205 protein-coding genes, 1 other RNA gene and 1 pseudogene (1 of these 207 running past the window's edge) are annotated in these 230,686 nt (G+C 55.3%); 118 read left to right on the top strand and 89 right to left on the bottom strand.

The window, feature by feature from the left end; translation table 11 throughout:
- Positions 1-95 precede the first annotated feature (95 nt).
- Complete coding sequence (locus F3J26_RS13180; RefSeq protein WP_166994290.1) at positions 96-1,589, bottom strand: EAL domain-containing protein; 1,494 nt, start codon at positions 1,587-1,589, stop codon at positions 96-98.
- A 693-nt stretch (positions 1,590-2,282) separates the two neighbouring features.
- Between F3J26_RS13180 and fimA the strand changes: the two genes are divergently transcribed.
- From fimA to F3J26_RS13220, 8 genes are all read left to right on the top strand, one after another.
- Complete coding sequence (fimA, locus tag F3J26_RS13185) at positions 2,283-2,822, top strand: type 1 fimbrial major subunit FimA (RefSeq protein WP_008454320.1); 540 nt, start codon at positions 2,283-2,285, stop codon at positions 2,820-2,822.
- Positions 2,823-2,897: 75 nt separating this feature from the next.
- The gene (gene fimI / locus F3J26_RS13190; RefSeq protein ID WP_166994572.1) at positions 2,898-3,437 is read left to right on the top strand and encodes a type 1 fimbrial minor subunit FimI; all 540 of its coding nucleotides are present in this window, start codon (positions 2,898-2,900) and stop codon (positions 3,435-3,437) included.
- A 55-nt stretch (positions 3,438-3,492) separates the two neighbouring features.
- On the top strand, positions 3,493-4,197 hold the full coding sequence (locus F3J26_RS13195; RefSeq protein WP_442892313.1) for a fimbria/pilus periplasmic chaperone: 705 nt from the start codon (positions 3,493-3,495) through the stop codon (positions 4,195-4,197).
- Between the two features lie 72 nt (positions 4,198-4,269).
- Positions 4,270-6,903 carry a fimbrial biogenesis usher protein gene (locus F3J26_RS13200; RefSeq protein ID WP_166994292.1) on the top strand — a complete coding sequence of 878 codons (2,634 nt, stop codon included), beginning with the start codon at positions 4,270-4,272 and terminating at the stop codon, positions 6,901-6,903.
- Between the two features lie 9 nt (positions 6,904-6,912).
- Positions 6,913-7,440, top strand: coding sequence for a type 1 fimbrial adaptor subunit FimF (gene fimF, locus F3J26_RS13205; protein WP_166866583.1), 528 nt, complete (start codon positions 6,913-6,915; stop codon positions 7,438-7,440).
- Positions 7,441-7,452: 12 nt separating this feature from the next.
- The gene (fimG, locus tag F3J26_RS13210) at positions 7,453-7,956 is read left to right on the top strand and encodes a type 1 fimbrial minor subunit FimG (protein ID WP_166994294.1); all 504 of its coding nucleotides are present in this window, start codon (positions 7,453-7,455) and stop codon (positions 7,954-7,956) included.
- A 16-nt stretch (positions 7,957-7,972) separates the two neighbouring features.
- Positions 7,973-8,878: a fimbrial protein gene (locus F3J26_RS13215; protein WP_008454332.1), complete on the top strand. Its 906-nt coding sequence runs from the start codon at positions 7,973-7,975 to the stop codon at positions 8,876-8,878.
- Complete coding sequence (locus tag F3J26_RS13220; protein WP_286180275.1) at positions 8,865-10,340, top strand: EAL domain-containing protein; 1,476 nt, start codon at positions 8,865-8,867, stop codon at positions 10,338-10,340. Before F3J26_RS13215 ends, F3J26_RS13220 begins: the two co-directional genes overlap by 14 nt.
- Before the next feature lie 147 nt (positions 10,341-10,487).
- Here the strand turns inward: F3J26_RS13220 and F3J26_RS13225 are convergent, their stop codons facing one another.
- The 4 genes from F3J26_RS13225 to F3J26_RS13240 all read right to left on the bottom strand — a co-directional run bounded on the left by F3J26_RS13225 (position 10,488) and on the right by F3J26_RS13240 (position 14,538).
- Positions 10,488-10,706 (bottom strand): acyl carrier protein, encoded by a 219-nt coding sequence (locus F3J26_RS13225; RefSeq protein WP_008454337.1) that lies wholly within the window; start codon positions 10,704-10,706, stop codon positions 10,488-10,490.
- Positions 10,707-10,723: 17 nt separating this feature from the next.
- Complete coding sequence (locus tag F3J26_RS13230; protein WP_166994295.1) at positions 10,724-12,157, bottom strand: AMP-binding protein; 1,434 nt, start codon at positions 12,155-12,157, stop codon at positions 10,724-10,726.
- Positions 12,154-13,272 (bottom strand): membrane-bound O-acyltransferase family protein, encoded by a 1,119-nt coding sequence (locus F3J26_RS13235; RefSeq protein WP_166876646.1) that lies wholly within the window; start codon positions 13,270-13,272, stop codon positions 12,154-12,156. Before F3J26_RS13235 ends, F3J26_RS13230 begins: the two co-directional genes overlap by 4 nt.
- A gap of 126 nt (positions 13,273-13,398) precedes the next feature.
- Positions 13,399-14,538, bottom strand: coding sequence for a D-alanyl-lipoteichoic acid biosynthesis protein DltD (locus F3J26_RS13240; RefSeq protein ID WP_166876330.1), 1,140 nt, complete (start codon positions 14,536-14,538; stop codon positions 13,399-13,401).
- A 501-nt stretch (positions 14,539-15,039) separates the two neighbouring features.
- On the opposite strand from F3J26_RS13240, the gene F3J26_RS13245 reads away from it, so the two are divergent.
- Entirely contained in the window at positions 15,040-15,726 is a 687-nt protein-coding gene (locus tag F3J26_RS13245) for a glycosyltransferase family 25 protein (RefSeq protein WP_286180276.1), read from the top strand.
- 66 nt (positions 15,727-15,792) lie between these two features.
- Here F3J26_RS13245 and F3J26_RS13250 read toward each other — a convergent pair whose 3' ends face one another.
- From F3J26_RS13250 to tssF, 7 genes are read right to left on the bottom strand one after another with little or no spacing between them, the layout of a single operon-like run.
- Positions 15,793-16,284 (bottom strand): DcrB-related protein, encoded by a 492-nt coding sequence (locus F3J26_RS13250; RefSeq protein ID WP_008454347.1) that lies wholly within the window; start codon positions 16,282-16,284, stop codon positions 15,793-15,795.
- Between the two features lie 11 nt (positions 16,285-16,295).
- The gene (locus F3J26_RS13255) at positions 16,296-18,122 is read right to left on the bottom strand and encodes an OmpA family protein (RefSeq protein WP_166994297.1); all 1,827 of its coding nucleotides are present in this window, start codon (positions 18,120-18,122) and stop codon (positions 16,296-16,298) included.
- Positions 18,116-19,462 (bottom strand): GlcNAc-transferase family protein, encoded by a 1,347-nt coding sequence (locus tag F3J26_RS13260; protein ID WP_166994299.1) that lies wholly within the window; start codon positions 19,460-19,462, stop codon positions 18,116-18,118. The genes F3J26_RS13255 and F3J26_RS13260 overlap by 7 nt, the downstream gene beginning before the upstream one ends.
- 18 nt (positions 19,463-19,480) lie before the next feature.
- Positions 19,481-20,476, bottom strand: a complete 996-nt coding sequence (locus F3J26_RS13265; protein ID WP_166994301.1) for a fimbrial protein — start codon at positions 20,474-20,476, stop codon at positions 19,481-19,483.
- A gap of 3 nt (positions 20,477-20,479) precedes the next feature.
- Positions 20,480-21,562, bottom strand: a complete 1,083-nt coding sequence (locus F3J26_RS13270; protein ID WP_166994303.1) for a type VI secretion system protein TssA — start codon at positions 21,560-21,562, stop codon at positions 20,480-20,482.
- A gap of 46 nt (positions 21,563-21,608) precedes the next feature.
- Positions 21,609-22,637 carry a type VI secretion system baseplate subunit TssG gene (gene tssG, locus F3J26_RS13275; RefSeq protein WP_008454357.1) on the bottom strand — a complete coding sequence of 343 codons (1,029 nt, stop codon included), beginning with the start codon at positions 22,635-22,637 and terminating at the stop codon, positions 21,609-21,611.
- On the bottom strand, positions 22,634-24,514 hold the full coding sequence (gene tssF / locus F3J26_RS13280; RefSeq protein WP_008454358.1) for a type VI secretion system baseplate subunit TssF: 1,881 nt from the start codon (positions 24,512-24,514) through the stop codon (positions 22,634-22,636). Before tssF ends, tssG begins: the two co-directional genes overlap by 4 nt.
- 368 nt (positions 24,515-24,882) lie before the next feature.
- Here tssF and tssH point away from each other — a divergent pair, with 368 nt between their 5' ends.
- The 26 genes from tssH to F3J26_RS13410 all read left to right on the top strand — a co-directional run bounded on the left by tssH (position 24,883) and on the right by F3J26_RS13410 (position 59,071).
- On the top strand, positions 24,883-27,579 hold the full coding sequence (gene tssH, locus F3J26_RS13285) for a type VI secretion system ATPase TssH (RefSeq protein ID WP_166994305.1): 2,697 nt from the start codon (positions 24,883-24,885) through the stop codon (positions 27,577-27,579).
- A gap of 77 nt (positions 27,580-27,656) precedes the next feature.
- Positions 27,657-28,190, top strand: coding sequence for a fimbrial protein (locus F3J26_RS13290; RefSeq protein WP_008454360.1), 534 nt, complete (start codon positions 27,657-27,659; stop codon positions 28,188-28,190).
- Positions 28,191-28,305: 115 nt separating this feature from the next.
- Positions 28,306-29,061 carry a fimbria/pilus periplasmic chaperone gene (locus tag F3J26_RS13295; RefSeq protein WP_498881407.1) on the top strand — a complete coding sequence of 252 codons (756 nt, stop codon included), beginning with the start codon at positions 28,306-28,308 and terminating at the stop codon, positions 29,059-29,061.
- 83 nt (positions 29,062-29,144) lie between these two features.
- A complete protein-coding gene (locus F3J26_RS13300) occupies positions 29,145-31,781 on the top strand; it encodes a fimbria/pilus outer membrane usher protein (RefSeq protein ID WP_166994307.1) in 2,637 nt (878 codons plus the stop codon).
- Positions 31,772-32,359, top strand: a complete 588-nt coding sequence (locus tag F3J26_RS13305; protein WP_008454366.1) for a fimbrial protein — start codon at positions 31,772-31,774, stop codon at positions 32,357-32,359. Before F3J26_RS13300 ends, F3J26_RS13305 begins: the two co-directional genes overlap by 10 nt.
- An 86-nt stretch (positions 32,360-32,445) precedes the next feature.
- Entirely contained in the window at positions 32,446-32,970 is a 525-nt protein-coding gene (tssB, locus tag F3J26_RS13310; RefSeq protein WP_008454368.1) for a type VI secretion system contractile sheath small subunit, read from the top strand.
- Positions 32,971-32,985: 15 nt separating this feature from the next.
- On the top strand, positions 32,986-34,485 hold the full coding sequence (gene tssC, locus F3J26_RS13315) for a type VI secretion system contractile sheath large subunit (RefSeq protein WP_008454369.1): 1,500 nt from the start codon (positions 32,986-32,988) through the stop codon (positions 34,483-34,485).
- A gap of 209 nt (positions 34,486-34,694) precedes the next feature.
- Positions 34,695-35,180, top strand: coding sequence for an Hcp family type VI secretion system effector (locus F3J26_RS13320; RefSeq protein WP_008454370.1), 486 nt, complete (start codon positions 34,695-34,697; stop codon positions 35,178-35,180).
- A 140-nt stretch (positions 35,181-35,320) separates the two neighbouring features.
- Positions 35,321-35,857 (top strand): type VI secretion system lipoprotein TssJ, encoded by a 537-nt coding sequence (gene tssJ, locus F3J26_RS13325; RefSeq protein WP_166994309.1) that lies wholly within the window; start codon positions 35,321-35,323, stop codon positions 35,855-35,857.
- A 3-nt stretch (positions 35,858-35,860) separates the two neighbouring features.
- Positions 35,861-37,207, top strand: a complete 1,347-nt coding sequence (gene tssK / locus F3J26_RS13330; RefSeq protein WP_166866556.1) for a type VI secretion system baseplate subunit TssK — start codon at positions 35,861-35,863, stop codon at positions 37,205-37,207.
- Complete coding sequence (tssL, locus tag F3J26_RS13335; protein ID WP_166994311.1) at positions 37,207-38,574, top strand: type VI secretion system protein TssL, long form; 1,368 nt, start codon at positions 37,207-37,209, stop codon at positions 38,572-38,574. Before tssK ends, tssL begins: the two co-directional genes overlap by 1 nt.
- An 11-nt stretch (positions 38,575-38,585) precedes the next feature.
- The gene (gene tssM, locus F3J26_RS13340) at positions 38,586-42,419 is read left to right on the top strand and encodes a type VI secretion system membrane subunit TssM (RefSeq protein WP_166994313.1); all 3,834 of its coding nucleotides are present in this window, start codon (positions 38,586-38,588) and stop codon (positions 42,417-42,419) included.
- Positions 42,420-42,447: 28 nt separating this feature from the next.
- A complete protein-coding gene (locus F3J26_RS13345) occupies positions 42,448-43,140 on the top strand; it encodes a hypothetical protein (RefSeq protein WP_008454376.1) in 693 nt (230 codons plus the stop codon).
- A 27-nt stretch (positions 43,141-43,167) separates the two neighbouring features.
- The gene (locus F3J26_RS13350; RefSeq protein ID WP_205246503.1) at positions 43,168-45,816 is read left to right on the top strand and encodes a type VI secretion system tip protein TssI/VgrG; all 2,649 of its coding nucleotides are present in this window, start codon (positions 43,168-43,170) and stop codon (positions 45,814-45,816) included.
- Between the two features lie 67 nt (positions 45,817-45,883).
- Complete coding sequence (locus F3J26_RS13355; protein ID WP_008454379.1) at positions 45,884-46,147, top strand: PAAR domain-containing protein; 264 nt, start codon at positions 45,884-45,886, stop codon at positions 46,145-46,147.
- 3 nt (positions 46,148-46,150) lie between these two features.
- Positions 46,151-46,993, top strand: a complete 843-nt coding sequence (locus tag F3J26_RS13360; protein WP_008454380.1) for a TagK domain-containing protein — start codon at positions 46,151-46,153, stop codon at positions 46,991-46,993.
- A 14-nt stretch (positions 46,994-47,007) separates the two neighbouring features.
- A complete protein-coding gene (locus F3J26_RS13365; RefSeq protein WP_166994315.1) occupies positions 47,008-47,808 on the top strand; it encodes a type VI secretion system accessory protein TagJ in 801 nt (266 codons plus the stop codon).
- A complete protein-coding gene (locus tag F3J26_RS13370) occupies positions 47,795-48,298 on the top strand; it encodes a type VI secretion system baseplate subunit TssE (protein WP_166994317.1) in 504 nt (167 codons plus the stop codon). Before F3J26_RS13365 ends, F3J26_RS13370 begins: the two co-directional genes overlap by 14 nt.
- 626 nt (positions 48,299-48,924) lie before the next feature.
- Positions 48,925-49,533: a helix-turn-helix transcriptional regulator gene (locus tag F3J26_RS13375; RefSeq protein ID WP_008454387.1), complete on the top strand. Its 609-nt coding sequence runs from the start codon at positions 48,925-48,927 to the stop codon at positions 49,531-49,533.
- A 29-nt stretch (positions 49,534-49,562) separates the two neighbouring features.
- A complete protein-coding gene (locus tag F3J26_RS13380) occupies positions 49,563-52,478 on the top strand; it encodes an autotransporter outer membrane beta-barrel domain-containing protein (RefSeq protein ID WP_166994319.1) in 2,916 nt (971 codons plus the stop codon).
- Positions 52,479-52,543: 65 nt separating this feature from the next.
- Entirely contained in the window at positions 52,544-53,104 is a 561-nt protein-coding gene (locus F3J26_RS13385) for a helix-turn-helix domain-containing protein (protein WP_008454391.1), read from the top strand.
- A gap of 50 nt (positions 53,105-53,154) precedes the next feature.
- Positions 53,155-53,661 carry a GNAT family N-acetyltransferase gene (locus F3J26_RS13390; RefSeq protein ID WP_286180278.1) on the top strand — a complete coding sequence of 169 codons (507 nt, stop codon included), beginning with the start codon at positions 53,155-53,157 and terminating at the stop codon, positions 53,659-53,661.
- Positions 53,662-54,616: 955 nt separating this feature from the next.
- The gene (locus tag F3J26_RS13395; RefSeq protein WP_166994323.1) at positions 54,617-54,874 is read left to right on the top strand and encodes a hypothetical protein; all 258 of its coding nucleotides are present in this window, start codon (positions 54,617-54,619) and stop codon (positions 54,872-54,874) included.
- Positions 54,875-54,958: 84 nt separating this feature from the next.
- Positions 54,959-55,633, top strand: coding sequence for a CPBP family intramembrane glutamic endopeptidase (locus F3J26_RS13400; protein WP_166994325.1), 675 nt, complete (start codon positions 54,959-54,961; stop codon positions 55,631-55,633).
- A gap of 97 nt (positions 55,634-55,730) precedes the next feature.
- Positions 55,731-56,888: an HlyD family secretion protein gene (locus tag F3J26_RS13405; protein WP_502706585.1), complete on the top strand. Its 1,158-nt coding sequence runs from the start codon at positions 55,731-55,733 to the stop codon at positions 56,886-56,888.
- On the top strand, positions 56,888-59,071 hold the full coding sequence (locus F3J26_RS13410; RefSeq protein ID WP_166994329.1) for a peptidase domain-containing ABC transporter: 2,184 nt from the start codon (positions 56,888-56,890) through the stop codon (positions 59,069-59,071). Before F3J26_RS13405 ends, F3J26_RS13410 begins: the two co-directional genes overlap by 1 nt.
- A gap of 1 nt (position 59,072) precedes the next feature.
- Here F3J26_RS13410 and F3J26_RS22700 read toward each other — a convergent pair.
- Positions 59,073-59,365, bottom strand: a pseudogene (locus F3J26_RS22700) (GNAT family N-acetyltransferase); the annotation flags it as partial.
- 44 nt (positions 59,366-59,409) lie between these two features.
- Entirely contained in the window at positions 59,410-61,071 is a 1,662-nt protein-coding gene (locus F3J26_RS13415; RefSeq protein ID WP_166994331.1) for an SgrR family transcriptional regulator, read from the bottom strand.
- Between the two features lie 108 nt (positions 61,072-61,179).
- Here F3J26_RS13415 and F3J26_RS13420 point away from each other — a divergent pair, with 108 nt between their 5' ends.
- Complete coding sequence (locus F3J26_RS13420; protein ID WP_166994333.1) at positions 61,180-62,373, top strand: MFS transporter; 1,194 nt, start codon at positions 61,180-61,182, stop codon at positions 62,371-62,373.
- Positions 62,374-62,435: 62 nt separating this feature from the next.
- Positions 62,436-63,080, top strand: a complete 645-nt coding sequence (zinT, locus tag F3J26_RS13425; RefSeq protein ID WP_166994334.1) for a metal-binding protein ZinT — start codon at positions 62,436-62,438, stop codon at positions 63,078-63,080.
- A 35-nt stretch (positions 63,081-63,115) separates the two neighbouring features.
- Here zinT and F3J26_RS13430 read toward each other — a convergent pair whose 3' ends face one another.
- The 6 genes from F3J26_RS13430 to F3J26_RS13455 form a co-directional block, all read right to left on the bottom strand.
- Entirely contained in the window at positions 63,116-63,799 is a 684-nt protein-coding gene (locus F3J26_RS13430) for an outer membrane protein (protein ID WP_166994336.1), read from the bottom strand.
- A gap of 18 nt (positions 63,800-63,817) precedes the next feature.
- A complete protein-coding gene (locus F3J26_RS13435) occupies positions 63,818-64,315 on the bottom strand; it encodes a GlcG/HbpS family heme-binding protein (RefSeq protein WP_008454402.1) in 498 nt (165 codons plus the stop codon).
- Between the two features lie 92 nt (positions 64,316-64,407).
- The gene (locus F3J26_RS13440; RefSeq protein WP_166994338.1) at positions 64,408-65,025 is read right to left on the bottom strand and encodes a response regulator transcription factor; all 618 of its coding nucleotides are present in this window, start codon (positions 65,023-65,025) and stop codon (positions 64,408-64,410) included.
- Entirely contained in the window at positions 65,025-66,332 is a 1,308-nt protein-coding gene (locus F3J26_RS13445) for a sensor histidine kinase (protein WP_008454406.1), read from the bottom strand. The genes F3J26_RS13440 and F3J26_RS13445 overlap by 1 nt, the downstream gene beginning before the upstream one ends.
- A 111-nt stretch (positions 66,333-66,443) precedes the next feature.
- On the bottom strand, positions 66,444-68,093 hold the full coding sequence (gene fumA, locus F3J26_RS13450; RefSeq protein ID WP_008454408.1) for a class I fumarate hydratase FumA: 1,650 nt from the start codon (positions 68,091-68,093) through the stop codon (positions 66,444-66,446).
- A gap of 55 nt (positions 68,094-68,148) precedes the next feature.
- Positions 68,149-69,660, bottom strand: a complete 1,512-nt coding sequence (locus F3J26_RS13455) for an anion permease (protein ID WP_008454410.1) — start codon at positions 69,658-69,660, stop codon at positions 68,149-68,151.
- Positions 69,661-70,279: 619 nt separating this feature from the next.
- On the opposite strand from F3J26_RS13455, the gene F3J26_RS13460 reads away from it, so the two are divergent.
- Both F3J26_RS13460 and F3J26_RS13465 read left to right on the top strand, forming a co-directional pair.
- Positions 70,280-73,060, top strand: a complete 2,781-nt coding sequence (locus F3J26_RS13460; RefSeq protein ID WP_166994340.1) for a flavocytochrome c — start codon at positions 70,280-70,282, stop codon at positions 73,058-73,060.
- Between the two features lie 58 nt (positions 73,061-73,118).
- The gene (locus F3J26_RS13465) at positions 73,119-74,087 is read left to right on the top strand and encodes an FAD:protein FMN transferase (protein ID WP_166994342.1); all 969 of its coding nucleotides are present in this window, start codon (positions 73,119-73,121) and stop codon (positions 74,085-74,087) included.
- Here the strand turns inward: F3J26_RS13465 and dcuR are convergent.
- From dcuR to F3J26_RS13480, 3 genes are all read right to left on the bottom strand, one after another.
- Positions 74,068-74,787 (bottom strand): two-component system response regulator DcuR, encoded by a 720-nt coding sequence (gene dcuR, locus F3J26_RS13470; RefSeq protein ID WP_008454417.1) that lies wholly within the window; start codon positions 74,785-74,787, stop codon positions 74,068-74,070. The two genes, F3J26_RS13465 and dcuR, sit on opposite strands and share 20 nt — an antisense overlap.
- Positions 74,784-76,406 (bottom strand): sensor histidine kinase, encoded by a 1,623-nt coding sequence (locus F3J26_RS13475; protein WP_008454419.1) that lies wholly within the window; start codon positions 76,404-76,406, stop codon positions 74,784-74,786. Before F3J26_RS13475 ends, dcuR begins: the two co-directional genes overlap by 4 nt.
- Before the next feature lie 64 nt (positions 76,407-76,470).
- Positions 76,471-77,235 (bottom strand): AraC family transcriptional regulator, encoded by a 765-nt coding sequence (locus tag F3J26_RS13480; RefSeq protein ID WP_166876253.1) that lies wholly within the window; start codon positions 77,233-77,235, stop codon positions 76,471-76,473.
- Between the two features lie 180 nt (positions 77,236-77,415).
- Between F3J26_RS13480 and F3J26_RS13485 the strand changes: the two genes are divergently transcribed.
- Genes F3J26_RS13485 through F3J26_RS13500 form a run of 4 tightly spaced genes read left to right on the top strand, consistent with a single transcriptional unit; the run spans position 77,416 to position 84,056 of the window.
- Positions 77,416-79,548, top strand: a complete 2,133-nt coding sequence (locus F3J26_RS13485; RefSeq protein ID WP_166994344.1) for a TonB-dependent siderophore receptor — start codon at positions 77,416-77,418, stop codon at positions 79,546-79,548.
- Positions 79,549-79,552: 4 nt separating this feature from the next.
- Positions 79,553-80,413, top strand: coding sequence for an iron-siderophore ABC transporter substrate-binding protein (locus F3J26_RS13490; protein WP_166994346.1), 861 nt, complete (start codon positions 79,553-79,555; stop codon positions 80,411-80,413).
- A complete protein-coding gene (gene fhuB / locus F3J26_RS13495; RefSeq protein WP_166994348.1) occupies positions 80,406-82,403 on the top strand; it encodes a Fe(3+)-hydroxamate ABC transporter permease FhuB in 1,998 nt (665 codons plus the stop codon). The genes F3J26_RS13490 and fhuB overlap by 8 nt, the downstream gene beginning before the upstream one ends.
- A gap of 33 nt (positions 82,404-82,436) precedes the next feature.
- Entirely contained in the window at positions 82,437-84,056 is a 1,620-nt protein-coding gene (locus F3J26_RS13500; protein ID WP_166994350.1) for a cyclic peptide export ABC transporter, read from the top strand.
- Between the two features lie 9 nt (positions 84,057-84,065).
- Here F3J26_RS13500 and F3J26_RS13505 read toward each other — a convergent pair whose 3' ends face one another.
- The 6 genes from F3J26_RS13505 to F3J26_RS13530 all read right to left on the bottom strand — a co-directional run bounded on the left by F3J26_RS13505 (position 84,066) and on the right by F3J26_RS13530 (position 90,195).
- A complete protein-coding gene (locus F3J26_RS13505) occupies positions 84,066-85,031 on the bottom strand; it encodes an ABC transporter ATP-binding protein (RefSeq protein ID WP_166994352.1) in 966 nt (321 codons plus the stop codon).
- Positions 85,028-86,008, bottom strand: a complete 981-nt coding sequence (locus F3J26_RS13510; protein ID WP_166994354.1) for an ABC transporter ATP-binding protein — start codon at positions 86,006-86,008, stop codon at positions 85,028-85,030. The genes F3J26_RS13505 and F3J26_RS13510 overlap by 4 nt, the downstream gene beginning before the upstream one ends.
- On the bottom strand, positions 86,005-86,952 hold the full coding sequence (opp4C, locus tag F3J26_RS13515) for an oligopeptide ABC transporter permease (protein WP_008454432.1): 948 nt from the start codon (positions 86,950-86,952) through the stop codon (positions 86,005-86,007). Before opp4C ends, F3J26_RS13510 begins: the two co-directional genes overlap by 4 nt.
- Positions 86,952-87,911 carry an ABC transporter permease gene (locus F3J26_RS13520; protein WP_166994356.1) on the bottom strand — a complete coding sequence of 320 codons (960 nt, stop codon included), beginning with the start codon at positions 87,909-87,911 and terminating at the stop codon, positions 86,952-86,954. The genes opp4C and F3J26_RS13520 overlap by 1 nt, the downstream gene beginning before the upstream one ends.
- A gap of 53 nt (positions 87,912-87,964) precedes the next feature.
- The gene (locus F3J26_RS13525) at positions 87,965-89,674 is read right to left on the bottom strand and encodes an ABC transporter substrate-binding protein (RefSeq protein ID WP_442892310.1); all 1,710 of its coding nucleotides are present in this window, start codon (positions 89,672-89,674) and stop codon (positions 87,965-87,967) included.
- A gap of 125 nt (positions 89,675-89,799) precedes the next feature.
- Positions 89,800-90,195: a VOC family protein gene (locus F3J26_RS13530; RefSeq protein WP_008454438.1), complete on the bottom strand. Its 396-nt coding sequence runs from the start codon at positions 90,193-90,195 to the stop codon at positions 89,800-89,802.
- Positions 90,196-90,336: 141 nt separating this feature from the next.
- On the opposite strand from F3J26_RS13530, the gene pheP reads away from it, so the two are divergent.
- From pheP to F3J26_RS13565, 7 genes are all read left to right on the top strand, one after another.
- On the top strand, positions 90,337-91,731 hold the full coding sequence (gene pheP, locus F3J26_RS13535; protein ID WP_166876228.1) for a phenylalanine transporter: 1,395 nt from the start codon (positions 90,337-90,339) through the stop codon (positions 91,729-91,731).
- Positions 91,732-91,962: 231 nt separating this feature from the next.
- Positions 91,963-92,688, top strand: coding sequence for a hypothetical protein (locus F3J26_RS13540; protein WP_205246504.1), 726 nt, complete (start codon positions 91,963-91,965; stop codon positions 92,686-92,688).
- Complete coding sequence (locus F3J26_RS13545; protein ID WP_166994360.1) at positions 92,681-93,103, top strand: hypothetical protein; 423 nt, start codon at positions 92,681-92,683, stop codon at positions 93,101-93,103. The genes F3J26_RS13540 and F3J26_RS13545 overlap by 8 nt, the downstream gene beginning before the upstream one ends.
- A gap of 176 nt (positions 93,104-93,279) precedes the next feature.
- Positions 93,280-93,705, top strand: coding sequence for a hypothetical protein (locus tag F3J26_RS13550; protein ID WP_166994362.1), 426 nt, complete (start codon positions 93,280-93,282; stop codon positions 93,703-93,705).
- Between the two features lie 173 nt (positions 93,706-93,878).
- Positions 93,879-94,304 (top strand): hypothetical protein, encoded by a 426-nt coding sequence (locus F3J26_RS13555; RefSeq protein ID WP_166994363.1) that lies wholly within the window; start codon positions 93,879-93,881, stop codon positions 94,302-94,304.
- A gap of 111 nt (positions 94,305-94,415) precedes the next feature.
- Positions 94,416-95,318, top strand: a complete 903-nt coding sequence (locus F3J26_RS13560) for an EamA family transporter (protein WP_166994365.1) — start codon at positions 94,416-94,418, stop codon at positions 95,316-95,318.
- 133 nt (positions 95,319-95,451) lie between these two features.
- Positions 95,452-96,474: a diguanylate cyclase domain-containing protein gene (locus F3J26_RS13565; RefSeq protein WP_166994582.1), complete on the top strand. Its 1,023-nt coding sequence runs from the start codon at positions 95,452-95,454 to the stop codon at positions 96,472-96,474.
- A gap of 16 nt (positions 96,475-96,490) precedes the next feature.
- Here F3J26_RS13565 and ampH read toward each other — a convergent pair whose 3' ends face one another.
- Complete coding sequence (ampH, locus tag F3J26_RS13570; RefSeq protein WP_166994367.1) at positions 96,491-97,648, bottom strand: D-alanyl-D-alanine-carboxypeptidase/endopeptidase AmpH; 1,158 nt, start codon at positions 97,646-97,648, stop codon at positions 96,491-96,493.
- Between the two features lie 412 nt (positions 97,649-98,060).
- Here ampH and lpxP point away from each other — a divergent pair, with 412 nt between their 5' ends.
- Both lpxP and sbmA read left to right on the top strand, forming a co-directional pair.
- Positions 98,061-98,987 carry a kdo(2)-lipid IV(A) palmitoleoyltransferase gene (gene lpxP, locus F3J26_RS13575; protein ID WP_166994369.1) on the top strand — a complete coding sequence of 309 codons (927 nt, stop codon included), beginning with the start codon at positions 98,061-98,063 and terminating at the stop codon, positions 98,985-98,987.
- Positions 98,988-99,234: 247 nt separating this feature from the next.
- Positions 99,235-100,452 carry a peptide antibiotic transporter SbmA gene (gene sbmA / locus F3J26_RS13580; protein WP_008454456.1) on the top strand — a complete coding sequence of 406 codons (1,218 nt, stop codon included), beginning with the start codon at positions 99,235-99,237 and terminating at the stop codon, positions 100,450-100,452.
- Positions 100,453-100,671: 219 nt separating this feature from the next.
- Here sbmA and F3J26_RS13585 read toward each other — a convergent pair whose 3' ends face one another.
- The 3 genes from F3J26_RS13585 to F3J26_RS13595 are packed head-to-tail and all read right to left on the bottom strand — an operon-like array spanning position 100,672 to position 103,877.
- Positions 100,672-102,207, bottom strand: a complete 1,536-nt coding sequence (locus F3J26_RS13585) for a DHA2 family efflux MFS transporter permease subunit (RefSeq protein ID WP_008454459.1) — start codon at positions 102,205-102,207, stop codon at positions 100,672-100,674.
- Positions 102,208-102,217: 10 nt separating this feature from the next.
- Positions 102,218-103,396: an HlyD family secretion protein gene (locus tag F3J26_RS13590; protein WP_008454462.1), complete on the bottom strand. Its 1,179-nt coding sequence runs from the start codon at positions 103,394-103,396 to the stop codon at positions 102,218-102,220.
- Positions 103,397-103,421: 25 nt separating this feature from the next.
- Positions 103,422-103,877 (bottom strand): transcriptional regulator, SarA/Rot family, encoded by a 456-nt coding sequence (locus tag F3J26_RS13595; protein ID WP_008454465.1) that lies wholly within the window; start codon positions 103,875-103,877, stop codon positions 103,422-103,424.
- A 136-nt stretch (positions 103,878-104,013) separates the two neighbouring features.
- Between F3J26_RS13595 and F3J26_RS13600 the strand changes: the two genes are divergently transcribed.
- On the top strand, positions 104,014-105,126 hold the full coding sequence (locus tag F3J26_RS13600; protein ID WP_166994371.1) for a DUF1615 family protein: 1,113 nt from the start codon (positions 104,014-104,016) through the stop codon (positions 105,124-105,126).
- A gap of 39 nt (positions 105,127-105,165) precedes the next feature.
- On the opposite strand, the gene F3J26_RS13605 is transcribed toward F3J26_RS13600, so the two are convergent.
- A complete protein-coding gene (locus F3J26_RS13605; RefSeq protein ID WP_039296508.1) occupies positions 105,166-105,504 on the bottom strand; it encodes a DUF2755 family protein in 339 nt (112 codons plus the stop codon).
- A gap of 272 nt (positions 105,505-105,776) precedes the next feature.
- On the opposite strand from F3J26_RS13605, the gene F3J26_RS13610 reads away from it, so the two are divergent.
- Complete coding sequence (locus F3J26_RS13610) at positions 105,777-105,989, top strand: DUF2754 family protein (RefSeq protein ID WP_034807641.1); 213 nt, start codon at positions 105,777-105,779, stop codon at positions 105,987-105,989.
- A 3-nt stretch (positions 105,990-105,992) separates the two neighbouring features.
- Here the strand turns inward: F3J26_RS13610 and ddlA are convergent, their stop codons facing one another.
- Complete coding sequence (gene ddlA, locus F3J26_RS13615) at positions 105,993-107,093, bottom strand: D-alanine--D-alanine ligase (RefSeq protein WP_008454473.1); 1,101 nt, start codon at positions 107,091-107,093, stop codon at positions 105,993-105,995.
- Positions 107,094-107,325: 232 nt separating this feature from the next.
- Between ddlA and F3J26_RS13620 the strand changes: the two genes are divergently transcribed.
- From F3J26_RS13620 to F3J26_RS13635, 4 genes are all read left to right on the top strand, one after another.
- Complete coding sequence (locus F3J26_RS13620) at positions 107,326-108,543, top strand: MFS transporter (protein ID WP_166994373.1); 1,218 nt, start codon at positions 107,326-107,328, stop codon at positions 108,541-108,543.
- Positions 108,544-108,816: 273 nt separating this feature from the next.
- Entirely contained in the window at positions 108,817-109,077 is a 261-nt protein-coding gene (gene iraP / locus F3J26_RS13625; protein WP_038475168.1) for an anti-adapter protein IraP, read from the top strand.
- A gap of 93 nt (positions 109,078-109,170) precedes the next feature.
- Positions 109,171-110,589 carry an alkaline phosphatase gene (gene phoA / locus F3J26_RS13630; protein ID WP_166994375.1) on the top strand — a complete coding sequence of 473 codons (1,419 nt, stop codon included), beginning with the start codon at positions 109,171-109,173 and terminating at the stop codon, positions 110,587-110,589.
- A gap of 102 nt (positions 110,590-110,691) precedes the next feature.
- The gene (locus F3J26_RS13635; RefSeq protein WP_008454479.1) at positions 110,692-111,003 is read left to right on the top strand and encodes a PsiF family protein; all 312 of its coding nucleotides are present in this window, start codon (positions 110,692-110,694) and stop codon (positions 111,001-111,003) included.
- 192 nt (positions 111,004-111,195) lie between these two features.
- Here F3J26_RS13635 and proC read toward each other — a convergent pair whose 3' ends face one another.
- The gene (gene proC / locus F3J26_RS13640) at positions 111,196-112,005 is read right to left on the bottom strand and encodes a pyrroline-5-carboxylate reductase (RefSeq protein WP_008454480.1); all 810 of its coding nucleotides are present in this window, start codon (positions 112,003-112,005) and stop codon (positions 111,196-111,198) included.
- 324 nt (positions 112,006-112,329) lie between these two features.
- On the opposite strand from proC, the gene F3J26_RS13645 reads away from it, so the two are divergent.
- A complete protein-coding gene (locus F3J26_RS13645; RefSeq protein WP_008454481.1) occupies positions 112,330-112,791 on the top strand; it encodes a YaiI/YqxD family protein in 462 nt (153 codons plus the stop codon).
- On the opposite strand, the gene F3J26_RS13650 is transcribed toward F3J26_RS13645, so the two are convergent.
- The gene (locus F3J26_RS13650) at positions 112,788-113,540 is read right to left on the bottom strand and encodes a DUF2076 family protein (RefSeq protein WP_166994377.1); all 753 of its coding nucleotides are present in this window, start codon (positions 113,538-113,540) and stop codon (positions 112,788-112,790) included. The genes F3J26_RS13645 and F3J26_RS13650 overlap by 4 nt on opposite strands.
- Before the next feature lie 351 nt (positions 113,541-113,891).
- Here F3J26_RS13650 and aroL point away from each other — a divergent pair, with 351 nt between their 5' ends.
- The 3 genes from aroL (at position 113,892) to ppnP (ending at position 115,799) form a co-directional block, all read left to right on the top strand.
- Positions 113,892-114,416, top strand: coding sequence for a shikimate kinase AroL (gene aroL, locus F3J26_RS13655; protein ID WP_008454483.1), 525 nt, complete (start codon positions 113,892-113,894; stop codon positions 114,414-114,416).
- Between the two features lie 329 nt (positions 114,417-114,745).
- Complete coding sequence (locus F3J26_RS13660; protein ID WP_008454484.1) at positions 114,746-115,423, top strand: AroM family protein; 678 nt, start codon at positions 114,746-114,748, stop codon at positions 115,421-115,423.
- A gap of 82 nt (positions 115,424-115,505) precedes the next feature.
- A complete protein-coding gene (ppnP, locus tag F3J26_RS13665; protein ID WP_008454495.1) occupies positions 115,506-115,799 on the top strand; it encodes a pyrimidine/purine nucleoside phosphorylase in 294 nt (97 codons plus the stop codon).
- A gap of 60 nt (positions 115,800-115,859) precedes the next feature.
- On the opposite strand, the gene rdgC is transcribed toward ppnP, so the two are convergent.
- Positions 115,860-116,771, bottom strand: coding sequence for a recombination-associated protein RdgC (gene rdgC / locus F3J26_RS13670; RefSeq protein ID WP_008454497.1), 912 nt, complete (start codon positions 116,769-116,771; stop codon positions 115,860-115,862).
- A 125-nt stretch (positions 116,772-116,896) separates the two neighbouring features.
- On the opposite strand from rdgC, the gene mak reads away from it, so the two are divergent.
- Positions 116,897-117,808 carry a fructokinase gene (gene mak / locus F3J26_RS13675; protein ID WP_166994379.1) on the top strand — a complete coding sequence of 304 codons (912 nt, stop codon included), beginning with the start codon at positions 116,897-116,899 and terminating at the stop codon, positions 117,806-117,808.
- Positions 117,809-118,289: 481 nt separating this feature from the next.
- On the opposite strand, the gene sbcC is transcribed toward mak, so the two are convergent.
- Both sbcC and sbcD read right to left on the bottom strand, forming a co-directional pair.
- Positions 118,290-121,445, bottom strand: a complete 3,156-nt coding sequence (gene sbcC, locus F3J26_RS13680; protein ID WP_166994381.1) for an exonuclease subunit SbcC — start codon at positions 121,443-121,445, stop codon at positions 118,290-118,292.
- On the bottom strand, positions 121,442-122,659 hold the full coding sequence (gene sbcD, locus F3J26_RS13685) for an exonuclease subunit SbcD (RefSeq protein ID WP_166994383.1): 1,218 nt from the start codon (positions 122,657-122,659) through the stop codon (positions 121,442-121,444). The genes sbcC and sbcD overlap by 4 nt, the downstream gene beginning before the upstream one ends.
- Before the next feature lie 199 nt (positions 122,660-122,858).
- Between sbcD and phoB the strand changes: the two genes are divergently transcribed.
- The 5 genes from phoB (at position 122,859) to malZ (ending at position 130,138) form a co-directional block, all read left to right on the top strand.
- Positions 122,859-123,548 carry a phosphate response regulator transcription factor PhoB gene (gene phoB, locus F3J26_RS13690; RefSeq protein WP_008454506.1) on the top strand — a complete coding sequence of 230 codons (690 nt, stop codon included), beginning with the start codon at positions 122,859-122,861 and terminating at the stop codon, positions 123,546-123,548.
- A gap of 22 nt (positions 123,549-123,570) precedes the next feature.
- Entirely contained in the window at positions 123,571-124,878 is a 1,308-nt protein-coding gene (phoR, locus tag F3J26_RS13695; RefSeq protein ID WP_008454508.1) for a phosphate regulon sensor histidine kinase PhoR, read from the top strand.
- Positions 124,879-125,303: 425 nt separating this feature from the next.
- Positions 125,304-126,623 (top strand): branched-chain amino acid transporter carrier protein BrnQ, encoded by a 1,320-nt coding sequence (gene brnQ, locus F3J26_RS13700; RefSeq protein ID WP_008454510.1) that lies wholly within the window; start codon positions 125,304-125,306, stop codon positions 126,621-126,623.
- Between the two features lie 72 nt (positions 126,624-126,695).
- On the top strand, positions 126,696-128,066 hold the full coding sequence (gene proY, locus F3J26_RS13705; protein WP_166994385.1) for a proline-specific permease ProY: 1,371 nt from the start codon (positions 126,696-126,698) through the stop codon (positions 128,064-128,066).
- Between the two features lie 254 nt (positions 128,067-128,320).
- Positions 128,321-130,138 carry a maltodextrin glucosidase gene (malZ, locus tag F3J26_RS13710; RefSeq protein ID WP_166994387.1) on the top strand — a complete coding sequence of 606 codons (1,818 nt, stop codon included), beginning with the start codon at positions 128,321-128,323 and terminating at the stop codon, positions 130,136-130,138.
- Between the two features lie 24 nt (positions 130,139-130,162).
- On the opposite strand, the gene F3J26_RS13715 is transcribed toward malZ, so the two are convergent.
- Positions 130,163-131,080 carry a LysR family transcriptional regulator gene (locus F3J26_RS13715; RefSeq protein WP_166994389.1) on the bottom strand — a complete coding sequence of 306 codons (918 nt, stop codon included), beginning with the start codon at positions 131,078-131,080 and terminating at the stop codon, positions 130,163-130,165.
- Positions 131,081-131,243: 163 nt separating this feature from the next.
- On the opposite strand from F3J26_RS13715, the gene F3J26_RS13720 reads away from it, so the two are divergent.
- From F3J26_RS13720 to F3J26_RS13730, 3 genes are all read left to right on the top strand, one after another.
- On the top strand, positions 131,244-131,885 hold the full coding sequence (locus F3J26_RS13720; RefSeq protein WP_008454522.1) for a hydrolase: 642 nt from the start codon (positions 131,244-131,246) through the stop codon (positions 131,883-131,885).
- A gap of 66 nt (positions 131,886-131,951) precedes the next feature.
- Positions 131,952-132,497, top strand: a complete 546-nt coding sequence (locus tag F3J26_RS13725; RefSeq protein WP_008454525.1) for an antibiotic biosynthesis monooxygenase — start codon at positions 131,952-131,954, stop codon at positions 132,495-132,497.
- Positions 132,498-132,517: 20 nt separating this feature from the next.
- Complete coding sequence (locus tag F3J26_RS13730; protein ID WP_166994391.1) at positions 132,518-134,386, top strand: amidohydrolase; 1,869 nt, start codon at positions 132,518-132,520, stop codon at positions 134,384-134,386.
- 52 nt (positions 134,387-134,438) lie between these two features.
- Here the strand turns inward: F3J26_RS13730 and F3J26_RS13735 are convergent, their stop codons facing one another.
- Both F3J26_RS13735 and acpH read right to left on the bottom strand, forming a co-directional pair.
- Entirely contained in the window at positions 134,439-135,041 is a 603-nt protein-coding gene (locus F3J26_RS13735) for a peroxiredoxin C (RefSeq protein WP_008454530.1), read from the bottom strand.
- 200 nt (positions 135,042-135,241) lie between these two features.
- Positions 135,242-135,823, bottom strand: a complete 582-nt coding sequence (gene acpH / locus F3J26_RS13740; protein ID WP_166994392.1) for an ACP phosphodiesterase — start codon at positions 135,821-135,823, stop codon at positions 135,242-135,244.
- A gap of 114 nt (positions 135,824-135,937) precedes the next feature.
- Here acpH and queA point away from each other — a divergent pair, with 114 nt between their 5' ends.
- From queA to F3J26_RS13775, 7 genes are all read left to right on the top strand, one after another.
- Positions 135,938-137,008, top strand: coding sequence for a tRNA preQ1(34) S-adenosylmethionine ribosyltransferase-isomerase QueA (gene queA / locus F3J26_RS13745; RefSeq protein ID WP_008454534.1), 1,071 nt, complete (start codon positions 135,938-135,940; stop codon positions 137,006-137,008).
- Positions 137,009-137,227: 219 nt separating this feature from the next.
- Positions 137,228-138,355: a tRNA guanosine(34) transglycosylase Tgt gene (gene tgt / locus F3J26_RS13750; protein ID WP_039290735.1), complete on the top strand. Its 1,128-nt coding sequence runs from the start codon at positions 137,228-137,230 to the stop codon at positions 138,353-138,355.
- A gap of 21 nt (positions 138,356-138,376) precedes the next feature.
- Positions 138,377-138,709 carry a preprotein translocase subunit YajC gene (yajC, locus tag F3J26_RS13755; RefSeq protein WP_166866388.1) on the top strand — a complete coding sequence of 111 codons (333 nt, stop codon included), beginning with the start codon at positions 138,377-138,379 and terminating at the stop codon, positions 138,707-138,709.
- Positions 138,710-138,736: 27 nt separating this feature from the next.
- Entirely contained in the window at positions 138,737-140,584 is a 1,848-nt protein-coding gene (gene secD / locus F3J26_RS13760) for a protein translocase subunit SecD (RefSeq protein ID WP_071842707.1), read from the top strand.
- 10 nt (positions 140,585-140,594) lie between these two features.
- A complete protein-coding gene (gene secF / locus F3J26_RS13765; RefSeq protein ID WP_166994393.1) occupies positions 140,595-141,566 on the top strand; it encodes a protein translocase subunit SecF in 972 nt (323 codons plus the stop codon).
- A 132-nt stretch (positions 141,567-141,698) separates the two neighbouring features.
- Positions 141,699-142,064 carry a VOC family protein gene (locus F3J26_RS13770; protein ID WP_166994395.1) on the top strand — a complete coding sequence of 122 codons (366 nt, stop codon included), beginning with the start codon at positions 141,699-141,701 and terminating at the stop codon, positions 142,062-142,064.
- 60 nt (positions 142,065-142,124) lie between these two features.
- Complete coding sequence (locus F3J26_RS13775; protein ID WP_034807592.1) at positions 142,125-142,826, top strand: helix-turn-helix transcriptional regulator; 702 nt, start codon at positions 142,125-142,127, stop codon at positions 142,824-142,826.
- Between the two features lie 40 nt (positions 142,827-142,866).
- Here F3J26_RS13775 and F3J26_RS13780 read toward each other — a convergent pair whose 3' ends face one another.
- A complete protein-coding gene (locus tag F3J26_RS13780) occupies positions 142,867-143,721 on the bottom strand; it encodes a nucleoside-specific channel-forming protein Tsx (RefSeq protein ID WP_166994396.1) in 855 nt (284 codons plus the stop codon).
- Between the two features lie 547 nt (positions 143,722-144,268).
- Complete coding sequence (locus tag F3J26_RS13785) at positions 144,269-144,829, bottom strand: SadB/YajI family lipoprotein (protein WP_166994398.1); 561 nt, start codon at positions 144,827-144,829, stop codon at positions 144,269-144,271.
- Positions 144,830-144,982: 153 nt separating this feature from the next.
- Here F3J26_RS13785 and nrdR point away from each other — a divergent pair, with 153 nt between their 5' ends.
- The 5 genes from nrdR (at position 144,983) to thiL (ending at position 148,580) form a co-directional block, all read left to right on the top strand.
- A complete protein-coding gene (nrdR, locus tag F3J26_RS13790; RefSeq protein ID WP_008454553.1) occupies positions 144,983-145,432 on the top strand; it encodes a transcriptional regulator NrdR in 450 nt (149 codons plus the stop codon).
- Between the two features lie 5 nt (positions 145,433-145,437).
- Positions 145,438-146,556, top strand: coding sequence for a bifunctional diaminohydroxyphosphoribosylaminopyrimidine deaminase/5-amino-6-(5-phosphoribosylamino)uracil reductase RibD (gene ribD, locus F3J26_RS13795; protein ID WP_166994400.1), 1,119 nt, complete (start codon positions 145,438-145,440; stop codon positions 146,554-146,556).
- Between the two features lie 76 nt (positions 146,557-146,632).
- Positions 146,633-147,103, top strand: coding sequence for a 6,7-dimethyl-8-ribityllumazine synthase (ribH, locus tag F3J26_RS13800; RefSeq protein WP_008454557.1), 471 nt, complete (start codon positions 146,633-146,635; stop codon positions 147,101-147,103).
- Between the two features lie 19 nt (positions 147,104-147,122).
- On the top strand, positions 147,123-147,542 hold the full coding sequence (gene nusB / locus F3J26_RS13805) for a transcription antitermination factor NusB (protein ID WP_008454563.1): 420 nt from the start codon (positions 147,123-147,125) through the stop codon (positions 147,540-147,542).
- 63 nt (positions 147,543-147,605) lie between these two features.
- Entirely contained in the window at positions 147,606-148,580 is a 975-nt protein-coding gene (gene thiL, locus F3J26_RS13810) for a thiamine-phosphate kinase (RefSeq protein ID WP_166994402.1), read from the top strand.
- Between the two features lie 85 nt (positions 148,581-148,665).
- Here thiL and F3J26_RS13815 read toward each other — a convergent pair whose 3' ends face one another.
- From F3J26_RS13815 to xseB, 4 genes are all read right to left on the bottom strand, one after another.
- A complete protein-coding gene (locus F3J26_RS13815) occupies positions 148,666-149,640 on the bottom strand; it encodes an aldo/keto reductase (protein WP_166994404.1) in 975 nt (324 codons plus the stop codon).
- Between the two features lie 179 nt (positions 149,641-149,819).
- Positions 149,820-151,682, bottom strand: a complete 1,863-nt coding sequence (dxs, locus tag F3J26_RS13820) for a 1-deoxy-D-xylulose-5-phosphate synthase (RefSeq protein WP_166994406.1) — start codon at positions 151,680-151,682, stop codon at positions 149,820-149,822.
- Positions 151,683-151,711: 29 nt separating this feature from the next.
- Complete coding sequence (gene ispA / locus F3J26_RS13825) at positions 151,712-152,611, bottom strand: (2E,6E)-farnesyl diphosphate synthase (RefSeq protein ID WP_166994408.1); 900 nt, start codon at positions 152,609-152,611, stop codon at positions 151,712-151,714.
- Between the two features lies 1 nt (position 152,612).
- Positions 152,613-152,855 (bottom strand): exodeoxyribonuclease VII small subunit, encoded by a 243-nt coding sequence (gene xseB, locus F3J26_RS13830; RefSeq protein ID WP_039290760.1) that lies wholly within the window; start codon positions 152,853-152,855, stop codon positions 152,613-152,615.
- Between the two features lie 221 nt (positions 152,856-153,076).
- Between xseB and thiI the strand changes: the two genes are divergently transcribed.
- Entirely contained in the window at positions 153,077-154,525 is a 1,449-nt protein-coding gene (gene thiI, locus F3J26_RS13835; RefSeq protein ID WP_166994410.1) for a tRNA uracil 4-sulfurtransferase ThiI, read from the top strand.
- Between the two features lie 211 nt (positions 154,526-154,736).
- Here thiI and yajL read toward each other — a convergent pair whose 3' ends face one another.
- On the bottom strand, positions 154,737-155,333 hold the full coding sequence (yajL, locus tag F3J26_RS13840) for a protein deglycase YajL (RefSeq protein WP_008454578.1): 597 nt from the start codon (positions 155,331-155,333) through the stop codon (positions 154,737-154,739).
- Positions 155,293-156,210 (bottom strand): 2-dehydropantoate 2-reductase, encoded by a 918-nt coding sequence (panE, locus tag F3J26_RS13845; RefSeq protein ID WP_166994412.1) that lies wholly within the window; start codon positions 156,208-156,210, stop codon positions 155,293-155,295. The genes yajL and panE overlap by 41 nt, the downstream gene beginning before the upstream one ends.
- 141 nt (positions 156,211-156,351) lie before the next feature.
- On the opposite strand from panE, the gene F3J26_RS13850 reads away from it, so the two are divergent.
- Positions 156,352-156,843 (top strand): YajQ family cyclic di-GMP-binding protein, encoded by a 492-nt coding sequence (locus F3J26_RS13850; protein ID WP_166994414.1) that lies wholly within the window; start codon positions 156,352-156,354, stop codon positions 156,841-156,843.
- 69 nt (positions 156,844-156,912) lie between these two features.
- Here the strand turns inward: F3J26_RS13850 and F3J26_RS13855 are convergent, their stop codons facing one another.
- The 6 genes from F3J26_RS13855 to cyoA all read right to left on the bottom strand — a co-directional run bounded on the left by F3J26_RS13855 (position 156,913) and on the right by cyoA (position 163,221).
- Positions 156,913-158,274, bottom strand: coding sequence for an MFS transporter (locus F3J26_RS13855; RefSeq protein ID WP_166876106.1), 1,362 nt, complete (start codon positions 158,272-158,274; stop codon positions 156,913-156,915).
- Between the two features lie 147 nt (positions 158,275-158,421).
- Positions 158,422-159,309, bottom strand: a complete 888-nt coding sequence (gene cyoE, locus F3J26_RS13860) for a heme o synthase (RefSeq protein ID WP_008454592.1) — start codon at positions 159,307-159,309, stop codon at positions 158,422-158,424.
- Between the two features lie 11 nt (positions 159,310-159,320).
- Positions 159,321-159,650 carry a cytochrome o ubiquinol oxidase subunit IV gene (locus tag F3J26_RS13865; protein ID WP_008454594.1) on the bottom strand — a complete coding sequence of 110 codons (330 nt, stop codon included), beginning with the start codon at positions 159,648-159,650 and terminating at the stop codon, positions 159,321-159,323.
- Positions 159,650-160,258, bottom strand: coding sequence for a cytochrome o ubiquinol oxidase subunit III (locus F3J26_RS13870; RefSeq protein WP_008454595.1), 609 nt, complete (start codon positions 160,256-160,258; stop codon positions 159,650-159,652). The genes F3J26_RS13865 and F3J26_RS13870 overlap by 1 nt, the downstream gene beginning before the upstream one ends.
- Positions 160,248-162,239, bottom strand: a complete 1,992-nt coding sequence (gene cyoB, locus F3J26_RS13875) for a cytochrome o ubiquinol oxidase subunit I (protein WP_166994416.1) — start codon at positions 162,237-162,239, stop codon at positions 160,248-160,250. The genes F3J26_RS13870 and cyoB overlap by 11 nt, the downstream gene beginning before the upstream one ends.
- Positions 162,240-162,258: 19 nt before the next feature.
- The gene (gene cyoA / locus F3J26_RS13880; protein WP_008454597.1) at positions 162,259-163,221 is read right to left on the bottom strand and encodes a cytochrome o ubiquinol oxidase subunit II; all 963 of its coding nucleotides are present in this window, start codon (positions 163,219-163,221) and stop codon (positions 162,259-162,261) included.
- A 540-nt stretch (positions 163,222-163,761) separates the two neighbouring features.
- On the opposite strand from cyoA, the gene F3J26_RS13885 reads away from it, so the two are divergent.
- A complete protein-coding gene (locus tag F3J26_RS13885; protein WP_166994418.1) occupies positions 163,762-165,462 on the top strand; it encodes a molecular chaperone HscC in 1,701 nt (566 codons plus the stop codon).
- A gap of 2 nt (positions 165,463-165,464) precedes the next feature.
- On the top strand, positions 165,465-166,784 hold the full coding sequence (locus F3J26_RS13890) for a J domain-containing protein (protein ID WP_166994420.1): 1,320 nt from the start codon (positions 165,465-165,467) through the stop codon (positions 166,782-166,784).
- A gap of 47 nt (positions 166,785-166,831) precedes the next feature.
- On the opposite strand, the gene F3J26_RS13895 is transcribed toward F3J26_RS13890, so the two are convergent.
- A complete protein-coding gene (locus tag F3J26_RS13895) occupies positions 166,832-168,343 on the bottom strand; it encodes an anion permease (RefSeq protein ID WP_166876093.1) in 1,512 nt (503 codons plus the stop codon).
- Between the two features lie 646 nt (positions 168,344-168,989).
- Between F3J26_RS13895 and F3J26_RS13900 the strand changes: the two genes are divergently transcribed.
- Positions 168,990-171,767, top strand: coding sequence for a flavocytochrome c (locus F3J26_RS13900; protein WP_166994422.1), 2,778 nt, complete (start codon positions 168,990-168,992; stop codon positions 171,765-171,767).
- A 78-nt stretch (positions 171,768-171,845) separates the two neighbouring features.
- On the opposite strand, the gene ampG is transcribed toward F3J26_RS13900, so the two are convergent.
- Both ampG and F3J26_RS13910 read right to left on the bottom strand, forming a co-directional pair.
- Positions 171,846-173,321 carry a muropeptide MFS transporter AmpG gene (gene ampG / locus F3J26_RS13905; RefSeq protein WP_008454603.1) on the bottom strand — a complete coding sequence of 492 codons (1,476 nt, stop codon included), beginning with the start codon at positions 173,319-173,321 and terminating at the stop codon, positions 171,846-171,848.
- 57 nt (positions 173,322-173,378) lie between these two features.
- Positions 173,379-173,957, bottom strand: a complete 579-nt coding sequence (locus F3J26_RS13910) for a lipoprotein (protein WP_008454604.1) — start codon at positions 173,955-173,957, stop codon at positions 173,379-173,381.
- A gap of 305 nt (positions 173,958-174,262) precedes the next feature.
- On the opposite strand from F3J26_RS13910, the gene bolA reads away from it, so the two are divergent.
- From bolA to F3J26_RS13955, 9 genes are all read left to right on the top strand, one after another.
- A complete protein-coding gene (bolA, locus tag F3J26_RS13915; protein ID WP_008454607.1) occupies positions 174,263-174,580 on the top strand; it encodes a transcriptional regulator BolA in 318 nt (105 codons plus the stop codon).
- Positions 174,581-174,928: 348 nt separating this feature from the next.
- Complete coding sequence (gene tig, locus F3J26_RS13920; protein WP_166994424.1) at positions 174,929-176,227, top strand: trigger factor; 1,299 nt, start codon at positions 174,929-174,931, stop codon at positions 176,225-176,227.
- A gap of 294 nt (positions 176,228-176,521) precedes the next feature.
- Positions 176,522-177,145: an ATP-dependent Clp endopeptidase proteolytic subunit ClpP gene (gene clpP / locus F3J26_RS13925; protein WP_008454616.1), complete on the top strand. Its 624-nt coding sequence runs from the start codon at positions 176,522-176,524 to the stop codon at positions 177,143-177,145.
- A 132-nt stretch (positions 177,146-177,277) separates the two neighbouring features.
- Positions 177,278-178,552: an ATP-dependent protease ATP-binding subunit ClpX gene (clpX, locus tag F3J26_RS13930; RefSeq protein WP_166994426.1), complete on the top strand. Its 1,275-nt coding sequence runs from the start codon at positions 177,278-177,280 to the stop codon at positions 178,550-178,552.
- 176 nt (positions 178,553-178,728) lie between these two features.
- Positions 178,729-181,083 (top strand): endopeptidase La, encoded by a 2,355-nt coding sequence (gene lon / locus F3J26_RS13935; protein ID WP_008454618.1) that lies wholly within the window; start codon positions 178,729-178,731, stop codon positions 181,081-181,083.
- A 209-nt stretch (positions 181,084-181,292) separates the two neighbouring features.
- Positions 181,293-181,565 carry a nucleoid-associated protein HU-beta gene (gene hupB, locus F3J26_RS13940; protein WP_008454620.1) on the top strand — a complete coding sequence of 91 codons (273 nt, stop codon included), beginning with the start codon at positions 181,293-181,295 and terminating at the stop codon, positions 181,563-181,565.
- 236 nt (positions 181,566-181,801) lie between these two features.
- The gene (ppiD, locus tag F3J26_RS13945) at positions 181,802-183,676 is read left to right on the top strand and encodes a peptidylprolyl isomerase (protein ID WP_166994428.1); all 1,875 of its coding nucleotides are present in this window, start codon (positions 181,802-181,804) and stop codon (positions 183,674-183,676) included.
- Positions 183,677-183,815: 139 nt separating this feature from the next.
- On the top strand, positions 183,816-184,172 hold the full coding sequence (locus F3J26_RS13950; RefSeq protein ID WP_008454624.1) for a ComEA family DNA-binding protein: 357 nt from the start codon (positions 183,816-183,818) through the stop codon (positions 184,170-184,172).
- 131 nt (positions 184,173-184,303) lie between these two features.
- Entirely contained in the window at positions 184,304-184,705 is a 402-nt protein-coding gene (locus F3J26_RS13955; RefSeq protein WP_008454627.1) for a YbgC/FadM family acyl-CoA thioesterase, read from the top strand.
- A gap of 142 nt (positions 184,706-184,847) precedes the next feature.
- Here the strand turns inward: F3J26_RS13955 and queC are convergent, their stop codons facing one another.
- Both queC and F3J26_RS13965 read right to left on the bottom strand, forming a co-directional pair.
- Complete coding sequence (gene queC / locus F3J26_RS13960) at positions 184,848-185,543, bottom strand: 7-cyano-7-deazaguanine synthase QueC (RefSeq protein WP_166994430.1); 696 nt, start codon at positions 185,541-185,543, stop codon at positions 184,848-184,850.
- A 74-nt stretch (positions 185,544-185,617) separates the two neighbouring features.
- A complete protein-coding gene (locus F3J26_RS13965; protein WP_166994432.1) occupies positions 185,618-187,321 on the bottom strand; it encodes an SgrR family transcriptional regulator in 1,704 nt (567 codons plus the stop codon).
- A gap of 94 nt (positions 187,322-187,415) precedes the next feature.
- Between F3J26_RS13965 and cof the strand changes: the two genes are divergently transcribed.
- Entirely contained in the window at positions 187,416-188,240 is an 825-nt protein-coding gene (gene cof, locus F3J26_RS13970) for an HMP-PP phosphatase (protein WP_166994434.1), read from the top strand.
- A gap of 34 nt (positions 188,241-188,274) precedes the next feature.
- Here cof and F3J26_RS13975 read toward each other — a convergent pair whose 3' ends face one another.
- Complete coding sequence (locus F3J26_RS13975) at positions 188,275-189,321, bottom strand: pyridoxal-phosphate dependent enzyme (RefSeq protein ID WP_166994436.1); 1,047 nt, start codon at positions 189,319-189,321, stop codon at positions 188,275-188,277.
- 115 nt (positions 189,322-189,436) lie between these two features.
- On the opposite strand from F3J26_RS13975, the gene F3J26_RS13980 reads away from it, so the two are divergent.
- The 5 genes from F3J26_RS13980 to amtB all read left to right on the top strand — a co-directional run bounded on the left by F3J26_RS13980 (position 189,437) and on the right by amtB (position 195,442).
- Positions 189,437-189,898 carry an Lrp/AsnC family transcriptional regulator gene (locus F3J26_RS13980; RefSeq protein ID WP_039290800.1) on the top strand — a complete coding sequence of 154 codons (462 nt, stop codon included), beginning with the start codon at positions 189,437-189,439 and terminating at the stop codon, positions 189,896-189,898.
- A 74-nt stretch (positions 189,899-189,972) separates the two neighbouring features.
- Positions 189,973-191,754, top strand: coding sequence for a SmdA family multidrug ABC transporter permease/ATP-binding protein (locus tag F3J26_RS13985; protein WP_166994438.1), 1,782 nt, complete (start codon positions 189,973-189,975; stop codon positions 191,752-191,754).
- Positions 191,744-193,519 (top strand): SmdB family multidrug efflux ABC transporter permease/ATP-binding protein, encoded by a 1,776-nt coding sequence (locus F3J26_RS13990; RefSeq protein WP_166994440.1) that lies wholly within the window; start codon positions 191,744-191,746, stop codon positions 193,517-193,519. The genes F3J26_RS13985 and F3J26_RS13990 overlap by 11 nt, the downstream gene beginning before the upstream one ends.
- Positions 193,520-193,779: 260 nt before the next feature.
- The gene (glnK, locus tag F3J26_RS13995) at positions 193,780-194,118 is read left to right on the top strand and encodes a P-II family nitrogen regulator (protein ID WP_002891893.1); all 339 of its coding nucleotides are present in this window, start codon (positions 193,780-193,782) and stop codon (positions 194,116-194,118) included.
- 31 nt (positions 194,119-194,149) lie between these two features.
- Entirely contained in the window at positions 194,150-195,442 is a 1,293-nt protein-coding gene (gene amtB / locus F3J26_RS14000; RefSeq protein WP_166994442.1) for an ammonium transporter AmtB, read from the top strand.
- 90 nt (positions 195,443-195,532) lie between these two features.
- Here the strand turns inward: amtB and tesB are convergent, their stop codons facing one another.
- The gene (gene tesB / locus F3J26_RS14005; RefSeq protein ID WP_166994444.1) at positions 195,533-196,393 is read right to left on the bottom strand and encodes an acyl-CoA thioesterase II; all 861 of its coding nucleotides are present in this window, start codon (positions 196,391-196,393) and stop codon (positions 195,533-195,535) included.
- A gap of 200 nt (positions 196,394-196,593) precedes the next feature.
- Here tesB and F3J26_RS14010 point away from each other — a divergent pair, with 200 nt between their 5' ends.
- On the top strand, positions 196,594-197,166 hold the full coding sequence (locus F3J26_RS14010; RefSeq protein ID WP_034807615.1) for a YbaY family lipoprotein: 573 nt from the start codon (positions 196,594-196,596) through the stop codon (positions 197,164-197,166).
- Positions 197,167-197,194: 28 nt separating this feature from the next.
- On the opposite strand, the gene F3J26_RS14015 is transcribed toward F3J26_RS14010, so the two are convergent.
- Positions 197,195-197,506, bottom strand: coding sequence for an MGMT family protein (locus F3J26_RS14015; protein WP_008454656.1), 312 nt, complete (start codon positions 197,504-197,506; stop codon positions 197,195-197,197).
- A 171-nt stretch (positions 197,507-197,677) separates the two neighbouring features.
- Here F3J26_RS14015 and ffs point away from each other — a divergent pair.
- Positions 197,678-197,774, top strand: an RNA gene (gene ffs / locus F3J26_RS14020) — signal recognition particle sRNA small type.
- A 17-nt stretch (positions 197,775-197,791) separates the two neighbouring features.
- Here ffs and F3J26_RS14025 read toward each other — a convergent pair.
- Positions 197,792-198,685 carry an EamA family transporter gene (locus tag F3J26_RS14025; RefSeq protein ID WP_166994447.1) on the bottom strand — a complete coding sequence of 298 codons (894 nt, stop codon included), beginning with the start codon at positions 198,683-198,685 and terminating at the stop codon, positions 197,792-197,794.
- Positions 198,686-198,790: 105 nt separating this feature from the next.
- Between F3J26_RS14025 and F3J26_RS14030 the strand changes: the two genes are divergently transcribed.
- The 3 genes from F3J26_RS14030 to F3J26_RS14040 all read left to right on the top strand — a co-directional run bounded on the left by F3J26_RS14030 (position 198,791) and on the right by F3J26_RS14040 (position 199,844).
- Positions 198,791-199,237 (top strand): Lrp/AsnC family transcriptional regulator, encoded by a 447-nt coding sequence (locus F3J26_RS14030; RefSeq protein ID WP_008454658.1) that lies wholly within the window; start codon positions 198,791-198,793, stop codon positions 199,235-199,237.
- 131 nt (positions 199,238-199,368) lie between these two features.
- Positions 199,369-199,623, top strand: coding sequence for a hypothetical protein (locus F3J26_RS14035; protein WP_008454659.1), 255 nt, complete (start codon positions 199,369-199,371; stop codon positions 199,621-199,623).
- Positions 199,620-199,844, top strand: a complete 225-nt coding sequence (locus F3J26_RS14040) for a hypothetical protein (RefSeq protein WP_008454666.1) — start codon at positions 199,620-199,622, stop codon at positions 199,842-199,844. Before F3J26_RS14035 ends, F3J26_RS14040 begins: the two co-directional genes overlap by 4 nt.
- A 76-nt stretch (positions 199,845-199,920) precedes the next feature.
- Here the strand turns inward: F3J26_RS14040 and yczR are convergent, their stop codons facing one another.
- Complete coding sequence (gene yczR / locus F3J26_RS14045) at positions 199,921-201,348, bottom strand: MocR-like transcription factor YczR (RefSeq protein WP_166994449.1); 1,428 nt, start codon at positions 201,346-201,348, stop codon at positions 199,921-199,923.
- Between the two features lie 91 nt (positions 201,349-201,439).
- Here yczR and yczE point away from each other — a divergent pair, with 91 nt between their 5' ends.
- Together yczE and F3J26_RS14055 are read left to right on the top strand one after the other, a co-directional pair.
- On the top strand, positions 201,440-202,054 hold the full coding sequence (yczE, locus tag F3J26_RS14050) for a membrane protein YczE (RefSeq protein ID WP_166994584.1): 615 nt from the start codon (positions 201,440-201,442) through the stop codon (positions 202,052-202,054).
- 62 nt (positions 202,055-202,116) lie between these two features.
- Complete coding sequence (locus tag F3J26_RS14055) at positions 202,117-202,935, top strand: GNAT family N-acetyltransferase (protein WP_166994451.1); 819 nt, start codon at positions 202,117-202,119, stop codon at positions 202,933-202,935.
- A gap of 37 nt (positions 202,936-202,972) precedes the next feature.
- Here the strand turns inward: F3J26_RS14055 and gdhA are convergent, their stop codons facing one another.
- The gene (gene gdhA, locus F3J26_RS14060) at positions 202,973-204,316 is read right to left on the bottom strand and encodes an NADP-specific glutamate dehydrogenase (protein WP_166994453.1); all 1,344 of its coding nucleotides are present in this window, start codon (positions 204,314-204,316) and stop codon (positions 202,973-202,975) included.
- Positions 204,317-204,568: 252 nt separating this feature from the next.
- Positions 204,569-206,797, bottom strand: coding sequence for a TonB-dependent siderophore receptor (locus F3J26_RS14065; RefSeq protein ID WP_166994455.1), 2,229 nt, complete (start codon positions 206,795-206,797; stop codon positions 204,569-204,571).
- Positions 206,798-207,188: 391 nt separating this feature from the next.
- On the opposite strand from F3J26_RS14065, the gene cstA reads away from it, so the two are divergent.
- From cstA to F3J26_RS14100, 7 genes are all read left to right on the top strand, one after another.
- Positions 207,189-209,294, top strand: coding sequence for a pyruvate/proton symporter CstA (cstA, locus tag F3J26_RS14070; RefSeq protein ID WP_008454692.1), 2,106 nt, complete (start codon positions 207,189-207,191; stop codon positions 209,292-209,294).
- Between the two features lie 139 nt (positions 209,295-209,433).
- On the top strand, positions 209,434-209,631 hold the full coding sequence (locus F3J26_RS14075; protein WP_166866308.1) for a YbdD/YjiX family protein: 198 nt from the start codon (positions 209,434-209,436) through the stop codon (positions 209,629-209,631).
- 125 nt (positions 209,632-209,756) lie between these two features.
- Positions 209,757-209,855, top strand: a complete 99-nt coding sequence (gene ivbL / locus F3J26_RS14080) for an ilvB operon leader peptide IvbL (RefSeq protein WP_071842708.1) — start codon at positions 209,757-209,759, stop codon at positions 209,853-209,855.
- Positions 209,856-209,963: 108 nt separating this feature from the next.
- Positions 209,964-211,652 carry an acetolactate synthase large subunit gene (gene ilvB, locus F3J26_RS14085; protein WP_008454696.1) on the top strand — a complete coding sequence of 563 codons (1,689 nt, stop codon included), beginning with the start codon at positions 209,964-209,966 and terminating at the stop codon, positions 211,650-211,652.
- 3 nt (positions 211,653-211,655) lie between these two features.
- Positions 211,656-211,952 carry an acetolactate synthase small subunit gene (gene ilvN, locus F3J26_RS14090; RefSeq protein ID WP_008454697.1) on the top strand — a complete coding sequence of 99 codons (297 nt, stop codon included), beginning with the start codon at positions 211,656-211,658 and terminating at the stop codon, positions 211,950-211,952.
- A gap of 208 nt (positions 211,953-212,160) precedes the next feature.
- Positions 212,161-212,490, top strand: a complete 330-nt coding sequence (locus tag F3J26_RS14095) for a type II toxin-antitoxin system RelE/ParE family toxin (RefSeq protein ID WP_008454698.1) — start codon at positions 212,161-212,163, stop codon at positions 212,488-212,490.
- The gene (locus tag F3J26_RS14100) at positions 212,480-212,782 is read left to right on the top strand and encodes an addiction module antidote protein (RefSeq protein WP_008454699.1); all 303 of its coding nucleotides are present in this window, start codon (positions 212,480-212,482) and stop codon (positions 212,780-212,782) included. Before F3J26_RS14095 ends, F3J26_RS14100 begins: the two co-directional genes overlap by 11 nt.
- A gap of 7 nt (positions 212,783-212,789) precedes the next feature.
- Here F3J26_RS14100 and lldD read toward each other — a convergent pair whose 3' ends face one another.
- The 4 genes from lldD to F3J26_RS14120 form a co-directional block, all read right to left on the bottom strand.
- On the bottom strand, positions 212,790-213,932 hold the full coding sequence (gene lldD / locus F3J26_RS14105; protein WP_008454700.1) for an FMN-dependent L-lactate dehydrogenase LldD: 1,143 nt from the start codon (positions 213,930-213,932) through the stop codon (positions 212,790-212,792).
- Positions 213,929-214,717, bottom strand: a complete 789-nt coding sequence (gene lldR, locus F3J26_RS14110) for a transcriptional regulator LldR (RefSeq protein ID WP_166866296.1) — start codon at positions 214,715-214,717, stop codon at positions 213,929-213,931. The genes lldD and lldR overlap by 4 nt, the downstream gene beginning before the upstream one ends.
- Entirely contained in the window at positions 214,714-216,369 is a 1,656-nt protein-coding gene (gene lldP / locus F3J26_RS14115) for an L-lactate permease (protein ID WP_166994457.1), read from the bottom strand. The genes lldR and lldP overlap by 4 nt, the downstream gene beginning before the upstream one ends.
- 257 nt (positions 216,370-216,626) lie before the next feature.
- On the bottom strand, positions 216,627-217,022 hold the full coding sequence (locus F3J26_RS14120) for a (R)-mandelonitrile lyase (RefSeq protein WP_166994459.1): 396 nt from the start codon (positions 217,020-217,022) through the stop codon (positions 216,627-216,629).
- Positions 217,023-217,179: 157 nt separating this feature from the next.
- On the opposite strand from F3J26_RS14120, the gene F3J26_RS14125 reads away from it, so the two are divergent.
- Complete coding sequence (locus F3J26_RS14125) at positions 217,180-218,073, top strand: LysR family transcriptional regulator (RefSeq protein ID WP_008454704.1); 894 nt, start codon at positions 217,180-217,182, stop codon at positions 218,071-218,073.
- Positions 218,074-218,324: 251 nt separating this feature from the next.
- On the opposite strand, the gene F3J26_RS14130 is transcribed toward F3J26_RS14125, so the two are convergent.
- The 16 genes from F3J26_RS14130 to F3J26_RS14205 form a co-directional block, all read right to left on the bottom strand.
- Positions 218,325-218,795 (bottom strand): DoxX family protein, encoded by a 471-nt coding sequence (locus F3J26_RS14130; protein WP_286180285.1) that lies wholly within the window; start codon positions 218,793-218,795, stop codon positions 218,325-218,327.
- Between the two features lie 19 nt (positions 218,796-218,814).
- A complete protein-coding gene (locus F3J26_RS14135) occupies positions 218,815-219,561 on the bottom strand; it encodes an HvfC/BufC family peptide modification chaperone (RefSeq protein ID WP_166994461.1) in 747 nt (248 codons plus the stop codon).
- On the bottom strand, positions 219,558-220,394 hold the full coding sequence (gene bufB, locus F3J26_RS14140) for an MNIO family bufferin maturase (protein WP_205246505.1): 837 nt from the start codon (positions 220,392-220,394) through the stop codon (positions 219,558-219,560). The genes F3J26_RS14135 and bufB overlap by 4 nt, the downstream gene beginning before the upstream one ends.
- A gap of 16 nt (positions 220,395-220,410) precedes the next feature.
- Positions 220,411-220,677: a BufA1 family periplasmic bufferin-type metallophore gene (locus tag F3J26_RS14145; protein ID WP_008460533.1), complete on the bottom strand. Its 267-nt coding sequence runs from the start codon at positions 220,675-220,677 to the stop codon at positions 220,411-220,413.
- A 91-nt stretch (positions 220,678-220,768) separates the two neighbouring features.
- Positions 220,769-221,536, bottom strand: coding sequence for an alpha/beta fold hydrolase (locus tag F3J26_RS14150; RefSeq protein ID WP_008460535.1), 768 nt, complete (start codon positions 221,534-221,536; stop codon positions 220,769-220,771).
- A gap of 32 nt (positions 221,537-221,568) precedes the next feature.
- Positions 221,569-221,832, bottom strand: a complete 264-nt coding sequence (locus F3J26_RS14155; protein WP_157141438.1) for a YdgH/BhsA/McbA family protein — start codon at positions 221,830-221,832, stop codon at positions 221,569-221,571.
- Between the two features lie 210 nt (positions 221,833-222,042).
- Complete coding sequence (fdnI, locus tag F3J26_RS14160; RefSeq protein ID WP_034809921.1) at positions 222,043-222,708, bottom strand: formate dehydrogenase-N subunit gamma; 666 nt, start codon at positions 222,706-222,708, stop codon at positions 222,043-222,045.
- Positions 222,686-223,570: a formate dehydrogenase subunit beta gene (gene fdxH / locus F3J26_RS14165; RefSeq protein WP_008460538.1), complete on the bottom strand. Its 885-nt coding sequence runs from the start codon at positions 223,568-223,570 to the stop codon at positions 222,686-222,688. Before fdxH ends, fdnI begins: the two co-directional genes overlap by 23 nt.
- Positions 223,571-223,581: 11 nt before the next feature.
- On the bottom strand, positions 223,582-226,629 hold the full coding sequence (fdnG, locus tag F3J26_RS14170; RefSeq protein WP_166994463.1) for a formate dehydrogenase-N subunit alpha: 3,048 nt from the start codon (positions 226,627-226,629) through the stop codon (positions 223,582-223,584).
- A 234-nt stretch (positions 226,630-226,863) separates the two neighbouring features.
- Positions 226,864-227,115: a DUF1158 family protein gene (locus tag F3J26_RS14175; protein ID WP_008460543.1), complete on the bottom strand. Its 252-nt coding sequence runs from the start codon at positions 227,113-227,115 to the stop codon at positions 226,864-226,866.
- Between the two features lie 109 nt (positions 227,116-227,224).
- The gene (locus F3J26_RS14180) at positions 227,225-227,947 is read right to left on the bottom strand and encodes a dienelactone hydrolase family protein (RefSeq protein ID WP_166994465.1); all 723 of its coding nucleotides are present in this window, start codon (positions 227,945-227,947) and stop codon (positions 227,225-227,227) included.
- A 217-nt stretch (positions 227,948-228,164) separates the two neighbouring features.
- Positions 228,165-228,608 carry a DUF1330 domain-containing protein gene (locus tag F3J26_RS14185; protein ID WP_166994467.1) on the bottom strand — a complete coding sequence of 148 codons (444 nt, stop codon included), beginning with the start codon at positions 228,606-228,608 and terminating at the stop codon, positions 228,165-228,167.
- Positions 228,609-228,619: 11 nt separating this feature from the next.
- Positions 228,620-229,501: an alpha/beta fold hydrolase gene (locus F3J26_RS14190; RefSeq protein WP_166994469.1), complete on the bottom strand. Its 882-nt coding sequence runs from the start codon at positions 229,499-229,501 to the stop codon at positions 228,620-228,622.
- Positions 229,485-229,826 (bottom strand): GIY-YIG nuclease family protein, encoded by a 342-nt coding sequence (locus tag F3J26_RS14195; protein WP_166994471.1) that lies wholly within the window; start codon positions 229,824-229,826, stop codon positions 229,485-229,487. The genes F3J26_RS14190 and F3J26_RS14195 overlap by 17 nt, the downstream gene beginning before the upstream one ends.
- The gene (locus F3J26_RS14200; protein ID WP_166994473.1) at positions 229,823-230,404 is read right to left on the bottom strand and encodes a DUF2239 family protein; all 582 of its coding nucleotides are present in this window, start codon (positions 230,402-230,404) and stop codon (positions 229,823-229,825) included. The genes F3J26_RS14195 and F3J26_RS14200 overlap by 4 nt, the downstream gene beginning before the upstream one ends.
- 89 nt (positions 230,405-230,493) lie before the next feature.
- On the bottom strand, positions 230,494-230,686 hold the end of the coding sequence (locus F3J26_RS14205; RefSeq protein ID WP_166994474.1) for a LysR substrate-binding domain-containing protein. It continues 737 nt past the right edge of the window; 193 of the gene's 930 nt are visible here — the last part of the coding sequence; the start codon falls outside the window, past its right edge; its stop codon occupies positions 230,494-230,496.

Raw genomic sequence — 230,686 nt, forward strand, 5'->3', positions numbered from 1 at the left:
AAGTAACTAAGTCAGAGGAACTTATTTCTGTCCGCCAAAAAATGCGAATTATGGATGTGTTTTTACAAGCTGAATGACATTGTTAAATATAGCGGTTATTGAATGCCGCGGAAAACTAACGCATCTAACTCCTCGCGGAGCACCGGCTTCGAAATATAATACCCTTGAAATAAACTGACGCCCATTTGCTTTAGCATAATGAATTTTTGCAGGTTATCGACACCTTCCGCCACGCACTGGCTGCCTGTCACGCTCGCATAATAGATTAAGCCATCAATGAGATGTTTATCATCGAGATTACTCGTAAAGTTTTCTACGATATAGCGGTCCAGCTTATAGCTATTAAATTTTAGCTGCCTGACTGGAAACGTGACGCTATTTTTAGCGAAGCAATCATCCAGCGCAAGCTTTATGCCCAGCCCGGCAAGCTGATTTAATACCGTGACCGTTTTAGACTCGTAGCTTAAATCCACATTTTCGTTAATATCCAGCACCAGGCGGCTTATCCAGGTCGGATCAAGCAGCTGAGCTTTGGCCGTCTCAACTATTTTAAACAGGGCAGCACTCTCGGTGAGAATCCGTGGAATATTGACCGAAAATTCCAATTTCCCCGCATAGTTATTTATATTCACCACGGCTTCTCTGATGATGTAGGCCGTGAGCATGATCCACGTTTCTCGCGTCCTGATCTCATGGAAAAAGTCTTTCGGCAACAATACGTTGCCGTTAGTGTACCAGCGGCAAAATATCTCAAAACCCGCTATCTGCATCTCGCCGTCTACAATGGGCTGGAAAACGGGGAAGATCAGGCCATGCTGCAGGGCATGGGTAATTTTCCTCTCCTCGCTGCTGAGCATTCTGGTCGTTAATCCCCTGGGCTTCGACTGGCGCTGTGCTTTGCGATGCCGGCCCGGCAGCAGTCTGGACATCATCGGGTGAATGGCCGCCAGCTTTTTTAACCCACTTGAACGCAGGTTATAGAGCGTTTTAGTACTGAAGCTTTTTATTGCCGCGGTATCTTCATGGCCGGACGGGCTAAAAAGCTCCAGCAGCGTATTGACCTCATGGATAGTGAGGCCTTCATGGCGCAAACCGCCGTTGCGTTCTTCCTGTCTGGCAAGCGAGACAAGCGTGGGAATGTTTTTAAGGTCTTTATGCAGCGTATTTCTGAGTTTAACCACGCTGGTAAAAATGCTGACTACTCTGATGGTACTGAGATTCGATTTTCGCGGCATCACATTTTTAAAATAGCTAAACAGCCAGGACGACGATAGCCCACTTATGATCAGGATATTTATCTTATGGTTATGCATTTGTAATAGCGATATCAGGCTCTTCAGCGTCATCAGCATCTGAAAGGGATCTTCAGGAATAAAAACTATCAGATGGTTAAATTCATCGCTTTCATTATTTTTAGAAATAAGTCGGCTGCTTTTCTCGGGGCTAATCAGTTTTGTATTCATTCCCTTTTCATGAAGCAACTCAGAAAGACCCGTTGCGGAAAAATGACAGGCAGAAAGTATATGATAAACAAACTCAACGTGGGAATGTTGAGGTGGCACAGGCAATAACGGTGAGGTTATATTCATATCAATTGTCCATTAGTCATTATTTTCTATACCCGATGCAATAGGTTTTATTGCGTGGTATATCCTCGCCAGAGGTTTTTTTGATATGTGAAAGCCCGGCCGACGCAGCATGAAAGATGTTTGCGTCAGGTATTACTTTTTAAATGTGCAAACTAAGATTTGCGGCTGATGCCAGATTAACGCTGCATATTAAGTTCCTTTTAATAAATTCTGGATGATTATTCGTCTGTAATATTAATGATAAATTCAATGCAATGAATGTTTTATAATTATTTTAAGCGAAATTATCCCTGTTGTTTTTTATGTGTAGTCTTTTTTTTGAATTTTTAGTCAACATTCCTGTTTCTTCTCTAGTTTCTTTACAACGTGTGGAATGTCAATAGAAATTAATTTCAAAAGCGCTATTGAGAATAAATTTAGGGAAAAATCCTAATAGGATTAAATATAAAAAACATTTAAAATCAATGCAATGTGATGATATTGATGTTTTGTTAAATATAATTTCAAAGACGATTCAGGATACTTTATTAATATTTCACCCCGGCTCCCACCAATATTGAGAGGGTAGCTCTCTTAGGGGCGAGCTTATGTGAATAGGCGATCGTTTCGTGAAGCTGAAACATAGGTCTTATGGAAGGCATAGCGACTGCCGGTTCTGATTCGTTTTAGTGAAATTGTTTAAAGGAATAAATTATGAAAATCAAAAATCTGGCTCTCGTTGCACTGTCAGCCCTCTCTTTGAGCTCGGGCGCGGCTTATGCCGTGACGGTTAACGGTGGCACCGTTCATTTCAAAGGTGAAATTGTTAACGCAGCCTGTGCCGTTGATGCGGGATCGGTGGACCAGACTGTTCAGCTGGGCCAGGTTCGTTCTGCCCGACTGGCTGCGGCAGGTAGCACCAGTTCTGCAGTAGGTTTCAACATCCAACTGAACGATTGCGATACCACTGTTTCCACCAAAGCCTCCGTTGCGTTCTCTGGCGTTGCCGTCACCGGCAAGACCGACACGCTGGCAATTCAGGGCCCTGCGGCGGGCAGTGCGACTAATGTGGGGATTCAAATTCTCGACAACACCAGCACACCGCTGGCACTGGATGGGGCAACCTTCAGCGCCAAAACCACGCTGAACGATGGCACCAATATTATTCCTCTGCAGGCCCGTTACATCGCGCTGGGTGCGGCTACGGCCGGTACCGCTAACGCGGACGCGACCTTTAAAGTTCAGTACGAGTAATCAGTCAGTCATACAGGGAAATCACTCGGGGCCAGGGACGGCCCGTCATCTACTACGGATTTGAAGGTGATAATGATGAGAGGAATCAAGCTGATTCTATTGAGCGTTCTCCTGCCATCCCTGGCGCTGGCCGGTAACCGAACGCATGTGATGCTGCCGGGCGGCAATATGCGCTTCCAGGGCACGATCGTTGCCGAATCCTGCCGCGTGGAAGCGGGCGACCGCCAAATGACGGTCGAAATGGGCAGGATCAGCAGCAATCGCTTCCACGCGCCAGGCGAAGACAGCGACCCGGTGCCTTTCGCGCTCCACCTTCAGGACTGTAATACCAATGTTAGCCGGCACGTTGGCGTGGCGTTTATGGGCGTGGCCGACGGTAAAAATCCGGCGGTACTTTCGGTGGGCGAGGGACCGGGCATAGCTGAAGGCGTGGGCGTTGCCCTTTTTGATGCCGAGGAGCGCCAAATCCCATTGAATGCCCCTGCAAAGGCCCGGACCCGGATATACGCCGGGCCAAACACTCTCCATTTTATCGCCAAATATCGCGCCACCGGGCATCAGGTTACCGGCGGGCTGGCTAATGCCCAGGCCTGGTTTTCTTTGACCTACCTGTAGCCTGAATGCGGGCGTAGTGGACACAAACAACAACGACAAGGACAAAGGTGCGAGCGTGACAAAAAGCTTACTAAGAGGTCGCGGTTTACTGGCGGCGATGATGATAGCTGCGGCAATCGGCTTTATGGCTCCTGCAGAGGCGGGGGTTGCGTTAGGCGCGACTCGCGTTATTTATCCTGAAGGGCAAAAGCAGGTTCAGCTGGCGGTAACCAGCAACGATGAAAAAAGTACTTACCTTATTCAGTCGTGGGTAGAAAACGCTAATGGCGATAAAGACAGCCGGTTCGTGATTACCCCGCCGCTGTTTGCCATCAAAGGGAAAAAAGAAACCACGTTACGCATTTTAGATGCGACCAATAACCAGCTGCCGAAGGATCGGGAGAGCCTGTTCTGGCTGAACGTGAAAGCCATTCCATCCATGGAAAAATCAAAGCTGAATGAGAACACGCTCCAGCTGGCGATCATCAGCCGAATTAAACTTTATTACCGCCCGGATAACCTGGCGCTGGCCCCGGAGAAAGCGGCAGAAAAGCTGACCTTTAGCCGCAGCAACGGCCAGCTGACAGTAAACAATCCCACCCCGTATTACCTGACGGTGACGGATATAAATGCCGGCACCCGCGTGCTGGACAATGCGCTTGTCCCACCGATGGGAAAAACCTCCGTGAAGCTACCGGCCGATGCCGGGACCAACATCACTTACCAGACCATTAACGACTACGGGGCGCTAACGCCACGGATGCAGGGCGTTATGCAGTAATTCAGGACAGGCCGTCCTGCGTTAAATAACAACGAAGAACTGACTGCCGGGCGAATGCTGACCGGAGGGACAATGTCACATCTAAAATATGGATTAGCGCGTTTCGGCTTCCGTCGTCCGCGGCGCAAATTAGCTTCTTTTTTTACTCTGGTACAAACGCCGCTGGCGCTTTTCATTGCTATGCAAGCCTGTTCCGCCCATGCGGATCTCTATTTTAACCCGCGCTTTTTAGCCGACGATCCCTCCGCGGTGGCTGATTTGTCCAGCTTCGAAAGTGGGCAGGAAGCGCCGCCGGGGACCTATCGCGTCGATATTTATCTCAACGAGGGATTTGTCGCCACGCGGGACGTTAAATTTGATGCGGCAAAGAGCAGCAGCGGCCTGGCTCCCTGCCTGACGCGTGAGCAATGGGCCGGAATGGGCGTCGATGTGGCGGCCATTGCCGGCATGAACGCCCTGGCGTCGGACGCCTGCGTCCCGATGACTGAACTTATTCCTGAGGCGACCGCCGGGTTTGATGTTGGTCTCCAAAGGCTCAACCTGACGGTGCCGCAGGCGTTTATGGGCAACCGGGCCAGAGGCTATATCCCGCCTGAACGCTGGGATAACGGCATTAACGCCGGCCTGCTGAATTACAACTTTACCGGCAATAGCGTGCAAAACGATCGCGGTGGTAACAGCAATTATGCCTGGCTGAATCTTCAGAGCGGGATCAATCTCGGGGCATGGCGACTGCGCGACAACACCACCTGGAGCTACAACAGCGGCGGCGGAAGTTCAGCGAACGAAAACAAATGGCAGCACGTCAACACCTGGCTTGAGCGCGATATTATTTCCCTGCGCTCCCGGTTAACGCTGGGCGACAGCTATACCGACAGCGATATTTTTGACGGGATCAATTTCCGGGGGGCTCAATTAGCCTCCGACGATAATATGCTGCCCGACAGCATGAAAGGCTTTGCGCCGGTGATTCGCGGTATTGCCCGGGGCACGGCGCACGTCATCGTCAAACAAAATGGCTATGAAATCTATCAGGGCACCGTTCCGCCAGGCCCGTTCACGATTAACGATCTCTACGCTGCCACTAGCGGCGGCGATCTGCAGGTCACTATCAAAGAAACCGACGGCAGCAGCCAGATCTTCAGCGTGCCGTGGTCATCCGTGCCTGTTTTACAGCGCGAAGGGCGCACGCGTTTTTCACTGACGGCCGGGGAATATCGCAGCGGCAACCGCCAGCAGGAAGAGCCTAAGTTCTTCCAGGGCACGGTGCTGCATGGTTTGCCCGATGGCTGGACGCTTTATGGCGGCAGCCAGCTGGCTGACCGTTACCGCAGCTTCAACCTGGGCGTAGGGAAAAACATGGGGGCGCTGGGGGCGCTGTCGATGGACGTCACTCAGGCCAACGCCAGGCTCGCCGATGACAGCGAACACCAGGGGCAATCGCTGCGCTTCCTCTATAACAAATCGCTGAATGAACTGGGCACCAACATCCAACTGGTGGGCTACCGGTATTCAACCAGCGGCTATTTTACCCTCGCCGACAGTGCCTACAGCCGGATGAGCGGTTACCGCGTGGAAACGCAGGACGGCGTCATTCAGGTTAAACCTAAGTTTACCGACTACTACAACCTCGCCTACAACAAGCGCGGCAGGGTGCAGCTGAGCCTGACCCAACAGTTGGGCAGAACAACAACGCTTTATCTCAGCGGCAGCCACCAGACTTACTGGAACAGCAGCAGCGCCGACGAACAGATGCAGGTGGGGTTAAACACCGCCGTGGATGACATCAACTGGACGGTCAGCTACAGCCTGACGAAAAACGCCTGGCAGGAAGGGCGTGACCAGATGCTGGCGGTAAACGTCAATATCCCGTTCAGCCACTGGCTGCGTTCCGACAGCAAATCCGTCTGGCGTAATGCCAACGCCAGCTACAGCGCCTCACACGATCTTAATGGCCGGATGACCAACCTGGCCGGGCTGTACGGCACGCTGCTGGAGGACAATAACCTGAGCTATAGCGTGCAGACCGGCTATGCGGGCGGCGGGCACGGGAATAGCAGCAGTACAGGTTATGCCGCACTGAACTACCGCGGCGGATACGGCAACGCCAACGTGGGCTACAGCCGCAGCGACGGCATGAAACAGGTTTACTACGGCGCGAGCGGTGGCGTACTGGCGCATGCGGATGGTGTGACCTTCAGCCAGCCGCTGAACAGCACGGTCGTGCTGGTGAAAGCCCCCGGAGCCGGGGACGTCAAAGTCGAAAACCAAACCGGGGTTCGTACTGACTGGCGCGGTTATGCCGTGCTCCCGTATGCCAGCGATTACCGCGAAAACAGGATCGCGCTGGACACCAACACGCTGGCTGACAACGTAGACCTTCAGGATGCGGTCGCCAACGTGGTGCCCACCCACGGCGCCGTGGTGCGCGCGGAATTCAAGCCACAGGTTGGGGTGAAAATGCTCATGACGCTGACCCACAACGGCAAGCCTGTGCCTTTCGGAGCGGTTGTGACCGCCGAAGGCCTGCAGGTGAGCAGTATTGTGGCCGACAGCGGGCAGGTGTACCTGAGCGGAATGCCGCTGGTGGGCAAGGTGCTGGCCAAATGGGGAGACGGGCCGGGTGCCAGCTGCGTGGCGGACTACCGTCTGGGTGAAGAGAGCCAGAAGCAGATGCTGAGCTCGCTTTCGGCGCTGTGTCGCTAAGGAATAAGCATGACTAAATCTCTTTATATCGTCGGCATCGCCCTGTCACTGTTCGCCGCCGCTGCGGATGCGGCAGACAGCACCATTACGATTAGTGGCAATGTTCGGGACAACGCCTGCGCGGTTGCGGCGGAGTCGAAAGATTTCACCGTCGACCTGATGAATAACCCGGCCAAACAGTTTTCTGCGGTGGGAGCCACCACCGCGCTGGTGCCTTTTCGCATCGTGCTTTCCCCGTGTGGCGGCCTGGCTACCGCGGTGAAAGTGGGCTTTACCGGCGTGGCGGATAGCGTCAACACCAGTTTATTAAAGCTGGATAGCGGCGCGGCGGCAGCTGCAGGCATGGGGATACAAATCCTGAACAGCGCCCGGACGCCGATGCCGATCAACGCGGGATCGTCGGCAATTCAATGGACCACGCTGGTGCCCGGCCAGACCAACGTGTTGGGTTTTTATGCGCGCCTGATGGCAACGCAGCTGCCGGTCACCGCCGGGCACGTAAATGCGACCGCAATATTCACACTTGAATTTCAGTAACCGGAGGCGGACATGAAATGGATTCTACCCGGGAGGGTGCTTGCCGGAGTGCTGCTGGTGCTCTCTGCCACGGCAAAGGCGGATGACGTCACCATTACCGTGAACGGCAGAGTAGTGGCGAAGCCCTGCACGATCTCGACCCCAACGGCCACGGTCGATCTGGGCGATCTCTATACCTTTAGCCTGGTGCAGGCCGGTGCTTCATCCGCCTGGCATGATGTTGTCCTGAGCTTGACCAACTGCCCGGTCGGGACCTCTAAAGTGACCGCAACGTTCAGCGGCACGGCGGATGCGACGGGGTATTACGCCAACCAGGGCACGGCGCGTAACCTCCAGCTCCAGCTGCGGGACAACGGCGGGGCAACGCTGAATAACGGTGCCAATAAAACCGTGCCGGTGGATGCCGGCAGTCAGGCGACGAGTTTTCCTCTGCAGGTCAGAGCGATAACGGTCAACGGCGGGACTACCCAGGGAACCATTCAGGCGGTGATCAATGTCACTTACACCTGGTCCTGATCGCAAGGAGGATGGAATGAAAAAAATCATCGCGTTATTGGCCACTCTGGCCGGGCTGGGATGGTCAACCGCAGGCCAGGCCTTTACCTGCCAGTCGCTGGGGACATCCATCAGCGGCTCCGGCACCGTGAACGTCAATGTTAATCTTGTGCCGTCCATTTCGGCAGGGCAAAACTTAGTGGTCGATCTTTCCCAGTCGATTCAGTGCAAAAACGATGCCCCAAGCCAATATACCGATCCGGTAAGGATCCGGTCCGGCTCGGCGTATCAGGGCGTGCTCTCTGCTTTCAGAGGATCATTAGGTTACTTCGGGGTGCAATATCCTTTCCCGACCACAACGGAAACCGCCTGGGTGAACCACACCTGGGGGGATTATCGTGGCTGGCAGGCGGTGCTGTATTTAACGCCTATCAGCACCGCCAGCGGCGTAGTGGTTAAAGCCAACACCATGATTGCCCAGCTTATTCTGGAAAAAGAGGATTCCATTAACGGGAATCGCCAGATCATCAACTGGAATATCTACGCCAACAACGATGTTGTGGTGCCCACCGGTGGCTGTGACGTGTCCGCCCGTAACGTGACGGTGAATCTGCCTGATTACCCGGGAACGGCGCCTGCGCCCGTCACCGTGCGCTGCGCGCAGAATCAGAGAATCGGTTACTTTTTGTCTGGCAACACGCTGGGCAGCGATAACTCCATTTTCACCAATACGTCTTCCAGCTCGCCTGCTCAGGGAATTGGCGTTCAGCTTTTGCGAAATGGTGCCGCTTTGGGGGCCGGCAGCGCTAACACCGTTTCGCTGGGAACGGTAGGGACGACCCCCGTAAGTCTGGGGCTGACTGCGACCTACGCGAGAACGACCGGGCAGGTTACGGCGGGTAATGTGCAGTCGATCGTTGGGGTGACGTTTGTTTACCAGTAGCGGCACACCTGGAAAAGTAAGCGAGCGTGTGACCTACATTCTCTCGCCCTGCAACATGATGGCGTGTGGGCTTGAGAATCTGTTAGCCGCAGGTCAAACCCGGGCGGTATTTTTCCCTGGCTCAGGGGAAGAAAGATTGCAGGAAGAGAGCGGGGCGCGGTTTGTGGTCTATCTGCCCGATCAACCTTACTGGCTGCTTGTCGTCTTGCGGCAGGTAGCGCAGCTGCTCGATCGCCATGATGGCCAGCTCCCCATGCTCATTTTGAGCCGAAGCTCAGCCTCATGGATCTGGCGTTCGCTGCAGAAATTAGTGAAAAAAGACGGTTATCTTGGCGGCGTGCGGGTGGTGCCGTCCGATCTGCCCTGCGCCAGCCTGGCCGCGCTGCTGCACGGGGACTGGGATAACAGCGTCAGCCTCAAAAAACACGCCCTTGAAGAGGAGCTGGTGAGCCAGATCCGGCCCGAAGGTTTGACCCGAAAAGAGCTGGATGTGCTGGTGGACTCTCTCGCCGGGCAGACGATTCAGGAGCAGGCGAAACAGCGCGGCGTCAGCCATAAGACGCTGTATGTGCAGCGAATATCCGGGTTAAAAAAAATGGTTCATCCGCTGCTGCATGAGAAGGCGCCGATGGCGAGTAATCAGCAGAAAAAAGGAGACTCAGCGGGTATGCTGGCTGCCCTTTCACCGTTTGAAAGGGAGCTGGTTTATGCCATTCACAACCGCCAGATTTACCCGGTATTCCAGCCTATTGTGAACGGTGGGCTGCAGCTCAAAGGGCTGGAAATCCTGGCCCGCTGGCATCGAAATGGGCAAACCCTACAGCCCGCAGAGTTTCTGCCGCAGATCCGCTCCAGCTATACGTGGCGCCTGTTAACGGCCTTTATGCTGCAAGAGGCGGTGGGCGGCATTAATCAGTACCAGGGGGAGTATTATTTCGCGGTGAATATTCCGGCCGCGGTTTCAAACAGTGAAAGTCTGTTCGGCATTATTAAACAGCTGAGTACCCGACTGATAAATCCATTCTGGACGGACAGGCTGGTGCTGGAAATATCAGAAGATCTGAATTTGAATCAGCATCAGGAGAGTCGATTCTTTATTACCCAGCTTCAGCACCAGGGATACCGGGTGATGCTTGATGACTGCTTTTCGCAGAGCAGCGTTTATTTCCCGGTGCGGGCGGTGCGGTTCAACGATTACAAACTGGATCGCAAAGTCGTGGCCGACGCGCAGTATGAACCTCACGCGCTGGCGCTGATCAAAAGCCTGGCGTACTACTGTGAATTAACGGGAAGTTACTGCGTTGCCGAGGGGATTGATAGCCGCGAGAAATTAAGGCTGCTGCTGGCATCCGGGGTGCATCTCTTTCAGGGGTTCAGTATCTCTCAGCCCGTTTTTAAGTTTGAACTGCGGCAAATGATCGCGGCTTTGAAAAAAAGAGAGACGGTGCAGCCTATAGCCTGAATCAGCGCTATTACCCTCTCCCTGGAAGGGAGAGGAGATAAATCACGTTCCCTGCTTGGCCTTTTCCCCTCTCCCCTTGGGGGAGAGGGCCGGGGCGAGGGGTTGAACTGTTCCCGTATGTTTGAGTGAGACCGCTAATAACCGTGACTAGCGATTCTCTTCAATATAACGCGCCAGATCCGCCGGGGTTTTCAGCACGGTGGCGACTTCCGTCGGCGGGATCATGCAGCCGTACACATCCTGCACTTCCAGCACCAAATCAACGGCCAGAATAGAGTCGAGAATGTCGGACTCGATCAGTTCATCGTTAAAACCGACCTTACGGGATAACACTTTTTCAAACAGGGCGAGAATTTCTTGTTCCATCTTATTTTCCTGGGTCATTAATTCGTGCGAGCCTGGGTATCCAGCAGCTTGCGGTCGATTTTGCCGTTAGGGTTCAGCGGCAAAGCGTCTTTAATAATGATTTGTGAAGGCACCATATAAGGCGGGATCACCTTCGCGAGCGAAGTCTTGATCGCCTCCGGGGCAAGGCCAGTGACGCAGAACGCTGCAATGCGCAGCACGCCGCCGCCGGACTTCATCAGCGGCAGTACCACGGCTTCGCTAATACCGGACATCGCCAGCAGGCGGTTTTCAATTTCGTTGATTTCAATGCGGTAGCCGTTCAGCTTGATCTGGCTGTCGTTACGGCCCTGGCAATACAGCAGCCCGTCTTCGTAGCCGAGATCGCCTGTGCGGTAGCCGCGGTATTGCTCGCTTTCGCGGTGCAGCAACTTAGCGGCGTTTTCCTGCGGCAGGCCGAGATAACCGCGCATGACGTTTTTCCCCCAGATAATCAGCTCACCTTCGGAGGTAATCTCCATGTGGGATTCCGGCATCATGGTGCCCACCGGCAGCACGTCGTTTTCGCTGTGCAGGATCTCGTCGGTGATTTCAATCACCGTGGTGGCGATGGTGGCTTCCGTTGGGCCATAGGAGTTCAGGATTTTGGCCTGCGGGAAACGGCGGCGCAGTTGCCTGACCAGCGCTTTGTTCAGCACTTCACCAATAAACACAAACACGCTCAGCGCGGGCAAATACTCGGCGCTGAACTGCGGGGAAAGCAGCTTCTGGTAGGCAAAAGAGGGCGTGGAAACCCAGGCCGAAACTTCGTTGGTTTTCAGGCGATCGAGCCAGTTTTCAGCGGCAATATCTTCCTTGGCGTTCAGCACGATGTGCCCGCCGGTGGCGAGATTCGCCAGCAAAGGAATAAGAGACAGGTCGAAGCTGAACACCGCGTGGTTCATTAATACCGGCACGTCCGGCAGCGCAAAGTCATTGCGCACCCACTTCATGAAGTGCCATAGGCTCTCGCGGCCAATCTGCACGCCTTTCGGTTTCCCGGTGCTGCCTGAGGTAAACATGATGTAAGCCAGATCGGGCTCGGCCAGCACGCTGCCGGTTTCGCCGGTCGCCACAAACTGCTTCGCCACGACGTCGTAGTAATAAGGGGCGCTGGCTAGCTGGCAGATCTCTTTCAGCCGCTCCTGCGGGTAGATGCAGTCCACCGGAATATATGGGATGTTGTGCAGCAGGCAGCTGTAAATTGCCACGGCAAATTCGGCCTGCTGATGCCCGTATAAAACCACCGGCGTGCCGGCGGGTTGTTCGCACTGCGCGTAGCGCTGCGCCCAGTCGGTTGCGGCGACGGAAAGCTGTTGCCAGGTCAGGGCGGTATCGCTGCCGCTGATGGCTAACTGGCTGGGGCGCGCGGGGTCGAGTAATGCCGCACGCAGAAAATCCTGCAGTTCCTGAAGCTCTGGATGAAGGTTCATAGAGGTGACATTCCACTAAAGATGTAGAGGGAGACCGCGGCGCTAGCCAGCGTCAGAATTCGTCCAAAAAACGCGATAACCGGATGGCGTAAGCCGTTACTCAAGGCCGGGCTGCGTTTGGCTGACCAAAGCAGCATGTTATGGGCAACGGAAATGGCGCCGAACAGCGCGCCGCTGATGACGTAGTGTCGTTCAAGCCCGTTCCAGGCCCCCATGCAAAAGAGCGTGCAGAAGATGCCCACGTTCTGTGCCAGGGTTTTGTTTTGACGGAAGAAATCGAGCTTCATCAGATTCATGTAAATCGGCATAAAGACCACGTCGCGCAGCCACTCAGACAGGCTGATGTGGAACCGGCGCCAGAAGTCCTGCGGGTTTTTGGCCAGAATCGGCATATTGAAGTTGGCCGGAATATTCAGGCCAAACAGCCGCCCGGCGCCGATAGCCATGTTGCTATAACCCGCAAAATCAAAGTAGAGATAGGCGCTGTAGGCGACCGACATCACCACGCCGACGGTGAGCGTGAACGGCCGGTGGCTCCAGGACTCAATCACCAGATTGTCGATAAGCATCGCAAACAAAAATTTCTGCACGACGCCGGTGACGATTTGCTCCACGGCCAGTAAAAACTGTTCGCGGGTCAGCCTGAATACCGGCTTATTAATATCGCCGACCCAGGTTCTCCAGCGGTACATCGGGCCGGCGAGAATAATAAACGGCATAAACAGATAGCAGAAATAATGCAAAAAGTTCTGGCCATCTTTTTTGCTGCGGTAAAGCAGCACGTCAATGGCGCGGAAGGTCATAAACGACAGGCCAATCATGCCCCAGTGATTATTCAGGTGTAGCTTCACCAGCAATAGCGGGAGCAGCGTGAGGGTGACTGCTTGCCAGGTTTTTAACCAGCCTTTCTCTTTCAGGGTGACAAGAAGATAAAACGCAAAGAATACCGCCACCGGAACCAGGTAATCGCCCTGGAAAATATATCCCCATGCCAGCGCCGCCAGCACGGAGAATGCTGCTAAATAGGTCAGCCGGTAATGCAGTACGCGGTTAACCAGCGCAAATAGCAGCGCCGATGAAAACAGAAAGAAAAAAAATGCCCCGGAGCTATACATCATTCATCCTTCAGAATTTTTGATATTCAAAATGCACTTTGATACTCATGCTGTCGTCCACGGAAGACCATGCGATCACCGTGATGGCCAGCAAGAGGTAAAGCACAAACAGGCGAACGGCAGTTTTCATCGTGTAAAGCTCTCGGCAATAAAGCGGTCCATAGCAACCCACGCCAGCTCGGTGGGATGCAGGCGATCCCAGTTCCAGCCGTTTTGATAAGGCTGGGCGTACATATCGAAATAGCGCACCTGGTTTTGCTCGAGATACGCCCTGACCTGGCGGTCAACGGGCTGGAATTTTTGCGTGTTTTTCAGCGCCCACGGGTTAAGCGGATCGACGATCACCACGAACTGGGCATGGCGAGATTTGAGCAGATCGATGGTGGCCTTGAAGGCTTCCATCTGGCGGTTTACCACCGGCGTTTCATACCACTCTTCCGCCGTTTTTCCGTCTTCATAAACGCTTTTGTCCATCCACAACGTGGCGGCACTTTGCTGGCGAACTTGATTCAATACGCGGGCATGGGCCAGCTGTTCGTTCCAGTCTGGCGCGGCGTACTTATCAGCGGGAGCGGGCCACGGGCGGTGAGGTTCAGGCGCAATGCGCAGCCACGCCAGCCAATGGTTTTTTACCAGGGTGCAGAAGTTAGCAAACTCATAATTAATAGACTGCCAAATTACTTTTGGCCGCCAGCCGTATATTTTCATTTCGCCCAGGGTTAAATGGCTGATGTCCTCTTCATCAATATGGTGTAAGTAATTGACCAGGAAAGGACGAGCTTTTTCATCCGCCATCAGTGGGTTAAAAATAGCGGCCGGGAAATGATCGGCAAAAATAGCCGGAGGAATAGTGTCAAAATAAAAACTGTCCGGGGCAAACAGCAGAACAATTTTACTGTTGGCATTTATATCGTTTTTAAAACGTGAGAGCAGCAGGAATTGTGTGATGTTATCGACATAACTATCCCCGTAAGCCACCACCGGCTGATGTAATTGCTTATTAAAGTAATTATATACAGCGTAATGTTCATCTTCCGATGTCGACACCTCAGAAGCGCCGAGGAAAAATAATGCATTACCTTGTAATGCATGGGAAATTGTCGCTATTTTCTCTGATTGCTCTTTCGCTGTACCGTCCATGCTTTTAATCAGCGGCTGGAATGTTAGCGGCGTGAACAAGCCCGTCACCAGGGCCGGAACGCATAAGACCAGAACGGCAAGCAGCGCCATCAGGATATGTAGGCAGAGAGTATTCTTGATTTTCATTATTAATATGAGGTTACATGACTACCATTTGTTTAAAATTTGTTATTTTTTATCAACACAACAAATCATCCCTGTGCATCGCTGCACTATATACCAGCCTTTCCCCGATGATGAGCGTTGCTGTGTAACGGTATGTACAACGAAGTACGTATTGTAATAATTCCCGCTACGCTTTGATGACGGGGGAAGTTGTATGGCCAGGCCGCGAAGGCTTATGGACTTACGTCAGGTATTTTTCTGTCAACATCCCGCCACGTTTGTGAATTTCCTCTGCGTTTCGTTAAAAGTAGCGGATGACTCAGTACGCTCTTGATGAAAATAATCTCGCGCTCCTGAGTGAGCGCAGAATTTGAACTGAATATAAAAACTTCCCCCGGCAGGGCTATCGGCAAGAAAGATTCAATGACAGTATTTTGAAAGAAAAATAAAGCCATAATCCTAAAATAGACCTGTTGCCCGTAAGGGCATGGAGTTTGCGATAAAATACAAGCTGACAATTATTTGGAATGGCTGAATATGTGCGTAATTAACTGGGGTTTTATTGATAAAATTGTCTATATCAATCTGGCGAAACGTCAGGATAGAAAGGCTGAAATTATCGCGGAGTTAAAGAAGGTTCAGGCTCCGGAAGAAAAAATTATCCATTTTCAGGCCATTGAGGAAGAAGAGGGCGCGCTGGGCTGCGCAAAGTCCCACCTGAATGTCCTGATCATGGCGCAAATAAATGGCTGGAACAACGTCCTGATTCTTGAAGATGATATGGTGTTCGATGAGGATCCCCAATCTATTGAAAGAGCTAATATTTTTCTGGGTGAGTTAGCACGCACTGACTGGGATGTGGGGTTTCTTTCGGCCAGCTATTACATCATTAAAAAGGTGAGTTCCGCTTTTTATAAAGTCGAGTTCGCTTTTCTGGCAAACAGTTATCTGGTGAACAGGCCTTATTATCGAACGCTGATGCACAATTATTCTCGGGCCATTTATCGAATGGAGCAGGGCGAAGCGCGCAATAAAGCTGGACTGGATACCAACTGGTTAAAACTGATGGCTCAGGGAAACTGGTACGGTGTATATCCCTGCATCGGGCATCAGCGGCCCGGGCTCAGTGATATAGAAAATACGGTCATGGACAGACGAGAGTATTTTAAACGGCCAATTGAAGACATTAAACGCTACGGCTCATTTTAATCCTGGCGAAGAATGAAGGGGCTGAAGCATCAGCCCCCGAAAAGAAGGGATGCTTCAGCGGGAGGGTTATTCGCTTTCGCCGAGGGGCGCTTCCAGAGGAACAAAGCTGTTAATAATCCGGACATAATGTTTACGCTGTGCTTCGGTGAAATCATTATTTACGGCCAGGGTAAACACCAGCAGCTTACGTTTATTCGGGTTCAGCACCGGGTGCCCCGGAAGCGTAATGATAGACGAGACCTGGCGGATCCAGGTGCCGTCCTCGAGAAACTTATTCGCGGTTTGCAGGACCGGCAGTTTGGCAGGCCCGATCTCATGCCTGAGGTTCTTCCCTTCGACCTCGAATCCCGGGACGAAGCGTTTCATTTTATCCCACTGTTTTTCACAGAACTGATCAACGGTCTGCTCTTCTTCAAGAGTGGTGCGGTTGATCAAGATGTTATAGGGATTGTGATCCTCATCCATGTAGCGAAGGATATTGATCGACTGATCCTCCTGCGGATTCAACGTCACGAAACTGCCCTCATTGAGGGGGTAGGTCACAGGTTTGTTACTCATAAGCGACTCTCTCAATCCTTGTAGTCTTGCATAGATAACGGAATGATTTCGACACGGCGGTTTTGCGCGCGTCCTTCCTGGGTAGCGTTACTGGCTATCGGGCGAGAGTTGCCCGCGCCTTCAACGATAAACTGGCTGGCGGCCAGGCCCGAGTGTTCCACCAGCCAGTCGCGGATAACGCGAGCGCGCTCTGTGGACAGGGCCATGTTGACAGTGGCAGAGCCGGTGTTGTCAGAATGGCCGATGATCAGATACATCTGCAGCGGATTGCGCGCCATCTCAGGCACCAGCTGCGTCAGAATGTGCTGGCTTTCCGGCATCAGGTTACTGCTGCCGTTCTCAAATAAAGGCGCGTTGTTCACGAGCTGCAGGAATGCCGATGCATCGGGTTTGTCATTTATTCCCAGTAGCCTTTGGATCGGCTTTATCTGGCTAATCTGGCCGCGAATTTCCACCGCATCCTGCTGTATGGCGTAGCCAATGCCGCCCGCGAGGCACAGCAGCAGCAGGGCGGCGAGTGCTTTAGGCCAGCGTCGGCGGCGTGGGATCTCCACCGGCACTGGAATCGGCGCAGGAGAGGGGGTAGGAGGCGGCTCTTCAACCGGCGGCAGGGGAATCTCCGGCAGCGGAGGCAGGGCGATAGAAGCCGACAGGCCTGGCAAAATACCGTATCGCTCTGAAAGCCACAGGGACCAGGCCCCATGCCGGGTGAATCCCTGGCCGTGATCGGCGAGAGTGATGCCAGCAAAGTCGAGCTGGGTGCTGTCAAACAGGGTTTGTAACACGTTCATGATACGGCTTTCAGCCAGCCAGGAAAGCAGCGTGCTGGCTACCGCGTGGCGCTGAATGGCGTAGAGATCTTTCCCGTCGTCATTAGCTTCCAGCTCGGCCAGCAGGCTCGCCCACTGATGCTCAAGCTTGAGGTGGCCGTAAGGCGGCTCGGCAAGCCCGCCGGTCCAGATTGCCCGATCCGGATCGTGGGCGGAGCGCTGCTGGCTGAGCCGGGTGTAGAGCCCCAGCATGCAGGGTAAAGGCTCAGAAAGGCGGATGGATGAAAAGGCGTATTGCCAGGCGGTAATTTGCTCGATCATGATGCTACTGCTTTCAAAGCCGTCGGCAAGCAGCGGGAAATAAGCCATCGTAGCAAGGGCGATGTTATTTTTCTTTAAATACGCCATCCGTTTGGCCAGGCCGTTGGCGTTCTCCTCAATCACCCACAGGATCCCATGCTCGCTGCCGGATGACAGGTTTGACTGGCTGAACCATTTTCCAGCAAAGGGCCCGATGACGAAGATCATCAAGCGCGGGGATCCTGCCGCCCCGGCCCGCGGGCTCACCCAGGATGCCGTTGCGTGTTCCGAAGGAGGCGTCTCTGCCCGGGCGCGTGAAAAATAGCGGGCGCGTTTAGCCGCCCGCAGCGAGACCAGGGCATCGGTACTGCCTTCAATTTGCATCACCAGCGTCAGCAACTTCCAGGCGTAGCGAAAAATGATCTCGCTGTCGGCGTTGAGCAGGGCATCCAGCCGGGCGGAAAGGGGGAGCGCTTCCTCGCTGTCAACAAAGCCATAGAAATACTGCACCAGCGAGTAGCGTTGCCAGGACAGAGAGTTGTTTTGGGCATTGCTGCTCAAGCGCTTATCAAAATAATCACACAGCGCCCGGCACAGCGCCTCGCTTTCTTCAGGCGCCTGGTTTTCCACCAGCAGCGCCTTGTTGAACTGCTCAATCAGCGAGATCAGCCTGAGCTGAAAGTCCGGCGCAGAGGGAATAATGCCGTCAAAAGAAAACAGGGTATCCACGCTGACTAATCGACAAAAAAGGGCTTCACTTTTCACCATGTCTTCTCCGTGACGGTGCCCCAGCCCAGGCTGTCTGACCAAGTGCACAGCCTGATCGAGCCTGGTTTACTTAGGCTGGTGGTTTTAAATTCCACCGGAAGCGAGATCTCTTCCGAGGACGTTTTTTGGCGTAGTTCATGCAGTTCGCTGCGGGTGAGCGTTTGCCTGTGGAACAACTCGTTCTGTTGGGTATAGACGCTGATATGCAGTGCGCTTACGTCGCCGTTGTCTGCCTCATAATCAGTCTTGCTCAGCGTAAGGGTCTTCTTATGCCAGGCATATTGCCGACGTAGCCATTCGGCATGGTCGGCGGGCGGGTCGGAGAAGAAATTCACTTTATCCACGGCCATGACTTCCGGTAAAACTGTGCCGTTTTTCAGGCAAATACCTGCCTGATATTCAAACTGTTCCAGCGTTCTGATCTTTCCCAGCCCATAGGGGGCCAGGCCGCCTTCGGGCTCGCTCTCCAGACCCAGCACGGTTCTGACTCGCTTTTTCGACGCGGCATCGCGCTCCCACCAGGCCTTCTCAACGGAGCCCTGTTCTTTGGCCTGATTCGTGTGGTCGCCCCAGACTTTGCTGTGCTCTTTGCGCTGATAGTAGTGCCACAGCAGAGGCTTATGGGGATGGTAGATATCGTAGCCGTGGCTAAACGCGCGCACGGCCATGGCTATTTCCTCACCGGCGAAGAAAATCTGTGGGTCGTTGGGGATCTCTTTTACGAAGTCCCCGCGGGTAAAAATAAATCCTCCGGCCAGGTAGCTGCCCCTGACGGGCTCGGGAGATTCAAAAGGCGTGGAGCTGAACATCGGGAGCCCCTGCGGGTTGAACTCCCGGAAGATTAAGCGGCTCACATAACGTTTTTTACTGGCTTCTTCGTCTTCTCCGGGAACAAACGCAGGCGGGTAGGAGGAGAGCACTGGCCGGGGAGATGTCGCCGCTAGCTGGCGCAGCGTGGTTATCATTTCGTTATCCCAGCCGGGGATAAACCGGCAGTGGGAATCAATTTGCAGAAAATAGTCTGCTGCCTCAAATAGCGATTCCGCGAGGCTCCGCGCCCAGCAGGCCCCCTGGCTGGCATAGTAGTGCACGCTGATGAGTTCGATTCGGGCCTGCTGGAAACTGAAAATAAACGCCTCGTGTCCGGCAACATGCCGGCTGCCCATGGGGACGAAGCCGTGTCGCGTAAAGAGGCTGAGATCCTCATCGTCCTGCCAGCACACGGCAATGTGCAGCCTTTCAGGCTGGCTGGCGTGGCGCAGCATATCCTGAAGCGTCGGGATCAGCTGCGGATCCCGATAGCTGGCAATGCTGATAAAAATTGTTGCGGGGTTGCCCATATTTCCTTATTCCCTGGCTTACTGAATACTAAAAATAATTTCTGCTTTTGCCGTGAACAGGCCACCGGCAGGTGCCGTACCGTTGCCCTGGAGCAGCGTCGCTTTCCAGGCAAATTCAGCCGGACCCTGGCTGGTGATAACCCGTGAGGATTCAGAGGTGGATCCATCGACTTTCATGGTTTTGTTGTCGCCGTCGGTGATGCGGATTTTCAAGCGATCCATATTGCCGTCAGAGTCTTTGATACGAATAAAACCGCCGTCTGCCGTAGGGGTATCGGTAATCATCGACGCGGAGGCCGAGTAGGATCCATAGTCACTCTTACAGACGATGGCGAAGTCCAGGCTGCGGGTAACCCCGGCTTTTAGCAGCGTGGGCGTCACGTCGTTAAAGTCGATAGTTTTAGCGTTATCCGCAGTGCAGGCCGGGGTACTGATAATTTTCATTTCCCCGATAGAGAGGCTATGGGTGAACGACGCGGGGTTATCTGACAGGATATAGTTGTAGCCAATTTGTCCGGCGGGCAGGATGGTATCCCCCGTCGCGGCATTGGCCAGGCGCAGGTTATTGCTGAGTTTATAAAACTCAATTCGATAAAAAGACTGCGGTGGAATATCGAGTGAACCAACCGAGCTGCCATTTGAGAAAGTCAGATAACTGGTCGACGGGAAATTACCAAACGCCGAGCCGTTGCTCGCCAGCATTTTGATGCCAATGCCCGGAATGTTGGTCGCATAAATTTTTGTGGATGTATCCTGCCCGGACAGCGACACGGCGCGTTTGCCGTACTCTGTTCCCTTAATACAGTCGTCATAACCTACGCCAGCGCCGCCCACCGTCGGGCTGTCATATTGGGCTATTGGCGTAGAAGTACTCACCGGCGCATCAGCGGAAATAATGATTGTCTTAGCGTCAATGGTGAGCGGCGTGGGGGTCCCGCGCGCCAGCGTACAAACGGCCCATGCGCCAGGCGACATCAGCAGCCCGGAAATCAGAAGGGTGAGCATCCTTAACATTGTTTATTCCTTTTCCTGGTTCAGCATTGCGATAACTTCTGGGGGATACATTTTTTGCAGCTCGGCGAAGCTCTTGCCTATGCTTTCCTCCGCGTATTTCAGCACCGGCACCAGCGGGCTGCTTGGCTCTGCCACGGCAAACCAACTGCGGATTTCCTGCAGGCGCTGGAGCGCTTGCGCGCGCGTATTAACCCCTTTTTGCGGTTCATGCCGCGCAGGACGAGGCACCGGGACAGGAGGCTGCCAGGCCGCTTCGTCAGCCGGGACGGCTACCTGACCAGGGGGCTGCGTGGGCACAGGCTCCGGCACGCTTTCGGGGGCTTTTTCCAAAGGGAGATCTCTGGCGGGCATTTCGCTGCCAAACTCGCGGCTAAACATGCCAAGAATGCCGGACAACAGCGGCAGCTCAGGTGCCTCGTGTCCCAGCGTCTCCGCCAGGATCTGTTTTATCTGCTGCACAAAGTAATGGGCCTGCGTTAGCGGGCGAATCTCTTCTCGTGCGCTGGTGTGCCATTCGCGAATGATGGCGGCTACGGCCTCGTCCGACAGCGCACCTTCTTCTCTCGGCAGCTGATGGGCTTTTTCAAATTCTTTAACGGTAATTTGCAGCCCGGAAGCTTTGGGCAGCGGTTGGTTGCGCAGATCCGTCAGCAGACCACCAATATCCTCCAGCTCGGCGAAGGCGTTTGCCCGCAGCATTGGCTCGAACTCCCCTTCGTCAAGCAGCTGTGGATGAAGGTCATCCGGCCAGCTTTGCAGCAGGGCAAGCAGCGCCTCCGCGCCTTCGGCCAGCGCAGACAGCCCGCGCTTACGCAGGCGGCAGCGCATCAAAATAACCACCAGGCGAACATCTTTGCTTTTTTGCAGCAGGGCCTGGCAGTCGCGTTCGGTTTCCGTCCAGTTCACCGGCTCAGCGGCTTCAACGAAGTCGCCGTATTCGGCCCCAAGCTTTGGCTGCAGGCGCGACTGCAGCATGATAAAAGCAGGATCGTAATCGAGCGCTTCTCCGCAGGGCGAGTCGCCCGGAAAGGGCTGCATCAATGACTGGTAATAGTCCGAGCAGGTCAGGCTTTCGTATTGATTCATGTGCGTGTCTTTTCATCCATGGTTACGTTCTCTTCCAGGCGAAGGGCTACCGGCGGTACATCTCGGGCTCAAAGCTCATCCCGAAAACGGGGGTTTCGCTGGCCTCTCTTTCCAGCCAGCTCGCATAACCTAGCTGGTGGCTGCCGTCTAACGTGGCCCGGGGCACCTGATCGGCGGCAAGCACCAGCTGCACATCCCAGGCATACTCAAAGCCGATAAAACTTCGAACCAGCTCTCGCAGCACCGCCATATCGCTGCCCCAGGGGCTGAACAGCATGTACTGAGCCAGCGTGAGCGGGCCCATCATCAGCTTGAATTTATGCTGCCGGTCGAGGACGGTATTCCCGAGGATGGCCCCGTCGCCCAGCAGCGCGGCGTAGCGGTCGTCGCCCAAAGCGGTTTGATCTTTTCCCTCAAGGAAAATCCACTGCAGCTCAAACTCTTCCATCTGCACCGGAACCTGGAAGTAGTACTCCATGGCGCCTAGCAGGCCATCAGGGTTACGTGCTTCTCGAATCAGGTGTGCGGATGACGCCAGGCGGGCGTGAATCGGCAGCGGGGCGGGATCGAGCTCGGAGGGATCCAGCCCCACCAGGCTGCCCACGTAAAATGAAAAACGCTCGTCTTCTTTACGATCGAGCGAGGCGGTGTCCTGCGATAAGAACCAGGCCCGATAAAACTGGCTCAGCGCCCGGTGGTGGAAGATATCCACGAAATCAATCAGCGTCGGGTCGTGCTGTTCGTAGCGGGAATAAGCCAGCTCAGAGAGGTGCAGCGGCATTGCCCCCTGAGCGCCCCAGATCCCCAGCCCAAAAAGCTGCAGTTTGATTTTGTCGTCCTGCTGATGGATGGCCGCTATCTCTCGAGGGGAGAAGGCCATGCTGGAGATCTGGCCGAGCCTGAATCGCTCCTGAGAGGGGAGAGCGGCCTTACCCGGCGGCGGCAGGGACGGCGTGCGGGCGGCAATAGCCCGCATAATGCTGATAAATCCCGCATCCCAGGGGGCGCTGGGATCGAACCAGTTTTCCAGCCCTGGCGGTAATGACGAGGCCTGTGGCAACTTTGGGAGGGTCATAGCGCGCCTCGCCTGCCCGGGCGCGCTTTCCAGCGTGCGACAAGGCCTCGCTGCATCGAGTGCAGCTCAGTTTCGGTAAAAATATTGATGGCGGCATGCCGCGACAAATAGTTCTCCATAATCAGCCCAAACAGATAAGGGCTGACCCCGGAGAACCCTTCTTCGTCAACCGTCAGGCTACAGTTCACGCCGCGCCCGTAAACCAGCAAGCCCTCATCCGAGAGGCGGCGAACCACCGGGCGGGTCTGGCAGCCCACGAGACTGTTAATTTGCGCCATGGACTCCAGATCGGAGGCGGTAGTGAACAGCCGCAGCATATTACGCAGCGCCTCGCCCCCTTGAGCATGGTCCATATCCGACAGCGGCAGATAGTTGAAGCTCAGCTGACGAATCAGGCGCCAGGCCGTTTCACCGAGAGCAAACGGTGAGCGGGGCGCGCTGGGCGAACTGACAAAGCGCGCGCCGTGAATGGGAACCGAGTCCGACATTGTCAGATCGAGGCTGCCGCTGCTGGTCAGCAGGCGGGGCAAATCACGATTGGTGACCATCGCATCGACCAGCAGATAGCGAATATGCTCGCCGTAAGGTGCTTCTTGCTGATCAACCAGCGAGATAAAGATTTCAGTCCCGCTGTAGGGCGTGCGGGTATCGTATTTTCGGCTGCTGGACTCTTTGGTTCTCACCGTGCGGTTGACGGAAAAATAGCGGCCAAAGTTGCCGGTATCGCTATGGCGGGTCTGATAGAGCGGGTTAAAGGTCAGCTCTTCGCTGGTTTCGGCCTGCAGACCAAACACTTTATTGACCGAGAACACCTCATAGTCGAGAGGACGGCTGCGGTCCGGCACGATATGAAAGTTATTGAGCGCCCGGTTGACCTCAATCCTGTCCACACGTTTAGGGAAAAGGTTAATGACGGGCGTGCAGAACAGCAGAAAGCGCGATGCGTCCAGGTGGGCGACTAAATCCTGCGGTAACTTATTTAACAGGATAATTATCTCTACTTCATTGGTGTTATTATCCGCGAAGGATTCAGCCAGCTGCGTGAGTGAGAAAAAATAAAATCTTTCACGGCAGGAAATATATTCCTGAATCAGCGTATGGCCATGAAACATATTCCACTGTAGCGGCAATAAGCTCTGATCTGGCGCCATGCCTTCAAATTTCAGCGGCTGTTCATTGATGACATGATAACGGTTTTTTTCCCGTTCTCCGCTGCGTACCACCATCGCAACGTGACTGCCGTGAAGCAGTTCGAACGTATGAGAGACGATACGCTCATCGCCCTGGATATATATCGGCAGTTCATTCAGCCCCTTCAGTTCAGAAAAGACCAGCTCTCCTTGCAGCTTTAGTTTAATTCGCAAAGCACCTTTTAATTGATGATGCTTAATGCGGTAATGTTCAAGGTTAGGGATATCCGGGGGGATTGAGGTCAGGCGTACCTCGGCAATTTCCAGCGGCCAAAGCGTCACATCCTGGTTATTTCTGAACTCGCAGCGGGTCATCTCACCGGGCAAAATGCGGCTATAAAAGGCGCTTTGTTTTGGGATCCTGTAGCCCTGGGTGAGATCGCCTTCGCTGAGGTTAGGCTCCAGCTGCACCACCCCCATCGAGGGGGTTGGGGAGTTATAGTTCGGATAGACAATGTCCAGCAGGCGCTGGGTAAATTTGGGAAACTCAGCGTCCAGCTTTATCTGCGTTCTGGCGGATAAGAAGCAAAACGCCTCGATTAAACGCTCAACGTAAGGATCGGCAATCTCAATGCCGTTCATCCCCAGGCGCCCGGCAATCTTGGGATGACGTTCGGCGAACTCTTGCGCCATTTCTCTGACGAAAGTTAGCTCCCGGTTGTAGTAATCCAGAAAGTTGTGTTCCACTTGTCACCCTGTCAATTATTACAGCAAATATGTTTTTGCCATGCTGGAGATAAATATTTGAAGACAGAAAAAATCTTTTTTGTCGGAGGCGTTCTTCTGTTTATGAACCCGATTCTAAAAGTAAACGTTAAATTTTCGTATGCCTGCATCATGCGTTTTAGAGAATTTAAGAATGACTTCCGGGCGTAATTCTTAAAACCCGTGATGTTGGCCAGCAAGGGTTTTTATTTCAATTTTTGTTAATTACTATGCCCTCCAGGTAACGTTCCGTGATGCGCTTAATGCGTTGTTTCGGCTCTCTGATCCACGTGGATAAGTGGATGAATAAAACAATCGAATAATCGAATTAAAACAGGGCGAGTTTTATCGTGGCGATAACCAGAAAAAACCTATTCGGTAAGCTAAATACCATCTTGTTTAAAGGCGTAGAGAGCGCCACAACGCTGTGTAAATTACGCGGTAACCCTTATGTTGAACTGGTGCACTGGTTAAATCAGATATATCAGCAGCAGGATAGCGATATTCGGCACATCATTCGGCACTTCGAGCTTGATGCGGAAATGCTGGAGCGTGATTTTTCTCAGGCGCTGACTCGCCTGCCTGCCGGGGCCAGCGCTATCTCTGATTTCTCCTATCACATTGAGCTGGCCATTGAGCGCTCGTGGGTATTTGCCAGCCTGGAATGCCATAACACTTGCATCCGCAGCGGCCATTTGCTGATTGCCCTGCTGACGACGATGGAGCTGCGCCGCGCGCTGTTCGCTATCTCTCCGGCGTTTGAAAAAATCCCTCTCGAACATTTAAGTAAGGATCTCGGGTACATCACCCGTGAGTCGGCGGAACAAAATGATTTAGCCGGTGGCGCAGCGGTGTCCGACGGGGCCGGGGTGCCTGGCGAAGCCAGCCACGCAATGGCCAGCGCTCAGGGCGGTGGGCTGGCGCAGTATTCTACCGATCTGACGGCGCTGGCGCGGGAAGGAAAAATTGATCCTGTGCTGGGGCGCGATAAAGAGATCAACACCATGGTCGATATCCTGCTGCGCCGTCGCCAGAATAACCCGCTGCTCACCGGTGAGGCCGGGGTAGGTAAAACGGCGGTTGTGGAGGGGCTTGCTCTGGCGATTGCGGCCGGGGATGTGCCGCCTTCCCTGCAAAAAGTTCGCCTGCTTACGCTGGATGTGGTTGCCCTTTCCGCAGGCGCCAGCATGAAAGGTGAGTTTGAAGCTCGCCTGAAAGCGGTGCTGGAAGAAGCGGTCAATTCGGCTGAGCCCGTCATCCTGTTTATTGACGAAGTTCATACGCTGGTGGGGGCTGGCGGTAACGCCGGAACCGGCGACGCCGCGAACCTGATGAAGCCGATGCTGGCCCGTGGTCAGCTGCGCACTATTGGCGCGACGACCTGGAGCGAATTCAAGCGTCATATTGAGAAAGATCCTGCGCTGACGCGCCGCTTCCAGGTTCTGCAGGTTGAAGAACCGTCAGAAGCGCTGGCGATTGCGATGGTGCGAGGCCTGCTGCCGGTGCTGGAGAAGCATCACGGCGTGTGGATCATGGATGAAGCTATTCGCGCCGCCGTCAGGCTCTCACATCGGTATATTCCGGCCCGCCAGCTGCCAGATAAAGCGATTAGCCTGCTGGATACCGCCTGTGCCAGGGTTGCCGTGGCACAGCACGCGCCGCCGGCCGAGCTGCAGATGCTGAAGTTCCACAGCGAGTCGGCCCAGGCCGAGCTGTCGCTGCTGGAAAAAGCCATCGGCTTTGGCAAAGAGGACGATAAGCGCAGAGAGCCTATCCAGAACGCGATTTCTGAACATGCCGAAAACGCTAAGGTTCTGGACAGCCGCTGGAGCCAGGAATGCGAGTTAGTCTCCAGCATTATCGACACGCGTCAGCAGCTTCTTGCGGCCACGGTTGAAGATACCGAAGTATCAGAAACGGAAAAGGTGGCCTATCTGCAGCAGCGTTTAGGAGAGCTTGAAACCACACTGAGCGAAATTCGCGGCGAGCAGCCACTGGTGCAGGCCGAAGTGAATGCCGACGTGGTGGCTTCGATTGTGGCGAACTGGACGGGGATCCCGGTCGGGCAGGTGCTTAAAGATGACGTCAGCGCGGTGATGGAGCTGCCGCAGCGTTTGGCCGAGCGCGTTATCGGGCAGCAGTACGCGCTGGACTGCCTGAGCCAGAGCATTCAGACCGCTCGCGCAGGACTGGCGGATCCGAAAAAACCGTTTGGCGTCTTTATGCTGGTGGGGCCTTCCGGGGTGGGGAAAACCGAAACGGCTTTGGCCATTGCCAGCCAGCTGTATGGCGGTGAGCAAAACCTTATCACCATTAACATGAGCGAATACCAGGAAGCCCACACCGTCTCTTCCCTGAAGGGCTCACCTCCGGGCTACGTGGGCTACGGCGAGGGGGGCGTATTAACCGAGGCCGTCAGGCGTAAACCCTACAGCGTCATTCTGCTGGATGAAGTGGAAAAGGCGCACTCAGACGTGCACGAATTGTTTTTCCAGGTCTTTGATAAAGGATCGATGGAAGACGGTGAAGGGCGGCAAATCGACTTCCGTAATACCATTATATTGCTAACAAGTAATACGGGGAGCGACATTATTAGCAGCGCTTGTGCGGATCCTGAAACCCTGCCGGGCGAAGAAAGTTTGCTGAAGGTTATTCAGCCTGCTTTGCTGAAAGTCTTCCCGGCAGCATTTTTAGGTCGAGTTACCGTAATACCTTATTTACCGCTGGCAACGTCTTCACTCCAGCGCATTGTTAATATTCATCTTAATCGTATTGCCGAACGTGCTAAGGCGAATTATGACCTTGAATTAAGCTTCAGCGAAGAACTGGTGCAGCACGTTGTGGAGCAGTGCCCGGTGGCGGAAACCGGGGCAAGGATGCTAATCCGCTTTATTGAGAAAAACATTTTGCCGAAAGTTGGCGTAGCTATCTTAAATTCGACTGGCGCAGCTGCTACACAAAATAAAAATGTGGCCATGCGTGTGGCTTATTCACATGAGAAAGGCATTGAACTTATCCATCAAACGGAGGAATTGCCGACGACGTAATTTAAGAAAGTTACACCAGGAATTATGTATCTACTGTTTATAAAGTTTTTACTTACTGAAATATAGGGAATTATATCATGCGCAATTTTAAAATGACGCTGTGCGCCATGGCTTTGGCTGCGGTATCAACTTCTGCCCTGGCGGCGGATGAAACGCAGGGCACCGTCACCTTCAACGGTCAACTGATTGCCGAAACTTGCACCATCGCCAGCGATTCTGTCGATCGCCAGGTTCAGCTGCCAAAGGTGTCTATCCAGACCCTGAATGCCTCCGGCACAACCGCGGGTTCTAAAGGTTTTGATCTGAACGTTGAAAACTGCCCTACCGGCATCACTCAGGTGGCTGCGCACTTCGAAGCCGTCGGCAGCAGCGGCGTAAACAGCCAGACCGGTAACCTGACCAACAGCGCGACCACCGGTGCCGCAACCAAAGTTGAAGTTCGTCTGTACAACTCCGACGAGCAGCAGCTGAAACTGGGCGAAACCGGTGCTCCGGCCCCTGTAACTGGCGGTAAAGCGACTATGCGTTACTACGGTGGTTACTATGCGACCGATGCCACTACCGCAGGTTTGGTTCAGGCGAAAGCTAGCTACACCCTGGCATACCCATAACAGGTTTGCTTCTAAATGAAGTGCGGGGCGAGCAATCGCCCCATTCTTAAAACCTGCTTTCATTATCAGGTAGATGTTATACGCGCAGGGCCGTGCTATGAAATATCAATATGCAATATTCTCAAAACTGACAGCTTTATTTATTCTCCTGCTGGCCGTCTCCCAGTCGGCGTTTTCTGGGATGACGATATCCGGTACCCGGATTATATTTCCCGGCGGTGAAAGAGAGCAGACGGTGCGTACGACAAATAAAGGCCCGTCGCCTTTGCTGGTACAGGTTTGGGTCGATGATGGTGGTAAAAATGACGACATTAATAAGATAAAAGTTCCTTTTACCACTACGCCGCCCGTGTATCGTGTTGATCCGGGCAAAGGGCAAAGTATCCGTCTGATATACAATGGCATGAATCTGCCTCAGGATCGAGAATCTGTATTTTGGTTCAATATGTTAGAGATCCCACCAATGAAAGAGGGGGCCAAAGAAACGGACCATCTGGAGCTGGCCTTCCGCACCCGAATTAAAATATTTTACCGTCCGTCGGTCTTGAAGAGCAGCAGCTCTCAGGAGATTGGTAAATTGACCTGGGAAAATCTGGGGGCAGGAAAAGGCATAAAAGTGAACAATCCTACGCCTTACCATTTCTCTTTTGATAGCGCATCGCTGATGTCCGGGACGGTAAAGCAGCCATTGGCAGTGGATATGATCGCGCCCTTTAGCAGCAAAGTGTTTTTACCAGAAAATAAAGGTTCTGTATCGGGTGCTATTAGCGGTGCAGTCGTTCGTGTCATTAATGATTATGGCAGCGTAATTGAATATCGCTTAATTCCCGCCTCGGGAAATACCTTAACAATAGAAAGAAAGTTGCAATAAATTTCATCGGTTTTTCAACTGAGCCAGAAATGCTTTTTATTTAAGGCCGGATAGCCACGCTTTGTGGTCAGGGAGTCAGGGACGTGAGACTAAAAGAAAGCAAGAAATATGCACGACGAGTCACGCGCGAATCGAAAGTCGCGTTTGCTGTTCGCCATATCCTTATGGCTTCTTTAGGAGCTAGCTTTTCCGTACTGGCTCAGGGAAATACCGCCAGCCTGCCGACCAGAAATGAACAGAGTTCTCGCCCGGAAAGCGTGAAATTTAACAGCGCCTTTATCCATGGGCAGAGTGTTGATGTCTCTCGGTATTTTGAAGGAAACCCTGCTCCAGCCGGAGAATACAGCGTACAGGTTGCGGTCAATGGGGAAGGGCGGGGCCAGTACAAGGTTCTGTTCAAGGACGTGAAAGGCAGCGTCGGGGCTGTGCCCTGTTTTAGCCAGGAGCAGCTGGGTCGAATGGGCATTAAAGTGTCACATAACCCGCTCGACGGCGCGGCGCATACCGCCGGAGATGACGGAGACAAACAGTGCGCCACGCTTGACCGCTGGGTTGACGGAGCCAGCGCCAGCTATCAGCCCGGCGACTTCTATCTCGATTTGACGGTTCCTCAGGCCTCCACGGTTCAGTACCCAAGGGGCTATACCGACCCCAATACGTGGGATTCTGGCGTACCCATTGGATTGTTGGATTACAACTCCAACGTCTATGTGCAGCAGACTAACAATCGGTTTGACAGCAAAGACGGGCATTCCGTAAGCGGTAATCTTGGCATGCTGGCGGGACTTAACTTTTTCGACTGGCGGCTGCGTAAACGGTTCAATACCAGCTGGAGCAACGATCAATCGTCCCACAGCCAGTCCCTGTTTACGTATCTTCAGCGCGATATCCCGGTGTTAAAAAGCCAGCTCACGCTGGGCGACAGCACAACCAGCGGCGATCTGTTTGACAGCATGACGGTGAGAGGCGTTCAGCTCCAGTCCGACGATCGTATGCTGCCGGATGGGCTTCGCTATTACACCCCGCTGGTGCGTGGCTTTGCGGAGACCAACGCCAAAGTTCAGGTCAGGCAACGAGGGCAGGTCCTGTATGAAACGACCGTGCCACCTGGCGCGTTTGAACTGAGCGATATCGGGGCTATGGGCTATGGCGGCGATCTGCAGGTTACCGTGACCGAGGCTGACGGGCGCCAGAGAACCCAGCTCGTACCGTTTTCCTCACCGCCGATGCTGCTTCACGATGGCGTATCACGCTTCGACGTCACCGTGGGCAAATTGAAGGATGACTCGCTGAAAGAAGAGCCGGGGCTGGCGCAGGGATTTTACCAGTACGGCATCGGCAACATGTACACGTTATACGGCGGCGGGCAGCTGGCCGATAACTACAGCGCGCTGGGGATTGGTCATGCCTTCAACACGCCGCTGGGCGGGGTTTCAATGGATATTACCCGCGCACGCAGTGAGCTTGGTAATGGCAGAGTCTCCACCGGGAATAGCTATAACGTTGGCTTCAGTAAATATCTGGATACGACGTCTACCGACGTTACGCTTGCGGCTTACCGCTACTCTTCGAAAGGGTTCTATAGCCTGAGGGACGCGGCGTTAGATCGCTATGGGGCCAAAAGCGATAATTTTATCGTCGATTACCGGACCAAAGAGCGCTTTACCGTGAACGTCGGGCAGCCGCTGTGGAATGGCGCCAGGCTGAATTTGTCCGGCAACTTCTATAGCTACTGGGACGACAGGTCTTCCACCAGCCAATACATGCTGTCGTACAACAAATCCGAGCGCTATTTCTCCTGGGCGGTGTCTGCGTCCCGGGCCTATAACAGCGACGGGGAGAATATCGATAGCGTGATGCTGTCCGTCAGCGTGCCGCTGGGCCGAGCGAGCATGACCAGCAAACCGCTGTTTAACTCACTTTATTCCTCGGTCAGCCACGATAACCAGGGCGGCAGTGCGGTACAGATGAACGCCATTGGCAGCCAGGGCGAGCAAAACGAACTGAGCTACGGCGTCGGGACTTCAGTTAACAAAGCGAGAAACGCGGGGACGCGCAGCGCGTTCAACGGCAACGTGAACTACAACTCGCCGTTTGGCCAGTTCGGATCAACGGCCTCCGTCGGGAATAAATCGAACCAGCTCTCGTTCTCGGCCAACGGTAGCCTGGTGGCGCACCAGGGCGGGATCACTGCCGGACCTCGCCTGGGCGACTATCCGTTTGCCCTCGTTGAGGCGGAAGGCGCCAAAGGCGCGAGAATGCTGAATGGCTATGGGTCGCAAATTGATGGCAATGGGTTCGCCATTGTGCCTTCGCTGACGCCTTACCGGGAAAATATTGTGGCGGTGAATACCCGCGGCCTGCCGGACACGGTAGACGTCCTGGAAAGCGAGAGCACGGTCATCCCGCGCATGGGTGCAGCGGTAAAAGTGAATGTGAAAACGCTCGTCGGTGAGCCGGTTGTATTGATTGTGAAAGATAGCAAGGGTGAGCCGCTGCCAATCGGGATGGATGTTTACGATGAGCGTGACGCCAGCCTCGGTATTATTGGTCAGGGAGGCATGGCCTTTATTCGTGGCTGGCAGGCTGAGAAAAATAATCTGTATTTAAAAAGTGCTTCCGGTCAGCGACTTTGCACTATTTATTCCGATAGCAATATTGCAAATAAAATGAAGGGCGCGCGTGGCTCTATTACTCAGGTAGAGGTCTTATGTCATTGATGAATACTCTTGCCGGCGGGCGAGGCACTTTCCGTGGCCTGTGCTATGCGGCCCTGGTGGGCGCTCAGTTTTTCGCCGCGGCGAACGCCTGCTCAACGAATTGTTCGATAGATGTTTTCTTTACCGGTAATTACACCGATGAAACCTGCAGTGTGGCGATCAATAACGCCAGCAGCAATGAAATTGTGACGCTCCCACGTGTCGCCGTGGCCTCGCTTAGCCGCGACGGCAATGAGGCCGGCAGCGTTCCGTTCGATATTACGCTCAAGGATTGCCCGGCCAGCAGAACGATAACGGTATTTTTTAATAGCACCATTTCTGCAGCTGATACCGAAACGGGAAACTTAGTGAATAGCAGCGGAACGGACTTAAGCCGCGGCGTTCAAATTAGATTGCGTAAAGAAAATAGTTCGCAGGTCATTATTGATAGTGCTGATTCAGGGCAGGATTACGTTATTTCCGCCACGGCCGAACCATTGAGCCACAGATTTACAGCGAGCTATTACGCAAAAGGGAACTCGACCGTCACCGCGGGCCAGGTTCACGCCGTGGCGGGGGTCGAGCTTGTTTATAAATAACAGGGAGGCTTGCTGATTATTTGAACGTTGACCATCCGACAAGCGACGGTTTATCCATAAACGGTTATTAAAGAGTATTGACTACTATGAGCAAAAGCAACTCGCAAAAATTCATCGCACGAAACCGTGCTCCGCGCGTACAGATTGAGTACGACGTGGAAATTTATGGCAGTGAAAAGAAGATTGAACTGCCGTTTGTTATGGGCGTTCTGGCGGACTTGTCCGGCAAGCCACTTGAGCCGCTTCCCCCGGTCGCCGACAGAAAGTTCCTCAGCATCGACATCGATAACTTTGACGAGCGTATGAAGGCTATGCGCCCTCGCGTGGCGTTTGCAGTCCCGAATACCCTGACGGGCGAAGGGCAGCTGATGGTTGATATGACCTTTGACAGCATGGACGATTTTGCCCCCGACGCCATTGCACGCAAAGTCGATTCGTTATCCCAGCTGCTTGAAGCCAGAACCCAGCTTGCCAACCTGCAAACCTATATGGACGGTAAAGCCGGGGCGGAAAGCCTGGTCATGAAAGTGTTGAACGATAAGTCGCTGCTGAACACGCTGGCTTCGTCGCCAAAGCCAAAACAGGCTGATGAAGCCGCGTCCCAAAAGTGATGAAGAGAGATAATAATGGCTACTCAAGCAGAAACAAATAAACAGGCAGCCCCGCAGGCCGCCACCCAAAGCGACTTTAACGCTTTGCTGACCCGTGAATTTAAGCCAAAGTCCGATCAGGCGAAAACCGCGGTCGAAATTGCCGTAAAAACCCTGGCAGAGCAGGCGCTAAGCACCTCGATCACCATGGCCGATGACGCCTATAAAAACATTGCCGCGATCATCGCCGAGATCGACATGAAACTCTCCGAGCAGATCAACCTGATCCTGCATCACGAAGAGTTTCAGCGCCTCGAAAGCGCATGGCGCGGTTTGCATTATCTCGTCTACAACACGGAGACGGATGAAAAGCTGAAGCTGCGCTTTATGGACATCTCTAAAAACGATCTGCGCCGCAACATGAAGCGTTACAAAGGGATTGCCTGGGATCAGAGCCCGCTGTTCAAGCAAATTTACGAAGAAGAGTATGGCCAGCTTGGCGGCGAGCCCTACGGCTGCCTGGTGGCGGATTACCATTTCGACCACAGCGCGCCGGACGTAGATCTGCTCTCGTCCATCGGTAAAGTGGCGGCTTCCGCCCATATGCCATTTATTACCGGCGCGGCGCCGTCCGTTATGCAGATGGATTCCTGGCAGGAACTGGCTAACCCGCGCGATCTGACGAAAATCTTCACCCAAAACCTGGAATATGCGGCCTGGAACTCGCTGCGCCAGTCGGAAGATTCTCGTTACATTGGCCTGGCGATGCCGCGCTTCCTGGCGCGTTTGCCTTACGGCATCAATACCAATCCGGTGGATGATTTTAACTTCGAAGAAACCACCGACGGGGCCGATCACGGCAAATATGTGTGGTCTAACGCCGCTTATGCGATGGCGGTGAACATCAACCGTTCATTCAAACATTACGGCTGGTGCACCATGATCCGCGGCGTAGAAAGCGGCGGCGTGGTGGAGGATCTTCCGTGCCACACCTTCCCGACCGATGATGGCGGCGTGGACATGAAGTGCCCAACCGAAATTGCTATCTCTGACCGCCGTGAGGCCGAGCTGGCCAAAAACGGTTTTATTCCGCTGGTGCATCGTAAAAATACTGACTATGCGGCCTTTATTGGCGCCCAGTCGCTGCAGAAACCTTCCGAATATTACGATCCGGACGCAACGGCGAACGCCAATTTGTCCGCACGTCTGCCTTACCTGTTCGCCTGCTCGCGTTTTGCGCATTACCTGAAGTGTATCGTGCGCGACAAGATCGGCTCCTTCAAAGAGCGTGAAGATATGCAGCGCTGGTTGAACAACTGGGTAATGAACTATGTGGACGGTGACCCGGCAAACTCTTCTCAGGAAACGAAAGCTCGCCGCCCTCTGGCCGCGGCCGAAGTGGTGGTTGAGGATGTTGAAGGCAACCCGGGTTATTACCAGGCGAAGTTCTTCCTCCGTCCACACTTCCAGCTGGAAGGTTTGACGGTGTCACTGCGTATGGTAGCCAAATTACCTTCGCTGAAAGACGTTGCCTGATAAGGCAATTTAAAAATGGTTGTCTGATTCAGGCAATTTAAATAAAGAATAATCACTTCATTATTCTTTAAAGGTGCGGCCGCGCCGGGGATTCTTGCGCGCCGAAAATGTTGTAGAGAATTTTCATCATAATGAAATTGCTTCTACGACTTAATTTTAACGTTGCACACTGTGTGACACTCTTAAATGAGAGCTGAAAAGGAAATATTATGGCTCAGGATATGTTTATTAAAATTGATGGCATCGAAGGCGAGTCTCTGGATGCTACCCATAAAAATGAAATTGAAGTGCTCGCATGGCGTTGGGCCAGCTCACAGCACTCAAATATGCACAGCGGCTCCGGCGGCGGTTCCGGTAAAGCTACGGTGGACGATTTCTGCTTCGAGCACTATGTCGACAAGGCCAGCACCAACCTGCTGAGCTACTGCCTGTCCGGTAAGCACATCAAAGACATTCAGTTTGTTATTCGTAAAGCGGGTGGCGATCCGCTGGAATACCTGACGCTGAAATTCACCGATGTGATTATTACTCACGTTGAAACTGCGGGCTCCAGCGAAGACGAAACGCGTCCACGTGAGAAGGTGACCTTCGCCTTCACCAAACTCACTCAGGACTACGTGATGCAGAATGCAGAAGGCGCTAAATCCGGCGTTATTTCTACCAGCTACGACGTTAAAGCTAACCTGCGCAGCTAATACTGCCGGGTTATCAAGGGTTTTGCCGCTTCGGCGGCAAAACTTTCTCCAGGCGGGGGAGCGGGATATGTCGCTCCCTGCGCGGGTCGCGCGTTAATTCGATACACATCGTTCAGGAAATAAAGTGCGTGGATAGGGATATGTTTTGCAAAACAGAAAGAAAGAATTGCCGGGTAGCGCTTGTGAAGTGTCTGCTGATTATTGGGCTGGGGACTTTGTTATTTTCCTGCAGCAGCAGTAATGATAAGCAGCCTGCTGGCAGTGAAATAAAAATTAATCTGATTGCAGACAAAGATATTAATCCTAACGATGGCGGCCATCCGGCACCGCTCAACATATTTATTTATAACGTTAAAGAGCGGGATGTTTTCACCAATGCCGATTTTTTTGAAATTGTAGAAGGAAATAATAAAACCCTGCAAACCGCTATATCAAAAGAGTACGAGGCCATCCTTCAGCCGGGTGAGTCGCGTAGCGTCACAATTAAGCCTGATGGTGACGGCAGAACCCTGGGGTTTATTGGTGCTTATCGTGACCTAAATAATGCTATCTGGCTGGCGACATGGACGCGACCGGAAAAGGAAACATCGTGGTGGCGGAACATGTTCAGCGACGACTCGCTGACCCTGCAGGCACATTTCCAAAAAACAGCAATTACAATTAAAAAAATGGATTAAACCATGAGAACAAATAAAGTCGTCTGGAGTGAAGGGCTGTTTTTGCGCCCGCAGCTTTTTCAACAGCAAGAACGCTACTTTGAATATTTTGCCCACAAAAGAGCGTCGACGCTCAGCCCTTTCTTTTGGGGGTTTTCGCAGTACGAAATCGATCGTGAGGCTTTGTCATACGGCAAACTGGTGCTGCGCGCCGCGCGCGGCGTCCTGCCCGACGGCACGCCGTTCGATGTCCCCGATCATGCCGATTTGCCTGAGCCGCTGACGATCCTGCCTGAACATCTGGGCAAAATGATCTATCTGGCGGTGCCGCTGCGTCTGGATAACAGCGATGAAACGATCTTCAGCCAGCATGACGCCAGCTCGCTGGCGCGTTTCCGCGCTCAGGAAGCCGAACTCTGCGATACCAACGCCATTCGCCAGGGGCCAAAACCCGTACAGATTGCCCAACTGAGGCTCAAGCTGGTCTCTGAAACTGAAATGACCGAATCCTGGATTGGTCTTCCGCTGACGCGGGTGAAAGCGATTCAGCCAGACGGGAGCGTGCTGCTTCACACGGATGACTACATCCCGCCGGTGACCGGCTATGCGGCGAATCCTTTGCTGGGTGAATGGCTGACGCACCTTAATGGTCTGGTAAAAATGCGTGCCGGCATGCTGGCTAATCGCCTCTCCTCCTCTGACGGCAAAGCCAGCGCCAGCGCCGAAATTGTTGATTACCTGCTGCTGCAGATCTTCAACAAGTACGAGCCGATTCTCGACCATTTACGCCACATACCCGAGCTACCGCCCATTGTGCTTTACGAAGAGCTGGCCAAGCTGGCAGGGGAGCTTTCGACCTTTGTTCGAACCAAAACGCGTCGGCCAAAACCTGCGCCGGGATACGATCATGCGCGGCTTTATCCTTCGATCCGTCCTCTGGTCGATGATGTACACGATTTGCTGAACCAGATTCTGGTTCGTGCGGGCCAGCTCATTGACCTGCAGGCGAAAGGCAACGGCGTGTGGGCGGCTTCCGTGCTGCCGAACGAGCTGCGTTCCTTCTCTAACCTGGTGCTGGCCGTTCACGCGCAGCTGCCGATGGATGTGCTGCATCAGCAGTTCCAGGCCCAGGCCAAAATCAGCGCGCCACAGCAGCTGCACGAGCTGGTGCGCTCCCACCTGCCGGGGCTGGTTCTGCAGGGGCTGCCGGTACCGCCGCGGCAGATTCCCTACAGCACCGGGTACGTGTATTTCGAGTTGCTTAAAAACGGACCTTTCTGGGAAAAAATCTCGGCAACCGGCGCGCTGGCGCTGCACGTTGCCGGTGAGTTCCCTGGCCTGAAAATGGAACTTTGGGGAATCCGGACCTGATGAAAGACGAGATTAATCAGCACGCTACGCCAACGCCGGGGGGCATGCAGGATGACGATACCTCTCCTCAGGCGCTGGGCCGTTTTCTTCTTGATGAGCAGGGGGACTGGATCCAGGAGCCGGAAGCCACGCCGACGGCTCAGGGCCGCGCCGGGGAAAATAGCGAGACCAGGACAGGCGATGACCGGGCGTTAAGAAGCGAAAGCGTTCAGCAGCGCATGATCAAGGTCAGCGCCGCTGAGAATCCGCTGCTTGAAGCCGCTCAGCCGCTGCTGCGTGCGCTGAGCGATATGCCGGAGCAGATTGGCGATTTAACGCACGTTGAGATCCTGAAAAATACGCTTAAGAGCCAGATTAATCTCTTCGGCATCGTCTGCGATGAAGTGAACATCCCGTGGAAAAAAATGGCGATAGTTCGCTATTGCCTGTGCACCGCGCTGGATGAAGCGGCACACACCGCGCCGTGGGGGCTCGAGGCGGGCTGGTCTCAGAGCAACCTGCTCAACCACTTTGAAGGGGATAACGATGGCGGGAACAAGTTCTTCCTGCTCATCGGTCGCCTGTCGATGAACCCGACCGAGTTTGCTGACGTCCTTGAGGTCCTGCTGCGCATCCTTGGCCTCGGCTTCGAGGGCCGATACAGCATCATTGAGGACGGGGATCGCCAGCTCACCAAGATCCGCCAGCGCCTGTTGACCCTGGTACAAAGCACGCGCAACACCACGCCGCCTGCATTGTCACCGCACGGACTTCAGCCTCATGGCCCGGCCCGGCGGGAAAGGCTGATTGTACCTGTCCGGCTGACCGCGCTTTGCGCGGGCATTCTGGTGGCCTCGGCCTTTATCTGGTGTAAGTACTCGTTGCTGGTGAATAGCACGAGAATCATCAGCGATATCAATGCGATGAAGAATATTAAGGTCAGCGCGCCGCCGGTGAAAATGCGGCTCAGGCTGAGCGTTTTACTCCGCAATGAAATTCAACGGCAGCTGCTTAGCGTCGATGAAACGCAAAAGCAAAGCAAAGTCGTGTTGAAGGGCGATTCCCTGTTCTTATCCGGCTCAACCAAAGTCCAGCCTGAGATGATCAACGTGATTGAACGCGTGGCCCGTGAAGTCCGTCGCGTTAACGGCGATCTGGTGATTGTCGGCCACACCGACGCCACGCCGATCAGCCGGCCGGGCTTACCCAACAACGTAGTACTTTCAGAAAAACGAGCCGCCGAAGTGGCCCGCTACTTTATTGAGGCGGGCGTGCCGGAGAGCAAAGTGAAAGTCGAAGGGGTGGGCAGCAGCCAGCCGGTGGCCTCTGATGCTACCGCTCAGGGACGGGCGAAGAATCGCCGCGTAGAGTTTTTTGTCACGTATTAACGAGAGCGACAATGTCTTATTTGAATAGAGTCTTCGCGGCGCGGTTTTTGAAGACGCTGCTGATTATGTGCTGTATCGGGCTATTGGTTGCCGCTATCTGGTTCCTGGGGCCGTTCTTTGGGTTTGGCGAGTCGCGCCCGCTGCTTAGCGTTGAGTCACGCATTATTTTTATCCTGCTGGCGGCATTTTGCCTCGCCGGGATCTGGCTACGCTGGCCGGTCTTCATCATGGTGATTGCGGCACTTTGCGTGGTGGTCTGGGTGCTGGGGCCGTTCCTCCTGGTGGGCGAAAAACATCCGCTGGAGCCGGTGAGCATCAGGCTGATGGTCATTGCAGTTATGCTGTTTTTGGCGCTGCTTTACGGCCTGTGGTTGCTGCTGCTGGCGCTGAAAGACAACCCAAAACTGCTGGATAAACTCACCCGCGGCAAGACGTCTACGGTTGAAAATGATACGTCAGAAGCGGCTGCCGCCATTGGCAACGCCGTCGACTATGTGAACAAAAATCGCAGTACGCTCTCTTTTTTCCAGCGTGTGATTTTAGCGCGTAAGCCGCTCGATCTGCTGCCGTGGTACATGGTGCTCGGCACTGATGATGCCGGGAAAACTTCGGCGATTCTGGCTTCCGGACAGAACTTCCCGGTGCCGGAGCAGCTTAATCAAGTGGGCAAATCCGCCGTGCAGACGCGTAACTGCAAATGCTGGTTCGCCAATGACGCCATCTATGTGGATACCGCAGGCAAGTACGTCAGTGACCCTGAGCAAAGCCTTAGTGAGTGGCGGGCCATACTCAAAGCGTTAAAAAAACACAGGCCGGTCAAAGCGCTGAATGGCGCCGTCGTCACTTTTTCCGCCGCCGATCTCCTGGGGCGAAGCACCGCCGAACTTTTTGAGCTGGCGGCGAGCCTGCGTGCCCGAATTGAGGATCTGCGCCAGACGCTGGGCGTGCGTTTCCCGGTTTATGTCCTCGTCACCAAACTCGATCAGCTTCCCGGTTTTGCCGAGTATTTCAGGATCCTGACCGAGCAGGAGCGTGAGCAGGTCTGGGGCGTGACTTTCCCTTACGGCGAGGCGCGCACCGAGCCTGTATCCGAGCTGAGCGGGCAAATCAGAGACGAACTGGCCCTGCTGGAAGAGAGGATCGAGCGTGACATGATCGTTCGTCAGCAGGAAGAGTACGACAACCGCGATCGCAAAAAAATGTATGCCCTGCCGCAGGACTTCCATCTGCTCTCCGGCCTGGTGGCGGATGTGGTGCATAACATCTTCTTTGCCTCCCGCTATAACGAGTCGCAGAGCTATACCCTGCTGCGCGGGATCTATTTCTGTAGCAGCCATCAGCCGGTCGACTTTAGCCTGGTGAATAACCAAAGCATCATGCGCAAGTGGTTCAACTACGTGGAGCATAAAACGCCGCCGGTGATGGCCACCCTGATTGCGCAGCCAAAAGACAGGGACTTCCTGATAAGCGACGTTTCATACGGGCGTCAGTACTTCCTTAAGCAGTTGTTCAGTGACGTGATCGTCAAAGACAAAGACCTGGCGCGCCATAACCTGGCGAATGAATCGAAGTTCCGTTTACAGCGTTTGCTGGGCCACACGCTTAGCGTTGTTATCGCCTTTATTCTGCTGAATGGCTTCTACAACAGCTACGGGAACAACAGCGAATATCTCGCCGAGGTGAAGACCCGGGTTGCCGTTTTGGGCGGCGAGGTCAATCGATTCGTCAGTTCGGCAAACGATAATTTGCTGCCGCGTACCTTAATGCTGGCGCAGTCTTTGCCGGAGTATGGCTCTCTCGACGTCTTTAACCCGACCCTCGACTGGCGCTATGGCTTGTACACCGGCACGGATGTGGTTGAGGCCTCGGGTTCGCTGTACCAGTATTTCCTGCAGCGTCTGCTGCTGCCGCAGATTGAACAGCAGGCCACGCTGGCGTTACAGGAAGCGGTTGATGGCGGAAAACCTGAACGTATCTATGACCAGCTGAAGCTGTATCTGCAGGTTTTTGGACAGGGCAAATTCGATCGTCAGTCTCTGACGGAGAGCATCACTAACCTGTGGGAGGCTCGCGGCAAGCTTCAGCCTTACGAGGAGCGCCAGATCTTTGTTTCCCATCTGAGAAATCTGCTTTCTTCTCCAGAGTGGCGCCGCTATGGCCAGCCCGCTGACGACGGGCTGGTGAAATATGCGCGCGCCATACTGCAGCGTCAGGACCTGGCCAGTCGGCTGTATGAGCGTCTCAAAGACGCCGCCGCTCAGGATGCGCCTGCTGATTTAACGCTCAGTGACATGGCGAAGTCACGCAGCGGTGAGCTTTTCTCCGTGATTGATGAACACGCTGAAATCGCCATTCCCGGTCTATTTACCCGTTCGGGTTACTACGACGTGTTTAAAAAAAAAATGGATCCAGGCCTGATGTGGCTGGAGCGTGAGGATGCCTGGGTGTCCGGGAATGGGGAAGATCAGGGCAGCCAGGAGGCAAAGCCGCAGGTAAAAATGGCCGGCAACGGCGTGCTGGTTAATCCCATACAGCAGCAGGTTCTGGCGCTCTATCTCGATGAGTACACGCGGCACTGGCAGGATTTTCTCAGCAATATTCGTATCAAAACGGACGTACTGCCGCTGGGCTACGGCAGCGCGGGAGTGGCGGCAGATATTTATATGCTGCGGGCGCTGAGCGCCTCTGATTCTCCGCTGGCAAGCCTGGTGACCCGGGCGGTGCGGGAAACGACGCTGGTCGGGAAAGAGGATAAATCGCTGCTCGATAACGTCCCGAATAAAGGACGGATCCTGAATGCCGCCGCTAAGGTCAGCCTGGCCTATGCCGCGATGGAAAAAAAGCTGCTGCGGGAGCGGGTGGATGACCACTTTTCTCCACTACGCGAGTTTGTGACCGGCAGCCGTGAACCGGCTGAAGGAGAGCGTAACGCGGGGCCGGGGGCGGAGTTGAGCAAGCTGCTTGGCGCGTTAAGCGAGCAGTACACGCTGTTCGTTATTTACGATGATGCGCTGAAGAACGGTAATGCCGTGGCGTTATCCGGCACGGCCAGAAAAATTGGCGCAGAGTCGCAAACCTGGCCCGATCCGTTACCGAATGTGATTGCCCCTCTGCTGGATGGGGCATGGACGCGGGCCAACCAGGAAGCCATCGCCAAAAGCAGCGAAGGGATAGATGAAAACCTGGGGCGCGTTTGCCGCGCAACTTTGCAGGGGCGTTACCCGTTTGCCTGGAGCCAGCGTGACGTAAAACCGTCTGATTTCGAACGCTTCTTTGCCGCGGGTGGCCTGGTGGATGAGTACTTCAAAAAGAACCTGGCGGACAAGGTGGATACCTCTTCGCATCCGTGGCGCTTTAAGGGTGACGTCGAGGGCAACGAAGACACTCTGGAGGTGTTTGAGCAGGCCGCTGAGATTCGCGACGCGTTCTTCCAGTCTGAAGGCGGGCGAAAACTTTCCCTCACCTTCGACATTGCTGTGCCTTATTTGGATCCGGCCATTACGCAGCTGAACATGAATTTTGACGGCAAACAGGTGAGCTATGCCCACTGGCCGGTTGCCCCTGTTTCTCTCGTCTGGCCTGCCTCGCGCATGACGTCAAGGGTCAGCATCAATGCGACTCCGCGCGTGACGGCGGGCACCTCGTCCCTGAGCTTCAGCGGGCCGTGGGCATTGTTCCGCTGGATGGACAGCGCCGACGATATGGTGGCCAGCGAAGGTGATGACACGGTGCTGGTTTATAAGCTGGATTCGCGACGGGCAAATATTCAGGTTTCAGGCCTGACCTATAAAGACATCCCCGTCCGGGATCTCTTAAAAGCGTTTCGCTGCCCCGGAGACGCATAGCCGTCTCCACCATTCGCCAGAGGAAAATATGTTGCTACGCCTGTATTTACTTGTTGATGAGTCGCGGGCTGGCCTGTTTCGCAGAAGAGGGAAAAAGCAGCGAGAGGTGCGCTCCATTATTACCCAACAGATTCTGCCGGGCATTGGCTCCTCATTACCGGACGACTATTTACCTGAGCACTATCCGTGGTCGTTTGTTATTTCGTCACCTTCGTCGCGAGGGCACGACGCTTATTGCGGTGCTTTTATGCTGCGGCCTGGAAAAGGAGGCGTTCCCTCGCTGGTCATTATTTATGGCGAAGCGCCCTGGCCGTGGCTGAAGAAAAATTTGCAGGATGAATGTCCACTGCCCTTTTGGGCATCAAGGATTTTAAACAATGTGCCCGATAGCGACGTGGCCGGGCAAAACTGGCGCCCGCTGTGGCAGTGGGTTAAAGCGCTGAGGCGAGCGTATTCGCCGCTCTGGGAGAAGCTGGTGCTGACGCCAGCCTGGCAGTTCAAAAATCATTCTCAGGTGTTACTCAGGGAGGGGTCACAGGAAGATTATCGCATTCATAACCGTGATGGTGTTGAGGCTATGCCGTGGAAGAACTGGCCCGACTGTATTGAGCAGGAGGCGGGTATCTGGATTTGGCGGCAAAGCCGGCACAGAAAAATAGTGGATTCTCAGAGGATCCCTTTACGACGCGCTGAGGCTAAACCGCCCGACGCATCCTTCTAAGTTATTGACAACGCATCGGGTGATTACATGTCACGCACTATTAGATTAAGCAGCCCGGCGATGCCTGTGCTGCTTGGGGAACCCGCGCTGGTTATCTCGAAGCTGGAAGGGGAAGAGTCACTTTCCTCCCTCTACAGCTACGCGATTACCGCTAAAACGCCAGCCAATCCCCAAATACCCTGGCAGTCAGCTTCTAATGTCGACCTGAAGTCGCTGATTGGTAAAGAGATGACGGTTCATATTGAACTCGACGGGAATGGGTTGGGAGACGTTCACGGTGTCGGTCAGGAGATTCGTGAAATTTCCGGCATGGTTCAGCGTGCCCGCTATGTTGGCCGCGACGGCTATCAGGCGTTGTATGAAGTTATTATTCGCCCCTGGCTGCACCTCGCTGAGCTGACGGCTGACTTTAAAATTTTCCAGCAAAAATCGGTGGTGACCATTATCGATGAGGTGCTGGGCGACTATAACTTCCCGTTTGAGAAGCGCCTTGCAGGGAATTATCCGCTTCTCGATTTCCAGGTTCAGTATGGCGAAACGGATTTCAATTTTATTGAACGCCTGATGGAAGAGTGGGGGATCTATTGGTTCTTCGAGCATAGCGAGGGCAGTCATAAGCTGATCCTCGTGGATAACGTGGGCGCGCATAAGCGATTCTCCAGCGAGGCTTATCACGTTATTCAGTACGCTTCAGACCGTCCAAAAATGGATCAGGAATACGTCAGCCAGTTCCATTTCCAGGAGACCATTACTTCCGGGAAATGGGTAACGAATGACTACGACTTCACCAAATCACGCGCCGATATCATGGCGCTGGACAGCAAACCTCGGAAGACCAGCTTCAACCAGATGGAGATCTTCCACTGGCCGGGAGATTACGAACAGCCGAGCATCGGGGAGCAGCTTGCGCGCGTCCGCATGGAAGAGCGTGGCGCCTTAGGCTCCCGCTGTGAAGGTTCCGGTGAACTTCGTGGGATTGTCTGCGGCTGCGACTTTGAGCTTGTTAACTATCCCGTTGAAAAGGCCAACCGTGAGTACATGGTGCTGCGTAGCCATTTGCTGGTTGAGGAAATCGATCAGCTCTCGTCGCACGATGAATTCCTTTATAGCTGTAACTTTACCGTTCAGCCGACGACCAAGATTTATCGTCACCCGATGACGGTGGCGAGGCCAAAAACCAGCGGTCCACAAACGGCTATCGTCGTCGGCCCTCCGGGGGAAGAGATCTGGACCGATGAATATGGCCGGGTAAAAGTCCGTTTTCTTTGGGATCGCTACGGCAAAAACCGTGAATCGGACTCCTGCTGGCTGCGAGTGAGCCAGGCCTGGGCCGGCAACAATTTCGGTGGGATTTACATTCCCCGCATTGGTCACGAAGTGATTGTTGATTTTATCAATGGCGATCCTGACAGGCCGCTTATCACCGGCAGCCTCTACAACAACGTCACCATGCCGCCCTGGGATCTCCCGGTTAACGCCACTCAGAGCGGGCTGGTTAGCCGGACCGTAGGCGGCGGTCGCAGCAACTTTAACGGGATCCGTTTTGAGGATAAGCCGGGGCTGGAGCAGTACTGGGAGCAGGCTGAACGCAACATGAGTCGCCTGACGAAACAGAACGAAGACCAGACCATAGGCATGAACTCTAACGTGAATGTTGGCCTGTCGCGCAACCTCTTTGTCGGGGCCAACTACATGTCTGACGTTATCGGGAACAGCAGCGCCATTATCGGTGCGGCGCTGGCAATCCAGGTAGGCGGCAGCCAAAGCGACAATGTTTTAGGGGCAAAAGGCATCAACGTCGGCGGCGCATTTATGACTGCCGTTGGGGGCTACCATTCGCTTTCCGTTGGGGGCGCACATCAGGTCAACGTAGGCGGTTACCATTCCCTGGCCGTTGGGGGCGCGAGCACCATGGTGGCCGGCGGGGCGATGACGCTTTCCGCGGGGGGCGAGCTGGTTATTTCCGCGAAGAAAATCAAAATCGTCGGCTCAGACCAGGTGATTATCCAGGGCGGCGAAGTGGATATTAACCCTGGCGACTGCGGTGACAACTGCGGAGGCGGCGGTGGCGGTGGCGGCGGTGGCGGTATGATTGGTTTGCCGGGGCTGCCGGCTATTACGGCTCTGTTTGGTGTGGTTATTCCTTTACCACCGCTGCCAACGCCAGAGCCTCCGCCGCCAACGATAACGCCAACTCAACCGCCGACGGAAACACCGACGGAAACGCCAACGGAAACGCCGACGGAAACCCCAACGGAAACACCGACGGAAACACCGACGGAAACACCGACGGAAACGCCAACGGAGACGCCGACGGAAACCCCAACGGAAACACCGACGGAAACACCGACGGAAACACCGACGGAGACACCGACGGAGACACCGACGGAAACGCCGACGGAAACGCCGACGGAAACGCCGACGGAAACGCCGACGGAAACGCCAACGGAGACGCCGACGGAGACACCGACGGAAACGCCGACGGAGACACCGACGGAAACGCCGACGGAAACGCCGACGGAAACGCCAACGGAGACACCGACGGAGACACCGACGGAAACGCCAACGGAAACGCCAACGGAAACACCGACGGAAACGCCGACGGAGACACCGACGGAAACGCCGACGGAGACACCAACGGAGACGCCGACCGGAAGTGAAACAATAGAGCCTTAACATTCAAATGATTACGGCGGTGGTTCGTTTGCCTCCGCCCTGACTGTTTTATTAAGGAGTGCGAACGATGCAAAACGCAGGACGAGTAGGAGATGCGACCGCGCATGGCGGAGCATTATGCAGTGGATCGGGTGATGTTTATATCAACGGATTGCCGGCGGCAATGGCTGGTATGAGCGTCGCGCCTTGTGCTTTGGGGCACGGGGCAGCCCCCGTAGCGACAGGCTCCGGGTCGGTCTTTATCAACGGTTTACCGGCAGCGCGCCTGGGGGACGTGACCGGCTGCGGCGCGGTTGTCGCCACCGGTTCCGGCGATGTCTACATAGGCTAAGCCGTGAATATTCACTTTGAATGGCCTGCTTCACGCCCGCCTGTCGCGCTGCCCAGAAACCTGACGGCCGAGACGGCTGCCGTGTTTGATGTAGCCAGTGGCTGTTTCGGCATCCATAACGCCCATTCCGGGCAGGATGCCGTCATCTTCTACTGGCATCTGGCAAGACCGGTGATGTTAAGCCTTTGCTTGCACCATGTGTGCCTGCTTGATGGCTGCGAAGTGGCCTATGGGTGCAGCCAGCCGCTGAACGATAAAAGCCAGCTGCAGCTAGGCCACTTCAAACTGGGCTTTGTCAGCCAGGACAGCACTGACGTCGATGAGCAAACTTTCTATCGGCTGATTTATCCCGGCGGTGCATGGCAGTCTGCGGATAAGGTGCCTGAGGTTGAAGATATCCTGCCCAACGGCGGGCATTACATCAACGACTTACGCTATTTCAATGACGTTATCCTCGCGCAGGCCAGGGGCAATGATGTGCTGAAAACGCTTGAGGTTGAATACAAGCGTTTTCTCATCTGGCGCGAGCAGGATGGCGGCTATTCAGGTGGAATGGCTCAGCATGCCGATTACATCATCAAAACGGATCTGCGGTTTGATGATGTCAACGCGCAAATCAAAGGCAAGACGCTGACCGAATGTATTGTTGCTAAAGATTTTCTCATGGAGAAGGTGTGGCCAGAGCTGGAACGTGGCGAAGCGGCGGATGACATTTTTAGCGAGGAGGAAAAAACCGACTTGCTGCTTGCCCTGTCGCCCGAGCACATTGCGGCCAAAGGAAAAAATACGGTGCCTGAGCTGGTATTTCAGGACTTCAATAAAGTGGGTCTGGACTCTTATTACTAATTAAAGGAATTGTCATGATGCAGGATTTTACTTCACTTACCCAGGCGCTTAAAAACGCGTCATTGAATGCGCTGCTAGAGCAGGTGCTGGCGCAGGTTAAAACGAATCCACAGGATCTTAAAGCTCGTGAAGTGCTGTTTAAGCTCTACTGCGTCGAGGGGAGCTGGGACAAGGCGCTGTTGCAGCTGCAAACGCTGGCGCTGCTGGACGATGCCCTGCACAAGCAGACAGAGCTGTATAAAAATCTGGTCTTCAGCGAAATGCAGCGTTTGCAGGTTTTAACCGGTGAGCGGCAGGCTGCGACGCTGCAGGGAGAAATGCCGTTATGGATGGAAAAGCTCCATCAGGCGAACGTCGAGCATTATCAGGGGCAGACCCGACTGGCGGCGCTTTCTCGCGATAAGGCTTTTGAGCTTGCGCCTGAAAGCGCAGGGCAAAGCGACACGCTGGCGGCATTCAAGTGGATAGCCGACAGCGATGGCCGCCTGGGGCCGGTCTGCGAATTTATTTGTGCAGGAGGCTATCGTTGGCTGCCGTTTGCCTCAATACAAACGCTAAGCGTTTCCACCCCTGGCGATTTGCTTGATCTGATTTGGCTGCCTGCAACCATCAAGGTTGCCGATGAGGTATACCACGGGTATATCCCTGCCCGTTACCCAGTAGAACCTCAGGACGATCAGCAAAAAAAACTGGGACTGAAAACAGAGTGGATAACGCTGTCTGAAGATCTTTCGGCGGGTACCGGGCGTAAAGTGCTGGTGACCGATATTAGCGATCGTTCAATAATGGAAGTTGGCGACATTGTTTTCGAATAATCCCTCAGAACGAAAGCAGCAATATCTTCCCACGCTGCTACAGCGCCTGCAGGACGATGAACCCAAAAGTCCTCACGATCGCGCGAGATTAATTGACATAAAGGGGATGCGGAGTCTGGTTCAAAAGGAGATTATTGATCTTATTAATCATACCAATATAGAAGATAGACTAAATGAGCAGCAACATAAGCTAATTATGGCTTCTGTTCTCAATTATGGGGTGCCGGCCTTGATAGGCACCCAGGAAAATCACAAGAATTGGAGTGTTATAGAAAAAACGATTCGTAACACTATTTTACGCTTTGAGCCAAGAATTATTCCTGAGACGCTTATCGTCCGCTCACTGCAGGATAAGGAGGGTGTAGCCCGGCATGCCGTTATACCGTTCGAGATCCGCGGGCTCATATACTGGCAGCCCAGGCCGGTTGATTTATGCATGAGCGGGCGTTATGACTTTGAGTCTGAAAAAGTCGATTTGAAGTTGCTATAAGTGCATCACAGATTTACTCTTTGGGGTATGCCCATTTCTGGGTGTTCTTATCTTTAAGAAATGTGGTCGGGCTTTTTTCCTGGCTACTTATCTCAAAATATCCTCATTAGCTAAATCCCCATGCTTCCTGTGTAATAAATTGCTGCGCATTATATTAATGTGCGCGGCTGTTTTTATTGTTTGCAGTTTAAAATACTATATTTTAGCCTATTATCTAGACGATAATTTTGAAAAAACGCATGTTAATGATATATTTGATCGTTTTATGGGTTGAGGGTAAACTTAAGTCCGACTTCCAACAAAGTCTTAATCTAAGAATAGGAGGGGCGTTTATCCTCCTGCACCAATTTTTGTGTCTCATTAAAATTAGTCTCTATCTCTGGTTGGTTTAATCACATAGGCTGTTTTTCTATCTTTAACAGTATGTTAGCTTAATCTTTCTCATCTTCGTATGGAGGAAAATATTTAAGGAAGGCATTACGTCAGGGGCCGGATAGGTTATGTCTGAATGGCTTAACTTACCATAAGTTGTTTCTATTCGCTCACTTTGTCTTTTCTGACAAGCATTTCGTATGCCCTGGAGTAGCTGCAACTTGGATGGGAATCGCAACACATGGGTGTGAAGTATGTTGAACATATTATTATTGGATTCTAACTATTACCAGACATCGGGACTGAGCCTCTTAATTACTAACCAACTTGCTGATGAAAGCCTCGGTGAGGTCTGTTTTTTATTACCGTCCGAAGAAATGAGTTATGACATCGCTAACATTATCTTTCAGGATGACAGAGTAACGATTCAAATTAATAACCAACGGAATAATGAAGTTTCGTTTGATGGCGGATACAAGGAGAATGAAAAAATAATTGTCCATGTTCCATTTTTAACCAGAAACCAAACGCTTAACGACATATCCATGAAGATCGGCAAGATACTTGCGATTGCGCGTTCGGATTATAACCTGCTCATCAACAAGGAAGAGGCCTACTGGAGCCTGGGGCTAAAGAAATATGCACAGCTCTCTGATACTGAAAATAATGTAATGATTCTGATTGGTCGGGGGTACAACAGCACCGATATTTCAAGGATCCTTAATCGCTCAAGAAAAACCATTAGCACGCATTATCGTAACGCCAGCCGAAAAATGGGGGCGGCAAATAGAGCCGAATTTTATCGGTTCGCATCATTTATTGCCCGCTGCGGACGCGATGAAAGAAACACCCTTTGCCTGTGAGGCAATGATCAACTTAAAAGGAATTGAAAATGAAGTATAAAATATACATCAAATGGAGATTAAACCCCTTACTGCCCCAACGGCTGTGTATTTTAAGCGTACTTGCGGCTGGCTGTTCGCCCGCGTGGGCGGCCAATAATGACACGATTATTATCAACGGCGGTAATAGCACCCTAAGCAACACGACGTTGAATAATGAGGTTACAGGCAATTTTATTGTCCAGGCGCGAAATAATGCGACCGTCTCCGCCTCTCAATTGGTTCTTAATAGTTCCGGAAAGAATGGGGGAGGCGCATGGATAGATAATAGCGAATTCAACGTGCAGGATTTGCAGGTCAACGTGACCGGCAAGGGCGGCAGCGGGGTTTACTTTGCCAATGACAGCCTTGGAACATTAGATAAATTTAACATTACCGGGCAGGACAACGCGCTGGGTCTGGTACTGGACGGTTACTGGACGGCAAACCAGGGAACGTCGGTGGTGCAGGCATCCAATGGGGCGATCGCCACACAGGGCGGCGATGCTATCAGGGTGATGGCCGGGGAGCTGACGCTGAATAACGTCTCTGCCAGTACTGAGGGCGATCACAGCTATGCGGTTAACGCCAATTTAGCCGCAAAAATTGCGATTGAAGGCGGCACTTTCACTACCGAAGGCGCATACAGCGATGCCGTCTGGGTGGCATCCAGGGACTCCTCCGTCGTAGTGAACAACGCGAAAATCACCACAAAAGGGGATAACGCTATTGCCGTTAATGCCCAGCGGGGTGAAGCCCGGATGACCCGCAGTACCATTGAAACGTTGGGGGATAATGCCCACGGTTTGTACAGCGAATACCTGATTACCGGCGATAACCTGTCTGTCACCACTTCGGGCAAAGGCAGCGTGGGCATGTTTACCGCACGCGGTGGGCAAGGCCGCTTAACAAATAGCCATATCTCGACGTCGGGCGAGCTTGCCCCGGGCCTGCTGGCCTACCCCAATGCGCAAATCAAAGCGGACCATGTGCAGATCGAAACCACGGGAAAAACAAGTTTTGGCCTCTGGAGCCAGGGGGGAGAGCTTGACGTCAGGCACAGCACGATTTCTACCACAGGAGAGGACGCGAGCGGCCTCTATGTGAATGGCAGCTCATCGTCAACGGCAATCAGTAACACCGTGACGCTGGAAAATGTGGGGCTGAATGCTGCCCAGGCTCGGGCCATTGACGTTACGGCGACCGAACTGCTGCTGAACGTCAAGGATTCCGACATCAGCGGTGGCAACGGCCAACTGATGTCGGTGCAGCACTATGATGACGGGGCCAGCGGCGTCAACAACGTCTACAGCAAGGTGATATTTAATGCCGCCAGCAGCGCGCTGAAAGGTGACATTGTGGTGGACGATCCGGCCAATAGCGTGGCGGTAAATCTGACATCCGGCTCCGTGCTGACGGGAGCCGTGACCCATGCATCCTCGCTGATGCTCGACGAGAGCAGCCGCTGGAATATTAATAACCGCTCTGTCGTTGGGCAACTGACCAATAATGGCACGCTCGTTTTTACCGACGAGAACAATTTTGACTCGCTTACCGTAGCAGGCGATTACGCCGGTAATGGCGGGCAGATGGTGATGAACAGCGTGCTTGGCGACGATAATTCTCCGGCGAATAAGCTGATAGTTCAGGGCGACGTCTTGCCCGGCATAACGCACGTTAGCGTGAATAATTTGGGGGGACACGGGGCCAGTACCGTGGAAGGCATCGAACTGGTTGATGTGCAGGGAACGTCCCAAGGCAGCTTCGTTAAGGCGGGCCGTATTGTTGCGGGAGCCTACGACTACGATCTGGTTCGGAAAAACGACAGCTGGTATCTCACCAGCCAGCTTACCCCGGTGGATCCCGAACCTACACCCGAGCCAGATCCTGAACCTACACCCGGGCCAGATCCTGCACCTACACCCGAACCGAAAGTCGATCCTATCGTTCGACCTGAGGGCGGGAGCTATACGGCTAACCTCGCGGCAGCGAATAACCTGTTTATCATGACCCTGCATGACCGACTCGGAGAGACGCAATTTATTGATGCGTTAACCGGCCAGCGGGAGGTGACCAGTCTTTGGCTACGCCAGGTTGGCGGCCACAATGTCTGGCGCGATGGCAGCGGGCAGCTAAAAACACAAAGTAACCGTTACCTGACGCAGATGGGCGGCGACGTGGCTCGCTGGAGCACGGACGGCACCGACCGCTGGCATGTTGGGGTTATGGCGGGTTACGGGAAAAACAGCAGCACGACGGAGAATAGATCCAGCGGCTATCGTTCGAAAGGCACGGTGGACGGCTACAGTATTGGCGGCTACGGCACCTGGTACGCTAACGAAGAGGATCGCACCGGCGCATGGCTGGACAGCTGGCTTCAGTACGGCTGGTTTAATAACGAAGTGAAGGGCGATAGCCTTGCGACGGAAGCCTATAAGTCGCATGGGATAACCGCCTCGCTGGAAGCAGGTTACGCCTGGAAACTGGGCCAGTTTTGGGGCAGCCAGGGTACCGTCAACGAATGGTTTGTGCAGCCACACGCCCAGGCGGTCTGGATGGGCGTTCGCGCAGACAAGCATCAGGAAGAGAACGGCACCCGCGTCCGTCAGGAGGGAGACGGCAATGTGCTGACCCGCTTAGGGGTTAAAACCTGGCTCAAAAGCCACCACGCACGCGATGGCCATAAGCAGCGTGAGTTCCAGCCCTTTGTTGAGCTGAACTGGCTGCACAACACGCGCAGTTTTGCAACAACCCTCGATGAGGTTCGCATCGGCCAGAATGGCGCGACCAATATTGCAGAAGCCAAAGTTGGGCTCGAGGGGCAGATCAGCGCCCGGGTGAATCTGTGGGGTAATGTCGGCGTGCAGATAGGGGATGCGGGCTACAGCGACGCTGCGGCGATGTTTGGTATGAAATACAATTTCTAAGCCCTTAAATTCGGGCAGGTTAGCGCCTGCCCGAATGCTTTTTATGGGTTGAGGTGATGACGGATATGAGAATCGTTGCAAAGGAATGTTTTTATCTGGACGGATTGTTAACGCTGTTAGAAAGAATGCATCTCGACTACACCGAATGGGGTATCTGGATCACCGGACAGCGTTTTATCCCGTTTTTTATTTTTACAGAAAATAACGCCTACGCGCTTTATAACAGCGCGTTTCGACACCGAATACCTTCGCCGTCGATCATATTTTGTTCCGACCGGGCGAAGACTTTCCTTCAGGATATTTGGTACAGGGAAGAAATCTATTTTATTTCGTTGAGCGATGATTGTTATACGATCGGCGGAAAAATCAACTCAGCCATTGCGAAAATACTGTACCCTAAAAGGCAGCGTATCGTGCCTTCCTGCCCGTACTGCCGTTTAGACTGCGATGAAATAAATGTTATTCGCTTTTTGTTAAAAGGCTATAGGCCCGCCATGATTGCAGACTCTCTCAACATAACGATTCGGCAGATCAGCCTCCATAAGCGTTCAGCAATGAGTAAGCTCCAGGTGAAAAGCTTCGCTGAGCTCTACTTTAAGGTTAAGTTATTAGACGCTATCGCTTAAATTCAAATTTTGATGGCAAAAATCTTCTTTGTTGGGGGAAAGGCATGAGTATGAAAATACGTAAAGCAAGGCTGGAAGATGTGCCGCTCTTAGCTGCGTTGGGGAGCGAAAGTTATCGCCATCACTTTGAGCGACACTGGGTTTCTGCTGAGGAGCTTCAGGCTTTTATTGAAGAGGAATACGCTCCGCAGACGCTGGCCGAGAGCCTGGCCTGCCCTGGGGTCAGCTGGTTTATTGCTGAGGTAGAAAAGCCGGTGGGATTTGCCAAAATCAGCTGGAACCTGCCGGTGCCTGAGCATTCGTTTTCCGGCGCCCTGCTTAATAAGCTCTACCTTGCCCCAGGTGAGACGGGGAAAAACTACGGCAAGCTGATTTTCGAAGAAATGCTTCGGCTGGCGCAGCGGCGAGAACAGCATTATCTGTGGCTACAGGTTCTGGAAGGGAACGAAGGCGCCCGGCGCTTTTATGAGGCCCAGGGCATGCGCCACTTAACAAATGAAACGTTTTCCAGCGCCACGCAGACCAGCACTTTATACATTCTCGGCAGAAGTATTTAGCCTGGTGGAATCAGGTTGTAAATCTATAGCCCAACGTCTGGATGATAGAGGCTGAGTTTCTAACCTGCTGTCTTCTATTTTTGCCCTTCATTCCTATAAGCCTGTACGTGAGCCTGTATAAAGTTCGGGGGATCGTTATTTTTATCTCTGCCCCACGCGTATCACATCAGGACACACTCAGTTCATTATTTTTAATCCAGATGCGGGCGATGGCTGGCGGTGCTCACCTGTACCGCTAACGCGGGGCATTAAAGTTAAATCTCCTCCTGCGCGGCTCCCTCTCCGGGCATAAAGACCCGCGCCCACTGCAGTTCAGTCTTTATGTCGTCATCATCATCTGGAATCTGTATCTGATGGCGGGCCGGTCACGGTAAGGATATGTGGGCAACGGAGGGGTATTGTGCCCGGTTGTTCACATACTGATACGTTTTCTTTTTTTCTAAAGATATAAAAATCAATCGCCTGTAAAGTTAATTACATTTGTTTACATAAATTCATTTTTATAACCGTATTCGCCATGACATAAAAAAACAGCACGTATCGTTAAAACGTAAGCACGTGTCGTTAAACCGTAATTAAGAGGGATTTTATGTCTGATATCAGAGAATTAAACATCAGTGAGCTGGCTCTCATTGGGGGCGGAAACGCCAACGGCAACTACGAACGCGGCGATTCCAGAAGTCGGGGTGGCAGTACAAACTACGGTGGCTAGGCGAATGGTTTTCAGCCAAATCTGGCGGCAGGGGCGGCCGGAGCCAATATGTACAATGATTTGAGCAGTAATTGTGGCCTTGCAATGGTTGGTGGAGCTGCGGGTCTGGCTAGTGCCGTTGCGTCGAGAAGTCCAGGTTCTGCAGTTGCAGCAGTGACTGGTATGATAGCTGGTTGCCGCAATGATTCTCAGTCGTCTTCAAAAAATGGCCCTCCGTTCCACTAAATATTTCGGGATGGCTATATGAATTTAGTAAACGTTACCGTTGCATTGTGTTCTGTGGTTTTATCCATCTGTGTTACCTACATTGCAGTACAGATGTTAAACACGATAAATGCATCAAATACTGCAGAGATGATAGTAAAATCTTTTACCATTTTCAGTGTTATATATACGAGTTCAAAAATATTCCCTTTGGCTATCCAAAAAATATTATCATGGAGTAGAGGAATTGCTTCTGCTTTAGAAAGAAGCAAAGCAGGGCAAAAACCCTTCAACTAGTTAACTAAGAGCCTGTCGATGTTTACAGGCTCTTTCTAACAATTATTAAATAAGATATTTTTACTGAGAAAAAGGACAGCATTCATGTCTGGGACTGATAATATACCTGTGTACTCAAAGGGATTAAATATTTTCACGCATAGCCATGTTACGGCGTTTTATTTATTTATTACGTTTTCACTGTCAATAGTTTTCACATCAATTCCTGTCCTTATCATTAACCACACAGATACAGGTTTGGATAGCGCATTATTTATCATGTGCATGGCAGAGTTTCTTTTGGCCTTGATTTCTTATCTTGTATATCTGCATCGCTTATCAGAGTTTCGCCTTTCAAGCTTTTCTGCACGACAGTTCATTTGTCTTGTCACTCTTATTATTGCGCTGCAAATATCAGTGGTTTTATTATCAACTTCAGGGTTTCACAAAAAAACAACGGTACTCTTCGATGTAATCCCTTTCATTACCCTGACGTTTGTTATACCCGTATACGAGGAGATTTTTTACAGGGGATGCCTGTTCGGATTTATTTGTTCACTTTATAAAAAAGGCATTATTTTACCCTCCGTTTTGTGCTCAGTTGTATTCTCTTTAATGCACACGCAGTACATGTCTTTTATCGAATATGCTCTTATGTTTTCGGTCGGCTTAATCCTGACCCACGCAAGAGTTATCTCAAGAGGTCTGCTGCTCCCGATAGTATTGCATTCAACAATGAATGCCTTTGTTCTTATCTTCAACTCCTTCCTCTCAAAATAGAATGACCTTATTTAGAAAGGAAGCGGTAGAGCACCAGAATGACACTGCGCTGGGTGAAATTATTATCCCCACGTCTGCCGGATTCACCCTCAGTGCCATGCTGACGCTCGGTTTACTGGCGCTGATTTTTATTTTCCTCAGCAGCAGCCAGTACACCCGTAAAGCCCATCTGTCTGGCATAGTCATGCCGTCTTCAGGTTTGATTAAGGTGATCCCGCAGTATGCCGGATATGTCACTGCGCTAAAAATTGCTGAGGGGCAGCATGTGACTGCCGGTAGCCCGCTCTATCACATCAGCGGGGAACATTATGACGGCCAGGGCGGCGGCACAATGGCTGCCATGCGTCTCTCGCTGAATACGCAGTACCAGATGCTCGAGTCCCAACAGCGTCTCGAGTCCCGCGATAACAGTCAGCAGCAGCAGGGAATACGTCAACGTCTGCTCTCTCTTGAACCCCAGCTTCAGAGCGCCCAGCAGCGGCTGACACAGGCTGAGCAGCAGGCGCAGCTTGCCGTCTCCGTGATGAGCCGTTATCGCGACCTGCTCTCCCGCCATTACGTTTCCGAAATCGAATATCAGCAGCGGCAGATGGCGGTGTCCGCCGCGAATGAAAATGTGGAGGAGCAGCGTTTGGTCCTGCTGCAGCTCAGGGCGGCGAAAGAAACGGCTGAGGATGAGCTGGTTCACCTTATCACCCTCGGGGAAAGTCGAAGTCAGGAGCTCGACCGGCAGCTTCAGGGCATCAAACAGCAACAGCTTGAACTGGCAGGCCAGGAGAGTTTCGTGCTGACGGCTCCGGTCTCCGGCACTGTGGCAGCCATTCTGGTGAAAGAAGGCCAGCCCGTACGGGCCACTGAGCCGGTGATGACCCTGATGCCGGACAATGCTCGTCTGCAGGTCGAACTTTACGCGACCAGTCAGAATGCCGGATTTATCCAGCCTGGGCAGCGGGTGGCGCTGCGCTTCAGCGCCTTTCCTTACCAGAAATTTGGTGTGCAGTACGGCACTATTCGCGATATCAGCCGCACCACGCTTACCCCCTCCGATCTGCTCTCCGTCTCTCCGGTGACCTGGAAAGAAAATGAGGGACATTACCGGGTGATTGTCGAGCCGGAGAAAACATTTATTCAGGCCTATGGCAGACCGGAGCCGCTGCGCCCGGGCATGACCCTGGAAGGGGACGTCAGTCTCGATACCCGCTATCTGTGGGAGTGGCTGACCGAGCCACTCTGGAGTGTGAAAGGAAAACTGTGATGGGATCACTGAACTGGAGTGGCAGGAAAAGCCTGCCCGTGATACGGCAGGCGGAGTCTGCCGAATGCGGACTCGCCTGCCTGGCGATGATCGCCTGCTGGCACGGGCTCAACACCGATTTACCGACCCTGCGGGAGCGATTCCCTGTCAGCACCCAGGGGATGACCCTGCAGAAACTGACGCAGTGTGCCGCCGATCTGCGCCTGTCCTCCCGGGCCGTCCGGCTCGAACTGGAAGATCTGAGGGCGCTGGCCCTGCCGTGCATTCTTCACTGGAACATGAATCATTTTGTCGTGCTGCATAAAATTCGCGGCAACCGGGTCACCTTGCACGATCCGGACCGTGGAAAGGTTATCCTGTCTCTGTCGGAAGCCGGGAAACATTTTACCGGCATCGCGCTGGAGCTGACGCCCACTGCCGGTTTCGCGCCTCGGGATGAACGACAAAAAATAAAGCTGCGCCAGCTGACCGGCAAAACGTCCGGGCTGTTGCCGGCGATGGTACGCATTCTGATTTTCGCTCTGGCGCTGGAGATTCTGGCGCTGGGGACACCGCTGCTTAACCAGCTGGTCATTGATGAGGTACTGGTTGCCGCCGACAGAAATCTCCTGACGCTGGTAATTGCCGCGCTGTTGCTACTTTCCCTTACGCAGATGCTGCTCTCCCTGGCCAGGCAGTGGGCAACCATCACCCTGTCGGTAAACTTCAATATGCAGTGGACGGCCCGGGTTTTTCATCACCTGGTACGGCTTCCCTTGAACTGGTTTGACGCCCGCAGCCGCGGCAGTATCAGCGCCCGTTTCAGCGCAGTGGACAGTATCCAGCACGCGCTGACCACGCAGGTCCTTGAGGGTATTCTGGATGTACTGCTGGTTGTTACCTCACTGACAATGATGCTGCTGTACAGCCCGGGCATGACGCTGATTGCGGTACTGGCCGCCGTTATCTACGGGCTCCTGAGGGCGCTCTGGTACCCGTCCCTGAAACAGGCTGCAGAAGATGCCTGGGATGCCGAAGCGCGTGAGTCCGGGCATTTTCTCGAAACGCTGGGCGGGATCCTGAGCCTGAGGATCAACGGCGTCATGCCTTACCGGGAGGCCGCCTGGCTCAACCTCAACGTGATCCGCAGAAATACGCAGCTGCGTCAGAGTCGCCTGATGATGGGGTACGACATTGCCCACACTCTGACGGGCAGCGTGGTCACCGCCGTGATCCTCTGGAAAGGGGCTGGAGAGGTACTGGACGGGACCTTTACCGTGGGCATGCTGGTCGCCTATCTCGCCTACCAGGGGCGGTTCTCAGGCAGCATCAGTAGCCTGACGGATAAGTTTTTTTCCTGGCGGATGTTGGATGTCTATAACACCTGCCTCGCCGATATTGTGCTGAGTCCGACGGAAGCGCAGCTGCGTCGGCCCGCGGCGGCGGAGGACGTACACCGTGACGATACCCAGGTAACCCCGGATCTTCCATCGGACGAGGCCGGTGCCCCGCTGAGACTTGTCGGGGTGTCATTCCGTCATAAAGGTGCAGCAGAGCCAGTCCTCAGCGATATCTCTCTGACGGTAAACCCCGGGGAAGTGGTGGCCATTACCGGGAAATCAGGCTGCGGGAAATCCACCCTGGTGAAGCTGATACTGGGGATCCACACGCCTGAAACCGGAGATATTCGCACTTTTGGGGTACCGCATACGCACCCCCACTATGTTCAGGTCCGTCAGCGGATCGGGACTGTCCTGCAGGACGATCAGCTCTTTCGTGGTTCGATTTCCGACAATATTATTTTCTTTAGCGAGGAGCGGGATCAGACCCGCATGGCCTGGTGCGCGAGGATGGCGCTGATTGATGCGGACATCATGGCAATGCCAATGGGGTATCAGACCCTGGTCGGTGAAACGGGAGGGACGCTTTCCGGAGGGCAGAAGCAACGGATCCTGCTGGCGCGAGCATTGTACAAACGACCCGGTTTTTTACTGCTCGATGAGGCAACGAGTCATTTGGATATGGAGAGTGAAATTATCATCAGCCAGACGCTCAAGGATTCAGGTCTTGCCGTTCTGTTGATAGCTCACCGTCAGGAGACGCTGGCCTCGGCCGATCGTGTCCTGTACATAGACAGAGGCGTCATCACCCATCAGTCTACAGAGACCGTCGATAAGCAGATGCCTATACCAGCGGTTTCATAATCAACGCGCGAACCATGATCGCACGAACGCCAATGCTCTCTGTGACCCGATAACAGCGCAGCACGTCATCGTGCAGTAAATCAGCGCCAGGCCCTTGTCCAGTGAATATGATGTCGACGACCAGACGCGCAACTATGATGGTGGGGATCGGATCAGGCATATTGCGTCGAAGGTCCCCGTGGATTCCACATTGCCAACGCTGCCGCTGGTCAGAGAGTAAAAACTAACAACTCGCTTCGTCTCTGCTTTACAGGCAGCGCCCGTGCGGGCAGCCCCGAAGGCCTGATTTTTCAAGACGTTCCCGCTGTCGTCCTGAGTAGCCTCCCCGCGCCGCTGTCTCAGGACACACTCAGTTCATTATTTTTAATCCAGATGCGGGCGAGGTCGACCCAGCCATAGCCTGCCAGCCCGGTGCCGTGCAGGCGATGGTTTGCCGTGTAGCCCACTCGCTCATGGGACAAAGGCAGCAAGATGCCTTCGGTAATCAGCCAGTCCGCCAGCGCTTTGCACTTTTCCTGCCTGGATTGCTCGTGGGGATCGGTTCTTATCTGCGCGAGCCTGTCATGCAGGCGTTCGTGCTCCGTCTTAGTCATGCCCGCACTCAATAGTTTTGAGCTGTGGAGCCACTCGTAAATGTCGTAGGCACTGCGGTGGTAGAGGATTTCACTCCCCATGATCAGGTCGGCCTCGCTGAGCCACTCTTCCGGGCGAAGAAAAGCCTCGCTTCCAAGGATGATATGTTCAGCTCTTATGCCTGCGGCGGTAAGAACCTGCTGCAGGCGGGCAAACAGCATAGTGAAGCACGGCAGATCGTAAGAGTAGATTTTTAGCGTGCCGGTGATGTCTGGCGGCGAATTTTGCCTCAAAGAACGTGGGCTTTTCCAGCCGGGGATAATGCTGAGGGCTGGCGTTCGTTCCGCGTTGTTTGCCGGTGGAAGCGCGTTGCTCAGTAACCCCAGTATCGCCTGGCGTTCTCCCACTGGGATGAGCTGACTGCGGGTGCTCACTATCAGATAGGTGCACCCGTTCTGAACATCGGTTTGCTGAGTTGCAGCCCCCGGATCAAAGGTAATGTCTGTTACGGGATCGGGGGATTCCGGCAGGGACCAAAGCTCAACTTTTTCAATTAAAGCGCGTGTGCCGTAGTAGCGATCGAAGGCCCGCAGCACAATGCGCTGCTTGCTCTGTTGCTCCATTTGGAATGGACCGCTGCCGATGGGCCGTCCGTGCCGGGACGAAGGAAGTGTGATAGAGGCGGTCGCCGTCGCCAGTTTGTGGGGCCACAGCCAGTCGGTGTGCGTGAGATGGCAAGTCAGTACCTCGCTGCTCAGAACTTCAACACGATCTAACGACTGAAAAAGGCCGGCATAGTGTCCCGGCGGCTCTTTCAGCCGCAGCAGGCTTTGCGCGACGATACTTGCGTCCAGGCGTTCTCCGGTGTGAAACGTGACGCCGGGCCTCAGCCAAAATGTCCAGGCCGTGGCCTGAGCATTTGTTTCGAAGTGGTGGGCAAGGGCGCCGGTGATTCGCTGGTTTATTTCATCGTAATCCACGAGCCTGTCGTAAATTTGCCGGACCAGATATGACTCAATCCTGTTTTTGATGCGCCGGGGATCCAGGGTAGCTGGCAGGGTTGGAATGGCGATTCTGACCTCTTTGCCCACCACGCCAAGATGGCTGCTCAGATCGGCAAGTAGCCGGTTTCTCTGCGGCGACGTCAGGTGCGCGAAGGCGGCTTCCAGCTGCCCTTTGGCGACCAGATCCCTGAGCCGTAACCATTCAATTTGCTCCGGGCTGGTCACCAGCCGTAGCGTCGAGCGTTTTCCTCGCCCGATACCGGGCTGCCAGTCAATCCAGCCCAGCTCACGCATTTTAGTCAGCTGGATACGGGCATAGCGTTCGCTGCAATGCAGTAAGTCTGCCAGTTGCTCTAATCCCGGCTGGGCCGGTGCATCCCCGAAGCGTCGGTATAACACGTTGAATTTATCGATCAGCACCATGACTTTTCTCTAAAAAGAGGAATAAATTTCACCTTTATTCATCCATTTTTGTGTTCCTCTTTTTTATCTATAGTGAATTCCTCCTTAGCCGTCAACGGAATTAAAAAAATGTCAGGTCGGGTTTTAACCGTTTATTTTCTTCTGGCGTCCTCATTTTTATCCTCTATTTCCCGGGCGATGATTGCCCCTGTTTTAGTCCTTACGCTCGGTAAGAATTTACATATTTCATTCGAGTCTGCGGGACTTCTGCTCGGCGGCGCGCTGCTGGTTTCTTCCGGGCTGGGCGTGTATGGCGGATACTGGCTGGACAGGCTGTCACGCTCGCTTATTTTAAGGCTTTGTGGTTTGGTGATGGCCGTTGGCTGGCTGCTGCTTGGCTGGATGGAAAGTCTGGCTGGCGTGCTGTTCGTATTGACCCTGAGCGAGGTCGCGAATACGTTTTATGCCATTGGCGTAAAGGCTTCCCTGAGCGATTTGGTTCCTCAGGGCGAAAGAACCAAAGTATTTTCTCTTCGCTATACCTTAATTAATGTCGCCTGGGCGACAGGCCCGTTATTGACCACGTTTGTATTATCCCCGAATGTTGAAAGTGTCTATTTGGCCGCGGGAGTCTGCTCGTTGCTGGGGGTGTTATTCCAGCCTCGTTTTAAGAATGCATTCACAGGCAACCGGCCTGAATCATTTTTAAAGACGCTGTCCGTGCTGGCAAGAGATCGTGTCTTAATCTGGTTTACCCTGAGTACCGTATTTGCGTGGGTGGTGATGGGGCGTTTTTCTGACTACCTGCCGCTCTGGTTCTTAACCAGCATGGGCAAGCCCGAAGCAATGCGCTTTGTTTCGGTACTCATTAGCTGTAATTCTCTGACGGTGATACTGCTTCAATATCCTGTCAGCCTCTGGCTGCTGCATCGCAGGCCGTTAATTAAACTGATTGTGGTGGGCTTTGCCCTGCTGGCGGCCGCTATAACTGCGATGGGCGGGCTGGATACGCTGCCGGGGCTGTGTGCGGCGATGTTTGTTTTCAGCCTGGGCGAAATCATTCTGATCCCCAGTGAATATATCTACATTGACGACATCGCGCCTGAGGCGCTGAAGGCCAGCTATTATGGGGCGCAAAATCTTTCCTCACTGGGCAGTAGCCTGGGGCCAATGGTGTTCTCTTTAGGGCTGATGGCCGGGCTGGACAGAGGGATATTTTTGCTGATGGGCGCGCTTTGCCTGGCCGGTATGCTGTTGGCGCTTTACAGCGAAAGAGTGCGTCTTCGGCAGGCGCCGGGCACGCTCACCGCAGGCTGGAGTTGATTTCGTGATTTGTTATGTTATAACGTTTTCCTTTTCGTGTAAGGAATACACAGGGGAACAGTATGATCATGAAAAAATCGGCGTTTATTCTGGGCATGGGCGTGTTACTGGCGAGCCATCAGGCGCTGGCGCACGGCCACCATCACGGCAAACCGCTCACGGAAGTGGAACAAAAGGCGAGCGAAGGGATCTTTGACGACGTTAACGTGAAAGATCGCGCGCTGTCCGACTGGGACGGGATCTGGCAGTCGGTCAATCCCCTGCTGCTCAGCGGCGACCTCGATCCGGTGCTGGAGAAAAAAGCCAAAAAGAGCGGCAAAAGCGTGGCGGAGTATCGGGCGTATTATCAAAAGGGCTATGCGACTGACGTGGAGATGATAGGGATTGAAAATAATGTCATCGAGTTTCACGTCGGCAAAGCGGTGCAAAGCTGTCATTACGACTACGCCGGGCATAAAATCCTGACCTATGCCTCGGGAAAGAAGGGCGTTCGCTACCTGTTTGAGTGCAAAGATGCGCAGTCCAAAGCGCCAAAGTTCGTGCAGTTTAGCGACCACATCATCGCCCCGCGCCAGTCGCAGCATTTCCATATCTTTATGGGGAGCGAATCACAAGATGCTTTGCTGAAAGAGATGGACAACTGGCCGACGTATTACCCGTACAACATGACCAAAGCGCAGGTTGTGGACGAGATGCTGCATCACTAACAATGTAAAAGGGCGGCCCGGTGGCCGCCTTATTGTTAGAACAGGTAGCGAGCACCCAGAGTGAACTCGCTGGAGGCCAGGCGAGCTTTCATCTGCTCATCCTTCAGGCCACGCACGTTCCCGAAGGTGTTATAGCCGCTTTCCACTTTCCCCATATCCACGTAGCGATAGCCCACGTCGAAACTCAGGCGAGCGATCGGTGAGTAGCTGATGCCCGCGCCCAACGAATAAGCGAGATTGTTTTGCGTGCTGTCGGCGTATTCACGGGCGGCGTTGCTCTGCCAGCCGCCGGCCTTCACTTTCGCAATACCTAAGCCAGCGGTGCCAAACAGCGACACGCCATAGCCAATGTCGTAATCGCGATAGACGTTCAGCATCAGCCGCTCGGTGTTCAGCTTCAGGTGGTTCAGGCTGGTCGGGAAGGCGGTTGAGCCGCTGGTAAATTCAGTTTTCTGGCGGAAAGTGTATTCTCCTTCGGTGCGCCAGCCGTTGCCGTACTGGTAGCCAGCCGCCAGTGACGCGCCGCCGAGCCTGTCTTTCTCTTTACCGCCAACAAACTGGCCGACGCCGGGACGGCTGCTGGTGTCCTGGTCACTGGCGCGCTGCTCGCTGTGTACATATTTCGCCGAAGCGTAGTAGCCTTCATCGCTGGTGGCTGCGGCGGCATGGCCTGCGCTCAGCAGAAGCGCCAGCGTTAGTAAGCTTTTCTTGTCATGCATGTCCTGCTCCTTGTGGTGTTATCCCGCGTTCAGTTCTTTCTCAATATTGTTTAAGCCTGCCAGGGCACAGGCCTGATCCAGATGGCCGCCCGGTGCGCCGCCGACGCCGACCGCGCCAATAACCTGTTCACCCGACTTCACCGGCACGCCGCCCGCCAGCAGCAGGAAGCCTGGAATATCACGCAGGTTGGCCGCGCCCGCATTGGACTGGGAACCCTTCATCACGTTGTCGGTTGGGTTTTTGGTGGTCAGCGAGGTGAAGGCCTTCATGCGGCTGGCTTCCACGGTATGCGGCCCGGCGTTGTCCATGCGCTTCATCACCAGCGGCGTGCCTGAACGATCGACCACGGTGACCGCCACGTTGTAGTTGTCTTTGGCACAGGCCTGAAGGACGTTTTGCGCCAGCTTATCGGCGAGGTCGAGGGAGATGTTTTTCTGGCTCAGTACGCCGGTGGCGGCGCTGGCCGTGGAGACAAGACCGCCCAGCAGCAGGGCGCTTAACAGAAGACGTTTCATGATGTTGCTCCAGAGTTGTTGGCTATGGGGCAATACTATGCAACGCGGAGATAGCGGGAAATTGGCGCGAACACCTAACTTTCCAGGTAGTTTTACTTAGCCTCTCTGGCGATGTCGCCGTAGGTTTTCAGCAGTTTGGGCAGAGAGTTGACTTCCAGTTTGGAGAAAATATTGGCGCGGTGCGCTTCCACGGTGCGCGGCGACAGCGAACACAGCTGCGCGATCTCCTTACTGGAATAGCCCTGAATAAGCTGCTTCAGCATCTCTTTTTCCCGCGCGGTAAGCGTGGCCAGCTTTTCCTGTAGCGGCTGCCATTGCTGCCGGGCTTCAACTTTCGCTTTCTGTTGTTCCATTGCGGTACCCACGACCTCGAACAGCAGATCGGCATCAACCGGCTTGGTCAGGAACTCAAAGGCACCGTTCTTAAAGGCGCGCCGGCATAAATCGATGTTGCCGTGTCCGGTCATGATAATCACCGGCAGCGCCAGGCCCTGCTGCGTCCACTCCTCCAGCAGCGTCAGCCCGGTTTTCCCTGGCATGCGGATATCGAGCAGCATACAGCCGTCGAGCTGGCTTAAGTCACCGGCGTTTTGCTGAAACGCCTGGGCGCTGTCAAAAGCCTGGGTTTGCCAACCGACGGTGGCAAGCAGCAGACTCAGCGAGTCACGAATGGCGGCGTCATCGTCAATCAGCCAGATACATGGTGCCATTATTTCTCCTCATCCTTAAGCGGGAACCACAGGCGGAAGCAGGCTCCGCCCGCTGATGTGTTGCCGGCCTCAATGGTGCCGTTCAGGCGCTGTACCAGCGTGTCGGCGAGCGCCATCCCCAGCCCGACGCCCTGCGCTCGGGTGGTGAAGAACGGAATAAAGACCTGTTCCAGCGCCTCAGGAGAAAGCCCCGGCCCGCCGTCGGTTACCGTCAGCGCGATGCCGTTATTATCCGAGCTTGCCTCCAGGTGTACCCAGCCTGCGCCGTTGGTTTGTGCCTGAATCGCGTTGCTGGCGATGTTATGCAGGATTTGCTCAACCCACAGCGGCGGGGCGATGAGCGGCGGCAGGTCGTCGGCAAAATGGCTGGTGACGCGGATTTTGCTGTGGCTCAGTTCGTTATCCAACAGTTTGCACACGCGCTGCCAGAGCGACGGGAGATCGACCCGCTGGTGCTCGGCGCGTTCGCTGGTGAGCTTCTGGCGAAATTGGCTAAGCAGGCCGTCGATGCGCTTTATCTGCAGCACGGCGGCGTCCAGCAGTTCTGGTACCTGAGCCGGATTATCCTGTTTAATCAGCCGTACTGCTGCCTGGTTATAGCTCATGATGGCGCTCAGCGGCTGGTTCAGCTCGTGCACCATGCCGGCCGCCAATTCTCCCATGGTATTGAGGCGCGTCAGTTCGGCGTAGCGGGCGCGCAGGTCGGCAATGTCCCGGCGGCGTTTGTTGGCCTGATATTGCGTCAGCAAGTAGATCGCCAGCGCCCAAAACAGCGCCGGGGATGCTATCAGCCACCAGGGCAGTTTCGCCCATGCCGGGCTGTCGCTGGCCGAAACTAAAAACGGCTGCGTCGGGCTGGCGACGGTTTTATCCCACTGCCAGTAACCCTTGTTGGCGGTGCCCTGTTCGCAAAGAAGAGTGTTATTCCAGCTGATGCTGAGGTGTTGAAACGTCTTTTTCTCGCCCAGCGTGTCGAGCAGAGTCGGGAGATCGATCAGCAGCGAGAGGTTAGGGCGGTTCAGCCAGTAGCGGCCATTGGCTTCTGGCACAATCGCCAGGCGAGGCTCCGGGTTGTCATGCCGTCGCCACTCGACGATCTGCGGCAGAATGTGCTGCACCTCAACGGCGTTTTGGCTGACGGGCAGCAGAGGAATGATGGCATCGTGCTGGGACAGCTTAACCGTGATTTCGCGGTAAAGAATGCGGAAGTCGGCGGATTTATCTTCGTACTGCTGCTGTAAAAACCAGGCGCCAAGTCCCGCACAGCTAAGCAGCGTGAGCAGTAGCCAGCTGATTATCCTTAACATGTGAAGTCCTTGCGTTGGCGTTGGCTGAAATGTGGCCTCAGTATGGGGTAACTTTGGGGCAAAAAAAAGCGGGCACCGTAGCGCCCGCCTTATTATCCGTATTCACTGAAATCAGTGCTTGTTACAGCCTGCGCACTGTTTGTTCTGGATCTGCTGGAAGAAGTCGTTGCCTTTGTCATCCACCAGGATAAACGCCGGGAAGTCTTCCACTTCGATTTTCCAGATAGCTTCCATACCCAGCTCAGGGTATTCCACCAGTTCAAGGCTCTTGATGCTGTTTTGCGCCAGCACCGCCGCCGGGCCACCGATGCTGCCCAGGTAGAAGCCGCCGTGTTTGTGACAGGCGTCGGTCACTGGCTTGCTGCGGTTGCCTTTGGCAAGCATGATCATGCTGCCGCCGTTGGCCTGCAGCTGGTCCACGTAGGAGTCCATGCGGCCTGCCGTAGTTGGGCCCAGGGAACCGGAAGCGTAACCTTCCGGCGTTTTAGCCGGGCCAGCGTAGTAGATCGGGTGATCTTTCACGTACTGCGGCAACGCTTCGCCGTTATCGAGGCGTTCTTTCAGCTTCGCGTGGGCGATGTCGCGTGCCACGATGATGGTGCCGCTAAGCGACAGGCGAGTGGACACCGGGAAGTCGGACAGCTGCGCGAGGATCTCTTTCATCGGGCGGTTCAGGTTCACTTTCACCGCTTCGCCTTCTCCGGCCTGGCGCAGCTCTTCCGGGATGTATTTGCCCGGATTGCTTTCCAGCTTCTCAATCCAGATGCCGTCTTTGTTGATTTTCGCCTTGATGTTGCGGTCGGCGGAGCAGGAGACGCCCATGCCGATTGGGCAGGATGCGCCGTGGCGTGGCAGACGAACGACGCGGATATCGTGGGCGAAGTATTTGCCGCCGAACTGCGCGCCCAGGCCAAGCTCCTGCGCTTCTTTCAGCAGCTCTTGCTCAAGCTGCACGTCGCGGAACGCCTGGCCGTGCTCGTTACCTTCGGTTGGCAGGCCGTCGTAGTAGTGGGTCGACGCCAGCTTCACGGTTTTCAGCGTGGATTCTGCGGAGGTGCCGCCAATCACAAACGCGACGTGATACGGCGGACAGGCTGCGGTGCCCAGCGTGCGCATTTTCTCCACCAGGTAATTTTTCAGCTTCGCCGGGGTGATCAGTGCTTTAGTTTCCTGATACAGATAGGTTTTGTTGGCGGAACCGCCGCCTTTGGCGACGCACAGGAATTTGTATTCATCGCCGTCCACGCTGTAGAGGTCAATTTGTGCAGGCAGGTTGGTGCCGGTGTTCACCTCTTTGTACATATCCAGCGCGGCGTTCTGGGAGTAGCGCAGGTTATCTTCGATGTAGGTGTTGTACACGCCCTGAGACAGCGCCGCTTCATCGCCACCGCCGGTCCAGACGCGCTGGCCTTTTTTGCCCATGATGATGGCGGTGCCGGTATCCTGGCAGGTCGGCAGAATGCCCTTGGCCGAGATGTCTGAGTTACGCAGGAACTGCAGCGCGACGTACTTATCGTTTTCGCTGGCTTCCGGGTCGCTCAGGATATCCGCCACCTGCTGCTGGTGTGCCGGACGCAGCATAAACGCCGCATCGTGAAACGCCTGCTGAGCGAGCAGGGTCAGCGCCTGTGGCTCAACTTTAAGAATGGACTGGCCTTCAAATTCGCTGACGGAAACGTGGTCGCGGGTTAACAGGTAATATTCGGTGTCGTCATGCGCCAGCGGGAAGGGATTTTGATAAACAAAAGGTTTGTTCGACATAGCTCGTTACTCCATAAAAATAAACCGCCGGAGGTTGCCCTCCAGCGGCTTTAAATCAGAACATCAGGGACATCCACGGATAACCAATCACCAGCAGCGCGGCCAGGAACAGGCCACCAAAGATGGTGCCCAGGCGCCAGTAATCTTTAGTTGGCAGGTAGCCGCTACCGTAGTAGATAGGGCTTGGGCCGGTGCCGTATGGAGTGATGATGCCCATGATACCCAGCGAGGTCACCATCAGCAGACAGAACACTTCCATATTCATGCCCGGAATGGTGGAGGCGATGGTCAGCATCGCTGGCAGCAGCGCGGTGGTGTGCGCGGTGGTGCTCGCAAACAGGTAGTGCAGCAGGTAGAACGCCAGCAGCAGGACAATGGTCGCGGTGCCTGGGGCGATACCGGTCATCAGCGCGCCGCCTTCTTTACCCAGCCAGGAGATGAAGCCGGTAGAAGACAGGCCATCGGCCAGGGCAACCAGGGTGGCGAACCAGACGAAGGTGTTCCACGCCGCTTTGTTATTGGTGATGTCGTTCCAGTTCAGAACGCCGGTCCACAGCATCAGCACGATAACCAGCAGGGCCGCAAGCGCAGGTTCAATCCAGCTTGCCGCGAAGATCCACATCACCAGCGCGGAGCAGACGAACACCAGCAGCAGGATTTCGTTGCGGGACAGTTTGCCCAGTTTTTCCAGTTCACGGCTCGCCCATTTTGGCACTTCGTCGTTCACTTTCACTTCAGGCGGGTAGAGCCAGTAAGCCAGCAGCGGCATGGTCAGCAGTAACAGCAGGCCCAGCGGCAGGAAGGCGAGGAACCACATGCCCCAGGAGATGTTGATGCCAACGATGCTTTTCACCAAAGCCAGTGCCAGCAGGTTAGGGGCCAGCGCAGAGAGGAACATTGAGCTGGTGATACAGGCTGCGGTGATAGCCACCCACATCAGGTAAGAACCGATTTTACGCGCGCTTGGGTCGTTAGGTTTTGAGCCATACAGCGGCGGCAGGTTAGCGATAATCGGGTAGATGGTCCCGCCGCTGCGTGCGGTGTTGGACGGGGTAAACGGTGCCAGCAGCAGGTCGGCGAAAGCAATGGCGTAGCCCAGCGTCAGGCTGCGGCGGCCAAGGTATTTCACCAGAATCAGCGCCAGTCGGCGGCCAAACTGGGTCTTATCGTAACCGGCAGCAAACATAAATGCGCCGAAGATAAGCCAGACGGTGGAGTTCCCGAAGCCGCTGACCGCCCATTTAAAGGAGGCTCCCGCCAGCTTGAATTTCGGGTCGGCCATTTGCTCCGGGCTGAACAGCAGCCACTGACTGCCGAGCGAAATGACGACGATCCCGGTCAGGCCGATAACGGCGCCCGGCAGCGGTTCGAAGATAAGCCCGACGATAACGCCGACGAAGACAGCGAAGAAGTGCCAGGCGTACGGCGGCAGGCCGTCCGGGACCGGAACCAGCATCAGCAACAGCGCCACAATGATGGGCAGGGCCATCATCAGCCAACGTTTGTTGTTGCCTGCTTTTTTATTGCTCTCTTTGAGCGGCGGTAGATTGGTGGTTATTACACTCATAATGACACCGTTATAAGGAGTTAAGGATTCGTTTTATATTTCCGCTTACTTTAGTTTTTAAACTTACTTTATTAATTAAACGCTCTTGGTTAGCGGTTGCGGAAATAGGTATTCATCGCTTTTTATCGGCGGTGAATTAAATTTTATGGATAGTTATATATTGCGCTTTCGGGGTATATGACAATTGATCGAGATCAAAAAAACAGATTCTGGTTATTCTTTTCGTAAAAAATAATAGTTCGTGTTTTAGCAGGGTTATTTACGGCGAAAAGTTATCAGTTTGATCATTAAAAAAGCGGCGTTCAGGTCATTTTTGATGTTTTTTGCTGACTCGATTCCGCTTGCCGCATGGTCTGGCGCGTGTTCACGGCGTGCATCTGGTAGGTAACTAAAATGTTATATTAATTTAATAAGCTGTTATCTTTTATATTTTAATTAATAACACGTTGTGGGTAATTGTGTTATCACGGTTCTTCAATAGTTTTTAAACTAACGTAAATATTTTGGTAACTAAAAATAGTCTTATATTGTTGACATGCGAAATGGCCAATAACCAGAACGAAAATAGTGCCAGCAACCGAATTCTCAGTTTTAAATTTTAAAGTTTGGAGTCGACATTATGAGCACCGACAAAAACATGTTAAGCCCATTTACTTTACCTAACGGTACGGCGTTAAAAAATCGTCTGCTAATGGCACCGATGACTACCTGTACCGGGTATTTTGATGGCACCGTGACCGAAGAGCTGGTGGAGTACTACCGCGTCCGCGCCGGGAGCATCGGTACCATCGTGGTGGAATGCTGCTTTATTGACGATTTAGGCCTGGCCTTCCCTGGCGCTATCGGGATAGACACCGACGAAAAAATTGCTGGCCTGGCGAAAATCGCCGCCGCGATTAAAGCTGAAGGCTCCAGAGCCCTGCTGCAGATTTACCACGGCGGCCGCATGGTCGACCCTAAACTCATCGGTGGCCGCACGCCGGTTGGCCCAAGCGCGCTGGCCGCACCACGCGACGGTGCTGCAACACCGCGTGCCCTGACCACAGAAGAAGTGGCGGGCATGGTGACTAAATTTGGTGAGGCCGTTCGCCGCGCCATTCAGGCTGGTTTCGACGGTGTGGAAATCCACGGCGCGAACACCTATCTGATTCAACAGTTCTACTCCCCGAACTCAAACCAGCGTGATGACGAATGGGGCGGCAGCCGCGACAACCGCGCTAAGTTCCCGCTTGCCGTGCTGGATATCACCCATCAGATGGTGCGTCAGTTTGCTGACGATGCATTCATCATCGGCTACCGTTTCTCCCCGGAAGAGCTTGAAGTGCCTGGGATTCGTTTCGACGACACCATGTACCTGCTGGAAAAACTGGCCGAGCGAGGCCTGGACTACCTGCACTTCTCTCTGGGTTACTCGCTGCGTCCGTCCATTAACGACACCGCCGACCCGACGCCGCTGATCAACAAATACTGTGCAATGCGCTCCGACGCGCTGGCGCAGATCCCGGTGATGGGCGTGGGCGGCATCGTGAATGCTTCCGACGTGGAAACCGCGCTGGAGCACGGGTATGACCTGGTGGCCGTAGGCCGCGCCTGCATTGCCTACCCGGACTGGACTGCCCGCATCGCCAACGGCGAAGTGCTGGATCTGTTTATCGACAGCACCAAACGCGAAGAATTGACCATCCCTGAGCCGCTGTGGCGCTTCTCGCTGGTCGAGGCGATGATCCGTGACATGAGCATGGGCGGAGCCTCTAAATTTAAACCGGGGATCTTCGAAGAAACCGTCAGCGATGACGTCAACCAACTGGTGATTAACGTCAGCCTCGACAGCGATCGCATCGCCGATATCGCGCTGGCCGCTGGCCCGCAGGACGACGTGGAGTTCACCACTAACTTCGAAGAAATTCGTACCCGTATCCTGACCGCCAACTCGCCGTTTGTGGATGCCATTTCCGGCGCGACTTCCCAGAGCGAAGCGGTGAAAAAAGCCGTTTCTAAAGCGATGGTGAAATCCAGCAAGCAGCAGGCGTTTGAAGAAAGCGGCGGCGTTAGCGCCCCGCAGAGCTACGACGTGGTTGTGGTCGGCAGCGGCGGTGCCGGTCTGGCGGCGGCGATTCAGGCCCACGACGAAGGTGCCAGCGTGCTGATCGTTGAGAAAATGCCGTCCATCGGCGGGAACACCGTTAAGGCATCTGCCGGGATGAACGCGGCGGAAACCCGCTTCCAGCGCGTCAAAGGTATCTTCGACAGCAAAGAGCTGTTCTATGCCGAAACCCTGAAAGGCGGCTACAACAAAAATAACCCAGAGCTGCTGCACCGCTTTGTGGAAAACGCCCCGCAGGCCATTGAGTGGCTGGCGGATCGCGGCATCATGCTGAACGACATCACCACCACCGGCGGGATGAGCATTGACCGCACCCACCGCCCACGTGACGGATCGGCGGTCGGCGGCTACCTGATCAGCGGCCTGCTGCGTAACATCAACAAACGCAGCATCGACGTGCTGATGGAAACGGCGGTAACGGAAATCCTGTTTGACCAGGGCGCAGTCAGCGGCGTGGCGCTGCTGACGGACGAAAACGAAGCGCTGACCATCCACGCGAAAAGCGTGATCGTGGCGACCGGCGGCTTCAGCGCCAACAGCTCGATGGTGGTGAAATATCGCCCGGATCTGGAAGGCTTTGTCACCACTAACCACAAAGGCGCCACGGGCGGCGGTATCGCGCTGCTGGAAAAACTGGGCGCAGGCACCGTGGATATGGGCGAAATACAGATTCACCCAACCGTGGAGCAAACCACCTCGTACCTGATTTCCGAGTCCATTCGCGGCGGCGGTGCCATCCTTGTGAACCAAAAAGGCAGCCGCTTCTTCAACGAAATGGAAACCCGCGATAAAGTGTCGGCGCAGATTATCGCGCTGCCGGAGAAATACGCTTACATCGTGTTCGACGAGAACGTTCGCACTAAAAACAAAGCGGCAGATGAGTACATCGCCAAAGGCTTTGTGGTCAGCGCCGAAGGGCCTCGCGAACTGGCGGAGAAACTGGGAATGGATTACCACACCTTCCTCGCCACGCTTGAGCGTTACAACGGCTTCGTGGAAAATCAGTACGACGAAGATTTTGGCCGTCAAACCGCGCTGCGCAACCCGATTAAAGATGGCCCGTTCCACGCCATCCGCATCGCCCCTGGGGTGCACCACACCATGGGCGGCGTGACCATCAACGCCGAAACCGAAGTGCTGGATAAACTGCATCAGGTTATCCCTGGCGCGTTCGCGGCGGGTGAAGTGGCCGGTGGTATTCACGGCGGCAACCGCATCGGCGGTAACGCGGTGGCAGATATTATTGTCTTTGGTACCCTGGCGGGCCATCAGGCGGCAAGCTGGGCAAAACGCTAAGCCCAACTGCGCTCCGGCCCTCGCCGGGGCGCAACCTTTTCAGCAAAAGGAGCCCGCTATGTCGCAACCCGAAGGTGTTTATGGCTACTCCGCCGTTTTAATGGGCTCGCCCATTCTCCTCAAGCTGTTCGAACCCAACGAAACTCTCGCCTCTCAGGTGTTCCGCCTGATTAAACAATACGAAGATCTGCTCACCGTGAACCGGGCCGAATCCCAGGTGATGAGCATTAATCACGCGGCGGGCAAACATCCGGTTGCCGTCAGCCGTCCGGTGTTCGAGCTTATCAAATGCGCCAAAGCCGCCAGCCTGTTCCCCGACAGTATTTTTAATCTCGCCATTGGCCCGCTGGTGAAGCGGTGGAAGATTGGTTTCAAGGGCGATAGCGTTCCGCCGGCAGAAGACATCGCCGCGCTGCTGCCGCGCACGCAGCCGCATCAGGTGGTGCTGGACGAAGCCGAAGGCAGCGTTTATCTGGCACATAGCGGGATGGAAATAGACCTGGGCGCGATAGCCAAGGGCTACATTGCCGACCGGGTACGCGACTTCCTGCAGCGGCAGGGCGTGGCGCAGGGGCTGATTAACCTCGGCGGCAACGTGCAGACGCTGGGCTCGCCGGAAGGCGGCTGGACCATCGGGCTGAAAAAGCCGTTTAGCGGCCCGGAAGAGATGCTGGGCGTGATTGAGGTGGCGAACAAATCGGTGGTGACATCCGGCGTTTACGAGCGCTATTTCGAGCTGGACGGCAAACGCTATCACCATATTCTCGACCCGCGCACGGGCTACCCGCTGGATAACGACCTGGATAGCGTGACGATCGTCTCGACTGACTCGCTGGATGGGGACATCTGGACGACGTTGATTTACGGCATGGGATTAGAAAAGGGCGGCGCAGTGCTGGCGAATCGCCCCGATATCGAGGCGATTTTTGTCACCAAACAGCGAGAGATTATTCTCTCTTCCGCCAGCCAGTTCCGCTTTACGTTACTGGATGACAGCTACCGGCTGATTACTGGCAGTACTGCTTGAGCAGGCCAAGCTGTTCGGCCTGCAGGCGATAGCGGTACACCGGGCGGCCGGTCATGCCGTAATGAATGCTGGTGAACAGGATATTGATCTGCGCTAGCCAGATCAGATACTTACGGCATGACACGCGAGAGATATTTACCGCCGCTGCCAGTTCGTCGGTGGAGAACTCTTCCGTCGGATGGGTGTCGATCCACTGGCAAATGGTGCGCAGCGTTTGCGGCGTCAGCCCTTTCGGCAGGCGCTTGGCGTCCGCCACCACCGGGGAGCCACCGTGCAGCAGTCGGTCAACGTCCGCCTGCTCGTAATATTTGTGGGTGCCCATCAGGTTTTTCTTTTCGCGCCAGTTGGTTAACGCTTCTTCAAAGCGCGGGAACTGGAACGGTTTGATCAGGTAATCCACCACGCCGTAGTGCATCGACTTCTGGATAGTCGCCGCGTCCGCCGCCGAGGAGATAACGATCACATCGATGGTTTTTCCCGCTTCACGCAGCGTCGGCAGCAGATCCAGGCCGTTATCCTGCTGCATATACACATCCAGCAGGATCAGATCTATTTTTAGCTCCGGGTTGCTGACCATCTCCCGCGCCTGTTTCAGCGTGGAGGCGGAACCGCAGCAGCTAAAGCCCGGGATTTGGCTGACGTAGGCGCGGTTAAGCTCCGCAACCATCGCATCATCATCAACAATTAAGACATTAATCACGCATTGTTCCTTTCACTATCCCAGGGTAACTGCACAAAGAATTGGGTGAAGACGCCGGGTTCTGACTCCACCTGAATACTGCCGCCAAGGCGCTCAAGCTGCTGCCTGGCAAGGAACAGCCCCACGCCACGCTGCTCGCCTTTGGTGGAGTAGCCTTTGTCAAAAATAGACTGAATATGGTCCGGCTCTATACCCGGTCCGTCGTCGCTGACTTCCACGCTTAGCACGCCGTTCTGGTAGTGCAGCAGCACGCCTACTTCGCCATCAGGCTGGTCGCCCATCGCGTCCAGCGCGTTTTCAATCAGGTTGCCCAGCGCGGTAATCAGCGCCATCACCTGAAGTTCGTTCGGGTTGTCCGGCAGCTGGCATTCGTCGGCAAGCGCCAGATGGTGGCCCGCTTCCCGCGCGCGGTTAATCTTGCCAATCAGGAACCCGGCAATCACCGGCGACTTAATTTTGCTCTGCAGCGTGCCAATTTCCGTCTGGTAATTGCTGGCGGTTTGCAGAATGTACTCTTCAAGCTTGTCGTAATGCTTAAGCTGCAGCAGGCCAAGAATGACGTGCAGCTTATTCATAAATTCGTGCGAGCGCTCGCGCAGCGCGTCGACATAATTCACCATGCCGTCTACACGCTGGGTCAACAAATTGATTTCAGTCTTATCGCGGAAGGTACTGATGGCGCCGATCACCTGATTATTTATACGAATTGGCACCGCATTACACAAGACCAGGCGGCCATAGCTGATGATTTGCCGATCCTGAATCGGCGTGCCGGTGTGCAGCACTTCGCACAGCGTGGCCACCAGCGGCCCCGGCGGCACGGTTTTACCGAGGCGGAAATCGTCCGGGGAGAGCAGCATTTTGCGCGCCGCGTGGTTGATAAGCGTCACGCGGCCTTCGCGGTCAACGGCGATAATGCCCTCTTTAACGGACTGCAGCATAGCCTGGCGCTGCTCGAACAGCGCGGAGATTTCATACGGCTCAAAGCCGAACAGAATGCGTTTCAGCACACGCACCAGCACCCAGGTGCCGAGCGAGCCGAACAGGGCGCTGAACAACACCGTCCAGAGCACGCTCCAGCGGCTCTTGCTGATCTGCTCGTCCACTTTGCTCAGCGAGATGCCGATGGCGACCACGCCTATCTGCTTATGCTGTTCGTTATAGACCGGCGTAAAGACGCGCAGGGCTTCCGCCAGCACGCCGTGGTTGATCGACACATTCTCTTTGCCTTCCAGCGCCGGGAAAATGTCGTCGCCAATAAAATGCGAGCCAATATTGCCGGGTTGGGGATGTGAATAGCGAATGCCGTTCATGTCGGTCACCACCACGAACAGCAGGTCGTTACGCTCCTGCACGCGGGTGGCTACCGGCGGAATAATGTCTTTGCTGTGGGGCTGCGTCAGGCCGTATTTGATCGTCGGATCGTCGGCCAGGGTTCTCGCCACCGCCAGCGCGGTGTCTTTCAGGCCGCTGCGGGTGGCGTTGCTGATCTGGATAAAGTACAGGGCGTAAACCACAAGCAGCACCGAGCCGATAACGGCGCAAAGCATCAGCGTCACCGAGGTGCTGAGTTTCATCGGGCGCTTGGCCGTCGTTTGCGGGGGCTTCGTGTCGCTCATGGTTGTTCCGGTCCGGGGCGCAAACGGTGATTATCGCCGATGGAACCGGATTGTAAAAGCCGTGTCAGAGATAGCGGCCAATATACCTCTGCGGGGAAACGCCCAGCTTTTTCCTGAACATAGCGATAAACGCGCTGCTGCTGGCGTAGCCGAGCGTGCTGGAAAGATTGCTGATGGTGGTACCGCGCGCAAGGTGGCAGACGGCTTCCACCAGGTGCATTTGCTGCCGCCATTCGGTAAAGCTGAGCTGCGTCTCTTCCCGGAAAAGCCTCGCCAGGGTTCTTTCGCTTGCGCCGACCCGTTTTCCCCACCAGGCCAGGGTTTCCCGCTGGGAAAGGTCGCTGCACAGCGCATCGCAAAGCTGGCGAATACGCCTGTCGTGGGGGAGGGTGATATGGCACAGGGCAATATCCTGCAGGCGCAGCAGCTCGTTGTGCAGCAGGTCGTGCAATAGCTGGCTTCGCTGCGGGTCGGCGGGTTTTTCCAGGCCAGCGACGGTCAGGGACTGAAACAGCGGCGTGACGGCCAGGCTGCGGCTGTGGCGGCTGAACGCGGCAGAAGCCGCTGGCGTCATGTAGAGATTGTGGGTGACCACGTTGCCGATGGCTTCCAGGCCGTGAGGCAGTCGCCCCGGCAGCCAAAGCGCGTGGCCAGGGGCGACGACCCAGACGTTTTGCTCGCTGCGGATTTTTGCCACGCCGCTGACCGGGTAAATCAGCTGGCCCTGCTCGTGGGCGTGAAACGGCTCCTGGCTTCCTGCGCTATAATGGAGTTCTCGTACTTCCAGAAACGCTTCCTGCGGACTCTGCTGTGTGAATTGCTTTATCATTTGTTGCCTGCCGTTCGTCCGATTCTCGCCATTTCATGATGCAGTAGCGCGTTAAGACAATCTCTGTCCGCTTTGCGATATCCCGTCAACCGATCGCGCTATTCTGCCACGGGTGCTCTTCTCTTTTAAAGGTGAATAATTATCATTTCGATCCTCTTCTTATAACATGATACGGTCGATATGAAACAGGGCGGATGGGTAAACGGGAACATGCCTTTAAAGGCGTTAAGTTGTGCGGTCTTTGCGGCGTGCGCGGGCTTTGCCCATGCAGCAGACAAACCGGCGGCACAGGACAGCACGATGGTTGTTACGGCCACGGCACCTTCTTCTTCCGGGCAGGAAGATGAAACCAATGTGGTGGCACATGAGGCGGTGGCTGGCACCAAATCCAGCTCGCTGATTAGCCGCACGCCGCAGAGTATTTCGGTGGTGACACAGGCGCAAATCGCGGCCATGGCGGCAAAAAACATTCCCCAGACGCTGCGCTACGTCGCGGGCGTCTCCTCGGAAGATGCCGGCCCGGATACCCGCTTTGACACCATCATGGTGCGTGGCTTTGAAGCCGACGAATATCTGGACGGCCTGCGCCTGCCGCGCGAAGCCTGGTGGAGCCGCCCGGCGTGGGATCCGTTCCTGCTCTCCCGCATTGAAGTGGTCAAAGGTCCGGCTTCGGTGCTCTACGGCCAGGCTAACCCCGGCGGCGTAGTGAATCTTGTCAGCAAAACGCCGCAGGCCCAGCCGGGCGGCCAGGTTTACGTCAGCGCCGGGAATAACAGCCAGTTTGGCACCGGCTTTGACGTCACCGGCCCGCTAACCGACAGCAAAGAGTGGCTTGGCCGCGTGGCGGGCACCTTCTTCGACAGCAAAACGCAGGTCGATCATACCCGCTACCAGCACTACGACATTGCGCCGTCCGTGACCTGGCAGCCAAACGATCGCACCAGCCTGACGCTGCTGGCCCAGCTGCGCCAGGATCCTGACACCGGTTTCTACAACATGCTGCCGGTCAAAGGCACGCTGGTGAACAACCCGAACGGTAATATTGGCACCCACTTCTACGGCGGCCAGCCGGGCTTTGATACCTACACCCGCAGGCAGGGCAGCATCGGCTATCAGTTCCGTACCGAATTGAACGATAACATTACGCTGCGCCAGAACGTGCGTTACATCAGCAGCAGCGCCGATTACCGCATGGTGTACCCGTTCGGGACGTACCCAACCCAGCCGCTGGTTGACCGCTACTCCATGAACCTTACCGAAACGATGAGTAACTTTGCGGCGGATAACCAGGGCGAGTTCCGCTTTGATACCGGGCCAGTGTCGCACACCGCGCTGCTCGGCGTGGATGTGATGCACTCCTCGGTGCGCAGCCAGGCGGGCTACGGCGACGCTGTGCCGCTGAATTACCTCAACCCGGACTACAGCACGCCGGTCGAGATCCCGGCGTTTACCAGCAACAGCCATTCGACGATGGATCAAACGGGGCTTTACCTGCAGGATCAGCTGACGCTGGACAACTGGGTGATGAGCCTCGCCGGGCGGTATGACAGCGCGCAAACCAAAGCGACCAACCTGCTGGACGGTTCTCACCAGACGCGCAATGACTACGCCACCACCGGCCGCGCGGGGCTGTTGTACCACTTTGATAACGGCATTGCGCCGTACATCAGCTATTCCACCTCGTTTGTGCCAAGCGCGGGTACCGGGTTTAACGGCAATGCGTTTAAGCCAACCAAAGGCAAGCAGACCGAAGTTGGGCTGAAGTACGATCCGGTCGGAATGGACGCGCTGTTTACTCTGGCGCTGTTCGATCTGCGTCAAACCAACGTCGCCACGCCGGATCCCGATCATGTGAATTACAGCGTGCAGACCGGAGAGATCCGCTCCCGTGGGATCGAACTGGAAGGTAAAGTGAACGTCACGCCAGCCTGGCAGATCCTCGCATCCTACTCGCTGACCGACCCGGAAGTGCTGCAGGCGAACGACGGCAGCGAAGGCAAACACCCGATGGGCATTTCCCGCAACCTGGCCAAGCTCTGGAGCCAGTACGCGTTCAGCGGCCCGCTGGATGGTTTCTCCCTCGGCGGCGGCGTGCGCTATGTCGGCCCAAGCTATGCGACAACGGATAACTCGCTGCAGGTGCCGGGCGCCACGGTGTATGACGCCCGCATCGGCTGGCAGTACCGCCAGTGGCAGGTTGCCCTTAACGCCGCTAACCTGACGAACAAAACCTACCTTGCAGCCTGCCAAAACAACGGCTGTGAGTACGCGGTTAAGCGTCAGTACGTGGCAACGTTAAGCTACCAGTGGTAAGCGAATGCTCTCCCGCAGACGTTTACTGACCTTTGCGCTGGCCGCCCCGTTTATCGGGGCGGCTGGTGCCGTTTCCGGGCCTCCGCAGCGCCTGGCGGTGCTGGACTGGGGGCTGACTGAGCTGATTCTGGCGCTTGGCGTGACGCCGCAGTCGGTATCGGCCCCCGACTGGTATCGCAAGCTGATAGGCACGCCGGAACTGCCCGCCAGCGTGGTGGATATCGGCCTGCTGTTTCAGCCAAACCTCGAAACCCTGTATGCGTTGAAGCCCGGTCTGATCGTTATCACGCCGGGTCACGCGCTTCTTAAGCCTCAGCTGGATCGTATTGCGCCCACGCTGACGCTGCCAACCGGCAGTCTCGCCGAATGGCAAATTTCCCTCGATAAGCTGGCTGTTGTACTCCAGCGCCAGGCGCAGGCTCGTGCGGTCACGGCGGCTTTTGAGCAGGCTGCGATTCGTGCCAGAGAATCCGCTTCTGCTTATCAACGTCCGCTGTTTATCGCCACGCCGGTAGACGCGCTGCATATGCGGCTTTACGGCACGGGCAGCCTCGCCGGAGATGTGCTGTCGTGCTGCGGTTTCAGCAATGCCTGGCGCGGCGGCGTTAACGCGCAGGGCGAGGCTATGGTCGAGCTGACGCGCATTGGGGCAGATAATGCCGGGCTGATTCTTTTGCCGGAGGACGGGCAATGGCCGCAGATCCAACGCTGGCAGCGTTCACTGCTCTGGCAGCGCCTGCCGCTCACCTCTCAGACTCAGCTGGCGTTCCCGGCGCAAAAATTCAATTCCGGTGGTGCGCTTGTGACGGCCACGCGCATTGCTGAAGCATTGGGGCAAATCGTGGCGGGGTGGCAGCATGGCTGAGACGGGAAAAACGACGGCTTCCTGGCTGCTGATCGCCGGGCTTTGGCTGGCAAGCATCGTCATGGCGCTGCAAAACGTCGCGCAGTACGACGGGCTTCTTCACGGCCTGAAAGTGCTGTTTAGCTCGAAAATGGCCGACGCGCAGGCGGTGATCCTGCACTCCATGTGGTTCCCACGCCAGGTGATGGCTTTACTCGGCGGCGCCGTACTGGCCCTTTGCGGCTGGCTGATGCAGCGGGCGCTGCGCAATCCGCTGGCGGAACCGATTACGCTCGGCATGACTTCCGGCGCAACGCTGGCTTTGGGTGTGGCGTCGATGTGGTTCCCGGCGACGCTGCTCTCTGCACGAACCGGCATAGTGATTACCGGGGAAGTTGTCGCTTTGCTGCTGGTGTTGCTGCTTTCCTGGCGGCAGCGTCTGTCGCCGCTGGTGATGATTCAGGCGGGGATGTTGGTCAACCTGTGGTGCGGCTCGCTGACGATGATCATGGCGGTGATCAACGACCGTTTTCTGCTGTCGGTGCTGATGTGGGGCGGCGGTTCGCTGGCGCAGCAGGACTGGAGCGTCGTGACGGCGATTCTGCCCTGGCTCGGGCTGTGCGGCCTGGCTTTGCTGTTGTTGCTGCGCCCGCTGGCGCTGCTCAGGCTGCCGGAGGCGATGGTGAGCAGCCTGGGGGCTTCTCCGCTGCTGATCCGTTCGGTAGCGATGGCGCTGGCGCTGGTGATGAGCGCCTTAATCATTAACAGCGTCGGGGTGATTGGTTTTATCGGCCTGGCCGCCCCGCACCTGGCGCGCTTAGGTGGGGCGCGTACCACCCGGCAAATGCTCAGCCACTCGCTGCTTATTGGGGCCGGTTTGCTGTGGTTCACCGACCTGTGCGTCAGCCGTATCACGCTGCTGGACGGGCAACTGCTGCCGGTGGGGATGTTAACTGCCCTGACCGGCGGCCCGCTGCTGATCCTGCTGGCGGGCAAGGCCCGGCACCAGGTACTGGATACCACGCCTTCAGCTTACGAAGGCGAAGCGGGCGGCGTGCGCTTCCCGGCGGGCATGGCTTCTGCGCTGCTGCTGGTGGCTGTTGTGCTGTCGCTGTTTGTCGGCCAGGGGCTGCACGGCTGGCACTGGACGACCCTTGCGGAGCAACCCGCTTTGCTGCCGATGCGCCTGCCGCGCCTGCTGGCGGCATTGAGCGCCGGGGCTTTGCTGGCGGCGGCGGGCGTGTTGATGCAGCGCGTCAGCGGTAACCCGCTGGCAAGCCCGGAGATCCTCGGCATTGGCGGCGGGGCGGCGATGGGCGTGACGGCATTTCTGCTGCTGTTCCCCACGGGCGGAACGGGGCTGATGATTCTCAGCAGCGCCGCCGGGGCGCTGATCAGCCTGCTGGTAACGCTGTGGAGCAGCCGCCAGAGCGCCTTTAACCCGCAGCGGGTGCTGCTGAACGGTCTGGCGCTGAACGCGCTGTTCCAGGCCATCGCCAGCATTGTGATGCTGAATAACCGCCAGGCCAGTTCGATGCTGCTGCAACTGATGACCGGCAGCACCTACTACGTCAATAACGGCATCGCCATCGGCGTGTTCTTCGCCATGTTGCTGCTGTTGGCGGTTTCTCCGCTGTGCAAACGCTGGCTACTGCTGCTGCCGCTCGGGCAGGTGAGCGGTTCGCTGGGCGTGAATGTCGCCAGGGCGAGGATTAGCGTGCTGGCGCTGGCCGCATTGATGACCGGGCTGGCCACGCTGATCGTCGGGCCGGTGTCGTTTGTCGGGCTGCTGGGGCCGCATCTGGCGAGAAAAGCCGGTGCGAAACGCCCGATGGCGCAGCTGTTCACCGCCGCGCTGCTGTCCGCGCTGATTATGGTGCTGGCGGACTGGATGGGCCGCAATTTTCTCTATCCGCGTCAGCTGCCCGTGGGGCTGGTGGCGTCGCTGGTCGGCGTACCGCTGCTGGTATGGCCGCTGATCCGTAGCCGGGCGCATACACATCAACAATAGCGCCGGCAGAGTAATGTCGAAAAGGAAGTAACAATGTCTCTGTTAATGATGCTGTTCCGCCTGGTGGGCGGCTGGCTGGTGCTGGCGGCGTTTGCCAGCGTGGTCAGCGGGTTAAGCAACGCCTCGCTGCTGGCGGTGATCAACCATAGCCTGACGCTGCCGCCCGGCGGGCTGGCCGACGTGGCGCTGCAGTTTGTGTTGCTGGCCGCGTTAATGCTGGGCACCCGCGTGCTGGCCGAAACGCTGTTTATGTGGCTCGGGCAAAAAGTGAAGGCCACGCTGCGCAAAGACGTGGTGGATCACGTCAGCGAAACCGCCTGGGCGCAGCTGGAGAAAACCGGCATGGCAAAAGCGGTGTCCATTCTGACTCAGGATCTCGACACCCTGGTGGTCTTTTTCGTCAGCCTGCCGGGGCTGCTTATCTATGGGGCGGCGATTATCGGCTGCCTGATTTACCTCGGCACGCTGTCGTGGCAGGTCCTGCTGCTGGCGCTGCTGGTGCTTGGCCTGGGGGCGATGGGCTACCGCGCCGCCCACGGTAAAGCGTTGGGGCTGTTGCGTAGCTCGCGGCAGCGGGAAGATACGCTGATTGCCCAGTGTAAAAAACTGTTCGATGGCGGGCGCGAGTTTCGCCTGAACCCGTCGCGCAGGCGGCATTTTGTCGACGGACCACTGAGCGAAAATATCGAGGCGGTGCGCATCGAACGCACTCGTGGGTATGTGTTTTACGGCCTGGCGAAGAGCTGGGGTAGCGTGCTGTTCTTCGCGTTTATCGGCGTGGTGCTTTACTGGCTGCGGGAGTCGCTGGCGCTGAGTTCGGCGGTGATGACCGGCTACACGATGATTTTTCTGTACATGATTGTGCCGGTGGAAGGCGTTTTGTCGGCGCTGCCGACGGTGACCAGCGCCCGCATCGCGCTCCAGCGAATCGCCCAGCTTAAAACCGATCTGCCGCAGGAAAAGCTGCTGCCGCTGAAAAGCCCGCCGCGTTTTGACGGCCTTGAGCTGGCCGATATTCGCTACGAATATCAGGGCGAAGAGGGGGAACGTTTTACTCTCGGGCCGCTTAATCTTCGTTTCACTCAGGGCGAGCTGGTCTTTCTGGTGGGCGGCAACGGCAGCGGGAAAACCACGCTGGCCAATCTGCTGGTGGGCCTTTACCCGCCGGACAGCGGCGACCTCCGACTAAACGGCAGGCTGATAACGCCCGAGCAGCGTGAGATCTACCGCCAGCATTTTGCCGTGGTATTCAATGATTTCTTCCTGTTCGATGACGTGGATAACGTCCACGAGCGCACGGCGGACCAGGTGAATAAGCTGCTGCACCTGCTGAAGCTCGAACACAAAGTGGCCTTCCGGGGCGGGCGTTTCTCGACCACCGCGCTTTCTCAGGGGCAGCGTAAACGTCTCGCGCTGCTGCAGGCATGGCTGGAGAACCGGCCTTTTTATCTGTTTGACGAATGGGCGGCAGATCAGGATCCCGGTTTTAAAGAGGTGTTCTACAAAGTGCTGCTGCCGATGCTGAAAGCGGAAGGCAAAACGGTGCTCGCCATTACCCACGACGACCGCTATTTCCCGCTGGCGGACAGGCTGATCAAGCTTGAGTCAGGGCAGGTGGTGGCAGACAGCGTACTCAGGCCGCTGTCTGCCTGAATCACAGAGTTACACCAAATGACACGCGACGCGATGAGCATCGCCCACTTCCCGCAGCGCCGGGACCTCCTGGCGGCAGCGGTCGGTGACCAGCGGGCAGCGCGAGGAGAAGCGGCAGCCGGCAGGCGGGCGAGAAGGATCGGGGATTTCGCCCTGAATGGCGGCCACCGGCTCGCTGTCCGGGTCCAGCGTCGGAACCGCGGCTAACAGCGCCTGCGTATACGGGTGCAGTGGTCGGCTGAACAGCGTGTCGCGGCTGGCAGTTTCCACCAGTTGGCCGAGATACATCACCGCGACGTCGTCGCAGAGGTGCTCCACCACGCCGAGATCGTGCGAGATAAACAGAAACGTCACGCCGCGTTCGTCGCGCAGATCGGAAAACAGGTTGATGATCTGCGCCTGAATGGAGACGTCGAGCGCCGAGATCGGTTCGTCCGCAATAATAAAATCGGGGTTAAGGATCAGCGCGCGGGCAATACCGATGCGCTGGCGCTGGCCGCCGGAAAATTCATGCGGGAAACGGGTGTAATGCTGCGGTGCCAGCCCGCAAATCTTCATCACTTCCAGCACCTTGTCCCGCAGTTCGGCGCGGGTGCACAGCTTGTGCTCCAGCATCGCTTCCCCGATGGCATCGCCCACGCGGATGCGCGGGTTTAAAGAGCTGTAAGGATCCTGAAATACCAGCTGGATTTTGGGGCGCAGCGCCCGCGATTCTTTGGCGCTCAACTCACTCAATTCTTTGCCGCGATACTTCACGCTACCGGCGGTTTTGTCATACAGGCCAAGCAGGGTGCGGCCAACGGTGGTTTTTCCGCTGCCGGACTCGCCGACGAGGCCGAAAATCGTGCCCCGGCGAATGTTGAAGCTGACGCCGTCGACCGCGCGCAGCTCGCCAGTTTGTTGGCCAAAAAGCCCGTCGCGCAGCGGGAAGTGTTTTTTGAGCCCTTCGACTTCAATCACGTACTGAGTGTTCACGATGCGGACTCCGCTAACTCACTGTAAAAACAGGCGGCCTGGCGCTGCTGGCCGAGCAGCGACGGAATGCCCTGGCGGCAGCGATCGGTGGCGCGTTCACAGCGATCGGTAAAGGCGCAGTAGGGCGGCAGGGCGGCTAAATCAGGCACCTGGCCGGGGATCGAATAGAGCCTGCGGCGGCGTTCGCCGGGAACAGGCCGGGAAGAAATCAGCCCTTTGGTATAAGGGTGCAGCGGATTGCGGAGCACCTCCGCCGTTGGCCCCTGCTCAACGATGCGCCCGGCATACATCACCACGACGTGTTCGGCCATCTGGGCGATAACGCCGAGATCGTGGGTGATCAGCATCAGCGCCATACGGTGCTGGCGAGCCTGATCCCGCAGCAGACGCAGGATCTGCGCCTGAACGGTGACGTCCAGCGCCGTCGTCGGCTCATCGGCGATCAGCAGCTTTGGCCTGCAGCTCAGCGCCATGGCGATCATCACGCGCTGTAACATCCCGCCGGAAAGCTGGTGCGGGTAGCTGGCCATCAGGCTTTCCGCTCGCGCCAGCCCGACGTCGGTCAGCATTTGTGTCGCCAGCTGCCAGGCGGCCTTGGGCGTTTCGCCCCGGTGGCGGATCAGCGGCTCGCAAAGCTGGTCGCCGATAGTCAGCACCGGGTTCAGGGCGGTCATCGGCTCCTGGAAAATCATCGCCAGTTCGTTGCCGCGCAAATCTGCCATCTGCGCGGGCTTCAGGCCCAGCAGATTTTTCCCCTGAAACAGGATTTCGCCGCCGTCGATACGCGCCGCCTGCGGAGGCAGCAGCCCCATTAGCGACATGGCGGTCACGCTTTTGCCGCAGCCTGACTCGCCGACGACGCCGACGGTTTGCCCGGCGCGAACGGTAAACGACACGTCCTGCACGGCACGCACGCGCCCCTGCTCTCCGGCGAAGGAGAGGGAAAGGTTATTAAACTCAATCAGCGCTTCGTTCATTTCGCGCCTCGCTTCATTTTCGGATCCAGCGCATCGCGCAGGCCGTCGCCCAGCACGTTAATGGCGATCACGGTGATAAAAATGGCGATACCCGGCGGCATCCACAGCCACGGGCGGCGCTGGAAGTCGATCAGGCTGTTGGCGCTGTCCATCATGTTGCCCCACGAAGGCGTGGGCGGCACGACGCCGAGGCCGAGGTAGCTCAGCGCGGACTCCATCAGAATGGCGTTGGCCACCGCCATCGTCGCCATCACCACCAGAATTGGAATGGTGTTCGGCAGCAAGTGCCCGAACAGGCGGCGGCGGGCGGAAAGGCCTAATACGCGGGTCGCCAGCATAAAGTCGCGTTCGCGCAGGGAGAGGATTTGCCCGCGGACCAGGCGCGCCAGCTTCGGCCACTCCAGCAGGCTCAGCATGATAACCACCATGTAAATGCGCGAGTCCGGCGAGAAGTCGAGCTCTGACAGCATCGCGCCCGCGACGATCAGCAGCGGCAGGCTGGGAATGGTCATCACCAGATCCGCCAGGCGCATAATCAGTTTGTCGGTCCAGCCGCCGAGATAGCCGGAAATCGCGCCGAGCAGGTAGCCGAGGGTAACCGAGAGCAGCATGGTCAGCAGGCCGATAATTAATGAGATGCGCCCGGCCAGCAGCAGGCGGGTGTAGACATCGCGCCCGAGGAAGTCGGTGCCCAGCCAGTGGATTTCGCCCGGCGGCTTGTTGATCATCAGGGCGTCGGTGGCGTCGTCCTTCCACGGCGACCAGAGCGGCCCCAGGGCGCACCAGATTGCCATCACTATCAGCAGAATCAGGCAGAACATCGCCAGGCGGTTGCGCCTCAGTGCCTGCCAGGCCTGATGCCACGGGGAAGGCGTCACCTGTGCCAGCGCCGGAATTTCGGCTTTGCGCAGGCGGCGATTAGTAGAAAACAGAGAACTGAGCATCACGACCTCACCCGAATGCGCGGGTCGGCCCACGCGTAAAGCACGTCGGCAATCAGGTTGCCGAGGATGGTCAGCACCGCCAGAAACAGCGTGAAGCCCATCAGAACCGGGTAGTCACGGGCGGCGAGGGAATCAATATGAATGTGGCCGGCGCCCGGCCAGTTAAAGACCTTTTCGGTAATGATTGCCCCGGAGAACAGCCCCGGCAGCTCAAAGCCCAGCAGGGTGATGATCGGCAGCAGCGCATTGCGCAGGGCGTGTTTAAGAATAACGTTACGCTCGCGCAGCCCCTTGGCGCGGGCGGTGCGGATAAAGTCCATTTTCACCACGTCGAGCATACTGGCGCGGAAGTAGCGCGTCAGGCTGCCCGCCTGCAGCATCACCAGCGCGAGTACGGGCAGCACAAGGTGGGCGGCAACCTGCACGACCCAGGCCCAGCCGGTGGCGTCGCTGCCGGTGTTGGTCATGCCGCCGACTGGCAGCCAGTGCAGATCTACCGCGAACCACTTGATCAGCAGCAGGCAGAGGAAAAAGGTCGGGAAAGACATGGCGGCGAACACCAGCACGCTGACCAGATGATCAAACAGCGAATTGGGTCTCATGGCCGAAACAATCCCCACCGCCAGACCAATCCCCCAGTAAAACACCAGCGCAATGGCGGCCAGCAGGAAAGAGTTCCAGATGTACTGGTTCAGCAATTGGCTAACGGGGATTTGATATTGCAGAGAGAAGCCCAGGTCTCCCGTCAGCAGTTGCCCAAGCCAGTGAAGGTAGCGGGTGAACAGCGGCTGGTCGAGGCCGTAAATTGCTTTGAGCTCGGCAGCGCGGGCGGCGGTCAGCGTAATATTGCCGTCGATAAAATCCCCGGGCGTTTTTGCAAACAGCATAAAGATAATAAACGAGGCGAGCAGCAGCATCGGCAGGGTTTGCAGCAGGCGGCGCAGAATAAAATTTTTCATCACGTTCTCACTGCCGCCGCCCCGGTGAAAGGGTGGCGGCAAGGGTTACTGCGTTACTTAACGATTTTCACATCCGGCAGGCTGCCGGTCAGGCCGTTGTAGATGTCTGGCTTAAAGCCGGTGACGCGGGCGCTGCTGGCGGACAGGATTTTGCGGTTGCCGAGCAGAATTGCCGGGGGATCTGCCGCCAGTACTTTATACAGCTCGTGGTAGATCGCCTTGCGCTTTTCTTCGTCGAGGGTGGCGTTGCCTTCGTTAATCAGCTTGTCCACCTGCGGATTGTTATAGCCGGACTCTTTGGCTTCGGTACTGTAGTAATCCCACACGCCGTCGTGCGGATCGTTCAGCGTGCTGGTGCTAAAGGAGGCCAGATCGTAGTTGCCCGCTTTACGCTGCGCCATCAGGGCATTGAAGTCGACGACCTGCGGCTTCAGCAGCACGCCGATCTGCTGCCAGTTCTCTTTGGCGATAGGGATCAGCGCGTCGTTCAGCACTTTTTTGCTGACCAGCAGCGTCAGCTCCAGGCGCTTGCCGTCCTTCACGCGGATGCCGTCCGGGCCAGGCTTCCAGCCTGCTTCATCCAGCAGTTTTTTCGCCTGCGCCTGATCGAATTTATACGGGTTCACGCCCTCCGGGTTATAAGCCCAGGAGATCGGCGAGATCGGCTCGTTGGCGACCGTGCCGTAGCCCTGGTAGACCACGTCGATCAGTTTCTGGCGATCCAGACCGTAGATCAGCGCCTGGCGAACTTTTACGTCCTGCAGCGCCGGGCGGCGAACGTTGAATTCGACCTTGCTGTAGTCGCTGGAGCCGTAAAGGTTGATATTGGCGAAGCCCAGCAGTTTTAGCTGCTCAATATCGTCCGGGCGGGAAGTAAAGGCGTCGTAATCCGTCTCGCCGGTCTGGAACAGCTGGAAGTTGGTGGACGGGTTAGTCACGCGGTAAATAAAGCGCGGCGTTGGCGGGGTGCCGCGATAGAAATGGGTGTTGGCGTGGAAGCGAATTTCCTGCCCTGGGATGTATTTCTCATACACATACGGGCCGTTGCCCAGCGGTTTGCCGTGCAGGGTACGCAGGTAATCCAGGTTGCCGCGCTGGTAGCCTTTGCCGTAGTACGCCTTCGATAGCACGGGGCCGCCGATTTTGCCTGGCGTGGTTGCACCCGGCTGGGTGGTGGTGACCTGCAGCGTGAGCGGGTCAATCACCTTCAGGCCGCTGACGCTGTCGGCTTTCCCGGCTTTGTATTCGGCACCGCCCGCGATGTTGGCGAGCGTGATGTCGGTATCGCCATCATATTTCGGGTCATACAGCACGGTGAGCGTGAACGCGACGTCTTCGGCGGTCAGTGGGGAACCGTCGCTAAAGGTCAGGCCAGGGCGCAGTTTGATGGTATAGACTTTGCCATCCGGGCTGACCGTCCAGCTTTCGGCGAGGCCAGGGACCAGATTGCCATGGCTGTCCCAGTCGATCAGGCGTGAGAAAATGACGTTGGTGACGTTTTCATCCCAGCCGTTAACGAAGAAGTAAGGGTTGAAGATCCCCTGAGGTTCGGAAATCCCGGCGACCACGGTGTCTTTGCGCAGCTTGGCCGTGGCCGGGATTTGACTGGCGTCGGTGGCGGGCGTGATGCCCTCTTTTAAGAGGTCATCGGCCGCCGCCGCGCCGGAGAAAGCCACCACGCTGCTAATCAGGGCTGCCTGTAAGGCCAGGCGAAAGCGCGTGGGTTTTGTTTGTAATGCATCAAGTAACCTGGCCAATAGCATTCCCTCAAGATTTTTTGCTGTAAAATTTACAAATCATGACGAAAGATAAAAGCCCGGATCTTGCCTGTCTAACAACGAAACGCTATGCCTTATAGCGATTTGTTCCTTTGCCCCCACAAAGCGTATTAGTTGTGCTGGAGCAAGTCCCAGCGGTTGCCGTAGAGATCCTCAAAGACCGCAACCGTGCCGTATTCTTCCTCTCGTGGAACTTCACAGAAATGCACGCCGTTGGCCGTCATCATGGCGTGATCGCGCCAAAAATCATCGGTGTGAAGGAAAAGGAAAACCCTGCCGCCGCACTGATCGCCAATAGAAGCCTGCTGGCGTTCGTTGGTGGCTTTGGCTAACAGCAGGTGGCAATCACTTTCCGGGTTTGGCGTGACCACAACCCAGCGTTTTCCCTCTTGAGGCGTGTCCTCCACAAGCGTGAAGCCCAGTTTTTGGGTGTAGTATTCAATCGCCTTGTCGTAATCATCCACGACGATAGCCACGCAGCCCAGCGCCCGTTTTTGCGTTTTCAATGCCTGCTCCTTTCCTCCGGTGATAAACGGGCGTGAGCATAACATTCACCAAGGATTATTTCCGAAGTGTAACCATTCCTTGCCACTCTTAGCTTCAGGTGTTAAAAGGTGCCCCTTTGACAAATCACAAAGGAGCAGGGCGTGAAAAACACGTCAGTCGCCTCTGAGCCACAGGGCCAGGGTGCGGGGCCGGAGGATGGCCATCAATTACAGCGCGGCTTGCAGAATCGCCATATTCAGCTGATTGCGCTGGGCGGCGCGATCGGCACCGGACTCTTTCTCGGCATTGGCCCGGCGATCCAAATGGCGGGGCCTGCGGTCCTGCTGGGCTACGGCGTGGCGGGGATCATTGCATTTCTGATCATGCGCCAGCTCGGTGAGATGGTGGTTGAAGAGCCGGTTTCTGGTTCATTTTCGCATTTTGCCTATAAATATTGGGGGCCGTTTGCTGGCTTCCTGTCCGGCTGGAACTACTGGGTGATGTTCGTGCTGGTCGGCATGGCAGAGCTGACCGCCGGCGGCATTTATATGCAGTACTGGTTCCCGGACGTGCCGACCTGGACCTGGGTGGCGCTGTTCTTCGTGGTGATTAACGCCGCGAACCTCGTGAACGTGCGCCTTTATGGCGAGATGGAGTTCTGGTTTGCGCTGATTAAGGTGCTGGCGATTGTCGGTATGATTGGCTTCGGCATCTGGCTGCTGGCTTCCGGCCACGGCGGCGAGCGCGCGGGCGTGAGCAACCTCTGGCAGCACGGCGGCTTCCTCGCCACGGGCTGGCACGGGCTGATTTTGTCCCTCGCGGTGATTATGTTCTCGTTCGGCGGGCTGGAGCTTATCGGTATTACGGCGGCCGAGGCGCGTTCGCCACAAACCACCATCCCGAAAGCGGTGAACCAGGTGGTGTATCGCATTCTGCTGTTTTATATCGGCTCGCTGGTGGTGCTGCTTTCGCTCTACCCGTGGCTGGAGATCAAGTCCAACAGCAGTCCGTTTGTGATGATTTTCCACGAGCTGAACAGCAATGTGGTTGCCTCGGCGCTCAACTTCGTGATTCTGGTGGCTTCGCTGTCGGTTTATAACAGCGGCGTGTATTCCAACAGCCGCATGCTGTTCGGCCTCTCCGTGCAGCGCAATGCGCCAAAATTCCTGGCGAAAGTCAGCCGCGGTGGCGTGCCGGTGAATTCACTGCTGCTGTCTGGCGCGATCACTTCGCTGGTTGTCGTCCTCAACTATGTGCTGCCGCATGACGCCTTTGGCCTGCTGATGGCGCTGGTGGTGGCAACGCTGCTGCTGAACTGGATCATGATTTCGCTGGCGCACATCAAGTTCCGTCGCGCGATGCGCCGTCAGGGGCATGAAACCCGCTTCAAGGCGCTGCTTTACCCGTTCGGTAACTACCTGTGCATCGCCTTTATGATGATGGTGCTGGGGCTGATGTGTACCATTGACGGGATGCGCGTGTCTGCCATGCTGCTGCCGGCCTGGATAGTGTTCCTCTTTATTGCCTTTAAGCTGCTGCGCCGTAAAACCCACTAAAGTCCCCCCAAATAACGCCAGCTGCTTTTAATCGGGTTGGCGTTATTTATAATTAAATATTAATTAAGTTTTTATTTTATATTCTCCAGTGGCAATTTATCTCCTGGTTTGAGAGATTATATATAATCGAGAGGGGTTTGTTTTATGAGTTATTATATTTAATGATGTGATGTCTGGGTAATATAATTATGATGAATGAAACAGGTGACTGCATAAATTAAATCTCATCTATTGAACAAGGAGTGTAAAGCGAAGAGCAAGCGGAGTGATATAATTGGTGGAGAGGTTGCTGTTGATATCTCCCATGGTCTTATTTATACAGAAGTACTGGGATGGGTCGATTTGGGCCACGCTCAGGGGACCGATATACGAAATTTGTTGCGGGACATTGACTCGGGGGAAAGGCAGGAAAAGGAGTATTACGATGTAGCTTATTCACAGGCTATGACCAGCCCGGGCCGACTGATTAAAATGGGCAAATTTATTAAATGGCGGATTAAACGTGGCCGCACCCCACTTGAGCGCAGAAGTATTGCGCTGGCAATGATGATGTCGTTGGCGCGCAAGTTCGAAGGGCTGCAGGCGTCATTCCCCGTTAGCCTGGTGACGGACAGCGGATTTAGCGGCGAGGATCTGGTGTCAAATTTGCTGGGGTTCTATCGGGTTGTTTCTATCCCAAAGCCATTTGGCATGTTACGTGTAGTCAGCCGAGAAAAAGCGCTTAAACGCTGGGATCATTACGGCAAAATTGGCGGCTGGAAAAACGAATCGTTCCGGCCTCTGTTGTTTCCCGACCCCGATATCTTCCCCAACGCCAGACCTTACAAGGGCAACTTGCCTAACTTTATGCAAACCGTCAGGCCGTGGAGCGACTTCCGCTCAGGTATTGTCAGGGTCGTCAGCGCCGATGGCTCATATATCGATAATGGAAGAAACGGGGTACTACCTTATGCGTAACTCTTTAAAAATTTTTACCGCGGTCGTTGTGGTGATTGCCGCCGGGCTGGTGTGGGCGTGGCCTTATATAACAATGGAGTTCGCGGGTAGCGCCCATTACACCGAGCAGGACAAACGGGAATATAAATTTTATACCCCCGATATTCTGCGAGAAATGCCGCGGATTTCCCCCCGGTACGACTTTGACTATGTGAACGTTACCGGGCCTGGGGCATTTATTCATGCGATCCGATTCTATGATGTTGCTGACTCCAGCAGAATAGATACCTATCTGGATGTAAAAGGGTATGTAAAACAAAATGATTGCTTTATAGAAGCTGCTTGCTGGCAGGGGAGCGATCCCGAGGAGACGATCACAGTAAGCCATTTGGCAGAAAAAAATATTATCCAGATCGCCGTCATTTATGACTACTGATTGCCGCTACTTTTGCTGTACCGGAAGTTGCCGATAGCAACGTCCGTCTCCTTCCCGGATTTAGGATAACTTTATGCAAACCGTCAGGCCGTGGAGCGATTTCCGCTCAGGTATTGTCAGGATTGCCAGCGCCGATGGCTCATATATCGATAAAGCAAAGGGAGGGACGTTGCCTTATGCGTAACGCTTTAAAAGTGCTTATCGCGGTCGCTGCGGTGATTACCGCCGGGCTGGTCTGGGCTTGGCCATATATAGAGATGAGCTTTGAGGGTAGCGCCCATTACACCGAACAGGACCAGCGGGAATATAAATTTTACACCCCCGATATCCTGCGAGAAATGCCGCGGATTTCCCCCCGCTACGACTTTAATTATGTGAACATTACCGGGCCTGCCGCATTTATCCACGCAATCAGTTTCTATGATATTGATGACTCCGGTCGGGTTGATGCCTATCTGGAAGGAAAGGGATATATAAAACAAAAGGAGTGCCATATTAAAGCGATATGTTGGCGGGGGAGCGATCCCGAGGAGACGATTACGGTAAGCAATCTGAAAGAAGAAAACATTATTCAGGTCACCGTTATTTATAATCTACGATAGCCGCTGATTATGCTGTGCCGGACGTTGCCGATAGCAACGTCCGGCACCTTTCCGTATTTAGGATAACTTTATGCAAACCGTCAGGCCGTGGAGCGATTTCCGCTCAGGCATTGTCAGGATTGCCAGCGCCGATGGCTCATATATCGATAAAGCAAAGGGAGGGACGTTACCTTATGCGTAACGCTTTAAAAGTGCTTATCGCGGTCGCTGCGGTTATTGCCGCCGGGCTGGTGTGGGCGTGGCCTTATATAACAATGGAGTTCGCGGGTAGCGCCCATTACACCGAGCAGGACAAGCGGGAATATAAATTTTATACCCCCGATATCCTGCGAGAAATGCCGCGTATTTCCCCCCGGTACGACTTTGACTATGCGAATATTACTGGTCCTGCTGCACTTATTCATGCGATCCGATTCTATGATGTTGCTGACTCCAGCAGAATTGATACCTATCTGAATGCGAAAGGGTATATAAAACAAAATGATTGTTTTTTCGAAGCTGTTTGCTGGCAGGGGAACGACCCAGAGGAGACGATTACAGTAAGCCATTTGGCAGAAAAAAACATTATTCAGGTCACCGTTATTTATAATTTCCGATAGCCGCTGCTTTTGCTGTGCCGGACGTTGCCGGTAGCAACGTTCGGCAACTAATCCTCCCTGATTTACGCTATCATGCTGCGCTAAAGAAACGGGTGTTAAAAGGGCAGGGGAATGAGCGTTAGTCGGAAAGGGATGCTGTATGTGTTGTTTGCGGCGGTGCTGTGGGGAAGCTCCGGGGTTTGTGCGCAGTACATCATGGAGCAAAGCCATATTTCCTCGGCGTCACTGACCATGCTCCGACTGCTGTTCTCCGGCCTGATTCTGCTGATGCTGTCGTTTATGCACGGGGACAAAATCTTCGCCGTGTTTAAGCAGCGAAACGACCTGATTTCCCTGCTGATTTTTACCCTCTGCGGCGCGTTGACGGTGCAGCTGACCTTCCTTTTGACCATCGAACAGTCCAACGCCGCGACAGCGACGGTGCTGCAATTCCTTTCGCCGACCATTATCGTGGCCTGGTTTGCCTTTGTGCGGAAAAAGCGTTCCGGCAAACTGGTTTATGCCGCGATTGGCACCTCGTTAATCGGGACGTTTGTGCTGGTGACTCACGGCAATCCAGCGTCGATTACCATTTCCGGCAGCGCGTTGTTCTGGGGTATCGCCTCCGCGTTTGCCGCAGCGTTTTACACGACCTATCCCTCGAAGCTGATTGCTCGCTACGGCACACTGCCCGTTGTGGGCTGGAGTATGCTGCTGGGCGGCGCGGCGCTGCTGCCGTTTTACGCCAGCCAGATCGGCAGTTTCACCGCCACCGGCGGCACGCTGCTGGCCTTCTTCTACCTGGTGATAGTCGGCACGGCGATCACTTTCAGCCTCTACCTGACAGGGGCGCAAATGATTGGCGGGCCAAAGGCCAGCATTCTTAGCTGCGCGGAGCCGCTGAGCAGCGCATTGCTCTCGGTGCTGCTGCTGGGCATTAGCTTTACGCTGCCGGACTGGATGGGGTCGCTGCTGATTATCTCTTCGGTGGTGCTTATCTCTCTGGATTCCCGGGGCAAGCTGCATTCACACTAAGTCGCTACATTTTGCAAGGTTTAATTACCGGCAGAAATATCATATTTTGAGGGGTAGAAGTTGCCGTTGTGATACGGTAAAAAGTGCGCTTCCCGGCGCAAGTCTGCACCTCCGATAAAGGTATTTCAGTGTGATGATTGATAATCTGATTGAGCGAATCTCTTCCGCTTTAGACGCCGAATACACCCTGGAAGGTTTGGTCAGACAGCTGCTGGAAATGCTGGAGCTGGTGACTAACATGGAATCCACCTACCTGACCCGCATTGATGCGGAGGGTAGCCAGCAGCAAATTGTTTTCTCCCGCAATACCAAGGCGATGAATATTCCCGAAGGGCTTTCCGTGCCCTGGGAAGACACGCTATGTAAACGCGCTTTAGACGAAGGCCGCCGCTATACCTGCGATGTCGCAAGCGTATGGGGTGACTCTGAAGCGGCAAAGGCGCTGGGGATTGTGACCTACGTCAGCACGCCCGTGACCCTTGCCGATGGTTCGCTCTACGGCACGCTCTGCGCCGCCAGTTCTGAACAGCGCGAGCTGACCGATCATAGCGAACAGGTCTTGCAGCTGTTTTCTCAGCTGATTGCACAGCAGATTCAGAATGAGCAGCTATTGAAAAAGCTTCAGCAGGCCAACGTCGCGCTGACGACCGCCAGCTACACCGATGAATTAACCGGGTTGCCTAACCGCCGCGCGGTCTTCGATCAGCTGCCTCGTTTGTTCTCGCGCGCCAAAGATGACGCCCGCTACGTGCTGGTGGCCTTTGCCGATCTGGATGGATTTAAACAGATAAACGATTTGCACGGGCATGAAACCGGGGACGATTTCCTTTGCGCCATCGGCCAGCGGCTGAAAGAGGGCGTGAGGGGGGACGAAATATTAGGTCGCCTGGGCGGCGATGAGTTTATCGTTGCCGGTGCGGGGCCTACGGAATACAGCGAAGCTCTGCGAGCGACCATGGCTTTTCGTGCCAGACTGGCAGAGCTGCTGAGCGGCGAGTACCAGCTAAAATCCTGCGTGATTGATTATGCGGGGCCCAGCATCGGGGCTATCGCCGTGAATCCGGCTACTATCACGCCGGACGATGCGATACGCGAGGCGGACACGCTTATGTATGTGGATAAGAAGCGCCGTAAAAATGGCGCGGCGGTAAGCTAAACGCCGCGCGCAATCCTCAGGATGCCGGTGTTACTACAGCCTTATTACCGCTAAGTTCAGTCACCAGATCGTTCACGCCGTCGCTCATGTTAACGAAGCGAGTCAGCGGCGAGCGTGTGACCACCACAAAAACGCCCACGTTATTCTGCGGCACCATCGCCATATAGGTAATGAAGCCGCCGCCGCCGCCGGTTTTTTGAATAATGCCCGGGCGGCCCTCTTTCGGTGACATCCAGACCCAGCCCATGCCCAGCGCGTCGGCTTTTCCCGGCACATCCATGCCAATGACCTTATGCAGCTGGCTGCGCTGATAAATCAGGGTTTGCATTCTGTCTGCCTGGCTGCCGCGATGATGGAAGTCGGAAGAGAGGAATTGCTGCATCCAGCGCATCATATCGCCGGGGGTAGAATAGACGCCGCCGCTGCCCACCGCCGCCAGCGTGTTATCGCAAGGGCTGGCGCCTTTCTCGGCAATCATCAGGCGCTTGCACTGGTCTGGTGACGGGGTAAAGGTGGTGTCTTTCATCCCCAGCGGGCGAGCGATTTGCTCATCGAACAGGTCGGCATATGGCCTGCCGGTTGCGCGGGACAGGGCATCAGCCAGCAGGTCAAACGCCAGGTTTGAATAGGCGGCCACGGTGCCCGGGGCGGCTTTCAGCGTGGCCTGCGAGAGCCAGTTCCAGCGCTGATCCCGCGTCGGCCAGGTGAACACCGTGCGGTGCGCTGCGCCGCCGGGCTGTTCGCGCGGCAGGGAACTGGTATGAGTGGCCAGGTTAATCAGCGTAATCGGCTGGCCGTTAAAGGTCGGCACCCGGGCGCCGGGAGGCGCATATTTGCTGAGCGGATCGTTGAGCTGAACCTTCCCCTGATCGAGCATTTTTACCAGCATTTCGCTGGTCATCAGCTTTGTCAGTGAGGCGATGCGGATCACCGAATCCAGCTGCGGGCGAACGTTATTGCCTGGCCGGGTATCGCCGAAGCTGCGAAACACCCGCTGGTTACCGTCAATCACCACGATAGCCATGCCGGTGGCTCCGCTGCCGTAATAAATATGGTTGGCATAGCGATCGACAACGTCGGCGGCAAATTCAGGTGCCGGAGACGGTTGCGCAAAACTGAGCGCTGGCAGCAGCGCAGCGGCCAGCAAAAGAAGACGAGGAAGACGAGTTTTCAACGCAAAAATCCAGTTTAAAAAATAAGGCGGTATAGCAGGTATTTATACTACTCCGCGCCCTTATGCAAAGCGTCAATTCAGCCTTTACGGCCTGAAAAGCGTAACCGTGCGTTACATCACCAGATGACGCACAAAAGTTTGTCAGTTGCGGTTTAATAAAGCATTTTTTGCCTGTTTTTACACTCAGGCTGGCGCTGTTGCCCGGCGACCATAAAGAAAGATCTTAAATAAGATTAAAGACCGATGATTTCGCTACGCTGCTTTAGCAAAAAGTGCGTATTATCCTGCTCGTTATTAACGGTCTGAGTGCAACTATTTCTGAACCCCGGAATCTTAGTAACGGCTTAAGGCGTACCGCGATTGATTCAATTCTTTATGCGATACATTATCCCCTCGCATTAAAGAAGTGAATATGTCTACTAAACCGCTGTTTTATAAGTGCCTCCTGCATCCTCGCTATTGGCTGACCTGGTTTGGGCTGGGTGTGCTTTGGCTGTGGGTTCAGCTTCCGTACCCGGCATTGATGAAAATGGGCGACCTGATTGGCCGTTTCTCGATGCATTTTCTCAAGCGCCGGGTCACCATTGCCCGCCAGAATCTTCACCTTTGCTTCCCGCACTACAGCGAAGCGCAGGTTGAGGCCACCGTGCTGCAAAACTTTGCCTCCCTCGGCATGGGACTGATTGAAACCGGTATGGCCTGGTTCTGGCCGGATGAGAGAGTGCAAAAATGGTTTGATGTTCGTGGCCTGGAGCACATCAATGCCGCCTGCGACAAAGGCAAAGGCGTGATGGTGATCGGCGTGCATTTTATGTCGCTGGAACTGGGCGGGCGCGTCATGGGGTTGTGTCGCCCGATGATGGCGATGTACCGGCCGCACAACAACAAAGTCATGGAATATGTGCAAACCCGTGGGCGCTCGCGCTCCAACAAAGCGATGCTCGACAGGCGTAACCTGAAGGGAATGGTGAAAGCGCTGAAATCCGGCGAGGCGGTGTGGTTCGCCCCGGATCAGGACTATGGTCCGAAAGGCAGTTCTTTTGCGCCTTTCTTCGCGGTTCAACAGGCCGCGACAACCAACGGTACCTTTACTATTGCCCGTCTGGCAAAACCCGCCATTCTGACCACGGTTTTGATCCGCAAGCCCTGTGGGACGGGCTACCAACTGGTCATCGAGCCGGAGTTCTGTGATTATCCCGGCGAAGATGAGCAGGCCGCCGCAGCCTATGTGAACCGTAAAATTGAGCACGAAATTATGCGCGCGCCGGAGCAGTATCTGTGGCTGCATCGCCGTTTTAAAACCCGGCCTTTTGGCCACGCCAGGCTTTACACGATTTAATTTTCAGGCAGGCGTGCCACGTTTTTGAAGTGCGTTGGCAGGCCTGAACCCGGCCTTGTGGTGGCGGAGAAGGGGCACAATGGTCTCCTGTCCCCCGCATAAGAACGGCCGAGGCCATTCTCAAAGGCTGGCGCTAGCTTATGTAAGCCTCTCTCACTCCTTGATACAACATTCTGCAAGCATTATCGTAGAACGTTCGCTATAACCAGCAGATATAACAACAAAAAGTCGTCCCAGGAGTGTTGTCATGTTCAAATCTTTCTTCCCGTCGCCGAAGCTGTTTTTTCTTTCGGCGGCAATATGGGGACTACTCGCAGTCATATTTTGGCAGGCCGGCGGCGGCCTGTGGTTGGAAAACCTTGCGGGTGCCAGCCAGCAAATACCGATCAGTGCGGCACGTTTTTGGACGTTAAAAGCATTTGTTTTTTATGCTTTTTATGCTGTCAGTGTGGGCCTTTTTGCCGGTGTATGGGCACTGGTGAGTCCGCATCCGTGGCAGCGCTGGTCGATTCTCGGCTCTTCGCTTATCGTCTTTGTGACCTGGTTTATGGTCGAACTGGGCGTGGCGATCAACGCCTGGTATGCACCGTTCTTTGACCTTATCCAAACCGCGTTAGCGTCCCCGAATAAAGTCCCGCTGCAGCGATTCTATAGCGAAACCGGCGTGTTTCTTGGTATCGCGCTGATTTATGTCACCGTCGGCGTGCTGAACAGCTTCTTTATCAGCCATTATGTGTTTCGCTGGCGCACGGCGATGAACGACTACTATATGGAGCACTGGCAGAAGCTGCGCCATATCGAAGGGGCTGCCCAGCGTGTGCAGGAAGACACCATGCGCTTTGCCTCAACGCTTGAGGATATGGGCGTGAGCCTGCTGCAGTCGGTGATGACGCTGATTGCTTTCCTGCCGATTCTTGTCGCGCTGTCTCCACACGTGAAAGAATTGCCGATTGTCGGGGCGGTGCCTTATGGCCTGGTGATTGCGGCGATTATCTGGTCGCTAATGGGCACCGGCCTGCTGGCCGCGGTCGGGATAAAGCTGCCGGGGCTGCAGTTTAATAACCAAAAAGTTGAGGCCGCCTACCGTAAAGAGCTGGTTTACGGGGAAGACGACGGCAGCCGTGCTACGCCGCCAACGGTTAAAGCGCTGTTTGGCGACGTGCGGCATAACTATTTCCGTCTCTACTTCCACTACACCTACTTTAATATTGTGCGGATTCTTTATCTGCAGATAGACAACGTGTTTGGTCTTTTCCTGCTGTTCCCTTCTATTGCCGCAGGCGCGATTACCCTGGGGCTGATGCAGCAGATCACCAACGCTTTTGGCCAGGTGCGCGGCTCGTTCCAGTACTTGATCAGTTCCTGGACCACGCTGGTTGAATTGATGTCTATCTACAAACGTCTGCGCAGCTTCGAGCGAACGCTGCAGGATGTGCCGGTGCCGGGCACCGAAGAAGCCGTCTGAGGCGAAAAGAAAAGGGATGGCGTAATGCCATCCCTTTCAGACTGGTGGTAAGCACTGTGGGCAGAAGAAATACCAGGCAGCTTTTTAAAAAATCAGGAAAATCAATTCATTGATTTTCGGCTGATAACCACGAAGAGGGAAAAACCACGCTTTTTCCCTCTTCGTCAGCAACCGTAAAGGGATGGCGTAATGCCATCCCTTTTTACTGGTTCTTTCTGATCAATGCCCTGCGGAAGGGGCACCCGGCGCTCCAGCCCTTATAAACGGCGGACGGGCAAACCAAATCACGACAATCAGCGCCATAAAGCCCCAGCCCAGCAGCCAGAAGTAGTCGATGGTCGACATCATATAGGCCTGCTGCTCAATGGTTTTATCCACCACGGCCAGGTGCTGCTGCGTGGCGCCGCCCATTTTGTGCAGGTAATCCACCGCCGACGGATTGTAGGCTGAGACGCTCTCCGTCAGGTTGGCATGATGATAAACCTCGCGGCGCGACCAAATCCAGGTGGTCAGGGACGAAGCAAACGACCCGCCAAGCACGCGGAAGAAGGTTGCCAGCCCGGAGCCTTCCGCGACCTCAACGCCGTGCAGGTTCGACAGCACAATGGTGGTGATCGGCATGAAGAAGAACGCCACGCCAATCCCCATAAACAGCTGCACTTCGGCGATGGTGCGGAAATCCACGTTGGTATTAAACTGCGCGCGCAGCAGGCACGAAGCGCCCATGGTCAGGAACGACAGCGTGGCCAGCAGGCGCATATCAACCTTATTGGCGTAGCGCCCGACAATCGGCGTCAGCAACAGCGGTAACACACCCATCGGCGCGGCGGCCAGCCCGGCCCAGATGGCGGTGTAGCCCATCTGGGTTTGCAGCCACTGCGGCAGAATAATGTTGATGGCGAAGAACGCCGCGTAGCCCAGCGTCAGCGACAGCGTGCCGATGGCGAAGTTGCGGTCGGCGAACAGCCTCAGGTTGACTATTGGGTGACGCTCGCCAAGCTCCCAAATGACAAACGACACCAGTGAAACCGCGGAGATAACCGACATGGTGATGATCTCCGGCGAGGCGAACCAGTCGAGATCGTTCCCTTTATCCAGCACCACCTGAAGCAGCCCCACGCCCAGCACCAGCAGCGCAATCCCGATGTAGTCGATAGGGGCGATGGTGGTCGTTTCTTCACGCTCGCGCAGCTGCGTCCAGACCACGATGGCGGCAAAGATCCCGATCGGCACGTTGATGTAGAAGATCCACGGCCAGGAATAGTTATCGGTGATCCAGCCGCCGGTGATCGGCCCGACAATCGGCGCGACAACCGTCACCATCGACAGCAGCGCCAGCGCCATACTTCGCTTGCTGGACGGGAAGATAATCAGCAACAGCGTCTGACACATCGGGAACATTGGCCCGGCGAAAAAGCCCTGCAGCGCGCGGAAGATAATCAGCTCGGTCATGCTGTGGGCAAAGCCGCACAGGAACGAGGTGAGGGTGAACAGCGCCACAGAACCCACAAACAGCTTGAGCTGCCCGAACCGGCGGGTAAACCAGCCGGTCAGCGGCAGGGCAATGGCGTTACACACCGCGAACGAGGTGATAACCCAGGTACCCTGGTCGGCGCTGACGCCGAGGTTACCGGCGATCGTCGGCAGCGCCACGTTAGCGATGGTGGAGTCCAGCACCTGCATAAACGTCGCCAGCGACAGCGCGATCGTCGCCAGCAGCAGGCTGGGAGGCGTAAACGCCGCCTTATCTTGCATAACGTCTCTCTTAGCGGTTGGCTGACGCTACCGGCTGGCTGTTGTCATGAAGGATTTTGGTGACCAGTTGGTCAGCTTCGTCCAGCGCGTTCTGGTAAACGTCGGTGGTGAAGCGCGGCGCGGCGACGGTTTTTTGCGGCAGCAGGTGGCCGTCTGCATTGCGAATATCAACGCGAGCGAACATCGACAGGCCTACCCGCAGCGGGTGTTTCTGCATGTCGTGCGGATCAAGCGTGATGCGCACCGGCAGACGCTGAACGATTTTGATCCAGTTCCCGCTGGCGTTCTGGGCCGGTAGCAGCGAGAAGGCGCTGCCGGTGCCGATGCCGAGGCTTTCAATGGTACCGTGATACTCCACGTCGTCCCCGTAGAGATCGGCGGTGAGCGTTACCTTTTGCCCCAGGCGCATGTCCTGCATTTGGCTCTCTTTGAAGTTGGCGTCTACCCAGACCTGGTCCAGCGGCACAATCGCCAGCAGGGTGGTGCCGGAATCAACGCGCATTCCCAACTGAACGGCGCGTTTAGCGACAAAGCCGCTCACCGGCGCAACGATGGTGCTGCGGGCGTTATCGAGGAAGCGCTGGCGCAGCGTGGCTACGGCGCTTTTAATTTCCGGATGGCTGTCGATAACCGTGTCATCCACCATCGCTAAATTAGTGCGCAATGCCTGCTGGGCAGCGGTGAGGTCGCTTTGCGCGCTGGTCACGGCATCGCGGTAATGGGACAGGTCTTCAGCGGCGATAGCCCCGGTGGCAAAAATCTTCTGGCGGCGAGCGTAGTCGCTCTGTGCCGTTTGCAGTGCCACCTGCTTCGCGGCGACCTGAGCCCGGTAGTTATCCGCGGTGCTGTAAAGTCCACGTACCTGACGCACGGTATTCGCAAGGTTGGCTTCTGCCTGCTGGAGCGCGATTTCGGTGTCGCTTGGGTCGAGCTGTACCAGCGGCTGCCCTTTTTCGACGTAGTCTCCTTCATCGACGCTGACCTGCGTTACCGTGCCGCCGATTTGCGGCGTCAGCGTGACCTGGTTGCCGTTGACGTAGGCGTCGTCGGTGGTTTCGTAGTAGCGCGCGTAAAGCATGTACCACGCCACGCAGCCGGCGCCTATCAGCAGCAGGATAATGAGAAAAATGGCGAAGTTACGCTTGCGCTTGCTCGGCGCGCGTTCAACCTGCTCGGTAGAGGTTTGCATTTTTATGTGGCCTTAATCAGAAAGCTTAGAGGTGGCGCTCGGTGATCTCATCCGGCAGCATTTTGATCAGCAGTTCATTGAGCTGCTTTGCTTCTTCAGGCGTCAGGCGCTCGGTAAGGGTGCCGATGATCGACGCCAGCGCATCGTTCTGGAAAGCTTCGCACAGCTCTTGCCCTTTCTCAGTCAGCGCCAGAATGACCTGGCGTTTATCTTCGGGATTCACGTTTCGCACGATCAGATCTCGCTTCACCATTCGTTCAAGCATGCGGCTCATGGCGCCGGTATCCATCACCAGGTTTTTGCTGACTTCTACCGGGCTGTTAAAGCCCTTAAAGATGCTTATCAAGACTTTAAATTGCGCACCGGTGATGCCCATCGGCGAAAAGTACTGGGTGATGAGCTGGTCTTTGAACTGGTTCGACAGGTGAATCAGCAGGCCAAGGTGCAGTTTGGAATAGGGATTACCCGTAGTATTACTCATGGTATTTGCCTGGTCAGTAGTTGCAAATGAAATTACTGACCAGGCATCTAGTTGTCAATCGGTGATTTCCAGTAGCGCACAAACTGAAAAACAGGCAGGGTGGTGCGGTTGATGATGAAAGGGAAAGGATATTAACATGGTGGGTTATCTCTCTCCGGCCCGGCGGCTTGCCGTGCCGGGGCTGCTGGCGCTGCTTGTGCTGGCCGGCTGTACAACTAAAACCACAACGCCGGGTACCACGACAACGGCGGCAAAACCGGTAGATATCGAAACCCTGGCCCAGCGCAAAATCCCTGACGGGGTGAAGGATCGCGCGGGGCTGGCAAAAGATCTGCTGACGACCCTGAAAAGCCAGAACCTCGAGCAGAGCGAAGAGAATATCTGTTCGGTGCTGGCGGTGGCGCTGCAGGAGTCTAATTTGCAGGCCGATCCGGCGGTGCCGGGGTTGAATAAAATTGCCTGGAAAGAGATCGACCGCCGCGCGGAAAAAATGCACATCCCGCCGCTGCTGGTGCACACCGCGCTGCGCATTAACTCCCCCAACGGCAAAAGCTATAGCGAGCGGCTGGATAACGTCAAAACCGAAGGGCAGCTCAGCGCTATTTTCGATGATTTCCTGACGATGGTGCCGATGGGGCAAAAGCTGTTCGGCAGCTTTAACCCGGTACGCACCGGCGGCACGATGCAGGTCAGCGTGGCGTTTGCCGAGAAACATACCGATGGCTACCCGTGGAAAATAGAGGGGACGGTGAGGCAGGAAGTTTTCACCCGCCGCGGTGGGCTTTGGTTCGGGACTTACCACTTGCTGAATTACCCGGCTAACTATACGAAACCGCTTTATCGCTTCGCCGACTACAACGCGGGCTGGTACGCCAGCCGCAATGCGGCTTTCCAGAGCGCAGTGAGTAAGGCGACGGGCGTGAAGCTGGCGCTGGACGGGGATCTGATCCTTTACACCAGCGATAAACCGAGCAGCACCGAAATGGCGGTACGTAAGCTGTCGAAACAGCTGGATATGAGCGACAGCGAAATCCGCCGGGCGCTACAAAAAGGCGACAGCATTGGGTTTGAAAAAACCAGTCTTTACAAGCAGGTCTTCGCGATAGCGGAGAAAAAAGCGGGGCAGCCGCTGGCCAGAGAAGTGCTGCCGGGGATCGTGCTTGAAAGCCCTAAAATCACCCGTAATTTGACCACGGCCTGGTTTGCAAAACGCGTGGACGACAGGCGGGCAAGCTGTATGCAGAGGTGACGATGGCGGGCGGAAGCGGCAAAGCTTCCGCCTTTTTGATCAGTAATACCAGGCCGAGTGGCGGCGGTTTCTCAGGCGTATCGTCAGGGCGACAATGCCGATGGCGACAGCGCCAAGCAGGAAGGGAATCAGCCCGAACACGGTGCTGACCGCCAGGCCCATCTCAATGCGCGGGCGGCTGGCATCGTTGCCTTGCGCCAGGTATTCCAGCAGGCCGGGCGCCTGCACAATAAGATTCAGCATTTGGGTGGCCACCCAGAAGCAAAAGAGAACGAACAGCGCATAGGCGATATTGCCCGGCACCGATCTTTCTGATTTTGCTGTCATTATGACCCGAGTAGCCGGAATAACGGCTTTCGACAATGAAATATCAGGCATCACGACCTCCCGTAAAAACGCAATCTGAACCGAATGTGTGGCATCTCATGGCGTGAATTTTGGCAGGTGATAAGCGTTGTCAATATCAGATTGCTGGTAATTTGGAGGCCAGAATCCTCCTGGATTTGCATTTTTTGCTCAAGTTCACATTTTCGTAACCTAAGGTAAATCTCGTTAACATTATGCTAGCGGAGTGCGTGGCAACCGCGCGTTTCTCTGCCGCCGATGTGCGACAATGCCAGCAGGCTTATTTTTGAATGCGTGAGGCGGCTATGTTAACCCTGAAAATGCGTCGGGACTGGCACTACTATGCGGTGGCGATTGGGCTGATTTTTATTCTGAATGGCGTGGTCGGCCTGCTGGGCCTGGAAACGAAGGGCTGGCAGAGCTATGCGGTGGGGCTGGTGACCTGGGCGATCGGTTTTTGGCTTGCGGGCTTTATTATCCGCCGTCCCCGGGAAGAGTCGGGCACGGCGGAGCCTTAAGGATTACGAAGTGATCGAGCTTTTCAGCGCGCAATCCTGCTGGTGGCGCTCAAGGGCAAGCTCAATCAGGCGGGTTATCAACTCCTGGTAGCTGATACCGCTGGCCTGCCATAGCTTGGGATACATGCTGATGTTGGTAAAGCCCGGCAGCGTGTTGATCTCATTGATGATCACGTCGTTAGTTTCCGTCAGGAACACGTCGACGCGGGCCATGCCGCTGCACTCCAGCGCCTGATAGGCACGAACCGCAATTTTACGGATTTTGTCGTTAACGTCGGCGTCGAGCGCCGCCGGAACGACAACCTGTGCCGCCTGCTCATCAATGTACTTGGTGTCGTACGAATAGAACTCGCTGTTCACCACGATCTCGCCGCAGGTGCTGGCCTGCGGGTAATCATTCCCCAGCACGGCGCACTCGATTTCACGGCCTTTAATGCCGGTTTCAACCACCACTTTATGGTCAAACTCAAAGGCTAACGCCACCGCCGCGTGATATTGCTCTTCGGTGCTGGCTTTGCTGACGCCGACGGAGGAACCCTGGTTGGCTGGCTTGACAAACAGCGGCAGACCCAGCTGTTTTTCAACCTCGGCGAAGCTGATTTTGGCGCGGTTAGCGCGGGTTAGCGTGATGAACGGAGCCACGTTCAGGCCCGCATCGCGCAGCAGGCGTTTGGCGACGTCTTTATCCATGCTGACCGCTGAGCCCAGCACGCCGGAGCCGACGAACGGCAGATTGGCGACGCGGAGCATGCCCTGCAGGGAACCGTCTTCGCCCAGCGTGCCGTGCACAATCGGGAAAATCACGTCAATTTGGGAAAGCTGTTCTGCGGTGCTGGTTTCAATCAGCTGGTGTTCGGTCTGGCCGGGGACCAGCGCCACGTTTTTCTCTGACCGGTTCAGGGCGATAAGCGCCGGATTGTTGGCGTTCAGCAGGTAGCTGGACGCATCGTTGATATGCCACTGGCCCTGTTTATCAATCCCCAGCAGCACAACATCAAACTTCGACTTATCAATGGCGTCGACGATATTTTTTGCCGACTGCAGCGACACCTCGTGTTCTGCCGATTTTCCACCAAACACGATACCAACCCGCAGTTTTGCCATGCCTTTAATCCACCCATAAACTTTACGAAAGAGGACAACATAGCACGCTCATTCCGGGGATTCATGTGGTTCCTGCAACAACCTGTCCGGTCGGGCAGGATATGTGCTTTAGTAAGCAATCATGTCTGGATCGTAATGACAGCGCCGGGGCGCTGACGGCAATATTCATTAGTGTGATAAGCTTTCCAGAAATCGTTCTATTCTGGTTGCATCCCCTTTGAAAAAGCGCGCTATGGAGTCCTGGAAGGTCAATCTCATTTCGGTCTGGTTCGGCTGTTTTTTTACCGGCCTTGCGATCAGCCAAATTTTGCCTTTTCTTCCGCTCTACGTTGAGCAGCTTGGCGTCACTTCCCACGAAGCCCTTTCCCTTTGGTCCGGCCTGACGTTCAGCGTCACGTTTTTGGTTTCGGCTATCGTTTCGCCGATGTGGGGCAGCCTGGCCGACCGCAAAGGGCGCAAGCTGATGTTGCTTCGCGCCTCGTTTGGTATGGCGGTGGCGATTCTTCTCCAGGCCTTTGCCACCAACGTCTGGCAGCTGTTCCTGTTGCGCGCGGTAATGGGGTTAACGTCGGGTTATATTCCTAATGCAATGGCGCTGATTGCCTCTCAGGTGCCACGCGAGCGCAGTGGCTGGGCTATCAGTACGCTCTCAACCGGGCAAATCAGCGGTGTGATTGTGGGCCCGCTGCTCGGCGGTTTTATGGCGGATCATCTTGGGCTAAGGCCGGTATTCTTTGCCACCGCGGGGCTGCTGATGGTCAGTTTCCTGGTGACGCTGCTGCTGATAAAAGAGGGCGCTCGCCCGAAAATCAGCAAAGATGAGCGCCTGACCGGGAAAGAAGTTTTCGCCACGCTGCCTTACCCCTGGCTGATCCTCAGTCTGTTTATCACCACGCTGGTGATCCAGCTCTGTAACGGCTCGATTGGCCCGATTCTGGCGCTGTTTATTAAACAGCTGGCCCCGGACAGCAACAATATTGCGTTTATGAGCGGGTTTATCGCCGCCTTGCCGGGCATATCCGCGCTCTTTGCCGCACCTAAATTGGGCAAACTGGGCGACCGGATTGGCACTGAACGTATTTTGATGGCGACGCTGTGCTGCGCCGTGGTGTTATTCCTTGCCATGTCCTTTGTCACCTCGCCGATGCAGCTTGGCATCTTGCGCTTTTTGCTGGGTTTTGCCGACGGGGCAATGTTACCGGCGGTGCAAACGCTGTTGCTCAAATACTGCAGCGACCAGGTCACCGGGCGTATCTTCGGTTATAACCAGTCGTTTATGTATTTGGGGAATGTCGCCGGGCCTTTAATGGGGGCAGGGGTTTCCGCAATGGCCGGTTTTCGTTACGTTTTTGCGGCAACCGCCGTGGTTGTGCTGTTCAATGTCTGGCAGCTGGCGGTGGCTTTTAAGCGCAAGAATGCCCGCCAGGCGCTGGCCAGTAAAAGCACTTAGCCGCCAGCCAGTTTCTCTGTGTGGGATATTATTGAGCAAAATATGAAGATTGATTTCGACTTATTATTCATTTAGTCGCTACCACAGATTTAGAGAATAATATTCCATTATTCTTTTTTTGTGGTGCAAAAAATTCGTTGTCGGGATTATTATCAGACGGAATCATTTTAATATTGCTGCTATTTGCTGTGACGCACATATTTAACCTGAGATATTGCTCTCAGGTGGATCTGAGTGTTAACGTCATGCCTTAACCCCGCAGGGACTGAGAAAATGAAAAATCTTATTGCTGAGTTATTGGTTAAGCTCGCCGAAAAGGAAGAAGAATCGAAAGAGTTGGTTGCTCAGGTTGAAGCGCTGGAAATAGTGGTCACAGCCTTATTGAGACGCCTTGAACAGGGAGAACGTTCGGCGCTGGTTGCCAGCATTGAAGGGGCGTTAGATGATGCCTCCCCAAAGACGGCAGTGCCGGTCCAGGATACCGAATTACTCCGACAATATTTAAAAAAGCTCCTTATCCATCCCCGTAGTTGAATCAAATTTTACTGTCATATTAGTGTCATAAGTCATTTTTATACTCGCTCTGTTTTTATTTATATTCAGTAGTTACTACATGGAGAAAATAAAGTGAAACAGAGCGTAATTATCGCCAGCCTGCTGCCTTTGCTGCTTGTCAGCGCCCCATCAAAATCACAAGAAACATCCTCTTCCCCTCTGGAAAATCGCGCCGCTCAGGGAGATTTAACTCAGCCGGGTGGTGCTCGCCGTATTACAGGCGATCAAACTGAAGCGATCCGTGCCTCGCTCAACAATAAAACAGCGAAGAACATTATTCTGCTGATTGGCGACGGAATGGGCGATTCGGAAATTACCGCCGCCAGAAACTATGCCGAAGGGGCTGGTGGTTTCTTTAAAGGAATTGATGCCTTACCGCTGACCGGGCAATACACCCATTATTCTTTAGACAAGAAAACGAAAAAGCCGGATTACGTCACCGATTCTGCTGCTTCCGCTACGGCGTGGAGTACCGGCGTGAAAACCTATAACGGTGCACTGGGCGTGGACGTTGACGGGAAAGATCACGTCACCATCCTCGAACTGGCGAAGGCGGCCGGTAAGGCGACGGGCAACGTATCCACGGCGGAAATTCAGGATGCCACGCCAGCGGCGCTGGTTTCCCACGTGACGGGGCGTAAATGCTATGGCCCAAGCGCCACCAGCGAAAAATGTGCCACTAACGCGCTGGAAAACGGGGGCAAAGGCTCCATTACCGAGCAACTGCTGAATACCCGCGCCGACGTGACGCTTGGTGGTGGGGCAAAAACCTTTAGTGAAACGGCAAAAGCCGGTGAATGGAACGGGAAAACGCTGCGCGAGCAGGCCGATGCCCGTGGCTATCAGTGGGTGGATAACGCCGCCGGCCTTGCGTCGGTGACAGAAGCTAACCAGCAAAAACCGCTGATCGGTATGTTCGCCGACGGCAATATGCCTGTGCGTTGGGAAGGCCCGAAGGCCACTTACCACGGGAATATCGATCAGCCAGCCGTGACCTGTACGCCTAATCCGAAGCGCGACAGCAGCGTGCCGACCCTGGCGCAGATGACCGAAAAAGCTATCGACCTGCTGAAAGGAAACGAGAAAGGCTTCTTCCTTCAGGTCGAAGGCGCTTCTATTGATAAACAGGATCACGCCGCTAACCCATGCGGGCAGATTGGCGAGACGGTCGATCTCGATGAAGCCGTGCAAAAAGCGCTGGAGTTTGCCCGTAAAGACGGCAATACCCTGGTTGTTGTCACCGCAGACCACGCCCATTCCAGCCAGATTGTGGCGCCGGACACCAAAGCCCCAGGACTGACTCAGGCGCTGAACACCAAAGATGGCGCGGTGATGGTCATCAGCTACGGCAACTCCGAGGGTGAATCTCAGGAGCACACCGGCACCCAGCTACGCGTGGCGGCCTATGGCCCACATGCAGCCAATGTGGTGGGGCTGACCGATCAGACCGACCTGTTCTATACCATGAAATCAGCGATGGCGCTGGAGTAAAGGTGAGCTTGCGTAACAGGTAAGAAAAAAATGCGGCGGAAACGTCGCATTTTTTTTGCCTTAGGCCAGACTTTAAACGTCACAATAAAAAAGGAATAAGGTATGAAATTTTCATTATTAGCGGTGTTACTGGTAGGGTTGGTTGGGTCAGCAACGGCGGCGGATAAAACGATGACGCCGCAGCAGCAGCGTATGACGACCTGTAATCAGCAGGCGGCTTCGCAGTCTCTGAAAGGGGACCAGCGTAAGAGCTACATGAGCAGCTGTCTCAAAGGGGAAGCGCCTGCCGCGGCGGGGAAAACCCTGACGCCTCAGCAACAAAAAATGAAGGACTGTAATGCGGACGCGGCGAAGCAATCGCTGAAGGGCGACGCCAGAAAAACCTTTATGAGTAATTGCCTGAAGAAAAAATAAGTTGTTTTGAATGACCCTCACCCCGGCCCTCTTCCTGAGAGGGAGAGGGGGGGACGGTCGATTTATGCTCGATTCAGAGCCCTCTCCCCTCGGCAGAGGGCTTTTATTTTGGGTTTTAATGAGGGGATTTATGCTCGATCTAATCCCCTCTCCCCCGCGGGGAAAGGGTTAGGGTGAGGGGTTATATCAAAATCAGGACTTCCCGAGCAGCTCTGACTTCGCCATACACTTCACCATCGCTTCCATCACGGCAGCGCGGAAACCTTTCTCTTCCAGCACTTTGACCGCTTCAATGGTGGTGCCGCCAGGGGAACAAACCATGTCTTTCAGCTCACCCGGATGGGTACCGGTTTCCAGCACCATCTTCGCCGAGCCCATCACCGCCTGAGCGGCAAACTGATAGGCCTGTTTGCGCGGCATACCGCCCAGCACGGCGGCATCGGCCATGGCTTCGATAAACATAAATACATAAGCCGGGGCAGATCCGCTGACGCCCACGACCGGGTGGATCATCGCTTCGCTTACGACTTCGGCCTGGCCAAAGCTGCGGAAAATGCTCACCGCATCGGCAATGTCTTCCGGCGTGACTAGCGCGTTTGGCGTGACCGACGTCATGCCCGCGTTCACCAGTGCAGGGGTATTCGGCATTGCACGGATAATTTTCCGGTCATGGCCCAGCACTTTGGCCAGGGTTTCCAGAGTGATACCCGCGGCAATGGAGATAATCACGGTGTCTTTGTTCAGGTCGGAGTTAACTTCACTCAGCACCTTAAGCATGATGTTTGGCTTCACGGCACCAAAGACGATGTCGGCTATCTGCGCAACTTCCTGCGCGCTCTGCGCCGGGTTAATGCCGTATTCTTCGCACAGGGCCTGAACTTTGTCCGGCGACGGGGTGTAGATCCAGATATTGCCGGCAGGCACAAGGCCGCTGGAAATCAGGCCGCCGAGTATGGCTTTGCCCATGTTACCGCAGCCAATAAACCCTATTTTCTTGTCCATAGCATGACTCCATGGTGATGTGTTTTGTTATTTGATGGTAATAGCTTAACCAGACTTCTGACAAATCTAATGGGGATAAAATTCTGCAATGTGTCGCCATAAAAATAAACTGGAAAATCAATTCATTGATTTTCGGCTGATAACCACAAAGAGGGAAAAACCACGCTTTTTCCCTCTTTGTCAGCAATCTCTTAACGCGCTTTTTACCGCTTAGGCTATGTTTGCACGCAACGGCGAACGGCCGGGGTGGAAACAGATAAATTTTGTCATTCGGCAAAAGCACGGCAAAATCGCCCCCATTCCCACCGAAAGTCAGGAGCCATAATGCAAATTTGGGTGGATGCCGATGCGTGTCCAAAAGTCATCAAAGAGGTGCTGTTTCGCGCGGCAGATCGCGCTCAGGTTATGGTCACGCTGGTGGCTAATCAGGGGATGAAAACGCCGCCGTCGCGGTTTATTCGCAGCCTGCAGGTTGCCTCTGGGTTTGACGTGGCGGATAACGAAATAGTGCGTCGCTGCGAGAAAGACGATTTGGTTATCACCGCCGATATTCCGCTGGCGGCAGACGTGCTGGAGAAAGGGGCGGTGGCGCTGAATCCCCGGGGCGAGCTTTATACCCCTGCAACCATTCGTGAACGCCTGACGATGCGTGACTTTATGGATACTCTGCGCGCCAGCGGCGTGCAAACCGGCGGGCCGGACAGCCTGAGCCAGCGCGACCGCCAGCAGTTTGCCAATGAGCTGGAAAAGTGGCTGCTGAAGGTCGCGCGGGCGCAAAAGTCTTAGATAAAGCTGTCGTCGTCGTCGCCGTAATCGTCGCCGTAATCGTCGCCGCCAAAATCATCGTTACCGTAATCGGTATTGTCCTGCGACTGCCAGCCGCCCTGGTTCTGGAACTGACGGTCATCGACCTGGCTGTAGTCGTTGACCGAGTCGAATGAGCTGTTGTCGAAGGTCGGCGCCGGTTCATTGATAATATTGACGATCTCTTCCGGCTGGCTGCGGTGGAACATGCTGGTCAGCATTTCTGCCACCACGACACCACCGGCTACGCCCGCTGCGGTTTGCAGCGCGCCAGATAAGAACCCGCCTCCGGCACGTGGGGCGCTGGCCGGGGCAGCCTGTTGCTGTGGTGCACCATATCCGCCCTGTTGTGGCGCGCCGTAGCCTGGCGCAGAAGAGGTGCCATAGTTCTGGCTACCCGGAATCGGATCGGAGCCACGCGCAGTATTATTACTGCTGCTGCCGCCGCCGAACAACCCGGCAAGGAAACCGCCGCTGCTTTGCTGCTGGCGAGATTTCTGCTCCAGCTCGCTCACCTGCGCTTCCAGGGCCTGAATTTTGCCATTCAGCTGCTTCATGGCCGCTTCCTGGATAAGGATCGTCTGCGTCATGTAGTAGGCGGCACCCGGCTGCTGGCTGAGGTGTTGCGCAATCCGCTGTTCGGCGGCCGCATCGCGGGTGGCACTTTGGCTTTCGGCCTGTTTCAGACGGTCAAAAAGCCCGTCAATAAGACGCTGCTCTTCAGCTTGCATGGTTCATACCTCTGTCATGATGAAATCTTAAAACGAGTCTGGATCACATTCAGCGTAGGTGAAACGCCTTAATCGTAAAGCTAACCATAAATGTGTTACCGAATCTCAGATTAAGGGTTGTCATTGGCCTGGCGTTTAAAGTATTGTGGCGCAGTTAGCAGGTGGTGGATTTAGTTTACACTTGTTACGCATCAGTTAATGCCGTTATAGCTGGGCTTTAAGCGACAGGTTTCATTTTTTGTAATCATAGGTTTACACTTGTCGCGTACTAGTTTAGTGGTATTATCGCATTCTGTTTTCCTGCTTTTACCCCTTGTGGCCTCAGGCCCGCATTTCCGAGGATTATCTTTGATGACTCAACCCCTATTCTTAGTCGGCGCTCGCGGCTGTGGTAAGACGACCGTCGGTCAGGCATTGGCGAGAACGCTGGGTTACGCCTTTGTCGATACCGATAGTTTTCTGCTGAACCACACCGGCAAGAGCGTGGCGGAGATTGTGGCCGAAGAGGGTTGGGAAGGGTTTCGGGCTCGTGAATCCGATGCGCTGCAGCGCGTGACGGCCCCGGCGACCGTGGTGGCAACCGGTGGTGGCATGGTGCTGGCAGAGGGCAATCGGCAGTTTATGCAGGAAAACGGCATCCCCGTTTGGTTACATGCCCCGGCGCAGGTTCTGGCTTCACGCCTGACCGCCTCTCCGGAAGAAGGGCAACGCCCAACGCTCACAGGGAAAGGCGTTACCGATGAAATCGTTGACGTGCTCGCCGCTCGCGAAGGGCTCTACCGGCAGGTTGCCCGCCACATTGTGGACGCCACTCGCTCTCCTGATGCGGTAGTGGAAGCAATCCTCAGCGCGTTACAAATGGCCCGCGCCAGTTAGCCTATACTTAACGCTCATCCATAAGAAATTAAGGACGAGCGATGGCCATTCAGCCACTTTTCGTCGAGAGCCTGACCGGCAGGATCAGGCGTACGCCGCGCGTGCGACCTTCTTCCTAAGAGAAACTTTTATCTCATTCATTTAGCTAAAATATATTCCTTAGAGATGTTGCTCAGTAGTTGATGTTTCGTTAAGGATTTCGATGTCGCTCTGGTTGTATGCTGCGGATTGTGGCGATCAAAAAACGATCGACCCGGCGGAGTTATTTCATAGCGGACGTGGAGCAATGCAGCGAAGAGGGCGGTAACTGAGTAATAGCGGAGCGAAGCATGAAACCAACTGTAGCCATTCTCACCGTCGGCAAAGTGTCAGTCAGTGAGGTTTTACCTTTTTTAACTGAACATATCTCTGAACAACAAATCTCTCAGGTCAGCCTGTTGGGCAATCTCTCCCCCGATGAGGTTCGCCGTCAGTTTTCCCCGTCCCCCGGTGAAGAAACGCTGCTCACGCTATTGGCGGATAACACCATTACGTCAGTCGGGCGGGACAAAATCTCCATTGCGATGCAGGGCATCATCGAACAGCTGGATAATCAGGGCTACGAAGTTATCCTGCTGATGAGCACGATGCCGCTGACGGGGTTAAGCGCCCGCAATGCGATTCTGCTGGAGCCTGAGCGCATCATTCCTCCGCTGGTAGCGTCGATTGTGGATGGTCATCAGGTAGGGATCATTCTGCCGGTTGCAGAAATGATTAAGTTTCAGGAGCTGAAGTGGCGCAAGCTGACCCATCCGCCGCTTTATTCGCTTGCGAACCCGATCCACGGTAGTGAAGCCGAGCTGCTGGAGGCCGGAAAAAAACTGATGGCTGAAGGGGCGGATGTTCTGGTCCTCGACTGCCTTGGCTACCATCAAAAACACCGGGATTTACTGCAAAAGCAGCTGGATGTGCCGGTGCTCTTATCCAACGTACTGGTTGCCAGATTAGCCGCAGAATTGCTTATCTGAACGGAATTAACAATTTGCGTGACAGGCCGGAGAGTTCGCCTCTATAGTGGTTTTTTCACTAATGTCGATAAAGGGCCTGTCCATGCTTCAGAGTAACGAGTACTTCTCCGGGAAAGTAAAATCCATCGGTTTTACCAGCAGCAGCACTGGCCGTGCGAGCGTTGGGGTGATGGCGGAGGGGGAATACACCTTCGGGACCGCCCAGCCGGAAGAGATGACCGTAGTGAGCGGCGCTTTGCACGTTTTGCTGCCGGGGGAAACAGAGTGGAAAACCTATGCTGCGGGCGAAGTCTTTAACGTTCCGGGCCACAGCGAGTTTCATCTGCAGGTTGCTGAGCCAACGTCCTACCTTTGCCGCTACCTGGCCGATAAATAACTGACTTTCAGGCCCCTCGTTTCACCGCGAGGGGCTTTTTTTATGCGTCAGCCACGGCAATTAACGCTGTGCTTCTCCGCCGAGAGCTTCCACCAGGTTGGTAATCAGCGCCGACAGCTCGCCGGTCATCAGAATAAAATCGGCGTCGAAACGTCCGCCAAAATCTTCCCGGTCGATATCGTCGTTCTGTTCGCGCAGGATATCGGCAAACTTCAGGCGTTTGACTGAGCCATCGTCCGCCAGCACGAACTGAATACGCTCCTGCCAGTCCAGCGCCAGCTTGGTGACCACTTTGCCGGTTTCAATGTGCGCGGCGATTTCATCGCACACCAGCTCTTGCTGCTTGCAGCGGATCACGCCGCCGCCTTCAAGGATTGCCTTGAGCTCAGCTTCGTCCATCAGCGCAAAGCCTGCCGGAACATCCCCTGAACGTACCCACTCGGTCAGCGTCAGTTCGATAGGGTTTTCCAGCGCCAGCGGGACCACCGGCAGAGAACCCAGGCTTTTACGCAGCAGAGCCAGCGTATCTTCCGCTTTTTTGGCGCTGGCGCAGTCAACCATGATCAGGCCGTTGACGGTGTCTATCCACATCATAGTCTGGCTAAAGCGGCTGAAAGCGCGCGGCAGCAGGGAGTGCAGCACTTCGTCTTTGAGGGAATCTTTCTCGGTCTTCTTCAGCTTGCGGGCCTGTTCCGCTTCGAGCTTATTGATTTTGGCTTCAAGAGCCTGTTTGATGACCGGAGCGGGCAGAATTTTTTCTTCTTTACGGGCGCAAATCACAATCTGGCCGTTGGCAACATGGGTTAATGCATCGCTGTGCGAGCCCATCGGCGACACCCAGCCGGTTTTGGCCATGTCCTGGCTGCCGCAAGGGGTGAAGGTGAAGGCGGCTAACTGTTTTTCCATTGCATCCGCCGTCAGCGTGATGTCACGGCTTAAACGGTAAACCATTAAATTTTTAAACCACAGCATGATTCTGTCCCAGGTTGTCAGTTAAACGCAGCGGGCATGATAACGAATTGACGGCCTCGTTTCATTGTCTTTGCTTGGCCTGCATTTTAGGTAGTTGATAATTATCACCAAATGAGGAAGTTCTTGTGCGCATAGGTATCGATCTCGGTGGAACTAAAACAGAAGTGATCGCGCTGGCAGACGACGGTAAACAACTTTATCGCCACCGTTTGCCCACGCCAAAAAACGACTACCAGGCCACCATCAAAAACATTGTTGAGCTGGTGCGGCTGGCGGAAGAAGCCACGGGCGAGACCGGTACGGTAGGGCTTGGGATCCCGGGATCGATCTCCCCTTATACCCGAGTGGTGAAAAATGCGAACTCAACCTGGCTGAACGGGCAGCCGTTTGACAAGGATCTTAGCGTGGCGCTCAAGCGCGAAGTCAGGCTGGCGAACGATGCTAACTGCCTGGCGGTGTCGGAAGCGATTGACGGCGCTGCCGCAGGGGCGCCGATCGTCTTCGCGGTGATCATCGGAACCGGCTGCGGCGCGGGCGTGGCGATCAACGGCCGAAGTCTGATCGGTGGCAACGGCACCGCGGGCGAGTGGGGGCATAACCCGCTGCCGTGGATGGATGAAGACGAACTGCGTTTTCGGAAAGAGGTGCCGTGCTACTGCGGCAAACAGGGCTGTATTGAGACTTTTATTTCCGGTACCGGATTCGGCACGGACTACCAGCGCCTGAGCGGGAAAACGCTGAAAGGGCACGAAATCATCAGTCTGGCAGAGCAGCAGGATCCATTGGCAGAGCTGGCTATCAGCCGCTATGAGACGCGTCTGGCGAAGTCGCTGGCGCATATCGTCAACATTCTCGATCCGGACGTGATCGTGCTGGGCGGCGGGATGAGCAACGTGGAGCGTTTATACCGGACGGTGCCGCAGCTGATCAAACCGTGGGTGTTTGGCGGCGAGTGTGAAACGCCCGTTCGCAAAGCGGTGCACGGGGATTCCAGCGGCGTTCGCGGTGCGGCGTGGCTGTGGCCGATAGAGAAGTAAATCGCCCCTCACCCCAGCCCTCTCCCCAAAGGGGAGAGGCGGAAAACAGATGCCGGAAACGTGGTTTTTTCCCTATGCCTCTGGGAGAGGAGTAGGGGGGAAGGGAAAAACCAGAAGCGACAGCGTAGTTGAAGTTAGTACCGGGTTTAAAGCGAAACACGGTTCAGGCTTAAATCGCCTTCGTTTTCTCTCCGACTGGCCAGGGTCCGGACGTCGGGAACGGCCGGAGGCTGAGAGCGTCGGGAACGCATCTCAGCCGGCCCAGGACTGGGAGATAAAACGGAGGTCTGCCGCTTCAGCGGTCGATTTATTTCGCCGGGAGTCCGGGTTCTCAGGGGAATGACGGTGATTCCCCTGAGACGTTCACCGATGCGGTGGTGACATATGAAACCGAACTGGAAGTGAACGGAACCTTAACCGTTCCTTCATAAGCGTACTTGTGACTTAAAGAGCGTTCCCTCTGGTGAGAGCCTGGCAAGGATCACTCCACCGCGAAAGCCTTATCCAGCCGGCTGACACCTAACCCGTTAATCTTCTTCACCTTAATCTGCACCGGGATCCGCTCCTTCATCGCCTCAACGTGACTGATCACGCCGATGGTTTTGCCGCTGGCGTTCAGCGTATCCAGCGCGTCGAGTGCGGTATCCAGCGTCTGCGCGTCCAGAGTGCCAAAACCTTCATCCAGGAACAGAGAGTCAATGCGGGTTTTATGGCTGACCAGATCGGATAACGCCAGCGCCAGCGCCAGGCTTACCAGGAAGCTTTCGCCGCCGGAAAGCGTGCGGGTGTCACGTACCGCATCGGCCTGCCAGGTATCGACCACCTGTAATTCAAGCGCTTCGCTGTCTTTACGCTGTAGCAAGTAGCGCCCGTGCAGGCGATTGAGCTGATTGTTTGCCAGCCAGACGAGGTTATCCAGCGTCAGACCTTGCGCAAATTTGCGGAATTTATCCCCTTCTTTGGAGCCGATAAGCGCGTTGAGGTAGCCCCAGTCTTCCGCCTGTGCTTCACAGGCTTTTATTTCCTGCATCAGCGTTTGCTGGCGAACCCGGTTTTCCTCGTCGTGCCGCAGCTGCTGGGTAATTTGACCCTGTTGTGAAGCATTCTCACGCAGCTGGAGGGCAAGCGCCGAGATTTGCGCCTCCAGTGCGCCAGGATCTGTTTCTTCGTGCAGATTGTCTGGCCGCGCCGATAAGTGTTGAGTCAACGCACTTTCCGCCTGTTCCAGCAGAGTGACTTGCTGCTGATGCTGGCGCTCCAGAAGCTGTTTACGCTGTTCCAGCTCAAGGCGCTCGGTCTCTTCCAGCAGAGCGCGGCGGAAATCGGCTTCGTCGCTGAACTGGCTGGCCGAAAGCGCATTCCTGAACTGTGTCTGCGCCTCCGTGGTTTCTTCTTCGCTTTGCTTCAGCTGCTGTTGCAGGGACTGGCGCTGCCCTTCCAGCAGGTTGCAATCGTTATGCAGCGTTTGCCAGTTTTGCAGCGCCGCCTGATGCTCGTGTTCATCCAGCGGCTGCGGGGCGGAGCCATCGTCCGCAAGGGTTGAGAGCAACATGTCGAGAGCGGAGAGCTGCTGGCGAAGCTGCGGCAGTTTGTCCTGCTGGTGCTGCCATTGCTGAGATTCCCTTTGGCGAGCCTCCAGCCAGGTTTGCTCTTCGCCAGGCTCAGGATGCTGGAGACCGGCCTGCTCCAGCCCCGCTTGCAGCGACGCGCGCTGTGCCAGGTAGTCTGCTTTCAGTTTTTCATGCTGCTGGCTGTCGCGTTGATATTGCGCCTCCAGCGCCTGCCGCTCGCCAAGCTGGCGCAGCTGCAGCTCGCGCTGTTCCTGCTCGTCAAGCCAGGCGCTGAGATCGTCCTGAGGCGTTAAAGCGATGGCAAGTTCGGCACACTGCTGCTGCCAGCGGGCCGAGAGCGACGTTTCCTCTGCCTCAATGGCGGTGCTGGCCTGCGCCAGTTTTTCGCGCTGCTGGCGCTGGGTATCAAGCTGACCTTTAAGGGCAAAGCCAAGCTCTGCGAGTTTAGCCACTTCTTGCTTAAGGGCGGCCAGGCGCTGTTGGTTCTCCTCTGGTTCGAGAGCCTTATACGCCTCTACAGCCGGGTGTTGGGTTGAGCCGCAAAGCGGACACGGCGAGTCAGGCTGCAGGCGTGCGCGCTCGGCTTCAAGGCTTTGGATGCGCTTTTCCTGTTCGACGACTTTTTCCAGATCCGCTTCGTGCTGGCGTTTGTCTTTGTACTGCTGGCGCTTTTGCCCCAGGTCAACGTCTCGCTCGGCAATCTGTTTCTCCAGCTCGACAAGCTCGCGCTGTTGCTCGGTTTTGCGTTTCTCCAGCGTGGCAAACTGCGGCTGCAAAGTAGCCAACAGTTGGCGAGCAGGCCGGGTTGCCAGCATCCGCTGTAAATGAGCGCTCACTTCATCAGGAGAAAGGCTAAGCTTTGGCTCCGGCAGCGCCTGCAGCTTTTGCCGACTGGCCTCGAGCGCCTGCTTTAGCTCAGTAAGCTGTTTTTCGTCGCGCTGCTGCTGCGTGAATGCCATGCGCCAGCCCGTCAGTTCGGCAGACCAAAGTCGATAACGGTCATTCGCCGCGAGCCAGTCTTCGACCTGCTGAGCTTCTCTCTTCAGCCGCTGAGCCTGTTCGGCGGCCAGCATTCGGGTTTGCTGCCGGCGGACGGAAAGCTGCTGTAAGCGGGTATTCACTTTCTCCGCCGCCTCGCTGTTTTGCTTCAGCGACTGCTGCTTTTCCTGCAGCCGCTGCCAGTCAGGGCGAAGTTTTTCGGCGGGCAAAGCTCGGGTCAGTTTCGCCAGCATGGGCTCTGCGTCTTTGACCGCCTGACTGGCTGTGCCCAGCGCCTGCTGCTTTTGGGCTTTGTCGGCAGAAAGCCGGGTTAGCTGAGCGAGCCATTGCTGGTGCTGCTGCTGCTGTTGGTGCTCCACGGAAAGCTTTTTCTCTTCCAGAGTGAGCGCCTGCAAACTCTCGGTAAGCTGCTGTTGCTGCTCAGCGGTTAGTAGCGCGACGCCGGAAGCCTGAGCCAGCAGGTTTTCAAGGCGGCTTTTGATTTGTTTATGATTTTCAAACACCGCGGCGGAAACGGTGCCGTAAATCTCCGTGCCGGTCAGTTCTTCAAGCAGCGAGGCGCGGTCGTTGGCATCGGCGTTTAAAAAGGCGGCGAACTGCCCCTGGGAGAGCATCATTGAGCGGGTGAAACGGTCGTAGTCCAGCCCGGTGAGCGCGGCGATAATCTCCAGCTTGTCTTTGATTTTATCCGCCAGGATTTTGCCGTCGCTGATTTGAGCCAGCTCCACGCGCGGCGCCTGAAGGTTGCCGTTTGCCGCGTTGCGGGCGCGGTTCTGGCTCCAGAAGGCGCGATAGCCCGTACCTTTTACCTCAAACTCGACTTCGGCCAGGCATTCTGCGGTGTCGCGGGTCATCAAGTCATTTTGCGACTGCGACACGGTGCTGAGGCGCGGTGTCTTGTGGTACAGCGCGAGGCAAATGGCATCCAGCAGGGTGGTTTTGCCCGCGCCCGTGGGGCCGGTGATGGCAAACAGCCCGTTGCTGGCGAAAGGCTCCTGGGTGAAATCAATTTTCCACTCGCCTTTCAGGGAGTTAATGTTTTTTAACCGCAGGCTGAGGATCTTCATGCCTGTTCCTCCCGCTGGTGCAAATCTGAAAGGGTTTGGGCAAACAGCGTTCTTAGCCTGGCGGCGCGCTCCTCGCTGGTTTCTTCCTGACTCAGCCGCCGCTCAAAAACTTCTTCAACGCTTAACTCGCTCAGCGTCTCTTTATGCTGGCTGGCAATCACCCGCTCGCGCTGTTCGCGGCTGCGGCGCAGCAGAACAACTTCAACCGGCAAATCGTCTGTGAGCGCCTGCACCTGGCGCTGCATGTCGTGCAGATATTCGTCGGTGGCGATTTCGATATCCAGCCAGACTTTGGGTTCAGCAGGCGCGTTTCGCCACTGCTCTAGCTGCCGCTCGATTTCACTCAGCGACCCTTTCACGATGGCCAGCGGCTGGCTGATGGGGACTTCCAGGGGCTCGACGCTGGTTAGCGCTCCGCCGCTGAATGTCACCAGAAAAACGGTTTTTGCTTTGCCGGTTTCGTCGAAACTCAGCGGAATCGGCGAGCCGCTGTAGCGAATATGCTCCGTGCCGCCAATTTTCTGCGCGCGATGGATGTGCCCGAGCGCAATGTAGTCGGCGGGCGGGAAGTGCTGCGCCGGGAAGGCATCCAGCGTGCCAATATAAATATCACGCACCGCATCGGATTTCGTGACGCCTACCGTGGTCAGGTGCCCGGTGGCGATAATCGGCAGCGGCTGGTCACCGCGTAGCGCCACGGCGGCGGCATAGCATTGCTGGTAATGTTCGCTGATGGCTTCCATTAAAGAGCGCTGTTTTTCATGGCCGGACAGCCCCGCCTGGCTACTTTGAATGTCGCGAGGACGCAGGAAAGGGATAGGGCAGAGAATCGCCCCCGGCGTGCCGTCTTTTTGATTGAGCAGCAGCGCCTGTTCGTCTTTGTTATGGCGGGCGCTGGCAATGACGCGGGTGTTCAGGCAGGCCAGCAGCTCCCGGGATTCATTCAGGGTAGCTACGGAATCGTGGTTCCCCGCCAGCACCACGAGCTGGCAGCCGGTGCCCTGCAGCTGCACGACAAAACGGTTATACATTTCACGGGCGTAGCTCGGCGGCGAGCCGGTATCAAAGATATCTCCCGCGACGAGGATCGCATCCACCTGATGCACGACCGCGGCGTTTAATAGCCAGTCGAGAAAGGCCTGATGTTCAGAGGCCCGGCTTTTGGTATAGAAGTTTTGGCCGAGGTGCCAGTCTGATGTGTGGAGAATGCGCATAACCTGTCCCATGGCAAAGAGGCGAATTACCGATTATAAGCTATTGAGCTGGCAGCGTAACCGCCAGTAAAAATCCATGGCTGTCATAATTCAAAAAGGTGAAATATCTTGCCGTCATCTTTTTCATAAATCTGTCACAAATCTGACGCATACTGGCGCACAATTAATAAGAGATGGTCTCTTTTCAACAGGGTAAATCATGGCGAGACGCATTTTAGTCGTAGAAGATGAAGCTCCGATTCGTGAAATGGTGAGCTTTGTGCTCGAGCAAAATGGCTTCCAGTCGGTAGAGGCGGAAGATTATGACAGCGCGGTTAACCTGCTGATTGAACCTTTCCCCGACCTGATCCTGCTGGACTGGATGCTGCCAGGCGGTTCCGGGATCCAGTTTATCAAGCACCTGAAACGTGAAGCGCTGACCCGCGAAATTCCGGTGATGATGCTGACCGCGCGTGGCGAAGAAGAAGATCGCGTGCGTGGCCTTGAAGTCGGTGCCGATGATTACATCACTAAGCCGTTCTCGCCTAAAGAGCTGGTGGCGCGTATTAAAGCGGTGATGCGCCGTATTTCCCCGATGGCGGTGGAAGAAGTGATTGAGATGCAGGGGCTGAGCCTGGACCCGTCCTCACACCGCGTGATGACCGGCGAAGATCCGCTCGACATGGGGCCAACTGAATTTAAGCTGTTACACTTCTTTATGACCCACCCGGAGCGCGTTTACAGCCGTGAACAGCTGCTCAATAACGTGTGGGGAACGAACGTTTACGTTGAAGACCGTACCGTAGACGTGCATATTCGTCGCCTGCGTAAAGCGTTGGAAACAAGTGGTCATGACAAAATGGTGCAAACAGTTCGCGGCACGGGTTATCGTTTTTCAACCCGTTTTTAATATGCTGACAGGAGCGTGACGCGTGCTGGAACGGCTGTCATGGAAAAGGCTGGTACTGGAGCTGGTGCTCTGTTGTATGCCAGCGGCAATTCTCGGATTGATTTTTGGCCACCTGCCGTGGTTTTTACTGGCGGCGGTGACCGCCCTGTTAAGCTGGCATTTCTGGAATTTACTTCGTCTTTCCTGGTGGCTGTGGGTTGACCGCAGCATGACCCCGCCGCCCGGGCGGGGAAGCTGGGAACCTCTGCTGTACGGGCTGCACCAGATGCAGTTGCGTAATAAAAAGCGCCGCAAAGAGTTGGGCAACCTGATCAAACGCTTCCGAAGCGGAGCCGAATCGCTGCCCGATGCGGTGGTGCTGACCACCGAAGAAGGCACCATTTTTTGGTGTAACGGCCTGGCGCAACAGCTGCTTGGCCTGCGCTGGCCTGACGACAGCGGCCAAAATATCCTCAACCTGCTGCGTTACCCTGAATTCTCCCAATACGTGGCGAAGCAGCAGTTTGGTCGCCCGCTGACGCTGATACTCAACAATGGCCGTCATCTTGAGTTCCGCGTGATGCCCTACGCCGACGGGCAGTGGCTGATGGTGGCGCGAGACGTCACGCAGATGCACCAGCTTGAAGGCGCTCGCCGCAATTTCTTTGCCAACGTTAGCCATGAGCTGCGCACGCCGCTGACCGTGTTACAGGGTTACCTGGAGATGATGCAGGATCAGGCTCTGGAAGGGCCGTTGCGGGATAAAGCCCTGCATACCATGCGCGAGCAAACTTCACGCATGGAAGGGCTGGTGAGGCAATTGTTAACGCTGTCGCGCATCGAAGCCGCGCCCACGCTGTCGATGAATGAGAAAATCGACGTGCCGCTGATGCTGCGCGTGGTGGAACGAGAGGCGCAGACGTTGAGCCAGCAGAAGCAAACGCTCACTTTTAACGTTGAGCCAGGGCTGCAGGTTTACGGTAACGAAGAGCAGCTGCGCAGCGCGATCTCTAACCTGGTGTATAACGCGGTGAATCACACGCCTGCCGGGACGCACATCACCGTCACCTGGCGCAGGCTGCCTCACGGCGTAGCGTTCAGCGTGAAGGATACCGGGCCGGGGATCTCCGCCGAGCACATTCCGCGCCTGACGGAGCGTTTCTACCGAGTAGACAAAGCGCGTTCCCGGCAGACCGGAGGCAGCGGGCTTGGGCTGGCCATCGTGAAGCATGCCCTTAGCCATCATGATGCGCGGCTGGATATCGAAAGCGTACCGGGGCAGGGCTCGACGTTTTCGTTCATCCTGCCCGAGCGCTTAATTGCTCCTGAGTCAGCGGTGGCTGCACATTAATTCACCGCAACCGTCAAGTACACTTTCCACAGGCCAGTTTTCTGGCCTTTTTGTTTGTATTTTCACCACTCGTTAAGCGATGAATATCGAATTGATGCTTTTTTGTCCGCATGATAAGCCATAACAAAAGCGTATAATCAACTTTATTCACTGGTTATGCGTATTTTTAAAGGATATATTTCTGGTTTCCCGATCCCTTCTTGTCTTCAAACGCTATAAGCGTTTTAATTGCCCCCCTGTTATTACCAGACCGACTGAAATTGCGTGGTAATTCGACTAACTATTCTTCGCCACCGATCCGGAGAAGCATATTCCGCTGTCGTTACCGGTAATAACCGCGTTTTTACCGAACGTTATTTGGACTGAACGTCGGTTTAAAAATTTGAGCATTTTCAACACCACACATCCACAGGCTGCTTTATTTTATGACCTATCATTTGAAATCTCGTGACATCATCGCTCTGGGCTTTATGACCTTTGCGCTGTTTGTAGGCGCGGGCAACATTATTTTCCCTCCTATGGTTGGCTTACAGGCTGGCGAGCACGTCTGGACGGCGGCGCTTGGCTTCCTGGTCACGGCGGTAGGTTTACCCGTTCTGACTATCGTGGCGATTGCCCGCGTCGGCGGCGGTATTGACAGCCTTAGCTCGCCGATTGGCCGCCGCGCCGGTATTTTGCTGGCGACCGTCTGCTACCTGGCCGTAGGGCCGCTGTTTGCCACGCCGCGTACCACCACCGTTTCCTTTGAAGTGGGAATTGCTCCGCTGACCGGTATGGGCGATATGCCGCTGTTTATTTACAGCCTGGTGTACTTTGCGCTGGTGATCGGGATTTCTCTTTATCCGGGTAAGCTGCTGGACACCGTAGGCCACGTGCTGGCGCCGGTGAAAATCATCGCGCTGCTGATCCTGGCGGCCGGGGCGGTGCTGTGGCCAGCCGGTGGCCTGAGCACGGCGACTGAAGCCTACCAGAACGCGGCGTTTTCTAACGGCTTCGTGAACGGCTACCTGACGATGGACACGCTGGCTTCGCTGGTGTTCGGGATTGTTATCGTGAATGCCGCGCGCTCTCGCGGTGTGACCGAATCTCGCCTGCTGACCCGCTACACGATTTGGGCTGGCCTGATTGCCGGTATCGGCCTGACGGTTATCTACCTGGCACTGTTCCACCTCGGTTCCGATAGCGCGAACCTGGTCGATCAGAAAGCCAACGGCGCGGCTATTCTGCACGCTTATGTGGCACATACCTTTGGCGGGGCCGGTAGCTTCTTCCTGGCGGCGCTGATCTTCCTGGCTTGTCTGGTTACCGCCGTGGGCCTGACCTGTGCCTGCGCGGAGTTCTTTAGCCAGTATCTGCCGCTCTCTTACCGCTCGCTGGTGTTTATCCTCGGCCTGTTCTCGATGGTGGTATCTAACCTGGGCCTGAGCCACCTGATTCAGATTTCGATCCCGGTACTGACGGCAATCTATCCACCTTGTATTGCCCTGGTGGTGCTGAGCTTCACCCGTCCGTGGTGGAACAACTCCACCCGCGTTATTGCCCCGGCGATGCTGATAAGCCTGCTGTTTGGTATGATTGATGGCATTAAGGCATCGGCCATCAGCGACATGCTGCCTGGCTGGGCGGCGAAATTGCCGCTGGCGGATCAGGGACTTGCCTGGCTGCTGCCGACCGTTGCGATGGTGGTGATCACCGCTATCTGGGACAAAGCAGCGGGGCGTCAGGTCACCTCCGCCGCCCACTAATTTTTTGATTGCTAAGTAACCACGGAGTCGTCCTCCGTGGTTTTTTTATTGTAAAGCGTGGAACCTGGATTCATGGAAAACACCAACAAGCTCAAGCGCGGTTTGAGCACCCGGCACATTCGATTTATGGCGCTGGGGTCGGCGATTGGCACAGGGCTGTTTTACGGTTCGGCGGACGCCATCAAAATGGCGGGGCCGAGCGTTCTGCTGGCGTATATCATCGGCGGCGTGGCGGCCTATATTATTATGCGCGCGCTGGGCGAAATGTCGGTGCACAATCCCGCTGCCAGCTCGTTTTCTCGCTATGCTCAGGACAACCTTGGGCCGCTGGCTGGCTATATTACCGGCTGGACCTACTGCTTTGAGATTTTGATTGTTGCCATCGCCGACGTGACCGCGTTCGGGATCTACATGGGTATCTGGTTCCCGGCGGTGCCGCACTGGGTCTGGGTGCTGAGCGTGGTGCTGATTATCTGCGCCATCAACCTGATGAGCGTCAAGGTGTTCGGCGAGCTGGAGTTCTGGTTCTCATTCTTTAAAGTCGCCACCATCATCATCATGATTATTGCCGGGATCGGCATTATCGTGTGGGGGATTGGCAACGGCGGCCAGGCGACCGGTATCCACAACCTGTGGAGCAACGGTGGCTTCTTCAGCAACGGCTGGCTGGGCATGATCATGTCTCTGCAGATGGTGATGTTTGCCTACGGCGGGATTGAGATTATCGGCATCACCGCAGGCGAAGCGAAAGATCCGCAGAAATCCATTCCGCGCGCGATAAACTCCGTACCGCTACGTATTCTGGTGTTCTACGTGGGGACGCTGTTCGTCATCATGTCCATTTATCCCTGGAACCAGGTGGGCACCGAGGGCAGTCCGTTTGTGATGACCTTCCAGCATATGGGCATTACCGCTGCAGCCGGTATTCTGAACTTTGTGGTTATCACGGCTTCGCTCTCGGCGATTAACAGCGATGTGTTTGGCGTGGGCCGCATGCTGCACGGCATGGCCGAGCAGGGTAGCGCGCCTAAAATCTTCGCCAGGACTTCCCGCAACGGTATTCCGTGGGTCACCGTTGTGGTGATGGCCTGCGCGCTGCTGCTGGCGGTTTACCTGAACTACATCATGCCGGAAAACGTCTTCCTGGTGATTGCGTCGCTGGCAACGTTTGCCACCGTTTGGGTCTGGATAATGATCCTGCTGTCGCAGATTGCCTTCCGCCGCCGCCTGTCGCCGGAAGAGGCGAAAGCGCTGAAATTCCCGATCCCCGGTGGCGTAGCGACGACCGTCGTGGGCCTGGTGTTCCTGGTGTTTATTATCGGGCTGATTGGTTACCACCCGGATACCCGTATTTCGCTGTACGTGGGCTGCGGCTGGATTGCGCTGCTGCTTATTGGCTGGGTTGTTAAGCGCCGGGTTAAGGCGCAGTCGTTGCCAGTGTAGTGGCTGATTCGGTTAGAACGTGGTATCTGGTTTTACCCTCACCCTGACCCTCTCCCTGGAAGGGAGAGGGAATAAATAGTGTTCTCCTCATTCGTTTTTCCCCCTCGCCCCTTTGGGGAGAGGGCCGGGGTGAGGGGAATAATTTCTCTCGTCTCCACCCCTCCTGTCCTCCCCCAAATTAACCCGGAATGATGAGTGATAAAGCCTTATGCTGTGGCAAGGTGGCGTCATTTTTAAGCGATGGGAAAGTTACTATGTTGAATGCCTGGCACCTGCCGGTGGCACCGTTTATCCAGACGCGGGAACGCAGCCTTGTCATTACCCTGTGGCTGGCGGGGGACGACTTGCCGGAAAAAGTGATTCTGCGTGGCGAAAAAGATAACGAAGAGATTTCTCTGGTCATGGTGCGCCAGAAACAGGCTCCCCTTGAGGGCGTTGTCGCCTGGAAAGTCACCCTTGATATCGCCGAAGGGCAGCCGCGCCGTCGCTACAGCTTTAAGCTACTCTGGCAGGACAGACAGCGCTGGTACACACCTCAGGGCTTCCAAAAAACGCCGCCGGCCCGGCTGGAACAGTTCGCTTTTGATACGCCGGATGACGGCCCGGATTGGGTGCAGGACCAGGTGTTCTATCAGATCTTCCCGGATCGTTTTGCGCGCGGGGCTAATCGCCAGCCGGTGCAGGATAACGTTTATTTTCATCATGCGGCCGGGCGGGATATCGTCCGCCGGGAGTGGCATGAGCCTTTAACCGGGGAAGCCGGAGGATCGACGTTTTACGGCGGCGATCTGGACGGGATCAGTGAAAAGCTGCCGTACCTGAAAAAGCTCGGCGTGACGGCACTTTATCTGAACCCTATTTTTACCGCGCCCAGCGTGCATAAGTACGACACTCAGGATTACCGGCAGGTAGACGAGCAGTTTGGCGGTAATGCCGCTTTCCTGCGGCTGAGGGAAAATACGCGCCGGCAGGGGATGAAGCTGATGCTGGACGGCGTTTTTAACCACAGCGGCGATACGCACGGCTGGTTTGACAGGCATCAGAACGGTGAGAATGGCGCCTGCCATCACCCACAGTCTCCGTGGCGCGACTGGTACAGCTTTTCTGACGAAGGGTTGGCGCTGGACTGGTTGGGCTATTCCAGCCTGCCTAAGCTGGATTATCGCTCGGCCACGCTGGTGGATGAGATCTATCGCGGCGAGCAAAGCATTGTGCGGCACTGGCTGCGGGAGCCCTGGGGCATTGACGGCTGGCGGCTGGACGTGGTGCATATGCTGGGAGAGGAAGGCGGGGCGAAAAATAATCTTCTGCACGTCAGCGGCATTACCCAGGCGGCAAAAGAAACCAAACAGAATGCTTACGTCCTCGGCGAGCACTTTGGCGATGCCCGGCAGTGGCTGCAGGCCGATGCCGAAGATGCCGCCATGAATTATCGCGGTTTTACTTTCCCGCTGTGGGGATTTTTGGCAAACACCGATATCTCTTACGAGCCGCAGGATATTGACGCCCAAACCTGTATAGCATGGATGGAAGAGTACCGCTCGGCACTTTCCCATCAGCAGCAGTTGCGCATGTTTAACCAGCTCGACAGCCACGATACCGCCCGTTTTAAGTCGATTCTTGGTAAAGATGTTGCCCGCTTGCCGCTGGCCGTCATCTGGCTGTACGCCTGGCCCGGCGTGCCCTGTATCTATTACGGCGATGAGGTGGGGCTGGATGGCAACAACGATCCTTTCTGCCGCAAGCCTTTCCCGTGGCAGAAACAGGATCAGGATTTAGATCTGCTGGCGCTTTATCAGCGGCTCGGCAAGCTGCGCAAGCAAAGCCGGGCGCTTCGTCACGGTGGTTGCCGGGTCATCTACGCTGAGCAGGACGTCGTAGTGTTCGTGCGTGCTTATCAAAACGAACGTGTTCTGGTGGCCATCAATCGCGGCAGCGAGGTTCAGGCCACGCTCCCGTGGGATGCCTTGCTGAGCGGCAGAGCCTGGACGCAGATCGAAGGCGAGGCGTCGCTCAATAACCGCGAGCTGAGCTTGCCTGCCGTCAGCGCCGCGGTCTGGCGCAGTCTTTAGGTCGGTAACCCGGCGGGGAGAGGTTTAGCTCTCCGCCGGGGGCTGATAAAGGGCGTTGACCAAATCCCCTTCAATGATCTTTTCTCGCCACCAGCGTGCGGCCAGGCCTTCACCCCGGTTATGCCAGCCGATGTAGGTCACATCCGTCTGACGGAACGACACAACCGGTTTTTCAATTAATTTGCCGCTGTTCAGGAGTGGCTGGGCGATGTGGCGGGGTAAAAATCCGCAGGCCAGGCCCGAGACTAAAATAGCGACCTTGCTTGGGAAGTCGTACACCACCACGCGTTCTTGCTCTTCAATGTAATTGGTGTTGATTGGTTGGCAGTAACGTGCCGTATCGCCAATGATGGCCGCACGATGGCGGCAAACTTCGTCGCTGGAAAGCACATGTTCCGCTTTTGCCAGCGCGTGCCTGGGGGAGACGACAAACACGTTGTCCAGCGTGCCCAGCATCTTGTAGGCGTATTCGGATGACGTCGGCGGCTCGTTAATGGCGCCGAGAATAATGTTCGCGCCGTTGTGGGTCAGCTCTTCCCAGGCACCTGCCAGCGTATGGTGGGTAAAATTAAGCGTGGTTTGCTGGTCGAGGGCGTAGAACTCCTCCATCAGCGGCAGCAGCAGATGGAAGGGAAATGAACCGTCCAGCGCAATAGTCAGCGTTTTTTCCCAGCCGGAGGTGGAGCGCAAAGCCTGGCTTTCCAGATCCTTCGCGGCGCTGAGCACCATCCGCCCTTTTTCCAGCACAATCCTGCCGGTGTCGGTAAATTTTGCCCGATGGCCTGAGCGATCCAGCAGTTTAATATTCAGATCGTTTTCTAGCTTCTGCACCATATAACTCAGCGCCGCAGGCGTTTTAAACAGCGATTCAGCGGCGGCGGCAAAACTGCCGTGCTTATCTAAGGCATCAAGAATGAGCAGCACATCTAAATTTACACGCATAGTGATAATCCGTTCGGGCTTTGGCCTTGCAAAAGTCTATCACCAAAAAATTAAATAAGACGTTAGAAAATTCCGGCTATCAACCCTGCGGCTGTATGCAGAAAATAAAGGCGTCATCCAGAGATGGATACCTTAATAACTCATTGATAGCTGAGGGAATAAAATGTCTATTCGTGAACTGATTGACCCAACTAACTCCGCCCTTATTTTTATCGATCACCAGCCGCAAATGGCTTTCGGCGTGGCGAATATCGATCGCCAGACCCTGAAAAATAACACCGTGGCGCTGGCAAAGGCGGGCAAAATATTTAAGGTGCCGACGATTTATACCTCCGTCGAAACCAAAAGCTTCAGCGGCTATATCTGGCCTGAATTATTAGCCGTTCATCCTGACATTAAGCCCATTGAGCGTACTTCCATGAACTCCTGGGAAGATAAAGCCTTTGTTGAGGCGGTGAAGGCGACGGGCCGTAAAAAACTGATTATTTCAGCGCTGTGGACCGAAGTGTGCCTGACCTTCCCGGCGCTGATGGCGCTGGAAGAAGGCTTTGAAGTGTATGTGGTCACCGACACTTCCGGCGGGACTTCTGTGGATGCCCACGAACGCGCCATTGACCGGATGGTGCAGGCCGGTGCCGTGCCGGTGACCTGGCAGCAGGTTCTGCTGGAGTACCAGCGCGACTGGTCACGCAAAGAAACTTATGACGCGGTGATGAACCTGGTTCGTGAGCACAGCGGGGCTTACGGCATGGGCGTCGACTATGCTTATACGATGGTTCACGGCGCGCCGGAACGTAAAGCCTGATGGATCACACTCGGGGCGGGTTCGCCGCTCCGTTTTTCCTCCCCATTTTGACTCAGGAATTGCGGCATGGCCGACAACAATACCGTTACGCTGGTGATCACCCACGCAATCCGGCCAGGCGAGGCCGCTCGCTACGAACAATGGCTGGAAAAGATCATGCCGACCGCCGCTCGTTTCCCCGGTCACCTTGGGGTACATGTGATTCGCCCCACGGCCGGGAACGACACCTATAACGTGGTGATTCGCTTCGACACGCTCGAGCATCTCAATGCCTGGACTGACTCCCCTGAACGCCATCGCCTTGTGGCAGAGATCAAATCCTCTCTTGCCGATGACGACAAAGTGCAGGTGCACACCGAAACGGCCTTCTGGTTTACCCCGGAAAGCGCGACGGTGAAACGCCCGCCGCAGTGGAAGCAGTTCCTGATCACGCTGCTCGTTATCTTCCCCAGTACCAACCTTGTGCCGTGGCTGACGGGCATGTTGTTCCCAGGTTTACGCGGCACGCTTCCCGGGCACTTGCTTAACGATGCCTGCGTGGTAGCGCTGGTGGTCTGGCTCTGGATGCCGATGGTGACGAAGCTGTTTGCCGGTTGGCTAAAAAAAGCATGATTTCTCAGGAGTCCCTGATTATGTCTCAACATGCCTCACTGATTTTGACTCATGGCCAGTTTCACACGCTGGATAAAGAGAATCCGCTTGCCGAAGCGGTAGCGATTAAAGACGGTAAAATTCTGGCAGCGGGCAGCACCGCCTATGCGATGAGCTTTGCCGGAGAAGGTAGCCAGGTCGTCGATTTGAAAGGCCACACGGTGATCCCCGGCCTGAACGATTCGCACCTGCACCTGATTCGCGGCGGGCTGAACTACAACCTTGAGCTGCGCTGGGAAGGCGTGCCTTCGCTGGCCGATGCCCTGCGCATGCTAAAAGAACAGGCGCTGCGCACGCCGTCTCCGCAGTGGGTACGCGTGGTGGGGGGCTGGACAGAGTTCCAGTTTGCCGAACGCCGCATGCCTACCATCGAAGAACTTAACGAGGCCGCGCCCGATACGCCGGTATTCGTTCTGCATCTGTACGACAGAGCTTTGCTCAACCGCGCCGCGCTGAAAGCGGTGGGCTATACCAAAGAGACGCCAAACCCGCCGGGTGGCGAGATTGTCCGTGACGGCAACGGGAATCCGACCGGAATGCTGGTGGCGAAGCCTAACGCGATGATCCTTTATTCCACGCTGGCGAAAGGGCCGAAACTGCCGCTGGAGATGCAGGTGAACTCAACGCGGCAGTTTATGCGGGAGCTGAACCGCCTGGGCGTGACCAGCGCGATTGACGCGGGCGGTGGTTTCCAGAACTACCCTGAGGATTACCAGGTTATCGACGAGCTGCACAGTAAAAAGCAGATGACGGTGCGCATTGCCTATAACCTGTTTACCCAGCGCCCTCAGCATGAGCTGGAAGATTTTGAAAAATGGACCGACATGCTGACGCCGGGGCAGGGCACCGACTTCTACCGCGCCAACGGGGCCGGTGAAATGCTGGTGTTCTCGGCGGCAGACTTTGAAGACTTCCTGCAGCCACGCCCGGATTTGCCGGACGGGATGGAACAGGAGCTGGAGCGTGTGGTGCGCCATCTGGTTGAACACCGCTGGCCGTTCCGGCTGCATGCCACCTACAACGAGTCCATCAGCCGCATGCTGGACGTGTTCGAAAAGGTCAATCGCGATATTCCGTTCAACGGTCTGCACTGGCTGTTTGACCACGCAGAGACGATTACCGAACGCAATATCGACCGGGTTAAGGCGCTGGGCGGTGGGATTGCGGTTCAGCACCGCATGGCTTTCCAGGGCGAATACTATGCGGAGCGCTACGGGATTGAGGCGGTGAAACAAACGCCGCCGGTGGCGAAAATGCTAGCCGCAGGTGTGCCCGTGGGGTTAGGCACCGACGCCACGCGCGTGGCGAGCTACAACCCGTGGACGGCGCTTTACTGGCTGGTGTCCGGGCGCACTGTGGGCGGTATGCAGATGTACGACGAGAATAACCGTATGTCCCGCGATGTCGCCCTTGAGCTATGGACCGCAGGCAGCGCCTGGTTCTCTAACGAGCAGGGCAAGAAAGGGCGGATTCAGGCGGGGCAACTGGCTGACCTGGTTGTGCTGTCTCAGGACTACTTCAGCGTGCCGGAAGAGGCTATCAAGGGTATTGAATCGGTGATGACCGTGGTGGATGGAAAAGTGGTTTATGCCACCGGAGCCTTTACGCCTCTGGCACCGCCAGCCATTCCCGTTGTGCCTGACTGGTCGCCTGTGGTGAACGTGCCGGGGCATTACCGCTCCGCGCCACCAGCGGCGGCAAAAGTGGGGATGATGGCATCGGTGCATCAGTGCTGCGGGAGCTGTAACGTCCACGGGCATCAGCATGATGTGGCGCGTAATTCCTCGATTCCCGTCGGCGATGAGACGGCGTTCTGGGGCGTGATGGGCTGTTCCTGCTTCGCCTTCTGACAAAAACAAAAAAGGCCGCTATCGCGGCCTTTTCTTCGAACTTGCTTCGCGATTACAGCTTAGCAACGTTCTCGCTCAGGTACTTAGCAACGCCGTCCGGAGACGCGTTCATGCCTTCTTTCCCTTTTTCCCACTGAGCCGGGCACACTTCGCCGTGCTCTTCGTGGAACTGCAGCGCGTCAACCATACGCAGCATTTCGTCGATGTTACGACCCAGCGGCAGATCGTTCACAACCTGGTGGCGAACGATACCGGCTTTGTCGATCAGGAAGGAACCGCGCAGCGCAACGCCCGCTTCCGGGTGTTCGATGCCGTAGGCTTGCTGGATTTCACGTTTGATATCAGCAACCATCGCGTATTTCACTTCGCCGATGCCGCCTTTATCAACCGGGGTTTTACGCCATGCGTTGTGAACGAACTCGGAGTCAAAAGATACACCAACGACTTCTACGCCACGTTTCTGGAATTCTTCGTAACGCTTGTCGAACGCGATCAGTTCAGACGGGCAAACGAAGGTGAAGTCCATCGGCCAGAAGAACACAACGGTGGCTTTACCGTTGGTGTGTTTTTTGAAGTTGAAGTTTTCAACGATTTCGCCATTGCCCAGAACGGCAGCAGCGGTAAAGTCAGGGGCTGGACGAGTAACCAGGACCATATGTACTCCTGTTAATTTTGTTAAAGTGAATGTTAACGCAACGGGGGGAGTATAGGGGCTCCATTCCATGTAGCTCAATGGCATCTTGCCAATCAATCAGATAGGTTTTGGCTATCAAAAAGACGCATATCTTGATGCCGATAACCAAGATAGCCCTTTTTTCGAAAAGGGCAAGTTGTTCTAACGTGAACCGGGAACGATCACAAACTTTTTTGTTCCGCCATCACCATCATGCGTGGGTAGAACTGCCAGAACAACTCCTCCAACTGGTCATAATGGGCGTCGAGATCGTGCCAGGAGGCTCGCAGGGCATCAAGTTTTGGTCTACGGCTCGCCATTCCATTGAGAACGTTAGCAATAAAGTCCATATCCTGATAACGCTCCAGCCAGCGTTCACGCCATAAATAGTTATTAAGATTAATGAAGCGCGGCGGCGTGTCGTTAAGCCTGGGCACAATCTGCCCGCGAGCATAGGCGATAAAATCCTCGAGCCCGATATCCGGGCAGACTTTATGCCAGTGGCGCGACAGGAAGTGGTCCCACATAACATCCAGAGAAATCGGCGACACTCGCCGCGTCTCTGGGCTGAACCAGCCGCGGGCTAGAGCCACCTCCGGCAGTCCGTCCGTCAGGACATCGACTCTGCGGTGCATATAAATGCCGGCCACGACCTCGGGCGAAAAGCTGTCGTCCGGGCTGCCGCGCACGAAATCCGCCAGCAAATTTCCCAGCAGTGAACTTTGGGCCAGATGTGCCAAATGCAGGTGGGCGAGAAAATTCATCGAATAGTTATTCCATTTATGGCGTTAAAACGGCCTGAGCAGGGTAAACGTGTTGCAGGGAAAGCCCCCTGCCACTAGACTAAGCCGCCTGTTTTTAAGTCTGAGTGCTATACCATGCGCGTTGCTGATTTTTCCTTTGAACTGCCTGAATCCCTGATTGCTCATTATCCGCAAGCCGAGCGCAGCAGCTGCCGCTTGCTGTCACTTGACGGGCCGACGGGCGCATTGGCGCATGGCACTTTCACCGATTTGCTCGACAAGCTCAACCCCGGCGACCTGCTGGTGTTCAATAACACCCGCGTAATCCCGGCTCGCCTGTTTGGCCGTAAAGCCAGCGGCGGGAAAATTGAAGTACTGGTCGAGCGTATGCTGGATGATAAACGCATTCTGGCACACATTCGCGCCTCTAAAGCGCCAAAACCCGGCGCCGAGCTGCTGTTGGGCGATGATGAAAGCGTACACGCCACCATGGTTGCGCGCCACGATGCGCTGTTTGAGGTCGAGTTTAACGACGAGCGCGCCGTACTGGATATCTTAAATAACATCGGCCATATGCCGCTGCCACCGTACATCGACCGCCCGGATGAAGAAGCCGACCGCGAGCTTTATCAAACGGTTTATAGCCAGAAGCCGGGGGCGGTTGCTGCGCCGACAGCAGGTCTGCACTTTGACGAGCCGCTGCTGGAAAAACTGCGCAATAAAGGTGTCGATATGGCGTTCGTCACGCTGCACGTCGGGGCGGGGACGTTCCAGCCGGTGCGCGTGGACAGCATCGAAGACCACATCATGCACTCTGAGTATGCCGAAGTGCCCCAGGACGTTGTGGATGCAGTGCTGGCCTGTAAAGCGCGTGGCAATCGCGTTATTGCGGTCGGAACTACGTCGGTACGCTCCCTGGAAAGCGCCGCTCAGGCTGCGCAGAACGACCTGATCGAGCCGTTCTTCGGCGATACCCAAATCTTTATCTATCCGGGCTATCAGTACAAAGTGATCGACGCGCTGGTGACGAACTTCCACCTGCCTGAGTCTACGCTGATTATGCTGGTCTCCGCGTTTGCCGGTTATAAAAACACAATGCACGCTTACCACGAGGCGGTGAAAGCGGAATATCGCTTCTTTAGCTACGGCGATGCGATGTTCATTACCTGTAATCCGCAGGCGATAAACGAACGCCCGGGGGCGTGATTGCCCCTCACCCTGGCCCTCTCCCCGCGGGGAAAGGGGATAATAAGGGATGTATCCTCTCTCCCCCGTGAGAGTATTGGGTAACAGAGAAAGTATTCTCCCTCTCCCTTCCAGGGAGAGGGCCGGGGTGGGTTACCCTCACCCCCGCTTATTCCGCCGTGAGCACCGCCCACGGCGTTAATTGACTCACCAGACTGTTTCTCTGGTGCTGGAGGAAATGTGAAATTTGAATTAGATACCACCGACGGACGCGCACGACGCGGTCGCCTGGTCTTTGAACGTGGCACCGTCGAAACCCCGGCCTTTATGCCGGTGGGTACTTACGGCACCGTGAAAGGGATGACGCCGGAAGAAGTTGAAGCCACGGGCGCGCAGATTATCCTGGGCAATACCTTCCATTTATGGCTGCGTCCTGGCCAGGAAATCATGAAACTGCACGGCGACCTGCATGATTTTATGCAGTGGAAAGGCCCAATCCTGACGGACTCCGGTGGTTTCCAGGTATTCAGCCTGGGCGATATCCGTAAGATCACCGAAGCGGGCGTGCATTTCCGCAACCCGATCAACGGCGATCCTATTTTCCTCGATCCTGAAAAATCCATGGAAATTCAGTACGATCTGGGGTCCGATATCGTGATGATCTTCGACGAATGTACGCCGTACCCGGCGGACTGGGATTACGCTAAACGCTCCATGGAAATGTCCCTGCGTTGGGCGCAGCGTAGCCGCGATCGCTTTGATTCCCTTGGGAATAAAAATGCGCTGTTCGGCATTATCCAGGGCAGTGTTTACGAAGATTTACGAGATATCTCGGTAAAAGGTCTGGTAGAGATTGGCTTTGATGGCTACGCTGTCGGCGGCCTGGCGGTAGGTGAGCCTAAGGAAGACATGCACCGTATTCTGGAGCACGTTTGCCCGCAAATCCCTGCCGACAAACCACGTTACCTGATGGGCGTAGGTAAACCGGAAGACCTGGTTGAAGGGGTACGTCGCGGTATCGATATGTTCGACTGCGTCATGCCAACTCGTAATGCGCGTAACGGTCACCTGTTCGTGACGGACGGCGTAGTGAAAATCCGCAATGCTAAGCATAAAGATGACACCGCCCCGCTGGATGCCGAGTGTGATTGCTATACGTGTCGCAATTATTCACGTGCCTACTTGCATCATCTTGACCGTTGCAACGAAATACTGGGCGCGCGTCTTAATACCATTCATAACCTGCGCTATTACCAGCGTTTAATGGCTGGTTTACGTCAGGCCATTGAAGAGGGTAAATTAGACCACTTCGTGACGGATTTTTACGAGCGGACAGGTAAGCCGGTTCCACCTTTGAACGTTGATTAATTTAATAATGAGGGAATTTTAATGAGCTTTTTCATTTCTGATGCGGTAGCTGCAACAGGTGCTCCATCGCAGGGTAGCCCGTACTCTTTGATTCTTATGCTGGTGGTGTTTGGCCTGATTTTCTATTTTATGATCCTGCGTCCGCAGCAAAAGCGTACCAAAGAGCATAAAAAACTGATGGACTCCATCTCCAAGGGTGATGAAGTGCTGACCAACGGTGGCCTGGTTGGCCGCGTGACCAAAGTAGCTGAAACTGGCTATGTTGCTATCGCGCTGAACGATACCACCGAAGTGGTTATCAAACGTGATTTCGTAGCTGCCGTTCTGCCGAAAGGCACCATGAAGGCGCTGTAATTTTCGTTTTCCCTAAGGGAACTACACGTGTTAAACCGTTATCCTTTGTGGAAGTACATCATGCTGATCGCCGTACTGGCGATTGGCCTGCTGTATGCGCTTCCCAACCTGTATGGTGAGGATCCGGCAGTTCAGTTAACTGGCGTGCGCGGTGCCGCCGCCAGTGAACAAACGCTGATCCAGGTCGAAAACACCTTAAAACAAGAAAATATCACCGCTAAGTCTGTGGCGCTGGAAGAGGGCGCTATTCTCGCTCGCTTCGACTCTACCGATACCCAGCTCCGCGCGCGTGAAGCGTTGATGAGCGTGATGGGCGACAACTATGTCGTGGCGCTTAACCTTGCTCCTGCTACCCCTCGCTGGATGTCGACTATCGGTGCGAACCCGATGAAGCTCGGCCTTGACCTGCGCGGCGGCGTCCACTTCCTGATGGAAGTCGATATGGACACAGCGCTGGGCAAGCTCCAGGAACAAAATATCGATGGCCTGCGCAGCGACCTGCGTGACAAGGGCATTGCTTACACCAACGTGCGTAAAGCCGACAATTACGGCGTAGACATCGTCTTCCGTGATTCAAGCGCGCGCGACTCAGCAAGAGATTACCTCTCCTCCCGCCATCGCGATCTGGTGTTCTCCAACCAGGGGAGCAATACGCTGCGTGCCGTGATGAGCGATGCTCGCCTGAGCGAAGCGCGTGAGTACGCGGTCCAGCAGAACATCAATATCCTGCGTAACCGTGTCAACCAGCTTGGCGTCGCCGAACCACTGGTGCAGCGTCAGGGTGCTGACCGTATCGTAGTTGAGCTGCCGGGTATTCAGGACACCGCGCGTGCGAAAGAAATCCTGGGGGCAACCGCTACGCTGGAATTCCGTCTGGTGAACACCAACGTGGATGCCTCTGCGGCAGCCTCTGGCCGCGTGCCGGGTGACTCCGAAGTGAAGCAGACTCGCGAAGGTCAGCCGGTTGTGCTGTACAAGCGCGTGATTCTGACCGGGGACCACATCACTGACTCCACGTCCAGCATGGATGAATACAACCAGCCTCAGGTAAACATTTCCCTGGACAGCGCTGGCGGTAACATCATGTCTAACTTCACTAAAGACAACATCGGCAAGCCGATGGCAACCCTCTTTGTGGAGTACAAGGACAGCGGTAAGAAAGACGCGAATGGCCGTTCCGTCCTGATGAAAGAAGAAGAAGTTATCAACGTGGCGAACATTCAGTCTCGCCTGGGTAACAGCTTCCGCATCACCGGGATCAGCAACCCGAATGAAGCTCGCCAGCTTTCTCTGCTGCTGCGTGCTGGTGCGCTGATTGCGCCGATTCAGATTGTTGAAGAACGTACCATCGGTCCAACCCTGGGCCTGGAAAACATCAAGCAGGGCCTGGAAGCGTGCCTGGCGGGTCTGGTGGTCTCCATCATCTTCATGGTCTTCTTCTATAAGAAGTTTGGCCTGATTGCGACCTCTGCGCTGCTGGCTAACCTGGTGCTGATTGTGGGGATCATGTCCCTGCTGCCGGGGGCGACGCTGACCATGCCGGGTATTGCGGGTGTCGTCTTAACCCTTGCGGTAGCGGTGGATGCCAACGTACTGATTAACGAACGTATCAAAGAAGAACTGCGAAACGGACGTTCGGTACAGCAGGCAATTGATGAAGGCTACAAAGGCGCGTTCAGCTCCATTTTCGATGCCAACATCACCACGCTTATCAAAGTTATCATCCTGTATGCCGTGGGCACCGGGGCGATCAAAGGGTTTGCTATTACCACCGGTATTGGCGTTGCGACCTCGATGTTTACCGCAATCGTCGGCACCCGTGCCATCGTGAACCTGTTGTACGGCGGCAAACGCATCAACAAGCTGTCTATCTAAGGAGTGCGTTGTGGCACAGGAATATACTGTTGAACAATTGAACCACGGCCGTAAAGTCTATGACTTTATGCGCTGGGACAACTGGGCCTTCGGCATCTCCGGTATCCTGCTGATCCTTTCCGTCGCGATTATCGGCGTGAAAGGCTTCAACTGGGGCCTGGACTTTACCGGCGGTACGGTTATCGAAATCGGGCTGGAAAAACCAGCCGAGCTGGACACCATGCGCGCCGCGCTGCAGAAGGAGGGCTTTGAAGAGCCGCTGGTGCAGAACTTTGGCAGCAGCCGTGACATCATGGTGCGCATGCCGCCTGCTAAAGGCGAAACCGGCGGCCAGGTGCTCGGCAGCAAGGTTGTGAGCGTGATTAACGAAGCGACCAGTCAGAATGCGGCAGTGAAGCGTATTGAGTTTGTCGGCCCAAGCGTGGGTGCGGATCTGGCTCAAAACGGTGCGATGGCGCTGCTCGTCGCGCTGTTGTCGATTCTGGTGTACGTTGGGTTCCGCTTCGAGTGGCGTCTGGCTGCCGGTGTGGTTATCAAGCTGGCGCACGACGTGGTAATTACCATGGGCGTGCTGTCGCTGTTCCACATTGAGATTGACCTGACCATCGTCGCGTCGTTGATGTCGGTTATCGGCTACTCGCTGAACGACAGCATCGTGGTTTCGGACCGTATTCGTGAAAACTTCCGCAAGATCCGCCGCGGGACGCCTTACGAGATCTTTAACGTCTCCCTGACCCAGACGCTGCAAAGGACCTTGATCACATCCGGTACCACCTTAGTGGTTATCCTGATGCTGTATCTGTTCGGTGGGGCGCTGCTGAAAGGCTTCTCCCTGACGATGCTTATCGGTGTCACCATCGGTACCGTGTCTTCTATCTACGTCGCCTCTGCGCTGGCGTTGAAACTGGGCATGAAGCGCGAGCACATGCTGCAGCAAAAGGTAGAGAAAGAAGGGGCGGATCAGCCGTCCATTCTGCCGTAATAGCGTTAAGCGTTTGATAAAACCGCAGCCTTCGAGCTGCGGTTTTTTTTCGTCCGGTGTTTTTCTCCTGACAGTATGGTGTCAGGAGGGGGCCAGTAGACTCGTGGTTACTGACAACACAGGAGAAAAACAATGAGCACACTCATCAACTGGTTTGAGATCCCCGTTACCGATATGGCGCGAGCGGTCGCTTTTTACCAACGAGTATTGAACGCTGAATTTCGTCGCGAAACGATAGCCGGCGTGGAGAATGCTGTATTTTCGTATAACCAACCGGCCACCGGTGGTTCTTTAGTGAAAGGGGAGCGGTTTGTGCCTTCTGCGACAGGCGCGGTGATTTATCTTTATACGCCCGATATTGTTAAAGCATTACAGCAGGTAGAGATGGCGGGAGGCCGGCTGGACTTTGGTCCTCAGGTGCTGCCCTATGATATCGGCACGATTGCGTTAATGATCGACAGCGAAGGCAATCGCGTTGGGTTGCATCAGCCTGTTTAAGCCTCAATACTGACGCTAAAGCCTGCCGCTCGGGCAGGCCTTATTTTTTCCGGAACATCCATGAGCCGAAGAGCCGATCGATTATTTCAGATAGTGCAAATCCTGCGCGGCAGGCGCCTGACGACGGCTGCACAACTTGCCGAACGGCTGGAAGTCTCAGAGCGGACTGTCTACCGCGACATTCAGGATCTTTCTCTCTCCGGCGTGCCGATAGAAGGGGAGGCGGGCTGCGGCTATCGCCTGCTGGCCGGGTACGATCTTCCACCGCTGATGCTGACGACCGGAGAGGTGGAGGCGGTGATTGCGGCGTTAAGAATGGTGCAAACCTGGAGCGGAGAAACGCTGGCGAAATCTGCCGAGTCCGTGCATGAGAAGCTCCTCGCAGTGCTCACCCCGGAAAAGCGTCGGGTTGCCGAACGCAGCCGTATTATCTCGCCAAATTTTAACAAGTTTCCGCAGGTGAAAGCCCGGTTCGATCTGTTTCATTCCGCCATCGACAAATGCCAGGTTGTTCATTTGCTGTATGAGGATGAAAAAGGGGAATTGACGGAGCGGGATATTCACCCTCTGGGGCTGTCATTTTGGGGAGAGGTCTGGCTGCTGGTGGCCTGGTGCGAGGCTCGGAATGATTATCGTAGCTTCAGGCTGGATCGCTGCCGGGATATTCATTTAACAGGAAATGTGTTTCAGGAGCGACACGATCGTTCTCTGCAGGCTTTTATTGCCCTTCAGAAGGCCAAAGGTTACCTGCCTGAGAAATAAAAAAACCGGCCAGCGGCCGGTTTTTTACAAGTGGTGGCGATTAGAAGTTGTAACCGACAACCACGTAGTAGCCGAAGCCGGTCGACTTCACGCGTTCGTTCATGAAGAACGGCTGCTCGCCATCTTTCCACTGGCCGCCGTTATGGAAGTAACGGGCCACGAAGGAGTAGTGCAGGTGATCGTAGTTCAGCGACAGGATGTGGCTGGACGCAACGGAGTTATTGGTACGGTACTGCTCGTTGCCCAGGTCAGAGTCCCAGTCAACGTTGGTGAAACCGATATAGCTCAGCTTACCGCCCCACAGGGAAGTAATCGGCACGAAGTATTTCACCTTGAAGCGGTAGCCATCCCACTCGTTTTCGTTGCTCGCTTTGTAGTTCTGCCACTGGTATTTGGCATACACGTTCATCGACAGGCTCATTGGCAGGCCGGTATCGATGTCGGTACCCAGACCCATGTACCAGGTGCTTTGGCGACCCGTCGCGTTACGGCCCATATCGTAGATATAGTTGTTCGCGAAGTACCACTCTTTGAACGGACCAAAGCTCAGATCGGTCCCGGTCAGCTTGTCGATGGAGAAGCGAGGTTCGATTTCCATAAACAGTGGGGAGCCGTGGTTCCAGATCCCTTTCGCCTGGGTGTTGCCGCCGAAGAAGACTGGCGCATCCATATAGCCGTAGAAATCGAACCAGTCTTTTTTGGCGAACGCTTCATATTCCAGGTAGGTATCGTTGCGCAGCTGCGGCCCGAACCGGGTGTGATAGCTGCCGACAACGTTAACGCTCTGGTGCCACCAGTCGGAGAGGTATTCGCTGTTTTTTGCTTCTTCTGCGCTGGCAGAGAAAGAGCTGGAAAGCGCCAGAACGGTGCCGGCTGCCAGAATAATTTTTTTCATATTTTTAGCCACTGTTTACGTAATTTTGGTGCGATGCGGATGTGAGATGTCATCCCTGGCCGCCGGTCTCAGGGAAGGACCTTTGCAGCGCGACTATTATAGAAATCCCTGCTCACAAAAATATGTTCTATTTCACATTCTTCTCATATGCGTAATCGATTGCGTTCACGTTTGCGCACATTAAAAACGGCGTGATTGTACCTGCTTCGACAAATTACGCAAACGTATGCCCAGTTGTTACATGTAAGTGTGATATGGATCACTATAAAGACGAGATGATAACAGGGGGTTTGCTTCACATATTGTGCGGGGGGTGTGAAAGAGTGTGACAGGCGCGCCTCGCCGGAAAATGTCTCTTAGTCATCTTTTGCTTTCACATTTTTGCGGATGAGTGGGGTGACTTCAGCCCTCACCCCGGCCCTCTCCCGGAGGGAGAGGGGGAAAACTGCCGATGATTTATTCCCTCTCCCTTTTAGGGAGAGGGCCAGGGGGAGGGTAAGAAGCGAAGCTGTGGTTGAAGCGAGCGCCGGACAAGGGGGCGAAAGAATTATTGCGCGGGTGCTGGCTGCGCGGAAGAAACTGGCTGGATATCATGAACGCGCACAAACCCTAATTGGTCGGGCGTGATGCCGGACAGGCGAAGCGGAATCGACACGTCGCTTGGGGCGAGAATGCTGGCCGGGGCGTCTATGGACTGCGTTTGCACGTTAACTTCCTGGAAACTGTCGGTGGTGCCCTGGATCTGCCCCCATTCTACTTTGCCGCTAAATGCCGGCAGCGGATCGTTGGATTCTCCCTGAATCAGCAGCGTGGCGCGGGTGCCGTTGGCTTCAGCCGCAACGTTTGTCAGCGACATTTTCAGGTTACCTATCTGGCTGTTGAGGCGCGCTGCCGTGTTTGAACCCGGTAGCAGATAAACGCCGCTGGTCGACTTCGCGTTCAGGGCATTCTGCTGGGTCAGCTTCACCGTTTGCTGGCTAAGTTTAGTCATTTCCTGATTTAACGAACCAATTTGACTGCGCATCTGACGCACTTCAGTTTGCTGGGCACAAGCGGTCAGGCTTATCAGGCTTGAAACCAGGGTAATTCTTAAGTAAGTCTTTGTCATGGTTAGTTTTTCCTTGCTAAGGTTCGCTGATTTAAGCGTAGTTCTTCGCGCTTGAAAAGTCATATTTGATGTTGCAGTGTCGGCGCTGTCTTTGTACTCCCGCAACTTCGCGGTAAACTATTGTTCATCTTTATAATCCCAGCAGGAAACGCTATGCATTGCCCATTCTGTTTCGCCGTGGACACCAAAGTTATTGACTCTCGCCTGGTGGGTGAAGGTTCCTCCGTACGCCGTCGGCGCCAGTGTCTGGTCTGTCACGAACGCTTCACGACTTTCGAGGTTGCGGAGCTGGTGATGCCGAGAGTGGTGAAGAGTAATGAGGTGCGCGAGCCGTTTAACGAAGACAAACTGCGCAGCGGCATCCTGAAAGCGCTGGAAAAACGTCCGGTCAATTCTGACGACGTGGAAATGGCCATCAGCCATATTAAGTCGCACCTTCGAGCAACCGGCGAACGCGAAATCCCGAGTAAACTCATCGGTAACCTGGTGATGGAGCAGCTCAAAAAGCTGGATAAAGTCGCCTATATTCGCTTTGCTTCGGTCTACCGTAGCTTTGAAGATATCAAAGAATTTGGTGAAGAAATCGCCCGTTTACAGGATTAATGCCGATGTCCCTTGATGAACAGTTTATGGCTCGAGCGCTTGAGCTGGCTAAGCGCGGGCGTTTTACCACTGCACCGAACCCGAATGTCGGCTGCGTGATAGTTAAAGACGGCAATATTGTGGGGGAAGGGTTCCACTTTCGCGCCGGGGAACCTCATGCGGAAGTTCACGCTTTGCGCATGGCAGGCGAACAGGCCCGGGGCGCAACGGCCTATGTCACGCTCGAACCCTGCAGCCACCATGGCCGCACGCCACCGTGCTGTGATGCCTTGATTGCCGCAGGCGTTTCTCGCGTGGTGGCCGCCATGCAGGATCCTAACCCGCAGGTTGCCGGCCGGGGCCTCTACCGCTTGCAGCAGGCGGGCATTGAAGTCAGCCACGGCCTGATGATGAACGAAGCTGAAGCGCTGAACCGCGGGTTCCTCAAGCGTATGCGCACGGGTTTTCCATTTATCCAGCTTAAGCTTGGTGCTTCGCTGGACGGCCGTACCGCGATGGCAAGCGGAGAGAGCAAATGGATTACCTCTCCCCAGGCGCGTCGCGATGTGCAGCGCCAGCGCGCGCAAAGTGCCGCGATTCTTTCCAGCGACGCGACCGTATTGGCAGATAACCCGTCATTAACGGTTCGCTGGGATGAGCTGGATAGCGCCAGCCAGGCTATTTATTCCCAACAGGATTTACGTCAGCCGATTCGCATTGTGCTGGATCGTCAAAACCGGGTAACGCCACAGCACCAAATTATTGCCAATCCGGGGCAAACCTGGCTTGCCCGCAGCCAGGCGGATGAACAATCCTGGCCGGAGGACGTCGAGCAACTGCTGGTGCCTGAACATAATGGGCATCTTGATTTGGTCGTGTTAATGATGCAGCTTGGCAAACGCCAGGTGAATTCTGTCTGGGTTGAGGCCGGGGCAACGCTTGCCGGGGCGCTGTTGCAGGCAGGCCTGGTGGATGAGCTGATTATCTATGTCGCACCTAAATTATTAGGCAATGATGCCCGAGGTTTGTGCGAGCTTCCTGGCCTTGAAAAACTTGCTGATGCGCCGGCGTTCAGCTTTAGCGAAGTCCGCCAGGTTGGCCCCGATTTGTGCCTGCATTTGACGCCCATTTACGGACGCCAGTAAAACGTAAGCAGTCACGAAAAGATTATGATAAAATCCGCCCCCCTGCGGGGCTAAACAGAACCCGTAAAGGAAGATTATGAACATTATTGAAGCTGCTGTTGCTACTCCTGACGCTCGCGTCGCCATCACCATCGCGCGTTTTAACAACTTCATCAATGACAGCCTGCTGGAAGGTGCTATCGACGCCCTGAAACGCATTGGTCAGGTGAAAGACAAAAACATCACCGTAGTTTGGGTGCCGGGCGCTTACGAGCTGCCGCTGGCCGCTGATGCACTGGCTAAAACCGGTAAATACGATGCTGTTATCGCGCTGGGTACCGTGATTCGCGGAGGCACTGCACACTTCGAATACGTTGCCGGCGGTGCCAGCAACGGTCTGTTAAGCGTAGGCCAGGACAGCGGTATTCCCGTTGCCTTCGGCGTGCTGACCACTGAAAGCATTGAACAAGCCATCGAACGTGCTGGCACCAAAGCCGGTAACAAAGGTGCAGAAGCTGCACTGACCGCGCTTGAAATGATTAATGTATTGAAAGCCATCAAGGCCTGATTTTTGTAAGGGGAAATCCGTGAAACCTGCTGCTCGTCGCCGCGCCCGTGAGTGTGCCGTCCAGGCGCTCTACTCCTGGCAGTTGTCTAAAAACGACATCGCTGATGTTGAATACCAGTTCCTGGCGGAACAGGACGTCAAAGACGTTGACGTTGTCTATTTCCGCGAGCTGCTGAGCGGCGTGGCTACCAACAGCGCGTATCTGGATGGGCTGATGAAGCCTTACCTGTCCCGTCTGCTTGAAGAGCTGGGCCAGGTGGAAAAAGCGGTACTGCGCATTGCGCTGTTTGAACTGTCCAAACGTGATGATGTGCCGTACAAAGTGGCCATCAACGAAGCGATTGAGCTGGCAAAAACCTTCGGTGCCGAAGACAGCCATAAGTTCGTTAACGGCGTTCTCGACAAAGCTGCTCCCGCTATTCGTCCCCACAAGAAGTAATCTCCTGGCCGGGTTTTCCCGGCCTTCTTTTTTCCTGCAACTGACATTCCTGAGGTATCACGCATGGCATGCGGTGAGTTTTCCCTGATTGCCCGTTACTTCGATCGCGTTACAAGTTCTCGTCGTGATGTGGAAGCCGGTATTGGCGACGACTGTGCGTTGCTGTCGGTACCCGAAAAACAACTGCTGGCGATCAGCACCGATACGCTGGTGAGCGGTAATCACTTCCTGCCGGATATCGACCCGCGTGATTTGGGCTACAAAGCGCTGGCGGTGAATTTAAGCGATCTGGCCGCAATGGGCGCAGATCCGGCCTGGCTGACGCTGGCGATCACGCTCCCGGAAGTGGATGAAGCGTGGCTGGAGGCATTCAGCGACAGCCTGTTTGAACAGCTGGATTATTACGATATGCAGCTGATTGGCGGCGACACAACCCGTGGCCCGCTCTCTTTGACGCTGGGTATTCACGGCATGATCCCGGCTGGCCGGGCGCTGAAGCGCAGCGGTGCAAAAGCAGGGGACTGGATCTATGTCACCGGCACGCCGGGCGACAGCGCGGCTGGTCTGGCAATTCTGCAGAAGCGCCTGCATGTTGCGAATACACAGCATGCGGATTATCTGCTTAAGCGGCACCTGCGCCCAACGCCGCGTGTTTTACACGGGCAGGCGCTGCGCGATCTGGCCAACAGTGCCATCGATCTTTCAGACGGGTTGATTTCCGATCTCGGTCATATCCTGAAGGCCAGCGACTGCGGGGCACGTATCGATCTCGATTTGCTGCCGTATTCCGAAGCGTTGCGCGAGCACGTTGAGCCAGAGCAGGCGCTGAAATGGGCGATGTCCGGCGGCGAAGACTATGAGCTGTGCTTCACCGTGCCGGAGCTAAATCGCGGGGCGCTGGAAGTGGCTATCGGCAATCTGGGCGTGCCTTATACCTGTATCGGGCAGATTGTTTCTGCCTCTGAAGGGCTGCAGTTTACCCGTGAAGGGAAGCCGGTGACGCTGGAGATGAAGGGTTACGATCACTTTTCCTGGTAGCTGGTCATGACCCTCACGCCAACCCTCTCCCTAAAAGGGAGAGGGAGCAAAACCCAAAGTCGAAAGAGTGAACCTGCGAGGGCGATTATTTATATCCCGCCACCGGATGCCGTTGATACGGCGTCTCCAGCTCGGCAATCTCCTCGGGTTTCAACGTTAAATCTACCGCACCAAGCAGGTCGTCCAGCTGTTCCTGCCTTGATGGGCCAATAATTGGTGCGGCAATACCCGGTTTGCTAAGCAGCCAGGCCAGCGCCACCTGCGCGCGTGAAACGCCCTTATCTGCGGCGATATTTGCCAGCCGCTCGGCGATAAGCGCGTCGTTTTCGTTATTGGTCTGGTACAGCGATTTGCCCACTTCATCCGAGACAGATCTTGCTGTGGTATCTCCCCATGGACGAGTCAGTTTGCCGCGTGCGAGCGGGCTCCAGGGGATCACCGCAATTTTTTCTTTGTAGCACAGCGGGAGCATCTCCAGCTCTTCTTCACGGTAAATCAGGTTGTAGTGATCCTGCATGGTAACGAATCTTGCCCAGCCTGCCTGAGACTGCAAAGCCAGGGCCTGAGCAAACTGATCGCTGCGCATTGAAGAGGCGCCGATATAACGTGCTTTCCCGGCCTTAACCACGTCGTTAAGTGCCTCTAGCGTCTCTTCAATAGGCGTGCTGTAGTCCCAGCGGTGGATTTGTAGCAAATCGACGTAGTCGGTGCCGAGTCGTGTCAGGCTTTCGTCGATCGAACGCAGGATCTGTGGGCGGGAGAGGCCCTGAGGCAGATCGCCAACTTTGTTGTAAACCTTAGTGGCAACCACAACGTCCTGGCGGCGAGCGAAGTCGCGCAGCGCGCGGCCTAAAATCTCTTCGCTGCTGCCGTCGGAGTAGTTATTTGAGGTGTCGAAAAAATTGATGCCGTTTTCCAGCGCGCGGCGGATTATTTCCCGGCTGCTCTCTTCGGGAAGCGTCCAGGCATGGCTGCCGCGGTCCGGCTCGCCAAAGGTCATACAGCCGAGGCAAAGGCGGGAGACGCTAAGGTCGGTGGTGCCTAACGGATTGTATTGCATGATATCGCTCCTGCTATGTAGGAATATCTATTAAGCATAGCAGGCCGTACACGTCATCCTTCAAACCACTGCGGTGTTGGCGGCGCTCTCATACCCGAATCGCTTACCTGAGTAAGCTCATCGGGATATGCTCACTTGCCGTTGTGCTGTGGGTTGAATTATTTAGTGTACGGATGAAGTTAACCCACCCAGCTCCGAATATTAGCTTCGATCCCGGCCGCATCAAGGCCAATCGCCGCACGTGCTTCTTCCTGGGTGCCCTGAGGAATGAAGAAATCAGGCAGGCCGAGGTTAAGCACCGGAACCGGTTTACGGTGAGCCATCAGTACTTCGTTTACGCCGCTCCCGGCCCCGCCCATAATGGCGTTCTCTTCAATCGTCACCAGAGAGTCGTGGCTGGCGGCAAGTTCCAGAATCAGGGCTTCATCCAGTGGCTTAACAAAACGCATATCGACCAGCGTGGCATTCAGCGCTTCGGCTACCGCTGCGGCTTCCGGCAGCAAAGTGCCGAAGTTGAGTAGCGCAATTTTTTCGCCTTCGCGTTTCACAACGCCTTTACCTATCGGCAGCTCCACGAGCGGTTCCAGCTCTGCGCCTGTTCCGGTCCCACGCGGGTAACGCACGGCGCTTGGGCCTGCGCTGTAGTGGTAACCCGTGTGCAGCATCTGGCGGCATTCGTTTTCGTCGCTTGGCGTCATGATAACCATGTCCGGGATGCAGCGCAGGAAGGAGATATCAAAAGCGCCCTGGTGCGTCTGGCCGTCAGCGCCGACAATGCCTGCGCGATCGATGGCAAACATCACCGGTAGCTTCTGAATCGCTACGTCGTGAATCACCTGGTCGTAAGCGCGCTGCAGGAAGGTGGAATAGATCGCAACCACTGGCTTATAGCCGCCAATCGCCAGGCCCGCCGCGAAGGTCACTGCGTGCTGCTCGGCAATCGCCACATCAAAGTACTGGTCAGGATACTGGCGCGAGAATTCCACCATGCCGGAGCCTTCACGCATGGCAGGCGTGATTGCCATCAGCTTGTCATCGTGGGCTGCGGTTTCGCACAGCCAGTTGCCGAAAATCTTCGAGTAACTTGGCAGGCCTCCGGTGCTTTTCGGCAGCGTCCCGCTCTGCGGATCGAACTTAGGCACCGCGTGGAAACTGATCGGATCTTTTTCCGCTGGCGCGTAGCCGCGTCCTTTTTTAGTCATGATATGCAGGAACTGCGGGCCTTTCAGGCTGCGCATGTTCTTCAGCGTATTGACCAGACCAATCACGTCGTGGCCATCAATTGGCCCGATGTAGTTAAAGCCTAGCTCTTCAAACAGCGTGCCAGGCACCACCATGCCTTTGATGTGTTCTTCGGTACGCTTCAGCAGCTCTTTAATCGGCGGCACGCCGGAGAAGACTTTCTTGCCACCTTCGCGCAGTGTCGAATAAAGCTTGCCGGAAAGCAGCTGCGCCAGATGGTTGTTCAGCGCGCCGACGTTCTCGGAAATCGACATTTCATTGTCGTTAAGCACCACCAGCATGTCCGGGCGGATATCGCCGGCATGGTTCATCGCTTCGAAGGCCATCCCGGCGGTAATTGCGCCATCGCCAATCACGCAAACGGTTTTCCGGTCTTTCCCTTCCTTTTCAGCGGCAACGGCGATCCCGATACCCGCGCTAATGGAGGTGGAAGAGTGGCCCACGCTCAGCACGTCGTACTCGCTTTCCGCGCGCCATGGGAACGGATGCAGGCCGCCTTTCTGGCGAATGGTGCCAATTTTATCGCGGCGCCCAGTCAGAATTTTGTGCGGGTAGGCCTGGTGGCCGACGTCCCAGATGAGTTGATCGAACGGCGTGTTATAGACGTAGTGCAGCGCCACGGTCAGTTCGACCGTGCCGAGGCCGGAGGCAAAGTGCCCGCTGGAGCGGCTTACGCTGTCGAGCAGGTAACGGCGCAGCTCATCGCAAAGCTTAGGTAAGCTCTCTTTAGGCAGCACTCGCAGATCCGGGCTGGCATCCACCAGAGCGAGGGTCGGGTATTTGGCGATATCAAAACTCATCAGAAATCTAAACTCATCGTTGTTATACGTTATTTATCACGGTGGATAATGTAGTTGGCTAACGCTTCCAGTGCCGCCGTGTCCAGCGACAGCTCGGCAAGTTCGGCCAGAGCCTGCAGTGCTTCCTGATAGAGATCCTGCGCTTTTGCCTGCGCCTGTTCAAGTCCCAGCAGCGCCGGATAGGTACTTTTGCCTAACTGCTGGTCGGCACCCTGGCGTTTGCCTATCGTAGCGGTATCGCCGACAACGTCCAGGATGTCATCCTGAACCTGGAAAGCGAGGCCGATGCTTGCAGCATAGCGGTCCAGAATTGGCAGAGCTTTTCGGCCTGCTTCACCGGCGCTCAGCGCGCCCAGGCGAACGGCGGCGCGAATCAATGCCCCGGTTTTATGGCGGTGAATGCGTTCCAGGGAAGCCAGGTCAACTTGCTTGCCTTCGGCTTCTAAATCCAGCGCCTGGCCGCCACACATACCTGCCACACCGCTGGCGGTGGCTAATTCCGAAACCATGGCTAAGCGATCGGCAATATCAACGCCGGGCATTGGCGCATCACTCAGTATAGAAAACGCCAGCGTTTGCAGGGCGTCTCCGGCCAGAATGGCGTTCTCTTCGCCAAATTTTATGTGGCAGGTCGGCTGCCCACGACGTAAATCGTCGTTATCCATGGCCGGTAAATCATCGTGAATCAGGGAGTAGGCGTGAATGCATTCCACTGCCGCAGCAGGCGCGTCGAGCGCTTCGTCGGCGACGCCAAACATTTCGCCGGTGGCGTACACCAGGAACGGGCGCAGGCGTTTACCGCCCAATAGTGCGCCATAGTGCATCGCTTCAACCAGTGGACTGTTCTGAAACGGCAGCGGCGCCAGAAAGCGCGCAATAGCGTCGTTAACCCGTACAACGTGGGCCTGAAGCTGTTGATTAAAATCCATATTACTCGGCGTCCGGGGTAAAGGGAGTCAGAGGGGCGTCTTCGCTGTCGCTCAGTAAGATCTGTACGCGCTGCTCTGCCTGCTGGAGTTTCACTTGTCCCTGGCGAGCCAGCTGCACGCCGCGCTCAAATTCGTTTAACGCCTCTTCGAGGGCAAGATCGCCGCTTTCCAGACGAGTAACTATTTGCTCCAGTTCGACCAGTGCGGTTTCGAAGCTGGCCGGAGATTCGGTTTTTTTCGGCATGGTGAATGTCTGACTCTGTTTTAATTCGACGCCGACATGGTAGCGGAGTCAATGTGATTATCAAGCTAGCTCGTGCAAGTCGGTTAAGGTGCGCAGTCTTTGTGGGATGGTGATATACTTGCGCGCCTCGGATGCAGGTGGCATGACGCCGCTGCAAGTACTTATTTCTATGCCCGCGTGCTGCGCAGCCAGCCCGGCTGACTAAACGAACCCTTACCGCCATGAAGTTTATCATTAAATTGTTCCCGGAAATCACCATCAAGAGCCAATCTGTGCGCATACGCTTTATTAAGATGCTCACCGGGAATATTCGTAACGTTTTAAAACACTACGATGAGAGCCTGGCGGTTGTTCGCCACTGGGACAACATTGAAGTTCGCGCCAAAGATGAAAACCAGCGTATCGCCATTCGTGAAGCGCTGACCCGCATTCCGGGTATCCACCACATTCTTGAAGTTGAAGATGTGCCGTACACCGACATGCACAATATCTTTGAGCAGGCGCTGGAGCTTTACCGCGACAAGCTGGAAGGTAAGAGCTTCTGCGTGCGCGTAAAACGCCGTGGCAAACACGAATTTAGCTCCATTGAAGTTGAGCGCTACGTTGGCGGCGGCCTGAATCAGCACATCGAATCCGCGCGCGTTAAGCTCAACGATCCGGACGTGACGGTTAATCTTGAGATCGAAAACGATCGCCTGCTGCTGGTTAAAGGCCGTTACGAAGGCATCGGCGGTTTCCCAATCGGGACTCAGGAAGACGTACTGTCGCTGATTTCCGGAGGTTTCGACTCCGGTGTGTCCAGCTACATGCTGATGCGTCGCGGCTGCCGCGTGCATTATTGCTTCTTCAACCTGGGCGGCGCTGCTCATGAAATCGGCGTGAAGCAGGTGGCACATTATCTGTGGAACCGCTTCGGCAGCTCTCACCGTGTGCGTTTTGTTGCCATTAACTTTGAGCCAGTGGTCGGCGAGATCCTGGAGAAAGTGGAAGACGGGCAGATGGGCGTGGTGCTGAAACGTATGTTTGTGCGCGCCGCCTCTCAGGTTGCCGAGCGCTATGGCGTTCAGGCACTGGTGACCGGCGAAGCGTTAGGCCAGGTGTCCAGCCAGACGCTGACCAACCTGCGCCTGATCGACAACGTTTCCGATACGCTGATCCTGCGTCCGCTGATCTCTCACGACAAAGAGCACATTATCGATCTGGCCCGTGAAATCGGTACCGCTGATTTCGCTCGCACCATGCCAGAATACTGCGGCGTGATCTCGAAAAGCCCGACCGTGAAAGCTGTGAAGGCGAAGATTGAGGAAGAAGAGCAGAAGTTTGACTTCTCGATTCTGGACCGCGTGGTTGCAGAGGCGACCAATATCGATATTCGCGATATTGCGGCCCAGACGAAGCAGGACGTCGTGGAAGTCGAAACGGTTAATGCGTTTGGCGCCAACGAGGTATTGCTGGACATTCGCTCCAACGACGAAGTGGACGAGAAACCTTTCGCGCTGGAAGGCGTTGAGGTTGTGGCGCTGCCGTTCTACAAGCTGAGCACTAAGTTCGGCGATCTCGACCAGAGCAAAACTTACCTGCTGTGGTGCGAGCGTGGCGTGATGAGCCGCCTGCAGGCTCTGTATCTGAGCGAGCAGGGCTTTAAGAATATTAAGGTTTACCGCCCATAAAGGACTGACCCTCACCCCGGCCCTCTCCCTAAAAGGGAGAGGGAGAATTCAGGGTGAGTGTTCTTTCCCTGAAAGGGAGAGGAAGAATTCTTGTTAAAACTCTCTTCCTAAAAGGGAGAGAGTTCTGGTTAGCTCGATTTCTCGAAAGAAGAGGGAGTGCACCGTCCTGGTTCCCTCGCCCCTCTGGGGAGAGGGTTAGGGTGAGGGGTTCTTACTGATAATCCCTGAAGCTATAAATCCCCGCCGCCAGCACCAGCTGCTGCGACACTTCATGAGCTTTTTCGCGGCTCACCAGCAAATCGATAATCTTCAGTGCAAAATCAATCGCGGTTCCCGGCCCCTGGCTGGTGAGCAGGTTAACCCGTGGGTCCCAGACAACGCGTTTATCCTGCCATTGCCCTTCGGGAATGGTGTCCTTCAGGCCTGGAAAACCGGTCATGTTGCCTATCGGGAACAGCTCGTGCGGGACCAGAACAGTGCCTGCCGCCGCACAAATGGCGGCAACGATGCGGCCTGACAGATGAAACTGGCGCACGGTCTCGACCAGCAGCGGGCTGTCGCGGAAGCATTCGGCACCTTTCAGGCCGCCGGGGAGCACCACGATGTCAAAATCGCCGTCGGCCACTTCAACCAGCGGTGCATCCGCCAGTAATTTCACGCCGCGTGAGCAAACAATTTTCAGGTCGCCATCGGGAGCAACGCTCGCCGTCGTCACCTTGATCCCGGCGCGGACCAGCAGATCGATAGTGGTAACCGCTTCGGTCTCTTCAGTGCCAGGTGCCAGGCAGACCAGCGCTTGTGCGCTCATATTCATTCTCCTTACGTTTAACCTGCTCATAGAGCCGGGCATTCACAGGCACAGGGACGCCGTGAGCTCTCGCTCTGCGCAGTAGGTAGCCGGTGATATAGTCAATTTCCGTGTGGCGCTCCAGGCGGATGTCCTGCAGCATCGATGAGGTATTTTCTGCCGTGCTTTCTATCACCTGCCCGACATAATCCAGCAGGTTTTCGGGTGAGGTGTGGTGGCCCTCGCGCGTCATCACCTGGGCGACTTCTTCACAAATGCTGGTCACCTCATCGAGATGATTCTTCAATTCGCCGTTAGTGCAGTTGTACAGCGCGGTCAGCGGGTTTATCACGCAGTTTACCGCGAGTTTGTTCCAGCTCGCCGGCTGGATATTGTTATGCCAGGCCACATCGGGCTGCGCGGCATGGAGTGTATCAGCAAGGTAGCTAAAGTCGCTGGCTTTAGCGTTCCCCGGGCCAACGTGAGTGATGCCGGAAGCGACGTGCACAATCACGTTTCCGTCTCTTTTCGCGGCCTGAGTGGTTAATCCGAGCAACAAAGGTTGGGGCAATCCGTTTAGCTCATCCAGCGTCCCCATCCCGTTATGCAGCAACAATATCGGGCAGCTCGAAGGCAGTTGGGCTGCCAAAGTGCGCACGGCATCAGAAACCTGCCACGCTTTGAGCGTCACCAGCAGGAGGTCGCTGGTGGCGAGAAATTCGGGATCGTTAGCCGTGAAGGACTCGTTAAAGACGCTGCCATCGGTGGTATCGAGCAGATTGACGTGGCAATACGGCTGCGGCACACGCAGCCAGCCCTGAAGCTCATGCCCTTGCTTGTGAAGTGCGGTCAACCAGAGCTGACCCAGCGCACCGCAACCCAGCACGGTGATTTTCATTATTGCCTCCCCCATTCGCACACTGCGCGAATGCTAAACTTACTTTCTATTATAGCGTTATCGGCTTCCCGGCTCTTTAACAGGTTGTTTTGCGCAGCCCAGCGGGTATTATGCAACGCAAACCAGAGAGGGAGAAAACACATGCCATCTTTTGATATCGTTTCTGAAATCGACCTGCAGGAAGTAAACAACGCGGTAGAGAACGCCGAGCGCGAGCTGGCGACCCGTTTTGACTTCCGTAACGTGCCGGCAAGCTTTGAACTGAATGAAAAAAATCAGACCATCAAAATTGCCAGCGAATCTGACTTCCAGGTAAACCAGCTGCTGGATATCCTGCGCGCCAAGCTGCTTAAGCGCGGCATAGAAGGCAGCTCTATTGATGTGCCTGAAGAGTTTGTTCACAGCGGCAAAACCTGGAGCGTGGAAGCTAAGCTGAAACAGGGTATTGAAGCAAGCGTTGCGAAGAAAATCATTAAGCTGATTAAAGACAGCAAACTGAAGGTTCAGACCCAGATTCAGGGCGAAGAGATCCGCGTGACGGGTAAAGCTCGCGATGATTTACAGGCCGTAATGGCGCTGATTCGTGGCGGCAATCTGGGGCAGCCGTTCCAGTTTAAGAACTTCCGCGACTGATTCACGCCCTCTCCTGAAACATGAGAGGGCATGCTGCTTAATCCCTCACCGCATCAGGTGAGGGATGTTCTATCCTTTCACCACCTGCTCAATCTCATATCTGTTCGTCAGCTTGCTGTCGATTTTCACATACGCGCTGCGTTCTTCTGGAATGATGTTCGCTTCACTCACGCCTGGCTGAGCCAGCAGCCTTTCACGCAAATGTTCGTCGTTCGCACTGCTTTCCGGCAGCTCAATGCGCAGGCTGCTAACGTAAGGCGGCTCCTGCATTGTCCAGCTGACGAATAGCCAGACCATCGCCAGCACCGCGCCTGCCAGGAAGACGGTTTGCGAATCAAACAGCCCGTTCAGCCAGCCGCCGAGCGAGCCGCCGATGGCTACGCCGATAAACTGGCTGGTGGAGTAGATGCCCATGGCGGTGCCTTTGTAGCCCGCCGGAGATTCTTTGCTGATAAGCGAAGGCAGAATCGCTTCCATCAGGTTAAAGGCGAGGAAGAACAGCTGCACGCCAATCACCAGATCCCAGAAGTGCGGGCCCGCGCCCCAAAGCACGATCTCAGCAATTAAAAGTACCGCCACGCAGCCGACAAAGACGTGCTTCATGCGGCGTTTAACTTCGGCATAAATAATAAAGGGTACGACCGAAACAAACGAAATCAGCATGGTGCAAAGATAGACTTTCCAGTGCTGAGCCGCTGGAAACCCCGCTTGTTCAAGCTGGCCCGGTAGGGCGACAAAGGTGGACATCAGCATGATATGCAGGCACATGATGCCGAAATTCAGCTTCAGCAGCTTCGGCTCCATCATCACTTTGCGGAAGCAGCCTTTGACCATCCCCGACTCGCGGTTAAGCACGTGCGTTTTGCTATTCGGGACCAGCCAAATCGTAATCAGAATGCCGCAGCTGGCTAAGACGGCGATCATCCAGAACAGCGCCTGCAGGCCAAGCGCCTGAGTAATGATCGGGCCGAGCACCATCGCGATGGCGAAGGTTACCCCGAAGCTGACGCCGATAAAGGCCATCGCTTTGGTTCGGTTCTGTTCACGGGTTAGATCGGAGAGTAACGCCATAACAGCGGCGGCGATTGCGCCGGAGCCCTGCAGCGCACGGCCTAAAATGACGCCCCAAATGGAGTCGCTCAGGGCGGCAATAACGCTGCCGAGCACAAAGATAGCCAGCCCGCCAACGATAAGCGGCTTGCGGCCAATACGGTCAGAAAGCAGGCCGAAAGGGATCTGGAAGACGGCCTGCGCCAGGCCATAAATGCCGATTGCCAGGCCGATGAGCGCTTCGCTTGCGCCCTGCAGCGCCATGCCCCAGGTGGTAAGAACTGGCAATACCATAAACATACCCAGCATACGCAGGGAAAAGACAGTGCCTAAACCCCACGTCGCACGCAGCTCGACGGGCGTCATTTTGTAATCGTTCATTACCACCTCAGATAAAAAGTCGGCCTTAGTGTAGTGCGAGGGCAGGGGAGGGTAAATCGTTAGTTATTTAGCAGATATTACAGGGCAGGTGCTTTGATGATACTGATAAAAAAGGGCACCGAGGTGCCCTTTTATGCTTTTCGCGACTTACCAGACGTAAGTCAGCAGATTATGTGAGTCTGGCACCATAAAATCGACCGACATCATGACGCTCAGCGAGGTAATGGCCACGATAGAGAAGATGAACAGCTTGCGCGCCCAGACCTTATCGTCTTCCACTTTATAGCCCCGCAGCGCCATACCCAGCCACCAGACGCTGACCGCCGCGGCGACGATCAGATATTTGTATCCGGCATAGCCGCCCAGAGAAAGCATCAGCGTCGCCACCGCAAAAGCGATGATGTACAGCGTGATGTGGTTCTTGGCGACGGAAATGCCTTTTACCACCGGCAGAACCGGAATATTGGCGGCCTGGTAATCTTTAAAGCGGAAGATGGCAATCGCATAGGAGTGCGGCATCTGCCACAGGCTAAAGATAGCCAGCAGGATAGCGGCGCCGGTGTCGAACTCGTTGGTCACGGCGCAGTAGCCGATAACCGGAGGAGCCGCACCGGACAAGCTGCCGATGAGCGTGCCGTAGACCGAGTGGCGTTTCATGTAGAGGCTATACACCCCGACATACACCACGAAGCCCATCACGGCCAGCCACATCGCCAGCGGATTAGCACCAAACCACAGCAGCATGAAGCCAGCAATACCCAACACGGTGGCGTACACCAGCGAAATTTTCGGTGAAATCAGGCCTTTAACCAGCACCCGATTTTTCGTTCTCTCCATCTTCTGGTCGATATCGCGGTCGATAAAGTTGTTGTAAACACAACCTGATGCGACCACCAGTGATACGCCAACCAGCGTATAGAGGAACAGCGGGTAATTAATGCTGCCCTTCGAGGCCAGTAAAAATCCCCCAATGACAGAAATTAAATTACCGAAAATAATTCCTGGTTTCGTTACTTGCAGGTATTGCTTAATCATACATGCCGCTCTTAGTGAACCATCATGTTCAGGTTGAGGTTCCACATAATCCAGATCGAGCCAATCACCAGAATGGCAATAATCAGCACCGTAAAGGCAAAGGCCACCAGGTTCCAGCGCTCACTCGACGAGGTGTTCAGATGCAGGAAGCACACGAGGTGCACCAGAATCTGGACGACTGCAGTCACCAGGATCACGGCAAGCATGGTGCCGTGAGAGGCCGTGCCTTCCATTACAATCCAGAACGGAATAGCCGTCAGGATGATAGACAGGATAAAACCTGTCATGTAGGTCTTCACGCTACCGTGGTGGGCGCCGCTATGTTCAGTTGAATGACTCATTACATTGCCCCCATCAGATAGACTACAGAGAATACGCAGATCCAAACCACGTCAAGGAAGTGCCAGAACAGGCTCAGGCACATCAGACGCGCACGGTTGGTGCTAGTCAGGCCGCGGCGGGAAACATGAATCATCATGAATGCCATCCACACCAGACCGGAAGTGACGTGCAGACCGTGGGTACCGACCAGCGCGAAGAACGCTGACAGGAAGCCGCTGCGATCCGGGCCGAAGCCTTCTTTGATCAGGTGATGGAATTCATAGATTTCCATCCCAACGAAGCCTGCACCGCACAGGAAGGTCAGCGCCAGCCAGGAGATAACCTGGCTTTTGTTGCCTTTATTCATGGCGATGATCGCCATGCCGTAGGTGATGGAGCTCACCAGCAGCAGGGCAGTTTCAACGGCCACGAACGGCAGCTCGAAGATGTCTTTCCCTGCCGGGCCACCTGCGGTGCCGTTCACCAGAACGGCATAGGTCGCGAACAAGCAACAGAACAGAATGCAGTCGCTCATCAGGTAGATCCAGAAACCAAAGACCTTATTGGTTCCCGCATCGTGGTGCCCGTGCTCCGCGGCGTGGGCGTTATTTACAGTCTCAGTTGCCATTTTTCAGCCCTGCTTTGGTGAGTTCTTCGAAATGCTGATTTTCCAGTTTTTCGACTTCAGCCACCGGAACATAGTAATCCACATCTTCGTCGAAGCTTTTCGCAATCCAGGTGATAACGATGCCGGCAAAGCCAACAATCGCCAGCCACCAGATGTGCCAGATCATGGCAAAGCCAAACACGGTGCTGAATGCAGCGATGATGATACCGGCTGCGCTGTTACGCGGCATATGAATCTCTTCATAGTGCGCAGGCTGCTTGTACGCTTCACCTTTCTCTTTCATCTCCCAGAATGCATCACGCTCGTGAACGTGCGGCAGGTGGGCGAAGTTATAGAACGGAGGTGGGGAAGACGTTGCCCACTCCAGCGTACGGCCGCCCCATGGGTCACCGGTCAGATCGCGGTTCTGCTCGCGGTCACGGATAGAAACGTAGAACTGAATCAGCTGGCACAGAATGCCCAGAGCGATCAGCGCCGCACCACAGGCTGCAACAACCAGCAGGGTGTGGAACTGTGGATCGATCTGCTGGCTCAGACGACGGGTCATGCCCATGAAGCCCAGCACGTACAGCGGCATAAATGCCACGAAGAAACCGATAATCCAGAACCAGAAGGCGCGTTTGCCCCAGGTTTCGTTCAGCGTGAAGCCGAACGCTTTTGGCCACCAGTAGGTCAGACCTGCGAAGCAACCGAAGACCACGCCGCCGATGATAACGTTGTGGAAGTGTGCAATCAGGAACAGGCTGTTGTGCAGCACGAAGTCCGCGCCCGGCACCGCCAGCAGAACACCGGTCATCCCACCGATAGAGAAGGTGACGATGAAGCCAGTGGTCCACAGCATCGCGGAGTTAAAGACGATGCGGCCCTGATACATGGTGAACAGCCAGTTGAAGATCTTCACCCCGGTCGGGATGGCGATAATCATGGTGGCAATACCGAAGAAGGCGTTTACGTTCGCCCCGCTGCCCATGGTGAAGAAGTGGTGCAGCCAAACGATGAACGACAGAACGGTAATCGCGATGGTCGCCCACACCAGGGAGGTGTAACCGAACAGACGCTTTTTAGAGAAGGTTGCAACCACCTCAGAGAACACACCAAACACCGGCAGCACCAGGATATAAACTTCCGGGTGGCCCCATGCCCAGATGAGGTTGATGTACATCATCATGTTGCCACCCATATCGTTGGTAAAGAAATGGGTGCCAAGGTAGCGGTCAAGGGTCAGCAGCGCGACGGTCACGGTGAAGATTGGGAACGCGGCGATAATCAGTACGTTAGTACACAGCGAAGCCCAGGTGAACACCGGCATTTTGAACATGGTCATACCCGGGGTACGCATGTTCAGAATGGTCACGAAGAAGTTAATACCGGTCAGTGTCGTACCGATACCGGACAGCTGGAGACTCCAGATCCAGTAATCGACCCCGACGCCCGGACTGTACTCAATCCCCGATAGCGGTGGATAAGCTACCCAGCCGGTCTGAGCGAATTCGCCCACGCCCAGTGACAGGTTAACCAGCACCACGCCGACAACGGTGAACCAGAAGCTCAGGTTGTTCAGGAATGGGAAGGCAACGTCACGCGCGCCAATCTGTAAAGGCACAACGATGTTCATCAGGCCGATAACAAATGGCATCGCTACGAAGAAGATCATGATAACGCCGTGGGCGGTAAAGATCTGATCGTAGTGGTGAGGCGGCAGGAAGCCTGCTTCGCCGGCGGAGGCCAGTACCTGCTGGCTACGCATCATTACCGCATCGGCAAAGCCGCGCAGCAGCATGACGATAGCGACGATAATGTACATCACGCCGAGGCGTTTGTGGTCAACGGAGGTTAGCCACTCTTTCCATAAATATTCCCACTTACCGAAGTAAGTGATAGCCGCAAGCAGCGCCAGTCCCCCGACGATGATTGCCGCAACCGTAACCATGACAATTGGCTCATGGTACGGGATTGCATCCAGTGTAAGTTTTCCGAACATCGTATTATTCCTCGGCCCCTTAGTGAGAGGTTTCCGCGTGACTCATGTCCATGCCTTCCATACCTTCCATGCCTTTCATATCGTCATGGGAAGCCTGTTCACCTTCCGGCTTGGTCATGTGCATGCTCCCGTGTCCCATAAATTTGTTAATCACGTCTTTAAACAAATCAGGTTTAACACTGGAGAAGTATTCGACTTTGTTGTATTCGCTTGGCGCGGCCAGTTTCTCGTAGGTCGCCATATCGTTCATGACTTCAGGAGACTGTTTCGCTTTAGCAACCCATTGGTTAAAGGTGTCCATGTCCGGCGTGGCGATAGCCTTGAACTTCATGCCGGAGAAACCTTTACCGCTGTAGTTTGACGAAATACCGTCGTAGGTGCCGGCTTCATCGGCAATCAGGTGCAGTTTGGTCTGCATACCTGCCATTGCGTAGATTTGGCTACCCAGGCGCGGAATAAAGAAGGAGTTCATCACCGAGTTAGAGGTGATTTTGAATTCCACTGGGGTATTGGCCGGGAAGGCGATTTCATTCACCGTAGCGATACCCTGCTCCGGATAGATGAAGAACCATTTCCAGTCCATGGCGATAACTTCGATGGTCACCGGCTTCGCTTCATGTTCCAGCGGGCGGCTAGGTTCAAGAGAGTGAGTGGTTTTCCAGGTCAGTACCGCGAGGAAGATAACGATAAGGATAGGAATCGTCCAGACTACAGCTTCCACTTTGTTCGAGTGCGACCAGTTAGGGCTGTATTTGGCGTCTTTGTTGGATGCCCGATACTTCCAGGCAAAACCGATAGCCATTGCAATTGCAGGGATAACGACAATCAACATCAGGCCGATGGCCGTCAGTATCAGTGAACGTTGTTCCAGTCCGATCTGTCCTTTGGGATCCAGGAGTGCAGAATCACAGCCACTGAGTAAAAAAGCGCCTGCGATTAATGACAACCATCCCAAACTTTTATTGTATTTCCTGAGTCTCATTTAACGACCTCAATTCCAGGGAGCTCTATTGTCGTTTAAAGTGTGCCGGCATTTTACGGGAAGGTTACATTACTGTAAACATGAATGGCGCAGTGTCAGTAGGGTGTTACCGGGTTCTGCCTACGATGTCACACAGAATGCAACAAACTGTAAAATCTAGCGTTGGTGCGCGGGCTCCGCAGGTTATAACGAAAACCTATGTTGGCGGAAATAGTCCGGGGAAATGAGTATAACCAGTCAAATTAAAATACATTTAATTAACAATGCGGCAGCATTTGTCACATGTTTCCAACAAATATTAATTTCTCACCGGGCTGAATCGTTAAGGATAATCTTTTAATGCTTATTGAACAAAGTAATTAAAGAAAACTGTATTTAATTACGATAAATAGTCCTCGACGGTAACACTTTATGGCCTGGGTAATTAATAGACAAAAAAAGTAACTATCCGGTATTAATTACATTTTCTTAATCACAAAGCAGGTGAAAACGACAGGGTTAAGGGCGTTAAGTAGCCACTTTATAATCAGGGATAAGATCATGGCAGGAGATATTTCACCCATTATTGGTATCGATCTCGGCACATCCAATAGCGCCGTGGCCTGGTTTGGTGCTGCGGGGACAACGTTAATTTTGGGCCGCCGCGGTGAGCGTTTAACCCCTTCCGTGGTCGGGCTGGATGACGATGGGCATCTGCTGGTTGGCGAGGCGGCAAAGGCCCGACTGGTTAGTCATCCTCATCTCACTGTCGCCAGTTTCAAGCGTTATATGGGCACCGATAAAACCTTCACTCTTGGCCAGCAGTCATTTCGTGCTGAAGAGCTTGCCGCGTTAGTGCTGAGAAAATTAAAAGCGGATGCCGAAGTTACGCTTGGCTGCAGCGTCACGCGTGCGGCCATTACCGTACCGGCTTACTTCAACGATACCCAGCGTAAGGCGGTGAAAGCTGCCGGGCAGATGGCCGGCCTGGACGTTGAGCGCCTTCTTAATGAGCCCACCGCAGCCGCGCTGGCCTACGGACTGGCCGACAGCCGTGAGCAAAAATTCCTGGTCTTCGACTTAGGCGGCGGAACGTTTGATGTCTCCATCGTCGATATGTTTGAAGGCGTCATAGAGGTGCGCGCCAGCAGCGGCGATGCCTGGCTGGGGGGCGATGATTTTACCGAAGCAATCCGCCAGTGGATGCTAAGCCACTATCCCCAGCTAACGCTTGATGACCCGGCGTTTGCCGCAGAACTGACCCGCCAGGCAGAATCGTTAAAACGCCAGCTCAGCAATCAGGAAAAAGCCACTGCGAAACTGACTTGCGGTGGTGAGGAATACGGCTGGGATATGACCGAAGAGGCTTTCCAGGAATGTTGCAGTGGGCTGCTGTCCCGCCTGAAAAAACCGGTGGTTCAGGCGTTACAGGATGCGCAATTTGACGTTGCGCAACTCGACCACGTTATTTTGGTGGGTGGCGCAACCCGTATGCCGCTGGTTCGCCAGCTGGTGACCCGCATGTTTGGTCGCTTCCCTCGTAATGAACTGAATCCTGACGAAGTGGTGGCGCTGGGCGCCGGCGTTCAGGCCGGACTTATAGCGGAAGACAAAGCGCTGGACGACGTGGTGCTCACCGATGTGATGCCTTATTCATTGGGGATCGAAGTGGCCCGCCGGCACGGGGACAAAATAGAAGAAGGCTTTTTCTCGCCGCTGATTGAGCGCAACGCCTTCGTGCCGGTTAGCGTGATGCAGACCTTCAGCACCATGAATGATAACCAGCGCAAGATAGATATTGAGGTTTATCAGGGAGAATCCCGCAAAGTCAGCGACAACCTGCGCCTGGACAGCATGTCGATTCAGATCCCGCCGCGCAAAGCGGGGGAAGTTAGCGTGGACGTGCGTTTCACCTATACCCTTGACGGCATCCTGGAAGTGGAATGCAGAGTCAGCGGCGAGCAAACCGCGTCCACAATGGTGATCGAGAAATCGCCGGGCATGCTCAGCGCTGAGGATATTGCAAACCGCTTAAAACAGCTGGACGCGCTCAAACAACATCCCCGGGACGTGCCTGAAAATCGCCAATTGGCTGCCGAAGCGGCAAAACGCTATGAGCAGACGCTGGGAGACAGACGCCAGATTATCGATCATTATGCGACGCAGTTTGAACAGGCGCTGGACCGCCAGGATCTGCGTGTTATTGCTGCCGCGCGGGACGACCTGCGTCGGGTGTTAGACCAGCTTAACGACGGACTGTAAAGATGGCGACGATATGGGATGTGCTGGGCATTGAGCCTACAAGAGATGAAAGCGAAATTCGTCGGGCTTATGCCCGGGAGCTAAAGCTACGGCGGCCGGACAAAGACCCGAAGGGGTTTCAGGCGTTGCGCGAGGCGTTTGATAGCGCCAAACGCTATGCCAGTTCGACGGTTGTTCTGAACGACGAAGATGAGCATTTCCCGGGTAAACCTGAACCTACGCCGATGATGGATTATGTTCGGGAACTGATGCAGGAGCAGACCTCTCAGCCACAAACACTCTGGAGCAAAAATGAACTCTGGGAACAGGCGCAGTCAGTTTCGACTCTGTTAATCAGGGATGAACTTGAAGGATTGGGGACGCTGCATCGTTACCTTGATAATGAAATCCCCGATGCACTTGAAGCCCGACACGTGTTTAGCCTGATGCTCGCCGAAGCACTAAGCGAGCAGAAGTGGCTTAACCGCAGCCTGTTAAATGAAGTCTCTGCGGTGATGGACTGGCAGATTGACAGCTACCGCTCCTCTCAACTTCCTGACTGGCTGGTACATGCCCTCGAACAGCAGATTGCGATAACTAACCGGGAGAACTACTGGCAGTATCTGGCCAGGCAATATGGAGGCAATCGTTATGCTCAGTTGAAATGGCGGCTGCTGACGGAAAAAGGGATGGCGATTCCAGGGTGGGTAAGGCTGGTTCCCGATCTGCTGTCGCAGCTGGCGAAGCAGGTGGGGGAATTACGCCAGCAGTCGCCCGCATTGTTGGAGCGCCTTAATCCTTCACTCCTTGAGGTGCTGCAAAAACCAACCCTGGCGCTAAGCTGGGGAGCCATCATTGCCGTAGTTTTCTGGGGGTATACGGCCTGGCTAACGGGCCATGAGTCACCGAAAGCCGCGTTTCAGTCAGGCGTCATGCTGGCCGTAGTGGCGACTTTTCTCTGGGGATATCCGTTTCTTGAACGCCGATTTAAATCCGGAGGAGCGGCAAGCAAATGCGTCCATACTGTTTTCTGGCTGGCATCGTGGCTGCTTCTTGCGATGGCATTTTATAGCGCATGGCGTGGAGCGAGCGCATGGCAGGGAAAAGATGTCATAACGATGCGGGCGCTGGTTATCCTGCTCTTCCTTGTTATCCCGGTGGGATGGGCGCTTTGGCAAAGACGTGGCGACTGGCGTAACTTACCTGTCAGGATTGTGGTTGTTGTCCTGATGTTCCCGGTTTTATTTATCCGTCAGCTTCCTCCCCTGGTGAATCTATTGGGCATGATATTGCTGCCTATGCTTTATGGCATCACCATCGAAATGGTTTACTTCATAAAATAAAAAAGCCCCCGGTTTATGCCGGGGGCTTTTGCATCAAACGTTGTGCATCAGAACATCAGCACCATCCACGGGTAGCTGATAAGCATCAGCGAACAGAGGAAGATAGCGCCAAAGATGGTACCCATTCGCCAGTAATCTTTGGTTGGCAGGTAGCCGCTGCCGTAGTAAATCGGGCTTGGACCGGTGCCGTAAGGGGTGATGATCCCCATCACGCCGAGTGAAGTCACCATCATCAGGCAGAAGACAGGCATATTGATACCCGGAATGGATGCGGCGATGGTCAGCGTGGCCGGCAGCAGCGCGGTGGTGTGCGCCGTGGTGCTGGCAAACAGATAGTGCAGCAGGTAGAACGCCACCAGCAGCATCACCGCCGACACCTGCGGGTCGAAGCCGTGCAGCAGCGCGGCACCTTCTTTACCCAGCCAGGCAATAAAGCCCACGCGAGCGAGGCCATCGGCCAGCGCCACCAGGGTGGCAAACCAGGCAAAGGTATTCCAGGCCGGTTTATTGCTGATAATGTCGTTCCAGTTAAGCACGCCGGTCCACAGCATCAGGATAATGACCAGCAGAGCGGCCATAGCAGGCTCAATCCATGCGGCGGCAAAAATCCACATCAGCAGGGCGCTGCAGACAAACAGCAGCAGCAGGATTTCGTTGCGCGACAGTTTGCCCAGTTTTTCCAGCTCTGCGGCAGCCCACTTCGGCACTTCGTCATTCACCTTCACTTCCGGCGGGTAGAACCAGTAAGCCAGCAGCGGCATGGTGAGGATCAGCAGCACGCCCAGCGGCAGGAAGGCCAGGAACCACATGCCCCAGGAGATCTCAAAGCCGATGATGCTTTTCACCAGCGCCAGCGCCAGCAGGTTCGGTGCCAGCGCGGAGAGGAACATCGAGCTGGTGATACAGGCGGCGCTGATCGCCACCCACATCAGGTAAGAGCCAATTCTGCGCGAGCTTGGGTCATTGGGCAGAGAGCCATACAGCGGCGGCAGGTTAGCAATAATCGGGTAAATCGTGCCCCCACTGCGCGCGGTGTTAGACGGAGTGAACGGGGCGAGAAGCAGGTCGGCGAAGGTGATCGCGTAACCCAGCGTCAGGCTGCGTCGGCCCAGGTATTTCACCAGGATCAGCGCCAGACGGCGGCCAAACTGCGTTTTGTCGTAGCCGGCGGCAAACATAAAGGCGCCGAAGATCAGCCAAACGGTGGAGTTGCTAAAGCCGCTGACCGCCCACTGGAAGGACTGGCTCGCCAGCTTAAATTTAGGATCTGCCAGCTCGGCCGGGCTAAACAATAGCCACTGGCTGAACAGCGCGATAACCACGATGCCTGTCAGCCCGATAACTGCGCCTGGTAAGGGTTCGAAGATAAGCCCGACAATCACCCCGACGAAGATGGCGAAGAAGTGCCATGCGTAGGGCTCTAATCCGGCCGGAACCGGAAGCAGTAATATAATGATGCTGATAAGGATAGGTAAAAATAGCAATATCAAGCGCTTTTTATTCCCCGCGTCCGGGGGCGATGCTTTCGCTGTCGCGCTTATTGGTGAGGTGTTAGTCATAGCCTGTGCCTTAAAGTTATCATGATGAATTCGATTAATATTCCCTGCAAAACCTGTTTCCCGACTTTTATTTCCACCTCATCTTTTATAGGCAGAATTTTATACATTCATGATAGTTTTTTTAACCGGTGCAAATCTGACCGCCCATCGCACCTGCTCCCTGCCTCCATTTAACCTCATATTTATTGAGTGATAAGCGATTGTTTCTCGAATCCTTCATCATACTGAAACAATGGGAGATTATCCCTTCTTTTGCGCTCCTGCTGACCGTGTCAGGTATTAGATTTTTGTTTCTGTATAGCAAAAAGCCAACGATTTTATTTAACTAAAAAAATCCGCTTCATTTATATCCATAGTCTTTAAGTGGTTAAAGATCAAATCGTAACCTGATGTAAATAAGCCGCTTCGCTGATTGCCATCGACTATTCAGTAGAAGCAAAGTGATATAAAACCTTTTGTTATTTATGGTTATTATTTGTATTTGCTTTTTTTAAGGCGTTGACTAACATTCGAAAAATATATTCCGCAAAATTGCCGTTTCTGTTCTCTAATTCAAATTACGTTACTCCCTGATAATTGTGTTGCCTGCCGGGGCTATTCATTGAGTGCCGGACAATGTCGACCTCACCTGCTGGAATGATAAAGAATGAACTCCAAAACTCCGATCCTGAAGCCACTCACCTTGCCCAACGGCGCGGTGCTGAAAAACCGCCTGATCATGGCGCCGATGACCACCTGTACCGGTTTTTACGACGGCAGCGTGCCCAGCGATTTGGTTGAGTATTACCGCGAACGCGCGGGCACCATCGGCACCGTTATCGTCGAATGCTGCTTTATCGATCCTAAAGGCCCCGCTTTCCCCGGTGCTCTGGCTATCGACAGTGACAACAAAATTCCTGGCCTGGCGCGAATTGCCAGCGCGATTAAATCCCGCGGCTCTAAAGCCATTCTGCAGATTTATCACGGCGGCCGAATGGTTGAGCCGGAGCTGATTGGCGGCAAGAAGCCCGTCGCGCCGAGCGCCATTGCCGCGCCGCGTGAAGGGGCCACCACGCCAGAAGCCCTGACTGCCGAAGAAGTGGATGTGATGATCACCAAGTTTGGCGATGCCGTGAACCGTGCAATCAAAGCCGGATTCGACGGCGTGGAGATCCACGGCGCAAACACTTACCTGATTCAGCAGTTCTATTCGCCAAACTCTAACCAGCGTGACGATAAGTGGGGCGGCAGCCGCGACAATCGCGCCAGGTTCCCGCTGGAAGTGCTCGAAATCACCCACAAAATGGCCAGCCGCTTCGCCGATGCTTCCTTTATTATCGGCTACCGTTTCTCGCCGGAAGAGATTGAGGTGCCAGGCATCCGCTTCGACGACACCATGTACCTGCTGGAAAAGCTGGCGGAAAGGGGCGTTGATTACGTGCACTTCTCCGTGGGCTACTTCAAGCGTGCGTCGATCGTCGATACCAAAGATCCGACCATGTTGATCAACAAGTATCTGGCGATGCGGTCTGAAACGCTGGCGAAAGTGCCGGTTATCGGGGTGGGTGGGGTCGTTAACCGCACTGATGCCGAAGAAGCGCTGGGCCTAGGGTACAACCTGATTGCCGTCGGGAAAGCCTGTATTGCCTACCCGGACTGGGCCGATCGCATTCTAAAAAATGAAACGCTGGATCTGTTCATTGACAGCACCAAGCGTGAAGAGCTGCTGATCCCTGAGCCGCTGTGGCGCTTCTCGCTGGTCGATGCCATGATCCGCGACACCAGCACCACTGGCCGCAAATACAAAGCCGGGGTCTTCCAGGAAAAAGTGGAGGCCGAAGCGCTCAAGCTCAAAATCAGCGTCACGCTCGACACTGACCGTATCACCGACATTACTCTGGTGCAGGACGATTCGGTGGATGTCGATTTCACCCCAAGTTTCGAAATTTTGCGCTCGCGTATGCTGGTGGCCAACAGCCCGTATGTGGATGCGGTGACCGGGGCAACGGCACAAAGTGAGGCCCTGAAGAAAGCGGTCTCCCGCGCGATGACCACCTCCAGCAAAGAACATGTGATTGAAGAAGGCGGCAACCCGGATGCACCTCAAAGCTACGATGTGGCGGTGATCGGCAGCGGCGGTGCAGGCCTGGCGGCGGCTATTCGTGCTTCCGACGCCGGTGCCCGCGTGGTGATCATCGAGAAGATGCCAACCATCGGCGGCAACACCATCAAAGCCTCCGTGGGCATGAACGCCGCGGAAACGCGCTTCCAGGCGATGAAGGGCATCAAAGATAGCAAAGAGCTGTTCTACGATGAGACGCTGAAAGGCGGTAAATTCAGAAACAATACCGAGCTGTTGAAAGAGTTCGTCGAGCGCGCGCCAGGCGCCATTGACTGGCTGGCAAGCCTGGATATCGTCCTGAACGACATTACCATCACCGGCGGGATGAGTATTGACCGTACACACCGCCCGGCAGACCGCTCGGCCGTTGGTGGCTTCCTGATAAGCGGCCTGGTCAACAACGTCAACCAGCGCAGCATTGACGTACTGCTGGATACCACCGTGGAAGAGATTCTGCATGAAAACGGCGTGGTAACCGGGGTTAAGGTCGCGAACGAATATAACGAACACCATATTCTGCTGGCGAAAAGCGTGGTTGTGGCTACCGGTGGCTTCAGCGCCAACCGTAAAATGGTTGTTCACTACCGCCCTGAGCTGAAAGGTTTTGTGACCACCAACCATAAAGGTGCGACCGGGAGCGGTATTGCCCTGCTGGAGAAGATCGGCGCCGGTACGGTGGACATGGATCAGATCCAGATCCACCCGACCGTGGAGCAAACGACTTCTTATCTGATCTCCGAGTCCATTCGCGGCGGCGGGGCTATTCTGGTCAGTCAGGAAGGGCAGCGCTTCTTCAATGAGCTGGAAACCCGTGACAAGGTTTCCGCAGAGATTATCGCTCTGCCGGAGAAAAGTGCCTGGATCCTGTTTGATGAGCAGGTACGCCAGAACAACAAAGCGGCGGATGAATATATTGCCCGTGGGTTTGTGATCAGCGCGCCAACGGCGGAAGAGCTGGCGGTGAAGCTGAATATGGATGCGCACGCGCTGCAGCAAACGCTGGATCGCTACAACGGCTTTGTGAAGCAGAAAAAGGACGAAGACTTTGGGCGTACCACCGGGATGCGTTTCCCACTGGACACTGGGCCATACTACGCGATCCGCATTGCGCCGGGGGTTCACCACACGATGGGCGGTGTCACCATTAACACCAGCGCAGAAGTGGTAACCGAACAGCATCAGGTGATTCAGGGCGTCTGGGCCGCGGGTGAAGTGGTGGGCGGCATTCACGGTGCAAACCGCATCGGCGGCAACGCCGTCGCCGATATCATCATCTTTGGTACACTTGCCGGGCAAAACGCGGCAGCACACGCGCTGGCTTAAGGCGATAAAAAAGCCGGCAGGGTGACCTTGCCGGCTTTCTCAGACCGGGCGTTTATCCGCCCGGTTTTTTTATTCTTATCAGATAAGTGACGTTTTGCGCAGGGCGAGGAAGTCCAGCAGGCCGCCAAACAGAATCCCGCCGATGGCGAACAAAGCGCCCCATTCCAGCAGCTGTAAACCAAATGCCCATTCGGTTAGCCCCAGCGCATTGCTGATAATAACCAGCAGCCACGCCGCCAGCAGCAGGCAGCCAAAGCCCAGAATACGCAGCGCCAGGCGGTAAGCCGGAGCAAATTCACTGCGCGTCATGAAGGTTTCGTTTTGCTGGGTGAACTCCAGCGTGCGCTTACAGACCAGTAATAATAGAATCCCCGGTACTGCGGCGACGACAGAGAACAGGTAGAACGTCGGCCAGCCGTGGGCTTCCACAAACCAGCCGGCAATCGGGCCGACATACACGCGGCCCACGGCGGAAAGCGCGGAAAGCAGCGCAAACTGGGTGGCTGAGAATGACTTGTTGCACAGCGTCATCAGCAGCGCCACGAAGGCTGCAGTGCCCATGCCGCCGCAGAGGTTCTCGAAGAACACCGCGCTTGCCATGGTAATCATGTCTTTATCCGTTACCGACAGCAGCCAGTAACCGGCGTTGGACACGCCCTGCAAAATGCCGAAGATCAGCAAGGCGCGGAACAGCGTCAGCTTTTGCATCAGCATTCCGCCAAGCAGCGCGCCGAAAATGGTGGCGCACAGCCCCAGCGTTTTATTCACCACGCCGACTTCACCGGCATCAAAGCCAACGCCGCGGATCAGGAACGTGGTGGTCAGGCTCATGGCGAAGGCATCGCCCAGCTTATAAAGCACAATCAGCAGCAAAATCAGCCAGGCATTGTTGCGGCCAAAGAAGTCACGCAGCGGTTCAACGACGGCGCGCTCCAGGCTTTTAGGGACGGGGACGGCATCCGTAGGCTCTGGCGCCAAAAGCGTGGCGATAATACAGGGCACAAGCAGGGCTGCCATCAGCCAGTAGGTGGCCTGCCAGCCTAAATAGCGGTCTGCCAGCCAGAGCGCGAGACCGCCGGAAACCAGCATTGCAAGGCGGTAGCCCAGCACGCTGATGGCGGCACCGGTCCCGCGTTCCTCGGCAGACAGAACGTCAGTTTTCCAGGCATCAAAGACGATATCCTGGGAGGCAGAACAGAAGGCGATGATCACCGCCAGGGCAGCCATCCAGCGCAGCTGCGAGGAGGGTTCAAGGAACCCCATGGCGGCGATTGCCACCAACAACAGAATTTGCGTGATTAGCAGCCAGCCACGACGACGCCCGAGCAGCGGCGGGGTATAGCGGTCCATTACCGGCGACCAAAGAAACTTAAAGACGTAGGCCTGGCCCACAAGCGAGAAGAAACCGATGGTTTTCAGGTCGATGTTTTCGACGGTCATCCAGGCCTGAAGCGTCCCTGATGTCAGGGCTAAAGGCAGGCCGGACGCAAAGCCCAGAATCAGTAAAATGGCTGATTTTGGCTGCTGAAAGATGCGCAGATAATGATTGGACATAGGGGAATTGTACAAACTCTGTTGTTGGCCCGCGTGAGCAGGCCAACGGGGTAAAAATTAACGAGCGTTCTGCTTAACGAAGTCGTGAACGCTGGTGTCCTGAGCCATATCCGCAATGGTATCGGTCAGCACGGAGTTAACCGCGTCAGCGATATTTTTATTGGTAGCCTGGAACGCGCCTTCAACGTTATAGCTGGAGCGGTAGTTCTTGGTCATCTTGTTACCGTTCTTCGCGGTAGCAATGATGGAGATATCCGCTTTAGTGGCGATGTTGTAGCGCACGTTACCCTGGGAAACGTCAGCATACAGCTGGTTAACGATGATCTGCAGATCAACCGGGCTGTTTGGCCCAATCATATAACCGCGGGCGGTCATCTGTTTCTCCAGCACTTCCTGCAGCAGGAAGCGCAAATCGCGGGATGGCGTTAGCGTGACTAGCTGATTGTCGCGGGTCACCTTCGCCAGCGCCTGGCTGGTACGCTGATCGGCACCGTTGATGCTTAGCGTCACGCCCATCAGGCTTGGATCCTGCTGTGGCAGGGTGATCTTTGGTGACACTTCAATGGTGGTTGGCGGTGTTGCGCAGCTGGCCAGCATAAACATGGCAACCAGCGGGAAAAGTAATTTTTTTAACATGTTCGCTTTCTCAATGTACTCAAAGGGCAGGCTGATAAAAAATCACGCCATCATAACACTGCGGTCGTGCAGGGGAAGTGCTTAACGCACGGAATTTCATCGCGTTGCCATTTTTTTGGGCTTCAGCAAAACCTTCTGACACTTTTCATTCGGTTTAGTGCCTTAACCCTATGAACGTTCTGATAACCGGGTGAAGAAAGGCCCGCGAAAGTTAAATTTTTGTTGTGTTCAAAGCAAAATCTGGCTAAAAGCGGCTAACATTTAAAGGGATGAGTGGCATCTCTACGTTGTCGAGGAGAAAGTTCATGCTGATACGCGAGCAGATAGAAGAGAAGTTAAAAGCCGCCTTTACCCCCGCGTACCTGGAAGTCGTGGATGAAAGCTATCGTCACAATGTCCCGGCGGGCTCCGAAAGCCATTTTAAGGTGGTGCTGGTTAGCGATCGTTTTACCGGCGAACGCTTTTTAAACCGCCATCGCATGATTTATGGCACATTAAGTGAGGAACTGGCAGGCCCGGTACACGCGCTGGCGCTGCATACTTACACCGTCAAAGAGTGGGAAGGGCTGCAGGACACGGTGTTTGCCTCCCCGAACTGCCGTGGCGCGGGCAGCATTGCCTGATTAACCGCTAAGCGTTTGCAACTAAGGGAACTTTTCCGTTATGTTGCGGTATGTATACTGCGTTTCCCAAAACGGCCTGCGGGCCGTTTTGTTTTGCCTGCCTCTTTAAGGGAGCGGGCAAAGAAGAATAAATGACAAAGAAGTGTGAAAAAGGCCGCAGCCGAGCGCTATTGCCGTTCTCGACTCACCCCTGTGATGCCGCTATAATGCTGCGTCTTATTTTTTGAATGTCTTCGGGATGATTCTGACGACAGGGAATGTGTTTCTGATTCAGAGAACATCCTGGTTCTGTGAAGCCACCAGGGCTTCCAGAGTTGACCGAGCACTGTGATTTTTTGAGGTAACAAGATGCAAGTTTCAGTTGAAACCACTCAGGGCCTTGGCCGCCGTCTCACGATTACTATCGCTGCAGACAGCATCGAAACCGCTGTAAAAAGCGAGCTGGTCAACGTAGCTAAAAAAGTACGTATCGATGGCTTCCGTAAAGGCAAAGTGCCGATGACCGTCGTTGAGCAGCGCTACGGTGCTTCCGTTCGTCAGGACGTGCTGGGCGAGCTGATGAGCCGCAACTTTATTGATGCGATCATCAAAGAGAAGATCAATCCGGCTGGCGCACCTAACTATGTGCCGGGCGAATACAAACAGGGCGAAGACTTCACCTACGCGGTAGAGTTTGAAGTGTACCCAGAAGTTGAGCTGCAGGGTCTGGAAGCCATCGAAGTTGAAAAACCGGTTGTTGATGTGACCGACGAAGACGTTGATGCGATGCTGGACACCCTGCGCAAGCAGCAGGCGACCTGGAAAGACAGCGACGCTGCAGCGACTGCAGAAGATCGCGTTACCATCGATTTCACCGGTTCCGTTGACGGCGAAGTGTTCGAAGGCGGCAAAGCCTCTGACTTCGTGCTGGCAATGGGTCAGGGTCGTATGATTCCTGGCTTCGAAGACGGCATCGTTGGCCACAAAGCGGGCGAAGAGTTCACTATCGAAGTAACCTTCCCGGAAGAATATCACGCTGAAAACCTGAAAGGGAAAGCGGCGAAGTTCGACATCGTGCTGAAGAAAGTTGAAGCGCGCGAGCTGCCAGAATTCACCGAAGAGTTCATCAAGCGTTTCGGCGTTGAAGATGGTTCTGTGGCTGGCCTGCGTACCGAAGTGCGTAAAAACATGGATCGCGAACTGAAAGGCGCCGTGCGTAACCGCATCAAGTCTCAGGCAATCGACGGTCTGGTTAACGCTAACAACATCGACGTGCCAGCTGCGCTGATCGACGGCGAAATCGACGTTCTGCGTCGCCAGGCTGCACAGCGTTTCGGTGGCAACGAGAAACAGGCTCTGGAACTGCCACGTGAACTGTTCGAAGAGCAGGCTAAACGTCGCGTTGTTGTTGGTCTGCTGCTGGGCGAAGTGATTCGTACCCACGAGCTGAAAGCTGACGAAGAGCGTGTTAAAGGTCTGATCGAAGAAATGGCTTCTGCTTACGAAGATCCGACTGAAGTCATCGAGTTCTACGGTAAAAACAAAGAGCTGATGGACAACATGCGCAACGTTGCGCTGGAAGAGCAGGCTGTTGAAGCCGTTCTGGCTAAAGCGAAAGTGTCCGAAAAAGCGACCACTTTCAGCGAGCTGATGAACCAGCAGGCGTAAGTGCTTTTTGGCTGATTAGCCAAAAAACGCAGCATCGGGCCCGTCACCTTTTGGTGGCGGGCTTTTTTATTGCTAAATCACACGATAAGCCATCAATAAAACCCCATTTCAGGGTTAGCGTAACAACAAAAGGTTGTTATGCTTGAAACAGGGCAAATCATCCCCATTATTCGGGTGAGGTTCCATTAACAATCCCTGACTGACTCCGTCCAGAATCGGCGCAAGGAACATAGTCAATATCCTGCGTCTCAAGTAGAATCAGTACAGTAGGCTTAATTACTCCAGGAGACGGACATGTCATACAGTGGCGAACGAGATCAATTAGCACCCCATATGGCCCTGGTGCCGATGGTTGTTGAACAAACATCCCGCGGCGAACGTTCATACGATATCTATTCTCGTCTGCTTAAGGAGCGCGTCATCTTCCTGACCGGTCAGGTAGAAGATCATATGGCTAACCTGATTGTGGCGCAGATGCTGTTTCTGGAAGCAGAAAACCCGGAAAAAGATATCTATCTTTACATCAACTCTCCGGGTGGCGTAATTACGGCCGGGATGTCGATTTACGACACCATGAAGTTTATTAAGCCTGACGTCAGCACCATTTGTATGGGCCAGGCTTGCTCGATGGGCGCATTCCTGCTGACCGCTGGGGCAAAAGGTAAGCGTTTCTGCCTGCCGAACTCCCGCGTCATGATTCACCAGCCACTGGGCGGCTATCAGGGCCAGGCGACGGATATCGAAATCCACGCTAAAGAGATCCTGAAAGTGAAAGCACGTATGAACGAGCTGATGGCGGAACATACGGGCAAATCGCTTGAACAAATCGAGAAAGACACCGAGCGCGATCGTTTCCTCTCCGCAAGCGAAGCGGTAGAGTACGGTTTAGTTGATTCGATCCTGACTCACCGTAACTAATGCCCGAAGCTTTAGGCCGCTATACTATAGTCAACGTCGCGGCCTGACTTAACGCTTCACTATCGGCTGCGCCGTAGAATGGCACTTGTGCTACCGGTGGTAGCACACAGAAACAGAGAAGAGGTTTTACTGATGACAGATAAGCGCAAAGACGGTTCAGGCAAACTGCTGTACTGCTCTTTTTGCGGCAAAAGCCAGCATGAAGTGCGCAAGCTGATTGCCGGGCCGTCAGTGTATATCTGCGATGAGTGTGTCGATTTATGTAACGACATCATTCGCGAAGAGATTAAAGAAGTTGCGCCGCACCGTGAACGCAGTGCGTTGCCAACGCCGCACGAAATTCGCCACCATCTTGACGATTATGTTATCGGCCAGGAGCAGGCGAAGAAAGTGCTGGCGGTTGCGGTTTACAACCACTACAAACGTCTGCGCAACAGCGACACGTCCAACGGCGTTGAGCTGGGTAAAAGCAACATCCTGCTGATCGGCCCGACAGGTAGCGGTAAAACGCTGCTGGCAGAAACGCTGGCTCGCCTGCTGGATGTGCCATTTACCATGGCCGATGCAACCACGCTGACCGAAGCAGGTTACGTGGGCGAAGACGTTGAAAACATCATTCAGAAGCTGCTGCAGAAATGCGACTACGACGTACAGAAAGCCCAGCGCGGCATCGTGTATATCGATGAGATCGATAAAATCTCCCGCAAATCTGATAACCCGTCCATCACCCGTGACGTGTCCGGTGAAGGTGTACAGCAGGCGCTGCTGAAGCTGATTGAAGGCACCGTGGCTGCCGTTCCACCTCAGGGTGGCCGTAAGCATCCGCAGCAGGAATTCCTGCAGGTTGATACCTCCAAGATTCTGTTTATCTGCGGCGGCGCATTTGCAGGCCTGGATAAAGTGATCGCCAACCGCGTGGAAACGGGTTCTGGTATCGGCTTTGGCGCAACGGTAAAAGCGAAGTCTGAGAAAGCCAGCGAAGGCAAGCTGCTTGGCCAGGTAGAACCGGAAGATCTGATCAAATTTGGTTTGATCCCTGAGTTTATCGGTCGTCTGCCGGTGGTCGCAACCTTAAGCGAACTGAGCGAAGACGCGCTGATCCAGATCCTGAAAGAGCCGAAAAATGCGCTTACCAAACAGTATCAGGCATTGTTCAACCTGGAAGGCGTAGAGCTGGAATTCCGTGATGAAGCGCTCGACGCGATTGCGAAGAAAGCGATGATCCGTAAAACCGGTGCTCGTGGCTTGCGTTCCATCGTGGAAGGCGCGCTGCTGGACACCATGTACGATCTGCCATCTCTGGACGACGTGGAAAAAGTGGTGATTGACGAGTCCGTCATCGCTGGCCAGTCCAAGCCGCTATTAATTTATGGTAAGCCGGAAGCACAGCAGGCATCCGGTGAATAATTCGCCAGAATAACCAGTCAGTTAATAAGAAAATGGGGGATTTTATCCCCCATTTATTTTTCCTGCATTCCCACAGTTGAATGTCCGGGAAACAGCCCCATATACTGATTTACTTGTTGGTGGAGCGGAAGCGTTCACCAAATCACCTGGCGGACATTAAACTAAGAGAGAGCTCTATGAATCCTGAGCGTTCTGAACGCATTGAAATCCCCGTATTGCCGCTGCGCGATGTGGTGGTTTATCCGCACATGGTTATTCCACTGTTTGTCGGGCGTGAAAAATCCATTCGCTGCCTGGAAGCTGCAATGGACCATGATAAGAAAATCATGCTGGTGGCGCAGAAAGAGGCTTCGACGGATGAGCCAGGTGTTAACGACCTGTTCACTGTAGGTACCGTTGCTTCAATTCTGCAGATGCTGAAACTGCCCGACGGTACGGTAAAAGTACTGGTAGAAGGGCTTCAGCGCGCGCGTATCACCACGCTGTCTGACAACGGCGACCACTTCTCTGCGCAGGCGGAGTACCTGAACTCGCCGGCGATTGAAGAGCGCGAGCAGGAAGTGCTGGTTCGCACCGCAATTAATCAGTTTGAAGGCTACATCAAGCTGAACAAAAAAATTCCACCAGAAGTGCTGACGTCGCTGAACAGCATCGACGATCCTGCACGTCTGGCCGATACCATTGCCGCCCATATGCCGCTTAAGCTGTCGGACAAGCAATCTGTGCTTGAGATGTCCGATATCAACGAGCGTCTCGAATACCTGATGGCGATGATGGAGTCGGAAATCGATCTGCTGCAGGTGGAGAAACGCATTCGCAACCGCGTTAAAAAGCAGATGGAAAAAAGCCAGCGCGAGTACTATCTGAATGAGCAAATGAAGGCGATTCAGAAAGAACTGGGCGAAATGGACGATGCGCCTGATGAAAATGAAGCGCTGAAGCGCAAAATTGACGCGGCAAAAATGCCGAAAGAAGCGCGCGAGAAAACCGAAGCCGAGCTGCAGAAGCTGAAAATGATGTCGCCGATGTCTGCGGAAGCTACCGTGGTGCGCGGCTACATCGACTGGATGGTTCAGGTGCCGTGGAACGCCCGCAGCAAGGTCAAAAAAGATCTGCGTCAGGCGCAGGAAATCCTCGATACCGACCATTACGGTCTGGAACGTGTGAAAGATCGCATTCTGGAATACCTCGCAGTCCAAAGCCGTGTCAACAAGCTGAAAGGGCCAATTCTTTGCCTGGTTGGGCCGCCGGGGGTAGGTAAAACCTCTCTGGGCCAGTCCATCGCTAAAGCCACGGGTCGTAAATACGTGCGTATGGCGCTGGGCGGGGTGCGTGACGAAGCGGAAATCCGTGGTCACCGCCGGACTTACATCGGCTCTATGCCGGGTAAACTGATTCAGAAGATGGCCAAAGTCGGCGTCAAAAACCCGCTGTTCCTGCTGGATGAAATCGACAAGATGTCTTCCGACATGCGCGGCGATCCTGCTTCTGCGCTGCTGGAAGTGCTTGATCCAGAACAGAACGTGACGTTTAACGATCATTACCTGGAAGTGGACTACGATCTCAGCGACGTGATGTTTGTGGCGACCTCTAACTCCATGAACATTCCGGCGCCGCTGCTGGATCGTATGGAAGTGATTCGCCTGTCTGGCTATACCGAAGACGAAAAGCTGAACATTGCCAAACAGCACCTGCTGCCGAAGCAAATTGAGCGCAACGCCCTGAAAAAAGGCGAGCTGAAAGTGGATGACAGCGCCATTGTGGGCATCATTCGCTACTACACTCGTGAAGCGGGCGTCCGTAGTCTGGAGCGTGAAATCTCCAAACTGTGCCGTAAAGCGGTGAAGCAGCTGCTGCTGGATAAATCGCTCAAGCACATCGAAATCAACGGCGACAACCTGAAGGATTACCTTGGGGTGCAACGCTTTGATTACGGCCGTGCCGACAGCGAAAACCGCGTAGGCCAGGTGACCGGGCTGGCGTGGACGGAAGTGGGCGGCGATTTGCTGACCATCGAAACCGCCTGCGTACCGGGTAAAGGCAAACTGACTTATACCGGCTCCCTCGGTGAAGTTATGCAGGAGTCTATCCAGGCGGCGCTGACCGTCGTCCGTGCTCGTGCGGAAAAACTGGGTATCAACGGTGACTTCTACGAAAAACGTGATATTCACGTTCACGTGCCGGAAGGGGCAACGCCAAAAGACGGCCCAAGCGCCGGTATCGCAATGTGTACCGCGCTGGTGTCCTGCCTGACAGGGAACCCGGTTCGTGCCGATGTGGCAATGACCGGTGAAATTACCCTGCGTGGCCAGGTATTGCCGATTGGTGGCCTGAAAGAGAAACTGCTGGCAGCGCATCGTGGCGGCATCAAAACCGTGCTGATCCCGGACGACAACAAGCGCGATCTGGAAGAAATTCCGGACAACGTGATTGCAGACCTGACGATTCATCCTGTGAAGCGTATTGAGGAAGTTCTGGCCCTCGCGCTGCAGAATGAGCCTTCCGGCATGCAGGTGGTCACCGCAAAATAGTGACCTGACGCAAATACAGTCAATAAAATTAGGGCTGGTAAGTGAATTGTCACTTGCCAGCTTTTTTTTGTGTCGCTAATTTAGTTGCTGGCTGAGCTTATCGTCCACAACTCCTGTTGTAAGGGCATGACGAGCCTGTTATAACTGCTGCGCGGTCGCGCCTGAGGGATATCAGGTGCGATATAAATTATAAAGAGAGGAAGAGAAGAGTGAATAAATCTCAACTGATAGACAAAATTGCCGCAGGTGCTGATATTTCTAAAGCCGCGGCTGGACGTGCATTAGATGCTGTTATTGCTTCTGTTACTGAATCTCTGCAGTCCGGGGAAGACGTAGCACTGGTAGGTTTTGGTACCTTTGCTGTTAAAGAGCGTGCTGCCCGTACTGGCCGCAACCCTCAAACCGGTAAAGAAATCACCATCGCCGCAGCAAAAGTACCAGGCTTCCGTGCTGGTAAAGCGCTGAAAGACGCTGTTAACTGATTTATTGGCCCCGACTGACTGGGGTAGATGGTGTCAGGTATCGCAGGGGCGCATCATTTGATGTGCCTTTTTTATTGCCTGAAGCCGAATTTTACGCAGGTGTTGATGATTTGCAGCGGGTTTCTTGTCACAATACGCCTTTGCGCGCAGCACAGGGCAGCTTGAGTCATTAAGGATGCCAGCTTAGCGCCTGCGCAGGTTTACCAAGTCATACTACAGCGGAGTGTTGTTACACCATGATGGACAATTTACGAGCGGCGGCTAACCATGTCGTGCTCAAGATCATTCTGGGTTTGATTATCTTGTCATTCGTTCTGACTGGCGTGGGTAGCTACCTGACTGGCGGTAACAATAATTATGCCGCAAAAGTAAATGGCCAGGAGATTGGCCGTGGCCAGTTCGAAAATGCCGTAGCGAACGAACGTAATCGTCAGCAGCAGCAGCTGGGCGACCAGTTCTCCGTTCTTGCCGGTAACGAAGGCTATATGAAGCAAATGCGCCAGCAGGTTCTCAACCAGCTGATTGATGAATCGCTGCTTGACCAGTACGCCAAACATCTGGGCCTCGGTATCAGCGACGAGCAGGTAAAAATGGCTATCTTCAGCCAGCCTGCCTTCCAGACTAACGGTAAGTTCGATAACGCTCGCTATAACGCCATCATCGGCAATATGGGATTAACTGCCGACCAATATGCACAGGCGCTGCGCAATCAGCTCACCACCGACCAGCTGATCAAAGCCGTGGTCGGCACCGACTTTATGCTCACCGGCGAAACCGACGAGCTGGCGGCATTGGTCTCCCAGCAGCGCGTCGTGCGTGAAGCCACAATCGACGTGAAAGCGCTGGCCGCGAAGCAAAACGCTTCCGAGCAGGAAATCAACGCCAACTACGAGCAGAACAAAAACCGCTACATCACCCCTGAACAGTTTAAGGTTAGCTACATCAAGCTGGATGCGGCTTCCATGCAGGAAGAGGCCAGTGATGCGGACGTTCAGGCTTACTACGACCAGCACAAAGACGAATTCACCCAGCCGCAGCGTAACCGCTACAGCGTGATTCAGACTAAAACCGAAGATGAAGCGAAAGCGATTCTCGACGAGCTGAACAAGGGCGGCAATTTTGCTGCACTGGCGAAGGCTAAGTCTGCTGACATCATCTCTGCCCGCAACGGCGGTGATATGGGCTGGCTGGAAGCCTCCACCACGCCTGACGAACTGAAAAATGCCGGCCTGAAAGAAAAAGGTCAGCTGTCCGGCGTCGTTAAATCTTCCGTTGGTTTCCTGATCGTTCGCCTGGATGACATCCAGCCTGCCGTTGTGAAGCCGCTGGCGGAAGTTCGCGATGGCATCGTGGCTAAAGTGAAGCAGGAAAAAGCCGTTGATGCTTACTATGCGCTGCAGCAGAAAGTGAGCGATGCCGCGAGCAACGACAACGAATCTCTGGCAAGCGCTGAGAAAGTCGCCGGGGTTAAAGCGGTTGAAACTGGCTGGTTCGGCCACGACAACCTGCCGGAAGAGCTGAACTTCAAACCGGTTGCCGACGCTATCTTCAGCGGTGGTCTGGTGGGTGAAAACGGTTCGCCGGGCAGCAACTCAGACATTATCACCGTCGATGGCGATCGCGCTTTCGTCCTGCGTGTTTCCGAGCACAAAGCTGAAGCGGTTAAACCACTCACCGAAGTGCGTGACCAGGTGATTGCCGCCGTGAAGCAGCAGAAAGCGGAGCAGCAGGCGAAGCTGGATGCTGACAAACTGCTGAACGCGCTGAAACTGGGCAAAGGCAGTGACGAACTGAAAGCAGCGGGCCTGAGCTTCGGCGAAGCGAAAACCCTGAGCCGTACCGGGCAGGATCCGATCAGCCAGGCCGCCTTTGGGCTGCCTCTGCCGGCGAAAGACAAGCCGAGCTATGGCGTCGCCAATGATATGCAGGGCAACGTTGTGCTGCTGTCTCTGGATGAAGTGAAAGCAGGCTCTATGCCGGACGAGCAGAAAAAAGCGATGGTGCAGGGGATCACCCAGAACAATGCCCAGATTGCTTTCGAAGCGCTGATGTCCAACCTGCGCAAAGAAGCGAAGATCAAACTGGGCGATAGCATCGACCAACAGCAGTAATCCTCGCAAATTTTTGCAACGCAGTGTAATACCTGAAGGCCGCTTTCGCGGCCTTTTCCACATTTTAAATCCGGCGTTTGTTCCTGATTTTTATCCTCGCTATGGTGACCGGGCTGTCAACATACATGGAGGACACAGCATGACATCAGGCATTAAAGCATTTTCACTTTCCCTCGTTCTGGCCGGTTTACTTGGCTGCGCCCCGGCACATGCCGCCGCAGAAAAAGCCGGTTCGGCCTCGGTCAGCTCGGCAGCGACGCAGCCTAAAGCCGCCTCCGCCAAAACGGCAGAGCAAGGGGAGGGGCTGGTGAGTATCAATAGCGCCCCGGCGGAAGAACTTGCCCAGAAAATGAATGGCGTGGGATTGAAAAAGGCGCAGGCCATCGTCAGCTACCGTGACGAGTTCGGCCCGTTTAAAACGCTAGATCAGCTGCAGGAGGTCCCGGGCATTGGCGCATCGCTGGTAGAACGTAATCTGGCTCGCATAAAACTTTGAGTTTACGTGCTCAGGCTTCCACCTGAAGAGAAAAGTTTGCTACGCTGAGTTAGAGGTCATACCAGTTGTCGGGGTATGGCCTCGCTTACCTTCACCTGATGACAACAAGAACAGAACAAGGGCTTCGCGCTATGCAGACACATATCAAAGTTCGTGGATACCACATGGACGTCTATCAACACGTTAACAACGCCCGTTATCTTGAGTTCCTCGAGGAGGCCCGCTGGGAAGGGCTGGAAAAAACGACGGGCTTCCAGTGGATGACGGAACACAACATCGCTTTTATCGTGGTGAACATCAATATTAGCTACCGCCGTCCGGCGGTACTTGGGGATCTGCTGCGCATTGACAGCAAACTCCAGCAGATTAACGGTAAAAGCGGTGTGTTGAGCCAGGTGGTGACGCTGGAGCCTGAAGGCGAAGCCGTGGCCGACGCGCTGCTGACCTTCGTCTGCATTGATTTAAAGACGCAAAAGGCCGTTCCGCTGGAAGGTGAACTGCGTGAGAAACTGGAACAGATGATGAGTGCCTAAAATCGCCGACAAAGAGGGAAAAGCCTGGTTTTCCCTCTTTGTTATCATCAGCAGAAAATCAATGAATTGATTTTCTGGTCTTTTTTACGAACTGTCCGGTATTTCTTCTATCGACAGAGGCTTGTGACCACGCCGTTATGTTTTATTTGAGGTCTGTTTTTTGCTTCATTGCGGCCATGACTGCGGGTTTATTGGCCAGATAGTGGTTCAGGCCCTTAGCTCGCAGATTACAGGCGGCGCATTCGCCACAGCCGTCGCCCTGGACGCCGTTGTAGCAGGTCAGCGTCTCCTGGCGGACCGTTTCCAGGCTCTGCCAGTAATCGGCCAGCGCCCAGGTTTCCGCTTTGTCCAGCCACATCAGCGGCGTTTCAAACCGGATATCTCTTGCCATCCCGAGGCTTACCGCATGGTTAAGTGCTTTGACAAACTCGTCGCGGCAGTCCGGGTAGCCAGAGAAGTCCGTTTCGCAGACGCCGGTTATCACGGATTCCGCTTCAACCTGATAAGCGTAAATCGCCGCCAGGGTCAGGAACAGGATATTGCGGCCTGGGACGAAAGTGCTTGGGATGCCTTTGTCCTCCGGGTTGTAACCCGGCACCGGAATGCTGTCTCGCGTCAGGCTGCTCACCGCCAGTTCGTTCAGCAGGGTAACGTCCAGGACTTTATGCGCACGGGCGCCAAGTTTCAGCGAGAGCTTTTGGGCCACGTCAATTTCTGCCCGATGGCGCTGACCATAATCAAAGGTCACACAGTGGACTTCATCGTATTGCTGTAAGGCCTGAATCAGGCAAGTGGTGGAGTCCTGTCCGCCGCTGAAAACCACGACTGTACGTTTCATTCTCTATCCTGTCGTTCATTAGGGTGTCTGGAAAAGGCTATGGTAACGTCCCGCCAGGGCGTGAGCCAGCTTCTTCACGTCATTCCCGGCGGCGGGAGCCAGGCTTCGCAAAAATCAAACCAGCCCCAGGCATTCAGTTCAATGCCGTTCACGCCGGGTGGGGCGCTTATCTGGTAGCGATAATTAAACAGCGGTGTGACCACGGCATCCCGCATCAGGCCATAAAAAACGTCTTTCAGCCCTTCATTGCGTTCATAAGAAGGAGGGGAAGCCTGCACGGCATCCAGCGTGGCCTGCATATGGGCGTAATGTCCGGCGCTTAATAAATTGGGCCACAATACATCGCTGCGAAGCCATTGCTCCAGGGTGTATTCCGGCGCTTCGCCAATCATCCTGTCGCCCATCACGATATCGGCCTGGGCTAAATCCCCGCAGCCAGCCCAGGTTTTAGCATCGTGAAAAATTACCGTCAGTTCACAGCCTCGTTCTGCCAGGTAACGCTTGAGCTGAAGAGCCATCGCGTGAAGTTCGACCGGCAAATGGTAAACCAGGGTCAGTTTTTTCGGTAACGTGACGGCTGTGTGCGCATCCCAGCCGGGAATTTGCCAGCCAGGGATCATCTCTCTATTGGGGGTGATCAGATCGCTGTTAAGGGGCAGCGTGGCGATCATCTCCGGTTCCCGGACAATTTGCATGATTGTTCTGGCCTGCGCGGCGTTGAGTCTTCCCTGCGGGCGGATCCCCAGATAGCAAAAACCCAGGCTGATACTGCTGCTGACCGGGCGCAGATTCTCCAGCTCATCCTGCTGGCCGATGGCGATTTGCACCGGATGCAAACAGCTGGTGCCGAGTGCAGTTTCGAAGAGCTGCGGGGTTATCCAGTATTCGATGGCTTTCAGCAGCGGGTGTTTCAGATGATAACTTTCAAAGCTTTCCAGCCGCACCAGGTTCGGCCTGAAGCTGACAATGCGGAATGGGCCGCAGCCCAGTTGTGTATCCTGCGGATGGGCCAGGCGGCTGCAGTAGCTCGCCAGGCGATGCGCGAGCCAATAGTCCGGCCGATGCAAAATAAAGCGCAGGCACTGCGCGTGAGGGATCTCAATACGCTTGACGCTGATAAACAGCCGCCGCAGGGCGGGCAGCTCGAGCAGCATCATCAGCCGCTGTTGAAGCTGATGGGTTTCTACGGGTTCGCCATTGTGCCAGTGCAGGGTTGAGCGAATAAAAAAGTCCCAGCACAGGCCATTGTTTGATATTTGCCAGTGGTGGGCGAGGTCAGGCTGGGGCTCCGGGCTTTCACGGGTAAAGCGCGTGAGGCCGGAAAACACCTGCCCGGCGAGATGCTGCTCGGCTCTACCCGGCAGAAAACCAGGGGCAACGGGATCGAGAGGGCGATAATAGGGAATGCGCAGCGTGGGGACATCGTTTTGCCACTGGCCGCCGAGGAACGGCTGTAATAACTGGCGAAGCTGTTCCGGCGCAAGCTGAGCCAGCTCCAGCGCATTCTGATGCTGGCCCTTATCCAGAACCTGCTCCATCATGCCGGAACGCACGTTTTCCGGCGAAACCAGAAACGTCAGGTCACCGCGTTTACCGCGGCCAGACTGTGCACGCCAGCGCAGCCAGCCCGCGTCTTCAAGCTGATTAAGCAGCGTCCTGACGTGGCGATCGCTACAAAAACAGCGCTCGGCCAGCTCGGCAACGGTCACCTGCTGCGGTTCCCCGCCGGAAGGCTGCCATAAACGCTGGAATTGATTGAGCCGATTCAGAAGTCGCATAATAAACCCGGAACATTTTTTTCCAAGTATTCACTATTAGTTCCGTATATTCCAGAGGATACTTTTGCCTGTCACGATCACTTCTGGAGTAACCATGGCTCGTCTGGCTGCATTTGATATGGACGGCACGCTGCTGCTGCCCGACCATCACCTTGGGGAAGCAACCCTGAATACGCTGAAGCGCCTGCGTGAAGAGCGCCAGATAACCCTGGCTTTTGCAACCGGCCGCCACGAGCTGGAGATGCGCCATATTCTCGGCAAGATCGATCTCGACGCTTTCCTGATCACCGGCAACGGCACGCGCATTCACAGCATGGAAGGTGAGCTAATGCACCGCAACGATCTCTCGCCGTGGGCGGTAGAGACGGTGCTGCACGGCCACTGGGATACCGAAGCGAGCATGCATGCCTTTAACGATTCAGGTTGGCTAACCAGCCATGAAATCCCGGAAATGCTTCATGCACACGTATACAGCGGTTTCCGGCCACATATCGTCGATCTTCGTCGTTTACCGGCTCACGAGGTCACCAAGATCTGCTTCTGCGGCGATCATGACGATCTGTGCCGCCTGCGCATTCAGCTCAATGAAGCGCTGGGCGATCGCGCCTTTCTTTGTTTCTCGGCAATGGACTGCCTGGAAGTGCTGCCGGTGGGCAGCAACAAGGGCGCAGCGCTTGATGTACTGAGCGCCCACTTAGGTTTGACTCTGCAGGATTGCATGGCATTTGGCGACGCGATGAACGACCGCGAAATGCTCTCGGCGGTTGGGCACGGCCTGATTATGGGCAACGCCATGCCGCAGCTAAAAGCGGATTTACCCCATCTGCCGGTTATCGGCCACTGCCGTAACCAGGCGGTCTCGCACTATTTGACGCACTGGCTGGACACTCCACATCTCACCTATTCCCCCGAATATTGAGACCTTACAGCGCCGGGCATTTCGCCCGGTTTTTTTATTTAATCAGACGGCCAATCTCAGCCTTAAATGGTGAGAGATCGCCGATATGATCGTTGACCCAGGCTGAATTGTAGTAGGACTCAAGGTAGCGTTCGCCGCTGTCGCAAAGCAGCGTCACGATAGAACCACTCCGGCCTTCCTCACGCATTCTCGCGGCAAGCTGCAATACGCCCCACATATTGGTGCCGGTTGAGGCCCCCACTTTGCGGCCAAGCTGGGATTCAAGCCATTGCATGGTGGCGACGCTGGCGGCGTCCGGCACGCGCATCATCTCGTCAATCACATCGGGAATAAACGAAGGCTCGCAGCGCGGGCGACCAATCCCTTCGATTTTGCTGCCCACTGCGCTTTTCAGGCCACAGTCGCGCTGCTGCCAGTAATCAAGAAATACTGAGTTCTGCGGATCGACGACGACCAGCTTTGTGTCGTGGCCCTGGAAGCGAAGATAACGACCAATGGTGGCTGAGGTGCCGCCGGTCCCCGCGCTCATCACGATGTAATCCGGTACCGGATTCGGCTCATGGGTCATCTGGCGGAAAATACTGTCGGCGATATTGTTGTTCCCGCGCCAGTCGGTTGCCCGCTCAGCGTAGGTGAACTGGTCCATATAATGGCCGTTCAGCTCGCGGGCAAGCATTTCCGAAGCGGCGTAAATTTCGCAGGCGCTGTCTACAAAGTGGCAGCGGCCGCCGTAGAATTCGATCTGTTCAATTTTGCGTTTTGCGGTGCTGGCGGGCATTACGGCAATAAACGGCAGGCCAAGCAGACGAGCAAAATAGGCTTCTGACACCGCCGTTGAGCCAGAGGAGGCTTCGATAATCGTGGTGCCTTCTTTAATCCAGCCGTTACACAGCCCGTACAGGAACAGGGAGCGCGCGAGGCGGTGCTTCAGGCTGCCGGTCGGGTGAGTGCTCTCATCCTTCAGATACAGCTGAATACCCGGAAAAGCGGGCAAAGCCAGGCGGATCAGATGCGTATCCGCAGAGCGTTGATAGTCGGCGTTGATCTCGCTGATGGCGTTGGTCACCCAGGTACTGGTCATGGAAAATTCTCATTTATCAATTTGTGCTTAGCGTAATCCAAAGTCAGGATAAAAAAGTTGCCATTTTGCCTGTTTAGCGCTTCCATTAGAGAAAATATTTCTCTCCGGTGGTCTCATGATAGATAAAATTGACCAAAAGCTGCTTGCGATGCTGCAGCAGGACTGTACCCTGTCTTTGCAGGCGCTGGCGGATGCCGTTAATCTGACCACCACCCCGTGCTGGAAACGCTTAAAACGTCTGGAAGACGAAGGCTATATTCGCGGCAAAGTGGCGCTGCTGGACCCGGAAAAACTCGGCCTGGGCCTGACGGCGTTTGTGCTGATTAAAACCCAGCAGCACAGCAGCGAATGGTACTGCAAATTTGTCTCGGTGGTGGAAGCCATGCCCGAAGTTCTGGGGTTCTGGCGCATGGCCGGCGAATATGACTATCTGATTCGGGTTCAGGTCGCCGACATGAAGCGGTACGACGACTTTTATAAGCGGCTGGTGAACGGCATCCCGGGATTAAGCGATGTCACTTCGAGTTTTGCCATGGAACAGATAAAATACACCACAGCATTACCTCTAACTTCCTGATTCCGCAATGTGCGGAACAGTAGCCTCTACTCTTTTGCCCTGGCCGGCAGGCAGCATTTCAGGATCTAAACTTCGTGCGATTATTTGCTCAATTAAGCTGGTACTTCACCCGCGAGTGGCGACGCTACCTCGGCGCGGTGGCATTGCTTATTATCATCGCTATTTTGCAGCTCGTGCCGCCAAAAGTGGTGGGCGTGATTGTGGATGGCGTGGTGCAGCAGAGTCTCTCCTCTCAGCAGGTGCTGATGTGGATTGGCCTGATGCTGCTTATTGCTGTGGTAGTTTATCTGGTGCGCTACGTCTGGCGCGTCCTGCTGTTCGGGGCGTCTTACCAGCTTGCGGTTGAGTTGCGGGAAAACTATTACCGCCAGCTAAGCCGCCACCACCCTGAATTTTATCTCCGTCACCGTACCGGCGACCTCATGGCGCGCGCGACTAACGATGTCGATCGCGTGGTATTCGCCGCGGGGGAAGGGGTGCTAACTCTGGTGGACTCGCTGGTCATGGGGTTGGCGGTGCTGATAGTCATGTCCACCCAAATCAGCTGGCAGCTCACATTGCTGGCGCTTCTGCCGATGCCGATTATGGCCGTGGTGATTAAACGTGACGGCGCGCGTTTGCACGATCGCTTCAAAGTGGCGCAGGCGGCATTCTCAGCCTTAAACGATCGTACTCAGGAAAGCATGACCAGCATCCGCATGATCAAGGCGTTCGGCCTTGAAGACAGGCAGTCGGCGCTGTTTGCCGCAGAAGCTCAGGATGCCGGGGCGAAAAACATGCGCGTCGCGCGCATTGATGCCCGCTTTGACCCCACCATTTATGTGGCAATTGGGGCCGCAAACCTTTTAGCCATCGGCGGCGGAAGCTGGATGGTTATCGAGGGCTCGCTTACCCTGGGGCAGCTCACCAGTTTTGTGATGTACCTCGGCCTGATGATCTGGCCGATGCTGGCGCTGGCCTGGATGTTCAATATTGTCGAACGAGGAAGTGCGGCCTACAGCCGTATCCGCGCGATGCTGGAAGAAGAGCCGGGCGTGGTCGACGGCGATAAAACGCTGCCGGAAGGGCGGGCTGAACTGGTGGCTTCGATTCGCCAGTTCCACTACCCGCAGACCGCTCAGCCGACGCTGCAAAACGTCAACTTCACCCTTAAACCGGGTGAAATGCTTGGCCTGTGCGGGCCAACGGGGTCCGGTAAAAGCACGATTCTCGCGCTGATCCAGCGTCATTTCGACGTGGAAGAGGGCGATATTCGCTACCACGATATTCCGCTCACGGCGCTGAAAATTGACGGCTGGAGAAGCCGTCTGGCTATCGTGAACCAGACGCCGTTCCTGTTCTCTGACACCGTGGCCAGCAACATTGCGCTGGGTAAACCGGGTGCCACCCAGGAGGACATTGAGCGTGTCGCTCGCCTGGCCAGCGTTCATGAAGATATCCTGCGCTTGCCGCAAGGGTACGATACCGAAGTGGGTGAGCGTGGGGTCATGCTTTCGGGTGGGCAAAAACAGCGTATTTCTATTGCGAGGGCGCTGCTGCTTGATGCCGAAATCCTGATTCTGGATGACGCGCTTTCCGCAGTAGATGGCCGCACCGAGCACCAAATTCTGCACAACCTGCGCGAGTGGGGTGAACACCGCACGGTCATTATCAGCGCCCACCGCCTGTCTGCATTAACGGAAGCTAGCGAGATCCTGGTGATGCAGCACGGGCATATCGCCCAGCGTGGCAGCCATGATGCGCTCGCGTCTCAGCCGGGCTGGTATCGGGATATGTACCGCTATCAACAGCTGGAGGCCGCGCTGGACGAAGCCCCGGAGCAGGAAGATGTCAGGGAGAGCGCCAATGAGTCGTAAACAACAGTGGCCTACCATTAAACGCCTGCTGGCTTACGGATCGCCGTGGCGCAAACCGCTGGGTGGGGCGATGCTGATGCTCTGGGTTGCGGCTGCCGCTGAGGTTTGTGGCCCGGTGCTGGTGAGCTATTTTATTGATAACCTGGTGGCGAAAAACCAGATGCCGCTTGGCCTGGCGGCCGGACTGGCGGTGGCTTATATCCTGTTGTCGATTAGCGCTGCCGGGCTGCACTACCTTCAGGCGCTGCTGTTTAACCGCGCGGCGGTAGGTGTGGTGCAAAAACTGCGTACCGATGTCATGGACGCTGCGCTGCGCCAGCCGCTGAGTGCGTTTGACACGCAGCCGGTAGGGCAATTGATCTCGCGCGTAACAAACGACACCGAAGTGATCCGTGACCTGTATGTCACCGTTGTGGCAACGGTGCTGCGCAGCGCGGCACTGATCGGCGCTATGCTGGTGGCGATGTTCACGCTCGACTGGCGCATGGCGCTGGTAGCTATCACCATCTTCCCAGCGGTTATCGCCGTGATGTTTATCTACCAGCGCTACAGCACGCCGATTGTGCGCCGGGTACGCAGCTATCTGGCGGACATCAACGACGGCTTTAATGAAGTCATCAACGGCATGAGCGTGATTCAGCAGTTCCGCCAGCAGGCCCGCTTCGGCGAACGCATGGGGCAGGCAAGCCGCTCTCACTACCTGGCGCGGATGCAAACCCTGCGGCTTGATGGCTGGCTTCTACGGCCGCTGCTTAGCCTGTTTTCGGCGATGATTCTGTGTGGCCTGCTTATGCTGTTCGGCTTCACCTCGCGCGGCACCATCGAAGTTGGCGTGCTTTATGCCTTTATTAACTACCTTGGCCGCCTGAACGAACCGCTGATTGAGCTGACCACCCAGCAATCCATTCTGCAACAGGCGGTGGTGGCCGGGGAACGCGTGTTTGAGCTGATGGACGGCAAACGTCAGGATTACGGCAATGACAACCGGCCCCTCGCCAGCGGCGCGATCAGCGTCGACAACGTCTCATTTGCCTACCGTGGCGATCGCCTGGTGCTGCAGGACATTAATCTGGAAGTGCCTTCGCGGAGCTTTATTGCCCTGGTCGGGCATACCGGCAGCGGAAAAAGCACCCTGGCCAACCTGCTGATGGGCTATTACCCGTTAACGAAAGGCGAAATACGCCTCGATGGCCGGCCGCTGGACTCCCTCAGCCATGAAACGCTGCGCCGCGGCGTGGCGATGGTGCAGCAGGATCCGGTGGTGATGGCCGATTCGTTCTTTGCCAACGTAACCCTGGGGCGGGACATCAGCGAAGAGAGGGTCTGGCAGGCGCTGGAGACGGTTCAGTTGGCCGAACTGGCGCGAGCGCTGCCGGAAGGTATCCATACCCGCCTGGGCGAGCAGGGGAACAATCTCTCCGTTGGCCAGAAGCAGCTGCTTGCTCTGGCGCGCGTGCTGGTTGAAGCCCCGCAAATCCTGATCCTCGACGAAGCCACGGCGAATATCGACTCCGGCACCGAGCAGGCTATTCAGCGGGCGCTGGCGGCAGTTCGTCAGCACACAACCCTGGTGGTGATTGCCCACCGTTTGTCTACCATCACCGATGCCGACACGATTCTGGTGCTGCATCGCGGGCAGGCCGTGGAGCGCGGTACGCACAGTGAACTTCTGGCGCAGCAGGGCCGCTACTGGCAGATGTATCAGCTTCAGTTAGCCGGTGAGGAACTGGCCGCCGCCGCGCAGGAAGAATCGCTCACGGCCTGATGCACCACAACCATGCAACGCGTCGCATAAAAACCTTCGCTTCTCCGCGTTGGTGCAAAACAAAAACGCATCCTGCACCGCAGTGGTGCGTTTTTTCTTTTCAGACTAATCCCGCCCGATCCGACGCCTTCATCTGGCTTTCCGGTAACCCGCCTGAAGCCTGAAAACGTGCTGAATAACCCTGTTTTTTTATTCCTGGCATGGGCTTTGCTTTGCTCTCTAGGTGCAGGTAACGACCTAATTCTGAGTGGAGAGAATTTATGAAGCTGGTAACCGTGGTAATCAAACCGTTCAAGCTTGAAGACGTGCGTGAAGCGCTCTCTTCAATCGGTATTCAGGGGCTTACCGTGACCGAAGTGAAAGGTTTCGGCCGCCAGAAGGGCCATGCGGAGCTTTACCGTGGCGCCGAGTACAGCGTCAACTTTCTGCCGAAAGTAAAAATTGATGTTGCTATTGCTGACGACCAGCTCGATGAAGTTATCGACGTGATCAGCAAAGCCGCCTACACCGGCAAAATCGGTGATGGGAAAATCTTCGTTGCAGAACTGCAACGCGTTATTCGTATTCGTACCGGCGAAGCCGACGAAGCCGCTCTGTAACTGCTGGCAAGCCTTGATTGGGATGGGAAAAATGAAAAAATTAGCTGCACTCCTTGGCTCAGGCGCCCTGGCTTTATTGCCGACGCTGGCCTTCGCTGCGGACGCGCCTGCGATCGCGGACAAAGCCGACAACGCCTTTATGATGATATGCACCGCGCTGGTGCTGTTTATGACCATCCCGGGCCTTGCGCTGTTTTACGGCGGCCTGATTCGCTCCAAAAACGTGCTGTCGATGCTGACGCAAATTTCCGTGACCTTCGCCTTGGTTTGTGTGCTGTGGGTTGTGTATGGCTACAGCCTGGCGTTTGGCACCGGCAACAACTTCTTCGGCAGCTTTGACTGGGTGATGCTGAAAAACATCCAGCTGAAAGCGCTGATGGGCACCTTCTATCAGTATATTCATGTGGCGTTCCAGGGCTCTTTCGCCTGTATTACCGTTGGACTGGTGGTAGGGTCTCTCTCCGAACGCGTGCGCTTCTCTGCAGTGGTAATTTTTGCTGCCGTCTGGCTGACGCTCTCTTATGTGCCAATTGCGCACATGGTCTGGGGCGGCGGTATTCTGGCTACGCACGGCGCGCTGGACTTCGCGGGCGGTACAGTCGTGCACATTAACGCCGCTGTTGCTGGCTTAGTAGGTGCTTACCTGGTGGGTAAACGCGTTGGCTTCGGCAAAGAAGCGTTCAAGCCGCACAACCTGCCAATGGTGTTTATCGGCACCGCAATCCTCTACTTCGGCTGGTTCGGTTTCAACGCCGGTTCTGCAAGTGCTGCCAACGAAATCGCTGCGCTGGCGTTCGTTAACACCGTTGTCGCCACTGCGGCGGCGATTCTCTCCTGGGTCTTTGGCGAGTGGGCGCTGCGCGGTAAACCTTCTCTGCTGGGTGCCTGTTCCGGTGCTATCGCGGGTCTGGTGGGTATTACCCCGGCGTGTGGCTACGTTGGCGTGGGCGGTGCACTGCTGATTGGTCTGGTTGTTGGTCTGGCCGGTCTGTGGGGCGTGACGACGCTGAAAAAATGGCTGAACGTGGATGACCCATGTGATGTGTTCGGCGTGCACGGCGTCTGCGGCATCATCGGGTGCATCATGACCGGTATCTTTGCGGCAACTTCTCTGGGCGGCGTGGGTTATGCAGAAGGCGTGACTATGGGGCATCAGCTTCTGGTTCAGCTTGAAAGCGTGGCAATTACCATTGTCTGGTCCGGCGTGGTGGCGTTCATCGCGTTCAAGATTGCTGACCTGACCGTAGGTCTGCGTGTTCCAGAAGAGCAGGAACGTGAAGGCCTGGATGTGAACAGCCACGGCGAAAACGCGTACAACAACTGATTCGTTATCAAAACCTCGCCCGGTTGGACGAGGTTTTACTTCTCTCAGAATGCCACCTGTTATGCAGGTGGTTTTTTATTTTAGCGTTAACTACCCGCGATGGCGCATGACGCCTTCCTGAACCGTCGACGCGACCAGCACGCCATCCTGCGTATAAAACTCTCCACGGACAAAGCCGCGAGCGCTCGACGCGGAGGTGCTTTCCACGCTGTACAGCAGCCATTCGTTCATGTCGAACGGACGATGGAACCACATGGAGTGATCGATAGTCGCGACCTGCATCCCCGGTTCCAGGAAACCAACGCCATGCGGCTGTAGGGCGACCGGCAAGAAATTGAAGTCGGAGGCATAGCCGAGCAGATACTGATGCACGCGCAGATCCTGCGGCATGTTGCCGTTCGCGCGGATCCAGACCTGGCGGGAAGGTTGATCGACATGGCCTTTCAGCGGGTTGTGGAATACGGCCGGGCGAATTTCCAGCGGCTTTTCGCTAAGAAACTTCTCTTTCGCATGCGGCGGGAGGAATTTTTCCAGAGAGCGGGCGATGTCCGTTTCGGACGGCAGGCTATCCGGTTTTGGCGCTGGGGGCATCTCTTTCTGGTGCTCATAGCCAGATTCAGGGGCCTGGAATGACGCGGTCATATAGAAAATCGGCTTGCCGTTCTGCACCGCAGCAACGCGGCGGGCGCTAAAACTGTTGCCGTCGCGCAGGGTTTCTACGTCATAAACAATGGGCTTTTGGCTGTCGCCCGGGCGTAAAAAATAGCTGTGGAAAGAGTGAACAAGGCGCTCTTCCGGTACGGTTTCTTTAGCTGCGTAAAGCGCCTGGCCGACCACTTGCCCACCAAACACCTGACGCAGGCCTAAATCCTCGCTTTGGCCACGGAACAATCCCTCTTCAATTTTTTCCAGGTTAAGTAACGCCAATAAATTGCTGAGCGCCTGACTCATAAAATGTCCTCAATAAAAGGGAATGCGGCAAATTTTCTCGATTATAACATGCCCTTAAACAGCGTATTTGATGCACTGCCGCTGGGAACATTCCTGGTTTTCAGCAGAATTCAGTGATCTGTGCCACACTTAAGCCGTTAAGCGCGTTTTTCAACGGGGTTAGTCCCCGGCGCGACATTGATAATAAGGAGAAAAAATCAATGAAACTTGTGCCTATGTTAAGTGCTTTGGCTATCGCGGTTGCTGTTGCAGGTTGCGCACACAAGAGTGCTGATGTGCCTACTCCTGCGCCGAGTGCATCCGCCGGGGCCGCATCTGCCCAGCAATCTAACATCGCAATGCCTAACGTCTCCGGTACGGCATGGATCCGTCAGCGGGTTGCTCTGCCGCCAGATGCCGTGCTGACGGTGACTGTCTCTGACGCTTCACTGGCCGATGCCCCTTCGAAAGTCATTGCTCAGAAAGTCACGCGTACCGAAGGTAAACAGGCGCCTTTCAGCTTCGTGATTCCGTTCAACCCGGCTGACATTCAGCCGAACGCGCGTATCCTGCTGAGTGCCGCCATCACCGTGGACGGTAAGCTGATGTTTATCACCGATACCTTCCAGCCGGTGATCAACCAGGGCGGGACGAAGGCAGATCTGACGCTGGTGCCGGTACAAAATACGGCGATTCCAGTTCAGCAAGGCGGTGGGGCGGCAACAACGGTGCCATCCACCTCGCCGACTCAGGTGACGCCATCTTCGGCAGTGCCTGCGCCAACAACTTACTAAAGCGAAACGCCCCCAAATTGGGGGCGTTTTAATATTTCCAGCGGTAACGCAGCATATCAATATGACCGTCGCCTGACACCATCACTCCTTCAGAAAGCAGCGCCTGGCGCTGACGTTGGAGATCGGGTCCTGTCAGTGAAATCACACCCTGCCGGTTCACCACCCGATGCCACGGTAAACGGCTGCCTTCGGGCAGACGCTTGAGTACGCCACCCACCTGGCGGGCAGCCCGGGGCGACCCGGCAAGCGCGGCAATTTCGCCGTAGGTGGTCACGCAACCTTCGGGAATGGCGGCAACAATTTGGTAAACGCGCTGTGGAAAGGAATCGTGCTTATCCATAGAGAACTCCTGGCAAAATCGCTTCTAAGGATAATCGGCGACGGAGAAAGCACCAAGTTAAACCGTTGATGCGCAATAAACCAACACCTGACCGCCGCTGGCTTGCAATTCGCGGGGGGGATGTGGATAATGCGCCAGCGCGTTGGATAACAACGCTCTCAATGGGGGCCCTGTTGGTTCTCCCGCAACACTAACTTGTGAACTCGGTCAGGTCCGGAAGGAAGCAGCCGCAGCAGGCGACGTGTGTGCCGGGATGTAGCTGGCAGGGCCCCCACCCAATTCTGGCTACCCCTTAGCCAGCAATGTTTTAGTCATACGCTTTTCTCCCCATCCTAAGTTGATCCCAGCCGCTGCCAGCAAAATCATCGCGCCACCGATAAACTGAATCGGGCTCAGACTGTGATGGAAGACGAAGCGATCCACGATCACCGCCACAATGGGGTAGATAAACGAGAGTGAGGCGGTAATTGACGTCGGCAGCTTTTGGATCGCGCCATACAGCAACTGGTACATAATGCCGGTGTGCACTATGCCCAGCGTGGCGACAATTCCCCAATGCGTGAATGTCATATGCGACTGGAAATCTACCAGTGGCAGCAGTAGCAGCGTGCCGACGGCCACCTGAACGAGTGCGATTTGCTGTGGAGGAATGCCCCTCAACTGGCGTGTGATAAGCGCCGTCAGGGCATAAAAGAACGCGGCGCCCAGTGCCAGCACGATGCCCAAAAGCCAGCCACCATTCCCGTCATGATTTAGCCCGCTTGAGAGCACAAGCAGCATGCCGATAAAGGATGCTCCCAGCCAAAGCCACTTGCTGCGGCTGACTTTCTCTTTCAGGATAAAAACGCCCATCCCGACCAGCATCAGCGGCTGCGTATTGTACAGGACCGTGGCAAGCCCAATGGACGTTCGTGAATAGGCAGCGAACAGCAGCAGCCAGTTGACGACCAGCGCCACGCCGCCGAGGGCGGATATCGCAACGACCCTGCGGGTCAGATGGCTGCGCCAGTTACCGCTCATCAGGCCCAATATGAACAGCGTAATAGTCGCAAACACGCAGCGCCAGAAAACGACGTTGGCGATAGGCTGCTGAGATATTACTACGAGGGCGCCGATGGTGCCGGAGATGAGCATCGCCACAATCATTTGCAGGCTGCCGGTTCTTATCTCGCGAATCATTTTGTCTCTCCAGAATAAAGAACTTTATTCTGCGCACTGCGGCGAACTCGTTGAAGTATAAAAATTAGGTTATAAGATACTTTTGCCTTTATAAATGAGATAAAAATGAGTGATTACCTTCCCGATGATATCGACAGGCATATTCTGACTATTCTTGCGGCGGATGCTCGTATCTCCCTGAAAGTGCTTAGTGGAAAAATTGGTCTTTCTTCACCGAGCACGGCAGAACGAGTAAAGCGGCTGGAGGAACGCGGCGTGATTAACGGCTACACCATGAACGCCAATCTCACGGCTCTGGGTTACACCCTGCAGGGACTGGTTCGCATGAAACCGTTACCGGGCATGCTGCATAAAGTGGAGAAGATGATTCAGGCGATTCCCGAGTGTATAGAATGCGACAAAATCACCGGTGAAGATTGCTTCATCATCCGGCTGGTGATCCGCTCTATTGAGCAACTTGATGAAATTCTTGATGAGCTGGCTGAGTTTGCCCAGTGCAATACGTCTATCGTCAAAAGCACGCCGGTGAAACGCAGGCTGCCGCCTTTGTAAATAAATAAACCTGATATATTTTCCGGGTATTTGAATTATGACAGAAATATTAAATTTATCTCACTGGCTGGATCTTATTTATTCTCTATAGTATTAAACACCAACCTCTGTTTAAGCACTAAGGATTTGCAATGACGACGGCTACGCTGAACGTAAAAATAAGCATCGAGTTAAAAGAGAAGATTCGTCACTATGCGGAAGAGAATAGTGAAACCCTGGCAAGCGTAACGGAACGACTTCTGTCCAAAGCCTTTGACGAGCTCGACAGCGACGTGGGCGTCGATGAAGATGATGTGGACAGTCAGCATACTTCTGAGGCCCGCGTGACGCCATTAAACGATCGTGAGATCAAGGCATTGCGTAAACTGTTGAAGAAGAAAAAATGAACGCCGGTACGGACAGTACCGCCTACAGCTATCAGCAAGCCTGTGAGTTATTGCGTTCAGGTTACCTGAAAAAAGTGAAGCTGGGCTGGAATATTGGCAGCGATGAGTTTTTCCGCATTGCTTCAGACTGGTGCGATACCGGGGCCAGTATTAAAAAAGAGGGTGAACATTTCACCATCACCCTAAAAGGGTTCGCTATTCCCAGAATTTCACAAAACTAATTTATTGCATCGCCTTATTGCTGTGCTTGCAGAATAATATTTCTCTCTTTTATTTTAGAGGGAAATATTTCGCTTTCTAAAATACCATTCCCCGCAGACTTTCATTTCTTGTTGCCGCCAGGTGATGCCAAAGCGGCTGTAGCCGCTGCAGGGCAAGCTGCATCTCTGCGGGTTCAAGGCTGAAGGGAAGGCGTAAAAAGCGCTCAAAAGCCCCATCGACCCCAAACCTTGGCCCGGCACCGATCCGAATGCCCTGACTCTCGGCGGCGGCGGCAAAAATCGTGGCCAGCGGTTTCGGTAGTTCCACCCACCACGACAGGCCGCCTTCCGGGGGCGATGTTTGCCAGTCCGGGAACAGCGCTTGCATCGCGGCGAAGCTGGTTTCGCAGCGTTGGCGCAGCATCTCTCTGCGCTGAGGCAAGAACTGCGCCGCGTCGGCAAACAACTGCGTGGCAGCCAGTTGCTCCAGCAGAGGCGTCCCTAAATCAAAGGTATTGCGGATTTGTATCAGCGAACTGATGGTTTTGCCTGAAGCCCTTATCCAGCCGAGGCGCAGCCCGCCCCAGAAACTTTTCCCGGCGGAGCCGAGCGAGATGGTGTGTGCTTCCGGGCCAAAAGCCGCCAGGGGAGAAGGAGGAGGAGCATCAAACCAGAGATCGGCCATCGTTTCGTCCACAACCAGCGTGGTGTGGCTGCGGGCGGCTATCTCGTTCACCCTTTGGCGCGTGGCCGCGTCCATACAGCGGCCAGTTGGGTTATGGAAATCTGGAATCAAGTAAGCCAGCCGGGGAGAAGTCTGGGCGATAGTCGCCGCTAGACCGTCAACATCCCAACCGCTTGCGGGCAGGCTGACCGGCACGGGGCGGCAGGAGGCGCCGCGAATCGCCGCCAACGCCATCGGGTAAGTGGGATGGTCTACGACGACGCGATCGCCCGGGCCGGTGAACAGTCTAAGTATTAGCCCCAGTCCGCTGACGGCACCGTTGACCACCATGATTTGGTCAGGCGTCGTGGGTAATCCCCGTGACGCATAATGCCGCGCAATTGCTTCTCTCAGCTCCGGCAAGCCCTGGCTGTCATAGCCGGTTGAGGACAAATGTTCCGGCAGGAAAGTGAGCGCGGTGGAGTATGCCCGATGAATTTCCGGCCCGGCGCTGAGGGCGGCGGTGGAGAGATCCAGTACCGGAGCATTGCCGGGCAAGGGGGAAATGGCCGGGCTGCTTTCGGGCAGCATGGTGACGGAGCCTGAGCCCTGGCGGCTCAGCAGATACCCTTCCTCCCTGAGCTGCGCCAGCGCAGAGGCCACCGTGGTGCGGCTCACGCCCAGCGCGCCAGAAAGCTCTCTTTCCCCCGGCAGCCTGCTGTCGAGCGGTAGGCGCCCATCCAGGATCAGCAGCCGCAGTCCGTCCGCCAGTTGGCGATAGACCGGCGACCGGGATGATGCCTGATGCCAGTGGCCAAGCAGGCGAGTTAAAGATGAAATTCCGATTCTGCGCAGCGTCATAGCAGTCCACTTTCTGATAACTGGACCTTAATACTAGGTCCATTTTGCGAGAGGGTATAGCCATAAAAACACACTGAGGATCTTTGTCATGATGGCTCGTCGCCTGCTGCAGCTTTATACCGGCCTGGTCTTTTACGGCATTTCAACCGCTATGTTCGTGCGTGCCGATCTGGGCGCGGACCCGTGGAACGTTTTCCACCTCGGCGTGGCCAGACTTTTTTCGCTCAACCTCGGGCTGGTGATGATTATTGTGGGGGCGCTGGTGTTGCTGCTGTGGATCCCGCTGCGTCAGCGTCCAGGCCTTGGCACCATTAGCAACGTGATTGTGTTGGGGCTGGCGGCGGATGCCACGCTGGCGCTAATGCCGCCGCTTGAATCGCTTTTTGCGCGATCCGTTTTGCTGGTCGGTGCTTTGATAGTGAATGCCCTTGCGACAGGCATGTATATCGGCGCTGGTTTTGGTGCCGGGCCGCGAGATGGGCTGATGACCGGGATCCATGCCAGAACGGGCTGGTCGGTGCGCAGCGTGCGTACCGCCATTGAGGTGACAGTGCTGATCTCCGGCTGGCTGATGGGCGGCAGTTTTGGCGTGGGCACCGTGCTTTATGCGTTAGCTATCGGGCCTCTCATTCAGCTTTGCCTGCCGTGGTTTCGCGTTAAGCCGTTGAATAACACAGCGACTCCTGCACAGGAAGCTACATTCTGATGCCGTAGCTGTGCTAAACATTATCTTCCGGAGAATAATAATTGCTTAAAACGGGAGAGAGTATGCGGCACGAGATTGTGAGTAAACCCGCGCTGAACTGGAACAGCTTTCAGCTGGCAGAGATATTAACCCACTGTTTTGAACAGTACGTGGTGCCTTTTCGTCTGGAAGGGGAAACGTTCGGCTGGCGTTTTGCCTCAGAAGATCTTTTCCCAGGCGACAGCCCTATCTGGCTTTACCGTGGAGAGCCCAAAGCCATGGCGCTGGTGACCCGACGCGGGCAAACCTGCCGCCTGGCCGCGTTTGCGATTCGCCCGGAACTGCGCGGGCAGGGTTTAGGCAAGATCTTCATTCAGCAGCTTATTGATGCCGCGCGCGAGCGCGGGGATAAGCAATTTTATCTGGAAGTGATTTTAGGCAACGAAGGCGGGCTGGCGCTCTATGAGCGAATGGGCTTTGTGCCCCAGCAAACGCTGGTGGGCTTCCAGTCTGCAGGTGTTCCTGAAGGCGAGGCCGACGGCGAACTGCTGGAAATCGATCCGCTGCAAATGACCCATAGAATGATGGCCGCTAACGATGCGCCGCTGCCGTGGCTTTGCGCGGCTGAAACGCTGTATAAGCTGCCCGGTAAGGCTTTTGTACTGGATGAAGTGGCTTATGCGATGGTCGTTCCCGGCGAAATACCGAAGCTCAGAGGGCTGTTTGTTGAGCCGTATGCGCGACGATCCGGGAAGGCAAAAAAGCTGCTGGCTTTACTTCAGCGCCAGTTCCCTGGATTAGTGACTATTCCCAGCCTGCCCGAAACCGTTTCGCCGGTGTTTTTAGGCAGCGGCTTTACCCTGGATAAGATTCGGCAATACGAGATGAAGCTTACCTTGTAGGCAGAGAAGGTGAGGGCGAAGGCCCTCACCCTGCAAGTTACAGCACGCCCTGAGCCAGCATAGCGTCCGCGACTTTTACGAACCCGGCGATGTTCGCGCCGCGAACGTACTGGGTTTGTTTTCCTTCGCCACCGTAATCCACGCAGGCCTGATGAATATCAAGCATGATGTGGTGCAGGCGAATATCTACTTTTTCTGCCTTCCAGCTCAGACGGGCCGCATTCTGCGCCATTTCCAGCCCGGACGTTGCTACACCGCCTGCGTTTGCCGCTTTACCCGGCGCGAACAGCACGCCAGCTTCCACAAACAGATCCGTCGCAGCAATCGTGGTTGGCATATTTGCCCCTTCGGCTACCGCTTTCACGCCGTTGGCGATAAGCGTTTGGGCAGCATCGACGTCCAGCTCGTTCTGTGTAGCACAAGGCAGAGCGATATCGACTGGCACGCTCCACGGCTGCTGGCCTTCCAGATAAGTCAGGCCAAACTCTCGGGCATAGTCGGCGACGCGGCCATCGCGGCTGGCTTTGATTTCGCACAGGCGGGCCAGTTTCTCTGCGTTAAAGCCTGCTTCATCTACCACGGTGCCGTTGGAGTCAGACGCCGTGACCACGCGAGCGCCGAGCGACATGGCTTTTTCAATCGCATACTGAGCGACGTTCCCGGAGCCGGAAACCGCCACGCGCATGCCTTCAAAGCCCAGGCCGTGGCGCTGCAGCATGGCATCGGTGAAGTAGATCAGGCCGTAGCCGGTCGCTTCCGGGCGGATCAGACTGCCGCCGAACGACAGCCCTTTGCCGGTAAACACGCAGGCGGTGTTGTTAGAGAGCTTTTTCATCATCCCCGCCATGTAGCCGACTTCGCGACCACCAACGCCGATATCCCCCGCCGGGACGTCGGTGTCCGGGCCAAGGTGGCGATAAAGCTCCAGCATCAGCGCCTGGCAAAAGCGCATGATTTCGCCTTCGCTTTTGCCCTTCGGATTAAAGTCGCTGCCGCCTTTGCCGCCGCCCATCGGTAGCGTGGTGAGGGCGTTTTTAAAGGTCTGTTCAAAGCCGAGGAATTTGAGGATCGACAGATTAACGGAAGGGTGGAAGCGCATGCCGCCTTTGAACGGGCCAATGACCGAGTTGAACTGCACGCGCCAGGCCCGGTTCACCTGCACCTGATTGTTGTCGTCCACCCAGGCGACGCGGAACTGAATCACGCGCTCTGGCTCAACCAGACGTTCGAGCAGCGCCTGCTGGCGGTATTGCGGATTGTTTTCCAGAAACGGCCACAGCGTGCTCATCACTTCGCGAACCGCCTGAGCGAATTCTACCTGGTGCGGATCGCGGGACTGTACTGAGGTTAAAAAGCCTTCGAGGGATAATGCTTGAGCCATCAGAGGTAACTCCTTGTTGAAAATTATGTTGTCTGTCTTTTTTTGGGTGATTTTTCGACTATAACATTTTCTTATGAACGGGCATCAAGCGATTTTTTCACCGGAAAGGCAATAAAGAAGGGAAGCGTTTAGTCGGGCTATTAACCCAAAAAAAATCTAAATTTCGGTCTAATAACAGACAATAAATTGTCTTCTCTGTTTTTCGGCCGTTGGCGATCAATTTGGGAGGCTTATTAGCCTCCCGAACCGAGCTTAGAAGTGCGTATTGACGCTCATGTAGTACGTGCGGCCAGGCTCGTTGTAGGTCTCCGCGCCAGCGCCGTACATGTAGGATTTGGTCGTGTCATTCCCGGTGGTCTGGGCGTTACCTGCGCGCCAGTGGCGCTTATCCAGCAGGTTGTCGATCCCGGCGGTGAAGCTGACGTTTTTGGTCGCGTCCCAGGTCGCGCTCATGCCAAGGATGCTATAAGGGCTGACCTCGTTGGTGTCGCTGCCGGTGACAGGAACTCCCTTATAGTTGTACTTCTTCGGTGCCTGTTTGCCGTACCACGTCAGGGTGCTTTGCAGCGAAATGTCCGGGCGAACCTGCCAGCTAAGCGTGGAGTTAAGCGTGTATTCAGGGATGATCGACAGGCGATCGCCGGTTTCCTTATTTTTACTTTGCAGCATGTAAGTCAGGTTGTTATTCCAGCTTACGGTCTCCGTCAGCGGCAGATTAATCGTACCTTCAAGACCTTCCACCACCGCTTTAGGCACGTTGCCCCACTGGTAGATGTCGGTTTTCTTGCTGTTAGAGGCAATAGGTGAATAGCCGGATTCAATTTTGTTGCGATAGTCGTTCCGGAACCAGGTGATCCCGGCCTGATAGCCGTCGCGCTTGAACTCCAGGCCAATTTCTTTGTTGACGCTGGTTTCGGCTTTCAGATCCTCATTCCCCATCAGATAACACGCCCCGCCGCTGGCCGCACAGCCCTGACCGCGGCTGTAAAGGATGTAGTTCGGGTTGGTCTGATACAGACTTGGCGCTTTATAAGCCCGGGCAATACCGAGCTTCAGCGTCAAGTCTTCCACCAATTCCTGGCTCAGATTCAGCGACGGGCTCCAGTTATCCCCCACGATGGAGTGATGATCGAACCGAAGACCCGGCGTCAGCATGGTGCTGCTGGTTAGCTCCATATTGTTTTCGGCAAACAGAGAGAAGATCTCCGCTTTGGAATAAGGGCTTCGGCCGGTGGATGAGAGCCCCGGAATCGGCCCGCCTTCGCTTAACGACTGGGTGTTGGAGGTACCGTCTTTCATGCGCTGCTGATTCCATTCGCTACCGACGGTGAGGTTTTGATTCACCAACAGGGTAAACGGAATGCTTGCTTCGCTGTGCAGCATGACATCGCTGAGATCGATATCTGAGAACTGGTTGTTGGAGAAAATCCCCTCCGTGCCGCCCGCCAGGCCCTCATTCATGCGCGAGTTACGGGTGTGTTCGTATTGCGCATAAGTGTTGGTGGTGACGCCGTTATCCCAGCCGCCGGTCCAGGTCACGGCATAGGTCTGGCGGTAGAGGCGATTGGTCTCTTTGCCGTAGTTGTCCTTCACCAACTGGCTGGTATTCGTATTCTGTGTATCACCTGAATAGAGATTCCCCTGGCGACTGTAGCCGGTTTCAAACTCCAGCGCCTGCATCGGGGCAAATTCCCAGCGGATCATTCCGTTCAGGTCTTTATGGATAACGCCTTCTCGGCCCGCTGGCAGCGTGTTGGCGTAAGACCCGGTGCGCAGTGACTGGTGCCCCTGGTTGATGTCCCAGGCGTCCGCCTGCGTTTTATCGAGGTTGCCGTAGAGGCGGAAACTCACGTCGTCACCGAGCGGCCCGGTCAGGCTGAAGTTGGTGCGTTTCGTTGCGCCTTCATCTTTGTGCTCCGGGGCATTGAAATAGGTGTTCCAGCTGCCGTGGAATTCGTTGCTGCTGCGTTTGGTGATGATGTTCACCACGCCGCCAGCCGCCCCATTGCCGTAGCGGGCTGCTGCCGGGCCGCGCAGGACCTCAATGCGTTCGATCATTTCCGGTGGAACCCAGGAGGCATCGCCGCGGGTATCACGCTCGCCGCGCCAGCCCAGGCGCACTGAATTGCGGCTGGTGACGGGTTTACCGTCAACCAGGATCAGCGTGTTTTCTGGCCCCATACCGCGAATGTCGATCTGGCGGCCGTTGCCGCGCTGCCCGCTGGTGGAGTTGCCGGTCAGGTTAACTCCCGGCATGGTGCGAATGATTTCAGAGACATCGCGCGCGACCGGGTGCTTCTTTAATTCGTCGGAAGTAATCACCGACACGCCGGGTGCCTGCAGCGTTTGCTGGGCTGCGGTGACGACGAGCGTGTCTTCGTTTTCAGCGGGGGGTACCTCTGCTGCTGCCGCTGAAAAAGCGGTGCCGTAGAGGCCCAGACTCACCAGTGTGGCGAGGGAGTACGATAATGTATTGTTCATTATTTATCCTGAGTGTCACCGCCTGCGTCCCTTAAGTTCCTTTCCCAAACGAGGAAGGACGCGGCAAAAGTGCCTGGAGTTGAAAGTGCGGAAACACGCTATTGCAAATGAAAACAATTATCAATGTCTTTATCAATTGCATTTTTGCAATCTATTAAAGCCGCTAATTAATCAGCCTGGGTTATTACTCCCCGTATCAATCATTCATTAACCTGATGCTCCACAATTGACCTTCTGCTGTTACGGTTCCGATACATATTTAGGTGATCTCATTAACAAACTGAGGTAAATGCCCCGTGTTTTGCCCCCTTCCGATTGTGAGAATCGCTATTCCAGGCTAGAAACAAAATGTAACAACTCTCGGTATCCACTTAGAAAACGGACAAAATTGATGGATAGATTTGGGAAACACCTCGTCTGGGTCGTGCTCGCTTTGATCGGCGCATTCGCCCTCGGCTACATCGCACTGAATCGCGGTGAACAGATAAATGCGCTGTGGATTGTTATTGCCTCAGTTTGTATCTACCTGATTGCCTATCGTTACTACGGTTTGTTTATCGCTAAACGCGTGCTAACGGTGGATGCCACGCGCATGACGCCGGCCGTGCGAAACAATGACGGCCTTGATTACGTCCCAACGGATAAAAAAGTGCTGTTTGGCCACCACTTTGCCGCCATCGCCGGGGCGGGGCCGCTGGTGGGACCGGTGCTTGCCGCGCAAATGGGTTACCTGCCGGGCATGCTTTGGCTGCTGGCAGGCGTGGTACTGGCGGGCGCCGTGCAGGACTTTATGGTGTTGTTTGTCTCCACGCGTCGCAACGGGCGTTCGCTGGGGGAGTTAGTTAAAGAAGAAATGGGCAACACTGCGGGGGTTATCGCACTGGTCGCCTGCTTTATGATCATGGTGATTATCCTGGCCGTGCTGGCAATGATCGTGGTGAAGGCGTTAACCCACAGCCCGTGGGGGACTTACACCGTGGCCTTCACCATCCCGCTGGCGCTGTTTATGGGCGTCTACATTCGCTATTTACGCCCTGGGCGTATCGGCGAAGTGTCGGTGATTGGCCTGGTGATGCTGGTGTTTGCCATCATTTCCGGCGGCTGGGTAGCGGAGAGCCCGACCTGGGCGCCGTACTTTGATTTTACGGGCGTGCAGCTCACCTGGATGCTGGTAGGGTACGGTTTTGTGGCCTCGGTGCTGCCGGTGTGGCTGCTGCTGGCCCCGCGTGATTACCTCTCCACCTTCCTGAAAATCGGCACCATCATCGGGCTGGCTATCGGCATTTTGATCATGCGTCCGACGCTGCAAATGCCATCATTAACAAAATTCATTGATGGCACCGGCCCGGTCTGGAGTGGGGATCTGTTCCCGTTCCTGTTTATCACCATCGCCTGTGGGGCCGTTTCCGGCTTCCACGCGCTGATTGCTTCCGGCACCACGCCAAAAATGCTGGCGAACGAAAATCAGGCCTGCTTCATTGGCTACGGCGGCATGTTGATGGAGTCCTTCGTAGCGATCATGGCGCTGGTGGCAGCCTGTATCATCGATCCGGGCGTGTACTTCGCGATGAACAGCCCGATGGCTGTATTGGCGCCTGCTGGCACGGCGGATGTTGTCGCTTCTGCCGCGCAGGTGGTGAGCGGGTGGGGCTTCCATATCACCCCGGAAACGCTGACCAACATTGCCAACGAAGTGGGCGAACAGAGCATCATCTCCCGCGCCGGTGGGGCACCAACGCTGGCCGTTGGCATGGCATATATTCTGCACGGCGCGCTCGGCGGGCTGATGGACGTCTCGTTCTGGTACCACTTTGCCATCCTGTTTGAAGCGCTGTTTATCCTGACGGCGGTGGATGCCGGGACTCGTGCGGCACGTTTTATGCTGCAGGATCTGCTGGGCGTAATCTCTCCGGGACTGAAACGGACGGATTCGCTGCCGGCCAACCTGCTTGCCACCGGGCTTTGTGTGCTCGCCTGGGGTTACTTCCTGCATCAGGGCGTGGTCGATCCGCTGGGCGGCATTAACACGCTGTGGCCGCTGTTCGGTATCGCCAACCAGATGCTGGCGGGCATGGCGCTCATGCTGTGCGCCGTTGTGCTGTTCAAAATGAAGAAGCAGCGCTATGCCTGGGTGGCGCTGATGCCGACCGCCTGGCTGCTGGTGTGCACGTTAACCGCAGGCTGGCAGAAAGCGTTCAGCTCGGATGCAAAAGTGGGCTTCCTCGCCATCGCCAATAAGTTCCAGGCGATGATCGACAGCGGTAATATTCCGGCGCAGTACACGCAGTCGCAGCTCAGCCAGTTGGTGTTTAACAACCGCCTGGATGCGGGGCTGACCATCTTCTTTATGGTGGTGGTTGTGGTGCTCGGCTGGTTCTCGCTGAAAACTGCGCTTAAGGCGCTGAAGTCTGAGCAACCGACGTCGAGCGAAACGCCGTATGAGCCGATGCCTGAGAATTACGAACAGATCGTGGCGCAGGCGAAGAGCGTACATTGATTTTACCCTCTCCCTGAAAGGGAGAGGGGATAAATTGGGTTTTACCTTAGCTCTGAGCGGAGAAGGGCGCATTTTTTATCTTTTTCCCTCTGCCCTTTGGGGAGAGGGCTGGGGCGAGGGGCAACCCACTGGAGGTACCATGTTCGATAGTCTAGCCAAAGCCGGGAAATACCTCGGTCAGGCCGCGAAGCTGATGATTGGCGTACCCGACTACGACAACTACGTGCAGCACATGCGTCTGACGCACCCTGAGCAGACGCCAATGACCTATGAAGAATTTTTCCGCGAGCGTCAGGATGCCCGCTACAGCGGTAAAGGCGGCGGACGCTGCTGCTAAGACTTAGCATTTAACAAAAATGTGACATTTAGCTCGTTTTTTAGCTGACGTTAAAAATCCTGTTGTGCGAAACCAGCGAGTATGATTTTATCAATATCGACTTTTAATCTTGATTCAGGAAACCCATGACTCATTCCCTGCAGACTTCGACCCTACTAGTTACCGCGCTACCAGCCGCGGTGGTCGTCGTGCGTGTGGTGGTGGTCGTCGGCAATGCGCCGTAGGGACTGAATCAACGCATCGATTCCAAACCCCGCCGGCGCAAACCGGGCGGGGTTTCTTGTTTTAAGTGCCTGCCCAGAAGCGAACCGGCTAATTATAAGGACTGGAGCATGGCAATTTCGGACACACCCGCACAACGCATCACCGGCGCCCAGCTGATTGTAAAAATGTTGGAGCATCATGGCATTACAACGGTTAGTGGCATTCCCGGTGGCACCGTACTGCCGCTCTACAATGCCTTGAGCCAAAGCCCCCGCATTCGCCACGTTCTGGCTCGCCACGAGCAGGGCGCGGGATTTATGGCGCAGGGTATGGCGCGTACCAGCGGCAAACCGGCGGTCTGCATCGCCTGCAGCGGGCCGGGGGCCACAAACCTTGTCACCGCCATTGCCGACGCGCGTCTCGACTCTATTCCGCTGGTTTGTATCACCGGCCAGGTCCCCACTTCAATGATTGGCGCCGATGCTTTCCAGGAAGTGGACACCTACGGTATTTCGATTCCTATCACCAAGCATAACTACCTGGTGCGCAGCATTGACGAGCTGCCGCAGGTGATTACCGACGCTTTTCGTATCGCACAGTCCGGCCGCCCAGGGCCCGTCTGGATCGATATTCCTAAAGACATTCAGACCGCTGAAATCGACATTGCCGAACTGCCCGCGGTAGCCGCGCCTTCCGCTGCCCCGGCCTTTGACCATCAGGACATCGCCCGTGCGGCAGCGATGATCAACGAAGCCAAACGCCCGGTGCTTTATCTGGGCGGCGGCATTATCAGCGCGGGTGCAGCGGAGCAGGCGCGAGAGCTGGCGGAGCGTGCCGGGCTGCCGACAACCATGACGTTGATGGCACTGGGGACGATCCCCGCCCGACATCCGCTCTCTCTGGGAATGCTGGGAATGCATGGCGCGCGGAGCACCAACTTTATCCTGCACGAAGCCGATCTGTTGATCGTGTTGGGCGCACGCTTTGACGACCGTGCCATTGGTAAAACTGAGGAGTTTTGCCCGAATGCCAAAATTATCCACGTTGATATCGATCGTGCCGAGCTGGGCAAAATTAAGCAGGCCAACGTGGCGATTCGCGGTGACGTACGTGAAGTGCTGAGTCAGCTTATTCCGCAGACCAAAAACGCCCGGCGCAGCGAGTGGCTGCAGACGGTGAGCGAGTTGCAGCGTGAGTTCCCATTTGCCACGCCGGGGGCAGATAATCCGCTGATGCCTTATGGACTGATCAAAGCCGCAGCGGCCTGCGTAGACGATGAGGCTATTGTTACCACAGACGTAGGCCAGCACCAGATGTGGGTGGCTCAGGCTTATCCGCTCAACCGTCCGCGCCAGTGGCTGACGTCCGGCGGCCTGGGCACCATGGGCTTTGGCTTACCGGCTGCGGTTGGCGCGGCGCTGGCCGAACCTGGCCGTAAAGTGCTGTGCTTCTCCGGCGACGGCAGCCTGATGATGAATATCCAGGAGATGGCGACGGCGGCGGAAAATAATCTGGATGTGAAAATCATTCTGATGAACAACCAGGCGCTGGGGCTGGTACACCAGCAACAGACGCTGTTCTACCAGCAGAATATCTTCGCCGCGACTTACCCCGGCATGACGGATTTCCTGACCATCGCCCGCGGCTTTGGCCTGGCAACCTGCGACCTGAACCAGGCGGAAGATCCCCAGGCCGCGCTGCAGGAAGCGATTTCTCGCCCTGGGCCTTGCCTGATCCACGTGCGTATCGACGCCGATGAAAAAGTCTACCCAATGGTGCCGCCGGGTGCCGCCAACACTCAGATGATTGGAGAGTAAGTCATGCAGCAATCTATCACTAAACAATCCACCGTCATTCTGGAACTCACGGTGCGCAACCACCCGGGCGTGATGTCACATATCTGCGGCCTGTTTGCCCGCCGCGCATTTAACGTGGAAGGCATTCTCTGTTTACCGCTGCCGGAAGGCGATCAGAGCCGCATCTGGCTGCAGGTAGCAGACGATCAGCGGCTGGAGCAGATGGTCAGTCAGGTCGATAAGCTGGAGGATGTGGTGCAGATCATTCGCCACGCCGATGATCCAGGCATCTTTAACCGCCTGACCGCATTTGTGCAGTAAATAAACCAGGGGCTTTCAGGCATATTTTTGAAAGCCCCGAGCCAGGATGAATAACTCCCCGGAAACCGTGCCGCAAACCCTGCATACCAAAGAACGATTTCAACCAACCTCAAGCAAGAATTCGTTAGCCTGCCCTGAGAAAAATAAGCGCGATTAAATTTTGTTCGTGCTTGACCGTTGCTTTAAAGCTACACTCAGGGAGTCAAGGATGTACATGATTACGTTCTTCAAAACGACAGAAGGAAAAACGCCGTTCAAAGCCTGGCTAAAGGCGTTAAAAGATGCGAGGGCAAAAACCAAAATAGTCATGAGGATCGACCGACTTTCCTTTGGTAACCCTGGCGATCATAAACCCTGTGGACAGGGCGTATGGGAAATGCGCATCGATGAAGGGCCTGGCTATAGGGTGTACTACGCCCAGGACGGCAAAGCAGTCTGGCTGCTACTGGCGGGGGGAGATAAACGCAATCAACAGGCGGATATCGAACGTGCAAAAGAATGGTGGCTTGAACATCAAGGGAGAAAAAATGAAATTTAGCGAATTTGATCAAACGGTTATTGATATGCTCCGCGACGATCGTGCCTTCGCCGTGGAGTACCTGAAAGAAGCTTTTATTGGGCTGGACGGTGACGACGGCGAAGCGGTGTTTCTCATTGCCATGCGTCGGCTGGTAGAAGCCAGAGGTGGCTTTACGGAGATTGCCAGAGCGGCAAACCTAAACCGTGAAACGCTGTACCGCACGCTGTCGGAGCGTGGAAACCCCACCATCAAAACCACCAAAAAGGTTCTGCACGCGGTGGGGATTCATTTTTCAGAGATTGCGGGCTGACCGTACGCTATAAACCCTGGCGAACCAGCAGGTCAGGGGTGATTTCGGCAATGGACTTCGCGCCGGTGAGCGTCATCGCCACGCGCATCTCTTTCTCCATTAAGTTCAGCAGATTGCTAACGCCAGCCTCACCATGAGTGGCGAGTGCATACAGGAAAGCGCGCCCCAGCAGCACAGTGTCAGCGCCAAGCGCAATCATACGTACCACGTCCAGGCCATTGCGGATGCCGCTGTCCGCCAGAATGGTAAGATCGCCTTTTACCGCGTCGGCAATGGCGGGCAGGGCGCGGGCGGAAGAGAGCACGCCGTCCAACTGGCGGCCACCGTGGTTAGACACCACGATCCCGTCGGCGCCGAAGCGTACCGCATCGCGAGCATCTTCCGGGTCGAGGATCCCTTTAATCACCATTGGGCCGTCCCAGAATTCGCGGATCCACTCCAGATCTTTCCATGAAATGGACGGATCGAAGTTATTGGCCAGCCAGCCAATATAATCCTCCAGCCCGGTTGGTTTACCGAGATAGGTGGAAATATTGCCCAAATCATGAGGGCGGCCATTTAGGCCAACGTCCCATGCCCACTGCGGGTGCGTCATCGCCTGGAAATAGCGGCGCATCGCGGCATTAGGGCCGCTCATGCCAGAGTGAGCATCACGATAGCGCGCCCCTGGCGTCGGCATATCGACGGTAAATACCAGCGTGGAGCACCCGGCGGCTTTCGCTCTCTCCAGCGCGTTGCGCATAAAACCGCGATCTTTCAAAACATAAAGCTGGAACCACATCGGGCGGTTAATCGCCGGTGCGACTTCTTCAATCGGGCAAACGGACACCGTCGACAGGGTAAAAGGAATGCCTTTTGCTGCGGCAGCTTTTGCGGCCTGAACTTCTCCCCGGCGGGCGTACATCCCGCAAAGCCCCACAGGGCCGAGGGCGACGGGCATAGACAGCGTTTCGTTAAACAACCGGGTTTCCAGGCTCAGCGCCGACATGTTTTTCAGCACGCGCTGCTTGAGCGCCACCTGCGCCAGATCTTCCACGTTGCGCTTCAGCGTATGCTCGGCATAGGCTCCTCCGTCAATGTAGTGGAATAAAAAAGGCGGCAGAATGCGCTCGGCGGCGGCACGGTAGTCGGTTGCTGCGGAAATAATCATCGTTTCTTTTCCCTTATTTCATCACTTGCTTCGTCCGGGAGGCGGGTAATGCGTGCCTGACGGGCTTCGTCTTCCTGCAGAGTTTTGATAGTGGTGTGGACGTAGCCGAGGTGCGACTGGGCAGCTCGCCTTGCGCGCTCGGCGTCTCCGGCCAGAATCGCCTGCAATAATTCGTCATGCTGCTCGGTTAGCCCGGCAAAAATGGCCGGGACGGTGTACATGCGCTGGCGGCTGTGCAGCACCGAAGATTGCAGCAGGTCGAAGAACCCGCGCATGGTCTGCAGCAGCACGATATTGTGGGAGGCTTCGGCAATCGCCAGGTGAAATCTGACGTCGGCCTGGGCGGCTAAATCCGGGTCATCGCTCTCTTTAAATTTGAGCGTGGCATCGAAGCAGGCGATCAGCTTTTCTTTGTCGGCCTGCGTCGCCCGCATGGCGGCGTACCAGGCCGTACTGCCTTCAATGGAGTGCCTCGCTTCGAGGATATCCAACTGGTAATTAGGGTCGCCCTCAACCAGCGTTTTCAGCGGCTGTACGATGCGCTGTTCCGACCATTGTTCGGTCTGGTAGCGCAGATAAGTGCCGCCGCCGCGCCGGCTGGCCAGCACGCCTTCGCCAATCAGCTTTTGAATCGCCTCGCGTAAAATCGAGCGCGAACAGCCCAGTTCGGCGGCCAGCTGGCGTTCGGCGGGCAACCGCATGCCCGCCTCCAGATTACGTTCTTCAATCAGCGCCTTAACACGCTCAACCATCTGGTCGGCAAGGCGCGGCACAGCTTGGGTCATGGGATCATCCAGGTTAAAACATAGGCCTGCAGCGTGGTAATCACTCCCACCATGCAGGTGAAAATCAGGCTGTGCTTCACGGTGAAGCGGAACAGGTCTGACTCTTTCCCGACCAGCCCCACCGCCGCACAGGCAATGGCTATCGACTGCGGTGAAATCATCTTCCCGGTCACGCCGCCGGTAGTATTGGCCGCCACCAGCAGAAGGTCCGACACGCCAATCTGCTGCGCGGTCGTGGCCTGCAGCGCGGCAAACAGCGCGTTAGACGAGGTGTCCGACCCGGTGAGGAACACGCCCAGCCAGCCAAGGAACGGCGAGAAGAAAGTAAACGCGTGGCCGGTATGCGCCAGCGCCAGGGCCAGCGTCGCCGACAGCCCGGAATAGTTGGAGATAAAAGCAAACGCCAGCACCATGCCAATGGAGTAAATCGGCAGCGCCAGCTCCTTGAGCGTTTCGCCGAAAGTAACCAGCGCCGCTTTCGGTTTCATGCGCAGGTAAACAATTGAGATCAGCGCCGCGACCAGGATTGCCGTGCCGGTGGCTGACAGCCAGTCGAACTTAAACACCGCGGCGTAAGGCGCACTGGCGGTAACGACCGGCGGCATTTTGGCGACAAGGTTATCCAGGAACGGCACGGAGAAATTATAGACCCAGTCCGCCATCGCGCCGCCTTTGGCGAACAGCGCTTTAAACGGCGGAATGCTCCACAGCGTAACCGTGGCCGTTAAAAACAGGAACGGCATCCAGGCTTTGACAATCTGCCCGGTCGTGTATTTCTGCGCAGTCTGCGCCTGCACGGTTGCAGCCGCGTTCTCGTTATCAAAGCGGAAAATGCGCACCGGCTTCCAGACCCGCAGGAACGCCGTCAGGCACACCAGCGACACCAGCGAAGAGATAATGTCCGGCAGCTCGGGGCCGATAAAGTTAGAGCTGAGATACTGGGCGATAGCAAACGAGCCGCCTGCTACGATTACCGCCGGCCAGGTCTCTTTGATTCCGCGCCAGCCGTCCATAATCGCCATGATCCAGAACAGCACAATGATCGTCAGGAACGGCAGCTGGCGGCCTACCATCTGGCCGATTTCGAAGCTGTCCAGGCCGGTAACCTGCCCGGCAACGATAATGGGGATTCCCATCGCGCCGAAGGCCACCGGCGCGGTGTTCACTATCAGGCACAAACCTGCGGCGTACAGCGGCTTAAACCCGAGGCCGACCAGCAAGGCTGCGGTAATGGCAACCGGCGCCCCAAACCCGGCAGCCCCTTCCAGAAAGGCGCCGAAAGAGAAACCGACGATCAGCATTTGCAGGCGCTGGTCCGGCGTGATCGACAGGATAGAGGAGCGAATAATGTCGAACTGCCCGGTTTTGACCGAAATTTTGTAGACAAACACCGCGGCCACAATAATCCAGGCGATGGGCCACAGGCCGTAGAAGAAGCCGTACACCACCGAGGCAAGCGCGCGATCCACCGGCATGCGGTATAAAAACAGGGCAACCAGCAGGGCGAGAAATACCGTGATCGTTGCCGCTTTGTAGCCCTTCATCCGCAGCTTAATCAGCGCGAAGAAGAAAAACAGAATAGGGAGCGCGGCAATCAGGCTCGACAGCCAGATATTCCCGAGCGGGTCGTAGAGTTGGGGCCAGACTTGCATGCAGGTGTTCTCCAGGGTGAGGCGTTTATCGTTTTTTATTAGATTGGTAGGACCAATTTTGCTTTGTAGAGCAAATGATGGCTAATGGTTAATCTTGTGTTAATGAAAGGCAACGACCTGACGAGTGTTTATCAGCGTTTTGTAGAAAAGGGCACGTTTTTAGTCAGATTGGTAGGACCAAAAAACGGCTCTCCTGGCGGGAGAGCAGTGAAGGGAGAAAGCGATTGCCGGGGGGATGACAACGCAGGTTTCGCGGCTTACTTTTTGTATTGCTCGTCACTGACTTTTTCCAGCCACTCAACGGGGCTGCCGTTTAAGGACTCCGCTATGGCGATATGCGTCATTGCCGTCTCCGGCGATGCGCCATGCCAGTGTTTAACGCCTTCAGGTATCCATGCGATATCGCCCTGATTCAGCTCCTGAATTTCTTCGCCCCATGCCTGAAGCCAGCCTCGCCCCTGGGTGACTATCAGCGTCTGGCCGAGGGGATGAGTATGCCAGGCCGTGCGTGCCCCCGGCTCAAAGGTGACAATTGCTCCGCCAACGCGGGCGTTTTCAGTGCCACTAAAAGGTGAATCAATGCGTACTGTGCCGGTGAAATAACTTTCCGGGCCCTGCTGTGAAGGTTTTGAACCGCTGCGGATAATTTTCATCAAATGCTCCAGTCGAGAAGGTCATCGTTCGTTGTCATACGGTAGTCCCGAACGCTGTAGAGAACTAGCCAGGGAAAAGTACAGGAGCTTATGAATCCAGTTCATTAATCTCGCTATACTGGGAATATTCTGTTCCTTAGTGAGGCTTGTTTCGGCCATGCTGAAAGAAAACTTCAACGATCTAATGTCATTTATCGAAGTGGCACGCGAGCGCAGCTTTACCCGAGCAGCGGCAAAGCTTGGCGTGTCCCAGTCCGCGCTCAGCCACGCGATTCGTGGTCTTGAGGAGCGTCTTCAACTGCGCTTACTGACCCGCACCACGCGCAGCGTCGCGCCCACTGAAGCCGGTGAAAAGCTGCTTGCCAGCCTGTCGCCTCGCTTTGCCGATCTTGAAAACGAGCTGGTTGCGTTGAGTGAAATGCGTGCGCGGCCGGCGGGCAACATTCGGCTCAATGCGGCCGAACACAGCTTGCAGTCGGTTTTATGGCCGGTGTTGAAAACTTTCCTGGTCGACTACCCGGACATCAATGTAGAAATCAGCGTGGATAACGCCCTGACCGATATTGTCAGCGGGCAGTTCGACGCCGGGATTCGTCTCGGCGAGCAGGTGGCAAAAGATATGGTGGCCGTGCGCGTTGGCCCGGAGCTTACTATGTCGGTCATTGGTTCTCCGACCTATTTTGCGAAACATGGCTATCCGGCGACGCCGCAGGATCTCCAGCAGCATAATTGCATCAATATGCGGCTGCCTACCCTGGGAGGACTGTATGCGTGGGAATTCGAAAAGGACGGGCGTGAGCTGAAAATTCGCGTGGATGGGCAACTAACGTTCAACAGCCTGAGCCAGCGCATTGATGCCGCGCTGCAAGGTCTCGGCCTGGCATTTGTGCCGAGCGACACGGTTTCCGATGAGCTTGCCGAAGGGCGGCTGGTCCGGGTTCTGGAGTCCTGGTGCAAACCGTTCCCAGGTTATTACCTTTACTACCCCAGCCGTAAGCAGCACACGACCGCGTTCTCCCTGCTGGTGGATGCGCTGAGATACTCTTCCTGAGCCGTTGGTGATAAGCGGATTTTATTCTGGTTCAGCGACATCAAAGCCCGAAGACGCGCAGACCCTTTTCCTGGCCCACTTCGTAACTCATTGATTTATCCATTCAGCAGAGTCGTGTCCCAAAAAGGACAGGAATGAGAAAATAGACAGCTTTATCAGTTTCAACAAGGCGTTAGCTGTGAAAAGCTCTTGTTCACTGCCGTACAGGCAGCAGGCGAGGCGCGATAGATGAAGTGCCTCGCCTGTTTTTCTCATACCAGCCTCAGAACCCTGTCCAGCGACCAGCGGCCAGCGCCACGGGCGATAACCAGCAGCAGTAATCCGCCCCAGATCAGGTGCGTGGGCCATGCGTCCGGGTAGACAAAAATTTCAATCACCAGGGTCATAAACAGCAATCCCGTTGCAGCGAAGCGTGAAAATAATCCCAGCACCAGCAAAACAGGGAAAGTATGTTCGGCCAGCGTGGCCAGGTGCGCGGCGATATCATAGGGGATAAGCGGCAGCGCATATTCGGTGCGGAACAGCTCGTAGGTGGACGGTTTTAGCGTCATAAACCCCGTGACTTTTGTGCGGCCAGAAAGGAAGAACACGGCGGCAACGCCCACGCGGGCTATCAGCAACAGCAAGTTGTCGCCGACGCCTCTCTCGATGCGATCCCAGAGTCTATTCCATAGCGCTCTCACGCCTTGTTCTGTCATGTGTTGTTCAGATACTTTCATCATTTATCCTCAAAAGGTGTGATTAAAATGCGGCGAACACGCCGCGACTAAGCAGGTTGCTGAAAAAAGGGCCGAGGGCGAGGGCTGGCTCGGCAGCCAGGGCCTGTTCGCTAGCCTGATCGAGGGTTGCCCCCAAGCGGCAGGCAGTCAGGAAGACCGATCCGCCCTGGCTTAAGGGTTCGGCAAAAATGCGCTGCTGGCGGCGAACCAGCAGAGCGCCTTCGCCCTGCCAGTGAATCGTCTCCGGCGCGGCGGTTTGTTCGCGGTTGAACGCCCAGAGCGTGAACACCGGCAGCGTGGGGTGCCAGTACCAGCGAACGCTGTCCCGCAGCCGTAATGATGTGGTGCCCAGGGTATCCGCCGTGGTGCTTGCCAGTGCATGCACGTCCAGCGGGGCCGAGGCCGGGGCACAAAACACCTCCAGCCACAGCTTGTCCAGCTCGGCCACGGCGCTTAAATAAGTCAGTTCTCTGGCCGGAGGATAAGCGCTAATAAAGGCGGGGAAGGCGTCGCCATAGCGAACCAGTTCACCTTCGTATGGGGGGCGTTCAAGCGCATAGCCGCGCGCCATTTGACGGAAAAAATCGGTTCCGGTAAGCCTGGATACGCTGGGGAAGTTAGCGTCCAGGGCGTCAACGCAGGCTTTGATCACGCTGTTGCGATAAACGGCAATACCGGGCTGATGCTGAAGATGGCTTAGCTCGGATCTAGCCTCACCGTATAACAGGCCAATAAATGCCTCGTGGTAGCGGCTTAACTGAGTGCTCATACGGCGGCTCCCATTGTGTCGAGGATGCGCTGGGCACGCTGCTGTTCGGCCAGCAACACGTTAAACGCAGGCAGGTTGCCATCCCGTTCAATAAGCGTGGGTTTTGCTCCCGCCCGCTGAATCAGTTGCGTATACAGCCGCCAGACCTCCTCGGATATTGACTGATCGTGGCTGTCGATCAGCAAATCGCTGCCCCCTTCGTCGGGGCTAAAGCCCGCCAGATGGATCTCAGTCACACGTTCGACCGGGAAACAGCCCAGCCAGGCTGCGGCCTCAAAGCCGAGGTTGTGGGCGCTGAGCCAGACGTTGTTCAGATCCAGCAGTAGGCCACACCCACTCCGGCGGCTGACTTCGCCGAGAAATTCGATTTCATCCCATTCGTGTTCCGGCATCTGCAAATAGTGCGTAGGATTTTCCAGTGAAATCTGGCAGCCCAGCGTGTCCTGCGTGCGGTTAATGTTGTCAATAACGCGGTGCATCACCCGCGTTGTCCTCGGCACCGGCAGCAGGTCAGGATAATAAATCCCGTTCCAGCGCGACCAGGCGAGGTGCTCGGAAACAAGCGCTGGTTTGATGTCAGTCACTAGCGCTTTTAGCTGCGCGAGCAGTTGGGCGTCCGGTGGCTCGTCACCGGCCAGTGAAAGCGAAACGCCGTGCAGCGAGATCGGGTGTTGCTGGCGGATGGCCGCCAGCCACTCTCTGCGCGGGCCACCCGCCATGAGATAATTTTCACTGTGAACCTCGAACCAGAGAGAGGATGGACTGGCCCTGGCGTCGGCGTAATGCTCGGGCTTAAGGCTTAATCCGGCGCCTAAAGAGTGTGTCATCGTCATGGGAGTGGCCCTTTGATTAGCCTTCGGTCAGCGAGCCGTGGCCATTCGGCGTCTGGATCGCGGTGCAGGTCCCCGCTGGCACCATTTTGTAGGCATTTTTCTGGTAATCGACTTTGGAGGTTCCCGCGCAGGTGGTACCGGCGCCGGCCTTACAGTCGTTGTCTGCGGCTTTGGCAATGCCAAAACAGCGCTCAAGGTTTGGCCCGGTTAATTCAGCGGCAAAGGATGCCGCGCTGAAAGAAACCAAAGACAGGGCAATCGCGGACATAGCAATACGGTTCATCGTGTTCTCCAGATAATTAAAATGAATTTAGGGACGGCAATCATCGGCTATTTATTGAGAGCGTTATTTCCTCCTCATTGAATAAGACGCATTAATTTCCCGACGTAATATTCACGGCTTTAAATATCGTGCGGGCGACATTTTTCGGGTCATACAGCATCGGCACATGGCTGACCGGTAACTCGGTGACGTGGGCGTGAATTTTCTTCGCCATCGCTCGCTCCAGATCCGGGTTGATCATCCGGTCATTGCTGCCGACCAGGAACCAGCTCGGTTTCTGCTGCCAGGCAGCGGTGGTCACTTTTTCGGTAAAGCTTGCGGCGGCGATCGGCATCTGGGTGATGCCAATAATGTTCTGCGCTTCAGGCGTCGCATCCTGGGCAAAATCGGTGGCGACGGCCTTCGGATCGAGGCTCAGAAAGCCGTCCGCACCCTTGATGATTTTTGCGCTGCCGGGCGGGGCCGGGAAGCTGTTGGCCAGATCGGCCGTGGACTGACCCGGCGATGGTGCAAAGGCATTGATGTACACCAGGCCTTTCACTTTCGGATCGTTACCCGCCTCGGTAATCACCGTCCCGCCCCAGGAATGACCTACCAGAATAACGTCGCCTTTGGCACGGGCGATGGCGCGTTTGGTCGCCGCCACGTCGTCTGCGAGTGAGGTTAATGGGATCTGCGCGGTGATGATTTCGTAATGGCGCGTTTGCAGAACCGGGATCACCTGCTCCCAACTGCCGGTCGCGTCGGCGAAGGCGCCGTGCACTAACACGATGGTGTGCTGAGTTTCCGCCTGGGCGGCAAATCCGGTCATCAGGCCAGCCGCAGCCAGCGCCAGCAGCGTTTTACGCGTGGGTTTCATCTTCTTTTCCTGTTTTAGGGGGAGGGAATAAATCAGCGGTAAATATCGGCGCTGCCGAAGTAGCTGTTGTTGCCGCCGGCGGAGACCACTCGCCAGGCGCTGGCCCCGGCTTTTTCAGCTTTTGCAGCCAGTTTTTCATTGAGCTGATCGAGAGACAGCGTGGTGCTATCGCTTTCTGTGACGGTGCCAATTTTGACCAGGCCCTGAGCGCTGTGGACTTCTTTGGCAGCAAAGGCAGGCGCTACAGCAGCGGCCAGGACGAGCGGGAGAATAACGGTGCGGAACAGTTTCATCATAGGCCTCACATATCGGGTCGTTGAATACGTTGCCGCCTGAAGGTGGCGGATGCGCTTATTTAACGCCTGGTTTGTATGTGGGCTGTGTCAGAGGGAAGGGGATTTGTTTTGTTATTTAGCCGTGGGCGGTGTGGATACAAAACAACACAATTCTTTTGTGCTGAGCCGGGATAACCCCTCTCCCCGAGCGGGAAGAGGGGAAACGAGCGGTTAGTTTATGCCTTCCCGGCTCTCTTTTTTGGCTTCTTCAGCCTCGATGGCGCGATACCAGCGCGGGTGGTGCTTCTTCGCCCATCGGCGGCTGACTTTGCCAATGACCATGCCTTTAATCGATCCTTTCACCCAAAACGCCATGTACATATGGATCAGGATGGCGTGGATCAAAATAATGGCTGAAGCGGCGTGGATAAGCAGGCTGTAGCGAATCATCCACATTGGGAAGTAGTGCGCAAACCAGGGCCGCCAGATAATAATCCCGGTCACCAGCAGCACGAAGATCATGCTCATGATGCTCCAGAACATCATCTTCTGCCCGGCGTTGTACTTGCCCACGTCCGCCACTTTATGCTCGTTGCCTTTCAGCACCTCAACAATGCCCTTCAGCCAGGGGAGATCCTGCTTGTCGGGAATGTTGTGATGCACGAAGCGCACGAACATAAACATCAGCGCCACAAAGATAGCCACGCCGAAGAACGGGTGCAGAATGCGCCCCATCTGCGGCGTGCCGAAGGTTTCCGTCAGCCATTGCAGCGTCGGGAAGAACAGGGCAATGCCGGACAGCGACACGAGGAAGAAGCAAATCACTACCGTCCAGTGGCAGGCACGGTCGATGAATTTGGTTCTGACGATCATCTTACTCATGCTTGTCCTCCTCATCTTCGTCCACCTCTTCGTTCGGCCCGATCCCGACATAGTGGAAAATCAGGGCCGCGAAGGTAGCAACAAACCCGGCAGCCGAGAGCGGCTTCAGAATGCCTTTCCACAGGTTGATTGGGGTATCAATCTTCGGCTCTTTCGGCAGGTTGTGGTACAGCTCTGGCTGGTCCGCGTGGTGCAGCACGTAAACGACGTGTGTGCCGCCCACGCCCTGCGGGTTGTAAACGCCCGCCTGTTCAAAGCCGCGTTTTTTCAGCTTCTCAACGCGCTGCTCTGCCATGTCCAGCATCTCTTTGCGAATACCAAAGCGAATCGCACCTGTCGGGCAGGTTTTCACGCAGGCAGGTTCCTGGCCTACGCTAACGCGGTCAACGCACAGGGTGCATTTATACACGCGGTTATCGTCTTTGTTCAGGCGAGGGATGTTGAACGGGCAGCCCGCGATGCAGTAGCCGCAGCCGATGCAGTGCTCGGACTGGAAGTCCACGATGCCGTTGGCGTACTGAATAATTGCCCCAGCGGACGGGCAGGCCTTGAGGCAGCCCGGATCTTCGCAGTGCATACAGCCGTCTTTGCGGATCAGCCATTCCAGCTTGCCGTTTTCACGGGTTTCTGAAAAACGCATCAGCGTCCAGGACTTGGCGCTCAGGTCAGCGGGGTTGTCGTATACCCCCACGCAGTGGCCGACTTCGTCGCGGATATCGTTCCACTCCGAGCAGGCCACCTGGCAGGCCTTGCAGCCGATACAGCTTGTGACATCGATGAGCTTGGTGACTTCTTCCTTGAAGTCACGTGCTTGCGGCGGCGGGGTGAAGCTGTTGGTCGCCGAGCGTTTGATAATATCCTGAGATTGCATGGACATTGTTTCCTCCCTTACGCCTTCTCAATGTTGACCAGAAACGCCTTGTACTCCGGCGTTTGCGAGTTGGCGTCACCCACCGACGGCGTCAGGGTGTTGGCGAGATAGCCCTTGCGGGCCACGCCTTCAAAGCCCCAGTGCAACGGGATCCCGATGGTTTCGATTTCCTGGCCGCCCGCCTGCAGGGTTTGCAGGCGTGGCGTCACCACGGCCACGGCTTTAATAAAGCCGCGTTTGCTGCTGACTTTCACCCGATCGCCGTGCGCAATGCCTTTCGCTTTCGCCAGCCCTTCGCTTATTTCTACGAACTGTTCCGGCTGCACGATGGCGTTCAACCGCGCGTGCTTGGTCCAGGTGTGGAAGTGCTCAGTCAGGCGATAAGTGGTGCCGACATACGGGAACTGCTGCCTGTTACCCATGCGTTTAGCGTCCGCTTCGTACAGGCGCGCCGCCGGGTTGGAAACCACTTTCGGGTGCAGCGGGTTGGTGCCCAGCGGCGTTTCAAACGGCTCGTAGTGCTCCGGGAACGGCCCTTCGGCAAGTTTGTCGAGGGCAAACAGACGGCCCAAACCTTCCTGCTGCATGATGAACGGCCCGACGCCGCTGTCCGGGGCGGCGGTGCTGAAGTCCGGGATATCGTTCCCGACCCATTTCGTACCGTTCCACTCAATCAGCATACGTTTGGCGTCCCACGGCTTGCCCTGCAGATCTGCCGAGGCGCGGTTGTATAACACGCGGCGGTTCATCGGCCACGCCCATGCCCAGCCCAGCGTATTACCCAGCCCGGACGGATCCGCGTTGTCGCGGTTTGCCATCTGGTTGCCTTTACTGGTCCAGCTTCCGGCGTAAATCCAGCAGCCGGAAGCCGTGGAGCCGTCATCACGCAGCAGCGCGAAGGAATCAAGCAGTTGGCCTTTTTTCGCCAGCAGGTTGCCGTTGGCGTCAAACAGATCTTCCAGCGCGTAGCCGTTGCTCTCCTGAGCGACTTCTTCGGACTCGGGATGATCGGGCTGCTCGTAGTGCCAGCGCATTTTCATCAGCGGCTCAATACCTTTGCCGCCTTCGGCCTGGTACATCTGGCGCAGCCGGTGGTAAAGTCCGGCAAGGATCTCCCCGTCATTCAGCGCTTCACCCGGCGCATCCGCGCCTTTCCAGTGCCACTGTAGCCAGCGGCCCGAGTTGGCGATGGAGCCATCTTCTTCCGCAAAGCAGGTGGACGGCAGGCGGAACACTTCGGTCTGGATTTTCGCCGGGTCAACGTCGTTCATCTCGCCGTGGTTTTGCCAGAAGTTGGAGGTTTCCGTCACCAGCGGGTCGATAACCACCATGTACTTCAGCTTGCTCAGGCTGGCGACAACCTTGTTTTTATCCGGGAATGAGGCGACAGGGTTAAAGCCCTGGCACAGGTAGCCGGTGACGAGGTTGCGATCCATCATGTCGAAGTACTTCAGCACGTCGTACGCCTGATCCCACTTCGGCAGCCAGTCAAAGCCCCAGCCGTTCTCTTTCTGCGCGTCGTCGCCGTAGAAGGTTTTCATCAGGCTGACGAAGAACTTCGGATAATTCCCCCAGTAGTTCACCTGGCCCGGCAGCGTTGCTTTTGGCGTGTTGGCGGCCAGGTAACCGTCGAGCGTGGTTTGCTTGTCGGACGGTAAAGAGAGGTAGCCCGGCAGGCTGGTGGACAGCAGGCCGAGGTCGGTCAGGCCCTGAATGTTGGAGTGGCCACGCAGCGCGTTGACGCCGCCGCCCGCCATTCCCATATTGCCGAGCAGCAGCTGGATCATCGCCATGGTGCGGATGTTTTGCGCGCCCACGGTGTGCTGAGTCCAGCCCAGCGCGTACAGGAACGTAGTTGTGCGATCGACTGCGCTGGTGGAGGCCAGCACTTCACAGACTTTGAGGAAATCTGCCTGCGGCGTGCCGCAGATATGCTCGACGACGTCCGGCGTGTAGCGGGAAACGTGCTCTTTGAGCAGGTTCCAGACGCAGCGCGGGTCGGTTAGCGTGTCATCTCGCTTCGCAAAGCCGTTTTCGTCGAACTGATAATTCCAGGTGGTTTTATCGTACTGGCGCTTTTCTTCGTCGTAGCCGCTGAACAGGCCATCTTCGAAGCTAAAGTCCTCACGCACCAGCAGGGCCGCGTTGGTGTAGTGTTTGACGTATTCGGCGTTGATTTTGTTATTGGAGATCAGGTACAGAATCACGCCCGACAGGAAGGTAATGTCGGTGCCGGAGCGGATCGGCGCGTAAATGTCCGCCACCGATGCCGTGCGGGTGAAGCGCGGATCGACCACGATCAGCGTGGCGTCGTTGTTGTTTTTGGCTTCCATCGCCCAGCGGAAACCGACCGGGTGGGCTTCAGCGGCGTTACCGCCCATCACCATCACCACGTTGGCGTTTTTGATATCAACCCAGTGGTTGGTCATCGCACCGCGACCAAATGTTGGAGCAAGACTTGCTACCGTTGGTCCGTGTCAGACGCGCGCCTGGTTATCTACCGCCAGCATGCCCAGCGAGCGGGCAAACTTCTGGGTTAACATGCCGGTTTCGTTGCTGGCCGCCGAGGCGCACAGCATCCCGGTAGAAAGCCAGCGGTTAACCGTCACGTTCTGTTCATTTTTCTCGATGAAGTTGGCATCGCGGTCGTCTTTCATCAGGCGGGCAATACGGGAGAACGCCTCGTCCCAGCTGATGCGCTGCCATTTGTCTGACCCAGGCGCACGGTATTCCGGGTAACGCAGGCGATTATCGCTGTGAATGTAGTCCAGCAGCCCCGCGCCTTTCGGGCAAAGCGCGCCGCGGTTGACCGGATGATCCGGGTCCCCTTCAATATGGAAAATGCTGGATTTGGCATTTTTCGAGCCATCCCCGAGGCTATACATCAATAAACCACAGCCAACAGAACAGTAAGTACAGCTATTGCGAGTCTCTTTTGCACGCAGCAGCTTGTAGTTGCGCGTTTCCGCCAGCGCGGCTTTTGGGACAAAGCCCAGCACCGCCGCCGTTGTACCTGCCATTCCGCCGGCGCAGATTTTGAAAAACTTCCTGCGACTGACGTTCATCGTCACCTCATTGTTATGACGTTTTTAGTACGGGCGAAAATAGCAGCTATAGCCATTCAGATATTGCGTGAAATCAATTCGATAAACATTGGGTAGGTGATTACCCCTTTGGTATTAGTGGTTATTTGACGGAGATAACACTGGCGTGTGCCCGGGGCAGAGAAAAGGGGAGTAAAGCGGCGTGGTTAGAGGCGGTGCCGTTTATCAGGGAAACGGCACGAGGCAGGCGTTGAGTCAGATGCGGGTGATTGTGAACCAACGGCGCCAGATAAAGCGCAGCAGATAATATTCAATGGTGCCCAAAGCGAGGAACCAGATGCAGAACAGGATCACGTAAAGCTGGCTAAGGTCGACCAGGTGGAAAGTGTCTATCAGCTTTTGTGCCAGCGTCAGCGTTAACGCCGGGGCCGGGAGCAGCAGGCATGACAGAAAGGCCAGCAGCAAAATGCCGCCCGCGCTCAACAGCGCTTGATGTGGATGGTTCATGACGTTGTTAGCCTGAAGTTAAAAGGCTATTGTCCGGGAAAGTGCACCCAGGTGTAAACCATTTGAGAAAGGGTAAAAAAGCGGCCCCTGCGAACAGAGGCCATCATCATCAGTTAAAAACGTTTTGCAGCAGCGTATACATCTGGGTGAAAGCGCGTTTTGCCACTTCCGGGTGGTATTTCGCGACGCCTTCAACGTTCGCGCCCGGGTCGGTAAACGAGTGCACGGCACCGGCGTAGCTCACCAACTGCCAGTCTACCGATGCGGCGTTCATTTCGCTGACAAACTCGCTCAGCTGCTCGCGCGGCACCAGCGGATCTTCCGCACCGTCCAGCACCAGAATAGAGGCTTTGATCTCTCCGGCGGCGTGGGTTTTTAGGGTATTCAGCGTGCCGTGGAAGGAAACAGCCGCTTTGATATCCGCGCCGCTTCTTGCGAGCTCCAGCGCGCAGTGCCCGCCGAAGCAAAAGCCCGCTACCGCCAGTTTGCTGCCGTCGACGGCGGCAATTTTCTGCGTGGCAAGCGTGTCTAACGCGGCCTGCATACGGCCTACTTCCGCCGGGGTGTCCTTCACGCCCATCATCAGGGCACCGGCTTCATCGGCGTTGGTAGGGTGCTTGCCCTGGCCATAGAGATCGGCGACTAGCACGACATAGCCCTGGGCGGCGATCCCTTTGGCCTGTTCAACCGCTCCAGCGCTCACGCCCATCCAGTTAGGTGCGATCAGGACGCCGGGCCGCGCAGCGCTTTGGTTTTCCTGGTAGACCAGTACGCTTTCAAAGGTTTGATTCTCGACTTGATAAGTAACGGGTGTTGAAATAATTTCTGACATCAGAATTAACCCCTAAATAAAATTTATTGGTCGGCAGGTGAAGTCTAATTAATTTCATAATGCTAACAAATTAGCAATTTATTAAATTTACAAGCGCATGAAATGCTATTTAATTTAATTTAAAAAACGTTTATTTGTTAGCGATAAATAATTTATGTGAATAATTGTAATTAACGATGTTCGGGCAGGGAATATCCATTCTATCTCCAGGCCTTATTCACATTAGGGCATCACGCTGCGTCATCGGTAACAGGCGAGAGTCTTCCAGCGCCGCCGTGCGATGGCCAATTCCCTGCATACAGGCTTCATTATTCGCGAAGGCCAGAAAAGCTTCGGCACTGCTCTGCCGCACGAGCATGGCGCAGTCCCAGCGTTCATCCTGCGGGCCAATCAGCCAGCTGTCTGCGGCGCCAAAGAAAATAATGTCCCCGCCGCTTTGGCGTAAAAACGGCAGCGTGTGCTGTATATAGCGCTGAAAAGCTTCCGCGCCGCTAATCGGGCTAAGCGGCATTAATTCCGGGGTGACTGAGTAATCCGCCATTGCCCTAAAACGCAGGAGGTTGAGCATATAAACCTCCCCGTAAATTTGTTTCATCACAAAATGTCGCGCGGCCTGCGGGGTGGGCTGCAGGTAAGGCGTCGTGTTTGAGGACGTAACCATAATTATTCCTGTTATTTTCCAGCGGCAAAATGAGCGAGAAGCAGAGAGGCCACGTCTTCTTCCAGCGCAGGAGGAATTTCATGCCCCATGCCTGCAATGAGCTGCAATTTTGCGGCGGGGATCGTCTCGGCAATGTCCTGCCCGGCTTCTACGGGGAAGAGGGGATCGTGAGTGCCGTGAAGCACCAGCGTGGGGGCTACGATCTGTTTTATCTCCTGACGAAGATCGCCTGTGGCCGCCATCGCTGCAATCTGACGCAGCATGCCTGGCACAGAACTGGCGCGCGCCAGCGAGGTTTGTAGCAGCGCCGTGTAGTACTCCTCGTCAAACGGGAGGTGCGTTGAGGCAATGCGCCTGAAGAACGCGAGCTGCTGCTCAAGCCAGGCGCTTTGGTGCGAATGCGGATCGGGCTTCGGCCCCATTAGCATTGCCATCACATCTGGGGCCGGAGGCGGAAGCTGAGGATTGCCTGTGCTGGACATGATAGCGCACAGAGACAGCGTTTTTTGCGGATATTGCGCGGCAAACAGCTGGGCAATCATGCCGCCCATAGAGCGCCCAACAATGTGCGCCGCCGGAATACCGGCGTTGTTCAGCGTGAGGGCAACGTCCGCCGCCATGTCCCGGAGCGTATAGGCGATGGGGATCCTTTGGCCCTGGAAGAGCGCCTGCAGGTCGGGCACGCCCGCGTGGTTCAAGGAGGGGGACAGCCCGCAGTCGCGATTATCGGCCCGTAAAACATAGAAACCTGCGTCGGCCAGCCGCTGGCAAAAGCGCTGCGACCAGCTGATGCTCTGGCTTCCCAGCCCCGGCAGCAGGACTATTGCCGGGTGTTTTTTATCACCGAAGCCGTCGAAGTAGAGGGAGACCGGCAGGTTAGTCGCTGTGTTCATGGGCGATCCTCAGTTTTTTCTGCCAGGCTTCCAGCAGATTTTCCAGCGCGGCTTTAACGTTTTGCTCATCCGGCTTGACCTTTTCAAGCACGGTGAACTCGAAAGCGGACTCACCATACTGGTTCCAGGCCAGCTGCAGCGCCTTATTGCGGTGCTGCCCGAACTTCAGTTCAAACAGATGGCGGTTTAACACGCCCTGAGCGTTTGCGGCGCCGGCGAGCAGCTTATGGCCGGTTTGCGTATTGGCTATCAAATAGATGCCCGCCGTGGTCGGGCTGTCTTTATAGCTCTGCTTCAGATCTTTTTTGTTTGGTGTCTCAGTCATTTTTTGGACTCCTGCTTGCCAAAAGCTAACGTTGCCGCATAGCGGCGAATATCCTGCGGCCAGCCTTCCATCGCGGCGTTGAAGGCCGCTTCGTCATCGGCAAACAGCGCGCGCAGGCAAGTTTCATACTCCGGCAGATCGCCCGCCACCTCGTGCATAAACTGGTAGGCGCTTTCGTGCCTGCGGCGCTTGTTGTCCGCCGGTTCGCTGGCTTTTCTGGCCTGTTCGATCAGTCGACGTAAGGTTGCAGAAGCGCCGCCCGGCTGCGTGGCCAGCCACTCCCAGTGGCGGGGCAGCAGGGTGACCTCCTTCGCCGATACGCCAAGCTTAGGCCTGCCGCGAGTTTTAACCGCAGCGGTCTCTTCGGTTAGCTGTTCGGCCAACTCCGGGTAAGCCGCAATGGCGCTGGCTTCGTCCCCGTTGACGTGGATATCCAGCCGTTTGCCGGTCTGGTCATGGAAGATAAACACCGGCTCGTTACCGATTGGCGTGGCCTTTAGCTGCCGCAACAGTTCGTTCAGGCTGCCGTGGGCAATCAACTGCCGCTGCATAAAGGCGGTAAGGGTGACAGAAGACATGGGGGACCTATTTTATCCGGGTAAAAATAGTAGACTATCGGGGTAGCCCGACCTTGTCAATTATACCCGGGTAAAATAGGTGGGGGAGGTCAGGCCTGGTGCATCAAGTCCTGATACAGCTCTGCGAGCACGCCGCCGGGGCGAAATTGCTGTTTGATCCAGCGAGTAACCTGACCCGTCGCCGCGTGCTGTGTGGCAAGCAACATGCGGGAATGCTGGCGTGGGTTATGGACCTGGCGGGTCACCAGCAGGCCGTTTTCTACCTCGCGACGCGCCATGTAA

Source organism: Enterobacter sp. Ap-867, assembly GCF_011752855.1.
GTDB lineage: Bacteria > Pseudomonadota > Gammaproteobacteria > Enterobacterales > Enterobacteriaceae > Cedecea.

Excerpts from the sequence above, each read along its gene's own strand:
- F3J26_RS13180 (WP_166994290.1), bottom strand. The coding sequence starts at position 1,589 with ATGAATATAACCTCACCGTTATTGCCTGTGCCACCTCAACATTCCCAC.
- fimA (WP_008454320.1), top strand. The coding sequence starts at position 2,283 with ATGAAAATCAAAAATCTGGCTCTCGTTGCACTGTCAGCCCTCTCTTTG.
- fimI (WP_166994572.1), top strand. The coding sequence starts at position 2,898 with ATGAGAGGAATCAAGCTGATTCTATTGAGCGTTCTCCTGCCATCCCTG.
- F3J26_RS13200 (WP_166994292.1), top strand. The coding sequence starts at position 4,270 with ATGTCACATCTAAAATATGGATTAGCGCGTTTCGGCTTCCGTCGTCCG.
- fimF (WP_166866583.1), top strand. The coding sequence starts at position 6,913 with ATGACTAAATCTCTTTATATCGTCGGCATCGCCCTGTCACTGTTCGCC.
- fimG (WP_166994294.1), top strand. The coding sequence starts at position 7,453 with ATGAAATGGATTCTACCCGGGAGGGTGCTTGCCGGAGTGCTGCTGGTG.
- F3J26_RS13215 (WP_008454332.1), top strand. The coding sequence starts at position 7,973 with ATGAAAAAAATCATCGCGTTATTGGCCACTCTGGCCGGGCTGGGATGG.
- F3J26_RS13225 (WP_008454337.1), bottom strand. The coding sequence starts at position 10,706 with ATGGAACAAGAAATTCTCGCCCTGTTTGAAAAAGTGTTATCCCGTAAG.
- F3J26_RS13230 (WP_166994295.1), bottom strand. The coding sequence starts at position 12,157 with ATGAACCTTCATCCAGAGCTTCAGGAACTGCAGGATTTTCTGCGTGCG.
- F3J26_RS13235 (WP_166876646.1), bottom strand. The coding sequence starts at position 13,272 with ATGTATAGCTCCGGGGCATTTTTTTTCTTTCTGTTTTCATCGGCGCTG.
- F3J26_RS13240 (WP_166876330.1), bottom strand. The coding sequence starts at position 14,538 with ATGAAAATCAAGAATACTCTCTGCCTACATATCCTGATGGCGCTGCTT.
- F3J26_RS13250 (WP_008454347.1), bottom strand. The coding sequence starts at position 16,284 with ATGAGTAACAAACCTGTGACCTACCCCCTCAATGAGGGCAGTTTCGTG.
- F3J26_RS13255 (WP_166994297.1), bottom strand. The coding sequence starts at position 18,122 with ATGGTGAAAAGTGAAGCCCTTTTTTGTCGATTAGTCAGCGTGGATACC.
- F3J26_RS13260 (WP_166994299.1), bottom strand. The coding sequence starts at position 19,462 with ATGGGCAACCCCGCAACAATTTTTATCAGCATTGCCAGCTATCGGGAT.
- F3J26_RS13265 (WP_166994301.1), bottom strand. The coding sequence starts at position 20,476 with ATGTTAAGGATGCTCACCCTTCTGATTTCCGGGCTGCTGATGTCGCCT.
- F3J26_RS13270 (WP_166994303.1), bottom strand. The coding sequence starts at position 21,562 with ATGAATCAATACGAAAGCCTGACCTGCTCGGACTATTACCAGTCATTG.
- tssG (WP_008454357.1), bottom strand. The coding sequence starts at position 22,637 with ATGACCCTCCCAAAGTTGCCACAGGCCTCGTCATTACCGCCAGGGCTG.
- F3J26_RS13290 (WP_008454360.1), top strand. The coding sequence starts at position 27,657 with ATGCGCAATTTTAAAATGACGCTGTGCGCCATGGCTTTGGCTGCGGTA.
- F3J26_RS13305 (WP_008454366.1), top strand. The coding sequence starts at position 31,772 with ATGTCATTGATGAATACTCTTGCCGGCGGGCGAGGCACTTTCCGTGGC.
- tssB (WP_008454368.1), top strand. The coding sequence starts at position 32,446 with ATGAGCAAAAGCAACTCGCAAAAATTCATCGCACGAAACCGTGCTCCG.
- tssC (WP_008454369.1), top strand. The coding sequence starts at position 32,986 with ATGGCTACTCAAGCAGAAACAAATAAACAGGCAGCCCCGCAGGCCGCC.
- F3J26_RS13320 (WP_008454370.1), top strand. The coding sequence starts at position 34,695 with ATGGCTCAGGATATGTTTATTAAAATTGATGGCATCGAAGGCGAGTCT.
- tssJ (WP_166994309.1), top strand. The coding sequence starts at position 35,321 with ATGTTTTGCAAAACAGAAAGAAAGAATTGCCGGGTAGCGCTTGTGAAG.
- tssK (WP_166866556.1), top strand. The coding sequence starts at position 35,861 with ATGAGAACAAATAAAGTCGTCTGGAGTGAAGGGCTGTTTTTGCGCCCG.
- tssL (WP_166994311.1), top strand. The coding sequence starts at position 37,207 with ATGAAAGACGAGATTAATCAGCACGCTACGCCAACGCCGGGGGGCATG.
- tssM (WP_166994313.1), top strand. The coding sequence starts at position 38,586 with ATGTCTTATTTGAATAGAGTCTTCGCGGCGCGGTTTTTGAAGACGCTG.
- F3J26_RS13345 (WP_008454376.1), top strand. The coding sequence starts at position 42,448 with ATGTTGCTACGCCTGTATTTACTTGTTGATGAGTCGCGGGCTGGCCTG.
- F3J26_RS13350 (WP_205246503.1), top strand. The coding sequence starts at position 43,168 with ATGTCACGCACTATTAGATTAAGCAGCCCGGCGATGCCTGTGCTGCTT.
- F3J26_RS13355 (WP_008454379.1), top strand. The coding sequence starts at position 45,884 with ATGCAAAACGCAGGACGAGTAGGAGATGCGACCGCGCATGGCGGAGCA.
- F3J26_RS13365 (WP_166994315.1), top strand. The coding sequence starts at position 47,008 with ATGATGCAGGATTTTACTTCACTTACCCAGGCGCTTAAAAACGCGTCA.
- F3J26_RS13375 (WP_008454387.1), top strand. The coding sequence starts at position 48,925 with ATGTTGAACATATTATTATTGGATTCTAACTATTACCAGACATCGGGA.
- F3J26_RS13380 (WP_166994319.1), top strand. The coding sequence starts at position 49,563 with ATGAAGTATAAAATATACATCAAATGGAGATTAAACCCCTTACTGCCC.
- F3J26_RS13385 (WP_008454391.1), top strand. The coding sequence starts at position 52,544 with ATGAGAATCGTTGCAAAGGAATGTTTTTATCTGGACGGATTGTTAACG.
- F3J26_RS13390 (WP_286180278.1), top strand. The coding sequence starts at position 53,155 with ATGAAAATACGTAAAGCAAGGCTGGAAGATGTGCCGCTCTTAGCTGCG.
- F3J26_RS13395 (WP_166994323.1), top strand. The coding sequence starts at position 54,617 with ATGAATTTAGTAAACGTTACCGTTGCATTGTGTTCTGTGGTTTTATCC.
- F3J26_RS13400 (WP_166994325.1), top strand. The coding sequence starts at position 54,959 with ATGTCTGGGACTGATAATATACCTGTGTACTCAAAGGGATTAAATATT.
- F3J26_RS13405 (WP_502706585.1), top strand. The coding sequence starts at position 55,731 with ATGCTGACGCTCGGTTTACTGGCGCTGATTTTTATTTTCCTCAGCAGC.
- F3J26_RS13410 (WP_166994329.1), top strand. The coding sequence starts at position 56,888 with ATGGGATCACTGAACTGGAGTGGCAGGAAAAGCCTGCCCGTGATACGG.
- F3J26_RS13415 (WP_166994331.1), bottom strand. The coding sequence starts at position 61,071 with ATGGTGCTGATCGATAAATTCAACGTGTTATACCGACGCTTCGGGGAT.
- F3J26_RS13420 (WP_166994333.1), top strand. The coding sequence starts at position 61,180 with ATGTCAGGTCGGGTTTTAACCGTTTATTTTCTTCTGGCGTCCTCATTT.
- zinT (WP_166994334.1), top strand. The coding sequence starts at position 62,436 with ATGATCATGAAAAAATCGGCGTTTATTCTGGGCATGGGCGTGTTACTG.
- F3J26_RS13430 (WP_166994336.1), bottom strand. The coding sequence starts at position 63,799 with ATGCATGACAAGAAAAGCTTACTAACGCTGGCGCTTCTGCTGAGCGCA.
- F3J26_RS13435 (WP_008454402.1), bottom strand. The coding sequence starts at position 64,315 with ATGAAACGTCTTCTGTTAAGCGCCCTGCTGCTGGGCGGTCTTGTCTCC.
- F3J26_RS13440 (WP_166994338.1), bottom strand. The coding sequence starts at position 65,025 with ATGGCACCATGTATCTGGCTGATTGACGATGACGCCGCCATTCGTGAC.
- F3J26_RS13445 (WP_008454406.1), bottom strand. The coding sequence starts at position 66,332 with ATGTTAAGGATAATCAGCTGGCTACTGCTCACGCTGCTTAGCTGTGCG.
- fumA (WP_008454408.1), bottom strand. The coding sequence starts at position 68,093 with ATGTCGAACAAACCTTTTGTTTATCAAAATCCCTTCCCGCTGGCGCAT.
- F3J26_RS13455 (WP_008454410.1), bottom strand. The coding sequence starts at position 69,660 with ATGAGTGTAATAACCACCAATCTACCGCCGCTCAAAGAGAGCAATAAA.
- F3J26_RS13460 (WP_166994340.1), top strand. The coding sequence starts at position 70,280 with ATGAGCACCGACAAAAACATGTTAAGCCCATTTACTTTACCTAACGGT.
- F3J26_RS13465 (WP_166994342.1), top strand. The coding sequence starts at position 73,119 with ATGTCGCAACCCGAAGGTGTTTATGGCTACTCCGCCGTTTTAATGGGC.
- F3J26_RS13475 (WP_008454419.1), bottom strand. The coding sequence starts at position 76,406 with ATGAGCGACACGAAGCCCCCGCAAACGACGGCCAAGCGCCCGATGAAA.
- F3J26_RS13480 (WP_166876253.1), bottom strand. The coding sequence starts at position 77,235 with ATGATAAAGCAATTCACACAGCAGAGTCCGCAGGAAGCGTTTCTGGAA.
- F3J26_RS13485 (WP_166994344.1), top strand. The coding sequence starts at position 77,416 with ATGAAACAGGGCGGATGGGTAAACGGGAACATGCCTTTAAAGGCGTTA.
- F3J26_RS13490 (WP_166994346.1), top strand. The coding sequence starts at position 79,553 with ATGCTCTCCCGCAGACGTTTACTGACCTTTGCGCTGGCCGCCCCGTTT.
- fhuB (WP_166994348.1), top strand. The coding sequence starts at position 80,406 with ATGGCTGAGACGGGAAAAACGACGGCTTCCTGGCTGCTGATCGCCGGG.
- F3J26_RS13500 (WP_166994350.1), top strand. The coding sequence starts at position 82,437 with ATGTCTCTGTTAATGATGCTGTTCCGCCTGGTGGGCGGCTGGCTGGTG.
- F3J26_RS13510 (WP_166994354.1), bottom strand. The coding sequence starts at position 86,008 with ATGAACGAAGCGCTGATTGAGTTTAATAACCTTTCCCTCTCCTTCGCC.
- opp4C (WP_008454432.1), bottom strand. The coding sequence starts at position 86,952 with ATGCTCAGTTCTCTGTTTTCTACTAATCGCCGCCTGCGCAAAGCCGAA.
- F3J26_RS13520 (WP_166994356.1), bottom strand. The coding sequence starts at position 87,911 with ATGAAAAATTTTATTCTGCGCCGCCTGCTGCAAACCCTGCCGATGCTG.
- F3J26_RS13525 (WP_442892310.1), bottom strand. The coding sequence starts at position 89,674 with ATGCTATTGGCCAGGTTACTTGATGCATTACAAACAAAACCCACGCGC.
- F3J26_RS13545 (WP_166994360.1), top strand. The coding sequence starts at position 92,681 with ATGCGTAACTCTTTAAAAATTTTTACCGCGGTCGTTGTGGTGATTGCC.
- F3J26_RS13550 (WP_166994362.1), top strand. The coding sequence starts at position 93,280 with ATGCGTAACGCTTTAAAAGTGCTTATCGCGGTCGCTGCGGTGATTACC.
- F3J26_RS13555 (WP_166994363.1), top strand. The coding sequence starts at position 93,879 with ATGCGTAACGCTTTAAAAGTGCTTATCGCGGTCGCTGCGGTTATTGCC.
- F3J26_RS13560 (WP_166994365.1), top strand. The coding sequence starts at position 94,416 with ATGAGCGTTAGTCGGAAAGGGATGCTGTATGTGTTGTTTGCGGCGGTG.
- F3J26_RS13565 (WP_166994582.1), top strand. The coding sequence starts at position 95,452 with ATGATTGATAATCTGATTGAGCGAATCTCTTCCGCTTTAGACGCCGAA.
- lpxP (WP_166994369.1), top strand. The coding sequence starts at position 98,061 with ATGTCTACTAAACCGCTGTTTTATAAGTGCCTCCTGCATCCTCGCTAT.
- sbmA (WP_008454456.1), top strand. The coding sequence starts at position 99,235 with ATGTTCAAATCTTTCTTCCCGTCGCCGAAGCTGTTTTTTCTTTCGGCG.
- F3J26_RS13585 (WP_008454459.1), bottom strand. The coding sequence starts at position 102,207 with ATGCAAGATAAGGCGGCGTTTACGCCTCCCAGCCTGCTGCTGGCGACG.
- F3J26_RS13590 (WP_008454462.1), bottom strand. The coding sequence starts at position 103,396 with ATGCAAACCTCTACCGAGCAGGTTGAACGCGCGCCGAGCAAGCGCAAG.
- F3J26_RS13595 (WP_008454465.1), bottom strand. The coding sequence starts at position 103,877 with ATGAGTAATACTACGGGTAATCCCTATTCCAAACTGCACCTTGGCCTG.
- F3J26_RS13600 (WP_166994371.1), top strand. The coding sequence starts at position 104,014 with ATGGTGGGTTATCTCTCTCCGGCCCGGCGGCTTGCCGTGCCGGGGCTG.
- F3J26_RS13605 (WP_039296508.1), bottom strand. The coding sequence starts at position 105,504 with ATGCCTGATATTTCATTGTCGAAAGCCGTTATTCCGGCTACTCGGGTC.
- F3J26_RS13610 (WP_034807641.1), top strand. The coding sequence starts at position 105,777 with ATGTTAACCCTGAAAATGCGTCGGGACTGGCACTACTATGCGGTGGCG.
- ddlA (WP_008454473.1), bottom strand. The coding sequence starts at position 107,093 with ATGGCAAAACTGCGGGTTGGTATCGTGTTTGGTGGAAAATCGGCAGAA.
- F3J26_RS13620 (WP_166994373.1), top strand. The coding sequence starts at position 107,326 with ATGGAGTCCTGGAAGGTCAATCTCATTTCGGTCTGGTTCGGCTGTTTT.
- iraP (WP_038475168.1), top strand. The coding sequence starts at position 108,817 with ATGAAAAATCTTATTGCTGAGTTATTGGTTAAGCTCGCCGAAAAGGAA.
- F3J26_RS13635 (WP_008454479.1), top strand. The coding sequence starts at position 110,692 with ATGAAATTTTCATTATTAGCGGTGTTACTGGTAGGGTTGGTTGGGTCA.
- proC (WP_008454480.1), bottom strand. The coding sequence starts at position 112,005 with ATGGACAAGAAAATAGGGTTTATTGGCTGCGGTAACATGGGCAAAGCC.
- F3J26_RS13645 (WP_008454481.1), top strand. The coding sequence starts at position 112,330 with ATGCAAATTTGGGTGGATGCCGATGCGTGTCCAAAAGTCATCAAAGAG.
- F3J26_RS13650 (WP_166994377.1), bottom strand. The coding sequence starts at position 113,540 with ATGCAAGCTGAAGAGCAGCGTCTTATTGACGGGCTTTTTGACCGTCTG.
- aroL (WP_008454483.1), top strand. The coding sequence starts at position 113,892 with ATGACTCAACCCCTATTCTTAGTCGGCGCTCGCGGCTGTGGTAAGACG.
- F3J26_RS13660 (WP_008454484.1), top strand. The coding sequence starts at position 114,746 with ATGAAACCAACTGTAGCCATTCTCACCGTCGGCAAAGTGTCAGTCAGT.
- ppnP (WP_008454495.1), top strand. The coding sequence starts at position 115,506 with ATGCTTCAGAGTAACGAGTACTTCTCCGGGAAAGTAAAATCCATCGGT.
- rdgC (WP_008454497.1), bottom strand. The coding sequence starts at position 116,771 with ATGCTGTGGTTTAAAAATTTAATGGTTTACCGTTTAAGCCGTGACATC.
- sbcC (WP_166994381.1), bottom strand. The coding sequence starts at position 121,445 with ATGAAGATCCTCAGCCTGCGGTTAAAAAACATTAACTCCCTGAAAGGC.
- sbcD (WP_166994383.1), bottom strand. The coding sequence starts at position 122,659 with ATGCGCATTCTCCACACATCAGACTGGCACCTCGGCCAAAACTTCTAT.
- phoB (WP_008454506.1), top strand. The coding sequence starts at position 122,859 with ATGGCGAGACGCATTTTAGTCGTAGAAGATGAAGCTCCGATTCGTGAA.
- brnQ (WP_008454510.1), top strand. The coding sequence starts at position 125,304 with ATGACCTATCATTTGAAATCTCGTGACATCATCGCTCTGGGCTTTATG.
- proY (WP_166994385.1), top strand. The coding sequence starts at position 126,696 with ATGGAAAACACCAACAAGCTCAAGCGCGGTTTGAGCACCCGGCACATT.
- malZ (WP_166994387.1), top strand. The coding sequence starts at position 128,321 with ATGTTGAATGCCTGGCACCTGCCGGTGGCACCGTTTATCCAGACGCGG.
- F3J26_RS13715 (WP_166994389.1), bottom strand. The coding sequence starts at position 131,080 with ATGCGTGTAAATTTAGATGTGCTGCTCATTCTTGATGCCTTAGATAAG.
- F3J26_RS13720 (WP_008454522.1), top strand. The coding sequence starts at position 131,244 with ATGTCTATTCGTGAACTGATTGACCCAACTAACTCCGCCCTTATTTTT.
- F3J26_RS13725 (WP_008454525.1), top strand. The coding sequence starts at position 131,952 with ATGGCCGACAACAATACCGTTACGCTGGTGATCACCCACGCAATCCGG.
- F3J26_RS13730 (WP_166994391.1), top strand. The coding sequence starts at position 132,518 with ATGTCTCAACATGCCTCACTGATTTTGACTCATGGCCAGTTTCACACG.
- F3J26_RS13735 (WP_008454530.1), bottom strand. The coding sequence starts at position 135,041 with ATGGTCCTGGTTACTCGTCCAGCCCCTGACTTTACCGCTGCTGCCGTT.
- acpH (WP_166994392.1), bottom strand. The coding sequence starts at position 135,823 with ATGAATTTTCTCGCCCACCTGCATTTGGCACATCTGGCCCAAAGTTCA.
- queA (WP_008454534.1), top strand. The coding sequence starts at position 135,938 with ATGCGCGTTGCTGATTTTTCCTTTGAACTGCCTGAATCCCTGATTGCT.
- yajC (WP_166866388.1), top strand. The coding sequence starts at position 138,377 with ATGAGCTTTTTCATTTCTGATGCGGTAGCTGCAACAGGTGCTCCATCG.
- F3J26_RS13770 (WP_166994395.1), top strand. The coding sequence starts at position 141,699 with ATGAGCACACTCATCAACTGGTTTGAGATCCCCGTTACCGATATGGCG.
- F3J26_RS13775 (WP_034807592.1), top strand. The coding sequence starts at position 142,125 with ATGAGCCGAAGAGCCGATCGATTATTTCAGATAGTGCAAATCCTGCGC.
- F3J26_RS13780 (WP_166994396.1), bottom strand. The coding sequence starts at position 143,721 with ATGAAAAAAATTATTCTGGCAGCCGGCACCGTTCTGGCGCTTTCCAGC.
- F3J26_RS13785 (WP_166994398.1), bottom strand. The coding sequence starts at position 144,829 with ATGACAAAGACTTACTTAAGAATTACCCTGGTTTCAAGCCTGATAAGC.
- nrdR (WP_008454553.1), top strand. The coding sequence starts at position 144,983 with ATGCATTGCCCATTCTGTTTCGCCGTGGACACCAAAGTTATTGACTCT.
- ribD (WP_166994400.1), top strand. The coding sequence starts at position 145,438 with ATGTCCCTTGATGAACAGTTTATGGCTCGAGCGCTTGAGCTGGCTAAG.
- ribH (WP_008454557.1), top strand. The coding sequence starts at position 146,633 with ATGAACATTATTGAAGCTGCTGTTGCTACTCCTGACGCTCGCGTCGCC.
- thiL (WP_166994402.1), top strand. The coding sequence starts at position 147,606 with ATGGCATGCGGTGAGTTTTCCCTGATTGCCCGTTACTTCGATCGCGTT.
- F3J26_RS13815 (WP_166994404.1), bottom strand. The coding sequence starts at position 149,640 with ATGCAATACAATCCGTTAGGCACCACCGACCTTAGCGTCTCCCGCCTT.
- dxs (WP_166994406.1), bottom strand. The coding sequence starts at position 151,682 with ATGAGTTTTGATATCGCCAAATACCCGACCCTCGCTCTGGTGGATGCC.
- ispA (WP_166994408.1), bottom strand. The coding sequence starts at position 152,611 with ATGGATTTTAATCAACAGCTTCAGGCCCACGTTGTACGGGTTAACGAC.
- xseB (WP_039290760.1), bottom strand. The coding sequence starts at position 152,855 with ATGCCGAAAAAAACCGAATCTCCGGCCAGCTTCGAAACCGCACTGGTC.
- thiI (WP_166994410.1), top strand. The coding sequence starts at position 153,077 with ATGAAGTTTATCATTAAATTGTTCCCGGAAATCACCATCAAGAGCCAA.
- yajL (WP_008454578.1), bottom strand. The coding sequence starts at position 155,333 with ATGAGCGCACAAGCGCTGGTCTGCCTGGCACCTGGCACTGAAGAGACC.
- panE (WP_166994412.1), bottom strand. The coding sequence starts at position 156,210 with ATGAAAATCACCGTGCTGGGTTGCGGTGCGCTGGGTCAGCTCTGGTTG.
- F3J26_RS13850 (WP_166994414.1), top strand. The coding sequence starts at position 156,352 with ATGCCATCTTTTGATATCGTTTCTGAAATCGACCTGCAGGAAGTAAAC.
- F3J26_RS13855 (WP_166876106.1), bottom strand. The coding sequence starts at position 158,274 with ATGAACGATTACAAAATGACGCCCGTCGAGCTGCGTGCGACGTGGGGT.
- cyoE (WP_008454592.1), bottom strand. The coding sequence starts at position 159,309 with ATGATTAAGCAATACCTGCAAGTAACGAAACCAGGAATTATTTTCGGT.
- F3J26_RS13865 (WP_008454594.1), bottom strand. The coding sequence starts at position 159,650 with ATGAGTCATTCAACTGAACATAGCGGCGCCCACCACGGTAGCGTGAAG.
- F3J26_RS13870 (WP_008454595.1), bottom strand. The coding sequence starts at position 160,258 with ATGGCAACTGAGACTGTAAATAACGCCCACGCCGCGGAGCACGGGCAC.
- cyoB (WP_166994416.1), bottom strand. The coding sequence starts at position 162,239 with ATGTTCGGAAAACTTACACTGGATGCAATCCCGTACCATGAGCCAATT.
- cyoA (WP_008454597.1), bottom strand. The coding sequence starts at position 163,221 with ATGAGACTCAGGAAATACAATAAAAGTTTGGGATGGTTGTCATTAATC.
- F3J26_RS13885 (WP_166994418.1), top strand. The coding sequence starts at position 163,762 with ATGGCAGGAGATATTTCACCCATTATTGGTATCGATCTCGGCACATCC.
- F3J26_RS13890 (WP_166994420.1), top strand. The coding sequence starts at position 165,465 with ATGGCGACGATATGGGATGTGCTGGGCATTGAGCCTACAAGAGATGAA.
- F3J26_RS13895 (WP_166876093.1), bottom strand. The coding sequence starts at position 168,343 with ATGACTAACACCTCACCAATAAGCGCGACAGCGAAAGCATCGCCCCCG.
- F3J26_RS13900 (WP_166994422.1), top strand. The coding sequence starts at position 168,990 with ATGAACTCCAAAACTCCGATCCTGAAGCCACTCACCTTGCCCAACGGC.
- ampG (WP_008454603.1), bottom strand. The coding sequence starts at position 173,321 with ATGTCCAATCATTATCTGCGCATCTTTCAGCAGCCAAAATCAGCCATT.
- F3J26_RS13910 (WP_008454604.1), bottom strand. The coding sequence starts at position 173,957 with ATGTTAAAAAAATTACTTTTCCCGCTGGTTGCCATGTTTATGCTGGCC.
- bolA (WP_008454607.1), top strand. The coding sequence starts at position 174,263 with ATGCTGATACGCGAGCAGATAGAAGAGAAGTTAAAAGCCGCCTTTACC.
- tig (WP_166994424.1), top strand. The coding sequence starts at position 174,929 with ATGCAAGTTTCAGTTGAAACCACTCAGGGCCTTGGCCGCCGTCTCACG.
- clpP (WP_008454616.1), top strand. The coding sequence starts at position 176,522 with ATGTCATACAGTGGCGAACGAGATCAATTAGCACCCCATATGGCCCTG.
- clpX (WP_166994426.1), top strand. The coding sequence starts at position 177,278 with ATGACAGATAAGCGCAAAGACGGTTCAGGCAAACTGCTGTACTGCTCT.
- lon (WP_008454618.1), top strand. The coding sequence starts at position 178,729 with ATGAATCCTGAGCGTTCTGAACGCATTGAAATCCCCGTATTGCCGCTG.
- ppiD (WP_166994428.1), top strand. The coding sequence starts at position 181,802 with ATGATGGACAATTTACGAGCGGCGGCTAACCATGTCGTGCTCAAGATC.
- F3J26_RS13950 (WP_008454624.1), top strand. The coding sequence starts at position 183,816 with ATGACATCAGGCATTAAAGCATTTTCACTTTCCCTCGTTCTGGCCGGT.
- F3J26_RS13955 (WP_008454627.1), top strand. The coding sequence starts at position 184,304 with ATGCAGACACATATCAAAGTTCGTGGATACCACATGGACGTCTATCAA.
- queC (WP_166994430.1), bottom strand. The coding sequence starts at position 185,543 with ATGAAACGTACAGTCGTGGTTTTCAGCGGCGGACAGGACTCCACCACT.
- F3J26_RS13965 (WP_166994432.1), bottom strand. The coding sequence starts at position 187,321 with ATGCGACTTCTGAATCGGCTCAATCAATTCCAGCGTTTATGGCAGCCT.
- cof (WP_166994434.1), top strand. The coding sequence starts at position 187,416 with ATGGCTCGTCTGGCTGCATTTGATATGGACGGCACGCTGCTGCTGCCC.
- F3J26_RS13975 (WP_166994436.1), bottom strand. The coding sequence starts at position 189,321 with ATGACCAGTACCTGGGTGACCAACGCCATCAGCGAGATCAACGCCGAC.
- F3J26_RS13980 (WP_039290800.1), top strand. The coding sequence starts at position 189,437 with ATGATAGATAAAATTGACCAAAAGCTGCTTGCGATGCTGCAGCAGGAC.
- F3J26_RS13990 (WP_166994440.1), top strand. The coding sequence starts at position 191,744 with ATGAGTCGTAAACAACAGTGGCCTACCATTAAACGCCTGCTGGCTTAC.
- glnK (WP_002891893.1), top strand. The coding sequence starts at position 193,780 with ATGAAGCTGGTAACCGTGGTAATCAAACCGTTCAAGCTTGAAGACGTG.
- amtB (WP_166994442.1), top strand. The coding sequence starts at position 194,150 with ATGAAAAAATTAGCTGCACTCCTTGGCTCAGGCGCCCTGGCTTTATTG.
- tesB (WP_166994444.1), bottom strand. The coding sequence starts at position 196,393 with ATGAGTCAGGCGCTCAGCAATTTATTGGCGTTACTTAACCTGGAAAAA.
- F3J26_RS14010 (WP_034807615.1), top strand. The coding sequence starts at position 196,594 with ATGAAACTTGTGCCTATGTTAAGTGCTTTGGCTATCGCGGTTGCTGTT.
- F3J26_RS14015 (WP_008454656.1), bottom strand. The coding sequence starts at position 197,506 with ATGGATAAGCACGATTCCTTTCCACAGCGCGTTTACCAAATTGTTGCC.
- F3J26_RS14025 (WP_166994447.1), bottom strand. The coding sequence starts at position 198,685 with ATGATTCGCGAGATAAGAACCGGCAGCCTGCAAATGATTGTGGCGATG.
- F3J26_RS14030 (WP_008454658.1), top strand. The coding sequence starts at position 198,791 with ATGAGTGATTACCTTCCCGATGATATCGACAGGCATATTCTGACTATT.
- F3J26_RS14035 (WP_008454659.1), top strand. The coding sequence starts at position 199,369 with ATGACGACGGCTACGCTGAACGTAAAAATAAGCATCGAGTTAAAAGAG.
- F3J26_RS14040 (WP_008454666.1), top strand. The coding sequence starts at position 199,620 with ATGAACGCCGGTACGGACAGTACCGCCTACAGCTATCAGCAAGCCTGT.
- yczR (WP_166994449.1), bottom strand. The coding sequence starts at position 201,348 with ATGACGCTGCGCAGAATCGGAATTTCATCTTTAACTCGCCTGCTTGGC.
- yczE (WP_166994584.1), top strand. The coding sequence starts at position 201,440 with ATGGCTCGTCGCCTGCTGCAGCTTTATACCGGCCTGGTCTTTTACGGC.
- F3J26_RS14055 (WP_166994451.1), top strand. The coding sequence starts at position 202,117 with ATGCGGCACGAGATTGTGAGTAAACCCGCGCTGAACTGGAACAGCTTT.
- gdhA (WP_166994453.1), bottom strand. The coding sequence starts at position 204,316 with ATGGCTCAAGCATTATCCCTCGAAGGCTTTTTAACCTCAGTACAGTCC.
- F3J26_RS14065 (WP_166994455.1), bottom strand. The coding sequence starts at position 206,797 with ATGAACAATACATTATCGTACTCCCTCGCCACACTGGTGAGTCTGGGC.
- cstA (WP_008454692.1), top strand. The coding sequence starts at position 207,189 with ATGGATAGATTTGGGAAACACCTCGTCTGGGTCGTGCTCGCTTTGATC.
- F3J26_RS14075 (WP_166866308.1), top strand. The coding sequence starts at position 209,434 with ATGTTCGATAGTCTAGCCAAAGCCGGGAAATACCTCGGTCAGGCCGCG.
- ivbL (WP_071842708.1), top strand. The coding sequence starts at position 209,757 with ATGACTCATTCCCTGCAGACTTCGACCCTACTAGTTACCGCGCTACCA.
- ilvB (WP_008454696.1), top strand. The coding sequence starts at position 209,964 with ATGGCAATTTCGGACACACCCGCACAACGCATCACCGGCGCCCAGCTG.
- ilvN (WP_008454697.1), top strand. The coding sequence starts at position 211,656 with ATGCAGCAATCTATCACTAAACAATCCACCGTCATTCTGGAACTCACG.
- F3J26_RS14095 (WP_008454698.1), top strand. The coding sequence starts at position 212,161 with ATGTACATGATTACGTTCTTCAAAACGACAGAAGGAAAAACGCCGTTC.
- F3J26_RS14100 (WP_008454699.1), top strand. The coding sequence starts at position 212,480 with ATGAAATTTAGCGAATTTGATCAAACGGTTATTGATATGCTCCGCGAC.
- lldD (WP_008454700.1), bottom strand. The coding sequence starts at position 213,932 with ATGATTATTTCCGCAGCAACCGACTACCGTGCCGCCGCCGAGCGCATT.
- lldR (WP_166866296.1), bottom strand. The coding sequence starts at position 214,717 with ATGACCCAAGCTGTGCCGCGCCTTGCCGACCAGATGGTTGAGCGTGTT.
- lldP (WP_166994457.1), bottom strand. The coding sequence starts at position 216,369 with ATGCAAGTCTGGCCCCAACTCTACGACCCGCTCGGGAATATCTGGCTG.
- F3J26_RS14120 (WP_166994459.1), bottom strand. The coding sequence starts at position 217,022 with ATGAAAATTATCCGCAGCGGTTCAAAACCTTCACAGCAGGGCCCGGAA.
- F3J26_RS14125 (WP_008454704.1), top strand. The coding sequence starts at position 217,180 with ATGCTGAAAGAAAACTTCAACGATCTAATGTCATTTATCGAAGTGGCA.
- F3J26_RS14130 (WP_286180285.1), bottom strand. The coding sequence starts at position 218,795 with ATGATGAAAGTATCTGAACAACACATGACAGAACAAGGCGTGAGAGCG.
- F3J26_RS14135 (WP_166994461.1), bottom strand. The coding sequence starts at position 219,561 with ATGAGCACTCAGTTAAGCCGCTACCACGAGGCATTTATTGGCCTGTTA.
- bufB (WP_205246505.1), bottom strand. The coding sequence starts at position 220,394 with ATGACGATGACACACTCTTTAGGCGCCGGATTAAGCCTTAAGCCCGAG.
- F3J26_RS14145 (WP_008460533.1), bottom strand. The coding sequence starts at position 220,677 with ATGAACCGTATTGCTATGTCCGCGATTGCCCTGTCTTTGGTTTCTTTC.
- F3J26_RS14150 (WP_008460535.1), bottom strand. The coding sequence starts at position 221,536 with ATGAAACCCACGCGTAAAACGCTGCTGGCGCTGGCTGCGGCTGGCCTG.
- F3J26_RS14155 (WP_157141438.1), bottom strand. The coding sequence starts at position 221,832 with ATGATGAAACTGTTCCGCACCGTTATTCTCCCGCTCGTCCTGGCCGCT.
- fdnI (WP_034809921.1), bottom strand. The coding sequence starts at position 222,708 with ATGAGGAGGACAAGCATGAGTAAGATGATCGTCAGAACCAAATTCATC.
- fdxH (WP_008460538.1), bottom strand. The coding sequence starts at position 223,570 with ATGTCCATGCAATCTCAGGATATTATCAAACGCTCGGCGACCAACAGC.
- F3J26_RS14175 (WP_008460543.1), bottom strand. The coding sequence starts at position 227,115 with ATGAACCATCCACATCAAGCGCTGTTGAGCGCGGGCGGCATTTTGCTG.
- F3J26_RS14180 (WP_166994465.1), bottom strand. The coding sequence starts at position 227,947 with ATGTCAGAAATTATTTCAACACCCGTTACTTATCAAGTCGAGAATCAA.
- F3J26_RS14185 (WP_166994467.1), bottom strand. The coding sequence starts at position 228,608 with ATGGTTACGTCCTCAAACACGACGCCTTACCTGCAGCCCACCCCGCAG.
- F3J26_RS14190 (WP_166994469.1), bottom strand. The coding sequence starts at position 229,501 with ATGAACACAGCGACTAACCTGCCGGTCTCCCTCTACTTCGACGGCTTC.
- F3J26_RS14195 (WP_166994471.1), bottom strand. The coding sequence starts at position 229,826 with ATGACTGAGACACCAAACAAAAAAGATCTGAAGCAGAGCTATAAAGAC.
- F3J26_RS14200 (WP_166994473.1), bottom strand. The coding sequence starts at position 230,404 with ATGTCTTCTGTCACCCTTACCGCCTTTATGCAGCGGCAGTTGATTGCC.